Raw genomic sequence first — 230686 nt, 5'->3', positions numbered from 1 at the left:
CTGGAAAGTCCGAGGTCACATGGCCCAGTGTCGACATCTGACCCACTGCAGTCGACCCGTCGAAGTCCCTCGTTCCGAGATACCCCCACAGCGACTGCTTGTCGACGCCCCAACCGAAGTACTTCCCCTGCGACAGCAGGGGTTTCAGATCGAAGACCCCACAGTCGAGGACAACTCCGCGTATCTGCTCGGGACGTAATGCCGGTTCCACACCCATTTCCGACGCGTAGTCAGGGCTGGTCATGACCGTCGCCAACTGACTGGACAACTGCGCGCCTGCCGAATCTCCCGCAAGAAAGAGATTGTTCGAATCGACATGCAACCTGTCCGCATTGCTCACGATAAATCGATACGCGTCGTTCAGTTGATTCACTGCGGTGGGGTAATACGCATCTGGTCCCAGTGAGTAGTCCACCGAAATCACAGTGAAGCCTTGATTTGCCAACAGTTTGTAGTAACCGTCGGCATCAGTTCTCGATCCTGATATCCAGCCACCGCCGTGCACCCAGACCACCGTGGGTAGCGCCGAAGTGGACTCCGACGGGTAGTACGCGTCCAGTTGTGCATCGTCGTCACCGTCGCGGTACGACTGATCGAGAATCGAGACGATTCCTGACGGTGCATGCCTGTCGAGTTGTGCGTGAGTCGCTTCGGAGCCACCCGCTGACATCCACCGTACGAGGAGAACTCCTGGCCACGGACTGACGATTGCCGCGGTTACCCCGGACAGCAGAATGACGACGAATACCGCCGCGATTCCGACAATGCGCCTTCGCCGTCTGTCGGGGGAAGACGCGCGCACAACAACTCCTGGGGTCGGATCGGATTCACCCAGGCTAGACCAAAAGGACTAGTCGAGAATTCCCCGGCAACACACCCGCGGCGCTTTGTCTGAAATGACCATTTCTTCAGCGTCTCAGCATCATCCGACAACTAGCGGGTGTGTGCGTCGAGAAACTGAACCGTGCGATCGAGGGCAGTGAGACCGTCGGCATTGTCCAGATCGAACTGATACTCGTGACCGAGCGCCGGAACGTGATCGGCCGGATAGAACAGTGTGTCGACCGCAACTCCCAACCCCGTCAATTTGTCAGCCAACGGTTTCGACTGAGAATCTGTCAAAGGATCCGCGTTGCCGCCGCTGATGTAGGCAGGCGGAAATTGAGCGCTGACGTAGTTCAAGGTCGACATCTGATCCGCTGCGTCGGTACTCATGAAGTCACGCACGCCGGTATACGCCCAGAGGGACCGATCAACCCCCCAACCGATGATGCCGGGTCCGCCGACCATGTTCCCGACGTCGTAGATTCCACAGTTCAGGATTACTCCACGTAACTGATCCGGCCGCAGCGACGGGACCACGCCCACACGGTTCGCATACGCGGGATCAGTGATGAGAGTGGCGAGCTGACTCGAGAGTTGCGCTCCCGCAGAATCACCGGCGAGAACGACCGTCGTCGGATCAACATGCAGCCGTTCCGCATTCGCGACGACGTACGCGTGAGCGTCGTTGAGCTGCCGCACCGCTGTCGGATAGTGATGCTCAGGTCCGAGTGAGTAGTCCAGGGACACAACGGTGTAGCCACGAGAGGCCAGCAACTCGTAGTACGGCGCGTAGTTGGACTTGCTTCCCGAGATCCAGGCACCGCCATGAGTCCAGATCACCGTAGGCAATGCGGTCGTCGTCGCTGCGGGAAAGTAGACATCCAGGTATGCGTCGTCGTCATCGGCGCGGTACTGCTGGTCCTTGATCGAGTCGACGCCTTCGGGCGCATGCTTCTCGAGCGCCTCGGTGACTTTCACGGCATCACGATCGAAGACCCATCGCACGGTGAGTGCGCCAGGTCTCGGGCTCAGAACGAAGGCCAGAACCACGGCTCCGACCAGAACGAACACAATTGCCAGAGCCCACAGCAAGCGCCTGCGCCACCGATGCGGTGAAGGGTTCGTCATCGGGTTTCCTTCACTCTCGGCAAGATGTCCGGATCAGCGTAACGCGACGCCGGTACTGTCAGGCGCGATCAGCCGAGTTCAGCGATCCGCCGCTGCGCGAGTGCCTTGACTTCGCCCTTGGCTACTTTGCCGCCTGCCGCCATCGGCAATTCGGCGACCGTCATCACGTACTCGGGTATGTACTCGCGGGTCACTCCTCGGCTCTGCAGCCAGGCGGTCAGGTCCACCGAACTCAGATCGTCATCGGCGGACACGACGACCGCACAGACCTTCTCACCGAACAGCGGATCGTCGACTCCGACCACGGCGACCAGTTCCACCGAAGGATGCGCGCGCACGTACTCCTCGACCTCGACCGCGGAAATGTTCTTGCCGCCTCGAATGATGATGTCGGCTTTGCGCCCGACCACACGCACCCGCCCGGTCTCGTCGATCTCGACGATGTCGCCGAGAAGCATCCAACCGTCGTCGGTGTACAACTCGTCGTTTGCATCGACGTCGCCCCAATAACCCTGGCACATCAGCGGGCCGTTGACCGCAGGCTGACCGCGACGGACGGAGCCGGTCACTTCCTTTGCCGCATCGTCGAATACACGAACTTGCATGCGATCGATGACGTGGCCGCACGTCTTCAGTCGGGTATCGGAACCGTCCGAAACCGTCGTCACCGAGACGGCGCCGGTTTCGTTTGATCCGTAGAACTGCAGGACAGCCGCTCCGGTACGTTGTTCGAAGGCCAGTGCCTCCGAATACGGCACGGCTTCACCACCGGTGAACATGAAACGAAGTGACGAGAGATCGGCCGATTCCGCGGCCTCCGAACGCAACAGCATCTTGAATTGTGTACTCACACAATTCAAAGCAGTCACCCGTTCGCGCTCGATCAACTCGATCATCACCGAAACGTCGAAGCGTTCCATGACGACATTGCGAGCACCGAGTAGCGCCGGCAGGAAATGCGAAGTCCAGAGGCCGAATCCGAAAGGTGCCGGAACCGCGCCGAGGAACACCTCATCCGGACCGATCGCCGCCGCCTCGGCGGCAATCTCGGAGAAACCAACCCAACGATCCTCGGTTTGTGTGACCAGTTTGGGTAGGCCCGTTGTGCCGGACGTCGAGTTCAGCATCGAAACGGCTGACGTGACAAAACACGGACTGGTTGCGGGGAACTGCTTTAGCTCGACCGGCAACGAGGTGAGTTCGCCGTTTGCACTCACGCGTTCGAAACTCACGTCGGCGCGTTCGTCGGCGAAGACGACGTCCAGTCCGGGATGCTCTGCCCGCAGACTCGCCACGAGTTCGGCGGTATCGACGCCGCGCAGCGTGCGAGTGGTGACGAGTACGGAGGCTTCCGAGCGGGCGATCAGATGAGAGATCTCGCGAATGCCCGAGCGCGAACCGATTCCGACCGCGACGCGGCCGGTACGAAATGCTGCGCAGAGAGCCGCATGGAATACAGCGGTGTCGGGGAGCAACACGGCTACATGTCCGTATCCCTCACCAGCTAGATCCAGCGCCGACGCGATCGCATCGGCAGCCGCGTCGTACTGTTTCCACGACACCCTCGATTCCGGAGTGACAAAGGCGGTTTCGTCCGGGATGGTCTCAGACCAATGCCTGACCATTTCGCTGATGCTGACGCCGGCGAACCGGTCCGGATTCGTGGCGAATTCACCGACGGTGAAGTCGAGTGTCTTCGTTTCAAGCATGATCGTCGATCATCTCCCGTCGGCGCTGAGTACGCCCATCGATTGTTTGTACGCGTTGTCCAGTGTCGCTGCGGAATCGCATTCGCGGACGAGTTCGCCGCGCTGCATGACATATCCGCGGTCGACAACCGATTTCAGTGCAGTAAGTGCCGGTTCCGTCACGATGACGGTCACACCCTCGGCGGCCAGACCCCCGACCAGCGCTCGCAGCTCCGCGACGATTTTCGGTGCCAGTCCTGTCATCATCTCGTCGAGGAGCAACACCTTCGGGGTTTCCAGAAGGGCCCGCCCCAGAACCAACATCTGCTGCTCACCACCGCTGAGGACCCCGGCATAACTCTCGGAGCGTTCACGCAGGATCGGGAACCTCTCGAAAGCTGTTTCCACGGCTTCGGCTTTCAATCCCAGCAGGTCTGCGCCGACGCGTAGGTTCTCGCGAACGGACATTCGCATGAACAGTTGCCTGCCTTGGGGAACGTAGGCAAATCCGCTGCGGACACGATCCAGTGCCGATAATTTCTGGATCTCTCGACCATCGAATTTGATTGTCCCGGTGGCGGGAACCGAGCCGTAGATGGATCCCGCCAAGCTGGTCTTGCCTGCACCGTTCGGCCCGACGATCGCTGTCACTTCACCGGCGGGGGCGACAAGGGAGACTTCCCGGACGGCGACAGCGGATCCGTATCGAACTGTGACTCTGTCGAGTTCGAGCATGTCAGGCGCCTTCCTCGTATTCGGAACCGAAATAGACTTCTCGCATCGCGTCGCTGGCCAAGCACTCCTGCGGTGGTCCGTAGAACGCCACTGATCCGAAATTGAGCAGCACGATCTTGGTGGCGAGCGCCGCGATGAGATCGACGTTGTGATCGACCAGGACTACTCCTTTGCCCTGCGCGGCAATCGATCGCACGGCACCGGAGATGGCAGCGATGCCGTCGTGATCCGCGCCGGCAAACGGTTCGTCCAACAGGAGAACATCGGGTTCGGTCGCCATCGCCCGCGCCACCTCGACCAAACGCTGCGCCCCCAAACTGAGATCCCCGCAAGCACTCTCGACGTCGGTGACCGAGTATCGCGCAGCAATCTCCCGGGCCCGCTGTGCTGTCCGGTCCCAGTTCTCGAAAGGTCCTTTGATCGCCCACCACAGCGAGTGCAGAGGTGAGGTGATCTTGTGCCCGTACAGTCCCGGGATGATGTTGTCGACGGCGTCGAGTTCCGCCGCGAGCTGCGGATGTTGAAACGTGCGCGAGAGCCCTTGCCGTGCACGGCGCTCCGACGGCCCGGTCAAGGCAGCACCCGCGAGCGCGACGGTTCCGGAATCTGCTTGCTGTGTGCCGAAGATGCAGTCCACCAGTGTGGTCTTGCCTGCCCCGTTCGGGCCGACCAGTCCGATCACCTCTCCCGGTCCGACGCTGAACGAGACATCGTCGACAGCGCGGACGCCGCCGTAGAACTTGTGGAGCCCGCTCACTTCGAGTAGCCGAGTCATCGATTGCCACGCTCCTTGTACAGACGGTTCATTCGACCCAGAACGTTCTGACTCCAACCGATCACCCCACCAGGCGCGACGATGAGGATCACCAGGACGGCTCCGGCAAGCAGGAGTTCGCCGCTTCCCTGGTAGCCGGGCATGTTCAGCGTCACGATCACCACGATCAATGCACCGAGCGGAGCACCCCACGCCGAACCGCGACCGCCGATGATCGGCATGAAGATCGCAAGGAAAACAATACTGAGAGTGAAGGTTTCAGGAGTGACAGCTTGCACCGACACGGTGAAAAGCGATCCGCCGGTCGACGCGATCGCGGCACCGATCGCCAGCGCCACGACGGTCAGGTGCGCAGGATTGACGCCGGAAGACCGTGCGACATTACGATTGTCGCGGGCAGCTTGCAACATCAGCCCCCACACCGATTTCCGGAGTCGATCGACAGCGACCGCGATCAGACACACGAACAAGATCGCGAACACGACCAATGCGTAGCGCGGTGGCTCCCAGCCGAACATCGTCACAGTCTCGACACCCGAGATCCCGGCCGATCCGCCGGTGAAACTCGGTCCGTCGATCAACCAGTGCTCGAAAGCGATACCGAACAACAAGGTCACCGCGGCAAGGTAGAAGCCGGAGAGTTTCTGCGTTGCCAAGCTGAGGAGTACTGCAACCGCGGCAGCGGCGAGGGCGCCGAGAATCCATCCCCACCACATCGACAACCCGGTCCGAACCGAGATCAGCGCAACGGCATACGCGCCGATCGCCGCATAAGCGCTGTACGCCATCGACAGTGATCCCGCGAGCACGAATGGCACGTACATGCCGAGTGCGATCAGCGAATACGTCGCAGCGAGGAACACCAGATCCTGCCGGTACAGACTCGGCCCCATCCACAGCAGCACGGCAGCAACCACGACCACGGTGATCAGTGCTTCTCGTGACACGGCGAGCATCCTCGTCCGGGGACCGCCGGATGTAGCGGGCGGATTTGACGTCAGCGGACTGGTAGAAAGCGAGGCCATCAGACGCGAACCTTCCTCGAGAGCAAGCCTTCCGGACGGAAAGCGAAGAACACCAGGGCAATCAGCAGAATCGCGGTTTGAGCAGCACTCGCACCGAAGTAGTACGGGGCGAATACCTGGACGACGCCCAACACCATTCCGCCGATCAGCGGAGCCCAACTCCGGCCGGTACCACCGATGACGAGTGCGATGAATGCCGTCAGCGTCCATGACAGACCGCTCGTGAACTGAACACCGGCCTTGGGAGCGAACAGAAGTCCGGCGACGGCGGCAATCACACCCGCGAGGGTGAACGCGATGAGGCGTACCCGATCCACCGGCAAGCCCAGGACGCGGGCGGCATCCGGACTGTCGCCGACGGCGCGAAGCAGACGGCCCGAGGTGGACCGGTTCAGCCACAGTCCGATACCGACGAAGATCCCGGCAGTTCCGACGACGAGTACAACGGTCGAACTGTCGACGGTGGCACCGAGCACCGATATCGGATCGAAGTCGAAGATCTTCTGCCCGGGAAGTGGTGTGCGGCCGAAGACAGTGCCGGCGAGCTGCTGGATCCCGAACAGTACTGCGGTCACAGCCACCAACGCCGGTAGTTCCCCACGACCCGACCGCTTCTGAACCTGTTTGACCACAAGCTTTTCCGTCAGGATCGACAGCGCCACCGCTACCGCGATCCCTAGCGGCATGGCAATCCAGAGAGCGAGCCCGTAATTGATCGCGACCCAACTCGACGCCATGGCCGCAGCCATCGCATACGGACCCATCGCAAAATTGAAGAAATCGGCGCCGACCACCACGAGATACATTCCGAGGGCTATCAGTGAAAAGAATGCACCGATCTCGATGGCAGCGAGCCACAGTTGTGCGTCTGTCATGTCAAGGCTCCTCGGTTATCCACACGGGGGTTGGTAGGAATCCCACGGATGGGCCGGCTTGTTGTCCTCACCGAATTCGACAAGCACCAGTCCGCAGAGGCTGTCCGGAGCCAGGTGATCCTGCGAGGAGAACGACAGTGTCAATCCGTCCTGGCCGAAGCTCGCGGGAAGTGCCGAAACCTGTTGAAGAGCATCACGAACGGCCGTCCGATCTCGGTGGTCGCCGGCAATTTCGATTGCCTCGGCCAACATCATGACGGCGTCGTACGCCTGTGCGTCGTAGGCAGTCAGTTGATAATCAGGCCCCTTCACCGCCTGCACCTTGCGACGCAGTTCGGCGGTTCTCGGGTTGTTCTCACTGAGCGAGCCCATGTACACCATGCCGCTCAACGCCTTCGGGTCCGCCAAAGCCCAAGATGCGGGCTGGTTTCCGATGGAAGCGAGTGAGAAGCGTTGCGTCTGCGGGGTGATCTTCGACAAGGTGTTGTGCGCGAGGATTTCGAAGTGCCCGCCGATACTGGCGACCAGAATCGCGTCCGGTTCGGTTTCCGCGAGACGTGAGACCTGTGCGGTGATGTCCGCGGCATCGACCGGCGCCTTTTCGACGCCCGTCACTCTCGCGCACTTCTCGAGCGCCGGCCGCAGGGTCTTGATGATTCCGTCGATGGACGCACTCGCGTCACCGAGAATTCCCAGGGACTTGTACCCCATCTTCTCGAAAGCCCCGCAGTACACCTGCGCGTACTGCTTCAAGGAGTTCGGAATCATGAACGAGTAGTCGTTGTCGGGCGCCGAGGCAAAGGCGTCGCTGAGAACGACCGGAGCTATCGCGGGGATCTTCGACTGCTGGAGAATCGACTTGGCCTGCAGCACCGACCCGCTGCCGGTGGCGAGGATGACCGCACTTGATCCGTGATCGACCAACTTCCGAATGATCGACGGGGTCTTGGTGGGACTGCTCTCGTCATTCTCGACAACCAATTCCACCTGCTTGCCGTTGATTCCGCCGGCCTGGTTGATCAGGTCGACAGTCATACGCACGGTCTTGCCGGCGATCGTGCTGTACGACGCACCGGGCCCGGTGGAGTCCTCGTCCAAACCGATGACGATGGTGTCTTCGGGAATGACACCGGCAGATGCGCACGCGCTCGCCCCGAGGACCACTGCCGCGCAGACGGCAATCGCCTTTCCGAGTCTCACATCAATCTCCCGTCCAAACTCTGCTTGGTAAATCAAACAAGCGCTTGATTTACGAGTGTGGACAGAAGTATGCACTGGGTCACACCGATAGTCAAAATTCGAACTACACGCGCAGGAACTGCGGTGTTACGGCTTCTGCAGCTGCCGGATCGAGGAGCTGAGTTCGCGAATGACGGACTTCAATTCGTCGACGTCCGAACGGAGTTCGGCCATTTGGGAGTCCGAACGGAGTTCGGCCATTTGGGAGTCAGAGCGGAGTTCTGCAAATTCGGAGGCAGGAGATACGGTCTGCGCTTCCTTCTTCGTCGTGGGCTGCGCAATGCGTGCCACCGGCTCGCCGTCGACGGAACGTGCGGCGAAGCCGTCCAGGAAAACCGAAATCAGATTGCGCTGCAGATCATCCGCCAACTCGGAAAGCTGCGGGCGATACTGCGCGACGGTGGACCAGACGGATTCACGCAGGAGACGGTGAAACTGTTCGGGATCGATGTCTTCCCGAAACTCCGCGTCGGCAATTCCGCGAGCGATAGCCGATCGCCAGTAGCTGTGTGCCTTCTGAACCAGGATGGTGATGGGCGCGTCCGCCGGTTGCGACGAAAGTATGGCTTCTCCCTGATAGACCTCCGTGGCATACGGGTGATCCACCGCCGATGCAAAAGACACCGAGACCATCGTTGCCAGGCGATCTCGGGCCGAACCTCCCGACTCGATCGAGTCTTCGTACCTGACGTTGAGGTCTTCGAGAAACCGGACGACGATCTCGTTGGCTATCGCATCCTTGGAGTCGAAGTAGTGATAGAGGCTGCCGGAGAGAATCCCGACTTCGTCGGCGATGTCGCGTACCGTCGTCGCGGCGATTCCCCGCTCACTGAACAGCTTGGCCGCATGAGCGAGTATTTCGTCCCGTCGGGTCGAGCGCACGAGAAGATCCTTCCGACGTTCCGATCGTCAAGCGAGTGCTTGATCAATTTCTCGTCGATGCTAACACCGCACCCTCGCTGACCTGCGGTGTGAGGTCCTGGACATCCAATCGAAACACCGGACACACACTTGTCACCGACAGTCATTCCACCGCAACAACTTCCACCTACTCTGTGCACTCGACGAATACAGCGTTGTATACGCACTCCGGATACAGATCTGTCAGAGCCATTGTCTGCCAGAGCCATCGACACGAAAGGCCCGTACATGCGAACCTTCTCGAAGCGCACCCTTGCCGCGCCGGCCGCACTCGCCGCGCTGGGCTTGGTTCTCACCGGCTGCGGAAGCAAGGCGACAGACACCGCATCGGGAGATTCGACGGCTACGTCGTGCGTCGACACCTCGGGGGACACGATCAAGGTCGGTTCTCTGAATTCACTCTCGGGCACCATGGCCATCAGTGAAGTGACGGTCCGCGACTCCATCTCGTTGGCGGTGCAGGAGATCAACGATTCCGGCGGTGTGCTGGGCAAGAAGATCCAGATCGTGGCAGAGGACGGCGCGTCGGAGCCGACAGTGTTCGCCGAGAAGGCCGAGAAACTGATCAGCAGCGATTGCGTCGCAGCAGTTTTCGGTGGCTGGACTTCCTCGAGCCGCAAGGCCATGCTGCCGGTGTTCGAGGACAACAATTCCTTGCTCTACTACCCGGTCCAGTACGAGGGGCTGGAAGATTCGAAGAACATCTTCTACACGGGTGCAACGACCAACCAGCAGATCATCCCCGCTCTGGATTACCTGAAGGAGAAGGGCGTCAAGTCGCTGTATCTGGTCGGCAGCGACTACGTGTTCCCGCAGACCGCCAACCGCATCATCAAGGCGTACGCGGCAGCGAACGGCATCGAGATCAAGGGCGAGGATTACACGCCATTGGGCTCGACCGACTTCTCCACCATCGTGAACAAGGTCCGCACAGCCGACGCCGATGCCGTGTTCAACACACTCAACGGTGATTCCAACGTCGCGTTCTTCCGTGAATACTCGAATGTCGGCCTGAAGCCCGCCGACATGCCCGTCGTCTCCGTCTCCATTGCGGAGGAAGAGGTCGGCGGTATCGGAGTCCAGAACGTCGAAGGCCAGCTGACGGCGTGGAACTACTACCAGACCATCGACTCCCCCGAGAACAAGAAGTTCGTCGAGGCGTACAAGGCGAAGTTCGGCCAGGACAAGCCCACGTCCGATCCGATGGAAGCGGCATACACCTCCGTCTACCTCTGGAAGAACACAGTCGAGAAGGCCAACTCGTTTGCGGTCAAGGATATTCAGGACAACGCCGACGGTGTGACCTTCCAGGCACCCGAAGGACTCGTCACCATCGACGGCGACAACCACCACATCACCAAGACTGCCCGAATCGGCGAAATCCGTTCCGACGGACTGATCTACACGGTCTGGGATTCGGGACAGCCGATCGAGCCGGATCCGTACCTGAAGAACTACCCCTGGGCCGAGGGACTCGGCAGCTGATCGACGAAAGGCGGAATTGACGGAATCGACGAGTAGAGAGGTGGAGCGTCTGTCATGGATGTTGTGATCGGACAGTTGTTCACGGGTTTGAGTATCGGATCGATTCTCCTGTTGGCAGCGTTGGGATTGTCTCTCACGTTCGGGCAGATGGGTGTCATCAACATGGCACACGGCGAGTTCATCATGGCCGGCTCGTACACCGCATACGTAGTGCAGCAGGTGATCTCGAATGCAACGGGATCTTTGATCATTTCTCTGCTCGTCGGTTTTGTCGTCGGCGGACTGATGGGTGTCGTGCTCGAAGTGGTCCTGGTATCGCGGATGTACCACCGACCCCTCGACACCCTGTTGGTGACATTCGGCGTCGGATTGATCCTTCAGCAGTTGGCGCGCGACATCTTCGGCGCGCCGGCAGTCAATGTTTCGGCGCCGAGCTGGCTTTCGGGCGGGGTCGATATTTTCGGCGCCGTGGTACCGAAAACCCGCATCTTCATTCTGGTGTTGGCGATCGCAGCGGTGATCGCGCTTTCGGTCGCACTGAAGCAGTCGTCGATGGGTCGACGCATCCGGGCCGTCGTGCAGAATCGCGATCTGGCCGAGACGAGCGGAATCTCCTCTCGTCGTACGGACATCACGACCTTCTTCCTCGGTTCCGGACTCGCCGGCGTCGCGGGTGTCGCGTTGACACTCATCGGTTCCACCAGCCCGACCATCGGCCAGTCGTATCTGATCGACGCCTTCCTGGTTGTTGTCGTCGGCGGTCTCGGTCAGATGAAGGGAGCCGTGATCGCAGCCTTCGCCCTCGGCATCTTGAACTCGTTCATCGAGTACTCGACGACAGCGTCGATCGCGAAGGTGATCGTGTTCGTCATCATCGTCGTCTTCCTTCAAGTTCGGCCGCAGGGCCTGTTCGCAGTCAAGACGAGGAGCCTCGTATGAGCATCCTGAACAATTCCCGAATTCGGGTGTGGGGCGGTTTTGCACTTGCCGCGATCGTGCTGTTCGCCATCGCTCCGGCTGTGCTCTCGGACTTCAGGCTGTCACTGTTGGCCAAATTCCTGTGCTTCGCCATAGTCGCTGTCGGCATCGGCTTGGCTTGGGGCAGAGGCGGAATGCTCACGCTCGGCCAGGGCGTCTTCTTCGGAATCGGCGCATACGTGATGGCGATGCACCTCAAGATCGCCGATGCCGAACTCAAGGGCGACGCGGTCCCGGACTTCATGTCCATCGCCGGCAAAACAGAACTTCCGGGATACTGGCAACCGTTCGCCTCGCCATTCGTGGCGATCTTCGCCATCCTTTTCCTGCCGGCCGCTGTTGCCTTTCTCCTCGGACTCGGTGTGTTCAAGCGGAGAGTCAAGGGCGCATACTTCGCGATCCTCTCGCAAGCACTCGCCGCGGCTTTCGCGATCCTCTTGATCGGCCAGCAGTCGATCGGTGGCAGCAACGGCCTCAACCGCTTTCGCACGTTCTTCGGTTTCAACCTCAACGATCCGGCGAACAAGCAGATGTTGTTCTTCATCGCCGCCGGAGTTCTTCTCGCATCGGTCGCTCTGATTCGCCAGCTGATGAACTCCCGATACGGCGAACTCCTCGTCGCCGTCCGCGATCAAGAGGAGCGCGTACGTTTCCTCGGATACGATCCGGCGAACATCAAACTGGTCGCCTACGTGACCGCGGCGTTCCTCGCCGGTATCGCCGGTGCGCTGTTCGTTCCGATCGTGGGCATCATCTCCCCCGCCGACGTCGGGATCGTTCCGTCAATCGCCTTCCTCATCGGGGTCGCGATCGGTGGCCGCGCAACGCTTCTGGGTCCGGTACTCGGTGCGATCGGCGTCGCTTGGGCGCAGTCGACATTCTCGGAGAAACTCCCTTCGGGATGGATCTACGCACAAGGGTTGATGTTCATCGTCGTGGTCGGGTTCTTCCCGGCAGGTGTGGCCGGATTGTTCGCCCTGATGCGCCACCGCAAGAAGCGTGAGACCCCGGCCGACCCGCCGGTCAAGGTCTCCCAACCCGAACCAGTGGAGGTGTCGTCATGACCAACACAACCGCCACCAGCGAACCCACACCGGCACTGGGCGGCAACGCCGGAATGTCGTCCGAGTACCTCGAAGTACGGAACCTTTCGGTCAGCTTCGACGGTTTCAAGGCCGTCGACGGCGTCGACTTGACCCTCATGCAGGGCGACCTCAGGTTTCTCATCGGCCCGAACGGGGCTGGAAAGACAACGCTGGTCGACGCCATCACCGGACTCGTTCCCGCGACGGGTTCGATCACGAAGTCCGGCGAGCAACTGCTCGGCAAGAAGGTTCACAAGATCGCCCGCCTCGGCGTCGGGCGAACCTTCCAGACGGCAAGCGTCTTCGAAGAACTCTCGGTGCTGCAGAATCTCGACATCGCGGCGGGAGCCGGTCGATCGGCGTGGAACCTGCTCCGAAGGCGCAAAGGTGTGCTCCCCGAGATCGAGGAGGCTCTGGAGACAACCGGCTTGGAGCACCTCAGAGACACTCCCGCGGGCATTCTGGCGCACGGGCAGAAACAGTGGCTCGAAATCGGAATGTTGTTGGTGCAGAACTGTTCCGTGCTACTACTCGACGAGCCCGTCGCTGGGATGAGCCTGGAGGAGCGCGAGGAAACCGGAAACCTTCTACGGCGCATCGGCGGTGCACGAACCGTCGTCGTGGTCGAGCACGACATGGACTTCATGCGATCGTTCGCCACGTCCGTCACAGTGCTCGCCGCTGGGAAAGTACTCGCCGAAGGAACTGTGGCGGAGGTTCAAGCCGACCCCAAGGTGCAAGAGGTCTATCTCGGCACAGCCGCTGCCGGAACCGATCTCGGCGCCGAAACCGAACCGACCCCGGAGGACTGAATCATGCTCGAGCTCGTCGACATCCGCGCCGGCTACGGACGCACCGAAGTAATCCACGGCGTATCCTTACTGGTTCCCAGTGACGGGGTTGCGGCAGTCATGGGTCACAACGGTGCGGGTAAAACCACCTTGCTGCGCGCCGCCGTCGGTCTGATCAAACCTACGCGGGGAAAGGTACTTCTGAACGGTGAGGACATCACCGGACTACGGCCGAGCGCCCGCGTCGCTCGCGGACTTGCCTACGTACCGCAGGGTCAGCAGTCGTTCGGACAACTGACAACTGCCGAGAATCTTCGGGTGGTCGCCGACGGGCGCAAACGCGGAAAGGCACTCATCGCAGAGGCATTGGATCTGTTTCCCGCGCTCACCACACTCCTCGACCGTCGCGCGGGACTTCTCTCCGGTGGGCAGCGACAACAACTTGCCATCGCCCGCGCCTTGATCACCGAGCCCAAGATCCTCATCCTCGACGAACCAACCGAGGGCATTCAGCCCAACGTGGTCGCCGAAATCGAAAGAACCGTCATGGAACTCACCGAGCGCGGCGATCTCGGTGTCCTCCTTGTCGAGCAGCACATCGGTTTCGCGCTCCAATCTGCTCAGCATTACAGCATTCTCGCGGCCGGACACGTGACCTCGACCGGTGAGGGCGGCACCACGTCCACCGAGGCGGTTCGTCGAGCGATGGCAATCTGACATGAGTGTGCGGCCGCCGCTGCGCGAACAGGTTTACCGGTCGATCCGAAACGATCTGATGTCCGGTCAGATCGCGCCCTCGGAACGACTGGGCGAGGAACGCCTGGCCCATCTCTACGGTGTCTCGCGAACACCGGTGCGCGAAGCGCTCGCAAAGTTGGAATCCGACGGGCTGGTCGAGCGCGACGAACATGGACTCTTTCCGTACCGACCGCACCTCGACGAGTTGGGTGGCCTCTACGAGCTGCGCATACTCCTCGAGGTGCACGGGCTTCGTCGGGTACTCGACGGTGAGGCCCCCGCTCATGATCGAGACGCGCTCGGTTCCGAACTCGACAAGTGGTACGCATTTCTCAAACAGATGCCGGTACCGGACGCCGGTTTCGTGACGCTCGACGAGGAGTTCCACATCGCGCTCCTCGCCTCGTCCGGAAACCACGCTTTGGTCGACGCCTTGCAGGCCGTCAACTCGAAGCTGCGCCCCGTGAGGATGTTCGACTACCTGACTCCCGACCGTATGAAGGCCACCGTGGAGGAACATATCTCCGTCGTCGAACTGGTTCTGGACGGCAAGATTCCGCAAGCACACGAGGCACTGGTATCGCACATCGACATCTCTCGTGCGGTTGTCCTCGACCGTGCTCGTCAGGCCCTCTCGTTGGCCGCCATGGCCAATGCCGTGCGCAACTGATCAGCGTCGTGTCGCTGACTTCAGGGTGACGACTTCGGTGACGCGGTCTCTCGTCAGGGGGATCCTGAGGTACTCCCCCGGTGCGGTTGGCTTCGGGCCGAGTTCAGAACCGGGGACCGTACCCGTTGTGCCGTCCGAGCATTCGACTGCAACTTCGCTCGTGTAGTCCGCATCAGGCGCAACGTCGCAGGTGAGTCCGTCATCCGTGGTGAAGGCGGAGATACTCGAACCGACGGGCCCCTGGATTACTGTCCCGATTGGGTCCGCCGGAGCCGGTGTACTCGTGGTTGGTGTAGCCGTCGTTGTCGGCGTTGCTGTCGATGTCGGCGTTGCTGTCGATGTCGGGATTGCTGTCGGTGTCGGCACAGACGCGGTGGTCGTCATCCCTGCCGTGTTCTCAGCTGCCGTGGTCTCAGCTGCTGTGGTCTCAGCTGCTGTGGTCGAAGAAGTCGTCGATGATGGGGGTTCGCTCACCGAAGTAGGCGTCGGGCTGACCGCACGCGCAGCAAATCCGGTTGGGAGGCTCAGCGGCGTGACCGGGTATGTCGCGCTGCCAATTCCGCATTGGGCCGTTACAAGATTGAACGTCACGTTTGTGGTGCCCAGTATCTGCGCCCCCAGAATCGCAAAAGCTGCCATCGAAAGACTTACGCTCAGCGTCGATTGCGCCGTTGTTGCCGTGGACGTTCGCGTGCTCACGAGCTTGATGTTCGTGTATTGAATCGTCGCCAAGCCAGCGGCGTTCACAGTGGCGTCCGCCCCTGTCACCGTCACCGATGCGTTCTCGGCAGGCTGTGGAATCGTGAGGACGCGAGATCCCACCGTCACCTGATTCGTGGGGCTACTCGCCGATACCGATGCCCTGTTCGAGGTATCGCACGCAGCCCCTGCCGTAATCGGCGATGCCACAGTGACTATCGGCGCACTGACCAGATCAATCCCCAGTAGGGACAGCAAGTTCACTGTCACGGTCATCGAGGTGAGTGTCGACGTCGCATCGGTATCCGAAACAATTGCCGACTGGCAGCGGCCGCTCGCAGGCTGCCCGACCGAGTAGGCAGCGCACGACGAGATCGATCCGGTCCGGGACAACGAGTTGACGCCCAGCAGCTTTGCAACCACAAGATTGGTTGTGTCCAGGTCCTTTCCAATCGTGTTCTGTTGTGAGACACCTTCGAACATCGAACTGCCGAAAAGATCTATCACGATTCCGCCACTGGATAACCCGAGCCCGCCGGCGCCTCTGCCGTACCCACTCGTCGTCCATGAACCGGTGGAAATCGGACCGGTCACGTATTCGGAGTCTGTCCACGCCGCTTCGGTCTCTCCGAACAGTGGGTGAGACGAGAAACCGGAGCCCAGAACAACCGCAACTGCCAATACGATGACTGAGAACAGGTGGCGACGCTTCATTGCCTCCCGCCGTCCGGCGGTAGAAGAACCTGAATGGGTTCGGTTTTCGGGTCGGCCAATTCGGCATCATCGTCGTCATCGGTATTGCGCGGCCAGAATACCGCAACCACCAAAGCGGCCATGGTCAGCGTGATCGCCCCCAGAACAAGAGGATTCGAGAAGTAGACGATCACCCGCGCCAATCCCGGAACGTGCCAGAGCACCTTTCGGACCGTGGTGACCTCGTATACCGCGGGATCAGCCGAAGCGTTGGCATCACCCTTGAGATCGAGAATCGTGATGCCGTTGTCCTGGGTACGAGCAGAGACGACCCGGTGGGTCACCGGCAGTTCGGACACTCCCCGATCGACGGTGACGACGTCGCCAACCTCGACGGAATCCGCCGGTACTTCACGCACTACGGCGAGCGAACCCGTCGGAATGGTCGGCGACATCGAACCCGTCTTGAACATGATCAGTGTGATGTCGAAGGCGAAGGCACAGATCACCAAAGCGATACAAACAACCCCACCGGCAGCGAGAACCTGAAGGATGCAGTCCCCGATGATCGTCAGGGCCGAACGCTTCTTCGTCCGGGCATGTGTTGCCCGGGCACGTATTGGCATTGCAGCTCCTTCAGGGTGTTGCACTGAACTGCCAAGTGGGAGTTGCCGTTTTACCGATCAACGCCGAGTTACTCCAATTAGCCGAGGTTCCGGGCAGCGAAATCTCGAAGCACAGCGCCACCGCTCCCCCTGGCGACGCTCCACCGGTGGGTAGCGCGATGGCCCCGACTGCGGAACCAGTTGAGAGCGACGGAAACACCGTCGCACTTCCCACCACGAATTGTGGTGTTCCCGTGGAGAAGGCTGACGCATCACAGGTCGTCGACTTGACCACCCGATACCGAAGCGCCGACGCCAGAGTGGAGTCGCCGGCAACCGTGGCCGCCTGCAGAGTGACGGATGCTGCCGGCGAGACCGGCACTGTTCGAAGAGATATCGGGCCGTACGAGAACGCACCGGGGCGAATCAGGAGCGCCGAGGGCATGTACGTGAAAACGCCAGGGGCACTAGATGAATGCGACGACCATCCACCACCGACGTTCGACTCGATTCCGAAGGTTCCGGTGCGAAACGATGCATCGCCCATCGTGCTGTCCACCCAACTGGCAGCCACTGTGGTTGCACCGATACCCAGGACGAGTCCCGAGGCCGCCAGTGCGTACACCTGACGCATTCGCCGTGTGACCACGCAGGCGTCAGGGGGTGGACTGGCCGGTGAACTGCCAGAGCAAGCGCCCGGTGTCCTTGCCCGACACGATCGAGGGGTCGACTCCGGCGGGCAGCGTGACCGCGAAGCACAGTTCGACCGGCACACCCGTGCCTAGCAAGGCGACATCCGAACCCGAACCTGCCGTCAAGGCCACCGGACTAGCTGTCGTGCCCACCCATGCTGTGCCTGCTCCAATTCCCGCCGCCGTGCAGGCCGTGGAGGAGACACCTCGATACACCGAGTACCGCAGGGCGGGTTTGAGATCGGCATCACCGCCCGTCGCACCGAGTAGTTGTACCGTCGCGCCGAAAGTGCTGGCCGTGGGACCGATCCGTAGCGCTACCGGCGCATATACCGTCGTTCCGGGTGCGAGTGTGTTGAATCCCGTGCTGAATTGGAAGTGGCCGGCGGAAGCGTCGACTTGATACTCACCCCAGGTCGTCAGTCCGTCGAAACTGCCCTGGAGATTCCAACTTCCCGTCTTGAACTGCGCGTCGCCGAAAACATTGTCTGTCCACGCTGCCAAGGTGACAGCGGCGCCGATACCGAGGACAAGTCCTCCGGCTAGTAATGCACGTACTTTGCGCTTGTTTACAGCCTTCCGATCAGTGGCCATGCTGGTCTCGATTCACTTGGAATGCGAAAGAACCTCCGATTCGGGAAATCTAGCCCCCACTTTCACCCGAAATATCCGAAATGACCGAAATTGAGACAAAGACTTGACGCCTTCTCCTCCTCGCCGCCATCTGTGGGCGTTGACCAGGGGGAAATAGGAAAGCCGGCCAGATGGTTGCACCTTCCAACGACGCTTGCGTTCTATTCGCTGAGAAAGGCTCCACCTCCATGGCCGTACCACTTTCCATCCTCGACCTCGCCCACATCGGGGACGACGAAACCGCCAAAGACAGCTTCGACGCCAGCGTGACCTTGGCGCAGCGTGCCGAGGAGTGGGGCTACAAGCGAATCTGGTACGCCGAGCACCACAACATGGGTTCCATCGCGTCTTCGGCAACCAGCGTTCTGATCAGCCACGTCGCCGCGAACACCAGCAAAATCCGCCTCGGCGCCGGTGGAATCATGCTGCCCAACCACGCACCGCTGACGATCGCCGAGCAGTTCGGCACCCTCGAGACTTTGCACCCCGGTCGAATCGATCTCGGTCTCGGCCGCGCGCCCGGTAGTGATCAGAAGACGATGCAGGCTTTGCGACGCGACCCGAGTTCTTCGGACAGCTTCCCGCAGGACGTACTCGAGCTTCAGGGCTACCTCGGCGACACCTCGCGCGTCCCCGGAATCAATGCCGTTCCCGGTAAGGGCACTCACGTTCCGCTCTACATTCTCGGATCGTCACTGTTCGGCGCCAAGCTCGCCGCGATGCTCGGCCTGCCGTATGCATTTGCCTCGCACTTCGCCCCCAACGCCCTGCGCGACGCCGTCGCAATCTACCGACGCGAGTTCAAGCCGTCGGAGCAGTTGGCGGAGCCGTACGTCATCGCCGGCGTCAACGTCATCGCCGCCGACACCCATGAGCAGGCTCAGCAGGACTTCCTCGCGGCCAAGCGTTCGCGCGTCAGTCTTCTTCTCGGGCGTGGACGCAAATTCACGGACGACGAAGCGGACATGCTGCTCGACTCCCCCGCCGGTCAGCAGGTTCTGCAAATGACCAAGTACAGCGCCATCGGCACGCCCGCCGAGGTGCGTGCGTACCTCGACGAATTCACCGAGCATGCGCAGGCCGACGAGCTGATCACGGTGTCGACCGGCACCAACCGCGAGGCATGGTTGCGCACGTTTGAACTCCTCGCCGACGTGAGCGATCTGGTGCCCGCCTAAGCTGCCGGTATGGGCGATCCATCCCGTCGCGGGTTCATCTCGGTACTGGCCGTACTACTTTCGACGGGTTGGGCCGCCAACCACTTTGCTTCGCTCATCCCGGTTCTCCGGGTGGACGAGGGCCTTTCTCATACCGTGCTCGACGGTGTTTTCGGTATCTATGCGCTCGGACTCCTACCCGGCCTGTTGACCGGTGGAGCACTGTCGGACCGCGTCGGCCGAGCTGTACTCGTCCTTCCCGGAGCACTCATAGCCTCGCTCGGAACCTTGATTCTTCTTCTCTGGCACGACGCGCCCGGGCTCATGGTCGGGCGCCTCGTAGTCGGTATCGGTGCCGGTCTGGCAATCGGCGCCGGTACCGCGTGGGCGGCCGACCTTCGCGGCAAGTCCGGAACCGTGATGGCGGGCGTCGTACTCACCTCGGGTTTTGCACTGGGACCACTGTTTTCGGGTCTGTTGGCACAATTTGCCGCCTTCCCACTCGCTACGCCCTTTGTCGTCTCGGCCGTCTTGTCGGTGGGTTCGGTTGCCGCGGCAGCTGTGTGGAGTCGTACTCCTGCTCCCACCAAAGCTGCGATGTTCACACAGATTCCCGACCGCGCAGAGCGGTCGGGAACCGGTGTGAAGGTCGCACTGCTCTGGGCACTTCCGTTGGCGCCATGGGTGTTCGCCAGCGCAACAGTGTCTTTCGTGACCATGACGGCCAGGCTCGGGGACCGCTACTCAGGTCCTCTCCTTCCGGGTTTCGCGGCGGCGCTGACTCTGGGTGCTGGAATCCTGGTTCAAACCGCTGCGCGCCATCGCAATTGGGGTCCTCAGGCCGGCACGGTCGGCGCCGCACTGGCGGCACTCGGATACTGCCTGGTCGCAGTCGGCGGCGCGCACCCCGCGCTCGGGTTGTTCATCGTCTGCGCGCTCGTCCTCGGTACGGCCTACGGACTGTGTCTGCGTGAGGGACTGCTCGACCTCGAGTCGCTGGCTCCCCCGGCCTCGCGGGGCGCTTTGACCGGGATCTTCTACGTCGGCACCTATCTCGGATTCGGACTGCCGGTGCTACTGGTTGTCATCGAACCCACGATGGGTCCGTCACTGCCGTTGGTGATCCTCGCCGCTGTTGCCGCCGTCGTTGCCGTGGTCCGATTCCGTCGATTGCGGTCGACCCAGGCTTCCACGTCACATCCGCGTCTCGAAGCCGCATCGGTCTGAACACCCGTTCGGACGGAGTTGGCGGTACTTGCAGTCGCAGCTACCCGGCGGTGTTAGCGTCGGAGGACCAGAAGGTAACTGCGTAGGGACACAGCACATGGGTAAGAGCGAGGCGGGCAAGGCCGAATCGGGCAAGAGCAGTGCCGACGATCTGACGGGTCGGCGCATCCTGATCACCGGTGCTGCCCGTAATATCGGTTCTTTGCTGGCCAGACGCCTGTACGACCGTGGTGCGTCCGTGGGACTGCTCGGCCTCGAGCCGGAACTTCTCGAGCAAGTCGCCACTTCCTGCGGCCGCGCGCCGTGGCAGTTGTGCGATGTCGCCGACCCCGAGCAGGTATCTCGCGGCGTCGACTACATCGCCGAGAAGCTGGGAGGCATCGACGTCGTCGTGGCCAATGCCGGCGTCGAGGCGAACTCGTCGATCCTCGGCGGAGACGTCGAAGACATGCGTCGCGCAGTCGAAGTCAACCTCATGGGCACGTACTACACCCTGCGCGCAGCCGGTCCCCACATCAGTCACGAAGATGGTTACGCCCTGGTGGTCGCCTCGGCCCACGGCGCGGCGAAGCACCCGTTCCGCGGACCGTTCGGTGCTTCGCGCGCCGGTGTCGAAGCGTTGGGCGACGCGTTGCGCCTGGAAATGAAACACCTTGGTACCAAGGTGGGCGTCGCGTATATCGGAGACATCGACACCGATACCACCGCACTCTCTTTCGACGGCGCTCGCGGAACCCTCGCCAGCGCCGGCACCACGACCGTCGCTGACGCCGTCGACGCGTTCGAGCGCGGTATCGTCGGCCGGAAGTCACGCGTACACGCGCCCCGCCGCAGCGCTGCGGTTCGCCACATCGCGCAACGAGCTATCGACCTCCGTCCCTCTCACATCCGTGGAGTCGCATGAACCCCCGCATCCCGCCCGGCCGATTCAAGGACCTCGGTCCGATCAACTGGGGAATCTGGCGTGTCCTGTCGAAGGCTGCCGGGGCACCCGATGCGCATCTGTTCAGCACCTTGGGGCGCACGGGTGGACTCTTCCGCGGTTGGCTGCACTACTCCGGCTCACTCATGCCCGGCGGCAAGATCTCTCGCCACGACACCGAACTGATCATCCTGCGGGTCGCGCACCTGCGGGACTGCGGTTACGAGATGGATCACCACATCAGGCTCGGCCGCAAAGCCGGAATCGACGCAGAAGAACTGGCCCGAATCATCGAGGGCCCTGGCGCTTCCGAGTTGAGTCCGCGTCACCGTGCGATCTTGACTGCGGTCGACGAGTTGGTCACCACCAAGGACATCACCGACAACACGTGGGGAACGCTCTCGCAGCATCTCGACGATCGTCGGTTGATCGAATTCACCTTGCTGGTCACTCAGTACGACGGCCTGGCCACCACGATCGGAACCTTGCGGGTTCAGCGCGACTTCTCCTGAAGTTCCGCGGCGGCCGTAACTCAGCTCTTACCCGAAGACATCTGGACGAAACACCTGATCAATAGCGTATACAGGTATGTCGACAGGGATGAATACGGCGCCGGAGCCACTGCGTGAGGTGGTCTACCGGGAACTACGCACCGAACTGGTCAACGGGACTATCGGGTTCGATCAACGCCTGACGGAACCGAAACTCTCCACGCGTTTCGGCATTTCTCGCACACCAGTACGGGAAGCGTTGACGATGCTGTGCGCCGATGGACTCCTGCGCCGGGAAGAATACGGGTTCTCCGCCGTGCGCCCGAGCATCCCGCGGATCCGAGATCTGTACGAACTCCGAATCACTCTGGAACTACAAGGAATTACCCGGGCGATCGCAGATCCGACGATCCGGCACGACCGAACAATCCTCGACGACGAGTTGGTGCGGTGGCGTGCCCTGGCTCTCGATCCGCCCGCTCAGGAACCGGGGTTCGTCGAACTGGACGAGGAATTCCACGTCGCCGTACTGAGGGCGTCGGGAAACAATGAACTGGTCGCGTCGCTGCTGTCGGTGAATTCCCGTATCCGGCACGTTCGGATGTACGACTTCATGGTCAATGGCCGCATCGACACCTCGATCGCGGAGCACATTCGAATCCTCGAAGAACTACGTGCCGGCAATCTGCCCGAGGCCCGCACGCTTTTGCACCAGCACATCGGCGAGTCTCTCGACGTCGTCCTCGACCGGGTGACCCGCGCGATCACCGCGCTCTCACTCGCCAACATCACGGACTGATCGGAGCAGTACACACCATGACCATCGCAGCAGAAGTTTTCACCCCGACAGCCCGGGTCGAGCAGGCATTCCAGCGGATCGAGGAAGTAGATCGCCCCGAAATCTGGATCACGTTGCGCCGCAAGGAAGATGTGCTTGCCGATGCCGCCTCGGCCGAAGCCAGACTCGCCGCAGGCGAGCACCTTCCCCTGGCTGGGCGCCTGGTCGCCGTCAAGGACAACGTCGACGTCGCCGGTCTGCCGACCACAGCGGCGTGCCCCGAATTCGCTTATGCGCCGGACGAAACTGCCAGTGCCGTTGCGCGGTTGATCGAGCACGGAGCTGTTGTTCTGGGGAAGACCAATCTGGACCAGTTCGCCACCGGACTGGTCGGAACGCGTAGTCCGTACGGAGCCGTTCGCTGCGCCTGGGACGAGAAGTTGATCTCGGGCGGTAGTAGCTCCGGATCCGCCGTCGCCGTGGCACTGGGGATTGCTGATATCGGAATCGGCACCGACACTGCCGGTTCCGGCCGGGTACCGGCGGCATTTCACGGGATCTACGGACTCAAGCTCTCGCTCGGCGTCATTCCCGTCCACGGAGTAGTGCCCGCCTGCATCGACTACGACGCTCTGACGGTGTTCGCCGGCGACCTCGAATCGGCAACCGCGGCAGCGGCAATCATGGTCGGCCACGAACCTCGAGATCCCCGCAGCCGCGTCTGGCCTTCCGACGTTCGTCTCGCGGCGGCGCCGAATCCCCGCGTCGCGGTCCCCCGAATCGAGGATCTCGCTCAACTTAGCCCGTCGTATCTGGCAGCATTTCAGGACACTGTGACAGCTCTGGTAGCCGGCGGCGCCGAGACCGAGACCGTCGACATCTCCGGGCTGCTCGACGCGGCCCGATTGCTCTACGACGGCGCCGTGGTGGCGCAGCGGTACGCCGCTGCCGGCGAGTTCCTCGAAACTCGTCCTGCCGGAGCAGATCCCGCGGTGTCCGACATCGTGCTCGGCGCGAAGCACCCCACCGGATACCAGCTAGTCGACGATCTCGACGCTCTCACCCACGCCAAGGCTGCCGCCCGGGAACTCCTCGCAGGGTTCGACGCCCTACTGCTTCCCACCACCACCGAACATCCGACCATCGCTGCCGTGACCGAGGATCCATTCGGAATCAACCGCCGGATGGGAACTTTCACCAACTTCTGCAACCTGCTCGACATGGCGGCCGTCGCGGCGCCCGGACACCGCACTGCCGAAGATCACCCGTTCGGCGTCATGTTCGTCGTACCCGCTTTCGACGACCAGATCGCCATCGACCTCGCCGCACGACTCGGTGATGTGCCTTCACCCACCCTCGTCAATACCGGAATCGACCTCGCAGTATTCGGCGCTCACCTGCGCGGGCAACCCCTCAACACACAGTTGGTCGACCTCGGCGCGCGGTACGTCGAAACCGTCACGACCTCGGATGCCTACCGGCTCTTCGCTCTCGACACGACGCCACCGAAGCCCGGCCTGGTACGCCGTGGCCCTGGACTCGGCGCACCGGTCGTCGGCGAGATCTTCCGGATCTCACCGGCTGGCCTGGGAACGTTTCTCGCCGCCTTGCCCGCGCCGATGGCGCTCACCAGCGTCGAGTTATCGGACGGCAGAACGACAGTCGGTTTCAGCTGCACTCATGACGCCGTAAACGGCGCAGCTGACATCACCGGCTACGGCGGTTGGGCCGCGTACCTCTCTCGCTGACAGTCACGGCTTGCAGATTCGAGTGACGGCCTCGCGCACCACTTCACGGCGGCGCGCGATCTCGTCGGCGTCGACGTTCTGGTTGTCGGCCACACCGGGGGCCACGACCCAACCGAACACGAGGCCGAACAGCATCGTGATCAGGTCCTGGGGATCCCAGTGCTTCGAGATGAGGCCGTCTTCTTGAGCCTTGCGGATCGTGGCCATTCGCGGAACCCAGCTGGAATGTTCCTCGGCCAGCTTCTTCATCCGTGGTGCCTCACCCTGCAATTGACCCCAGATCATCATCCGTTGAATCTGTGGTTTGGCGAGCATTGCGTCGAACAGTTCGACGGCATGCGCGGGCATGTCTTCACCGGTGAACTCGACAGACTCCATCGCCTGCTCGAAGTCGACGTCGAGCACCGCGTGGAACAACGCGACCTTGTCACCGAAATAGGCGTAGAGGCGCTCCTTACTGGCGTTTCCGTTCTTCGCAATCCGATCGATGCGCGCACCGGCAAGCCCGTAGGTACCGAATTCTTCTTGCGCAGCGTCGAGGATTCGCTGTTTCGTCGCGGTCACGTCAGTGGGAGCCATAGTGATGATGGTAACCGAACGAACTATTTCGTTTGACTCACCTGAGAAGGCTGGAATACCTTTTTCCAATGACCACCACGTCCCACGTCGACGGCGGCACTCTGCCACCGATCCCGGCTGTCTCCGAGAATCCGAATCATCAACGTCGCTGGCTGGTGCTCTGCATCGTCGCGTTCGCTCAACTCATGGTGGTGCTCGACGGCACCATCGTCTCCATCGCCCTACCGGCAGCCCAGGAGGAACTGGGCATCAGCGACCTTGACCGCGCGTGGGTGGTCACGTCGTACGCCTTGGCGTTCGGTGCGCTGCTGCTCCTCGGCGGACGTATCGCCGACTACTGGGGCCGAAAGCGATCCTTCATCGTCGGCATGGCGGGCTTCGCGGTTGCCTCCGGCATCGGCGGCATCGCGCAGAGCGGTATCGAACTGTTCATCGCCCGCGCCGGCCAGGGCGTCTTCGCAGCATTGCTCGCGCCCGCTGCGCTGTCGATGCTCACCACCACCTTCATCGGAGAGAAGGAGCGCGCCAAGGCTTTTGCCGTCTACGGCGCGATCTCCGGCGGTGGCGCTGCCATCGGCCTGCTCCTCGGTGGAGTGCTGACGCAGTACGTCGACTGGCGCTGGTGCCTGCTCGTCAACATCCCGATCGCGCTGATCGCCATCGCTGCAGCCGTCCCGATCGTCAAGGAAACCAAAGCGCACGGCGACACGAGCTACGACCTTCCCGGCGCTGTCCTCATCGCCCTGGGGCTCGGCTCACTGGTCTACGGATTCACACGCGCCGAGCACGGCTGGGGTCAGGCAGACACTTTGCTGTTCATCGCACTGGGTCTGGTCTTCCTCGCGATCTTCGTGGTCGTCGAGAGCCGCAGCAAGAATCCGCTTCTACCGCTGAGCGTTCCGTGGCATCGTGATCGCGGCGCTGCTCTGATCGGCTCCATGCTGGTGGGCGCCGCCCTGCTCGGCGGCACGTTGTACCTGACGTTCTACCTGCAGATCGTGCTCGGATTCAGCCCGGTCATGGCCGGCGTCGGATCGCTGCCGATGGCATTCTTCATCGTCTTGGCATCGACCATCGCAGCGCAGTTGTCCACCAAGATCGGCCCCAAGCCGCTCATGGTCGCCGGCCCGCTGGTGGCCGCAGTAGGACTGCTCATGCTGACCCAGATCGAGGTACACAGCTCCTACTGGACGCACGTGTTCCCCGGCCTCGCGATCTTCGGCTTCGGACTCGGCCTGCTGATGGTGCCGATGCAGAACCTCGCACTGATCGGTGTTCCCGACCACGACGCCGGCGCCGCCAGTGCCCTCGTCAACGCCACCCTGCAGATCGGCGGCGCACTCGGAACCGCACTGTTCACCACGATCTACGCTTCGGCCAAGTCCGCCTTCACCGCCGACAACGCGGCGCCGATCCCGCCGGAAGGCATTCCTGTCGACATGTCGAGTGCGACCATCCCGACCGGGGACCAATTGGCGCTACTCCCCCAGTCGGTGCAGGACTTCGTCGCCTCGATGACGGACTACTTCTTCGGCGCCGAGGTATCCGGCTACTCGGCCGCATTCGGTTGGGCGGCAATCCTGTTGGCGATCATCGCACCGGTAGTGCTGGTTCTGGTCCGCGCCAAGAAGGGTGATCTGCCCGCCGAGGGTGCAGTCCACATGGGATAACCCCCTGTGCGCCTTTATTAACCGCCCGCGGTTAATAAAGGCGCACAGCAGGTCAGGCCTTCCTCAACACCTCAGCCACCGGAGTGCTGCTGCGGCCGATCAACTTCTGCAGGTCACCAGACTCGGTGTCCAACGCCCCCTTGGCAATTGCAGCATCGGAATCCGCGAGAATCTCTGCGACCGGGGCAGGCAGGCCGACGCTCTCGAGAATCCCCTTGTATGCGTCCTCGCTCACGAACTGGTACGCGACGGGCTTGCCGGCAAATTCGCTGATCTTCTCGGCCAATTCGGCGTAGGTGAGCCTCTCGTCACCGCCCAACTCGTACACTGCACCTTCATGACCATCGGTGGTCGCGACTACTGCTGCGGCGTCGGCGTAATCCGCACGCGCCGCAGCCGCGATCTTGCCTTCCGCTCCCGCACCGACCAGTGCGCCGCGTTCGATCACACCGGCCAGGTCGTTGGTGAAGTTCTCCCAGTACCAACCGTTGCGCAACAGCGCGAACGGAATACCGCTCCGAGTGAGCACGTCCTCGGTCGCCTTGTGCTCGGCAGCAAGCTTCATCGGCGTGTCCTGAGCATTCAAGATGCTCGTGTAGGCGATGAATCCGACGCCGGCAGCCTTCGCCGCGTCGATGATGTTGGTGTGTTGCGCGAGCCGTGACCCCACTTCACTTCCCGAGATCAGCACCAGCTTGTCGACGCCCGCCAATGCGGTTTCCAACGCCGAGGCATCGGCATAGTCCGCTTGACGTACAACTACTCCGCGGGCGGCGAGGCTTTCCGCCTTCTGTGGATTGCGGACGACTGCGACGATGTCGGACGCGGCGGTTCCCCGCTCGATCAACGACTCGACTACCAGTTGTCCGAGGTTTCCGGTTGCGCCGGTGACTGCAATGCTCATGCGAACTCCCGATCCAGGTTGAAGCGTAAATGCGTTCTGCAACCATCATGCACTTATTTTTCGTAAGTGCAACACGTCGAGTTAGCGCTATGGGATCGTGCAGTAGTAGCCTGGGTTCATGACCAGCACCGACTCACCTTCACGTGCTGCCCAGACCCCTGATCCGAATGCCGACGTCGTGGACCCAACCCTCGAGGCTGACGTCTTCGCTCGCGGGTGCAACTCTCGGGCGGCATTGCAGAATGCAACCGGACGCTGGGGCGCACTCGCACTGGCAGCATTGAACGAGGGCCCGTACCGGTTCAGTGCCCTGCGCCGACGCGTCGACGGAGTCAGCGAGCGCATGCTCTCGCAGACCCTGCAAACACTCGAGCGGGATGGCCTCGTGCACCGTGAGGTACTCGAAACCATCCCGCCCAAAGTGGAATACAGCCTGACCGAACTCGGCGCCGACGTCGCCGCAAAGATCACGGCCCTGATCGAACTACTCGAGTCGCAGGTTCCGAAAATCGTTGCGTCACAAGCGTCGTACGACGCTCGGAATCAGCTCAACTTGTCCGAAAGCTGAGCGATGAACTCGTCGAATGCGTAGGGAACGCTCAGCACCGTCGGAGCGGACGTAGCCATCGCGTAGTCCATTCCGACCAGACGAACCAGACGGCCGTTCGACACCGAGGTCATGTTCGCGAACGGACCGAAGGACATCAGCTTGTCCAGGTTGGTGCCGTCGGCGTCGACGAGAATGAAGACGTCGGCGTCGAGTGTGTCGATGGATTCCATGCCCACGGACACCGAACTGTCGCCGGAAGTGCACACTGCGTCGACACCGGGCGAGGTCTTCACCCCGAGCTGGCCGAGAAGACGGATCCGCGGGTCGGTGCCGCAGAAGACGATCAGGCCCTCGTCGGTGCGCATTGCATACGTCGCGGTTTTGCCCTGGAACTGTGGGTGATCAGCGGCCTGCTTCTCGAAGTACGCCCCGGTCTCGTCGATCAGCGTCTGAGCCTGCTCCGGCTGTCCGAGCGCTGCACCGATCATGCTCATCTGCTTGTCCCACGCCGTATCCCACGGCTGGTCGGGGAACGCGACGGTCGGCGCGATGTCACTGAGGCGCTTGTACTCGCCCTCGTCGATGCCGGAGTAGACGGCGAGGATCACGTCGGGATCGAGCCCGAGGATCTGCTCGAACGGGATATCGGGATTGGTCGTCATGAGAACGGGCTTGGCACCGTTCAGACGCGAAGCGTCCCAGGGCAGGATGTTGTTCTCGATGCCGTCGCCGGAGAAGCTCTCCATGGCGACCGGAACCTTGTTCAGTGCGATCACCGCATCCTGGCCACTCCATCCGATGGTCACGATGCGCATAGGCTCCGCGTCGATCGTCGTCGAACCATAGGCGTGGTCGACGGTCACGGGGAACGCCCCCGCCTCGGCGGCACCCGAAGCTTCGGTGTCCGATCCGGAGTCACCTGAGGTTCCACAGGCGGAGAGCGTCAGCGCGACGCAAGCCGCGAGCAGTACGGAACGAGTTTTCATGAGTGGTCCTTCGAAAGCCGGATGGTCGACTCGGGACGCTAATGCGTTGCGCGCCTACACCCCGACTCGAAGGCCTCAGATGGCGGTTTCGCAACACAACTCGACACAAAAGACGAAAAACCCCGTGCGTCTTTCCGGTAGTGCGAACTACCGAAAAGGCGCACGGGGCCGAAGGCCCTGCCGTCAGAAGTTGATCATGTGGCCGGCGAGGCCGTGGATCGCTTCCTGCAGTGCCTCACTGAGTGTGGGGTGGGTGTGGACGTTGCGTGCCAACTCGTTGACCGTGAGGTCCCACTTCTGGGCCAAGGTCAGCTCGGGCAGCAGTTCCGAAACGTCCGGTCCGATGAGGTGCCCGCCGAGCAGTTCGCCGTACTTCTTGTCGGCGATCAGCTTGACGAAACCGGTCGGGTCACCGAGACCGTGTGCCTTGCCGTTGGCAGCGAACGGGAAGTTCGCGACCTTGACGTCGTAGCCCTCGGCCTTGGCCTGCTCCTCGGTCAAACCGAACGAGGCGACCTGCGGCTGGCAGAACGTCGCACGCGGCATCATCCGGTAGTCACCGAGTGTCTGCGTCTCCGCGCCGCCGATGGTCTCGGCAGCGACGACAGCCTGAGCTTCCGCGACATGCGCGAGCTGCAGCTTGGCGGTGACGTCACCGATGGCGAAGATGTGCGGGACGTTGGTGCGCATGTAGTCGTCGATCGCGATGGCGCCGCGATCGGTCAACGCGACCCCGGTGTTCTCGAGACCGAAGCCCTCCACACGCGGTGCGAAGCCGACGGACTGCAGAACCTTGTCGACGACCACGGTCTCGATCTCGCCGGACTTGTTGTCCTTGATCGAGACGGTGACCTTGCTGCCGTCGTCGCTGATGGACTGCACAGCGGCACCGGTCTTGATGGTGACGCCGAGCTTCTTGTACTGCTTGGCGATTTCCTTCGAGACGTCGGCGTCCTCGTTGGGCAGTGCCCGATCGAGGAACTCGACGATCGTGACGTCGACGCCGTAGTTCTTGAGGACGTAACCGAACTCCATGCCGATCGCGCCGGCACCGACGATCAGGATCGAACCCGGAAGGTCACGGGTGAGGATCTGCTCTTCGTAGGTCACGACGTTCTCGCTCAGCGAGGTGCCGGGCAGCAGCTTGGTGTACGAACCCGTCGCGATGATCGCGTTGTCGAACGTGATCGTCTCGGTGCCACCCTTGCTCAGCTCCACGCTGATGGTGTTGGCGTCGACGAACGTGCCCTTGCCGTCGTACTCCGGGATCTTGTTCTTCTTCATCAAGAAGTGAATGCCCTTGACTCGCCCGTCCGCGACCTTGCGGCTGCGATCGAAAGCGGAGCCGAAATCGAAGGACACGTCTCCGGACATGCCGAACGTCTTCGCTTCTTTCGTGAAGATGTGCGCGAGTTCGGCGTTACGGAGAAGCGCCTTGGACGGAATGCAGCCGACATTCAGGCATACACCGCCCCAGTACTTCTGCTCGATGATGGCGGTGCTCAGGCCCAGTTGTGCCGCGCGGATAGCAGCGACGTACCCACCGGGGCCGGCTCCGAGGACAACGACGTCATAGTGTGAGGTCACGATTCACCAGGGTAGTCCTGCATCGTTTCGCTGTCCCCAGATGGTCGCATTACCCGTCGGTAGCCCACACTTCTCGGGCAACTCGGGCGAAATTTCCGCCGTACACGGCCTCGATCGACGGCTCGTCGAAGCCCCGGTCACGCAATACCTGATCAAGTGTCAGCACACCCTCCGGAGGAGTCCACTGCAGTGGCCCCCACGCGGTGTACGCCTCGGAGAACGACGACGGGTTCTGCTCGATCTCTTCGCGGAAGTCGTCGGCGTCGAAGGAGAAGTCGGAGCCGATCCCGACGTGATCGATGCCGACGAGTCCCACAGCCTCTTCGATGTGGTCGGCCATCGCGGACAGCCGAGTCTGGTCGTCATCCGGTCCGTTGACGCCGAGGAATATGCCCACGCCGTTGATCCCGATGACGCCGCCGGTCTCCGCACACGCTCTGGCCTGATCGTCGGTGATGTTGCGCGGATGCTCCCACAACCTTCGGAGGTTCGAGTGGCTGTAGATCATTGCTCGCTGGGTGATAGCTGAGATGTCCAACCCCGTCTGTACCGAACAATGTGAGCCGTCGACCGTCATTCCGACGCGATTCATCTCGGCAACCAGGTCACGGCCGTATCCACTCAACCCCGTGTCCGCCAGGTCCAAGCAGCCGCAGCCCGCAGCGTTCATGTAGTTATACGTCGGCAACATCGAGCGGACTCCGAGGTCGCAGAAGTACGAGACGTTGGCCAGGTCTCCCTCCAGCGGATTCGAGTCCTCCAGGTCGAAGGCCAGGGCAATTCCGCCCGACTCCTGAATCTCGACGACGCCGTCGACGGTGAAGACAGGGGTTATCTCCGGGAACTCGACCCGCGCCTGCCACGCGAAACTCTTGGCGATTGCCGTCGAGTCCGCGCGAGTCTGCGGCGAGTAACCGACGTTCACCGAAACGTAACTCCCCGCTGGGCGCTGATATCGGAGAAGATCTTCGACAGACGCGTTCGACTGCAGAGGTAGGCAACAATGTTGTTCCCATAGTGGATATGTCCGGTTCACTCACTAATCCCGTCGATGATCAGGGAAATTCACCTGAAACTGGTCGTACGTTCAGCAAATCTCTGGTTCACTGGCGGATAACGCACCGATGCGGTAGAACTTACAAGACTCACACGCCCTGTACCTATCGACAGAGCATGTACCCAGCATGAATTCCCGTACGGGAACAGCAACAAAGGACCGTTCACTCCTGGGCGGATTCGAAGGAATTTTAGGTGGAGGTTTCTGAACGTATGCGTGCTCGCACTTTCAAGCGTGGCCGTCTGGTCGCCGCTGTAGCCGCAGTATCCGTGCTGCCGATGCTGATCAGCCCTGCAGTGTCGTCCGCAGGCGGAGATCCGTCGACCACCACGGCAACTGTTGCCAAGGCAAACACAACGGGTTCCAAGCTCTCGAGCCGCACGGACAACGGGCGCATCGCCACCATCAAGGTGTACTCACCTTCCATGGGACGCGACATTCCGCTCGAGGTCATCCTCCCAGCAGACGGCAGCGAACCCCGCCCGACGCTCTACCTGCTCAACGGTGCAGGCGGCGGCGAAGACCGGGCGACGTGGCAGCGTCAGACCGACGTCAACGAGTTCTTCGCTGACAAGAACGTCAACGTCGTCACCCCTCTCGAAGGTGCATTCAGCTACTACACCGACTGGGTGAACGACGACCCGTCCCTCGGCCGTCAGAAGTGGCAGACGTTCCTGACCCAGGAACTCCCGCCCGTCATCGACGCCGAGTTCAACACCAACGGCGTCCAGTCGATCTCCGCGATCTCGATGACCGCGACCTCGGTCCTCAACCTCGCCATCGCAGCTCCGGGCCTCTACAAGGGCGTCGGTGCATACAGCGGATGCGCCGAGACCAGCACACCGGTCGGCCAGTCCTCCATCGAACTGGTTGTGGGCATGCGCGGCGACGCTGACGTGACCAACATGTGGGGCCCCCTCGACGGCCAGGGCTGGATCGACAACGACCCCGTCGTCAACGCCGAGAAGCTCCGCGGCACCGAGCTCTTCATCTCCACCGGCTCCGGACTCCCCGGCCCGCACGACACCCTGAACAACGAGGCGATCAACGGACAGGTCGGCACACTCGCCAACCAGGTGATCGTCGGCGGCGTCATCGAGGCAGCAGTCAACTACTGCACCCACAACCTCGCCTACCGCCTCAACGATCTCAAGATCCCGGCCACCTTCGACTTCAAGCCGACCGGCACCCACTCGTGGGGCTACTGGGAAGACGATCTCCACAACTCCTGGCCGATGCTCGCTCGTTCGATGGGCATCTGACCGAAATCGTTCCGACTCGACCCCGCTCCCTGCACTTCCTGGAGCGGGGTCGAGTGCTTGTCTGGGCCGATTCGGGGGTTAATTCGGGGGTTAATTCCGGGGCCAATTCAATTGTCAGGCAATCGAATCGCGTCACTTTCTGCGCCCGCTCTGCTTTACTGACACATAACAAAAAGTGAACCTGTTCCAGTAAGGGCTCACAGGCACTTCGATCCGTTCCGGATCCGAAGACATTCAGGTGGAGGATCCGAACGTATGCGTGCTCGAATTTTCAAGCGTGGCAGTGTGATCGCAGCTCTCGCAGTGGCCACGGTGCTGCCGATGCTGATCAGTCCGGCGACAGCTTCTGCGGGCGGTGACACGTCCGGATCGCACGTCGTGAGCAACACCAAGACCGGCGACCGCAAGGTCACCATCTCGGTCTTCTCCCCGGCGATGGATCGCAACATCCCGCTCGAGGTCATCCTCCCAGCAGATGGCAGCGAACCCCGCCCGACGCTCTACCTGCTCAACGGTGCAGGCGGCGGCGAAGACTCGGCGACCTGGCAACGCAAGACCGACGTCATGAACTTCTTCCAGGACAAGAACGTCAACGTCGTCACTCCACTCGAAGGCGCATTCAGCTACTACACCGACTGGGTGAACGACGATCCGGTTCTCGGTCGCCAGAAGTGGCAGACGTTCCTGACCAAGGAACTCCCGCCCGTCATCGACGCCGAGTTCAACACCAACAAGGTCCAGTCCATCTCCGCGATCTCCATGACCGCCACGTCGGTCCTCAACCTCGCCATCGCGGCTCCCGGCCTCTACAAGGGTGTCGGCGCGTACAGCGGATGTGCCGAGACCAGCACTCCCGTCGGTCAGAGTGCGATCGAACTTGTCACAGGTACCCGCGGCGGAGCTGACATCACCAACATGTGGGGCCCCCTCGACGGTCAGGGCTGGAAGGACAACGATCCGGTCCTCAACGCCGAGAAGCTCCGCGGCACCGAGCTCTACGTCTCCACCGGCTCCGGACTCCCCGGCCCACACGACACTCTCGCCAATCCCGCGATCAACGGTCAGGTCGGTGCGCTCGCCAACCAGGCGATCGTCGGCGGCATCATCGAGGCAGCGGTCAACTACTGCACCCACAACCTCGCCTACCGCCTGAGCGACCTGAAGATCCCGGCCACCTTCGACTTCAAGCCGACCGGCACCCACTCGTGGGGCTACTGGCAAGACGATCTCCACAACTCCTGGCCGATGCTCGCTCACTCCCTGGGCGTCTGACCCGATTCGTTCTCACTCGACCCCGCTCCAGTGTTTCGGGAGCGGGGTCGAGTGCTGTCGGGAGCGAGCAGTAAGAATGGACGTATGACTTCCGATCAGCAGCCCACCACCGGCGACGACCCCTACCTCTGGCTCGAAGACGTGACCGGTGAGTCTGCACTCGATTGGGTCCGTCAGCACAATGCCGTGACCGAGGAGCAGCTCACCGACAACGAGCGCTTCGATCGACTGCAGAGCGACGTGCGCGAGATCCTCGATACCGACGCGCGAATCCCCTACGTCCGCCGTCGAGGTGAGTTCCTCTACAACTTCTGGCGCGACAGCACCCACGTTCGCGGATTGTGGCGACGCACGACGTTCGATCAGTACGTCACCGACGACCCGGAATGGGACGTCCTGGTCGACCTCGACGCCCTGGCCGAGGCCGAGGGCGAAAACTGGGTCTGGAAGGGCACGCAACTTCTACGGCCACACCGCAACCGTGCATTGATCAGCCTCTCCCGCGGCGGGGCAGACGCGGCGGTCGTTCGCGAGTTCGACATCGACAAGCGCGAGTTCCTCGCTCCCGAGGGCGAGAATCCCGGCTTCTACCTTCCCGAGGCCAAGACCGACATCGACTGGATCGACATCGATACCGTCTACGTCGGAACGGATATCGGACCAGGGTCGCTCACCGATTCCGGATATCCCCGTCTGGCCCAGCGGTGGAAGCGCGGCACTCCCCTCTCCAGCGCCGAGACCGTCTACGAGGGCCAGGCCACGGACGTGGCCATCTCGGCTTCGCACGATCCGACGCCCGGGTTCGAACGAGACTTCGTCACTCGCTCGGTCGATTTCTACAACTCTCAGCATTTCGAAGTTCGCCCCGACGGTGAACTGGTGCTCGTGGACGTCCCCGAGGACGCCGGGATCTCGATTCACCACGAGTGGTTGTTGATCCGCACCAAGTCCGTGTGGGCCGTCGAGGACACCGAATATCCGACCGGCGCACTGCTTGCCATCCGTTACGACGATTTCCTTGCCGGCTCACGAGCACTGACATCGATCTTCGAACCCGACGCACATTCCTCACTCGAGCACTACACCTGGACACGCGATCATCTGATTCTCGTGGTACTCACCGACGTCCGCACCACGCTGCGCATCCTGACACCGGGCGAAAACGGCTGGGAGGACCGGCCTTTCGAAGGGCTCCCAGAACTGACCAGTATCGAAATTCTCGACACCGACCCCGATGTCAGCAATGAATACTTCGTCAACTCGAGCGGATACACCTCCCCTGCAACTCTTTTGCACGGCGTGATCGGCGAAACCGAACCCACTGCCCTCAAGCATGCTCCCGCGTTCTTCGACGCCGAGGGCATCACCACGGAGCAGTTCTTCGCCACCTCTGCCGACGGCACCCAAGTTCCGTACTTCGTGGTGCGTAGTCCGCGTAGCGAGCCAGGCCCTACCCTGCTCTACGGGTACGGCGGATTCGAGATCTCGCTGACACCGTCGTACAGCGGTTCTCTGGGCCGTGCCTGGCTGACGCAGGGCGGCACCTATGTGGTTGCGAACATTCGTGGTGGCGGCGAGTACGGACCCGGTTGGCACACACAGGTTCTCAAGGCCGGTCGCCACAAGGTGCACGAAGACTTCGCTGCCGTCGCGAGAGACCTCGTCGATCGCGGAATCACGACCCCGGATCTTCTGGCAGCTCAGGGCGGAAGCAACGGCGGCCTGCTGATGGGCATCATGCTGACCAAGTACCCCGAACTCTTCGGCGCCATCGTCTGCCAGGTCCCGCTGCTGGACATGCGCCGATTCCATCTCCTGCTGGCCGGCGCGTCCTGGATGGCCGAATACGGTGACCCCGATGTCCCGGAGGAGTGGGCATTCATCTCGGAGTACTCGCCGTATCAGAACGTCGACGCCGCCGCGTCGTACCCACCGATCCTGATCGCGACATCCACCCGCGACGACCGCGTCCACCCCGCACATGCCCGCAAGATGGCCGCACGGCTGGAAGAGCTGGGAAAGCCGGTGCTGTATTTCGAGAACATCGAGGGTGGCCACGGCGGCGCCGCGGACAATGCTCAGCTGGCCTTCAAGACCGCGCTGACCTACGAGTTCCTCTGGCAGAAGCTCGGCTGATCTTTCAGCGGTCGCGCAACCACGCGACGACGCGCTCGCTCACAGCGGTGGGATTGCGTATCCAACCGTTGTGACCGAGTGGTTCGTCGATGTGCGTCATCGTCACTTGGGCCCCGGAGAGCTTGTCCACCAGGTTCTTTGCCGACCGGCGTGGAGCGAGATCGTCCCCTTCGATCGTGATCGACAGAACCGGCAAGGTCAGGCGAGCGATCCGCTCCTCGTAGTCGATATCCGCACCGACGGGTTCCATGCGACCGGTCCTGGCGAACCGGGCCCAATCGGTGATCAGTACTTTCGACTGTCGACCGAAGCCGCCGACGTTGACCCGGTCTCCAGGCCAGAAGCCGGCAATGTTGGCTGTCACCGACATCGCGGACGAACCCAGATAGAGTCCGGGCGCACGGATTCCGGGGAATCCGCGGTGATACGGCGATCCGGAGGCAACCAGGATCAGTCCGCCGAGCCGGCCCCGAATCCTGGACGCGTACATGACCCCGATCTGGCCGCCCATGCTGTGCCCCATCAGAAATGGTGTGCTGGCCGGAAACCGCTCACGCACCACCTCGAACGTCGCCGGACAATCGATCGAGACCAGTTCCTGATATCCGAAAACACTCGACGCGCTCGGGCGCGGTTTGCTGTCACCTTGGCCACGCAGTTCACCGATGGCCGCATTGAAGCCGGCTTCGACCAGGGCCTGCGCCACCGGATCGTAGAACCCGGCGGGAACTCCGAGCCCGGGCAACATCACCACCACGGGTGCGTCGTCGTTCGGTCCGGGAAACAGACGGATCGGGGTCACGGTGCCGTCGGGGAGTTGGATCGGTACGGTCTCCATTCAACTCACACTAACCACCCACGCCGCGGATGGGCAGAGCACACGCGCCGACTATTCGAGGCTTCCCACGATCAGCGGATCCGGAGTACCCACGATCTCGTAATCCTTGTTGTCGTAATCGAACTGACTGAGCACGTGACGCATCGCGTTAATCCGCGCGCGTTTCTTGTCATTGCTCTTGATGACGGTCCACGGAGCGGTGTCGGTATCGGTGAACCGAATCATCTCTTCCTTCGCCGCCGTGTACGCATCCCACTTGTCCAGAGAAGCGATGTCCATCGGCGAAAGCTTCCACTGCCGAACGGGATCGACCTGTCTGATCGCGAACCGCGTGCGCTGCTCCAGCGGTGAAACCGAGAACCAGAACTTGATCAAGCTGATGCCGTCGTCGACGAGCATCTGCTCGAACAACGGCACCTGGCGCAGAAAACGCTCGTGCTCCTCGTCGGTGCAGAAGCCCATGACCCGCTCGACCCCGGCCCGGTTGTACCAAGACCGATCGAACATCACCAGTTCCCCGGCTGCGGGAAGGTGCTGCACATAGCGCTGGAAGTACCACTGCGTCGACTCGCGAGCCGACGGCTTCTCCAATGCGACGACCCGTGCGCCGCGAGGATTGAGGTGCTCCATGAATCGTTTGATCGTTCCGCCCTTGCCGGCGGCGTCGCGTCCTTCGAACACTATGGCGTGCCGTGCGCCGGTTTCTTTCGACCAGTTCTGCAGCTTGAGGAGTTCGATCTGCAGCAGACGCTTGGACATTTCGTACTCGTCCCGAGGCATCCGTGCGTCGTACGGGTAGCCCTCCCGCCAGGTGTCGACCTCGAAACCGTCCGGCGACGTCAGCAGCACCGGATCGTCGTCGTCATTGTCGTCGACGGTGAAGGCGGCGGTGTCGGCCAGATCGACGGCGGTCGAGAGATCCGCGAAGGCGCTGAGGAACGGTCGGCGTTCTGCTAAATCGGTCACCGCCGACAAGTTAGTCTCCCGCAGCAACTGTTCGGTGAAGCTGGGATGAACTACCGGGGTATGACACGGCGGCCTCAAAAGATCAGGGTGCAGATGGGGGTCGTCCCCGATGGTGCGCGGCGCCATCTCGCTTCAGAATTGAAGCATGACATTCGAAAGCAACACACCTCGCCCCTTCACCCGTTCCAACGACAAGAAAATGTTCGCCGGAGTGTGCGGCGGAATTGCAGATTACTTCGGCGCCGACGTAAATCTTGTCCGTCTACTCGCGGTTATCGCCGCTATTTGCACGGGTGGAACCGCGGCTTTGGTATATCTCGCCGCCTGGATGCTCATGCCGTTAGGTTGAGAATTCCGGCAATTGACATGGCGAGAATTACGCGCCGACAAAAAGGTATTTCGGGGCCTACGCGCCAACACGAGCAGGCCCCGAAATCGACAATCTACTTGGCGGCCTTCAACTCTCCACCGCTGAGCGCAGCGAGGGCCTCGAGACCCTTGACGGCCAGGCCACTGACGCTGCCCAACCCCTGACCGATGATCGCACCGACTGAGCCGGCAGCGTCCATGACAGATCCTTCAAGCATGACGTTCTCCTTTAGATGTTCAGTGGTTCACTTGGGACGAGCAAATGACGCCGATCAGAAAACTCAGGGAACGACAGGCGGCGTAAAGCTGAGGGTGTCGAGAGATCCGAAGATTCCACCGGCGGTGTCAGCCAGTGAACCGAAGAGGTTTGCACCGACATTGTCCAATCCCAGCAGCATTGTCAGCAAAGCCTGCATCGGTGCACCGTCCCCATTCGGACCACCGAGAATATCCATCAACGAACCCATGTTCAGCTCCTCGCGTAGGTGATTCTTTTTACCGTCGGTGACGATTATCGAACCAGTCCGGCGGTAGACACTCGACGTGTCGACAGTCACATTAATCCGCGAGATAACGACTCGACACCACTACGGACAATTACCTTAATTAGGATGAATTCGACAGAAATTTCCCGAACACAAATCGTCGATTCACCACAAGTTCCGACGCAAGTTGCTCTTTATCGTTCGCCTACCTCACGATTTTGGTCAGAAACTGCCTGCAGAAGCGTCGTGAACCCCACCCGCAACAATTCGACGTAGTGCTCGATATCCGGCATCGTCTCTCGCGAGACGATGACATTGAGCGTCAGAGAACCTCCACGCGCGGCAATGAGGAAGTGGCGCAGAATGTCTCCGTCGACCGGCGCCTGCCCGCCGAGAACTGCCACCGCCGGCGCACCTTCGAAAACATTGCCGTCGACCGATACCGGGACATTGCTGATCGTCGTGTTCTGAATGACCTTGTGCGAAGGGTCCAGCTTGTTGAGCCGACGCGAGAGACCGGTGAGTCTGAGCAGAGCCGCAGGCGAGGTTTCGATGCGTGTGCCGTAACGACGGACGGCTGGGTGCGAACTCCGCCCCTTTGCCATCAGCGCCGAATCCCTGATCAGTGTCAGCCGCTCGACCGGATCTTCGACGTCCGTGTGCAGATCGACCGTCAACAGCGCCAGTTGGTTGGCCGATTCCCATTCGGCTATCTGCCGCATCGATCGGGGAACCATCGCCGCCAACCCACTGGCCGACTTCTCGCCCTTTTCCGACAGGTATGCGTCGAGAGCACCGGCGACGACGGTCAGGAAGATGTCGTTGACCGTCACGTCCGGAACGGCCGCTCGGATCGCTTTGATGTCTGCGCCGTCCAGCGTCAGGAAATCGATCGTGATGTCTCCACCCAGCACGCCGTTGAATCGGGTCGGTAGGCGGTCGGCCGAGTACGTAGGCAGCTCTCCGGTCTCTTCCGCCTCCCGAACCGTCTCGGCCGCAACCTTTGTCACGGACAGACCCCGGCCGAAGCGGATCGCCTGGCCGGGCAAACCGACGACCGTGCGCCCGATCAAATCCAGCGACGAAAGCCCTGAGCCGGCACGCTTCGTCTCCGGCTTCGGCGGACCGGAGAACAGAAGGTTGGTCAGATCGCGGATCGCCAGACCGTCACCGGCCCCGTGGTGGGTCTTGAGCATGATCAGCGTCAGATTGCCCGGCAGCTCGTCGATCCCGTGCACTCCGGTCATGACGTGCAACTCCCAGGGCGGCCGGGACAGGTCCATCGGCTCCCCGAGCGAGCGCCCGAGCAATTCACGAACCGGCGCCCACCCGGCAACAGGGGCACGATGGACGTGCACGTGATCATCGACGTCGAAATCGGCCGGGACCCAATAGGGATAGTCCAGATCCAGCGGAACTCGCTGGAGTCGACTCGTGAACAGTGGCCAGTACCCGAATCTTTCGGTGATCCACCGAACCGCGTCGTCGTGCGTCATCTCTGCGAGCGGATGGCCCGTCGTGTCGAAGAAGTAGGCGCAGACCATGTGGCTCAGATGTCCGCCGGACTCGTTGTAGACGAACTCCGCGTCTCGCGGTCCCATCTGAGATACCGCGGCTGGCAACGAGTTCCGAAAGATCATGCATGCCCCTCAATTCCGACGCTGAACGAATGTCCGAATTGTAGCGAGCCGACATGCATATCCTCTGGGTTCTGCTCGGAATCGTTGGGTATCACCGGATCCAGCAATCAGAGAAGGTGCCTGCGATTCCGATCGATCAGGAGGCAACCTCTTGGTCAGGTGAATCCGCAGTCTGCATCGCGGCTGCCGCCGCCAAATCATCGAAACTTGCTCGCAGTAGTTCGATGTAATGGTGGAGATCGGGCATGGTCGCGGTATCCGCGATGACGTTGAGGGTCAGTCCCCCACCTGCTGCGGCGACCATGAAATGCCGTAGCCCGTCGCCGTCAACCGGGGGCTGGGTTGCCAGCACGGCTGCACCCGGTGCACCGTTCAACGTCAGCCCTTCAACAGAGAGCGGAATATTGCTCACCATTGTGTGCTGGTAGCGGGGACGAGTGACATCGTGGGAATTCCTACTTCGCGCAAAAGCAATGAATCTCAGCAGGAATGCCGGCGCCGTTTCGATCGCGGCGTCCACACGGCGCGTGGCAGGGTGGGAAGTGCGTACCTTCTCCGAACGCGAGGATTGCGCGATGAGTGCCAATCGTTCCAGCGGCGCCGCAACGGACGTGTGCATATCGACTGACAAGGTCACCAGTTGATTGGCAGACTGCCACTCCTCGACCTTGCGCATCGAGCGAGGCACCATTGCCACCAAGGATCCCCCTGGCGGCTCACCATTTTCTGTCAGATACCGCGACAGCGCACCACCGACGATCGCCAGGAGAACATCGTTGACAGTGGCGCCTGGAACCGCGTGTTTGACCCCACCGATTACGGCACCGGGAAGGGTTAATTGCTGCAGCGTTCCCGATCCGCTGACTTTGCCGTTGAACCTGGTAGCCGGACGTTCGTTGAGGCTCTCGACCCATTCACCGGCCGATTGGGCCGCGTTCGCACTTCGTTGAGCAGCGCGATTCCCTGGAACGCTCAAGGCGAATCTGAACATCTGGCTGGGAATGCTCGCCAACGATTCGAGGAGTACACGCACCTTCAATAGTCGAGGTGCTGGAACGTGTCGGGCGGCTCGCTCTTCGCCCGAGAAGATGGATTCACCCAACATCCGGATTGCTATCCCATCCGCTGCGCTGTGGTGGGACTTGAGCACTACGGCGGTCAGCCTCCCGTCCAGATCGTCGAGACCTTCGATTCCGTTGAAGAAGTGCAACTCCCATGGCGGACGGGTCAAGTCCATCCGTGAAGTCATCAAAGCACTCAAAGGCTTCTCGAGTGACGCCCAACCAGGCTCCGTGAGGTCTGTGACGTGTACGTGGTCACGGATGTCGAAGTCATTGACTGGCATCCAGTACGGATGATCGAGTCCGAGCGGGATACGACCTACCTTGTGGGTGAACATGCGATGGTGGCCGAGCCGTGCGGTCACCCATTCGACTGCTTGCTCGCGCGAGAACTCCGACTCAGGGCGCTGAGAAGTATCGAAGAAATACACCCCTATCAAATGCCCCAGATGGCCGTCCGCCTCGTTGTAGATGAAATCGGCATCACGCGGGCTCAACCGCGCCAACTGCACCGCAAATTTGCTGGGCAATCGCATCGACACTACCTCGTCTCACTGCATCGGTAATCGTGACTGGAACTCGAAACCGAATGATCCCCGAGGCGTACGTCAGCCTCGGGGATCATTCGGACTCGGTGGCGTATTCCAATTCAGACTCCACCAAGAATTTCCTACTTCGGATTCTGAAGCATCTTGCTTCCGGCGGAGGTGAGGCCCGCTGTGTCGATAACCCATTGCACGATCGAAGTCAGGTATCTTTCAAGCATTGTGCATTTCCTTTCATCACACTGGGAAGGACGAAAGCGCGTTCAGGTATTTCCCGATCGTGCCCACGAGATCAACCGACCCGAAACTGACGAGATCGGACAGGTACGTCAATGATCCGTTCAACATTTCTTTCTCCTCTTCGGATTAGGTGCCGGCTATGGAGCCGAGGCCGGATTGGATCGATCCGGCTGACGCAGCGGATCCTGTGACACCCAGTTCAATGAAAGAAGAGATAGCTGCGAAAACTCCCTCGATGATTCCCTTGAGAGCCGCCAAAGGCAACTGGACCGAGTTCGCGTCGATGCTGCCGACCGCGTCGATCAAACTTGCTGTATCCACTGTACTTCCACACTCCTTGGAATTCGTTCGTTCGGGTTCTGAAAAGAAAACAGCGGAGTCCATCAGATCTGCGTGGCCGTTATCCAAACACGCGGGTCTTGACGATTCCGAATTACGGCAGAGGGGGAACCTGCCATCCCAGGTCGATCGACGACATTATCGGCGCGAAAATGATGCCCGCAATGACCGACTTGATCAACCCTCCCATTTCGCCTTCGAGCACATCAGCGACCGATCCCAAACTACCCATCATTCACTCCCACTGTCAGAAAGATCCTCGGAAATTGAAACTATCGATCAGCTGAGTTCGATAGCGGATACCAACGAGCCTGTGCCGGCCTCTACGCCCGGCAGCATCGACCCGCTCCATGTGTTGGCCAGCAGATCGGTGAACAATTGCGCAGTCGCTTGGAGGAACATGACGATCATACTGATTCCCACCCTTTCGTAGGTCTTGGATTACTCATAGGACGTTTACATCGGACCGCTTGCAGTAGCCCACAAAGAACTGGTCCGAGCAGCAGAGAGAGAGATTTTGCAAACCAGGTAACCGATATTCTTCGGGGCGTACGCGCCCTTTCGCGGCTGCGGGGTGACATCAAGGTAGTGCAGAAGAGCCCGATTTGGGGAACTTTCGGCTAAACATTTTGAAGCTTTCTGAAACCTGTTCCATTTTTGCAGGTCGCGGGCCCGAGCCGGCCACAATTTCTACTGAAATCCATCAACACACCGCACTCAATAGCTTCGGCAACGCGGCACTACACACTGCAACGTATCTGCCGACGAGTGCAATCGATCTGCCCACCAATACTTTTCGACGGCAACGCGCTGCAGTCGCCGCAGAGCAAAAGTACTAGTACTCGAGGAGGTACCCCTCCCGAAATACCGCCGAAAGTGCTAGCGCCCGTGTAGATCTCACACGGAACAGATTTGAACGTGCCCATGCGTCCGATCACCCCTGGGCATGCAGACCCTCCCAGCCAAATTGCCCTAGGGCGCGCTCCCACCTCACTTGAGAGCCGGAAGCGCCACATCGGTTGCGCGCACCCGATATTTAACTTCCTCCACAATATGGTTACCTTCATCCAGAAATTGAATGAAGGTAACCATTTCATTGGTGTGTACTAATACTGTCGATCACCAATCTTCGTTCAGGGGTGCAGGTCCCCACCCAAATCGTTGGTTGCCAACACACTTCCGATATCGGAGTCGGAGCGAGCACTGACATCAGTAGCGAGACACATTGTCGCGGCTTTTTGCTCGAAACCAAGGAAAGTTGCGACCGACGTGAAGGTCAGGAAGTTCTTCGAATTGGCATACTTTCCTGCATCACCATCACGGTTGATCTCCAGGTACAGATCGGCATCGTCAGTCTGATTGATCGTGATCCCGGGCTGAACGAAAGACGTTGTCGCTCCTGCTACCGCAGGCACGGTGATTCCACTCAAGAGCAGATAGGACCCCGTCGCGCTGGGCGCGAGGGTAGCGTCAACACGAGTGACGGCGGGCGTCCCTGTGTAGCCGCTTCCTGCAGTACCCACCGCGGCCGACACAAACTTGGACGTGTCGGTGATCTTGTACACCATTCGCACATTTTCAAGTCGCTTCATGGCAAAGGGGGTGGAGTTGTTGAAAACCTGCGTGCCTGGCTGCACATGAAAAGTGTTTGCCGTGGGATGCGTGACATTTTCAGTGAACGCGACCAAACTCTGGTGAACATTCGCAATTCCGGACGCTACCGGATCACCCATGCACGCCATGTTATCCGTGGTGGCAACCGTGTGAGCCGATGCGGGCGAAACTGCAGCAAGCACCAGCCCTATCGCAGCTGCGGGTATTGCGACGCTGGTAGCAATTTGACGAACAGCTGAATGACGCATCTTCTTCATCGTTCCTTCATCTCTCTCGAATTTAATTCCAGATTTCATCATGAAGTAATCCCCAATAAAAGGGATAGACGGATGAAGCAGTTGAAGGTATCAGGATATCTTCAACTACCGAAAGCATGCTTCACTCTCTCCGCAGCACACAATCACTGCTATCGAGAACCGAGCATGTGCATCAAACATTCGAAGAAACTGAATCAGAACCGCGCACCGGCCTGTTCGAATTTTGACGCCCGATCCGCGTTGCCCGAAGCGTCGACTCTGGGGGCTATGCGGCATTTGCGAGCGTAGACCATACTTCTGAAACGTGTACCAGTTTTCCTGGAGCAGCTCTAAACTCCCGAATTCTCGATAACATTAGCGAAAGCAAGGGTATCCGTTTAGCTAGACTTAAGTAGCAAGAAAATTCGCCGTCAAGGCCCAGAATATCCTACAAAAGTACGAACCTGAGGGCATTTATCGTGGCCTTACTACTTTTGTACGAACTTGAATTTGATCCGGAATCGGTGGACAGCCAAACAGCGCAATCGCGTCGCAGTAGTCGACAAAATGCCCGCATTATCTCCAGACAAGCAAAAGCCCGGCCCACCGAATGGTGGGCCGGGCTCTAGGAGCTAGGTGGAGATGGACTCAGAAGTCCATGCCGCCCATGCCGCCGGTCGGATCGCCTGCAGGCGCTCCGGCCTTCTCGGGCTTGTCAGCGACAACGGCTTCGGTCGTCAGGAACAGAGCCGCGATGGACGCTGCGTTCTGCAGTGCCGAGCGGGTGACCTTGACCGGGTCGTTGATGCCTGCAGCGAGCAGGTCGCCGTACTCGTTGGTCGCAGCGTTGAGGCCGTGACCTGCGGGCAGGTTGGAGACCTTGTCCGCAACAACGCCGGGCTCGAGGCCTGCGTTGAATGCGATCTGCTTGAGCGGAGCGGACAGTGCAACGCGAACGATGTTCGCGCCGGTTGCCTCGTCACCTTCGAGCTTGAGGTCGTCCAGTGCGGGAGCTGCCTGGAGAAGTGCAACGCCACCACCGGCGACGATGCCCTCTTCGACGGCTGCCTTTGCGTTACGCACTGCATCTTCGATGCGGTGCTTGCGCTCCTTGAGCTCGACCTCGGTAGCAGCGCCGGCCTTGATGACTGCAACGCCGCCGGCCAGCTTGGCCAGACGTTCCTGCAGCTTCTCACGGTCGTAATCCGAGTCGCTGTTCTCGATCTCGGCGCGGATCTGGCTGACACGACCGGCGATTGCGTCGGCGTCGCCGGCACCCTCGACGATGGTGGTCTCGTCCTTGGTGATGACGACCTTGCGTGCCTGGCCGAGGAGCTCGAGGCCTGCGGTCTCCAAGGAGAGTCCGACCTCTTCGCTGATGACCTCGCCACCGGTGAGGATGGCGATGTCGGCGAGCTGAGCCTTACGACGGTCACCGAAGCCGGGAGCCTTGACGGCAACAGACTTGAAGGTGCCACGGATCTTGTTGACCACGAGGGTGGAGAGAGCTTCGCCCTCGACGTCCTCGGCGATGATCAGGAGCGGCTTGCCGGACTGGATGACCTTCTCCAGCAGGGGCAGCAGGTCCTTGACCGTGGAGATCTTGGAGCTGACGAGCAGGATGTACGCGTCTTCGAGGACGGCTTCCTGACGCTCTGCATCGGTGGCGAAGTACGCCGAGATGTAGCCCTTGTCGAAGCGCATGCCCTCGGTGAGCTCGAGCTGCAGGCCGAAGGTGTTGGACTCCTCGACCGTGATGACGCCTTCCTTGCCGACCTTGTCCATAGCCTCGGCGATGAGCTCACCGATGGACGGGTCGCCGGCGGAAATACCGGCGGTAGCAGCGATCTGCTCCTTGGTGTCGATCTCCTTGGCGGTCTCGAGCAGGCGAGCTGTGACAGCCTCGACAGCCTTCTCGATGCCGCGCTTGAGGCCGAGCGGGTTCGCGCCGGCTGCGACGTTGCGCAGGCCTTCACGGACCAGAGCCTGTGCGAGAACGGTAGCGGTGGTGGTGCCGTCGCCAGCGACGTCGTCAGTCTTCTTGGCGACCTCCTTGACGAGCTCGGCGCCGATCTTCTCGTACGGGTCGTCGAGTTCGATCTCCTTGGCGATGGAAACACCATCGTTGGTGATCGTGGGGGCGCCCCACTTCTTTTCGAGAACGACGTTGCGACCCTTGGGGCCCAACGTCACCTTGACAGCGTCGGCGAGGGCGTTGAGGCCTCGCTCGAGGCCACGACGTGCCTCTTCGTCGAACGCGATGATCTTTGCCATTGCGAAGTGATCCTCCGGATAGGGGGTGACACACAAGGTGACCGCTCGTCGGGTCACCTCATCGGCACAAGGCGACCGTTTGACCAGTCACCTCATTACACGGGCGACCGATTTGCCTGGTCACCCATCTACGCCTGTGGTCTAGTCAGTGCCCGCGACGGACGACCGGGGGTGTCTATGGTTCCCGGTCTCACTGCCTCGACCTGGCACTCACGGTTCGCGAGTGCCAACTGCATTTTTAGCACTCGAGCGTGCCGAGTGCAAGGTTGAGCCTCAGCCCGCGATGCAGAACTGTCCGTTACTCAAATTGACCGCAAACGAGAGCACTCCGACGCAGTCGACGCCGTTGGCATCGGCCGTAGCGCCCGCTCCGTAACCGGCGATGGCGAAGGTGACGTTGCCGTCAGCCGCCCCGGCCCGCGCGATACCGCCGCCGAGCGCAAATGCCTGCGCCTGACCGTTACCGCGAGAAGCCCCCAGCGCGGTTCCGAAGCCGTTTGCATATGAATTGGAGTAGCCGTTGTCGGCGGCGACGCTCACAGCGGTACCGCTCTCGGCAGCACCGGCCTGCGAACGGCCGGCTCCGACGGACTGCGCGCCGCAGCTCGCGGTCTCGGAGACCTGGATGTCATTGGCCGACGGCGGCGAGACACACGTGACGGGGGCTGCCGAAGCAGCTCCCGCACCGGTCAGCGCCAGCCCGGCGGCGAGCCCCATACCTACAGTCATCACAGCCCCTGTTCTCGCCAGGCGGCCCCCCAACCGACTACTGGAAATTCCGCTGACTCGAGAGGATGAGCGACGGAACCAGACTGACGAGATCAAGGGCATAGAAAACTCCTTCGTGGAACAAGTTCATTGGATTCGGGCGCGAGAGTACCCGCTCGAGTGAAGTCCGTCACCCCCGCCTGGTCAAGCCTCGAGGACGACCCCGAGAAGGGCCGGAAGATCCGCGACCGAATCGATGACATGATCAGGCTTCTGAACCGACAGGTCGAGCACTGTTTGCCGAAACTTGCCTGTGCGCACCAGAACTCCGGTCAGGCCGACCCGCTGTGAGGAGAGGACGTCCCCGATCAGGTCGTCGCCGACCATCACCGTCGCCTCAGGTTCGACATGCATCAGCTCCGTGGCTGTCAGGAACCCCGTGAGAGACGGTTTACCCACTGCGGCGATATTTACACCTGCCACTTCCTCGAAGCCCGGCAAGTACGTTCCGGTGTCGATCCGAAGGCCGTCTACGGTCTCCCACATCATCCCGCGGTGCATCGCGACGACGGGCACACCGGCGAGCAGAAGTTCGAGCACTCGGCTCAGCGCCTCGTGGGTGAACTCCGGGCCGGCGCCGCCGAGAATCACGACCTCCGGATCGGCGTCGTCGAATTCGATTCCCTCGAGATCGGCAGACACGTCACCGTGATTGAGGACCCACGCCCGCGCGTCCGGGTAGGTCGCCCGCACGTACTCCCCTGTGAGCCTGGCGGCAGTAACTATCTGGCTCGCCTCGACCTCGATACCGGCGTCGCACAACCCCTGCGCGATGAGCGTCGAACTGCGCGAGGTTGTGTTGGTCAGAAATCCACAGGCCAATCCGCGCCGCCGAACTTCGCGTACTGCTTCCCCTGATCCCTCGATCGGCTGCCAGGACGTGAGCAGGACTCCGTCGATATCGAACAGAACACCTTCGATGTCGGCCATTGCACCAGCCTATATTCGCCATCGAGGTCCTGCCGAGGCGTCGTAACCCGAAATCCGTCGATCGCTCAGTAGGCTCCCACCCATGGACCTGCGCGACGACGACCTCTTCTCCGTTGCCGGTTCTCTGGCCGAATTGCTCGGCGCTCCCGTCACGATCGAGGACGAGAACTCGACTGTCCTCGCGTACTCCGGCGGCGAGCAGGCCGTGGACGAAGCTCGCATCGGCACGATCCTCGGCCGGCAGGTACCCAGCCGATTCCGCCAATTACTCTCCGATGCAGGAGTATTCGATCGCCTCCACCGAGAGAGCGACCCCATCTACGTCGATCTCGAAGACCCTGCGATCACGCCGCGACTGGTCATCGCAGTTCGCGAGAACGATCACCCCGTCGGCTCGATCTGGGTCGCACTCGCCGGAACACCGACGCCCACACAGGAATCGATACTTCGATCCGCGGTATCTGTCGTGGCCGAGAGAATCGCCTCGGAGCGTGACCGGGTCGACAGCACACGCCGTCGTCAATCCCAGCGCGTCCAAGCTCTGATCGGCGGTGGCGAACCCGCATTCCGCGCCGCAGACGACTTGCGGTTGGCAGGCCCGCTCACCGTCGTCGCCGTCGGAACCGTTGCGGGACCACTGCCGGCGGGGTTGGTCGCCTCTTTGAGCTTGTACCTCGACACTCTGGCCGTCGACGCCGTTGCCGCTCAACTGTCCGAGACCATCTACCTTGTCATCGCGACCGACGAGACCAACGCTCGCCGATTGTCCGCCGACTTCCTCACCCGCGCCCGTGGCCGCGAATTCCTGGCAGTGGCCGTCGGTCGGACAGTGAAGTCTGCAAGCGAATCACATCTTTCGCGCTCGGACGCCGACCATGTTCTCGGAGCGCTTCGTCATGGCCGGTCCGGCGGAACCGTCGCGGGAATGAGGGATACGTTGGCCTCCGTTCTCGCCCTGCACGTCGCCGACATCATCGACGGACTCGGCGACTCCACACCACTCGGAAGCCTCGAACGCCACGACTCTCAGCACGGCAGCGATCTGGTCGCGACGGCAAAGGCCTTTCTCGAGCACGGCGGTGACGTGGCGAATTCTTCTGCCGCACTGCATGTTCACCCCAACACGCTCCGCAACCGCCTGCGTCGAGGCAAGGAGATGTGCGGCGTCGACCTGACCGACGCCGACACCCGCTTGATTCTGATGCTGCAGTTCAAACTCGGTCGCTGAGCAGGCGCGGCGGTGCGTTGTGCGAATCCACAACGAGGTAGCTCCGACGATGGCCGAACGGCCAGTCCTTTTGCCGCCCCCGCGATTCATGCTTGAGAGAAGAGCCGGATGTGACCGGCGTCTCGGTTCGAGCAGAGTCTGTAGAAGGAGTGCGTCATGGGAACTCGTCAGAGCCCCGATCGTGTGGTCGTGGTCGGTGCGGGTGTTGTCGGATTGTCGACGGCCTGGTTCTTGCAGGAACGTGGAGTCGAGGTCACCGTCGTCGATCGCGACGGCGTCGCAGCCGACGCGAGCTGGGGCAACGCCGGTTGGCTTGCCCCCGCATTGACGCTTCCGCTGCCCGAACCCGCAGTGCTCCAATACGGCTTGCGCGCGATGCTCAGCCCGTCGTCCCCGGTGTACGTGCCACTGACCACCGATCTGAAGCTGATTCGGTTCCTGGTCGGGTTCGCGCGCCACTGCACTCCGTCGAAGTGGCAGGAAGCGATGTCGGTCTACACCGAGGTCAACCGAACAGCCTTGGGCGCGTACGACGAACTCGCCGACGGTGGCGTCAAAGAGCTGACCCGCCTTGCCGATCCTTTCCTCGCCGCGTTTGCGTCCGAGAAGGACCGACAGACCTTGGTGGACGAGTTCCATCACGTCGAAGCTGCCGGCGGCGAGGTCGACTTCGACCTCCTCGACTACGACGCGATTCATTCGCTCGAGCCTTCACTCGGCCAGGGTGTGAAAGCCGGTTTGCGTCTGCGTAATCAGCGTTTCATCGATCCCCCGTTATTCGTGAACTCGTTGGCGGACGCGGTTCGTGAACGCGGTGGAGAAATCGTCAGCGGTTTCGACGTCACGCAGATCGACGATCGGGTCGGCGGAGTCACTGTTCGCAGTGCACACGGTGATTCACGCGACGGCGACGCCGTGGTCATCTCGAGCGGTGCCCGCTTGAACAAGCTCGCAGCACCGTTCGGTGTGCGCAAACTGGTGCAGGCCGGACGCGGATACAGCTTCAGTGTCAAGCCCGAGCACCTCCCCAAGAACCCTGTGTATTTCCCCACCCAGCGCGTCGCATGCACTCCGTTGCACGATCGCTTCCGAGTGGCCGGAATGATGGAATTCCGCAGCCCTGACGCGCCGCTGGATCCGCGCCGCGTGCAGGCGATCATCGATGCGGCCAAGCCGATGCTCAGCGGCATCGACTGGACTGCACGGGAAGAGGAATGGGTGGGATCACGACCGTGCACTACCGACGGCTTGCCGTTGATCGGCGCCACGAAGTCGCCGCGGGTGCACGTCGCCGGTGGTCACGGAATGTGGGGAATCGCCCTGGGTCCGTTGACCGGAAAGATGGTGGCCGACTCGATGACCGGCGCTCAGACGCCGACCGTCATGCGCCACTTCGATCCGCTGCGCTGACAGCCGGTTTCACCCACTTGTAGTACGCGCCCGTCAGCAGAACCAGCCATCCGGCACCGACGAGCAGCGCAACTCGGGTATCGGCGATGACGCCGAGCAACACGATGACAAAAGCCAGGAACACGATCGCGAAGATCTGACCGTACGGCCACAGCGGCACTGGAAACTTCAGTGCCGCTGTTTCGTCTGCACTCATCTGAGCGCGGGAACGGAACTGCGAGAGCAGGATCATGATCCAGACGAAAATGGTGGCGAAGGTCGCCAGCGAGGCGATGACGAGGAACACCTGGTCCGGGATCAGGTAGTTGAGCAGTACTCCCACCAACAGGGCACCGGTCATGATGACAACAGTCATCCACGGAACACCGTTGGCGGAGACTCTCTTCATCACCTGCGGGGCCTGACCGGCATGCGACATTCCGAACATCATGCGACCCGCACCGAAAACGTCGCTGTTGATGGCGGACAGGGCCGCGGTGATGACAACGATGTTGAGGATCGATGCGGCCGTTCCCAATCCGAGGTTCTCGAAGATCTGGACGAACGGGCTGTTGTCGGAGTTGATGGTCTGCCACGGAATGATCGCCATGATGACGGCGAGGGTGCAGATGTAGAAGAGAATGATGCGCACCGGGACCGTGTTGACGGCTTTCCTGATGGTCTGCGCCGGATCCTCGGCTTCGCCCGCGGTGATACCGATGATCTCGGTGCCACCGAACGCGAACATGACGATCGCGAAACACGCGACGAATCCGCCGAAGCCCGTCGCGAAGAACCCGCCGTCCGACCAGAGGTGGCTGATTCCGGCATCGGTGTCGTGAACGCCGAATCCGAACACGATGATCGCGATGCCGCCGGCGATCATCGCGATGATGGCGGTGATCTTCACGAGCGTGAACCAGAATTCCAGTTCGCCGAACACCTTGACGCTCAACAGGTTTATCGCGCCGATGAAGAAGACGACAGCCAGAACCCAGATCCATCTCGGTACGTCCGGGAACCAGAACTGCATGTACAGGCCGAAGGCGGTGACGTCGGCGAGGCACACGATCACCATCTCGAACGTGTACGTCCACCCGGTCATGAAACCGGCGAGTGGTCCGAGGTGCTTGTTCGCGTACTCGCTGAACGAACCGGAAACCGGGTTACGGACCGCCATCTCGCCGAGCGCTCGCAACACCAGGTAGACCGCGATACCGCCGATCAGGTAGGCCAGGAGCACCGACGGGCCGGCTCGTTTGATGGCCTCGGCGCTGCCGTAGAACAGTCCGGTTCCGATGGCTGATCCGAGGGCGATGAAGCGGATATGGCGCGCTGTCAGCCCTCGCTTGAGGCCATCCTGCGTCGCGGCGTCGCTGTTCACTTCTCGGTACTCCAGTCGGATGGATCGTCATACGTGCGCGAACCATTGTCCGCTACCACCGCGCGTGTTCCCGCACGACCCTGTTGGACGGCCGTACAGTGACCTGACACACATGGTCCATTGACGGATCGCTTACGATCGACAAAAGTGTTTGTAACTTTACGTAGCATCAACTCGACTGGAGAGACTGTGTCCAACACCCTCGAAGCAAGCATCGACATCGACGCATCACCGCAGGACGTGTGGGCAATCGTCGCCGACCTGCAGCGCATGGGCGAATGGAGCCCCCAGTGCAAGGTGATGAAGGTAATCGGCGGGACCGTGCGTGAGGGTGCCAAGACGATCAACGTCAACCGCAAGGGCCTGCTGGTCTGGCCGACGTCGTCGAAGGTCGTTCGTTTCGAACCCAACAAGTCGGTGGCGTTCCGCATCGCGGAGAACCGCACGATCTGGTCCTACGAACTCGAGCCGACCGCTACCGGCACCAAAGTGACCGAGCGTCGCGAGGCTCCCACCGGAACGTCGAAGGTCTCGCAGTTCCTCGTCAAGACCGTCCTGGGCGGAAACGCCGACTTCGAGGTCGAGCTCGTCGAAGGCATGAATGCCACATTGAAGCGTGTGAAGAGCGAGGCCGAGGCGGCTGCACGCACCTCTGCTTGACCCTCGACCTGGTCGAGGCATCAGGATCCGTTCCATGGATCCCGTGATGACACAGATAGCGCAGGCACAAGAATTGGCGAGCTCCGGCGATCGAGCCGGGGCTCGCTCTGCGTTCGAGAAGGTGTGGGAAGAGATCAGCGCCGCCCCCGATGCGCTCCACATCGTCTCCCTCGCGCACTACATGGCCGACGTTCAAGACGATCCGGCTCAGGAGCTCTGCTGGGACCTGCGCGCCCTCGACGCTGCCGATTCGTTGACCGACGCGCGAGCCCAGGAACACCACGCATCGCTGCAGGTCGCCGGTTTCTATCCATCGCTGCACCTCAACCTGGCTGCCGACTACCGCAAACTCGGACGCGACACCGAGGCCGTCGAGCATCTGACGAAGGCCGAGGCGTCGGTCGGCACACTCGCCGACGACGGTTACGGCCGGATGATCAGGGGCGCTATCGAGCGACTGCGGGCAGAATTGATCCGTGACCACTAGTTCCGCCCTCCTGACGATCGGCGAGATGTCCCGGGCGTCGGCGCTCCCGATCAGCGCGCTGCGGTTCTACGACAAGGAAGGCGTGCTCGTCCCGCATTCCGTCGATCCGCACACCGGTTACCGCTGGTACACCGACGATCAGCTCCGCGACGCCCGCGTGATCGCCGGTATGCGGCGCGTCGGTGTTCCGATCCGCGACATGATGGCCGTCCTGACCGGGCCGGAACCCCATTCGTGCCTGGACGCCCATCTGCGCAACCTCGAGGACGGTCTCGCCGACGCCCGGGCCGAACTGGGGCGAATTCACCGGCTGATCGATTCGCTACCCGCCTCCGGCGGCGTGGACATCGACTCGTGGGATCTACGACGCGCACTCGACGCCGTGCTGTTCGCAGTGAACGAGGAATCGGAGTTCCCGATACTTCGCGGCGTCCACCTCGACATTCACGACGGCGTCGCTGCGTTTGTCACCACTGATCAGTTCCGGCTCGCGGTCGCCGAGGTGAAAGTTCACTCCGCTCTGACGGTGTCCGCTGTCGTTCCCGTGGCCTTCGCGCGATTGTTACGCGATGTCGCCGGCGTCGTGACGCTGACTTTCTCCGCGCGCACGGTGACTGCGTCGTATCCGGGAGGTGAGGTGTCCAGCCCACTGATCGAGGACGGCGAGTTCCCCGATCACCGAATCCTGCGCGAGCACCACGACGCTGTCGAACTGAGCGGCGACCAACTTGCCGCCCTGCTCAACGGCACCGGACACGGAGCCGTCGTCAGCATCGGCGAAGACGGTGGTGCCCGGGTGGATCCGGGTGGAATCGATCCCCGTGAGAGGTTCCGCGTACTGGTCGACCGGCAGCGAGTGCGCGACGCCGCCGCAGCCCAACCGGGGCGGCAACTGGTGATCCGAGTAAGCGGCGCGACGCTCCCGCTGGCGATACGCACGGGCGACTGTGTCGGGTACTACTCGTACTTGATGCCACTACAGCCCGTAGGAGAGAAGGCATTCACGTAATCTATGGATGCTCTACCACCCCGTACTGTCAGTGCGACCAGCAGAAGACCTACCGAGTAGTTAGAGGAGCCTGTGGCACGCCGACCCACACCCCCCGGAACCCCGCAACCCACCGGGATCGGACATATCGTCGATCTGGTTCGCCATGCGATTCCGCCACTTCATCCCGCCGGCCTGCCGTTCGTGCTGGCCCCGCTGGGAGTTGCAGCTCTGGGCCGCAACCGTAAGTGGGTGCGCCGAGCCGGTCTGACCACCGCCGCCGCATGCGCCACGTTCTTCCGTCACCCGCACCGGGTGCCGCCGAACCGCATCGGCGTCGTCGTCGCGCCCGCCGACGGCGAGGTGGCGTTGGTCGACAACGCCGTTCCGCCCGCCGAGCTCAATCTCGGAAGCGAGCCGCGCCCGCGCGTCAGCATCTTCCTGTCTGTTCTCGACGTGCATGTCCAGCGCAGCCCTGTCGGTGGAACGGTCAAAGAGGTCGTTCACCAGGCAGGCAAGTTCCTCTCCGCAGATCTCGCCGACGCCAGCGAGGTCAACGAGCGCAACAGCATGCTGATCGAAACCGCCGATGGTCACGACGTTGCGGTTGTCCAGATCGCGGGACTGCTCGCGCGCCGCATCGTCTGCTACGCCGGTGTCGGTGACGTCCTGCCGATCGGCGACACGTACGGACTGATCCGTTTCGGCTCACGCGTCGACACGTATTTCCCCGCCGGAACCACACTCCTGGTCGAGCCGGGACAACGCACGATCGGTGCTGAAACAGTTATCGCGCAACTGCCGTGAAGACGCCGAAGATGAAGTCAGCCGTGAAGAAGCCGGGAGCAGCCCAACCCGGCGCGAAGATGCCCAAACGCACCCAGGCTGTGCGGTTGCTGCCGTCCGTCATCACCATCCTGGCGCTGTGCGCCGGGCTGTCCGCCGTCAAATTCGCTCTCGACGGACAACCCGGTACCTCGCTCGCGATGATCGGCGCCGCTGCCGTCCTCGATTCACTCGACGGCCGCATCGCGCGACTGCTCGACGCCACCAGCAAGATCGGCGCCGAACTCGACTCACTGGCCGACTCCATCTCCTTCGGCGTCGCCCCGGCCCTGGTCCTGTACGTGACCTTGCTGGACGGCACCAGCATCGGCTGGATCATCGCGTTGATCTACGCGGTCAGCATCGTGTTGCGACTCGCACGTTTCAACACCCTGCTCGACGACGACGACGTCCCCGCGTATGCACGTGAGTACTTCGTCGGCGTTCCGGCTCCGGCCGGCGCACTCATCGCCCTCACTCCCCTGGCCGCGACGGCTCAGTGGGGTGACGGCTGGTGGTCTTCGCACTTCGTCGTCATCGTGTGGACGCTCTTCTCGGCTGCACTGATCGTCAGCCGCATCCCGACGCTGGCGATGAAGTCGGTATCCGTGCCGCCGCACATGGCGGCCGGCCTGCTCGTCCTGGTGACGTTGGCTGCGGCCGCACTCATCACCTACCCGTACATCCTGCTGATCGTTCTCATCGCGATCTACCTGGTGCACATCCCGTTTGCCGTGCACTCGAAGCGGTGGGTGGCAGCACGTCCCGAAACCTGGGACATCAAGCCTTCCGAACGCCGCGCGATCCGACGTCAACCCAACGTCGGTGGCCGCCGCTCGGCCGCTCGTCTCGGATTGCGGCGACCCCGCTAGTCCACGACGTACTCTCGAGAGGTGACTTCGCCGGAACTCGCCCTCACCGTTCGACTCAACACCTCTGCCGCCGACCTACGCCGCGGGGTAGTGCGCTTGCACCCCGAAGCGTTGGCGGCGTTGGGCATCCGCGAATGGGATGCCATCGCACTCATGGGAGCCCGCGGCACCGCGACCGTCGCGGGCCGTGCGCCCACCGGAACCCCGGCAGGCACGATCCTTCTCGACGACGTCACCATGTCGAACGTCGGCCTGACCGAGAACTCTTCCGTCGTGGTCGGTCCGGTGACGGTGTACGGAGCGCGATCCGTCTCCGTCACCGGCTCGTCCATGGCGACAAATTCGATCAGCTCGACGGTTCTGCGACAAGCCCTTCTGGGCAAGGTCGTCAGCGTCGGCGACACGGTCTCGCTCCTCCCCCGCGATCTCGGTCCGGGTACGAGCACTTCCGAAGCCACCCAAGCGCTTTCCCGCACCTTCGGCGTCGCGTGGACATCCGAACTGCTCACCGTCACGGCCGTCGAGCCTGCCGGTGGTCCGGTCAGCGTCCAGCCGAATTCGGCGGTCAACTGGGGTTCCGGCTCGGCGGGCACACTGACACCGAGTGCGCTTGTTTCCAGTCCGGCCGCCGTCGCGATCGAGCCTGCGCCGTCGGTTCCGCTGGATCACCTTGTCGGCGCGCAAGCGCAGGCAGCCAAGCTGACCGAGTGGCTCGGCCTGGCACTCGACGAACCAGAACTGCTCCGTACGCTCGGCGCCTCCCCGCACCTCGGCGTCCTCATCACGGGCCCCGCCGGCGTGGGCAAAGCCACGTTGGCCCGCTCGGTCCTGTCCTCGCGCAAACTGGTCGAACTCGACGGCCCGGGAGTCGGTGCCACCGAGGCGAATACCCGCCTGCAGCGAATCGTCGACGCCGTTGCTGCCGTGCGCGGCGGTGGTGTACTGCTGATCAGTGACATCGACGCTCTGCTTCCGGCCACCGCGGAACCGGTGTCCGCACTGATCCTCGAACAATTGCGCAGCGCCGTCGCAACCCCGGGCGTGGCATTCGTCGCGACCTCCGCCCATCCGGAGACCGTCGACGCGCGCCTTCGCGGCCAGGATCTCTGCGATCGAGAACTCGCACTTACCCTGCCGGACGGCGCAACTCGCAAGGCGTTGCTCGAACTCCTGCTCCGCCGCGTGCCCACCGGAACCCTCGAACTCGACGCCATCGCCTCGCGCGCACCCGGATTCGTGGTCGCCGACCTCGCGGCGCTCTGCCGTGAAGCTGCCTTGCGAGCGGCGACGCGGGCGTCCAAATCCGGTGATTCTCCGGAGATCACGCAGGAAGATCTTGTCGGGGCCCTCGAAGTGATTCGGCCACTGTCTCGTTCGAGTACCGAAGAACTGTCGATCGGCAGCGTCACCCTCGACGACGTCGGCGATATGGTCGAAACCAAACAGGCGCTCACCGAAGCGGTGCTGTGGCCGCTACAGCACCCCGACTCCTTCGCACGCCTCGGTGTCGACCCACCCCGCGGCGTGCTCCTCTACGGCCCTCCCGGCTGCGGTAAGACGTATCTCGTTCGTGCCCTTGCCAGCTCAGGTCACCTCAGCGTCCACGCCGTCAAAGGGGCAGAGCTGATGGACAAGTGGGTCGGCGCCTCCGAAAAGGCCGTGCGCGAGTTGTTCCAGCGCGCACGCGATTCGGCGCCCTCGCTGATCTTCCTCGACGAGATCGACGCCCTTGCACCGCGTCGTGGTCAAAGCTCCGACTCCGGAGTGTCGGATCGCGTCGTAGCCGCGTTGTTGACCGAACTCGACGGCGTCGAACCGCTACGCGACGTCGTGGTGTTGGGCGCAACCAATCGACCGGATCTGATCGACCCTGCCCTCCTGCGCCCCGGCAGACTCGAACGTCTCGTATTCGTACCGCCGCCGGATGCGGAGGCTCGCAAAGCGATTCTGCGTGCTTCCGGCAAGTCGGTACCGCTCGCCGAAGATGTCGATTTGGACATTCTGGCCGTCGATCTCGAGGGATACTCGGCAGCAGACTGCTCGGCTCTCCTGCGTGAGGCTGCACTCGCCGCCATGCGTCGGAGCATGGACGCGGCCGACGTGACGGCCGCGGACGTGGCAACCGCCCGTGAGAAGGTACGTCCCTCACTCGATCCCGAGCAGGTGGCACACCTACAGGCGTACGCGGACAACCGATAAGGACTGACCATGGCTGTTGATCTGGTTCTGTACGGCGACATCGTGACCATGCACGAGGAAGCACCGCGCGCCCAGGCGCTCGCCGTGACGGGCGGCCGGATCACGGCCGTCGGCGCGCGCATGGACGTCGAGGAACTGGTGGGGCCGGATACCCGCGTCGTCGACGTCGGAGGTGCCACTGTTCTGCCGGGGTTCATCGAGCCACACGGTCACCCTTTGGAAGAAGCCATCGTGCTCGGGCCTGACGTCGTCGACATTCGGCCTGTCACGATCGCCGAGGCGGATGCCGTAGTTGCTGCCGTCGTCGACACTGTTCGTTCGCGAGGTGCTGCCGGCGCTTCTTTGAACGGTTGGGACCCGTTGCTGCAGAAGGGCCTACCCGATCCGACCATCGACTGGCTGGACTCCGTAGCGCCGGAGTACCCCCTCGTGATCATGCACAACTCGGGACACGTCGCGTATTTCAACACGGCGGCAGCAGTGCAGGCCGGCATCACCCGCGATACCCCCGATCCGATCGGCGGATCGTACGGCCACGACGCGACGGGCGCACTCGACGGATCCGCGTACGAAATGCCCGCGGTGTTTGCAGTCGCGGGCCACGCAGTCACCATCGGTGACGACTTCCCCGCACTGGTGGCGGCCGAATGCGCCCGGCTGAACGCCGCCGGAATCACCACCATCGCCGAATTGTCGTTCGACCCAAAGATGCGGCCCGCCCTGGCAGCGATAGCCGACGCCGGACTGCTCACCACCCGCCTGCGGCTCTACGAGATGTCCAACGACGCGCGCACTACCGAGGCGTCACCGGGCGACGGAAACGACCTGGTGCGCCAGATCGGCATCAAGGTCTGGTCCGACGGTTCACCGTGGGTCGGCAACATCGCCACCAGCTTCCCGTATCTCGATACCGAAGCCACCCGCGCGCTCGGGATCGCCTGCACGCACGGGCACGCCAACTACACCGGCGAACAGATCCACGACATCAGTTCCGCCTACTTCGCCAAAGGGTGGCAGATGGCGTGCCACGCCCACGGCGACGACGCGATCACCATGGTTCTCGACGCGTGGGAGCAGCTACTGAAAGAGCATCCGCGGCCCGATCACCGGTTGCGTCTCGAACACGTCGGCGCGATGCGTCCGGATCAGTTCGCCCGCGCAGCGGAACTGGGCGTCACGGTCAGCATCTTCATCGACCACTTGCACTACTGGGGTGACGTTCTGGTGGATGATCTGTTCGGCCCCGAATACGGATCCGTCTGGGCCGCAGCAGGATCTGCACTCGCGGCCGGGCAACGGTTCACCTTCCACAACGACGGTCCCGTCACCCCCGCCAATCCGCTACGGAATATGCAGGACGCCGTCACCAGACTTTCGCCCAGCGGCCGCGTCGTGGCACCCCAGGAACGGATCCCCGTGGACGCCGCCGTGCGCGCCCATACGGTCAACGCCGCGTGGCAGCTGTTCAGCGAAGATCACATCGGGTCCATCTTTCCCGGCGCCTACGCGGATCTTGTTGTGCTGTCGGCAAATCCCCTCGACGTCGAGCCGACCAGGCTGGCCGACATCACGGTGCTCGCCACCATCCTGGAGGGTCGGACGGTGTACGGAGACCTGAGCGCGATCGGCTGATCTCGAACTCAAAGTAGTCCGTTTTGTCCCTGGCTCTCGAAAGTATGTTCGATTAAACTTTCGGTATGAACAGTCGGGAAGCATGGCAGCTGGATGGCGAGGGCCTCAAGGGTGAGGTTCTCGATCTGGTGCGTGTCCGGCACGAGTTGCAGTCGCGGATGGTGTTGCTGATCGTGGAAATGTTTTCCCGTGAGGTTCTCGGGGGGAAGGGTTTTCGGTCGATCGCGCAGTGGTTGCATGGTTCGACGAATTTGGAGATCGGTGAGTGCAGTCTGCTGGTCGGGTTGGCGCGGTTGTTGATGCTCGAACCTGTTGTGGGCGATGCGTTTCATCGTGGTGATGTGGATGCGTTGAAAGCGCGTCAGGTGGCGTCGTTTTGTCAGCATCCGCCGAAGAATATGACCCTGGCGGATGTGGACAAGGCCCGCGGGATCTTGTTGGGGTTGGCGTCGAAGAACATTGCGGATTGTGATGCGGTGCGGGCGGCGATTCGGCGGATCGAGAAGCAGTACGGCACGCGTGAGGACGGTGTTCCGGTCGGGGAAGATTCGGAGCGGAACGAGTTTTACGCCTCGAAAGGCTTGTACGGGCGTGTGTCTGTGAAGGGTGACTTGGATGCGGTGAACGGGGCGCGTCTGATCACGTTGTTGTCGAGTTTGTCTGCTCCGACGCCGGAGAGGGACGGCGTGAAGGACACGCGTACTCCTGCTTTACGGCGGGCGGATGGGTTTTGTGAATTGTTGCGCCGGTATGAGCGGGCGGGGTTGGGTCCGATCGAGGGCGGCGTGAAACCGCACATCACGGTGACCGCATCGGCGAAAGACATGACGGACCTGCAAGCGTTGAAAGACCTCCTGCCGTCGACGGAGGAACTCGGGTTCGCGTGGACGGATTGGGTGGGCCCGATCAGTATCGACACTGCCCGGATGCTGGCCTGCGACTGCACCGTGACGCGGATTTTGTTGGATGAGAATGGTGTTCCGCTCGACTGCGGCAAGGAAGCGAGAACGGCGACGGTGCCGCAGCGGCGGGCGTTGGCAGTTCGGGATGGTGGGTGTGCGTTCCCGGGGTGTGGGACACCGTCGGGGTGGTGCGATGCCCATCATATTGTTCACTGGGGTGATGGTGGCCCAACAGATCTCGACAATCTGATTCTGTTATGTGGTCATCACCATCGGACACTGCACCACACCGAGTGGCGTGTCGAGATCGGCCCGGATCGGAAGTCGGTGTTCTATCCGCCGATGTCGATCGATCCATATCAGCAGCCGATCGGCGGGAACAGCCCACCGACAGCAGCCTGAACGGGCACAAATTGAAAACGCGAGCACCGGGGCACGATCATGCCCCGGTGCTCATGCTGCGTTCCGTCATCTTCGCGGAGACGTACGGCCTACCAGCGGTTCCGAACCTCCTCGGCAAATCCGAGGAGATCTCGAACCACCACGGAGGTACCGTCGTCGAGGATCACTGTGCCGGAGAACTTTCCGAACACCTGATGCTGAATCGAACGCAGCACCCCGACATCGAAAGTCGCGGCACGGTCGATGATCGGCTCGAAAGTCATCTCGAAGCGACCATCGTTGCTCGAGAAGTTCCACGGAGCGCCGTCGTACGTTCCCTGCGGGATGCCGAAGTCGATCCTGTCCAGTTTGTGTGCCCGACCGCCGACAAACACGATGTTCTCGCTGGCCGCCGTCGTGTCGCCGAAGCCGTAACCGATGTTGAATCCGAACCGCTCGCCGTTCACCAGTCCGGATGCAGAACCCCAGTACCAGGTGTTGTCGTAAGTCCAGACTCCCCTGCCCCAATCGAGAACGCCGAACGAGTCTTCCGAGCGAAATGTGAAGTCGTCGCTCCCGATTCGCACGGTCCCGGCAGCGGGCAGGCAGTTGATCTTCTGGTTGTAGTAAAACGATCGGGACGCCTTCGGAAACGGTGTGGCGATCACCATCCGGTCATCGACAGGACCCGCCAGGAACAAATCGGCATGAAGGCCTCGCCCACCGTCGAAAGCCGGGTAGTCGACAATCAGGTGGCGCCCACCGTCCACATGGCGAAACTCGAAGCGAGCTTTACCTTTCGACACCACCACATCACCGTCGTCCGCGCTTTCGGGCAGACCGAGCCTTCCCATCGGGAACGGCAGCATCACGTTTTCGGTGATCTCGTGTGGTGTTCGGAAATCGAGCCAGGAGACTCCGAGCAAGCCCATGTACCCGTTGTCGGCGACGGTCAACGCGATGCCGTAATCCGCAGTGAGAACGCAGTAGTAGTCCCACTCCTTGATCCGGAACTTCGGAGCGGTGATCGCAGAGCGTCGATACTTGCGAATCTCCGATGGGGCCCAACCCGTCTCGACCAAATGTCCGCCATCGTCGAGAAGCGGGCCGGGCGACATCAGTGTCTGCATTCTTACTTCCAGCGTCCCAAGATCTCGTTCGCACGGTTGGCCAATGCCATCTGGAAGAACGGACCGAAGCTCACACGTGCCACTCCGAGCGGACCGAAACTTGCCGGATCGTCCTGGTCCGGAATTCCGATCGCATTGATCGGAAGTGGAAGTTCGGACGTCAGGCGGCGCTGGGTCGCGTCGTCATGCCGCCCGACGGGATAGAGAACGTCGGCGCCGGCGTCGGCCGCCAGCTTGAGGCGTGCGATGGCGCGATCGACACGATCGGACTCGTCACCGACCTGCTTCACGAACAGGTCGGTGCGCGCGTTGACGACAACGTGAACTCCGGCTGCGTCGGCGGCCTGACGAAGCCCACCCACGAAGTCGGCGTGCTCCTGCGCCTCACGCAAGCGTCCGCCTTCACTGTGAACGGTGTCCTCGATGTTGAGTCCGACAGCGCCGGCATCGATCAACCCGTCGATGAGAACTGCCGGCTCGAGCCCGTAACCACCCTCGATGTCCACCGAGATCGGGGCGTCGACCGCACCGGTGATCTGCTTGATCCGGTGCAGCAGTTCGTCGAAGGTGATGCCCTCGTTGTCCGGCTTGCCGATGGAATCGGAAACCGGGTGGCTGCCCACCGTCAGGGCTGCAAAACCGGCAGCCACCGCAAGATTCGCCGACCACGCGTCCCAGACCGTCGGGAGAATGACCGGGTTACCTGGCTGGTGCAACGCCAATAGAGCAGTTGCCTTGTCGTTGATCGAAGTCATGCGGTGGCTCCTCGAGATCGTGGGGTGTACCTCTCACCTACCGACTCTAGTGAGCGACCGGGCAGCCTGTGCTCTTGTAATCGACCTGGAACTCCTTGATGCCGTTGATCCAACCCGAGCGCAGACGGCGCGGATCACCGATCTTGGTGATGTCCGGGACGTTGTCGGCGATGGCGTTGAACATCAAGTCGATCTCCATGCGAGCGAGGTTTGCACCGATGCAGAAGTGCGCGCCCGTTCCGCCGAAGCCCAAGTGCGGATTGGGGTTACGAGTGATGTCGAACGTCATCGGGTTCTCGAACACGTCCTCGTCGAAGTTCGCGGAGCTGTACAGCATCACCACGCGCTGCCCCTTCTTGATCGACACTCCTGCCAGCTCGGTGTCCTCGAGCGCGGTGCGCTGGAACGCGGTGACCGGTGTCGCCCACCGGACGATCTCGTCGGCCGTCGTCTTGGGACGTTCCTTCTTGTACAGCTCCCACTGCTCGGGGTTGTCCAGGAACGCGATCATTCCGTGCGTGATGGCGTTGCGGGTGGTCTCGTTCCCTGCGACCGCCAGGATGAGCACGAAGAACCCGAACTCCTCCGGGCTCAAAGCGTCGCCGTCGATGTCGGCCTGGACCAGAGTCGTGACGATGTCATCTGCCGGACAGGTACGACGCGCGTCTGCCATTTGGTACGCGTATCCGAGGACCTCGGTGGACGCGACTGCCGGATCACCCTGGTATTCCGGGTCGTCGTAGCCCATCATCTCGTTGGACCACTTGAACAGCTTGTCCCGATCGTCCTGCGGTACACCGATCAGATCCGCGATCGCCTGGAGCGGCAGCTCGCTGGCAACCTGCTTCACAAAGTCGCCCGGGCCTTCGCTCACAGCGGTGTCGACGATGCTGCGCGCACGACGATCCAATTCGTCGCGCATGCCGTTGATCGCGCGCGGCGTGAACAGCTTCGAAATCAGCTTGCGGAGCTTGGTGTGCTCCGGCGCATCCTTGTTGAGCAGAAGATGCCGGAGCATCTCGACGGCCTCACGTGGCATGTCGTCGGCGAAACGCGCGATCGCGGTGTTCTCCCAGCTCGAGAACACATCGCTGCGCTGGCTGACCTCTTTGACGTCAGTGTGACGCGAGACCACCCAGTAGCCCTCGTCCTGGAATCCACCAACGGTCGGCGGCTGCTCACACCACCACACGGGCGCGCTTCGACGCAGTTCGGCGAATTCCTCGAAAGGGATCCGCTCCCCGAGGACAGCAGGATCGGTGACGTCGAATCCGGCCGGTAGGTCAGGCGTGCGAGTTGTGTCCGAGATGGTCATGGCGTCCTCTGATCGGTCGATTGTGCGCTACACCACAGAGTAGCTTTCACTAACGGGCTGTCAAGTGAAAGACGGAGAGTCTCGTGCAACTGACCCGTGAGAGCCCCCGCGGCACTAGGATCCCGGTAATGACAGATACCTCCGGCAGACTGACGCTGCGAGAGAAGCAGAAGCAGCGAACCCGCGCAGACCTCGTGGATGCTGCCGGCGCGCTCTTCACCGAACGCGGATACGCGGCTGTCACCGTCGAGGACATCGCCGGCCGGGTCGGTTGCAGCCGCGCCACCTTCTACCTGCACTTCCCCGGCAAGATCGACATACTCAAGGCCCTCGGCTCGAACACGGTCGTATCCAGCACGCTCGCGATATTCCAGGATCTCGACCACGTACTCGATTCCGGTTCGCGCGAAGAATTCGCCGGCTGGATCAACCGCGCTCTCGACTGGTGCCGCGATCACCACCACATGATGCGGGCGTGGGACGAGGCCATGGTCCTCGAACCCGAATTCCGAACACTGGCACGCGAAGGCATCTCCGCACTGCCCAACGCGATGCCGTCGTACCTGGCACGCTGGCCGCAGAGCCGACACGACGAGGCGAAACTCCGGGTCGAGCTCCTGCTGACACAGATCGAGCGCTTCTTCATTCGGTGGGCGGAACAGGGCGCGATCACCGCGGGTGCGGACGTCGCAGCAGACGTTCTCACCGACATCTGGTTTCCGGCACTCACGCCGCCCACGACCGATGTTGCGGCGCCGCGATAGGTTGGCCCGATGCCACTCGACCTTCGAGCGATCCTCACCACCGTCGCTGCACTCCTGTCCGGGATACTCGCGGCGCTGGCCCTGACCAATCCCGTTCTTCGCGACTGGGCCATCGTGGCCTCCCCGTCGGAAGTAGATCGCTGGATCAGCAGCGGACCGACTGCTGTCGGCCTCGGCGCCGTGATCGCCGTGCTTGCCTGCGCCCTCTCACAGCGTCGCGGGTCCCGTCGGGCGGCGTGGATCGCGATCGCCGTCGGCGTCGCCGTCATCGCGATCGTTCGGGCAGTCGTACCCGAGGTTGCGTCACTGGACCTGCTGATCGCATTGATCATCGTCAAAAGTGTTGCAGCCGGCACCATTCTGGGCTGCGTGGTTGCCGTCAGTTGGGACCGCACTGCCACGAAGAACGCGACACTCCTCGGCGTGCTCGCCACCTTCCTCGCGATCCGCACGTTCGCTGGTGGGACAGCCAGGATGACGACGTCTTCGGTGGGTGAGCCGTCGTGGTGGCTGATCGGCGCCACGGCCGCAGCAGCAATCGCCTGTGCAGTGACCGCGCAAGCCGGCTTCCGGATTCGCAAGCCGGACTCGGGTGAAATCCGCATCGCTCTCGTGGTGATCACCGCGCTGGCGATCGGGCATCGAGTGCTCGGCGCCGTGATCGACCGCCAGCAATACGCGTCCGAGGCGACCGCCTGGATCGTCATGGTTTTGGCAGCAGGCGCTGCGCTCGCCTTGACGTGGATCGCCGCTTACCGCCTCGGCGACGCCTCCGGTGCTGGTGGCAAGTTCCTCTGGGCGGCAACCGCACTGGCCGCTGCGTCGGCCCCGCTCTTCGTCGACATAGCGAAGGGTTCCGGCCACTGGGGAGACCTGAAGTCCCCTTGGGTACTGGTGCTTTTCGCGGCCCTTCTGGTCGCCGTCGGATTGAGGCTGCACAAGCAGGTGCCAAACTTCGTGCCCATCGCCGTTCTCGTTGCGGTTCCGCTGTCGGAACTACTGCCCTTCGACTCCGCGCACGGCGTCTGGTCAATCGCACTGAAGATCGCCGCGCTGGGCCTCGCCGCCGGTTTGCTGTTCGGTTCCCTTGCTCCCGGCAGCCTCGTCGACGCCACACTCGGACTCGCCATTCCCTTTGCCACGATGACCTTCTCGTCGATCGCCATTCTCACCGATCAGCTCACCGCGCCGCCAGAGTTGACAGCGGCAGACATTCAGCGATTGATGGAACTTCCCATCCCGGCGCACGTCAGCGCCAACGGAGGACTATTCGGACGCGGAATAGGCATCACCATCGACTACGTCACCCCTCAGACCGTCGGCACTGCAATCCTCTTCGCCCTGATCATCGGATTCTGTGGTGCGGCGATCCTTCGACGATCCCACCCACCCGTCGAGGTATCGGAACCCACCGAGACCGCCTGATCGGGACAGACCGATGACCATCGACCTCCGGTCATGCACCGGCGCCCTCGCGGCCTTTCTCTCGGGAATCCTTGCCGCCCTGGCGCTGACGAACCCAGCGCGAATGAGATGGCCTGTTACCGAACCGCAGTCGAAGATCGACCAATGGATCAGCAGCCAATCCACCAGCGTCGTGGTGGGTGCCATCGTCGCCGTAGGGGCCTGCGCGTATCTCCAGCACCGCCGTTCTCGCAGGCGTGCGTGGGCGTTTGTGTACACGGGCGTCGTCGTGCTGATTCTGATCAGATTCCTCGTCGCCGAAGAAGTCGGTCTTGATCTGCTGAGCGTTCTGGGTTTCGCCAAAACCATTGCAGCCGGACTCATCCTGGGCGGCGCTGTCGCCGCATCGTGGGACAGCCGCCTCGGACGCAACCTGCTGATCATTGGCGTGGTGTCGACGTGGTTGGCCGCGCAATCGTCCACCGGCGATTTGATGCCCGTCAGCACGTCGTCCATCGGCGAACCTGCCTGGGCACTTCTGTTGCTGACCCTGATCTGCGCAGTGGCGTGCGCAGTGACAGACGACTCCGAATTGCGGATCAGCGAAAGCGAACCGGGCGTCGCCGCAGCCGCTCTGGCAGTTGCCACCGGCCTCGCTGTCACCCAACGGATTCTGAGTTCGGTCGTCGACCGGCAAGAGAACCCACCGACGTTTTCGGGTTGGCTGGTCATGATCGCGTCCACCGTCGCCGTCCTCACCCTGACCTGGTTCTGTGTGAGGAGACTGGACACAACTTCAGGCAGTGGCGGATTCCTTTGGGCTGCAACCGCTGTTGGAGCCGCCGCCACGACGGTGTTCGCGGATCTGACCGACCGCTTCTTTCTCGACGGTGACCGAACCTCGCCGTTGGTGATCGCTGCCCTCGCGATCATCGCGGTCGTCTTCGGCTTGTCGCGTTCTCGACACCGGGATCGCACGATCGCAGGTCTGGCTCTGCTGGCTGCGATCCCGTTGTCGGAGTGGATCTTCGACGGCGAACACGAACTTGCTCTACTGCTCCGCATTGTCGCGCTGGGCGTCGGGTCGGGATTGCTGCTCGGATCCGTACTGCCGTCGAATCCCGTCGCAGCGACGCTGGGGTTGACGATTCCTTTCACTGCCCTGGTCTTCATGTCGATCGGGCAGCACGAGATCGAGACAGTGTCCTCAACGTACGTCAAGCACGATCCGTCATCGACGTACTTGCAGGACGAGTCCGGACTGCGAGCCTACGTCGACGCAACCGAGCCCGACGCAGCCTTCCGAGCCGACGCCGCGTTCGTTATCGTCGATGCAACTGAAGATCCGCCACGCTCCGACGGCGCGGCACTCCTGATGTGTGTAGTCGTCGTCGCCACCGGGATCGCGCTCCGCCGCCGCAGCCCCCGTTGACACACCGTCACCGGACTGAGACCTCCTATTGCGGTGCAACTGGTACCGGATTGACTATTTTGGAGCAGTGCCCATCGCCCGCAGGACGTTGCTCGTCGCACTGAGTGGTGTGACGGCATTCGTCGTCACCGTCGTCGCTTTGGCACCGTTCGTGAACAGCCAGTCGACGTCGATTTCGACGGGCGACCGATTCTGGTCCATCTCGACCATCGGCGCCGGCGTCTTGGCTGTCGTCGCGGTCGGGACAGCCGCGATGATGGCCCGTTGCCGATTGCGGACCGCGGCCATGACGGTCTTCGGTGGGCTCCTCCTCGAACTGCCCGGGCTCTACGATCACAACTTCGAGGCACTCTCGCCCGTTGGTGCGGGAGTCGCTGTCGGCGCGGTGACGGTTGCTGCCGCTCCCCGGGTTCGAGCTGCCTCGGTCGCGGGAACGATTGTGGCTGTGCATGTCTCGGATTCGCTCCTGGACGAAGACGCAATTCCTCGGCGGTACGCGGACTACATCGCCGACAACACCAACCAGTTTCAACCACCGGTGTTGGGGGCAACACTGCTCGCGCTCGCTTTGGCCGCCGCCTGCGTCGCCGCGTTCTGGTTCCACGATTTCGACAAGGACCACCCCAAGGAACGGATGGCCGTTCGGCCGGTGACTATCGCGGCGGTGCTCACTCTCTTCGGGGTCGCGGCGAATTGGTGGTTCGAGATCACCACCGTCACGGCGGCCGTACCCCTTCTACTCGTCGCGCTCGTAATCACGGTGATCTGCGCGCGGGTGCTGGGCGATGGCGGTCGAATCCTGCTGATGTGTACCGCCGCCGTCGCAACTCTGGCGGCGGTGTCGGCGAACCGTCCCGCAACCGAAGCCATGGAATGGTCGAAAACCCCCGCCTCGACCGCCGTCGTGATCGGCGTCGTCATCGTCGCCGCGGCAGCAATCGGCGCGATCGCTCCCTCGCGGGTCGTCGGCTACGGATTGCTCCTGACGGTGACGGTCGCCGGGATCGTCAGCTACGCCACGTCGCCGTCGCCGAAGATCGGTGACGTTCTCACGATCAGCGATCTTCTTGTCGCCTTCACCTCTGCGGTCGTCACGTACGCGATCGCCAGCGCGATGTACCGAGAGCCACCGCGGACCGGAGCGTCACGAGCCCTCGTCGGACTCGGTGTCATCTTCGGCCCGACGGCGCTGGCCCTGCTCGTCTATCCGCAGTTCGACTACGGATGGACCGCGTACACGCCGCTCGACGAGAACAAGCCCTTCAACGGCATCACGACGGTCGGCCCATTCGAAATCTCGACCGACATCCTGATACTCGACGCCGTGGCACTGATCATCGTGGCCGTCTGCGCCTATGCAAGTCTGCGCTTGGGGCGAGTCAATCGATCCGTACCTCCGCCGATCAGTCGATCAGATCCATCGACGCCAGGCGATGGAACACTTTGAGTGATCCCGGCGCCACCTCGTCCATCGCTGCGTACTCGGCGAGCGTGAAGTAGCGGAACTCGGCGATCTCGCTGGTCGGGTGCGGGTCTCCGGCCATCTCCGCCAGATAACAACTCATGTGCAGGCCCGTGTCCGCGGAATGTCCGAAAGCGTGAGCCTCGAAAACGTCGAGGAACGTCACCGTCCCGTCGACCAGATCGACGTCGAGTTCCTCCCGAATTTCGCGGTGCAGTGCCTGCTCGGGCGTCTCACCCGGGTCGATCTTTCCGCCGGCCATGTAGAACGCGGTCTTGCCCACGGACCGGGTCTGGATCAGCTTGCGGTCACGAATGTGCGCAAGGGCGGCGGTACGGATGATCGTGGTGGGAGTCGACGAATTCACGTCGTCCAACCTACGTGTATCAGCGAGTGCCGATGATGTCCGAATCGACTCGCTGCACATCGAAACTGCCACGCCCGGTAATATGTACGCAAAGACAACCTCTCCGACTAGGTGAATTGTCTCGTTAATCCGATAGGTTCGATTTTGTTCGGACACCCCGCCGCCCGCTGACAACACGACGGAGTGCCTTTTGCTCGCTATCTTGCTTGCCCATGCCGTTGCCGCCCTCTTGGCTCCGCTTGTGGTGCGCAGGTTAGGGCGAAACGGCTTCTTCCCCCTCGCGATAGTCCCCCTCGCCAGCCTCGGCTGGGTCATCGACAAATGGGGCATCGTCGAGACGCTGCACATCACCTGGGTTCCCGGCCTGTCGATGGACATCGACTTCAGATTCGACGCGCTTTCCGCCATCATGGCCGTGCTCGTCCTGGGCGTCGGCACGCTGATCCTGATCTACTGCGCCCGCTACTTCAACGACGACGAACCTCGACTCGGCATCTTCGCCGCCGAGATGGTCGCCTTCGCGGGTGCCATGTTCGGACTCGTGACCAGCGACAACATGCTGCTTCTCTACGTGTTCTGGGAACTGACGACCGTCTTGTCGTTCCTGCTCGTGGGTCACTACGCCGAACGCGCCACCAGTCGCCGCGCCGCGACCCAGGCACTGCTGGTCACCACCGCCGGTGGTCTGGCGATGTTGGTCGGCATGATCATCCTCGGCCAGGTCGGCGGCAGCTACAACCTGTCCGAACTGGTCGCGAACCCGCCGACGGGGTGGCTCCCGTCCGTCGCGATCGTCTTGATCCTGATCGGTGCGCTCTCCAAATCGGCAATCGTGCCCCTGCACTTCTGGCTGCCAGGTGCGATGGCCGCACCCACCCCTGTCAGCGGTTATCTTCACGCGGCAGCAATGGTCAAGGCCGGTATCTACCTCGTCGCGCGTCTGGCTCCCGGGTACGCCGATTCGCCGCCGTGGCGCATCACCATCATCAGTTTGGGTCTGCTGTCGATGATCCTCGCCGGTTGGCGAGCCATGCGCGCGTACGACCTCAAACTCGTCCTCGCCTTCGGAACCGTCAGCCAACTCGGCTTCATGATGGTCCTGGTCGGCATAGGCACGCGTGACGCCGCCCTGGCCGGCATGACGATGGTCGTGGCGCACGCGATGTTCAAGGCCGCACTCTTCATGGTCGTTGGCATCATCGATCACACCACCGGCACCCGTGACCTGCGCAAACTTGCTCACCTGGGTAAAGCGGCACCCGCTCTCGCGATCATCGCGAGCCTCGCTGCCGCCAGCATGGCCGGTCTACCACCGCTACTCGGATTCGTCGGCAAGGAAGCCGCACTCGAATCAGTTCTCGAAACGAACGCGCTCGGCCACTGGTCGTCGATCGCCGTCGTCACGGTGATCGTGTTGGGCTCGATCCTGACCGTCGGCTACAGCGTCCGGTTCATCTGGGGAGCCTTCGGACGCAAGACCTTGAGCAAGCCGAGTCCGGCCGTGAGCAAGATGCACAAGCCGGGTTGGCTGTTCCTGTTCGCGCCCGGCCTACTCGCGGTTCTCGGTCTGGCCGCCGGCATTCTCTCGCCCCAACTCGAGAAGCTGCTGACGCCGTACTCGACCACGCTGGCCCCCGGACCTCACGCCGACTACCACCTCGCGCTGTGGCATGGATTCAACACTCCGCTGCTGCTCACCTGCATCGTCATCGCCGGCGGCATCGCGCTCTACATCGCGCAGCGTCAGATCAGCCGCCTGCATTTCGAGCACCCGCCGCTCGGCAACGCCGACCGTATCTACGACGCGACCCTGCGCGGCATGGACACCATCTCGATGCGCCTGACCGGTGCCACTCAGCGTGGTTCGCTCCCCCGCACGCAGTCGACGATTCTTGCGACGCTGGTCGTGGTGCCACTGTTCCTGCTGATCATCGACACCGATGGCGGCGGAGTCGACCTTCGGATGTGGGATTCACCCATCCAGTTCACTATCGCGCTGATGATGATTTCGGCCGCCATCGCCGCGACGCTGATGCGCAACCGACTCGCCAGCGTCATCCTCGTCGGACTCACCGGCTACGGCTGTGGCGTGTTGTTCGCGCTACACGGCGCACCCGACCTCGCGCTGACCCAGTTCCTCGTCGAAACCTTGACCCTCGTGATCTTCGTGCTGGTACTGCGGAAGTTCCCCGCAGAGGTCGACGAGAGGAAGGCAATCGGCTTCAAGTGGCCGCGTGCGGCACTCGCCGTCGCGGTCGGTATCACCGTCACCACCATCGCGGCCTTCGCGACCAATGCGAGAAACACTCGTCCGATCTACGAACTGCTTCCCGACGCGGCCTACGACCTGGGCAACGGCAAGAACGTCGTCAACGTCCTACTCGTCGACATTCGCGCATGGGACACGCTCGGTGAGATCTCGGTGCTGCTGGTCGCGGCAACCGGCGTCGCCAGCCTCGTGTTCCGCAACCGCCGCTTCGGCATCGCGCCGCGAGTCGCGGACGCCCCCTCCGTCATCGTCGACAAGGCAGCGGCCAACTCGGACACGACGTGGTTGCGCGGCGGAGACCTCATCGATCCTCGACACCGTTCGCTGGTTCTCGAGGTCACCACGAGGTTGATCTTCCCGACCATCATGGTGTTGTCGATCTACTTCTTCTTCTCCGGTCACAATGCCCCCGGCGGCGGTTTCGCCGGAGGCCTGACGGCCGGCCTCGCCCTCGTGCTGCGTTACCTCGCCGGTGGCCGCTACGAACTCGGTGAAGCCGTACCCATCGACGCGGGCAAGATTCTCGGCCTCGGTTTGGCGCTGGCCGCGGGCACCGCCCTGGTGTCGCTGTTCCTCGGCGCTCCGGCACTCTCGTCGGCTGTCTTCGAGTTCACGCTCCCGCTCATCGGCCACGTCAAACTGGTCACCGCACTGTTCTTCGACCTGGGCGTCTACCTCATCGTGGTCGGCCTGGTCCTGGATGTACTCCGAAGTCTCGGCGCCCGCCTCGACGCAGAAATCGAGGTGAAAGCACCATGAGCGCAAATATCGGAATGCTGATCCTGATCGGCGTCCTCACGTCGGCCGGTGTCTACCTGCTGATCGAACGAAGCATCACCCGGATGCTCCTCGGTCTACTTCTATTCGGTAACGCCATCAACCTCTTGATCCTCACTGTTGGTGGATCGGACGGGAATCCGCCCATCGTCGGCCGAGATTCGGTCCACGAGGAGATAGCGGATCCGCTCGCCCAGGGCATGATCCTGACGGCCATCGTGATCACGATGGGTATCGCCGGCTTCGTTCTGGCACTGGCGTACCGGTCTTACAAGATCAACACCGCCGACGCCGTCGAGGACGATCCCGAAGACACCAAGATCCTCAAGCGTCGCCTGCCTGCCGACGCTCCCGACCACGACCGCTCCGACGACCCGGTCACCGGTGCCCCGAGCATCGGCGGCGACGCATTCGACAAGGACGGCAACCCTATTCCCCTCGAACAACTGGTCAACCTCGAGGACATCGAATGCTACGACGACCTCCACGACGGCGACTTCGAGGACGAACCGGTACCCGACTGGGCCACCGACCTTGCTCGTAAGAAGGAATCCGAGAAGCGGCGCAAAGACGCTCGCCAGACCAAGATCGAGGGAGGTGGCGGCGCATGACCATCTCGGACAACCTGATGGGAGCCCTTGCGCCCCTGCCCGTCCTGATCCCGATGCTGGCCGCAGCTGCGACGCTGGTTGTCGGCCGACGTCCGCGTTTCCAGCGTGTCATCACACTGATCGCGCTCATCGGCGTCGTCGCGGTGTCTGGATTGCTGCTCTACCTCGCCGACCGCGACGGTACGACGGCCGTTCAGGTCGGCGGCTGGGACTCCCCCATCGGCATCACACTCGTCGTCGACCGTCTCTCGGCGATGATGCTCGTGGTCTCGTCGGTGGTGTTGCTCGCCGTCATGATCTACGCGATCGGTCAGGGTATTCGCGACGGCAGCGAGGCCCAGCCGGTCTCGATCTTCCTGCCGACCTATCTCGCATTGACCGCCGGTATCTCGAACGCGTTCCTCGCCGGTGACCTCTTCAACCTGTACGTCGGATTCGAGGTTCTGCTCGCCGCGAGTTTCGTGCTCCTGACGCTCGGTGCCAGCGCCGACCGCGTTCGGGCCGGTGTCTCGTACGTGATGGTCTCGATGGTGTCTTCGCTGATCTTCCTGGCGGGCATCGCCTTCGCCTATGCGGCGACCGGCACCCTCAACATGGCCGACATGGCCCTGCGCTTCGACAACATTCCGCCGGGCACACGAACCGCCATCTTCGCTGTCCTGCTCGTGGCGTTCGGCATCAAGGCTGCGGTCTTCCCGCTGTCGGCGTGGCTACCGGACTCGTATCCGACCGCGCCCGCACCGATCACCGCCGTCTTCGCCGGGTTGCTCACCAAGGTCGGTGTGTACGCGATCATCCGCGCGCACTCGTTGCTGTTCCCGCAAGGAGAACTCGACAACGTACTGATGGTGTGCGGTCTGCTCACGATGGTGGTCGGCATCATGGGTGCCATCGCGCAGAGCGACATCAAACGTCTGCTCTCGTTCACACTGGTCAGCCATATCGGTTACATGATCTTCGGTATCGCACTGTCCACGACGTCCGGGCTGTCCGGCGCGATCTACTACGTCGCCCACCACATCATCGTGCAGACGACGCTCTTCCTCGTCGTGGGTCTGATCGAACGACAAGCCGGGTCGTCGTCGCTGCGCCGTCTCGGCGGTCTGGCTGCGGCCAGCCCGATCCTCGCGATCGTCTTCCTGATCCCGGCACTGAATCTCGGTGGTATCCCGCCGTTCTCGGGCTTCATCGGCAAGGTCGCGCTCCTGCAGGCCGGTGCGGCCGACGCAAGCGCGCTGGCCTGGATCCTCGTCGCCGGCGGCACGATCACCAGCTTGCTGACGCTCTACGCGGTCGCCCGCGTGTGGACCAAGGCCTTCTGGCGAGCCCGCGCCGACGCGCCCGAAGGTGACCTCGCCGACGTCAGCCCGTCAGCACTGATCGACGAGTCCGAAGAGGACATCGCGTTCGTCGACCGCGAGGACGTCGGCAAGATCCCGGTCTTCATGCTGATTCCGACGGTCGGACTCGTCATCGTCGGCCTGGCACTGACGGTGTTCGCAGGCCGGATCATCGACATCAGCGACAGAGCGGCGAAGGATCTGCAAGACCGGTCCATCTACATCGACGCGGTTCTCGGCAACCACCGACCCGTGCCGGTCGACGAAGCTCCCGTCGCTGCAGACGACCCTGCTGTAGCTCCCAGTACCGACGCCCCGAACACCGACGCCCCGAACACCGACGCCCCGAACACCGAGGAGGCTCCGCGATGAAACGCGAACAGGTACTCCGCGTCGGGATCCTGCTGTGGCTGATGGTCGTATGGATCCTGTTGTGGGGCAACATCAGTTTCGGCAACATCTTCGGCGGACTCGCCGTCGGCCTGATCATCATGGTCCTGCTTCCCCTCCCCCGTGTACCGGTCGAGGGTCGGGTACATCTGCTGTCGATTCTGCGTCTGCTGTGGATGATCGTGTACTACGCGATCCAGTCGAGTATCCAGGTCGCGTGGCTGGCGATCCGTCCGTCGCCGCCGCCGGTCACCGGAGTTCTGCGTTACCAACTCGGGATCAAGTCCGACCTGGTTCTCACGCTGTGCATCGACGTACTGAACCTGATCCCGGGCACCATGGTTCTCGAGATCGACCAGAACCGGCGCATCGTCTACGTCCACGTGCTCGACGTCGGATCGCAGAAAGCCGTCAGCGCGTTCTACCGCTCGGTGGAGGATCTCGAACGGTTGTTCATCGCGTCGTTCGAACGTGACTCGGACTGGCAACCCAGCCCGTGGCACCAGCGCGACTACGAATTCGATGCACCCCGGCAGGAGGACCAACCATGAACGGGTTCATCACCACCATCTTGATCATTTCCGGAGTGATTCTGCTGATCGCCGCTGTACTGACCACGTTCCGATTGCTCGACGGTCCGAGCTCACTCGACCGCCTCGTCGCTCTGGACACGATCATCGCGGTCTCGATGTGTGGACTCGCCGTCTGGGCCGCGTACAGCAAAGACACCACGATCGTTCCCGCGATCGTGGCGCTGGCACTGGTCGGCTTCATCGGTTCCGTGTCCGTCGCGCGCTTCCGGGTGAGTGACCAGTGATCGGCAACATCCTCGACACGATCGGGGCCATCTCCATCTTCCTCGGCGCGCTGCTCGCGCTGACCGCCGCGGTGGGAATCGTTCGCTTCCCCGACACCCTGCGTCGTATGCACGCGGCCACGAAACCTCAGGTGGTCGGACTGATCCTGGTGCTGATGGGCGCCGTGTTCCTGCTTCGTGGGAGCGTCGACATCTGGATGTTGGTCCTGGTGGGCATCTTCACGCTGCTGACCGCGCCCGTGATCGCGCACAGCGTCGGCCGAGTCGCCTACCGCGAACAGCGCGAAGAGGACGACCTCATGAAGATCAACGAGCTGGAAGACCCGGACTCTCTCCTGTAGCGGCATCCCACTCGCCGTCGCGCTCGCCCCACACCGCAAGTGCAGTGCCGGGGCGGGCGAAGAAGGTGGCGAAGTACGCGACCGACATGAGAACCAGGACAGCCATCAGCAGCGGCCCGAAGATCGCCGGGTACTCGGCCATCTGCACCGCAGCGAACCGGTACGAGAGCAACAACCCCGCGAGTAGTGCCGAGCCACCGATCAACAGACGCACTCGGAACCACCCCCAGCCTCGCTCCGGATCCCGTAGCGCCGCATCGAGGGTCAAGCACAGGACGGCACCGGCAATGAGGTCGACGCCGTAGTGGAATCCGAAGCCGAGCGTCGCGGTCAGGGTCGCAACGAGCCAGAACGATCCCAGGCTGCGAATCCACCACGGTCCGCTGCGCGAGTGGATGAACAATGCGACCGCCCACGCGGTGTGCAGGCTCGGCATGCAGTTTCGCGGTGCGGCGTCGTCGAACGGCAACGACGACGGTGATGCGAAGTCGAAGTTGGGCACGATGTTCGGCCAGTAGTCACCGATCTGGAATCCGAACCCACGCGGACCGAAGGCGAACACCGGGCCGACCACCGGGAACAGGACGTAGAAGATCGGGCCGATCAGCCCGATGAGCAGGAACGTGCGCAGCAGGTGATGCGACGGCCATCCCTTACGTACTTGATAGAGAGCAACCACGATCACCGCGACCGGCAGTTCGACGTAGATCCAGTCGAGGGCTGCTGCACCGACGGGGCCCATGGCGTCGACGATCTGGCCCATAACCCACGACGGATTCCCGAGAGCCTGGTCGGCGAGGAACACGTACTCGTCCCACACGTCGGTACCGACGAGAATGGTGATCTCCAGCCACGTCTCGGCAACCTTGGCGGCGATGATGAGCAACGCGCCGAGAGCGACGCCGTGCAGAACGCTGAGTCGACGCTCGCCGGACAACTTCCACACCGCGTACACCGCGATGGCTGTCAGTACCCAGGTGCCGCCGGTGCCCATAGTCAGTGGCCCACCAGAGAACCAGCGAATAGCGCCGACGACCACGTCGATGACAACGGCCGCGGATACCGCGTAGATGCGTTCTTTGTTGTTCAGTCCAACCAGCGCGAGAGCGAGACCCACCCAGGGCATGGTCGCCGAACGAGGAACGAGGAAGTAGTCACCGAACAGGCTTTCCACCGGACCGAGATAGCCCTTGTACGACGCGAACGCCTGCACACCCAGGACCAGCACGGCCAATGCTGCTGTGCCGATCAGAAGGAGTCGATGAGAACTCGACCACGAACGATCCGACTGTCCGGGTACGCCCCCTCGTTGGGACCAACTGTCTATCAACACCGGACAATAGTAAACGCCGTGTGAACCGAATATGGACGCAGACTGGACAATCGGTCTGTATGCCCGTATTTCGACCCTACGAAACCATCGGCAACACGGAGTGCTCTAAGTACCCAACTCCGCGACCAATGCGTCGACCACCGCAACCAGATCGCCGCCCGTCGCTTCCGCGACACGGCGTTGACGCTGGTAGGAGGCACCGCGACGGGGAATGTCCGCCACCGACGCCAACTCGTCCGCGCAGCCGAGTGAGACCGCAATCGGCGCCAAGTCGTCGAGCAGGCGATCCAGATCGTCAGTGACGAGGCACTCGTTTGCGTCGGAGTCGAGGATGATCTCGGCGTCCAGTCCGTATCTCGCTGCGCGCCACTTGTTTTCCTTGACGTGCCACGGCTGCATGTTCGGCAGAGTCTCACCGGCACTCAGTCTGCGGTCCAGATCGACGATGAGGCAGTGGACCAGAGCAACGAGAGCACCCAGTTCGGCGCGTGTCGAGACGCCGTCGAAGACCCGGACCTCGATGGTTCCCCACTTCGGCGCGGGACGGATGTCCCAGTGCATGCCACCGATCTTGGTGATCACACCGGTCTTCATCTGGTCGTCGATGAACGACTCGTATTCGGCCCAGTTCTCGAACTGGTACGGAAGGCCGGCGGTTGGCAGCTGCTGGAACATCAACGCGCGATTGGACGCATAGCCGGTGTCCACACCGGCCCACATCGGCGAGGACGCCGACAGCGCCAACAGGTGCGGATAGCGCTGCAGCAGTGCGTTGATGATCGGGAAAACGCGATCCGCGGACGAGACACCCACGTGAACGTGCACGCCCCAGATCAGCATCTGCCGACCCCACCACTGCGTGCGTTCGATGAGTTCGTCGTAGTCGGGTGTCCGGGTGACCAGCTGCGTCGACCATTGCGCGAACGGGTGCGTGCCCGCGCTGATGAGGTCGACGCCGAGCGGATTCGCAGCGCGGCGAAGCAGATCCAGTGACCTGTCGAGATCACTCATCGCCTCGCCGACCGTCGAGTGAATACCCGTGACGAGTTCGACGGTATTTCGCAGTAGTTCCTTGGTGATGTGCGGGGTTTCGGAGCCGGCAAGCTCTTCGACCGCCGAAAACACCTCGGCTGCTGTGTTGGAGAGATCTCTGGTCTTGCGATCGACCAGCGCGATCTCCCACTCCACGCCCAGCGTCGGGCGCGGCGAACCTGGAAATGGAACTACCACGCAGAGAATCCAATCACAGTGTCGGTAAAAACACCGTGCTGGCTACTGCGTGGTAGTCGCCGGAAGTGATGCAAAACTCAGGTGAGTTGTCAGCTCTTGGTGATGACACCGCAAGCAACGCGTCCGCCTGCGTCACCGGTGTCGAGGGTCTGCTGATCCGGTGCCGGCGCGTAACGCGTCGGGATGTTGCCGAAGTTGTCCGCTCCGGCGTGGATCATGACGGATGTTCCACCGTTTGCGACCAGTTCGTCGACGGTGAATGCATCGGTCGTGGTGACCAGTGTGGCGGTGCCGTCTTCGAGGACCTGAACCGAAGTGAGGTCACCGCTCGCCGGGTGGCCCGTGTGACCCTCGGCCTGGAAGTGTCCGCCTGCCGAGAGGAAGTTACCCGGCTCTCCGCCGCTGGGGGCAACGGAATTGGTCTCGCACTTGGCGACCTGGTGGACGTGGAATCCGTGGAAGCCGGGGGTGAGGCCCTTGGCGTCGAGGGTGACCTTGACGTCGCTACCTTCCTGCGCGAACGTGACCGTTCCGACCTTGGCGCCGTCGGTGCCGTTCAGCGTTGCGGTGACAGTCTCGGCAGAAGCGCCGGCGTGAGCCGTCTCGGAACCGTGGCCGCCCGCGCTTTCGTGCGCGCTGGGATCGGCTGCACCGGTCCACACCGGAGGAGTCGTGCCGGGGACGCTGCTGGGCTCTTCGCTGTTACTGCAAGCGGTCAAGCCGAAAGCGGCAATCGCGACTACAGGGGCAACGACGCGCCAGGACATACGCCGGGTGCTGCTGGGGGCCATCGAACCGCTCCTTTGAGGTGGCGAGAAAGTGCTTCTGATCATAACGGCGCGTGTAGTAGCTGGAACCGACGGGTCAGTTCCACCTTCACGACCGGTCAGTTGGAGGTCACGATCACGATCACGCCAGGTGACGCGTTCGCGATGCCGGCGAATCGAGGTTCTGCGGTGACTCCGAGTTCAGCTGCGATCTTCTGCGCCGCTGCCTTCTCCGCCGCGGACGATCCGTAGTACACCGTCGTCGTACTGACGGTGCCCTCGCTGTAGTTACCCGTCTCCTCGACGTTCCAACCTGCAGCCGTCAATTCCTCGGCAGTGCCTGCTGCCAGACCCGAGACGGTGCTGTTGTTGAGAACTCGAACGCTGATATTCGACGTGTCGACGCCGCTCGCGGAGCTGGAAGTCGTGGTCGTCGCAGTTCCCGAGGGACGCGACGTAGTGGTGGTATCGCCCGAAGCGGGTTGCGTCGTCGCTGCCGGCTTGGAAGTGGCAGATGCCGGTGCGGTGGCGCTCGTCGTGGCAGACGCCGAGGATTCGGTCTGCTCTGCTGCGGTGTTCTCGTCGCCCGATCCACCGTCGCTCGATCCACCCAGTGAGGCTGCTCCGAGACCGATGAACACGATCGCCAACGCGATCAACACCATGGCGATTGCGCGAAGCGGAGGTCCGGACGGCTGCTCTTTCGGGGTACTCACGATGTCGACCTTATCGCCAGTGTGTGGACAGCCCGATCATATGTACGCGTGATTCAGGTGACCTCGAAGCCGAGGCGACGGGCGGCCCTGGCCTTCTGACGGCTGGCACGCAGACGACGCAGGCGCTTGACCAGCATGGGATCAGCCGCCAAGGATTCGGGGCGATCGACCAAGGCATTGAGAACCTGGTAGTAGCGGGTTGCCGACATGTCGAACAACTCCTTGATGGCTTCTTCCTTCGCACCGGCGTACTTCCACCACTGGCGCTCGAAGGAGAGGATGTCGTGCTCCCGGCGGGTGAGGCCGTCTTCGCCCACCTCGTGCATGCCTGCTGTATCTACTACCGAATCGTCGGCGCCAGTGCCTTCGGACTGGTTCCGACTACGCGCGGTTGCGCCGTCCATGTCACTCCTCGACTGCTGTGCTCGGCGTCAGCGAGACTCGTATGCCCGGTGTTCTTTTCCGACCGATATTCTCGCGGCCGTGAGTTTCCCGGTCCCCTGGCCCGAAGGTAACTCACAATTTCCCCCGCGGCCCACGTTCCGACCGAGCAACGAATTACATCGCTGTTCTTCAGCAACCATTGAACCATGATCGAGTGTGCGGGCCGTGATAACTACGCGGGCGCGCCGCACTATCCTTGTCCGCATGGCTATCCTCCCCATCCGAATCGTCGGCGACCCGGTACTGCACAAGGCGACAGAGCCGGTCACTCAGTCTCCGGCCGAGATCGCCGAACTGATCGCAGACATGTACGAGACGATGGACGCCGCCAACGGCGTCGGTCTGGCGGCCAATCAGGTCGGCGTTTCACTCCGAGTCTTCGTCTACGACTGCCCCGGTGACGACCGCAGCAGCGAGCGTCGTCGCGGCGTCGTCGTGAACCCGGTACTCGAGACGTCCGAAATCCCCCAGACGATGCCCGACCCGGAAGAAGACTTCGAGGGTTGCCTTTCCGTTCCCGGCGAGCAGTTCCCGACGGGCCGCGCCGATTGGGCGAAGGTCACCGGCACCGACGCCGACGGCAACCCGATCGAGGTCGAGGGCACCGGATTCTTCGCACGGATGCTCCAGCACGAGACCGGGCATCTCGACGGTTTCCTCTACACGGACGTGCTGATCGGCCGCAACGCGCGCGCCGCCAAGAAGATCATCAAGCGTTCCGGTTGGGGCAAGCCCGGTCTGACCTGGACGCCGGGCACCGTCGACGATCCGTTCGGTCACGACGACGACGATTACGAAGACTGAGAATTCCGCTCTGAACGGCAACATTTCGATCGGTAGCCGGGTGGTTTTGCGATACAAGCTCCCACCCGGCTATTCGCATCCCATGACCGACGTCATCGGCATCCTCGAGGGCGCCGATCCCATCGCCGTCCGCAGCGGCGACGGTCGGCTGGTCCAGGTCTCCGCCGATCAGGTGATTGCACTCAAGACTCTCTCGGCCCGTCCGATTCGCATCGGCGAGATTCGAAACCTCGAAACGGCTGCTGCGGCGGCGTGGCCGGGGGTCGAGCAGGCGTGGATCGACGGTTGGTTGCTGCGCGCCGGTCACGGTTTCACCGGCCGCGCCAATTCAGCTTTGCCGCTCGGTGGTGCGGGGACGGTTGCCGGCTTCGACGCGAGCACTTTCGAACGGATACGCCAGTGGTTCGGTGACCGCGGCCTGCCGACCCTGCTTCTCCTCCCCGATCGACTCGGCACCGCTCCGGACGGGTGGACCAGCGAGAAGGAAACCATCGTGATGGCCGCCGATCTGGGCAGTGTCACGCTGCCGCTCGGTCCTCCGGTCACCTCGTTCGCCGACCGCCCCGACCACAACTGGCTGTCGACGTACGACGCCCACGGAGATCCGGCGTACGTCGAGGCGGTCCTCACGGCTGTCGTGGGCAGTGCAACTTTCGGCGCGATCGGAAACACCGACACGACGCTTGCCATCGGGCGCGCTGCGCTCACCGAGGCGCCCGATGGCAAGCGCTGGGTAGGACTGACCGGCATTCACGTCGCCCCTGAACACCGTCGTCACGGAATCGGGTCGCTGATCTGCGGAGATCTACTCTCCTGGGGTCTCCAGAACGGTGCGACGCACGCGTACCTCCAGGTTTCGGCGGAGAACTCCGCGGCGATCGCGCTCTACGAGCGGCTCGGATTCGTCGAACACCACCGCTACCGATACGCCACCGATCCTGTCGGCGGCTGACGCTAGGCTTGCCCTCGTGCGCATCGCTACTTGGAACGTCAACTCCGTCCGTGCCCGTACCGACAGGATCATCGACTGGCTCGGTCGATCCGACGTCGACGTCCTGGCAATGCAGGAAACCAAGTGCAAGGACGAGCAGTTTCCGTACGAACGCTTCAAGGAAATCGGCTACGAGGTCGCCCACGTCGGGTTGAGCCAGTGGAACGGTGTCGCCATCGCTTCCCGCGTCGGCTTGGACGACGTGCAGATCGGATTCGAGGATCAGCCCGGGTTCGACAAGGATCCCGAGGCAGACCCGGTCCGTGAGGCCCGTGCGATCGGTGCCACCTGCGGTGGTGTGCGGGTGTGGAGCCTGTACGTCCCCAACGGCCGTGAGCTGGAAGACCCGCATTACGCCTACAAGCTGGATTGGCTGGCCAAACTGCGCGACGACGCGGAGGGCTGGCTCAAGCAGGATCCCGACGCGCAGATCGCCCTGGTCGGTGACTGGAACGTCGCTCCTACGGACGACGACGTGTGGGATCCCGCTTTCTTCGAGGGCAAGACCCACACGTCGGAGCCGGAACGAGCTGCGTTCACCGCCTTCACCGAGTCCGGGTTCGCGGACGTCGTTCGCCCGTACACCCCCGGCCCCGGTGTGTACACGTACTGGGACTACACGCAGCTTCGCTTCCCGAAGAAGCAGGGCATGCGAATCGACTTCATCCTCGGCTCACCGGCATTCGCAGCGCGCGTCGAGGCGGCCGAGATCGATCGAAACGAGCGAAAAGGCAAGGGCGCCAGCGATCACGCTCCAGTGATCGTAAAGCTCGGGTGATCGTAAAGCTCGGGTGATCGTAAAGCTCGGAGCCTGATCGTCTGCTTGCAACTTTCGGCGGCTAGTCCTCGACGAGCAGTTCCAGATACTCGGGATGCTCGCCGAGGTACCGCTGAACATAGGTGCACACAGGCCGCACCGACCATTCACGTTCACGGGCGCAGTCCATCGCGAACTGCACGAGTACGGCTGCCAGTCCCTGCCCGCCGTACTCCTCCTTGACGACGGTATGCATGTACGCAACCACGTCGCCCGCTTCGGCTCCGCTCCCCGAAATCTCGTCCTCGTCGCGGTATCCGAGGATGCCGACCAACTCGTCGTCGGAGAGCAGTTCGAATCGTTCGTGAGACGGATTGTCCACGAGCGTGACTTCCGGTGAGGTTCCGGTTCTCGAGTTTTCGATGTCGTTCATTGCGGCGACCTCCACGGCACGATCTGCAACTGCGCGATCGGCGACAGCTGCGTTCGCACGCTCTCCATAACTGTGATCCATGCCACTCATAGAATCAGCTACCGACGACGCTGTCCCGGGTTCGACCAATTTTTGCACCGCGAACGACTCCACCGCAATCGCAGTGAAACGCTTTTTCGGGGTTGAGATAGAGTCGCCCGGTGCCGCTGTGACAGCGGGCACAAATTTCATACAACCACCACGGGGGCTCGCACCAGCGGGCTGAGAGGACGGCTAGGGCCGTCGACCGGATGAACCTGACCGGATAATGCCGGCGTAGGGAGCGCACCATGCAGGAGAAGTCTGTCCGTACGGCTGTTCACGCGACTGTCCACACCGCTGTGACAACCGGCCCGATCGAGGGCAGTAGCAAGCACTACGTCGAATCGGATTCTCTCCGGATCCCACTTCGACGCGTCACTCTCACCAATGGTGAGCATCTGGACCTGTACGACACGTCAGGTCCTTACACCGACACGGACGCCGACATCGACCTCGATGCAGGGCTCCCGAAGACCAGGGACACCTGGGAACGTCCGGAAAGCGATCGGACGCAACTGGAATGCGCCCGAGACGGTGTGATCACCCCGGAGATGCGCTATTGCGCTGCACGCGAGGGCGTTTCAGCCGAACTGGTGCGTTCCGAGGTGGCTCGCGGGCGGGCGGTAATTCCCGCGAACCATCGCCACGGCGAGCTGGAGCCGATGATCATCGGCAAGAAGTTCGCCGTCAAGATCAACGCGAATATCGGGAACTCGGCCGTAACCTCCTCTGTTGCAGAGGAAGTCGAAAAGATGGTGTGGGCGATCCGCTGGGGCGCCGACACCATCATGGACCTGTCCACCGGCAAGGACATCCACCTGACCCGTGAATGGATTCTCCGCAACTCACCCGTACCGGTCGGCACGGTACCGATCTACCAGGCACTCGAGAAAGTCAACGGAGATCCCACCGCTCTGACATGGGAAATCTACCGCGACACGGTAATCGAGCAGTGCGAGCAGGGCGTCGACTACATGACCGTGCATGCCGGTGTACGAATCGGTTACATCGCTCTGACTGCTGGTCGCGTCACGGGAATCGTCTCGCGCGGCGGCGCGATCATGGCCGCGTGGTGCATGCACCACAGGCAGGAATCGTTCCTCTACACCCACTTCGACGAACTGTGCGAGATCTTGCGCCGATACGACGTCACGTTCTCCCTCGGTGACGGGCTTCGACCGGGATCGATCGCCGACGCCAACGACGCCGCCCAATTCGCGGAGCTTCGCACTCTGGGAGAACTCACGCAGATTGCGAAATCCGCAGGAGTCCAGGTCATGATCGAGGGCCCCGGACACGTTCCCATGGACAAGATCGAGGAAAACGTCCGCCTGGAAGAAGAGCTCTGCGACGAGGCACCGTTCTACACCCTCGGACCGCTCGCTACCGATATCGCGCCGGCGTACGACCACATCACCTCCGCCATCGGTGCGGCGATGATCGCACGGGCGGGAACGGCGATGCTCTGTTACGTCACACCCAAGGAACACCTCGGCCTGCCCAACCGAGACGACGTGAAAACCGGTGTGATCACCTACAAGATCGCTGCCCATGCAGCAGACCTGGCAAAAGGGCACCCGAATGCACAGGCCCGCGACGACGCACTGTCCAAGGCGCGCTTCGAATTTCGCTGGTTGGACCAGTTCGCTTTGTCACTCGACCCGGACACCGCCAGGGAGTTCCACGACGAGACACTACCGGCCGAGCCCGCCAAGACCGCACATTTCTGCTCGATGTGCGGGCCGAAGTTCTGCTCGATGCGGATCTCGGCGGACGTACGTCAGTACGCGGAAATCCTGGAAGCGGAAATCCCGGAAACCGAGTCCATCCGGACCGAGCTGCCGTTTCCCCAGGTCCGGTCGGTAGGCTCGTCGTCGTGAAGCTGCTGCCCCTGACCCCCGCCGGACAGACCCCGATTCGGGCATTGACCATCGCCGGAACCGACTCCGGCGGCGGAGCCGGCATTCAAGCCGATTCCCGCACGATGGCGATGTGCGGAGTACACGCCTGTGTGGCCGTCGCCGCTGTGACGGTCCAGAATTCGGTGGGCGTCAGCGGATTCCACGAGATTCCGCCGGAGATCGTCGCCGACCAGGTGCGCGTCGTGGTCTCGGACATCGGCGTCGGCGCAGCGAAGACGGGAATGCTGGCCTCGACGACGATCATAGAAGCGGTAGCCGCAGTTGCCGCCGAGGTGGGGATCGGCCGCGACCGACCGATCCCGCTGGTGGTCGACCCCGTGTGCGCGTCGATGCATGGCGATCCGCTGTTGCACGAAGAAGCTCTCGACGCGGTCCGCAACACCTTGATTCCGGCTGCCACGGTGGTCACTCCGAACCTCGACGAGGTTCGGTTGATCACCGGCATCGAGGTCGTCGACGACAAGAGCGCCCGCCAAGCGGCAGAAGCGTTGCATGCGCTCGGCGCTCAATGGTCCATCGTCAAGGGCGGCCACCTTCGTACTTCGGAGTTGTCCACCGATCTGTTGTTCGACGGAGACCGTTTCCTCGAATTCAGCAGTGCCCGGATCGACACCGGCAACGATCACGGCGGCGGAGACACGCTGGCCGCTGCGATCACTTGCGCTCTCGCACATGGCTATTCCGTTCCGGACGCGGTGGCGTTCGGCAAAGAGTGGGTGACCAAGTGTCTCGAGGCGTCGTACGACCTCGGCGCGGGACATGGTCCGGTGTCCCCGCTCTGGCGGCTCCAGGTCTAGTGCGCTAGTTCCGGCGCACGCGCCAGATTCCCAGGTCGACGGGAACTCCGTTTGGCGTGGTCGCGAAAAACCCTCGCCGCCATGGCCGGATCGTGAGATCGAGATCCTCCAGGGTGCCGGCTTCGAGTTCCTCGAGAGTTGTCGCCGACATCATGACGTTGCCGTCGCCGCCCAAGCCCATCATCCGGGCGGCGATGGTCACGTCGACGCCGAGCCAGTCGTCGCCGATCTGGCGCGGAGTACCCGTGTGGAGGCCGACGCGCATTCGTGGGGTGTATCCGTCGAGGTCGACTTCCGCGAGTGCGTCCTGCGCGGTGAACACCGCCTTCAAAGCCGCATCCGGGCGAATGAACACGGCCATCAGACCGTCGCCCATCCGTTTGACGACGTGTCCGCCGTTGTCGGTGATCGGGGTTTCCACGGCCTGCGCCACGGCACGCAGGAGCGTCAGCGTGGCGCCGTCACCGGCTTCGAGTGACCAGGTGGAGAAGCCAACCAGATCGGTGAAGACGATGGTCAGTTCTTGATCACCGCGGCCGCGGCCCATCTTTTCCAGCGCCGCCTGCCACACCTGCAGTGCTCCGAGGCTCACTTCGCGAGTGGCTGCCGGCTTCTGATCGAGCAATCTGTCAGCGACGCGGGCCACGGCGCGGGCACCGCCAGGACCTGCCAGCGAGAGCGGATCTCCGAATCCGGGATCACCGGGTAGTGCCCGCCTCAGCCGTCGTAGCGCGTCGATGAGCTGCTGCCGACGGTTCAGTTCTGCCGCAGAGTTCAAGACGACGTCGACGACGCCTCGAACCGAGGAGGAAGGAGCACCTGTCGTGTCGGTGCCCTCCGGGGACAGATCAGCCATAACTCAAGCGTAACTCAGAGTTACAGACAGTGTGCTGCCGCCGTTCTCGCACAGTGGCCTCCTGGTCGCTCGCACAGTCGATCATTCGGTCAGTCGATCATTCGGTTCTGGCCTGCGTTCGAGCATCGCCGACGGGAACGCCGTTCGGCCCGCTCAAATCCTGGGCATACGTCGCAACTCCGAAGGCTACTGCAGAAGCGTTGGCCGCGAGCGCTTCGCGATCGATGTTCGCGAGGTTGTCCTGGGCACTGTGGTAGTTCGGGTCGAAGGTCTCGTCCGCTTCGCCGCCCCACTTCTCGGCCTGAGCCGGCGTCTTGCGTTCGTCCGCGCCGCTGAACACACCGCCCGCCGGGATTCCGATCTCGATGAACGGGCCGTAGTCGGAACGCCCGTCGAAGTCCGTTCCGTCCGCCGCAATCCCCCGATCGGCGAGGAAGTCGACGAAGGTGCGCTCGATGCCTGCCGAACCCTCGGGCCCTGGCCCCTCCCCGACCGCATCCGAGTTGTCGCCGTCGTAAGCCAGGTATCCGGCATTGGGCGAACCGAGCATGTCGAAATTCAGATACAGGGCGATGTCGGCCCGTTCCTGATCGCTCAGACCTTCCACGTAGCGGGTGGAGCCGACCAATCCCACTTCTTCCGCTCCCCAGAAAGCGAAACGCACGGCATTCTCGATGCTCGGTGAGCTTCCCATCTGCAGCGCGGTTTCCAGCACGGCTGCGGTGCCGCTTCCGTTGTCGTTGATGCCGGGACCTTCCGGCACGCTGTCCAGGTGGGCGCCCACGACAACCACGTTGTCGGTCGCGCCGGTCTTGGTCTGTGCAATCACGTTGCGCGACTTCGTCGTTTCCGTCGACGTGTCGAGAATCAGCGTGAGGTCTCCGGGCGCTACGGCAAGAGCCTCGCCCGACGCCTTGCTCACCCCGCCGGTCGGAATGCGGGCGTCTTCGGGCTCACCCAAGGTTGCCCCGCCCAGCATCGCGTCCTCGTTGTTGGCAACCAACAACGCTGCCGCGCCGCGGTCAGCGGCGATCTTCTGCTTGTCGCCGAACGGGCACACTCCGCGGGTGACCAGCACGATTGCACCGTTCACGTCGCGGCCGTCGTAGTCAGTGGCCTCGCAACCTGGTGTCTCGTCGGCGGGAATCACCACCAGGCGTGCCGTGATTCCGGTCGGTCCCGTGGAGGGGGAATATGTCAACGCCCGCACCGGAACATCGGAGCCGTCAGTAGCTTTCAGGGATTCGGTGCCGGGATCGAAGGAGCTGAAGTCGAATTCCGGGGTACTGACGTCGAAGCCCTTGTCTTCGAGCAGGTTTGCCACGTAGTCGACACTGGCGTCGTAGCCGGGGGTTCCGGCCGATCGATTGCCGTCGTTGTTACCGGCGATCTTCTCGAGTTGCTCCAGATGCCCGGTCACGGCGTCGACCGTGACGGTCTCGGAGAATGCCACCGGATCTGCCGGGACGGCTGCTTCACTTCCTGACGACGAGCATCCACTCACCACGAGTGCTCCAGCCATTCCGACCACAACCACACCGAAGAGTCTCATCTTCGGAGGATATCGGCCGGAGCACAGGAAAGGGACCCAGTACGAATGGTTTTTCGTACTGGGTCCCTACTCTGCTGTCACTCCTCGTTCTCGGTAGGTCTCCCGACAACACCTACCGAGGGAGCGACAAGATCAGGCGTCGCGACGATTCACGATGACAATACTTGCTCCGAAAATCACCAGAACGAAGGCCGCGAAGTAGATCAGGCTGCCCCAGGGTCCCCAGTGGAAATCAAGGCTTCCGCCGCCAGGGCTGAGGAAGTGGTTTGCATTCGCGAACGGCAGGAATGGGGTGATCTTCTCGCCGACACTGCCGAACAGTCCGAAAAGGCTCTCGATGAGCAGCGGCCAGAGCAGGAGCAACGCAATAGCGCCCGCCGACTGCCGGATGATCGATCCGACGCCGACAGCAAGAATCACGCAGAGGAAGGCGTACACCGGGATGCCGTAAATCGCACGCCAGTCATCGCCGGTCGACAGGGTCAGGCCCGTGCTGGCCTCGGTACCGGCCATGGCTTTGGCCACCGCATAGGACCCGAAAGCGAGGACAAACGTCAGCACCGCGCCGAAGGCACCGATGAGGCCGGCTTTGGCGATGAGAACCGAGGCACGGTTCGGAACTGCCTGGAACGTGGTGCGGATGGTCCCGAAGCGGTACTCACTGGTGACCGCGAGGGCCGCCATGATCATGAGAACCATGATTCCGAAACCCGAGATGCCGGCCGTGGCAACGGCGGTGTCGAGGTCCGGTGCTCCCTGGACATCGGAGGACGTCAGAGCCGACTTGGCAACCGCGCCCATGATGGCAGCGAAGCCGAGTGCGAGCACGACGATGATGACCGAGCACCAGAGCGGCGACTTGGTCGTGGTGATCTTGATACGTTCAGCACTGAGAACAGCCATTACAGTGCACCTCCCATAGCCTGCTGTGTGTTTGCCTGCTGCGTATTTGCATGGTGTGCACCAGCACCCGGATCGATACCGGACGCGTGGTACTGGACATCGTCTCCGGTCAACTTCATGAACGCATCCTCGAGCGAACCCTGCTGAGACGCCAACTCGTACAACACGATTCCCTGCGAACCAGCCAAACCACCGATCACATCAGTCGTCGAATCCACGACCACCAACGCCGGCGCAACACCGGAACCGTCCTCACGCACCGTCAACCCCTGCGAGAGCAACACACTGCGCAACGCATCGAGCTGAGGACTGCGCACCCGCACCGTCGACTCCGACGAGCGATCCACGAACTCCGCCACCGTCGAATCCGAAATCAACCGACCCCGGCCGATCACCACCAACTGCTCCGCCGTCAATGCCATCTCCGAGAGAAGGTGACTCGACACCAGCACCGTGCGGCCCTCGGCCGCCAACCGCTGCATGAACTTACGAATCCAGACGATGCCCTCCGGATCGAGACCGTTGACCGGCTCGTCGAACAACAGCACCTTCGGATCGCCCAACAACGCACCCGCCAACCCGAGACGCTGCGACATACCGAGCGAGAACCCGCCGGCCTTCTTGCCCGCCACCTCGGACAATCCGACCAACCCGAGCACCTCGTCGACGCGGGACTTCGGGATCCCGTTCGAAGCAGCCATCCACTGCAGATGCGCCCGCGCACTGCGATTGGGATGCACCCACTTCGCATCCAACAACGCGCCGACAGTCCGCAGCGGCGTCTTGAGCTCGCGGTACGGCTTGCCGTCGATCAACGCCGCACCCGACGTCGGCTGATCCAAACCCAGGATCATCCGCATCGTCGTCGACTTACCCGCACCGTTCGGGCCCAGAAAGCCCGTCACGATGCCCGGCTTGACCGTGAACGACAAATCGTCCACCGCTTTCGTCGGTCCGTAAACCTTGGTCAATCCCCTCAGTTCAATCATGAGGAGAACTGTGCCTTACGGCGCTGACCAGCACATCGGTCCGGAGGATGACATGGACCCTGAGATGTGGAGACGGCAGTTCAGGGAAAACCCTGTCCTCGACCGGAAGTCGGAACTGCCGCGGCATGAGGGTAGGGCGCGTCGAAGTCGCCGTCGAACAATCGCCAGTAGAAGTCGTTCATTCTCGCAGCGGCGGGCGCGTGCCGGGTCAAGATCGCGGCCACCTCCGGTGCCACATCACCTGGGACATGACCTGTGGCGCATCGTCGTACGTACTGGTTGCGGGCGACTGGTCCGCCGTGTTTCGGTCTCGGCACTCCGCAGACCTCGGTGACCAGCCAGTTGACCAGAAGCATGGCGGCGTAGTCGGCGTCATGGGTGGCATGGCGCCGGACGAAGTCATGTTCGGTAGTCGACAGGTCGAAGTGTGGGGATGTGGCCAGTCCGAAGTCGGTGAGATAGATCCGCTCCATATCGGTGCGCATGTTGCCGAAATGTCCGTCCATGTGCAGCAACTGTCGATCGCGTAAGAACGCCACGATCTCCGAAAACTGTCGCTCGACTTCGGCAGCTTTGGCGGCCGGGTTGTCATGCAGCCAATCCGAGATCGGGTGTGCGACGTACTCGCAGAACAGTACGAGGCTGCACGGCGCAGTGGCGAGTGCTTCGAGGCGGACCCGCGCTTCACTACTTGCGCAGGCGGTGGGAACGGAAGCGATGTCGGCGTGTTCGGGTGCAACCGGCGATCGACCGGGCAGCACCCGCCAGTGGTAAAGCATTGGGAACGACTGTGTTTCGCCGGCCAGAACGGCCTCGGTGACCATGACGTTCGCGGCCAGCTCTCGCCAGGCGTTGAAGCTCGGGCCCCCAATGCCGTACTGGCAGAACGTCGGCAAGTCGAAATGGTTGGAAGTAGAGCCCACGTCGGCGAGTTCCTGTTCGGTCAGTGGGATGCGTTTGGTGAATACCGGAACGCTGTCGAACCCGTTTTCGCAGACACCGACGAGTCCTGCGGCGCCGCCCACGCCTACGCTCGAGACTCGAGCGGTGTCGACCAGTCGGGCCAGTTCGACATCGTTCTGGGAAGACAGGAATGCTGATAGTTTCCGGTGGCGGTCAATCCTGACGTCCGTCATTCCGCGACTGTGCCACAGGCTCGTCCGGCTTCGATTTCGCGGAGCCGTCTGTCGAAGTCACCGATTCTGGCGGTGTCCTCGTAGTAGTCCTCCTGCTCGACGATTCTTCCCCACTTGGTTCGAACGAGAAGCACTGTTCGATTTTGATAGATGACGGCGCCGTCCGGGCCAAGGGCTCGGTCGTCGAAACGGGCGAGCAGTGTCATGCGCCAGAGCGGACCACCGAAATACGCTTCGGTGACCGCGCCTTGAAGCCCCGCGTCGACAAATTCCTGGAGAAACGTCTCGATTTGGTCCCGTCCGGCATGCACTCCTGCCCACCGATGATCACCCTCGGCGAATCTGAGCACCGCGTGGTGGTGATAGGAATTCAACAGCGGCCGGTAGTTGCCGGAATTGAGTGCACGTACGTCGCGTCGGAACTTGAAGATGAGTGCTTTGCGCAGAAGTGATCGCGAGACGATCGCCGTTCCGAAGCCCGCCGCGAACCATCGTTTCATCTTCGAAGCTTGTCGTGGCACCGAATGCCCTGTCAACGAAATGCCGGGGTCTGCAGATATCTGACAGAGTATTGGATATTGACAGTGACTGTCATAATAGGTGAGACTCGCATTATCGAGAATGGCCGGATCTCGGCCGAGGCGGGAGGACGTTGCTGATGTCACTACGGGAGAGACAACGGTTGCAGGTGCGAGCAGACATTCAACGTGCGGCATTCGATCTGTTCGCGCGTGACGGTTTCGAGGATGTGACCACCGAGCAGATTGCGGCAGCAGCGGGGGTGTCGGCGAGTACGTACTTCCGGCACGTTCGTAACAAGGAGGATCTGCTGTTGGACCCGGTCAGGCAAGGCGGTGCCGGAATCGTGACACTGCTCGAGGATCGCCCGGCATCTGAGTCGGCTGATCTTGCGATCTCGCGGGCAATCCTCGAGCGTTCCAATGCTTTCGAGTCCGCGGAGATCGATCAGTGGCGAGCAGCGTTCCGCACCGCGCCGCACCTGATGGATCGAGTCGCGCTGATCGCGCCCGAGCATCGTGATCGGTTGGTGGAGTTGGTGGCACAACGAATGGAACTCGATCCTGAAAATGACAGCCGACCAGGACTACTCGTTCACTTGATGTTGGCGGCGGCGGAGTTCGGCTATCGGCAATGGATACGTAACCCCCAGAAGCGTGGGGCATCACTTCCCGTGTGCGTCGAGGGGGCACTCGACGCGGTTCAGGGATCCCGGTGGCGCACGCAGGATGACGATGACACGAAAGGTCGTGACCAGTGATGAACGAAAACTCTCGAAACTCCGAGCTCTCGGTAGTGGATGTGCCAGTGGTGGATGTGATCGTTGTGGGATCGGGGGCTGCCGGCATGTCCGCAGCCATCACTGCAGCCCGCAACGGGCTCTCGACAATTCTCGTGGAGAAGTCGGAGTACTGGGGCGGTTCGTCGTCCCGGTCCGGGGGCGGAGTGTGGATTCCGGGAAACTCGGTACTTCGCCGCGAGGCGCCGGCGGATGATATCGACTCTGCGCGAACATATCTGAAGAGCATTGTCGGTGAGGATGCAGACACCGACCGTATCGACACGTATATCGATCGAGGCCCGGAAGCCCTCGATTTCCTGATTCGGCACTCTGCGCTCGAGCTCGAATGGGTGAAGGGTTACTCCGACTACTTTCCCGAGGCACCCGGCGGACTTGCAAGCGGCCGCTCGTGCGAGCCGCGCCCGTTCGACGCGCGAGCTCTGGGCGACGATCTCGCGACCCTTCATCCGCCGTACATGAAGGTGCCGCTCAACATGGTTGTCCAACAATCTGATTACCGTTGGCTGAGCACGGGGGTTCGGCATTGGCGGGGGCCGGTGCGAATGCTTCGGGTGGGAATGAGATCCCTGGTCGCAAAAGCTCGGAAGAAGAAGCTGATCGGGCTCGGGCCGGCGCTCATGGCGGAACTGATGCTCGGAGTTCGGGACGCCGGAGTGACGGTCGAGCTCGGAACGAGGCTTGTGGATTTGGTTACCGACAATGATCGTGTCGTGGGTGCGCGACTCGAGTCCGGGGGAGTGCGGAGAACCATGCACGCTCGATGCGGTGTCATCCTCGCATGCGGCGGGTTCGACAACAACGACGACATGCGAGGCGAGTACCAGCGCCGGCCGAGTAGTGCGCAGTGGACTCTCGGGGCACCGACCAATACCGGGGATGGTATCCGTGCCGCTCTGCGCGTCGACGCGGCAATTTCGTACATGGACGACGCGTGGTGGGCCCCGTCGATTCCGCTGCCCAAAGGCCCGTGGTTCGCCTTGGCGGAACGCTCGTTGCCTCGAAGCCTGATGGTCAACGCCAGCGGTCAGCGCTTCATGAACGAGTCGCTTCCCTACGTCGAAGCCGCGCACGCCATGTTCGGCGGAAAGTACGGCCGAGGTGAAGGACCCGCTGAAAACATCCCGGCTTGGCTGATCTTCGATCAGACGTACCGTGACCGTTACCTGTTCGCGGGAGTGCCGGCGCGCAGGCCGATACCTCGGTCGTGGATCGAATCGGGTGCGATCGTGCGAGCTGGATCGATTGCCGAACTCGCTGCCGAGATCGGAGTGCCGGGCGATGCGCTGTCCGCGACCATCACACGATTCAACAGTCACGCGCGCGACGGAGTCGATCGCGACTTCGGCCGTGGGACAAGCAGATACGACCACTACTACGGCGACTGCACCAACAAGCCCAACCCCAGCCTCGGAGAACTCACGAAGGGTCCGTTCTATGCCGCGAAGATGGTGCCCGGAGACCTGGGGACCAAGGGCGGCATCAACACGGACGCTCGCGCGCGAGCGTTGCGCGCCGACGGTTCGGTCATCGACGGGCTCTACGCAGCAGGTAATACCAGCTCGCCGGTCATGGGTCATACCTATGCCGGTCCAGGTGCAACTATCGGTCCCGCAATGGTTTTCGGATATCTGGCCGCGCTCGATGCGGTCGGACGATCCCATGACGGTCGTGAACTCGACAGCGAAGGCAGGAATAATGGTTTGGCAGATCGCCGTGGGTAGGGTTCCCTTGAGAGCGTGACCCACCTCAACATCGCCGACGTCGACTACTTCCTTCCTGATGGTCGACAACTGCTCAGCGGTGTCAGCTTTCGGGTCGGAAACGGTGCAAAAACTGCACTGATCGGGCCCAACGGGACTGGTAAGACGACATTGCTTCGCATTGTCGCCGGAGACGCCGTCGCTGACGAGGGAGCTGTCACTCGATCCGGAACACTGGGCGTGATGCGGCAATTCGTCGGCCAGGTTCGCGACGAGTCCACCGTGCGCGATCTTCTGTTGTCCGTCTCTCCGGCGCGGATCCGGGATGCAGCACTGGCGCTCGATACGGCAGAAAACGCGATGATCGAGCGCGACGAGGAATCAACTCAAATGAAGTATTCGCACGCGCTGGCCGATTGGGCCGATGCGGGCGGCTACGAGACCGAAGACTTCTGGGACAAGGTCACTACCGCGGCTCTCGGTGTTCCTTATGACCGTGCGAAGTGGCGCGCGGCCAACTCGCTCAGCGGTGGCGAGCAGAAACGGTTGGTTCTCGAAGCACTGTTCGCTGGGCCCGACGACGCACTCCTGCTGGACGAGCCGGACAACTACCTCGATGTTCCGGGCAAGCGATGGCTGGAAAAGACGATCTCGGAATCGTCGAAAGTGGTTTTGTTCGTCAGCCACGACCGCGAACTGATCGCCAACGCGGCCACCCACATCGTGACGCTCGAGCCCGGAATCAGCGGCGCAACGTCGTGGACCCACGGCGCTGGGCTGGCCAGCTACCACCAGGCCCGCGAGGATCGCAACGCTCGATTCGAAGAACTGCGTCGACGCTGGGACGAGGAGCACGCGAAACTGCGTGCTCTGGTTCTGCGATTGCGTGAAAAGGCCAAGTTCAACGACGGCGTCGCTGCGCGGTATCACGCCTCGCAAACCAGGTTGGCGAAGTTCGAGGAGGCAGGGCCACCCGAAGCGATTCCACTTCAGCAGAAGGTGACAGTTCGGCTGGCGGGCGGGCGAACCGCCAAGCGCGCGTTGGTATGTCAGGATCTCGAGCTGACCGGATTGATGAAGCCTTTCGACACCGAGATCTGGTACGGAGATCGGGTTGCCGTGCTGGGCTCCAATGGATCCGGGAAGTCACATTTCCTTCGTCTCTTGGCGGGTGGTGGGACCGATCCGGGGACCGAGCATCTGCCCGTCGAGGCGCTCGACATCGCGCCGGTCGAGCACGGGGGTACTGCGACGCTGGGTGCCCGGGTACGTCCCGGATTGTTTGCGCAGACCCATTCCAGGCCTGATCTGACCGGGAACACGCTGCTCGAGATCCTGCACATGGGCGACGAACACCGAAACGGAATGGGGCGTGAAGCGGCGAGCCGCGCGCTCGACCGTTACGGATTGTCCCAAGCAGCCGAACAGAAGTACGACGACCTGTCCGGCGGACAGCAGGCGCGCCTGCAGATTCTGCTCCTCGAGCTTTCCGGCGCCACGATGTTGCTGCTCGACGAGCCGACCGACAACCTCGACCTTCATTCGGCTGACGCGCTCGAACAGGGCATCACACAGTTTGCCGGCACCGTCATCTCGGTAACCCACGATCGTTGGTTCGCGCGCGGGTTCGACAGGTTCCTCGTCTTCGGATCGGACGGGAACGTGTACGAGAGCGAGTCTCCGGTGTGGGACGAGGCCAGGGTCGAACGAGCGCGCTGAGATCGAGTAGCCGCTTGCTATCTGGGGAGTGGCGGCAACTCGTTGAGCATCGCGCGCAGGAGGCCCGGATCGCTGCGATCCGATCGAGGTGGGGGACAGTGCGAAAGATCGAGCAGTGTCGGGAAGCCCCACAGAACGCGACCTGGATCCACCCTGTCCACCGCCGAGTACCAGTGGGTGAGCGGCTCGGCGAGCGCCGCGTGAAGCTCGAAATGCCGTCGTCGGCGGCTGGGGTCTCCTTCGCGCTGCAGTCGAAGTTGCTTCGGTGACGGTATCGAGATGACGGTCAGATCCGCGAGACCCAGTTCGAGGCGCGTAAAAGCCGTCTCGACTGCCTCGAGCTCGTACTCGAATCGCTCCCGAGGTGCGGCGCCCACCGCGGCGAGACACCAGCTGTAGTGCAGTTTCAGCGGGTCGCTGTCGCAGAGCGCGATCCCGGTTCTCGATTCGAGTTCTTCCGCTTGCGACCATCGCTTCGAATTGACCGTTGCCCAGTAACTTGCCTGGACGTCGAGATCCGTGCCGTCCGGCTCGCGCCCCGTGGGCTGATACTCGGCGACGAATCCTTCCGCTGCGGTTTGTCCACCGAGTTGGGTTCGGCACCAGGTGGTCTTGCCGGCGGCGCTGGGTCCTTCTACTGCGACGATCACCAGTTCATTCTCCATAATGATTGGGGCGGTTGGTTTTTGCTCGTTGCCAGGACTCTCTTAACATTTGAATGGGGCTGTTTTGCGTTCCGACACGCCCGTTTCGGTGCGGTGGGTCACAAAATCGCAGTGACGGTTGCCACATAACGGACGGATAACGATCGGTATGGTTGAAGCTCGAATCAACTAGTTGACCTGTGGTTATTTCTTGAATCTCGACTGAATCTGGTACGGCAGTGCCGGAAAACTGCCCCGTGACCAATCCGTGACCATCGCCTACGGTCGTTGACAGCCCGAAACTACCGGGCAAACACCGACCCGCAACTGCGTGCTTCTGCCCCGCGGGTCCGGTACTCCCGAAACCTTCGCGGGGCAGGAGTGAAACAGGCGAGTCGATCGACGAGACGTGAAAGCGTCCGGGCCGACCTCGTCCGCGGTAGCGGAGAGGATTTACCCAATGACCAGCATCACCTTCAAGCGCGCCCTCGGCGCAGTTGCAACCGCAGGCGCAGTCGTCGCAATCCCGCTCGCCATGAGCACCGGCACCGCTTCGGCAGCCGGCCACGACTGGTCCGGAGTCGCAAACTGCGAGTCCTCCGGTAACTGGGCCGCCAACACCGGAAACGGCTTCTACGGCGGACTGCAGTTCACGCAGAGCACCTGGAACGCGTTCGGTGGATCGGGCAACGCTGCCAACGCCAGCCAGTCTGAGCAGATCCGTGTCGCCGAGAACGTTCTCGCAGGCCAGGGCGTCGGCGCATGGCCCGTCTGCGGTCAGTACCTGACCACCGGCACCACCGCAGGCAACTACGAGGCCGCAGCAGCCCCCGTCACCGCTGAGGCTTCCGTCGAGTCGGCTCCGGCAGCAAGCACCGGAAGCGGCAACTACGTGGTCAAGGCAGGCGACACCCTGTCGAAGATCGCTGCTGCACACGGCATCTCGCTCGAGAACCTCGCCAGCCAGGTCCCGAACATCAACCTGATCTTCCCGGGACAGTCCCTCTCGGTCTAGTCTCGTGGCCGTTTAGGTCCTCATTGCGTCGAAATTGTCCGGAGCTGATGCAGCCCCGGACAATTTCGACGTTTCTGCGTTCGCAATGAGCTCTGCTGCTTCCGTGTGGATGGGATCAAGATCCTGGCGCCACCCCAGAATGTGCAGTGCCGACCCGGCGATGACGGCGGCGTTGGGGATCGGGGTGCCTTCGAGTGCGTCGGCTCGCGCGCTGATCACGCTTTCTACCAGGCGAAACGGAAGCTCGGCCAGGTGAGTTGATGCTGGATCGTCAATCGCGTCGAGCACTGCCTGGGCGAGGGCCCGGTATTGCTCGCGAAGCCGATCGCGATCGGCTCGGAACGACATGAACCTGTCGCTTCTCAGTTCCGGCAAGAGATAGAGGACGCCGAGGTTCCACCGTCCGGTGATCAGTTGGGCCGCGTCGATGTACGAAAGCGCGTACAGCTTCACCTCGGGTGAGGTGCCGCGTGGCCTGAGAGTCTCCGCGAAGTCGAGCGCCGGAGTCACGGTGTCGGCGAGCAGTGCAACCAGGATGTCGTCCTTGGTGGCGAAATGGTTGTACAGCGACGCCTGACGCATTCCGACTGCTTCGGCGATGTGGCGTGTCGACGTCGCGGCGAAGCCTCGGGTGGTGAACAGTTCAGCGGCTGCATCCAAGATCTCCGCCCGGGCAGTCCCACCCGGGCGTCGGCGAGCGGTCAGGCGGGGTCGTCCGGGGCCGGCGTTGGTCACGCCTTCCATAGTGGCAGGCTCTGGCCTTACATGCGGGGTGGCCGTCGCTGTGAGCATTCGGTCACGTGCTCGAAACGTACTCAACGAGCCTGTTACAGAATCAGGCGAATCGTATACGCGGGCGTCACCTGCGGCGAGTGGATTTCGCGAAAACTATCAATCGACAGTTATTCGCCTCTGAATCGCTTCGCCGAAGGAGTACGCCGTTGAGTGCAACCACCCCGGCTGCGCAGCCCACCACCGCATCCGCACTCGCCTCTTCGCCTCACGACGACGGTGACCTCGCGGAGTTCGGCTACGAGCAGCAGCTGCATCGATCGCTGGGAAAGTTCGCGTCGTTCGCCGCGGGCTTCTCCTTCGTTTCCATCCTGACCACGATCTTCCAATTGTTCGGCCTCGGTTTCGGTTTCGCGGGTCCGGCGTTCTTCTGGACCTGGCCCGTCGTCTTCATCGGTCAGTTCATGGTTGCTCTCAACTTCGCGGAACTTGCTGCCAGATATCCGATTTCGGGCGCCATCTACCAGTGGTCGCGGCGGATGGGTGGTGAAATCGTCGGCTGGTTCGCGGGTTGGTTCATGATTCTCGCTCAGATCGTCACCGCGTCGGCCGCCGCGATCGCCTTGCAGGTCGTGCTCCCGAATGTGTGGAGCGGGTTCCAGATCATCGGTGAGGACAGTGCACTCACCTCCTCGAGCGGTGCTGCCAATGCCGTGCTGCTCGGATCGGTACTTCTGGTTCTGACCACCTTCATCAACTGCATCGGCGTCAACTGGATGTCGCGTATCAACAACATCGGCGTGACCTGCGAAATCGTCGGTGTCATCGCGGTGATCGGGATGTTCTTCACCCACGCTCAGCGCGGACCGGACGTCGTCTTCGACACCGGCAGTGCCGGCGGTCAGCCCGGATACGCCTGGGCGTGGATCATGTCCGGACTGATGGCTGCCTACGTCATGGTCGGCTTCGGTTCGGCAGGCGAACTGGCCGAGGAGACCCGCAACCCCCGACGCGTCGCACCTCGTACGATCCGCCTTGCACTCTCCGCTTCCGCACTCGGCGGCGGCTTGATGATCCTCGGCGCGTTGATGGCAGCGCCCTCACTCACCGACGGACGCCTGGCCACGGAAGGTTTGCCGTACGTACTGACCTCCATTCTGAGTTCGCCGTGGGGCACGGTCTTGTTGATCGACGTCTCGATCGCAGTGTTCGTGTGCACCTTGGCCATTCAGACTGCTGCTTCACGGCTGATGTTCTCCATGGCCCGCGACGGGCGGCTTCCTGCCTCGCAGGTACTGGCAAAGGTCAACCCCCGCACCGGAACACCTATCGCGCCGTCCGTCCTCATCGGTCTGGTCTGCATTGCCGTCCTGGCCGTCAACGTAGGCAACTCGGCAATTTTCGCAACCCTGTCCAGCGTATGCATCATCTTGATCTACTTGGCCTACCTCATGGTGACGGTGCCGCTGCTGGTTCAGCGTCTCAAGGGATGGCCTCGCACGGCAGTCGGCCCCAAGTTCGACGCCGAAGGCAAAAAGCTTTTCTCCCTGGGCATCTGGGGAGTTCCGGTCAACATCGCCGCGGTTGTGTACGGCGCGCTGATGGTGATCAACCTGTCCTGGCCACGAGCCGAGATCTTCAACCCCACGGGGGAGTACCCCATTCTGCAGTGGGCCGCGCCCATCACGATAGCGCTGGTCGTGGGGCTGGGAGTCGCTTGCTTCCCACGTGGCCGCGCCACCCCGAATCCCGTCACGATCGGAGCCTGACCATGAGTACTCAGACCACCGCCGGAGCGCGCGAGCATGCCCGGTCCCAGGCCGGAACAATCACAGACTCCATGCCGGTGTTGCCGGCCACCCGCTGGCCGAACCCGCCCGACGACGTCGCTCCCGAACGTCTGACCTGGGCTGAAACAGTGCCGGGTGGGCGATACACGACCAAGGTTCTCGCCCGTGGAACCCGATTGCGACTTCGCGACATCGTCGGCAGCGCCTGTGCAAACATCTTGCTCTACCGCGCCGACGCCCCCTGGGAGCGTCTCAACGTCGCCGATACCGTCAAGGTGCCATGGCAGGCCTATCTCGGTGTCGGGCACCCGTTGCTCTCCGATCAGGGGCGAGTACTCGCGACGGTGGTCGCCGACACGTCGGGTCACCACGACGCGTTCTGCGGAACGACGTCACGCGCTACCAACGAGGCGAAGTACGGGCAGGGTTCGCTGCACAGTGCCTCACCCGCCGGTCGTGAACTGTTCACCGTCGCTGCCGCGAAGAACGGACTCGGGCCGCAGGACATTGCGCCGCCGTTGTCCTTCTTCCATGGTGTCCGCGTCGAGGCGGACGGCGCTCTCACCAGTACGGGTTCCGCCGGCGCCGGCGCGACGGTCGACCTTCTGATCCACCTGCCGGTCATCGTGATGATCGCCAACACCGCGCACCCACTCGATCCGGCGCTGGAGTTTCCCACCACGTCCCTCGAAGTGCTCGCGTGGAACGCGGCCGACGAACTCGGCAGCCTTGACGATCTCGGGCCGGAATACCAACGCGCAGTGCTCAATACCGGAGACGCCTGGACGGCTTCGAACCTGGAGGAGATCGCATGACCACCACCCTGGATGTCCCCGCCCTCGTTCCCGGAACGGTGATCCTCGACGAGATTGCTGAAGCGTTCGGGCCGTGGTCCGCAGTTGTCCGCGCCGGCGACGTCCTGACAATCGTCGATCTGCACGGAAATCAAGCCGTCGACACACTCGTCTATGCCAGTGACGATCACAGCGTTCGGTACTCGGCAGCAGCGACGGTCACAGCGCAGCAGAATCTGTTTCTGACCACAGGATCCGTGCTCCGCAGTGACGACGGAACTCCGCTCATGACCCTGGTCGCGGACGAGGTCGGAAACCACGACACCGTCGGCGGCGCGTGCTCACAGGAATCGAACACCCTGCGATACGGCCACCACACCAAGCACCAGCACGCGTGCGTCGAGAACTTCCTCGTCGAGGGCGCAAAATGGGGGCTCGGGAAGCGGGACCTGGTGTCCAACATCAATTTCTTCATGAACGTCCCGGTCGACCCCGACGGCACACTCGGAATCGTCGACGGAATGTCTGCGCCAGGCAAGCGGCTCGCGTTGCGTGCCGAACGCGACGCGCTCGTCCTCGTGTCCAACTGCCCGCAGATCAACAACCCGTGCAACGGCTTCGATCCGACGGCCGTCCGCATGATCGTCACACGGCCGGAGGCAGACGAATGAACGCAAAACTGACCATCGTGCGTCCCGGAATGTTGACGACGGTTCAGGACTATCCAGGGCGCGTCGGGTACTGGCAGATCGGTGTCCCACCGTCGGGCCCGATGGACGACCTGTCGTTTCGGTTGGGAAACACCGCACTCGGAAATCCCGAAGGCGCACCCGGCATCGAATGCGCGATGGCCGGACCTGCGATGACGTTCGACGAGGACACCACGGTGTGCGTCACGGGCGCTCCGGTGTCTGTGACCGTCGACGGCATCGCCCACGGTCAGTGGCGTCCTGTTTTCGTCCCCGCTGGAGCGGTGCTCGACGTCGGGACGCTCAGCGGCCCAGGACTGCGCATCTACGTACTCGTACAGGGCGGAATCGAGACCGACGACTATCTCGGCAGTGCGTCGACCTTCACCCTGGGCAGGTTCGGTGGACACGAAGGTAGGACTTTGCGGGCGGGGGACGTTCTCAAACTCGGACAGGCGACCGGCGCAGCGGGAGGTGTTCCCGCCGAGCATGTTCCGGCGATACACACGTGCTGGGAACTTGCGGTGACCGAGGGCCCGCACGGGGCGCCGGAGTTCTTCACCCGCTCCGACATCGACACGCTGTACGCGACCGAGTACGAGGTCCACTTCAACTCCGACCGCACCGGAGTCCGGTTGATCGGTCCGAAACCTGACTGGGCCAGAACCACCGGCGGCGAAGCGGGACTTCACCCTTCGAACATCCACGACAACGCGTATTCGATCGGTGCGCTCGACTTCACCGGCGACACGCCCATCCTCCTCGGACCCGACGGACCGAGCCTCGGCGGCTTCGTCTGCCCGATCACGGTGGTGTCTGCTGATCGCTGGAAGCTCGGACAGTTGGCTCCCGGGAACAAGATTCGCTTCGTGCCGGTCCGCGCCGAACGGGCAGCCTCCCGCCGTGACCTCGGAGTATCGCGTCGAGCGTCCAATTCGGTTGTGCATTCCTCCGGTGGTGACGGAGACGACGGCGTCATAGCCCGCCGTGACGGCGACACCGCGGTCACGTACCGGCGCTCAGGCGATGACAACGTGTTGGTCGAATACGGCGACATGAATCTCGACCTGGCGCTACGTGCGCGTGCACATGCACTGCATCAGCGACTCGAAGCCGAGAAGCCGGCCGGACTACTCGATCTCACCCCGGGAATCCGTAGCCTGCAGGTCCGCGTCGACCCGGACGTGCTGCCCGTCGGCAAACTGATGGGAATGCTCGCCGAGGCGGAGGACACCTTGCCTGCTGCCAACGAACTTGTTGTGCCCAGTCGCACTGTGCGGATGCCACTGTCGTGGGACGACCCGGCTACGCGCGAAGCGATCCAGCGGTACATGCACGGAGTGCGCGCAGACGCGCCGTGGTGCCCGTGGAACATCGAGTTCATCCGCCGGATGAACGGTCTCGAATCCGTGAACGACGTGTTCGACACCGTTTTCGGCGCAGAATACATGGTGCTCGGGCTCGGCGACGTCTACCTCGGAGCTCCGGTCGCGACGCCGCTCGACCCACGTCATCGCCTTGTCACGACCAAGTACAACCCCGCCCGCACCTGGACCCCCGAAAACGCCGTCGGGATCGGTGGGGCTTACCTCTGCATCTACGGCATGGAAGGCCCGGGCGGGTACCAGTTCGTCGGGCGTACGACGCAGGTGTGGAATCACCGTCACCCCGCGAAGTCGGGCCCGTTCGAGGAGGGCACTCCCTGGTTGCTGCGATTTTTCGACCGGATCTCCTGGTACCCCGTCGAGCCGGAAGAGCTGATGGATCTGCGCGCGGACACTGCGGCCGGCCGCGGCGGGGGAGTCGAGATCGAGGACGGCAGCTTCTCGCTGGCTGAGCATCAGGAGTTCCTCGCGTCGAACTCGCGCTCGATCGAGGAGTTCCGCGCGATGCAGTCCGTCGCATTCGGAGCCGAGCGTCAGCGCTGGTCCGACGCAGGAGAGTTCGCGCTGCCCGGTTGATGGTCGAGTGAGCACCCTTTTCTTCGAGTGAGCACCGCTTCCAGCGTGTCGGAAGCGGTGCTCACTCAGCAGTAACGGTGTTCAGTCCGCGGTGGTTGTCATCATTGGTCATTCATGGGTTGGTCATTGTGGAGGTCGACGAGGTGAGCGACACTCAGCCATGCGATTCGTGACACTGCCCCAAGGAAGCCTGGACGCCGACGAGTACGGCAGCCGGAACATCACCATGATGCAGCTCGCCCGTTCGGTGGACGGTGGAGAATTCAGGAGTCACTTCGCGTGGTGTCGGCCGAACAGCCTGTTGGGGAAGCACTCTGCGAACCTCTGGCAGCTGTACGTCGTCGTGGACGGCTCGGGCTGGGTAGCCGAAGACGACGGTCGACGGGTCTCGATGGCGTCAGGCGAGGCAGTGTTGTGGAGCCCTGGCGAGATCCACGAGTCCGGTTCGGATGACGGGATGCTTGTGGTGATAGTGCAAAGCGGCGCTCCGTTCACCGGGCTCGTCAGCGAGTCAGCGCGCGATTGAACAGATCGATGAACGGGCGAGGCGACGGGGTCCCGGTGGGCCGGAAAGGCGCAGAATCCCTCGACGCGGATACCCACTCGGTTCTGCTCACCCGCGACAAGTCGAGCTGATACCGGGTGTCGGCGGCGAGTCGGTGCAGGAAGAGTGTTCCGGTTCGCCCGTTTCCTTCCCGAAACGGGTGGGCATGATTGAGCGTCGAGTACACCGATGCGAGCGCGAACGACGCAGCGCCGTGATCGAGCGCTACCCAATCGACGGCGGCGATGATCTCTTCCACCTCGGACAGGTAGTTCCGAATCGCCGAGACCGGAGCAAACGTTGCCGCACCTTTTCTGATGTCGACGGTTCTGATGTGGCCGGCCCACTGGTACAGATCTTGGAAAACGTGCTGGTGAAGTAGGAGAAGTTCGGCTGTGTCTCGCGTGTGCGGTACGAGGTCGCCGCCGAGATGCGCCTCACCCAGACGAAGCGCGGTCGCCGCGAACTCGAGTGATTGCAGTGCGGCGGGATCTCGCACGTCGAAATTGTTCTCGAGCACCGATGTACCGCGATAGACGTACGGCGCTGATCTTCGCCAGCGGATCCGCGGGGGAATTGCTGACGACAGGCCGACGGCTCGCGCCAACTCCTGCTCGAAATACTCACGCCGAGAAAGCATCCCGATCATGACGGCCTCGAGTTCCGCGATCTGCTCGTTACTCGGATCCCAGCCTTCGAGGCGCTCCGCCGCCAGAACCTGTTCGAGCGCAGTGCGATTCACGGGTCGATGTCGGGTAGCGCCGACGCGGACGCGGCATATTCGAGTCGTCGTTGCACACCTGCGACCTCGCGCACTGCATTGCTCAGCAAGCTCCGCGAGAGCGGAGTGAGTTCGGAGATCACGACTTCGTCGGTCGGTGGCCGACCTGCCGCGAACTGATCGGTCTGGTGGCGGACACGAATCTGCTGCAACACCTCGAAAGATTCGATCAGTACCTGGGCGTCGTCGTCGAGTAGGAAACCGCTTCCCGCTGCAGCCTTGAGGCGTTCGAGTGTCGAACTCGTGCGGGCGCCCACGGAAATCCCCGCCCATCGAGCGATGTTCACGATCGGTTGGACGGCGCTGGCTTTGAGGTCGACGGTTCCGGTCCGACGCGTCATCACGTCCTTGAACGAATGGAGCTTTGCCTTGTCTCCGACCGCTTCGCGAAGGAGCAGTCGCATGACGGCCGGGTGCAGTCGCAGTTGATCCAACGCCGCAGGGCGAGGATCCAACGCCGGATCGCCTGCGACGACGCGGGCATCCGCCAGCATCGACAACATGACCAGGGCTTGGTCCTGGTACGGATTGGATACCCATTTCCGCAGCGCAGTGCGCCATTGTGGGAGCGTCCGAGCAAACCTGGCCTGGGTCGCGACGGCGTTCTTGGTGTCGCGAGGGAACCCGCAGAGATCGAGGATGTCGTGGATGGTCTTCGCGGCGTCGGCTCCCTCGTGATGAGATTCGCCGCCCCACACCAGCGCACTGTCGATATCCGAAGAGGGGAGCGCTTCACGCCTGGCGACGCTGCCGAGCGACAGCCACGCGAAATCCGGTCGCTCGTCTCCGCCCACCACCAATTCGATGGCTCGCCTGACCGTCACGTCGATCAGCACGGCCAGCGTCGCGCCGATGTCGAGCGGTGAGACCCGTGAGGCCACCAATTCCGTCACCAGAACAGGGACCGCGCGGGCTGTTTCGACGAGGTGGGCGTCGTCCTGTGCTGTGGCGAGCGCTGCGCGCAGTTCGAAACCCTGATTGGTGGCCGAAGTCAGGAGGTCGCTGAGTTCGAGCACACCCATCAGTGCGCCTGCCTCGGTCACGACCGGGAGATGGCGCAATCCGTACTCGAGCATGTCGGTCACGGCGTCGGCGCCCAATCGATCCGGATCGACTGTCACTGCTGACGGCGTCATCACTGTTGATACCGGCTGATTGCTGTCGATACCACCGACTACCACGCGAGCGCGTAGGTCACCTTCGGTGAAGATTCCGAAACCGCTTGTCTCCGTCGGGATCACAACAGCACGGCGGCCCGCATCGGTCATCAACTTCGCGGCCTCGCGGATGGTTGCCTGGCCGTCGCAGACAATTGCGGGCCCGCGCAACAGGTCTCGCACCCGGCGCATGGCGGGACTCTGGATGCCTTGCCCCGCCGAGTGCCCCGTCATGGGGTCATTCTCGCAGGTGTGTCCGTTTCAGGCAGCGGAGGGTGAGATGTCAGAGACCGCCGAGTCGCGAGAGTACGTCGAGAGCGGAATCCGTAGTACGCCAGAGTGCGTCGATCTCCTGTTCTGCGCCGGGACGTGTCTGCGGATTCTGGAGGGCGAATCCGTTGGCCAGTGTGACGGTGTTGTATCCGCTGTCGGCGGCGCGGAGCAGCAGTTCCGAGGGCTGCGAGTTTCCGGCCAATCGGTCGAGTCCTTCGCCGACGAAGTAGAACCGCCAGAGCGGCCCCAGATCGGCGTCGTACTCGGCCTTGGTGAGGGTCACGATCGAACCACCCTTGACGGCAATGGAATCGACGATCTTGTAGAAATCCGTGACATCCTCCGCAGTGGTTCCGGACGTGGCGACGGCGTGAGCGAGGTCGACGGTGAGATGCGCGTTGTAGCCGGCCATGGCAACCCGTGCTGGACTGGCGTCGCACTGACGTGTCAGGGCGAAGTAGTTGGTCCACGCCGGATCGGTGGGAGTACCGGTGAACTCCGCATGGACGTTCACCAGGTACCTGCGCAGCAATTCGAAGCTGACGGAATGGGCCCACTCGTCATCGGCGAAGGCCGCAGGGTCTCGCTGCAGCGGCATCACCGCCTCGTGTTCGACAGCGTCGAGGCCGATGGAGAACAAGCCTCGCCAATCGTGGTGTGAGACGAGGATCGACGTGATCTCACGATGACGTTCGACAGCGGTCTCGAGCCGAGGCAGTCCGGCACCGTTCAGCGTCGTGACGTCGCTGAGTTCGGCAATCCGGCCCACCTCGGCATTGCTCAACTGGCTGCCGCAAGCCGTCGAAAGACTCTCGCCCGGATCTGCGAGTGCAGAACCGGGCGAGAGGAAAGCGGCGGTGATGCCGAGCGCGAGCGTCAACGGATACAGCCGCATCGGTTTCATCGGCTCAGACTAGGCGCCCATTTCACAAATGTCCGGATTGGCGATCAGCTGAGAACCGCGTCGGCCTCGATCTCGATGAGCAGAGCGGGGTCGATCAGCGAGCTGACCTCGAGGATGGTCGTGGCGGGACGAATCTCGCCGAACACTTCACCGTGCGCGAGAGCGGCCTGCTCCCACTGCGTCATGTCGCGCAGGTACATGCGAGTGCGGATGACGTCGTCGAGCGAGGCGCCGGCCTCGGCAAGTGCTGCCTTGATAGTTTCGAGCGCTGCGCGGGTCTGATCTGTGAGGGTCTCACCAGGAGCGGTGGTGCCAGAGACTGCGATCTGGTTACCGATGCGCACGGCACGGGAGTAACCGATCTTGGGTTCCCATTCGGAACCGGACGAAATATTGATTCTGTTCGACATGCCCCGAATTCTGCCAACAACTTCCCGGCCGTGGTGAGGCACGGTCGGGTATTCGCTCCATCTTGACATACCTTAGAACAAGTGTTCGACTTGGGGCCATGAGGTGGTCGGGTCAGGCATTGGATGCAGATGACGGAGCGCTACCCGGACTCGAACGGGCCGGGTTGGTTCGCTCCGTGCAGACTCCCGAGTTCGAGGGAATCACGTTTCACGAGGTGCTCTGCAAGAGCGCGCTCAACAAGATGCCCGAAGAGTCGACGTTGCCGTTCAGCTTCACCGTCAACGCTTTTCGTGGTTGCTCGCACGCATGCCGATATTGCTTCGCGAGACCGAGTCACGAGTACCTCGACCTCGACGCCGGCGCGGATTTCGATTCCCAAGTGGTCGTGAAGACGAACATTGCCGCGGTGCTCCGCAAGGAATTGGCGCGAAAGTCCTGGAAACGGGAGGCAGTGGCACTGGGTACCAACACTGATCCTTATCAGCGAGCGGAGGGCCGATACCGCTTGATGCCCGGCATTATTCGCGCGTTGACCGAATCGGGAACTCCCTTCTCGATCTTGACGAAGGGAACTCTGCTCCGACGGGACCTGCCGCTGTTGAAGATGGCGGCGGCGCAGGTCGACGTCGGAATCGGAGTGTCATTGGCGATCAACGACGCTGCACTTCAGAAGCAGATCGAGCCTGGTACCCCGTCACCGCGGGCGCGTCTCGAGATGATCCGGGCCGTCACCGACGCGGGATTCTCGTGCAATGTCATGGTGGCGCCGGTCATTCCGTTCCTCACCGATTCCACCAGTCACCTCGACGGTCTGTTCGAGGCACTGTCCGAAGCCGGTGCGACGAGTGTGACGGTCTTCCCGATGCACCTGCGGGGGAGTACTCGGGGTTGGTTCATGAATTGGCTTGCTCAGGAACATCCGGCACTCATCCGTCGCTACCGCGAGCTGTACGGGCGGGGTGCGTATGTCACTCCCGAATACAAGCGTTGGCTCGCAAGCCGTGTCGAGCCATTGGTCGAGCGTCATGGGTTGGGTGGTCGTTCGGAGCATCGAGACGTCAGTGCGGCTGGCAGTGAACCGCGTGAGGCGCCTCGGGAACTGGTGGGTGCGGGAGCAGCTCTCACTTTGTTCTGACGGCCGCGGGCGCGTAAATCGGAGGCGCCCCGGACGTTTGCCGGGCTACATTCGCCTGGTGCTACTCACACTGACGTCCACCCCGACCCCGCAGACTCCTGATGCGACCGCGTTGAGCTACCTGCTGCACAAACATCCCGACCGCGTGCAAACCTTCGACTTGGCGATCGGCACCGCCACGGTTCTGTACCCGGAGGCCTCGGCCGAAAAGACCACGGTGGCAGTGATTGTGGACGTCGACCCCATCGAACTTGTGCAGAGTAGGTATCGCCGCGGCAAGAGTGGCGACAACTTTTCGCTGGGGGAGTACGTCAACGATCGGCCGTATGCGGCGTCGTCCATACTCTCGGTTGCTCTGTCGAAGCTGTTTCGGACCGCGTTGACGGGAACGTGCAAGTCGCACCCGGAACTCGTCGGAGCCGAACTCGCGTTGACCGTCTCGATTCCGGTGGTTCCGTGTGGCGGCGATGCGGAATTGCCTCGTCGGCTGTTCGAGCCGCTGGGCTGGGACGTGACCGCGATACCGGTGCAGCTTGATCCGCACCTACCGACGTGGGGAAACTCCGACTTCGTGTCGCTGATACTTACCGGGGAACACACGGTGCAGAGTGCCCTACGGCACCTCTACGTGCTGTTGCCCGTCCTCGACGATGTGAAGCACTACTGGGTGGGACCTGACGAGGCAGACAAATTGATCCGCGTCGCTGGAGAGTGGTTGGCGTCGCATCCGAATTCCGCGCTGATCATGTCCCGCTACCTGGCTCGTCGACGCGACCTGGTCGAATCGGTGGTCGATCGACTGATTCCCGAACAAGCTGAGGCGCAGATCGAAGCACCGAGACCGGATCCGCCGCTGGCACGCCTTCGCGTCGACGCAGTTTTGGCGACGCTTCAGCGACTGCACGTGAGAACAATTGTCGACATCGGTGGTGGCGAAGGTAAATTGCTCGAGGCGCTGATGCCGCACGCTCGATTCGACAAACTTGTCGGCGTCGATGTGAGCGCGCGCGAACTGACACGGGCGCAACGCAGATTGAAGTTCACCGAAATGTCCGACGTCCAGCGTGAACGTGTGTCTTTGATGCAGTCGTCCGCGACGTACCGCGACGCACGCTTGAAAGGCTTCGACGCAGCCGTGCTGATGGAGGTGGTCGAGCACGTCGACACGGCGCGCCTGCCGGCGCTGGTCAGATCGGTCTTCGTGGACGCAGAACCGCAGTATGTGCTGCTGACTACTCCGAATGCCGACTACAACGTGCTGTATCCGGCATTGGCCGCGGGAGAGTTCAGGCACCCCGATCACAGGTTCGAGTTCTCACGGACCCAATTCGACGACTGGGCAACCGAAACGGCCCGAGTCCACGGCTATTGCGTGGAGTTCGAATTTATCGGAGCAATTGATCCGGTCCTCGGCGGGCCGACACAGATGGCAATCTTCACGAAGGAGGCACGAACGTCATGACGGTGTACGAGATTCCAGATCTCGCCCTGGTAGTACTCATCGGCGTCAGTGGCTCGGGAAAGTCGACCTTTGCGGCGCGCCACTTCGGTGAGTACGAAACCCTCTCGAGTGACACATTCAGAGGGTGGGTCAGTGACGATCCGAACTCACAGGAGTCGACGTCCGATGCTTTCGAAGTGCTGGAGTTCGTCGCGGCCAAGCGTTTGCGACGCGGACGCCTCACGGTGGTCGACGCGACCAACGTCCAGCCCGCTGCGCGCAAGCGACTCGTTGCGTTGGCTCGCGAGCACGACATACTGCCGGTGGCAGTCGTGCTCGATGTTCCGGAATCGGTCTGCTCTGCACGAAACGACGCTCGCTCTGACCGGACGTTCGGACGCGACGTGATTCGTCGCCAGCACCAACAGTTGACTCGCTCGCTCCGCGGGTTGGGTAAGGAAGGTTTCCGTTCGGTTCACATCCTCAGAGGTGAGGACGCGGTTTCCGAAGCCACATTCTTGCGCCACCCGCTCCGCAGCGATCTGCGTGTCGAGCGTGGTCCGTTCGACGTCATCGGTGACATCCACGGATGTCGAAGTGAGCTCGAGACGCTCCTCGTGAAACTCGGCTACACCGTCGACTTCGGGACGGATGGCAGAGCTGTCGATGCGGTGCCGCCGGACGGGCGAACTGCCGTCTTCCTCGGTGACTACGTGGATCGAGGTCCGGATTCGGTCGGTGTGCTGCGTCTGGTCATGGGGATGGTCGCGGCGGGACATGCGATAGCGGTTCCGGGTAACCACGAGAACAAACTCGTCAAGGCGCTGCGCGGTAAGAAGGTCACGCCGAGTCACGGACTCGCCGAGACCCTCGAGCAGATGGCCACCGAGTCGGCGGAGTTCCGCGAAAGCGTCGTCGACTTCTGTGACGGTCTCGTCGCGCACCTCGTCCTGGACGACGGCAAACTCGTTGTCGCGCACGCCGGTCTCAAGGAGGACTACCACAACAGGGCGTCCGGCCGAGTGCGAAGCTTTGCGCTCTACGGTGAAACCACCGGTGAGACGGACGAATTCGGCTTGCCCGTTCGATACCCGTGGGCGCAGGACTACCGAGGATCAGCGATGGTCCTCTACGGTCACACTCCGGTGCACGAGGTGGAATGGATCAACAACACCGCGTGCCTCGACACCGGCTGTGTGTTCGGTGGATCCCTCACCGCCCTTCGATACCCGGAACGAGAGATCGTGTCGGTTCCGGCGGAGCAGGTTTGGTACGAGCCGGTGGTACCGCTGGCACCGCCGACTCGCGATCCGGACGTGCTCGATCTCGCCGACGTCCTCGAAACGACCGGCGTCGACACCGAACTGCGCGGGCGAGTGTCCGTTCGCACCGACAACGCTGCCGGCGCCTTGGAAGTGATGAGCCGATTCGCGGTCGCGCCGCAATGGCTGCGGTACCTACCGCCGACCATGGCGCCCTGCGCGAGCGCCCAATTCGATGACTATCTGGAACACCCGTCGACCGCGTTCGACGCATACCGGGCCGGCGGAATCGGAACAGTGATCTGCGAAGAGAAGCACATGGGTTCGCGGGCAGTGGTGCTCGTGTGCCGTGATCGATCGGTTGCTCAGTCCCGCTTCGACGCACCGGATGCGCTCAGCGGGATGGTGCACACCCGCACCGGCCGCCAGTTCTTCGACGACGACCTGACTCAGCAGTTGATCGACGACATCGCCGCCGCAGTGACCTCCGCTGGGTTGTGGGAAGAGCTGGGCACCGACTGGCTGCTCCTCGACTGCGAACTGTTGCCGTGGAACGTCAAAGCGGAAGGTCTGCTGCGCTCGCAGTACGCGTCGGTCGCGGCGGCCGGGCGATCAGACCTCACAGCTCGCGAGGCCGTGTTGGCGCAGGCCGGGTCGCGGGGCCTGGACGTGGCGGAGATGTTCGAACAGACAACTGTTCGGGCCGCCAGTATCGAGCGCTTCGGCGAGGCGTACCGACGGTACGTGTGGCCGACGAACGGACTGGACGGCGTCACCATCGCGCCGTTCCAGATTCTGGCGACCGAGGGCCAGTCGTACGGGGAACGGGATCACGAATGGCACCTCGGTATTTCGGACCGCCTGGCCGCGGCCGACCCGAATCGATTTACCACTACACGTCGCCTGGTCGTCGATCTCGGTTCCGAGGACTCGGTGTCCGAAGTGACGAAGTGGTGGGAGTCGCTCACCGGTGACGGTGGTGAGGGGATGGTCGTCAAACCGCTGGCGAATCAGATTCACGGACCGCGGGGGTACAACGCGAAGGTTCAGCCGGGGATCAAGGTCCGCGGCCGGGAGTACCTGCGATTGATCTACGGTGCCGACTACCTCGAACCGTCGACTCTTGCGAGATTGCGTAACCGCAACCTCGGACACAAGCAGTCGATGGCGCTGCGCGAGTACGCGCTCGGCATGGAGGCGGTATCCAGGCTCGTCGACCGTGAACCTTTGTGGCGAGCGCACCAGGCCGTGTTCGCAGTGTTGGCTCTCGAATCGGAGCCGGTCGACCCGCGGTTGTGACGGCCGGTGCCCGGGCTCGGATTGATACCGTCGGGTATGGGTGTGATTGCGCGCTTGGACGGTTTCAACCGACGCCATCCGTGGAGTCACAACGATCACTACGGCCGGTGGGTTCTACGTAATCTGCGCGGTGTCAGGTCCGGTCGCGCTCTCGACGTGGGGAGCGGGACCGGCAATCTGATCGACCTCTTGCGGCGGCGGTTCGACGTGGTGGTCGGTGTGGAACCTGACCTGACGACGTCGGCCGCCGTGCGCGCAAGGTTTGTCGACGACGAGAACGTGATCATCGAAGCGCGGCGGATCGAGGACTTTGCATACGAGGCGAAGTACGACGCGATCACAGTCGTCGCGGCGTTGCATCATCTTCCACTCGAAGAGTCGATGAAGCGGCTGAGCCGCCTGCTCGAACCGGGCGGCCGGCTCGTCGTGGTCGGGTGTTATCGATCGACCACAGCCACCGACGCACTCCTGTCGGTGTTGGCGACCGTGTGTAATCCCGTCGTCGGCGTCGTCAAGCATCGACGGGTTGCCTCCGAGCCACTGAAGGCGATGACAGTTCCCACCGCGGAACCGGGTGAGTCGATGGCTGACGTCCGACGCGCGGCCGCGTTGTGTTTGCCAGGTAGCCGGATCAGGAGACGACTGTTCTGGCGATACACCCTGATCTACGACGCGCCCGTCGCTGCCGCGTCGGTGGGGGAGTGAGTAGACCGCTGCAGTTCGCGGGGAAATGCGCGTCGGCCGAACCCGACTATCACCAACGAACCGATCATCAGAGCGACCCCGATGCCCGCCAGATGTGAGAGCCCGCCACCGTCGACGACGGCAGAGCCGAGCAAGGCACCCGTAGCAATCGCGATCTGGAACACGACGACGTAGATGGCCGAGGCACGGTCGGTCCCGATCGGAACGGCGCGCAGAACCGAGGACTGGAGGCAGATCGGAACGGTGGTGAACGCCGCACCCCACAAGATCGTGGCGACAACGGCGAACGCTCCCATCGACGGCGCCAAGAGCCAGAAGATGGCCAGCGCGCCTGCCACCGTCGCGATCGAGATGAGCGTGAAGAGACGCGGTCGGCGGTCGTAGTACTTGCCGGCGACCCACACTCCGACTGCGCCGGCGGCGCCGTAGACCAGAAGCATCGCGGTACGGATGCCACCGGACGAGCCGAGGCTTTCCTCCACCAGAAGTGTGAAGAACGTGTACGAAGCGAACTGCCCCAGGGCGGCAAACAGCGTTGCCGCGCAGATGACGGCGAGTGCCCGTTTCATCTCCGGTGTCGGCTTCGGCTTGTCTCGCTTGCTCCGATGGTGTTGATCGACCGACATTTCGGGCAACGCACGATGCAGTGAGAAAGCGATGACCACTGCCACCGCGCCGATTGCCGCCGACGCAGTCCGCCAACCCCAGGACTGGCCGATCGCCGAAGACAGTGGACCTCCGAGAACAAATGCGAGAGACGTACCGGCATACACCATCGCGATTGCCTTGCCCTGTTGTCCGCGCGGAACCAGGGTGGCTGCGACCGGGGCAACGACAGCCCAGAACACTCCGTGCGTCGCAGCGCAGAGCAATCGTCCGATCACCAGCATCGGATAGTTGACGGCCAATGCTGCGACCAGTTGCGACACCGCGAGGGTGGCCACCGTCAGAACGACAACACGTCGGCGCTGCCAGGTTTTGACCGCTCCGATCAGCGGAAGCGTCAAGGCCGCGACACCGTATGCGTAGAAGGTCAGCAGTAGGCCGACACGCCCTTCGGTGACGTCGAGGTCCGTCGAGATTTCGCTGAGCAGTCCGACGGGGAGCATTTCGGCCGTCACGTAGGCGAAGGCTGCTCCGGCCAGTGTCATCAGCCGTAACGTGGTTGCCTTCGGCAGTCGAGCAGTCATGTTGTGTAACGATACATGTATCGATACACACCTGCGCAATGGATATTTTGCACTCGCTATGCTGATGCTCATGGCCATACGTGCGCAGCGTTCGAGTCGTCCGACGATGGCCGACGTCGCCAAGGCCGCAGGCGTGTCGGTGATGTCGGTGTCGTACTCCTTCGCACAGCCCGAGCGCGTGTCTGAATCAACGCGAGCCAAGGTGTTCGCCGCCGCCGAAGAGCTCGAGTACGCGGGCCCTAACCGGGCGGCGCAGTCCTTGCGGAGCGGGAAATTCAATAACATCGCGGTCGTCTTCAGCGAGAAGTTGACGTATGCCTTCGAAGACGCAGTAGCTCGGCGATTCCTCTCGGGAGTCGCCGAAGCGTGCCTGGATGCGAACGCCGGGCTGATGATGCTGCCGAACTCGGGGAAACCTGGAGACGTCGACAGAGTTCGCGACGCGGCAGTAGACGGCTTTGTCGTCTGGACCACCGTCTTCGACGATCCCATCCTCGACGCGATTGTCGGCACCGGAAAACCCGCGTGCATCCAGGGTGGGCCGTTGCACGAGGGTGTGGATCTCGTCGGGATGGACGATGTTGCCGGCGCCGTTGCGATCGCGGCAGTCGGGTTGTCGGGGGCGCAGCGGCCCGCGGTGATCAGCCTTCCGTGGGATCGTGAGCGTCGGTCCGAGATTCGGATGGACGTGGATCCAGGTGAAGCGTTCTTTCCGGTGTCCCGCCATCGGCTCGAGGGCTACGAGCGCGCCGTACGCGACGCGGGCCTCGATTGGCCCTCGGTGCGGGTGGGGGTCGTCACCGTCAACGAGCGGAGCGAGGGTGCGCGGATGGCTCGGTCCCTGCTCGACGTTCCCGAGAGCCGAAGGCCCGATGTCATCTTGGCGATGAGTGACGAACTGGCGCTGGGGGTTCTGGACGCGATCCGTGAACTCGGCCTCGCGCTGCCCGACGATGTCGCAGTCGTCGGATGGGACGACACAACAGCCGCATCGGACGCCGGCTTGACCACAGTTCGCCAGTCCCTGTTCGATCAAGGACGCAATGCAGCTCGCGTGGTTCTCGGGCTGGACGATGCGGTGGAGCCGGTCGAGTGGTCGGTGCGTCGGCGAACTTCGACACGATGATTACGCCGGTAGTGGTCGACGCTCTGCGTCTTCGGTGGTTCGTTCCTCCTGAATTGGGGGAGACCGTCCGGTGGGGACTCTCCTGGAATGTCGACAGCCCGAGCAGGTGGGCGGTAGTCGAGCCGGCGTGGCTCTTGACGGCGGAAGTGCGAACGAGTTCGAAACCATTGATGTGGAGACTGCCTCGCGACGGGTCAGACATCCGGGAGCCGGTCCAGCCGGCGGTCGGTCGCGTCGGTGCACTGCAATTCATGTTCGACGCCGAACCACCGTTGCCGTCTCGGATCGAAGCCGCGGGCGCTTTGCAACTACGCGCCGGAACTCCTCGTGACGACACAAATGCCCGTCAGGCGTGGACCGATTTCGACGAGAATGCCTCAACTACCGGAGTGGTTCGCCGTCTACGGGTGATGTCGATGGAGTCCGACATGCTGCCCGACCCGAAGTTTCCGCACGGCCCGAACTGGGGTTGGGCATCGAGGCAGTTCGTGTCCGGGTCCGAGCGGTTCTACGAGTTGGCCCGCGCGCCTCGCGCGTTGCGCTCGTATCAGCTGACCGATCGTGAATACGGGCCGCGGCGCGAGGACTTCCTCCTGGTCGACCTCGAGACGGCTGCTTGATCGTTGGGACCTGACACCGTTTTCATTCAGTGGACACAGACTCCAGCTGATCGGAACCAGTGTCTGCTCGACGAAACCGGTGCCAGGTGCTTCGACTAGCGCGCTCTGCCGACCACGTTTAGTGCGTATTTACCGGGCGGCGCCCCGACATGCTTGACGAAGTGCCGCGACAGGTGGGATTGATCGTGGAATCCGACGTCGACGGCCACGTCCGCCAATTCGCGACCGGCGAGGATTGCGCGTCGCGCCAGATCGATCCGACGTCCCGTCACGTACTTGTGAGGCGGAAGCCCGAAATGCTTCGCGAAGTTCTTGATCAGATACGTGGGGTTCCGTTGCAGGATGTTCGACGCTTCCCGCATCGTGATTCCCGTTGTGAGTCGCGCATCGAGCAGGTCCCGAAGTTGATCGGCAACGCGTTCGTCAACGGTCGGCGTGTGAAGGGATCGACCTGTGGCCGGTGTGAGGATCTTGTTCAATCTTTCAGCGAGGAACCTCAGGCGACTTTCGGCTTCGAGTGATTCGCCGTCCGGGCCGAGTGCAGAGTGCAGTTGATCGATGCGGTGGCGCAGTAGAGGGTCTCGAATCTCGGGGCTGTCCACCGCCGGGCCTATGAGGACCTCGCCGAGAACTGACGTGTCGAGGTAAAGGATTCGTTGACGAAATCCGGCCTCGGTGACCGGAACTCCGTCGTGTGCGATGCCTGGCGGCAACAGAGTCACGATCTCGGGTGCTGCGCCATGAGCGCGATGATCGAGGTCGTATGCAATCGTGCCGCGGTCGACGAGCATCAGAGACCACTGATCGTGCGTGTGTTTGGGATAGGCGTGTCCGACGAAATCGGCATGGAAGACCTCGGTGATTCCCGCGAGGCCCGGTGCCCACGCGGTGATCTGTGCGCCGCGGGGATCCATGTCAGAAACGTACAAGACGCAGCTGCCGCGGGTGACGAAGAGTGGCGGGGTCGTCATCGCGGTGGTGGCGCGCCCGAGGGAGGAACAACATGAACAGTTCGGCAACAGCGGTATCGCTCCGCGAGAAGTTCGGTCAGTTCACCGAGCACTGGTCGCCCAAGAAGATTGCGGTCCTCAATGATTACGAGATCAAGATCGTCAAGATCAAAGGTGAATTCGTCTGGCACTCCCACACCGACACCGACGAAATGTTCCTGGTGACGAAGGGGCAGATTCGAATCCAACTCCGAAACGGAGATGTTCCACTGGGGCCCGGTGAACTGTTCGTGGTACCTCGCGGAGTCGAACATTGCCCGATCGCCGAGGAAGAAGCGGAGGTGATGTTGATCGAACCCGTCGGCGTGGTGAATACCGGGAACGTCGGAGGACCGCGAACTGCAGTGCTCGAGGACTTTTCGTAGTTACCGGCTCTTCCAATCCAGGGGATTGGTACGCAACGGCAGGGCCATTCCCGATCTCCAGAGCGTCGCCGCGCGAGAGTGCGGACGGAGCTCGACCTCGCGCCGCATCGATTGCGCGAACTCGTCGGTGAACCCTGTTCGCGGGTACTCCGCGATTGTTGCATCAACAGTTGCTCGCGGAATTTCGGGCGCACGCCGACCGGCAACGTCGAAATGCGCTGCGGCATGCAATAGATAGGCGTCAGCGCCCGCGCCGCGGTCGACGGTCAGATCCATGTGTAGACGGATCGCTTCGCCGATTCGCCGTACCGACCTCTCCGAAGTTCCCACTCGGGTCGCGAGTTCTTCTGCGTCTGCGGCACTGATGTAGGTGAAACACCCGTGCTCGGCCGATCCTTCTGCGCCCAGTCCGACATCGTGAAGGGCGCACGCAGTGAAGAGATCTTCGGGGTCGTACTCGATCGCATCGATCTGCGCGAAGGCGTCGGCCCAGATCCAGCAGCGCAGGCTGTGGTTCAAGACCGCGGGGGAGAGGGTTCCTCTGGCGTGATCGAGCGCTTCGCTGCACAGCTTGGTGTCCGGGAGTGGGCGTTTGCGCAGCTCGGGTGTGCGAGTGGGGTAGCGGCCGAGCCGCAGCCGGAGCATCGACGGCGTGCTCATGGCCTGCGCAGCAGCCGCGCGGGCCATGAGCTGTATCTGCTCGAGGGTGGTCAGCTCACCAGGGCGCATCGAATTCCTGTCTGAGGTAGGGGGCAGCTGGATATGAATCTAGTTGTCAGGTCAGATCCTTCGTTCGATATAGATATCTGTCGACGACGGAAACACTGAATTATCCGAACAATGTCGATCAGTTTGCACCAATCAACGGTTGAACCAATTCGGAAATCTCACCGCTCGCAACAATCAAGTTTCATCACGCAAAGACGGCGGGGGTGGCTCAGATGACGCCGAACCCGACGATCCCCGGGACTTCCGACGGGACGATGCGATGGAGCATGACCTTGTTGTTCTCGTTGCCGCCGACGGTCGTCAGAGTGCCGCCGTCGTTGACCAGAACGACGTTGACGTGTTGGCCGAAGGGGCTCGAGTCGCCGTACAGGATCGTGTCGCCGACCTTGGGCTGGTAGTCCTGACCGTAGGGGACAAACGCGTCGACGGACTCGTAATACTCCTGCAGCGTGTACACCCCGGGGATGCGCCACGACCCTGAGTTGGGGTTCGAGAACGGCGTGCCGATCTGGTTCATCGACCAGCTCACGAAATCGGCACACCACGATTCTTCGACACCCTCGGCGTATTTGGTGCCGGGACTCCCTGACTCCCACTCCTGCTCGAGGACGCCCAGTAGCGCACTCTGCTGAGCGCTGAGAATGCCGTGGTCGACGGCCGGGAACGAATCGAGATTCTCGCCGGCAAGAGCGTCGTCGCCGCGCGCGAACCACCACAGTGCGCCGGCGACAGCTACGACCACCACAACGCCGAATACGCCAGAACAGCGAGAGTGCGTCTGGGCGTATTCGGTGCGTGCGACATCACGCCACGATAGTCAATTACTCGAGCGGGGGTGCCGAGCGATCGATCGTCGTCGCGAGTGGCTTCTCCTTGACGAAGAGCAACAGGACAACTGCCGCGATGACCAAGGGGACGAGGTACAGGAAGATCGGCGCCAGCGCGTCGTTGTACGCACCGACGATGATCTCGCGAACCTGGCTGGGCAACTTCCAGAGGATTCCCGGGGTCAAGGAGTTCTCGTCACCACCGACCGCGCCGCCATTCGCGGGGAGTCGCTCGGCCAGGAGATTGGTCAGACGCGAGGCGAACAGGCTGCCCACGATCGCGCTGCCCAACGACGCACCGATCTGACGGAAGAAGTTGTTCGACGCGGTGGCCGTTCCCACTTCGGCCGCGGGGAAGGTGTTTTGCACGATCAAGATCAAGATCTGCATGACGAGGCCGAGGCCGATACCCATGAGTGCGATGTAGCAACCGAAGACCAGCAGTGAGGTCGACGGCGTCAGACGTGAGAGCAGGACAAGAGCGACTGCGACGATGGATGTTCCGACGATGGGGAAGATCTTGTAGCGGCCGGTCTTGCTGACCAGCTGACCGGATCCGATGGAGGCGACCAGCAGGCCTGCCATCATCGGAATCATCATCAGTCCTGCTTCGGTGGCGTTCTTACCGGTCACCATCTGGATGTAGGTCGGCAGGTATGCGAGCGCACCGAACATCGCGATGCCGATGATCAGACCCGCGACCGTGGTCAACACGAAGTTTCGTTGAGCGAACAGGTGCATCGGAATTACCGGTTCGTCAGCACGCTTCTCGACGAAGACAAACGCCACTGCGGTCACGATGCAGCCGATGATCAACCCGATGATGACGCCTGACCCCCAGGCGTAGGTGTTGCCGCCCCAGGTGGTGAACAGGATCAGACAGGTTGCGGCCGTTGCGACGAGGATCATTCCCAGATAGTCGATGCGAGGTTTGCCGAGGTTCGGCTTCCGCAGGTGAAGGAATGCCATTGCGCTCGCGATTGCGAGGAGCCCGAGGGGGATGTTGATCCAGAATGCCCAGCGCCAGCCGATGCCCTCGGTGAACCATCCACCGAGAAGGGGGCCGGCAACCGAAGCCAGTGCGAACACGCCGCCCATCGCACCCATGTACCGGCCGCGTTGCCTGGCCGGGACGACGTCGGCGATGATCGCCTGGGACAGCAGGATCAATCCGCCGCCGCCGAGTCCTTGCACGGCTCGACCAGCGATGAGTGTGGTCATGTCGTGGGACAGACCGCCGATCACCGAACCGACGATGAAAATGCTGATGGCGCCGATGAAGAGGCCCTTGCGCCCGATCAGGTCACCGAGTTTTCCGTACACCGGCATCATGACGGTCGAGGCGAGGATGTATGCCGTCGTCACCCAGACCATGTGGTTGACGCCGTTCAATTCGCCCACGATGGTCGGGAGCGCGGTGCTGAAGATCATCTGGTCGAGCGATGCCAGAAGCATCGTGATCATAAGCCCGACAAAAACGAGGATGATCGACCGTTTGTCCGGCGCGGCCTCGGTATCGGTATGCGTGCCGTCGGGCTCGACGGTCGCAGCTTCTCGAGTGGACATGTAGTTCCTTAGTTGAGTGACAGCTGGTGCGAGAGAGTGTGGATCAGCTCTCGGACCTGAGTATTCGAGCCATCAGGAGTAGTGCCGGATCAAGCAAGTCGGTTCTGGGGCTTGCCCGTTCACTGTTCTGCCATTTTCGGAAGACGTAACGCATCGCGGCGCCTGCGGTGATGACCGTTGCCGTGGCTTCGTCGGCAGCGGCTGTATCCGAGTGCAGGCGGCGATACTCGGTTCTGTGCGACAACTCCCGCGTGAGGATCCGGGTGAGCGTGTCTTCAAGATCGTGGAAGGTGGCCAGATGTTGTTGCAACAGCGTGGGATGACGTTCGAACAATTCGCGTCGATGCGCGAGCAGATCGGGTCGCTCGTCGACGATCTGCATCGCCGCCTCGAAGACCGCGAGGGCGCCGCGCAGCGGATCGTCCGGGTGCTCGCCGATGAGCGTGAGCATGGTTGCCTCACTTGGCACGACGAGCATGAGCCCACCGATCGCCGCGTCCTTGGTGGGGAAGTAGTTGAAGAACGTGCGGGTCGACAGATTGCAGGCCTCGCAGATCTTCTCGACGGTCACTTCGTCATAGCCCAGGTCGAGGACGAGTTCGACGGCAGAGTGCTCGATCAGCTGCCTCGTCGCAATTCGTTTTCGTTCGCGCAATCCGAGAGTTTCGGTTCCCATTTCATCCATAATTGCACAGAGTGCAAAGTTTCATCGAATGCAATATTTCGCCCAAGAATGCCTCATGAAATGCAAAAATGGGGATCGGGTGCCTGGTGGATAGGATGAACCGCGTGGAAGAAACCTTGCCCCCTTGCCCCGAATGCGCCGGCGAATACACCTACGAGATGGGCGCGTTGATGGTCTGCCCGTCCTGCGCGCACGAGTGGGCGCCGACCGATAGTGCCGGCGAGGACTCGGGTGTGGTGAAACTGGGTGTGGTGAAAGATGCCGTAGGAAACATCCTTGCGGACGGAGACACGGTGACGGTCGTCAAGACACTCAAGGTGAAGGGCAGTCCGACCGGCATCAAGTCAGGTACGAAAGTGCGCAACATCCGCCTTGTCCAGGGCGTTGGCGACCACGACATCGACTGCAAGGTCGACGGCATCGGACCGATGCAATTGAAGTCGAGTGTCGTCAAGAAGGTGTGACCGGACAGCGATAGATGTCGGCTCGAAATCCTGTTCAGTTTCGACGGTTCGATAGCCACAATCGAGGAGATCTTCGACCGCTCGAACGAATGGACCGAACTGTGCCGAACTCGATCTGCCTGACGCCCGCACTCGATAACACCACACTCGATACAGACGAGCAGTGGGAACGCATCGTCGATGCGCTGACACGCAGGGGATTCCTCGGCGCCGGGCTCGGTGTCGCGGCCGCGACCTTGCTGGCAGCGTGCAGCAGCGACGAAAACGGCTCGGCGCCAAGTGGTCTCGTCACAGTGCAGGATGAGACGGGCAGTGTCGAGATTCCGTCGGATCCGCAGCGAATGGTCATCGCCCACGTCAGCGCCATGGCGACGGTCCTCGACCTCGGTGTGCCGCCGGAGAAGATCGTCGGCGGCTTCTTCGGTCTCGAAGGGGTGGGCGGCGACGCGGTGTTGCGCACGATGCCGGAGGCGGCGAACATCCCGAACCTCGGCACGGCGGGAACGTGGAACAAGGAAGCGATCATCGGCGCGTCGCCAGATCTGATCGTCATGCTCCTGACCGCCGGAAATGCTTATGCGGCAAAGTCCTACGACGAACTCTCTGCGACCGGTGTTCCAGTGTTCGCCGGCTTCAACGGGTACCTCACGTGGGACGAGATGAAGAAGTTGGTCACCTCGATGGGCGTCGCGGTCCGACGGGAAGAAGCTGCTGCGGAATTGAACGCGAGAACGGAAGAGCGCCTCCTCGCAATCAAGGATCGGCTCTCGGCCCTCGGCTCGCTACCGTCGGTGACGCTGCTGCGTACCGGCGAGAACGGTGTCGTCTACAACCAGGTCGACGCTCTTCTCGATGCTCTCGGTTTCCCGGGCGATCGAGCTACATCGGAGGAGTTCACCCGCACACTCACAGCGGAGCAACTCGATCAGGTGACCAGCGACGTGATCATCGTGGGTGCATTCCAGGACCAGCAGGACGTCCGCGCGCAGTTGGCAATGAACCCGCTCTGGGAGCGTCTTCCCGCTGTCCGCTCGGGGAACGTCCATTACGTCGACGACAGCCTGTGGGGCTCGGGCTATTCTCCTCGCGCGACCGAGCTGCGACTCGACGACATCGAGCGGATCTTCAGCTGACTCCGTCGTGTCACCTCGACTTATCGGTGCATTACCTCGAGAATCATGATCATGGACAAAATCAGGTTCTTCGAGCTTGTCACCGAATGGTTCGAAGTACTCGGTGTTGTCGCCATGGTCCTCGGGTTCGTGTTCGCATTCGTGATCGCGGGGCGCGCCTGGAGTCGAACGCGCGACGGTAGTTCATCGTTTCGCACTCTGCGCGAGACGATGGGTGCGGTCATCCTTCTCGGGCTCGAGATCCTTGTCGCCGCTGATCTGGTGAAGACTGTGACGTCTTCACCGTCGCTGACCGACGCCGCAGTTCTGGGCATGATCGTTCTGATTCGGACCGTGTTGAGCCTGTCGATTCAGATCGAGATCGACGGGGTACTTCCGTGGCGCAAGGCGTTGGTGTCAAGTCCGGAACTCCTGGTACGCGCAGCGCGCGGATCAGGAGGCCGAACGACGCCCGACGCGTCGAGTTCGTAGCGATAGCCGTTGCGAGTGAAAGGTCGGGCAGATGACAGCAGTGCGTACCGAGCATCCCACTGTCGACGAGAGGCGGGCGCGCGGTCGCCAGGCGCGTAGAGATACGCCATTGGCCGCGCTCGCGGATCTGACTGAGAGTGACCGCGATCCGATATCACTGCTGGAATTGCAGGCGAAGTCGCGGGTACAGGACCTGGTGCCCATCCGATACGGGCGCATGTCGGCGTCCCGGTTCTCGTTCTTCCGTGGTGCTGCCCTGGTGATGACGGACGACTTGTCCCGAAGCCCTGATTCCGGCCTGAACAGCCAACTCTGCGGCGACGCACACCTGAGCAACTTCGGTATCTATGCGACGCCCGAGCGAAAGCTCGCGTTCGACATCAACGACTTCGACGAAACGTACCCGGGGCCGTTCGAATGGGACGTGAAACGACTGGCCGCCAGTTTGGCGATCGCAGCGAAGGACAACGGATACTCCGGCAAAGAGCGTAAGAAGATCGTTCGCGGGTGTGCGGCCGAGTATCGCGAAACCCTGATCGCTCAGGCAGGATTGGGGAACCTTGCAGTCTGGTACGCGCACATCGCACCCGAAGACGGACTGGAAGAACTTCGCGTCGATTTGAAGAAGCGAATGCTCGAGCGGACCCAGGCGACGTTGGACAAGGCTCGTCGCCGAGACAGCGCTCAGGCTGCCGGAAAATTCACCGAAATCGTCGACGGGAGAAGGCGGTTCATCAGTGACCCGCCGCTGATCGTGCCGGCAGAGGAATTGTTCGCGGGCACCGACCTCACTCAGATCGAGGAGTTGCTACGTCAGCGCGTTCGTTCCTATCGAAGCACGTTGCAGTGGGACCGTCGGGTGTTGCTCGAAAGCTTCGAGATGACGCACATCGCGCGGAAAGTTGTCGGTGTCGGGAGCGTCGGAACGCGCGCGTGGATGATCCTGATGAAAGGCGTCGACGACGACGATCCGTTGATCCTGCAGGTCAAGGAGGCGCAGCCGTCCGTTCTCTCGGCGTACGTCGATGGCCCCACCTTCTCCAACGAGGGCGAACGAGTAGTGAACGGGCAGCGCCTGATGCAGGCCACCAGTGACATCTTCCTGGGGTGGGAGCGCGGACCGGGACTCGACGAGGATGAGCACGACTTCTACATCCGCCAACTTCGGGACGGCAAGGGATCAGCGGTCATCGAAACCATGAAACCTGAAGGGATGGAACTCTACGGGCGACTATGCGCGAGGGTCCTGGCCTATGCGCATGCTCGCTCGTCCGATCGGATTGCGATCGCCGAATATCTCGGTGACGGAACCGAATTCGATTTCGCGATCGGGGAGTTCGCGGCTGCCTACGCCAAACGCAACGCACGCGATCATGCCGCTTTGCTGACCGCGATCGACGACGGTCGCGTGTCAGCAGAGCGGGGAGTGTGACGACTCAGGCGAACACGCCGTCGAGCCAGGCCTGCCACGCTGTCGTTGCTGATCCACCGTCAGCGCCCTCTGCGAAGAAGTGATGGGCCGCGTCGACGGTGCCGCCGAAGGCGTTTCGTCCGTAGAACCGCAGCAATGCGTCCTCGGTACGCAAGCCGATGAACCAGTCGTTGATGTAGTCGACAATCGCGTCGACGGTTCCGATTCCGGGGACTTCCACCGACGTGGCGTCACCGACAGCGGTGCCCGAGGTGATTCCGAGGGCGCTGCGAAGCGTTCCCATCGCTTGCGGCGAGGACGAGGATTCCGGGCCTTCGGCCGAGACATAGGTGACGGGTTTGCCGGCGAAGTACCGCACGTATTGGCCGAGACTGTGCAGGTAGAAGTCCGTGTGCTTACTCGCGCCGTCGTACTGGTTGTCCCAGTCCTCGGCAAACACTCCGGCGTGGACGTAGCGGACAACGGCGGTGCTCTCGTCGCGGGCCTCGACGACGTACTCGAGGTTGTTGAACCGGCCGTCGGGGCCTTGCATGTGGATGGCTAGCTCGCGGGGCGGCTCCCACGTCGCGATGATCGGGCTGTCCGGACTACTGCCGTCCGCAGGGATTTCGAGCGGAGACGGGAACATCCAGCCGGCCGTCTCTGCCGAGAGCGCGGCCCAGATCTGCTCGGGAGTTCCGGGGACGACCACCTCGCGGCGGATTTCGAATTTCTCGGACATCGCTACTGCTCCGTTTCGGGCGTGGTGACGTGGGGTGTGGTGACGTGGGGTGTGGTGAGACTGGGATGCAGGGCGACAACCAAGCGGTGTTTGCGCCCGGCTTCGGAATTGCCGTCGTGGTATTTGGCCACAAGTGAGTTGATCGACTCCCCGAGTTCGCCGGCGAAGGCGGCGCGGTCGGCCGCCGTGGCAAAGATGATGTCGCTGTCGATGGCAAAGGACGCCAACGGTTTTCCGGCCGCAGTTGCGCCGGCGATCAGTTCGCCGACCTCTCGGACGATCCGCGCCGCGAGAGTGACGAGCCAGCGCGCCGAGAGCTGATCCGGGAACCGGCTCGGGTCCGGCGCGAGTGCCGACATTGCAGCGGGGGAGATGACGTACGACGCGGCGCTGGCCTGCATGATCCGCTCCGTCATGTTTCCCCGCTTGCGCTCCTCGACGAGTTCGACGAGTCCGTGTTCCTCGAGAGTGCGCAAGTGGTAATTGATCTTCTGGCGCGTCAAGCCCACTCGGGGTGCCAGCGAGGATGCTGATGCCGGGACTGCCAGTTCAGCCAGAATCCGTTGGCGGATCGGATCGAGCGAGGCCTCGGCAGCTGCGGGACGATCGATGACTGCTACTTCCAACATGAGAAAACCATCCCACCGACAACCAAATCTGTCAAGACAGAAAAAATTGTCGGCGGGATGGTATTTCGGAGGTTCTCTACCGCTTCAGATCGGGCGGATTGTTCAGATCCCGCGCCGAGTACGTGTCACACGACGAGATCTGGCCGGTCTGGTATCCGGTCATGAACCACGCCTGACGCTGTGCGGAGGAACCGTGTGTCCAGCCTTCAGGGTTGACCCGACCGGTCGTGGATTTCTGGATACGGTCGTCGCCCACCGACGAGGCGGCGGACAACGCGTCGCGAATGTCGTCTTTTGACAAGGGCTTCAGGAATGGTTGACCGGTCGCCTGATCGGGAATCGTGTCGGCAAAATGCGCCCAGACGCCTGCGTAGCAATCGGCCTGGAGTTCGGTGCGAACCGCACCCGACTGCTCACCCTGCGGGTCGGCCTGCGCGCGGCCGATGTCGCCGAGCTGATTCTGGATGTGATGCCCGAACTCGTGAGCGACCACGTACTCCTGTGCGAGCGGTCCGGCACTGGAACCGAAACGGTCGACGAGCAATTGGAAGAAGCTCGTATCAAAGTACGCCGTTTGGTCCGCCGGGCAGTAGAACGGACCGACATCACTCGACGCCTGGCCGCAACCGGTGTTGACCGAACCGCTGAACAGAATGACTTCGGGTCGCACGTATGCCGTGCCGGTCTGCTTGACCAACTGCTGTTCCCAAACGTCGTCGAGGCTTCCGACGGTCAGTGTGACGCGGCAGTTCACATCGGCGTTTGCCTGAGCGCCGGTGCACTCGTCGACCGACGACAGTCCGGTCGACGAACTCGAAGTTTCGGTGGACGTGCCCAGTAGTGAGCCGGGGTCACCGCCGAACAACAGCGCCAGGATCAGAACGATGATGCCGCCCGCGCCACCGCCGATCGCGATCTTGCCGCCGCGGCCACCGCCGCCCCCGCCGCCTTGAACCTGAACGCGTCCCGCTTCGCCGCGGGCCCCCTCGTTGAAGGTCATCTATGTCCGCTTTCTGCTGTCGTGAACAAGTGCTTGCCGTCACTTCTGGAGATAGCTTCGCATGCGATGCGGGTCCGCGTTTCCGCTCTGCGCAGTTCGCTCCGTAGGATCGCAGGCAAAGTAGTCGGTCATCGGTTATTGGAAGTAGTTCGAAAGGAATCCCGTGCTGCGCACACATCTCGCCGGTTCATTGCGACCCGAGCAGGCAGAGCAGACCGTAACGCTCACCGGTTGGGTAGCCAGGCGTCGTGATCACGGCGGAGTGATCTTCATCGATCTCCGTGATGCATCCGGAGTTGCGCAGGTAGTTTTCCGGGCAGGTGACGTGGCCGAGCAGGCGCACCGTCTGCGCGCGGAATATTGCGTTCGCGTAACCGGAACGGTCGAGGTTCGCCCCGAGGGCAACCAGAACTTCGAGATCCCCACCGGAGCAATCGAGGTCAACGCCACCGAACTCGAGGTTCTCAACGAAAGCGCACCGCTGCCGTTCCAGCTCGACGATCAGGTCGGCGAAGAAGCACGCCTCAAGTACCGATACCTCGACTTGCGTCGTGAAGGGCCCGGATCCGCAATTCGCTTGCGTTCCAAGGTAAGTGCCGCAGCGCGCGGCGTTCTCGCGCACCACGAGTTCGTCGAGGTCGAGACTCCGACGCTCACGCGTTCGACGCCAGAGGGTGCCCGTGACTTCCTCGTACCGTCACGCCTGCAGCCCGGTAGCTTCTACGCACTGCCGCAGAGCCCGCAGCTGTTCAAGCAGCTACTCATGGTCGGCGGCATCGAGCGCTACTACCAGATCGCGCGTTGCTACCGCGACGAGGATTTCCGCGCCGATCGTCAGCCCGAGTTCACTCAGCTCGACATCGAGATGGCTTTCGTCAACCAGGACGACATCATCCTGCTTGCCGAGGAAATCCTGACGGCGCTCTGGAAGCTCGTCGGCCACGAGATCAAGACGCCGATCGACCGCATGACCTACAACGAGGCAATGCGTCGTTACGGCAGCGACAAGCCGGACCTGCGTTTCGGTATCGAACTCGTCGAGTGCGCGGAGTTCTTCAAGGACACGACCTTCCGCGTCTTCCAAGCCGAATACGTTGGCGCCGTCGTGATGCCCGGTGGTGCAAGCCAGCCGCGCAAGCAGCTCGATGCCTGGCAGGAGTGGGCGAAGCAGCGCGGCTCCAAGGGCCTGGCGTACGTGTTGGTCGGTGAAGACGGCACTCTCGGTGGTCCCGTTGCCAAGAACCTGACCGACGCCGAGCGCGAGGGCCTGGCCGCTCACGTCGGAGCCCAGCCGGGTGACTGCATCTTCTTCGGAGCGGGCGCGACCAAGTCGACGCGCGCTCTCCTCGGCGCTGCCCGTGGTGAGATCGCCCGCAAGAAGGATCTCATCGATCCCGACGCGTGGGCCTTCGTGTGGATCGTCGACGCTCCGATGTTCGAGCCGACCGCCGACGCCACTGCATCCGGTGACGTTGCTCTCGGCCACTCCGCCTGGACCGCCGTGCACCATGCGTTCACGTCGCCGAAGCCGGAGTTCTTCGACACGTTCGACACCGATCCGGATTCCGCTCTCGCCTACGCCTACGACATCGTCTGCAACGGCAACGAGATCGGCGGCGGCAGTATTCGTATCCACCGCAAGGACATTCAGGAACGAGTGTTCAAGGTGATGGGTATCTCCGAGGAAGAGGCGCAGGAGCAGTTCGGCTTCCTTCTCGACGCCTTCGCCTTCGGCGCGCCTCCGCACGGCGGAATTGCTTTCGGCTGGGACCGCATCACAGCTCTCCTCGCCGGCATGGATTCCATCCGTGAGGTCATCGCGTTCCCGAAGTCCGGTGGCGGCGTCGACCCGCTGACGGATGCTCCGGCACCGATTTCTGCGCAGCAGCGCAAGGAATCGGGTATTGATGCGAAGCCCGAGAAGAAGTCAGAGGACAAGAAGTCCGAAGGCGACACCGTCGAAGCCAAGTAGAGCCGACACCGGATCGCCATGCTGCATTTGCGGGTGATCTGCCCGACCGAGCGCACCGAGCAAGTTCTCGGTGCGCTCGCGTCGCAGCGGGGCGCGACACACATCGTCGTATTACGTGATGTCGCGGTTCATCCCGCCGGCGACATGGTGGAGGCCGACGTCGCCCGTGAGGCGGCCAACGACGTCGTCGATGCTCTGACCGCTCTCGGCGTCGCCGAGGACGGCGGAATGACGCTCGTACCAGTCGAGACGGTGTTGTCGGCGGCGGCGCGCAAAGCTGAGCGCGACGTGCCGGGTGATCCCGCGGATTCCGTCGTGTGGGAGGAATTGCTGTCCCGCACTCGGGAAGAATCAACTCTCAACGGATTGTTCGTCGCGTTCCTGACGATCGCATGTCTGCTCGCGGCAATCGGCGTTGTCACCGACTCTCAGATCACGATCGTGGGCGCCATGGTCGTCGGCCCGGAGTTCGGGCCGCTGGCCGCGCTGGCTGTGGCACTCGTACGGCGGGATCGACGGTTGCGTCGACGTTCGATTCTCGCGCTCGCCGTCGGATTCCCCATCGCGATGGGCGTGACTCTCGCCGCAACATTCGTGGTGAAGTTCTTCGGGTGGATGGACGTCGTGAGTCTCGAATCGCTCCACGAGGTCGATTTCGTCTACAAGGTCGGGCCCATCTCGTTTGTCGTCGCGCTTCTTGCCGGTGCGGCTGGAATGCTGGCACTCGTCTCGTCGAAGTCCGCTGCCTTGGTCGGAGTGTTCATCTCCGTCACCACGGTTCCTGCCGCCGGTTTCGCGGTGGTTGCGGCAGCAAACGGAGAATGGCGGATCGCCGGGTTGTCGTCGCTGCAACTGGCTGTCAACCTGGTCGGGATCGTCACTGCCTGCGTGCTCGTCCTCTGGGTCAGAACCCGGGCCGACGAGGAATTCGAAGCAGCGTTGAAAGGCATTTCTCGATTTGTCGACGAGGACAAAACTCCATGACATCGCCGGTTCGGAGTTCTGCTCACCGACAGCAGAATTCTCGCGAGAACTGTGTGCCGGTGTGGCGATTTAGGACTTTTGTCATCACCGCAGGTAGGCGGCAATTTCTGTCGCTGTGAGAGCTTGAATTCGCCGCTGTGAGTGGATGAGCTGGGCATGATCGGAGTCACTAACGGGTAAGTTGGTCGGTGATGACCGCATTACTGGCAGACCCCGTTTCCGAAGTCGTCGCAGCTGCTGAGCAGTTGCTGACACGCCGCACAGGGGCACCCGTAACCCTGGTGGATCCAGTCGATCTCGGGGGGAGTGGCCGCACCGTCGTGCTACGCGTACGTGTCGCCGAGAACCCGTTCTCGCTGCCTCGAACGCTGGTGATCAAGCAGGTCCGCGACAACTTCCAGGGAGCCACCAAAACCGCGATTGCGCTCCCCGCCGCGTCCGAAGGTGACTTCGACGTCGAGACCGCTTTCCTTCGTGAAGCGGTGTCGTATCAGTTCGCCAACGCGCTTGCCAAGGACGCACGCCCCGGCGCCGAACTGTTGGCGTCCGACCTCGATGCTCGCCTCTTGATCCTGAGTGATCTCGGCGACGCCACCGCAATCAGCGTCCGACTCGAAGACTCCGACCCGGACACCGTCACTCACACGCTGATGGCCATGGCGCAGGCCATGGGGCGCATGCACGCCGCGACCGTCGGCCGTGAGGACGACTTCACCGCACTGCTGCGTCGAGCCGAGGTCGCCCATTGCTCCGATGAAGTGGCGGATCAGGTGGGACGCGCAGTGGCCGGTGTTCCCGCGATGTTGGTGGAAAGTCTCGGCATCGATGTGAGTTCGGACATTCTCGAGCAGGTTCAGCACGCGCAGACACTGTTCAGTGGCGGTCGATTCCGCGCCTTCAGTCCGTCGGACCTGTGCCCAGACAACATCATCGTCAACGACGACGGCGTGCAGTTCCTCGACTACGAGTGGGGTGGCTACCGGGACGCCCTCCTCGACATCACCTACGCGTTGGTGTCGTTCCCCGGTTGCCTGTGCAACATCGACCTGACCGAAGAGCGGGCGTCGGCGATGGTCGATGCCTGGCGGGCCGAGGTCGTCGGGATGTGGCCGGCCCTGGCCGACGAGGCCGAATTGGGGCGCAGGATCGTCGAGGCCCAACTCATCTGGGTCTGGCTCAGCACCTATCTGTACCTGCCCGAGGATCATTCACGTATCGCCGCTGTCCGCGAGCACTATCTCTCGATTCCACGGGCCGACGCACTGGTGGGACGCTGGGCAAGACTCGCGCGTTCGGCGAAGCTCGCCGGCAACGACGCCGTCGAGGCACACGCCCGCGACGTCGTGGCGGCGCTGCGCACCGAGTTCAGTTGAGTTTCTGACTGATCACACGCAGAAGGGCGCCCGTGCATGCAGCACGAGCGCCCTTTTTCGGTCGAGTCCGCTCAGTTGTCGGAGACCAGATCGTTCTCGGACAGGTCCGTCGCCGCGAGCGCCGTCGCCAGATCAGGATGGCGGAACGTCGACGTCACCTGGTCGGCCACGACTCGGAAAGCCGAGGCCAGGGTCGCGGACTTGTCCGGTTCGGCCGCCCACGTTGCGGTCTGTTCGACGACGACCACGCCATGGTGGACGTACATCTTCCCGGGGACGAGCGTGATGCCGGCGTTGGTGGCCCACTCGCGCAGGGCAGCGAGTCCCTGGCTCGCGCCCTTGGGGCCGCCTACCTCGATGTCGTCACTCGACAACTGCAGAAGCGTGTCGATGTCTTGGGAGTTGAGTGCATCGTGCCACGCGAGGACGGTGGCGATCTCGGAGGTGCTCATGGCGACAACGCTATTACAGCGCCTTTGCCGAGGACGTGAGGGCTGGCGGAACTGCGGGTTGTGTCAAGCGTCGGTGGTCTCTAGTAGCGTCGATTCGTGAGCGATTGGCAAGCGGAAGACAGTGTGGGGGCGAAAGACGGCGTGGTGGCGGAAGACGGCGTGGTGGCGGAAGACGGCCTGTTCGAGGCAACTCCGGAGGAATCCGCGATCGTCGACGAACCCGATGTCGTGTCTGTCGCCGAGCGCGCATTGTCCTCGGTGCCACCCGGTGCTCCTCTGGCTGTCCGCATGCGCCCCCTCACTCTCGGTGAAGTTGTCGGTCAACAGCACCTGCTCGGCCCTGGTGCTCCGCTGCGCAGAATGGTCGAGGGGTCCGGCGCTGCATCGGTACTTCTGTACGGACCTCCCGGCACCGGCAAGACCACGCTCGCGTCGTTGATCTCGGGCGCTACCGGCCGTCGGTTCGAGGCATTGTCTGCCCTGTCCGCCGGCGTCAAGGAAGTCCGCGGTGTCATCGAACTTGCCCGCCGTCGTCTGCTGAACGGCGAACAGACCGTCTTGTTCATCGACGAGGTCCATCGTTTCTCCAAAACCCAGCAGGACGCCTTGCTCGCCGCGGTCGAGAACCGGATCGTGCTCCTGGTCGGCGCGACCACCGAGAACCCGTCCTTCTCGGTCGTCTCCGCGCTGTTGTCGCGCTCGTTGGTCCTGCAACTGCAATCGCTCACCGCTGCGGATGTCCAGGAACTGCTCGAGCGTGCGGTCACCGACGAGCGCGGGTTCGGGGGAGCGATCGCGATCGACGACGACGCGATGGAACACCTCGTTCGTCTGGCAGCCGGTGACGCACGCCGAGCCCTGACGGCACTCGAGGCCGCTGCCGGAGCTGCACTGGACACGGCCGGTGACTCTTCGGGCCCGGTGGTGCTCGACCTCGCGACCGTCGAGGCCAGTGTCGACAAGGCCGCGGTTCGGTACGACCGTGCCGGAGATCAGCACTACGACGTCATCAGCGCCTTCATCAAGAGCATTCGCGGCTCCGACGTCGATGCCGCCCTGCACTACCTCGCTCGGATGCTGACCGCGGGCGAAGACCCTCGTTTCATCGCGAGGCGTCTGGTGGTTCATGCCAGCGAGGACATCGGCATGGCGGACCCGATGGCGCTGCAGACTGCCACCGCCGCTGCCCAGGCAGTGCAGCTGATCGGTATGCCGGAGGCTCGTCTGGCGCTGGCACAGGCCACCATTCATCTGGCGACGGCTCCCAAATCGGGTGCGGTGATCGCCGCTCTCGGTGCAGCCATGGCCGACGTGGCCGCCGGAAAATCCGGACTGGTACCGCCGCATCTGCGTGACGGGCACTACAAGGGTGCCGAGCAATTGGGCAACGCAGTCGGATACAAGTACCCGCACGACACACGTGATGGTGTTCTGCGGCAACAGTATCCACCGGACGATCTGGTGGGTGTCGACTATTACCAGCCCACCGCACACGGCAACGAGCGAGAGATCGCCGATCGGGTGAGCAAACTCCGCCGAATCGTTCGTGGCTGACGCCTGCCAGGTTCCACCGGTCGACGCGTTAGTCTGGACACCCATAGCTCGACGCTCTTGAAGGTAAGGACCGGTTAGTGCAAACCCACGAGATCCGCAGGCGATTCCTCGACCACTTCGTCAAGGCCGGCCACACCGAGGTGCCCAGCGCCTCGCTGATTCTCGACGACCCGAACCTTCTGTTCGTCAACGCGGGCATGGTTCCGTTCGTGCCGTTCTTCCTCGGGCAGCAGACGCCGTCCTATTCGCGCGCGACGTCTGTGCAGAAGTGTGTCCGCACCCTGGACATCGAAGAGGTCGGCATCACCACCCGCCACAACACCTTCTTCCAGATGGCGGGCAACTTCTCCTTCGGTGACTACTTCAAGAAGGAAGCCATCTCCCACGCCTGGCAGTTGCTGACAGGTTCGGTCGAGGACGGCGGATACGGCATCGATCCCACGCGCTTGTGGGCAACCGTCTATCTCGACGACGACGAAGCGTTCTCGATCTGGCGCGACGAGGTCGGTGTGCCCGAAGAGCGCATCCAGCGCCGCGGCATGAAGGACAACTACTGGTCCATGGGCATTCCCGGACCGTGCGGCCCCTGCTCGGAGATCTTCTACGACCGCGGCGCCGAGTACGGCGTCGAGGGTGGCCCGGAAGCCGACGAGGATCGCTACATCGAGATCTGGAACCTCGTGTTCATGCAGAACGAGCGCGGCGAGGGCACCAACAAGGGCGACTACCCGATCCTCGGACCGCTGCCGAAGAAGAACATCGACACCGGCATGGGCGTCGAGCGCGTTGCGTTCCTCCTGCAGGGCGTCGAAAACGTCTACGAGACAGACCTTCTCCGCCCCGTCATCGACAAGGCCGCCGAACTGACCGGCAGCGTGTACGGGACCGATCACACTTCTGACGTCCGTTTCCGCGTCATCGCCGACCACGCACGCACCGCCGCGATGTTGATCGCCGACGGTGTGAACCCCGGCAACTACGGCCGCGGATACGTCCTGCGCCGGTTGCTGCGTCGCATCGTGCGCTCGGCCAAACTGCTCGGCAGCGAGCAGCCCACCATGCGCGAGTTCATGATCGTCGTCCGCGACACGATGGCGCCGTCGTACCCGGTTCTGGAAACCGACTTCACGCGCATCGAGAACGTTGCCGTCGGTGAGGAGACCGCGTTCCTCAAGACGCTGGCGTCGGGTTCGGCCCTGTTCGAGAATGCTGCCGAGACGGTCAAGTCGTCCGGAAAGTCGGTCATCGCCGGCGATCAGGCGTTTGCACTGCACGACACCTACGGCTTCCCGATCGACCTCACGCTCGAAATGGCATCCGAGGCCGGTCTCACCGTCGACGAAGACGGCTTCCGCACGCTCATGGCCGAGCAGCGCAAGCGCGCCAAGGACGACGCTCAAGCGCGCAAGCACGCGCATGCGGACCTCACGGTCTACAAGGAACTGCTCGATCGAGGTGCCACCGAGTTCACCGGTTTCGACGAGCTCGTCTCCGAGGCTCACGTCCTCGCACTGATCGTCGACGGTGTCCGCGTGCCGGTCGCGAAGGCCGGTCAGGACGTCGAGGTCATCCTCGACCGCAGCCCGCTCTACGCAGAGTCCGGTGGACAGATCGCCGACATCGGTTCGCTCACCGCGCCGGGCCTCGAAGCCAAGGTCAACGACGTGCAGAAGATCGCCAAGAAGGTCTGGACGCACAAGGTGACGGTGCAGAAGGGCGAGATCACCGAGGGCGACGTCGTGCTCGCGCACGTCGACGCCGAGTGGCGCAAGGGTGCAACCCAGGGGCACTCCGGTACCCACATGGTGCACGCGGCGCTGCGTCAGGTGCTCGGCCCCAACGCCGTTCAGGCGGGTTCGCTCAACAAGCCGGGTTACCTCCGCTTCGATTTCTCCTGGCAGGGCGCGCTGTCCGACTCCCAGAAGCAGGACATCGAGGCACTCACCAACGAAGCCGTGGCGTCCAACTACGCGGTCAACACATTTGTCACGGATCTCGACAAGGCCAAGGCGATGGGTGCGATGGCACTCTTCGGTGAGAACTACGGGGACGAGGTTCGTGTCGTCGAAATCGGCGGTCCGTTCTCGATGGAACTGTGCGGCGGTACTCACGTCGGAAGCTCCGCCCAGATCGGTCAGGTCACGCTGCTCGGTGAGCAGTCGGTCGGCTCCGGAATCCGACGCGTCGAGGCGTACGTCGGTTTGGACTCCTACCGCTACCTCGCCAAGGAACGCGCTCTCCTCGCCGGACTCTCCTCCTCACTGAAGGTTCCTTCGGAAGAGGTACCCGCCCGCGTCGAGGCGCTCGTCGAGCGACTCAAGGTGGCCGAGAAGGAACTCGAGCAGACCAAGGCCAAGGCTGTGCTGGCGTCGGCAGGCGAGTACGTCGCCAAGGCCAAGCGCATCGGTAGCGTCCTGGTCATTGCCGAGCCTGCTCCCGCGGGAGTCGGCGGCAACGATCTGCGCAGCCTCGTCACGGACATCAAGGGCCGACTCGGCTCCGAACCCGCCGTCGTAGCTCTCCTCGGTGACGTCGACGGCAAGGTCCCGTTCGTGGTCGCATCCAGCAAGGCGGCCCAGGGTCTCGGTGTGAAGGCCGGCGAGCTTGTCGCGTCCTTCGGTCCCAAGATCGGTGGCCGCGGCGGCGGAAAGCCCGACATGGCCCAGGGCTCGGGTTCGGACTCTGCCGGAATCCCGGCGGCGCTCGATGCGATCCGGGACAGAGTCGGAGAGCTGGCGGGCGGCAGCTGACGGTGGTGGCTACGCAGCAGGGTCCCGATCGCCCCGGCATCGACGACCCTGGTCGCGGGCGGCGCATCGCCATCGACGTCGGCAGTGTTCGCATCGGCGTCGCGTCCAGCGACCCAGACGGCATCCTCGCGACACCGGTGGAAACGGTTCCACGCTCGAAGGAGCGTGGGCCCGACGCGCCGGATATCCGGCGCATTATCGCCATCGTGTCCGAATACGAGGCCGTTGAGGTTATCGTCGGACTGCCACAGACGCTGCGCGGTGAGCAAGGTAAAGCCGCCGGTATCGCGACTGCATTCGCCAAACGACTGCAGCGGGCCGTCGAACCGATCCCGGTGAGACTGTCCGACGAACGACTGACGACCGTCACGGCTGCGCGCAACCTCCGCGAAAGTGGAGTCAAGGCTCGCGGCCAGCGGCCGATGATCGATCAGGCTGCGGCGGTGGAAATCCTGCAAGGCTGGCTGGACGAGCGGAGTAGAGCTGTGAAACCAGGGGAGTCGTCGAAGGACGCTGCACTGGAGGGCGATCTGTGAACGCGCGGTGGGATGAGGGCGGCGGAAGCCGGCCCACCAGTTCGTTCGACTTCGACAACGACGAGACCATGGTCATGCGTGCGTTGCCGCAGAACATCGATCCGCCACACATGTCGCGAGCGGAGGCACGCAAGCAACGCGAAGCGCGCAACAAGCGCGCCAAGCGAGGTAAGAAGGTTGGTGTTCTCGCTCTCCTGGTGTTGGTGATCGCGGTTCTCGGTGTCGGTGCCTACGGTGCCCTCTGGTACATGGATCGCAACAAGGCCGCGGAGGACTTCGCCGGCCCGGGCGGCGCACCCGTGGTCATCCAGATCAACAGTGGAGAAACCGCATCGGAGATCGGTGCGACGCTGGAGGCGAAGAACGTCGTCGCGAGTTCGGCTGCTTTCTACAACGCTGCGATCGCCAATCCGTCGGAGATCCAGAAGGTACAACCCGGCTTCTACCAGGTGCCGGTGCAGAGTAGTGCCGCGAGCGCACTCGACAGTTTGGTTGCCCCGGACTCCCGTGTCGGCAGTGTTGTCATCGCCGAAGGGCGTCAGCTGCACGACAGTTCGGACGCGCAGACGGGCTCGCTCAAGAAGGGCATCTACAACCTCATTTCCGAGGCGAGTTGTGTCGGCCCGGTTTCTGCTCAGAAGTGTGTCTCGACGGACGAATTGAACACTGCGGGAGCGTCTTCCGATCTGGCTTCGCTCGGCGTGCCGGACTGGGCGATGTCGTCGGTCAAGAGCGTGCCGGACAAGGACCGTCAGCTCGAAGGCCTGATCGCCGCCAGCAGTTGGGATTTCGACCCCACTGCGACGCCGACCGAGATCCTGCGTTCGTTGGTCGAGGGCAGCGCCGCCAAGTACGAGGCCACCGGGATCCTGACAGCAGGCAGCGGAGTCGGAATGTCGCCGTACCAGTTGTTGGTGGCAGCGTCGCTGGTCGAGCGTGAGGCATTGCCTGGCGACATGGCCAAGGTCGCGCGGGTGATCGTCAACCGACTCGCAGTCGATCAGCCTTTGCAGTTCGACTCCACGGTCAACTACTCACTCGACACCACCGAGGTCGCCACGACCGATGCGGACCGTGAGCGCGTCACGCCCTGGAACACGTACGCAATGCCCGGTCTGCCTGCGACGCCTATTGCTTCACCGAGCATCGACGCGCTGAAGGCCGTGGAATCTCCGGCGGCCGGTGACTGGTTGTACTTCGTCACGATCAACAAGGAAGGCCAGACGCTCTTCACCAAGAGTTACGAGGAGCATCTGGCCAACATCGAACTGGCACAGCAAAGTGGGATTCTCGACAGTGGACGGTAGTACCGCGACTTCGCTCGCGACGCCGCGTAAGGCGGCAGTTCTCGGAAGCCCGATCGCTCACTCGAAGTCGCCGTTGCTGCACCTTGCTGCGTACGAGGCTTTGGGTCTGAGCGATTGGACCTACGAGCGGATCGAATGCACCGGCGAGCAGTTGCCTGCCCTCGTTGACTCACTCGGCCCCGAATGGGTCGGCCTCTCCGTGACGATGCCGGGCAAGATCGCAGCACTCGACTATGCCACCGAACGCACACCGCGAGCGGTGACCATCGGCTCGGCCAACACCTTGGTTCGCATCGAGGGCGGTTGGCGTGCCGACTGCACGGACGTCGACGGAGTCAGCGGTGCGTTGATCGCCGGCGGCGTCGGCGATCTCAGCGGGACTTCGGCGGTAGTTGTCGGCGCGGGAGGCACCGCGCGGCCGGCACTGGTCGCGTTGGCCGACATGGGAGTTCGGGCAGTCACCGTGGTCGCGCGTGATCCGGGACGTGCGTCCGGGGCCGTCGAATGCGGCGGCGCGGTCGGGTTGGACATTGATCTGGTCTCCTTCGACGACGCACGGCTGGGCGGGATCTGTGCCGAATCCTCGGTCTTGGTCAGTACCGTTCCCGCAGAAGCGGCCGCGCCTTTCGCCCAGCAACTGGGGAAGGCGCGATTTGTCCTCGACGCGATTTACAACCCCTGGCCGACGCCACTCGCTTCGGCTGTCGAGGCGGCTGGTGGCACGGTGATCGGTGGCCTCGAGATGTTGCTCAATCAGGCCTTCGGGCAGGTAGAGCAGTTCACGGGCAAGCCCGCTCCGCGAGAGGCGATGGCAGCCGCTATCGCTTAGCTCTGTTCACAGTGTCGCGGTAGTCCACAAGACGATTCGTAGTGTGCCGCTGGTGAACGCCAGACACCAAGCTCGAAACCATGTGGACGTTGGTGGTCTTGGCAGGCGCTGGGGTAGTCGCTGGTGCCGGTGCTCGGGCGATCGTCGACAGTTGGTTGCGGCGACACGGTTATCGACCAGCCGTGACTCGCTGTTGTGCGCCGCAGTGCGCTGTCGCCACAGGTTGGGTTGCCGTCGGCGCACTGAATACCTCGGTGGTGCAACTGATCTCAGGTCTTGCCGTGGTGTGGTGGTGCGTCGCAATCTCGACTGTCGACCTGGCTGTGCGCCGGCTGCCCAACAGTTTCACGCTGCCGGGCTACGCCGTCGTGATGGTCTACGCGGCGGCGTCGGGAACGGTGTGGGTTGCTGCGGTGGGATCGGCACTGCTCGCCGGAATCCACCTCCTGGCGCACGTGATGTCGCCTGGTTCCATGGGTCTCGGCGATGTGAAGCTCTCTCTTCCGTTGGGCGCTCTGACCGGATTGGTGGGCGCTGACGCCTGGCTGTGGTCGTTGGTGTCTGCATCGGTGCTCACCGCAACCCTGGGTGTCGTGATCGAACTGCGAAAACTGGGCCGGCGACAGTCGGGGCCGGTAGCCCACAATTCGCCCATCGCGCACGGTCCCTCGATGTGCCTGGCAGCCTGCGGTTCGATGGCGTTTGCCTGGTTGACGTGACGAGTGCAACATCCGCGGAAAACCTTGCGTTATTGACTATTCAACGACGGACCGTGATCTGCAGGAAAGACGTAACCGTCGGTTTCATAAAGGCGGGTATCGCAGGCGCGCAGTCCCAGCATGCGGCGAGTCGGACTTGCCGAATGTCCACTCCCTGACGTTGACTGAGGCTTCGGAAATGGGACAAAACGAATCTCGTTTCGCACTCGATTATCGGGGGAACCTATGCGCACAAGGCTTTTCGTCGCTGCGGCAGCCTGCTTGGCGGCTGTGGCTGCAGGGGCGGGCGTCGCCGGCGCCGCGCCTGCACCTTCGTCGGTGGCACTGGGCGGGGGCTCAGGAATCCTGCTGCCGGACGTGGATCATTCCGATCCGGAGCAAGTTGCTGCCTGCACATTGACCGCGGTCGGATACGACAACGCCGGCTCGCTCGTGGCACTCACCGCCGGACACTGCGGAGTTGTCGGGGACCGGGTGTTCGCCGAATACCTGCCCGAAGCCGGCCCCATCGGTCGGTTCTCCTACTCGAGTCCGGTCTCGGATATCGCGGTGATCGATCTCGACGACGCGAAGGTAGCCCCGCTACGTACCGTCGGCGGCACGACGATCAACGGAATCGGCGCTCCGCCTGCACCGGGCACGATCGTGTGCAAGGAAGGCCGATCGACCGGCAACACGTGCGGTATCACCTGGGGCTACGACTCCGTCTACGGTGAAATTGTCGAGCACACGTGCTCGATTCCCGGAGACTCCGGTGGACCACTCGTCGTCGGCGATCGCCTGGTGGGCTTGATCAGCAACGGCTTCCCGCCGTACTGCTTCGAGCCGCTTCCGCCGCCGTTCCACGCTCCCGACAACTCGGCGGACATCAACATCGGTTTGGCTGACATCAACGCCAACGGTGGAGGATTCCGCCTTCTCTAGACCCACAGGTACTGCTGAGATGGCCCACACGCATCGTGCGTGTGGGCCATCTGTGTTCACCGGGAGGGCCACTGTGACAACTGAGGTCCGCGACGTGGAAAGATGGTCGGCGTGCTGCGTTGGATAACTGCCGGAGAATCCCATGGTCCCGCCCTCGTCGCGATGCTCGAGGGCATGGTCGCGGGGGTCGAAGTGACCTCTGAGGCCATCTCGTCCGAACTTGCCCGTCGTCGACTCGGTTACGGCCGAGGCGCGCGGATGAAGTTCGAGGCCGACAAGGTCACCATTATCGGTGGTGTCCGCCACGGATTTACGCTCGGTGGCCCCGTGGCCATCGAAATCGGCAACACCGAGTGGCCCAAGTGGGAAACCATCATGTCCGCCGACCCGGTCGACCCGGACCTGCTCGCCGATCAGGCTCGCAATGCCCCGTTGACGCGCCCGCGTCCCGGTCACGCCGATTACAGCGGCATGCTCAAGTACGGCTTCAACGACGCGCGTCCCGTCCTCGAGCGCGCCAGCGCTCGCGAGACCGCAGCCCGTGTAGCCGCCGGAACAGTCGCACGGTCGTTCCTGCGTCAGGTATTCGGTGCCGAGGTCGTTTCACACGTCATTTCCATCGGTGCTTCCGAGCCTTACGTCGGGCCCGTGCCGGAGGGCAAGGACCTGGACGCGATCGACGCGAGCCCGGTCCGCGCATTCGACAAGGCTGCAGAAGAGTCGATGATCGCCGAGATCGAATCGGCCAAGAAGGACGGCGACACCCTCGGTGGCGTCGTCGAGGTCGTCATCCACGGCCTGCCGGTCGGACTCGGCACTTTCGTCAGTGGCGCCGAGCGTCTCGATTCACGACTTGCCGCAGCTCTCATGGGAATTCAGGCCATCAAGGGTGTCGAGGTTGGTGACGGCTTCGAGACCGCGCGTCGTCGTGGCAGCGAAGCTCACGACGAAATCCGCCCGGGCCCGGACGGCATCGTGCGCTCCACCAACCGCGCAGGCGGTATCGAAGGTGGCATGACCAATGGTGAGGCCCTTCGAGTTCGCGCCGCGATGAAGCCGATCTCGACGGTTCCGCGCGCTCTGGCGACGGTCGACATGGAGAGCGGCGAGGAAGCGGTTGCCATCCACCAGCGCAGCGATGTGTGCGCGGTTCCGGCCGCCGGCGTCGTCGCCGAATCGATGGTTGCGCTTGTCGTGGCTCAGGCCGCACTCGAAAAGTTCGGTGGTGATTCCATTGCTGAAACCACTGCCAACTACCGTCGTTACGCCGAGGGCATCGCAGCCCGACCGCCTCGATAGGACTCACGTATCGATGAAGCCGAAGGCTGTACTCATCGGTCCGCCCGGTGCCGGCAAATCGACCATCGGTCGACGTCTCGCGCAGGCACTCGAACTCGAATTGGTCGATACCGACGCCGAGATCGAACGGACCACGGGTAGAACGATCCCGGAGATCTTCACCCATGACGGAGAGCCTCGGTTTCGTGAGATCGAGGAATCGGTGGTTCGCGACGCGTTGCAGGCCACCGACGGAATCGTCTCGCTCGGCGGTGGTGCGATCCTGTCCGATCGCACGCGCGAACTGCTCCAGGGTCACACGGTCATCTACCTGGAGATCAGTGTCGCCGAAGGGCTTCGCCGCACGGGGGCGAACAATCATCGTCCGCTGCTGGCCGGCGGAGATCCCAAGGTCAAGTACCAGGAGCTGATGAGGCGTCGTCGTCCGCTGTACCGGCGTTCGGCCACGATTCGGATTCGGACCGACGGCCGAAGCCCGGCGCGTGTCGTCGGGCAATTGGTGTCGAAACTTCAAGACAAATGAACAACCGGAGCGGAGTAGTGGAGCAGTGACCGAACCCGTACGTGTAGAGGTGAAGACCGCAAGTCCCTACCCGGTCGTGATCGGCCGCGGCCTGCTCGGTGACCTTGTTGCCGAGTTCGACGGCGCGCGCACTGTCGCGATCTTCCATCAGCCGCCGCTGGCAGAGACCGCGGAGGCTGTACGGGCTGCGTTGGCGGAGAAGGGGATCGACGCTCACCGCATCGAAATCCCCGACGCCGAGGACGGTAAGGATCTTGCCGTCGCGGGCTTCTGCTGGGACGTGCTCGGCCGGATCGGCCTGACTCGCAGCGACGCGATCATGAGCTTGGGCGGGGGAGCGGCGACCGACCTCACCGGCTTCGTCGCGGCTACGTGGATGCGTGGTGTCAAGGTTGTTCACGTCCCCACCACTTTGCTCGCGATGGTCGACGCAGCAGTGGGCGGCAAGACCGGTATCAACACCGAAGCGGGCAAGAACCTCGTCGGTTCGTTCCACGAGCCGGGAGCGGTGTTCATCGATCTCGCGACGCTCGAGACTGTGCCGCACAACGAGATCGTTGCAGGCATGGCCGAGGTCATCAAGACCGGATTCATCGCCGACCCGGTGATCCTGGACCTCATCGAAGCCGATCCCAAGGCTGCTCTCGATCCGTCGGGAACTGTTCTGCCGGAGCTGATTCGGCGCTCCGTCGAGGTCAAGGCCAAGGTCGTGGCCGCGGATCTGCGCGAGTCGGATCTGCGCGAAATCCTCAACTACGGCCACACCCTCGGCCACGCGATCGAACGTCGTGAGCGCTACAAGTGGCGCCACGGTGCCGCTGTCTCCGTCGGCCTGGTCTTCGCTGCCGAACTCGGACGGCTCGCGGGCCGACTCGACGACGCCACCGCCGATCGTCACAAGTCGATCCTCGATCTCGTCGGGCTGCCGACGTCGTACGACGGTGATGCGTTCGGCGATCTGATGAAGGGAATGCAGACCGACAAGAAGAACCGTGCCGGGCTGCTCCGTTTCGTGGTCCTCGACGGCCTCGCCAAGCCGGGCCGCCTCGAAGGGCCGGATCCGAGCCTGCTGGTCGCGGCGTACTCCGCGATCGCCCGTGATCCCAGGCCGGCCGGCGGAACGGTCCTGCTGTGAGGATCAACGTCGTCAACGGACCCAATCTGGGGCGTCTGGGTAAGCGTCAGCCCGAGGTCTACGGCGCGACCACACACGACGATCTGATCGAATTGTGCGTCGCGGCAGGTAAGGAGCTCGGCGTCGAGGTGATCGTCCGTCAGAGCGATCACGAAGGCGATCTGCTCGGTTGGATCCACGACGCGGCGGACGCGGGGGAACCGGTGATCCTCAATGCCGGCGGCTTGACGCACACGTCGGTGGTCCTGCGAGATGCATGCGCCGAACTGACCGCAGGTCTCGTCGAGGTGCACATCTCGAACGTTCATGCGCGAGAAGAGTTTCGGCACCATTCCTACCTGAGTCCGATTGCGACCGGCGTGATCGTCGGACTCGGCGTCGCCGCGTATCCGCTGGCGATCAGGTTCCTCGCCGAGCGAGGCTGAACGAGGGAAGTCGAAAAGCCGACCACACAAATGCGGCCCCGAGGAAAATTTCCTCGGGGCCGCATTTGTGTGTGTGGACGGCGGGCGTTACTGCTCGCGCTTGCCCAGATCGATCGCTGGGAAGACCGCGGTATCGGCGTCGGATTCCTCGACGGACATGGCGGCTCCGCTGTATGCGTGCTGCTCGGTGGGGGAGTCGTAGCCCTCGCTGACGGGCACCGGTTCGTGGTGACGCTCGTGGGACGGGGTCTGCGGAGCGGTTCCGTTCTTGCGCTGTTCACGACTGACGAAGAAACGTCCGACGGTGATGGCGATCATGGCGGGGACGAAGATGAGAAGGATCGTGAACGCCGCACCGGAGGTCACCTCGAAGAACAAGCCCTGCTGAGTGAGTTCGAGGGAGGGGACCAGGCTGAGTGCCCAGCTGGCAGCGCCGGCGACGAATCCGCCGACCAAAGCAGCTTTGAGCCACAGCATGGTCAGATCGGCGCCGTCCTCGGGTTCCGGGAAGTTTCGGCGGTCGCGAATGCCGTCGATACCACCCCAGATCGCGGCGAAGACGATGACGATCAACAGGGACAGCCAGCGCAGGGTGGACCCCTGAAGCGGCCACTGTGCGATTGCTGCACCGAGCAATGCACGAAACACAACATGTATCAGGGCCATGCCGAGGCCACGTACCAACCACGCATTCATGGGTACAGCCTAACTAGAACCCATTACACCTTGTGGCCTAACCCACACTTATTGCTGTAACCGTGAGTTTCGAGTTGATCGGCAGGTCTGCGAGGGCGGTAGGTTCGAGGGATGCCGGTCGACTTCAGAACACGCCGTGAATCCCTCAGACGCCTCCTCGCGGAGCGCGAACTCGACGCGATTCTCGTCACAGATCTCCTCAATATCAGGTACCTCACCGGTTTCACCGGTTCCAATGCTGCGCTCGTCGTCAGTGCGTCCGATTCGGCGTCCGACGAACGCGCGACGGTGATCTGCACCGACGGTCGTTACGTGACGCAGGTGGCGGAGCAGGTTCCGGACCTGCGCGCTGAAATCGCCCGTTCGAGTGCTGCGCACTTGATCGAGAAGTCGACGATGCCCGTTCTCGCGTTCGAGTCACACGTCGCGACGTTCGCCGAACATCGCGCATGGACCGAGGCAGCGCCGAAGATCCGGTTCGAACCGGTGAGTGGACTCGTCGAACAGTTGCGCATGGTCAAGGACGAGCACGAGGTGGAGTTGTTGCGCGCCGCATGCACTTCAGCCGATGTCGCGTTGGCGCAGTTGATCGCTCGCGGCGGTCTGCGACCTGGCCGAACCGAACGAGAGGTCGGTCGTGAACTGGAAAACCTGATGCTCGACAACGGCGCAGACGGTATTTCCTTCGAGACGATCGTGGCGGCAGGCGTCAACTCGGCGATTCCGCATCACCGACCGACCGACGCGATCCTGGCGTCGGGTGACTTCGTGAAACTCGACTTCGGCGCACAGGTCGGTGGGTACCACTCGGACATGACCCGGACGTACGTGCTCGAGTCCGTTTCCGATTGGCAACGGGAGATTTACGAACTCGTCGCGCGGTCACAAGCTGCCGGTTGCGATGCCCTCGCTCCGGGTGTCGAATGTGCGGCCGTGGACGCCGCCGCCCGTTCGGTGATCGACGATGCAGGCTACGGCGAGTTGTTCCTGCACGGCCTCGGCCACGGTGTCGGCCTCGAAATCCACGAAGCACCGGGAATCGGCAAGCTCGGCACCGGTACACTTCTTTCCGGCGCGGCGGTGACCGTCGAGCCGGGCGTGTACTTCTCCGGGCGCGGAGGTGTACGGATCGAGGACACGCTCGTTGTTCGTGAGCAGGGGCCAGAGCTGCTCACACTGACCGCAAAAGACCTTACCGTCGTCTGAGACGGTTTCCCGACCCCTAGGAGACGCGAAGCAAGTGGCTTCCACCAGTGATTTCAAGAATGGTCTGGTTCTGCAGATCGAAGGCCAGCTGTGGACGATCATCGAGTTCCAGCATGTCAAGCCCGGCAAGGGCCCTGCCTTCGTGCGCACCAAGCTCAAGAACGTGCTCTCGGGCAAGGTAGTGGACAAGACGTTCAACGCCGGTGTGAAGGTCGAGACCGCCACGGTCGACCGTCGTGACATGACCTACCTGTACCACGACGGCAGCGACTACATCTTCATGGACGGCGACACCTACGACCAGGTGTCGATCAGTGAATCCACCGTCGGCGACCAGTCGCGTTTCCTGCTCGAGAACATGGCCGTCCAGGTCGCGACCCACGAAGACGTTCCCCTCTTCGTCGAGCTTCCGGTCACGGTCGAGCTCGTCGTCAAGCACACCGATCCGGGCCTGCAGGGCGACCGCTCCACCGGCGGCACCAAGCCTGCCACCCTCGAGACCGGTGCCGAGATCAACGTGCCGCTCTTCATCAACACCGGTGACAAGCTCAAGGTCGATTCCCGTGACGGCAACTACCTCGGGCGTGTGAATTCCTGAGTGTCCGGCACACATAAGAAACTCGGTGCACGCCACAAGGCGCGCAAGCGTGCCGTCGACTTCCTCTTCGAAGCCGAGGCACGTGACCTCGATCCGGTCGCGCTCGCATCGGAGCGTTCCGATCTGTCCGTCAAGGACGACGCGGTAGCACCCGTCGCGGCCTACACCGTCACGTTGGTGTCCGGCGTTGCGGAGAATCTGGACCGGATCGATCAGGTCATCTCCTCGCATCTGCAGGATTGGACGCTCGAGCGTCTGCCCGCCGTCGACCGTGCGATTCTGCGTATCGCCGTGTGGGAGCTCTTCCATGCGACGGACGTTCCGCCGGTTGTCGCCGTGGACGAGGCCGTCGAACTCGCGAAGCAGCTCTCGACGGACGACTCTCCGGGATTCGTCAACGGAATCCTCGGTCAGGTCGTTCTCGTTGCGCCGCAGGTTCGATCGGCTGCAGCTGCGACCTCGCAGCGCGCGCAGGAATCGGATTCGGGTACCGAGTAGCAAGTTCTGTTCCACCACCGCCGTGCGAGTGTCACCGTGCGCGTTGTGTGTCTGCACACAACCGGTCGGAGTCGCTGCTCGCACGGCGGGATCAGGTCTGTCGGCTGATAGGGTGGGGACCGTCAGACATCCTTTAACGATCCGTCCAGTGAGGCGGAGAAGGAGGTCGCTGTATGAGCGTGCCCGAAGGGTCTCGCCCATCCGATCTTGCAGGTCCAGGCAGCGCCAAGGCATCCGCTGGTGCCGAGGCAAGTAGTGAGACCCGTGAATTGTTGTCCGCCCAGGATGTGGGCCGGACCATCGCGCGGATCGCTCACGAGATCATCGAGAAAACCGCACTCGACGGACCCGAGGGAACAGCCCCTCGTGTGGTCCTGATCGGCATCCCGACGCGCGGAACCACCCTCGCCACGCGACTGCGCGCCAAGATCGAAGAATTCTCCGGTGTGCGTCTTCCCATCGGATCTCTCGACATCACGCTCTATCGTGATGATCTCCGCACCAAGCCGCATCGCCCGCTCGAGCGCACGTCCGTCCCCGAAGGTGGCGTCGACAATGCTCTGGTCGTCCTGGTGGACGATGTCCTCTTCTCCGGTCGCACCGTGCGCTCCGCCCTCGATGCGTTGCGCGATCTCGGTCGCCCCCGGGCCGTCCAACTCGCAGTGCTGGTCGATCGCGGTCATCGCGAACTGCCGCTGCGCGCCGACTACGTCGGCAAGAACGTCCCGACCGCGAGGTCAGAAGACGTCAAGGTTCTCTTCCAGGAACACGACGGCAGGGAAGCGGTAGTCATCTCCGGAGGTAAGAGCGCGTGAAGCACCTTCTTTCCATCGCGGACCTCGATCGTGAGTCCGCGGTAGAACTTCTCGACGAGGCAGAACGCTTCGAGCAGGCGCTGCTGGGCCGCGAAGTACGCAAACTCCCGACGCTGCGCGGACGCACGGTCATGACGGTGTTCTTCGAGAACTCGACGCGCACCCGGGTGTCCTTCGAGGTGGCCGGTAAGTGGATGAGCGCGGACGTCATCAACGTCAGCGCATCGAGTTCCTCGGTGTCCAAGGGCGAATCCCTGCGCGATACCGCGATGACCCTGCGCGCGGCCGGTGCTGACGCCCTCATCGTGCGGCATCCGGCTTCGGGTGCCGCCCATCAGATCGCCAAGTGGACCGGAGCGGCCGACGACGGTGGCCCGGCAGTCATCAACGCAGGTGACGGCACGCATGAGCATCCAACTCAGGCGCTTCTCGACGCTTTGACCCTTCGCCAGCGCCTCGGCGACATCGAGGGCAAGCGGATCGCGATCGTCGGCGACATTCTGCACAGCCGTGTGGCCCGCTCCAACGCGCTGCTGCTCTCGATGCTCGGCGCGGAGGTCGTCTTGGTGGCGCCTCCGACACTGCTGCCGGTCGGCGCGCACACGTGGCCGGTCTCGGTCTCGCATTCGCTCGACGCCGAACTGCCCGGACTCGACGCGGTGCTGATGCTGCGGGTTCAGGCCGAACGCATGAACGGCGGCTTCTTCCCTTCGCAGCGCGAGTACTCGATCAACTACGGCCTGTCCGAGAAGCGACTGGCGATGCTGGCCGACCACGCGGTGGTCTTGCACCCCGGTCCGATGCTGCGCGGCATGGAGATCTCATCCGCCGTCGCCGATTCCTCGAAAACTGCTGTACTGCAACAGGTTACCAACGGCGTACACATGCGCATGGCTGTCTTGTTCCGACTGCTGGTCGGGTCGGAGGACGGTGCGCTGTGACCAGAAACGAGAACGGAGAATCACCCGTGAGTGTCCTGCTCCGCGGAGTCCTGATCTACGGAGAAGGTGAGCCCACCGACGTACTCGTCGGCGACGGCACGATCCTCGAGATCGGCGTGGACCTCGATCCGGCCACGGCATCCGAGGTGATCGATGCCGGCGGGCAGATCCTCCTTCCCGGCTTCGTGGACCTGCACACCCATCTACGTGAGCCTGGTCGCGAAGACACCGAGACCATCGAAACCGGAAGCTCGGCGGCCGCTCTGGGTGGATACACCGCGGTCTTCGCGATGGCGAACACGAGCCCCGTCGCCGATTCGGTGGTCATCACCGATCACGTCTGGCGACGCGGACAGGAAGTCGGCCTCGTCGACGTCCACCCCGTCGGCGCAGTCACCGCAGGCCTGGAGGGCAAGCAGCTCGCCGAGATGGCGACCATGGCCGCAGGCGTCGGCAAGGTCAAGATGTTCTCCGACGACGGTCACTGCGTCTACGACCCACTGATCATGCGTCGCGCGCTCGAATACTCCAGCTCACTGGGCGTCCTGATCGCGCAGCACGCGGAAGAACCGCGTTTGACGGTCGGTGCGGTCGCCCACGAGGGCCCCACGGCCGCGCGTCTCGGCCTGGCCGGTTGGCCGCGAGCAGCCGAAGAATCGATCGTGGCCCGTGACGCACTGCTCGCGCGTGACGCCGGCGCCCGCGTTCACATCTGCCACGCATCCACCGCCGGAACCGTCGAACTCGTGAAGTGGGCTCGCAGCCAAGGGATTTCGATCACCGCCGAGGTCACCCCGCATCACCTGCTCCTCGATGATTCACGTCTCGAGACGTACGACGCCATCAACAAGGTCAACCCGCCACTTCGTGAGGCCAGCGATGTTGCTGCCCTGCGCAAGGGTCTGGCCGAGGGCATCATCGACTGCGTGGCCACCGATCACGCTCCGCACGCCGAGCAGGACAAGTGCTGCGAATTCGCGGCCGCCCGCCCCGGAATGCTCGGCCTCGAGACCGCGCTCTCGATCATCGTGCAGACGATGGTCCAGCCCGGCCTGTTGGACTGGCGCGGTGTTGCCCGGGTCATGAGCGAGCGCCCAGCGGCGATCGTCGGACTCGACGATCAAGGCCGTCCCATCGAGGTGGGGGAGCCCGCCAACCTGACATTGGTCGATCCGTCGGCCGAGTGGACGGTCCACGGCCCAGACCTGGCGAGTGTCGCGCATAACACTCCGTACGAGTCGATGACATTGCCCGCACGGGTCACGACCACACTGTTACGTGGCCGCATCACCGCACACGACGGGAATGTGCGGCTGCGGAGTAGCGAGGAGTAGCGCGTCATGGACAGAGCACTGTGGATCATCGGTCTGGCGATCTTCTGGGTCGCAATGATCGGCCTGATGTACGTCGGTTGGCGTGGACGCGCTCGACGCCAGAAAGACAAGATCGGCGAACTGCCGACGGTACCGGCAACCCTGGGTGAACTGCTCGTCCTGCCGACCACCGGCCTGTACGTCGGTAGCACCATCGCACCCAGTTGGCAGGACCGCATCGCCGTCGGCGACCTCGGTTTCCGCGCCACCTGCGAGATCAGCCGCTACAGCGGCGGAATTCTGGTCGAGCGTGACGGTGCGTCGGCCATCTGGATTCCGGAGAAGTCGATCCGCGCGATCCGCACGGAGAACGGTCTTGCCGGCAAGGTCATGAGCAAGGACGGCGTCCTGGTGATTCGCTGGGAATTGCCGAGCGGAACCGAGATCGACACGGGCGTGCGCGGTGACGACAAGACGGTTTATCCGGACTGGGTCAAGCCGGTAACTGCTTCGAACAAGACTGCTTCGAACAAGACTGCCTCGAACAAGACGAATGACAACGAAGACGCAAGCTCTGGCGACATCGAGCAGAACGGAAAGAACGCATGAGCGGCTTTGGCAACAGCCCCGCAGTACTGGTCCTCGAAGACGGACGGGTGTTCCGCGGAACCACCTTCGGTGCGGTTGGACAGACCCTGGGCGAAGCGGTGTTCAGCACCGGCATGACCGGCTACCAGGAAACGCTCACCGATCCCAGCTACCACCGCCAGATCGTGGTCTCCACCGCGCCGCAGATCGGCAACACCGGCTGGAACGACGAAGACGACGAGTCGGTCGGACCGACCGGCGAGAGTGCCGGCGCCAAGATCTGGGTTGCCGGGTACGTCGTTCGTGACCCCTCGCGCGTCACCTCGAGCTGGCGTGCAACCGGTTCGCTGCAGGCCAAGCTCGAAGAGCAGGGCATCGTCGGAATCGCCGGGATCGACACTCGTGCCCTGGTTCGCCACCTGCGTACTCGCGGTTCGATGAAGGCAGGCGTCTTCTCCGGTGAAGCCATCGCCGCCGATGACGAACTGGTCCGACGGGTTCAGGATCAGCCGACCATGCTCGGCGCCGATCTTGCCGGTGAAGTCAGCACCACCAGCGGCTACGTCGTCGAGCCGAAGGGCGGGGAGGCGCTGTACACGGTTGCCGCCATCGACCTCGGTATCAAGACCAACACCCCGCGCATGTTCGCCGAGCGCGGTATCCGCGTCCACGTGTTGCCGTCCAATGCGAGTCTCGAACAGATCCTCGACCTCAAGGCCGACGGAGTGTTCCTCTCCAACGGTCCCGGTGACCCGGCCACCGCCGACGGCGCAGTGCACCTGACAAAAGAGGTCATCGGACAGGGCTTGCCGCTGTTCGGTATCTGCTTCGGCAACCAGATCCTGGGCCGCGCACTCGGCCTGAGCACGTACAAGATGAAGTTCGGCCACCGCGGCATCAACATCCCGGTGATCGAGCATCAGACGGGTCGCATCGCGATCACCGCGCAGAACCACGGCTTCGCACTCGAAGGTGAAGCCGGCCAGGAATTCGACACCCCGTTCGGTCGCGCCGTGGTAAGCCACACCTGCGCCAATGACGGAGCCGTCGAAGGTGTTCGCCTGCTGGACGATTCGGCCTTCTCGGTGCAGTACCACCCGGAGGCGGCAGCCGGCCCGCACGACGCTGCGTACCTCTTCGACCGCTTCACCAGCCTGCTCTCCGCACGGAAAGAAACCGGAGTCAAGAACTAATGCCACGCCGTACAGATCTCAAGCACATCCTGGTAATCGGCTCCGGTCCGATCGTCATCGGTCAGGCCTGTGAGTTCGACTACTCGGGCACCCAGGCTTGCCGCGTCCTCCAGGAGGAGGGCCTGCGCGTCAGCCTGGTCAACTCCAACCCGGCCACCATCATGACGGACCCCGAGTTCGCCGACGCCACGTACGTCGAGCCGATCACGGCCGAGTTCCTCGAGAAGGTCATCGCCAAGGAAGCGTTGCAGGGCAACAAGATCGACGCCGTCCTCGCGACGCTCGGCGGTCAGACCGCTCTCAACGCCGCTGTGGCGCTGCACGAGCAGGGCATCCTCGAGAAGTACGACGTCGAGCTGATCGGCGCCGACTTCGACGCCATCCAGCGCGGCGAGGATCGCCAGAAGTTCAAGGACATCGTCGCCAAGGTCGGTGGCGAATCCGCGAAGTCCGCAGTTTGCTACACGATGGACGAAGTACACGCCACGGTCGCCGAACTCGGTTACCCGGTTGTCGTGCGTCCGTCCTTCACCATGGGCGGCCTCGGTTCCGGCATGGCGTACGACGTCGACGATCTCAACCGCATCGCCGGTGGCGGTCTGGCCGCGTCGCCGACGGCGAACGTCCTGATCGAGGAATCCATCCTCGGCTGGAAGGAATACGAACTCGAGCTGATGCGCGACAGTCGCGACAACGTCGTGATCGTCTGCTCCATCGAGAACGTCGACCCGGTCGGTGTCCACACCGGAGACTCGGTCACCGTCGCTCCCGCGATGACGCTGACCGACCGCGAGTACCAGGCGATGCGCGACCTCTCCATCGATATTCTGCGTGAGGTGGGCGTCGACACCGGCGGCTGCAACATCCAGTTCGCGATGGACCCGAAGGACGGCCGCCTGGTTGTCATCGAGATGAACCCGCGCGTTTCCCGCTCGTCGGCGCTGGCGTCGAAGGCGACCGGTTACCCGATCGCCAAGATGGCCGCCAAGCTTGCCATCGGCTACACGCTCGACGAGATCGTCAACGACATCACCAAGGAAACCCCGGCTTGCTTCGAGCCGACACTCGACTACGTCGTCGTCAAGGCTCCGCGGTTCGCTTTCGAGAAGTTCCCCGGTGCCGACGGAACCCTGACCACCACGATGAAGTCGGTAGGCGAGGCCATGAGCATCGGCCGCAACTTCACCGAGGCTTTCGGCAAGGTCATGCGTTCACTCGAGACCAAGCGTGCGGGTTACTGGACCGGCGCCGACATCGAGACGGAGAGCCTGGACGCCCTGCTCGCCGATCTGAGCGTTCCGCAGGACGGCCGCATGTACGGCATCGAGAAGGCATTCGCCCTCGGCGCAACTGTCGAGCAGCTCTTCGACGCCACCAAGATCGATCCGTGGTTCCTCGACCAGTTCCAGCAGATTCACGAGCTCGGTGAAAAGCTTCGCGCTGCAGAGTCTTTCGACGAGGCTGCCCTGCGTCAGGCCAAGTACCACGGCATCTCGGACCGCCAGATCGCGGCTCTGCGCCCCGAACTCGGTGGTGACACGCACGCAGGTGAGGACGCCGTTCGCGCTCTGCGTGATCAGCTGGGCGTGCGCCCCGTCTACAAGACCGTCGACACCTGCGCCGCAGAGTTCGAGGCCAAGACGCCGTACCACTACTCGACCTACGAGCTTGATCCCGAGGCCGAGTCCGAAGTTGCTCCGCAGACCGAGCGACCCAAGGTTCTGATCCTCGGATCCGGCCCCAACCGCATCGGCCAGGGCATCGAGTTCGACTACTCGTGTGTCCACGCTGCCCAGACGCTGTCCGAGGCCGGGTACGAGACCGTCATGGTCAACTGCAACCCCGAGACCGTCTCCACGGACTACGACACTGCTGATCGCCTGTACTTCGAGCCGCTGACATTCGAGGACGTCTTCGAGGTCTACCGCGCGGAGGCGCAGTCGGGCACCGTTGCCGGCGTCATCGTCCAGCTCGGCGGCCAGACCCCGCTCGGATTGGCGAAGCGCCTCGAAGCTGCCGGCGTTCCCATCGTGGGAACCAGCCCCGCAGCCATCGACCTGGCGGAGGACCGCGGCGAATTCGGTCGGGTGCTCACCGAAGCCGGTCTGCCTGCACCGAAGTTCGGTACCGCCACCACGTTCGACGGCGCCCGCGAGATCGCAGCAGGCATCGGCTACCCGGTGCTGGTGCGTCCGTCGTACGTGCTCGGTGGACGCGGCATGGAGATCGTCTACGACGAGGCTTCACTCGCCGACTACATCTCGCGTGCCACGGAGATCTCCGACGACCGCCCGGTGCTGGTCGACCGCTTCCTCGAAGACGCGGTCGAGATCGACGTCGACGCACTGTGCGACGGCACCGAGGTGTATCTCGGCGGCGTCATGGAGCACATCGAGGAAGCCGGCATTCACTCCGGTGACTCGGCGTGTGCGCTCCCGCCGATCACTCTGGGCCGTGCGGACCTCGAGAACGTCCGCCGCTCCACCGAGGCTCTCGCAAAGGGCATCGGCGTCAAGGGTCTGCTCAACGTCCAGTACGCACTCAAGGACGACATCCTCTACGTGCTGGAAGCAAATCCCCGCGCCAGCCGTACGGTTCCGTTCGTGTCCAAGGCGACGGCCGTCCAGCTTGCCAAGGCATGCGCCCGCGTCATGCTCGGCGAATCGATCGCCGACCTGCGCGCAAGCGGCATCCTGCCGGCGACCGGCGACGGTGGAAACACCCCGGCTGGTGCACCGATCGCGGTCAAGGAAGCTGTGTTGCCGTTCAACCGCTTCCGCCGCGCCGACGGTACCGGCGTGGATACCTTGCTCAGCCCGGAAATGAAGTCCACCGGTGAAGTCATGGGAATCGACTTCGACTTCGGTACGGCTTTCGCCAAGTCGCAGACGGCCGCCTACGGGTCGTTGCCCACCACAGGCGCGGTGTTCGTCTCGGTCGCCAACAAGGACAAGCGTTCGCTGATCTTCCCGGTCAAGCGCCTGGCAGATCTCGGATTCACCATCCTGGCCACCGAAGGAACCGCAGATGTGTTGCGGCGCAACGGTATCGAGTGCAAGCAGGTGTACAAGCAGTCGGGTGAGGATGTTCCGGCCGGTGCCGAGACCATCGTCGACCAGATCCGCAGCGGCGAGGTCGCCATGGTCATCAACACCCCGTACGGCAACAACGGTCCGCGTGTCGACGGCTACGAGATCCGAAGCGCAGCAGTCGCGTCGAACATCCCGTGCATCACGACGGTCCAGGGCGCCTCGGCCGCCGTGCAGGGCATCGAAGCGGCCATCCGCGGCGACATCGGAGTTCACTCCCTGCAGGAACTGCACGCAGGTCTTCGTCAGCCGGCACAGCAGTCGTGAGTCACAGTTGGGGGCATCGTCTCCGGTCCGCGATCGCGGACCGGGGGCGGCTGTGCGTCGGTATCGACCCGCATCCCGCGCTTCTCGACGCGTGGGGACTGCCACGTACCGCCGAAGGTCTCGAGACTTTCGCCGAGATCTGCGTCGAGGCCTTCACCGGTGAGGTTGGACTCGTCAAACCTCAGGTTGCGTTCTTCGAGGCGTACGGAAGCGCCGGCTTCGCCGTGTTGGAGCGGACCATCTCGGTTCTTCGCGATGCTGGAACGCTTGTCGTCGCGGACGCCAAGCGCGGTGACATCGGTTCGACGATGGACGCGTACGCGCAAGCCTGGTTGGGTGATTCGCCGTTGGCCTCCGACTCGGTCACCGTTTCGCCGTACCTGGGATTCGGGGCGTTGGCTCCGACACTCGAACTGGCAAGGCAGAACGCACGCGGGATCTTCGTGCTGGCACGAACCTCCAATCCGGAAGGCGGCGTACTTCAACAGTCGTCGTCTGACGGTGTGAGCGTGGCTCAGTCGATTGTCAACGCTGCGGTCGACGCGAACGCCGACGGACGCGACACCGTCGGACTGGTGGTCGGTGCAACTCGGGACCACGGTCTGGACCTGTCGCAGTTCAACGGCCCGATTCTCGCTCCGGGGCTCGGCGCGCAGGGTGCGACGGCAGCGGATCTCGCAGACATCTTCGCGGGATCGACCGAGCTCCTGCTGCCGAACACTTCCCGTGGGGTGCTCAAGCATGGTCCTTCGGTATCGGCACTTCGGGAGGCAGCAATGCGTGACCGAGACGAGATCGAAGCCGCATTGGCGCACTGATCCGTGAGTGACCTCGAGGCTCGTTCGAGCGGTGGAACCCGGTGGTACCGTCCGTCGGTGAATCGTTGGTGGCAGATCGGACTTCTCGTCGCGGCGTGCGCGCTGCTCGCCACCGGGTTCCAATCCGTCACCGGCGTACACGGCGACGATCTCGCCGTGTACCGGACGGCGGGTCAAGCCGTCCTCGACGGCTCGAACCTGTACGACGAGTCGTTCAACGCAAGACTGCCGTTCACTTATCCGCCCTTCGCTGCGCTCGTCGCCGTTCCGGTCGCCTTGGGTTCCTGGGGTGCGGTCCAGTGGGGATGGAGTTTCGTCAGCCTTCTGATGCTGGCCGCGATCATCGTGCTCAGCTATCGCGAAGTCCCGTTCACACGTAGGCGGCCCGTCGTCGTCTACGTGGGTTTCCTGGTCCTGTGGACGGCGGCATCGCCGATCTCCGATCACCTCGGGTACGGGCAGGTCGGGTTGTTCCTGACACTCCTGTGCCTGATCGACGTGCTGGCTCGACCACGGTGGATTCCCGAGGGTGTGCTGGTGGGGATCGCCGGGGCCGTCAAACTGGTGCCTCTCGTCTACATCGGTTACTACGTGATCACCGGGCGTTGGAAAGCAGTTGCGGGCGCCCTCGCCGGCTTCCTCGGCGCCACGGCACTCGGCTTTGCCGTTCTCCCGCGCCAGACGATCGACTACTTCGGTGACATCGCCTCACTCTCGGGGCGCGTCGCGGTCGGTGACCCGTCCGTGTTCGGTAACCAGTCCGTGCGTGGAATGGCCTTACGGCTACTCCCCGAGGGCCTGGTGGGTCCGGCATGGCTCGTCGCCTGTGCAGTGTTGGGTGTCCTCGGAATTGTCGCGACGCGGCGCGCTCAGCGCCTGCGAGGTGACCTTGCCGGTTTCACGGTGGTGGCTCTGCTGGCGGCAATCGTGACTCCCATTGCCTGGACCCACCACTTCGTGTGGTTGGTGCCGGCGGTGGGTGTGCTCCTCGTTCCGATCAAGTCGGGCGTGGGGGAGGACACCCGATCGGTACCCGCGTGGTCCTGGATCGCGATCGGCCTCACCGCTGCGGTCGTGCTGTTTCGGCTTCCTCGGGTCGGCGCGGACATGGATATCCCGGTCGTCGGCTTCGTCCTGGAGAATTCATTGCTCTGGGCGAGCCTCGCGGTAGTACTCGCTCTGGCCGCCCCCGGCGTGAGCCGCACCGAACCGGACACGGTCGATGCCGACGATCCGAAATCGTCGCTGCCGACCTGAAAACAGGCCGCGACACGCGCATGGGCGTCGAAAATGCTCGAAATTTTTGGATGTGTCGGCGACCACGTTCATTCCCGCAGGTAACGATTTCGCACACACGCATGGGGACGTCGCATCTGATGTATCGAAATGCTTTGTGTTACAGTCTATTTCGGTACTGCACGCACGTTCGTGTTGCGTCGAATCCGTCTCGATCCAGCCGAAAACGGCGACGATGTGTGACATCGATTCGACGCGCATAACCCACCGCGATCTGCATCGGACCGCGGGGGGTGGGTTAGCAATTCGCGCCAGGCGTGAGTACGGTCGCTATCGCTGCTGGTTATCAGCGGAATAGACAAAATTTGCACACGACGAGACGGAGGAACCGTGGCCCTTCCCCAGTTGACTGATGAGCAGCGCGCTGCTGCTTTGGAGAAGGCAGCTGCTGCCCGCAAGGCCAGGGCTGAGCTCAAGGAGCGCCTGAAGCGTGGCGGCACCGACCTCAAGCAGGTCCTCAAGGACGCCGAAGACAACGAAATCTTGGGCAAGATGAAGGTTTCGGCACTGCTCGAGGCGCTGCCCAAGGTGGGCAAGGTCAAGGCTCAGGAGATCATGACCGAGCTGGAGATTGCACCGACCCGTCGCCTTCGTGGCCTCGGTGATCGGCAGCGCAAGGCTCTGCTCACCAAGTTTGACTTCGAGGCCTGAGCCGACAAGTGATGATTGCTGACGCGGCAGTGTCTGATGATTGCTGACGCAACAGTGTCAGAGAGCAAGACCGCAGTGCGGAGGGGTCGGCTGGTTGTACTGGCCGGCCCTTCGGCTGTCGGTAAGTCCAGCGTCGTTCGCGAGCTGAGAACTCGGTTGCCTGAACTCGTTTTCAGCGTTTCGGCGACCACTCGCGATCCCCGTCCCGGTGAAGTGGACGGCAAGGACTACCGATTCACCTCCCGTGAAGAATTTCAACGGATGATCGACTCCGGTGAACTTCTCGAATGGGCGGAAATCCACGGCGGTCTACAGCGCTCCGGCACCCCGGCAGCGCCGATCGAAGAAGCGCTCGAAGCTGGAAAGCCCGTACTCGTCGAGGTCGATCTCGCCGGAGCACGAGCTGTCCGCCAGGCGATGCCCGAAGCTCTGTTGGTGTTCATGGCTCCACCGAGCTGGGACGTTCTGGTGCAACGGCTGACCGGACGGGGAACCGAAACGGAAGACGTCGTGGCACGCCGACTCGAGACGGCCCGAGTGGAATTGGCCGCACAGGACGAGTTCGACACGGTCATCGTGAACGAGGATGTAAGCCGTGCTTGCGATGAGTTGGTATCCTTGTTGGTTGGGAACTGATTCCGCACCCTTCGGGAACCGATTTCCACCCCGTTTCTCAGATATCCGGATCGATAAAACTAGTTCTTCAATGAAGATCTAATTCAGGAGACACAAGAGTGAGCAGCACTTCAGCCGCGTCCGCAGCAGGTCAGGGCGCTCTGCCTGCCTACGACACCCCGCTCGGCATCACCAACCCGCCGATCGACGAGTTGCTCGAACGCACCTCTTCCAAGTACGCCCTGGTCATTTACTCGGCCAAGCGTGCGCGCCAGATCAACGACTACTACAACCAGCTCGGTGACGGCATCCTCGAGTACGTCGGACCTCTGGTCGAGCCCGGTCTGCAGGAAAAGCCGCTGTCCATCGCGTTGCGTGAAATCCACGCTGATCTCCTCGAGCACACCGAAGGCGAGTGAGCACCACGTCTGCCGCACCCGAACCTCGTTCGGGTGTCGGGGGAGTGTCCGACGCGCCCACATCGATACGTAAGCGCATTGTCGTCGGTGTCGGTGGGGGTATCGCCGCGTACAAAGCGTGCTCGATCATCCGCAGCTTCACCGAGAGCGGTCATCACGTCCGCGTGATTCCGACCGAATCCGCTCTGGAGTTCGTCGGCCGCGCCACGTTCGAAGCACTCTCCGGCAACCCGGTTCACACCGGCGTCTTCAACGACGTCCCGCAGGTTCCGCATGTCCGCCTCGGACAGGAAGCCGATCTCGTTGTCATCGCGCCGGCAACCGCTGATCTGATGGCGCGAGCTGTCATGGGCCGCGCAGACGACCTGTTGACAGCCACCTTGTTGACCGCACGCTGTCCGGTCGTCTTCGCCCCCGCAATGCACACCGAGATGTGGGAGCACCCCGCAACGGTGTCCAACGTGGCGACACTGCGCTCGCGCGGCGTCCACGTGATCGAACCTGCCTCCGGGCGTTTGACCGGAAAAGACACCGGGGCCGGTCGACTTCCCGAACCCGACGAGATCGTCGGGTTGGCATCGTTGCTCCTCGAGCGCTCGGACGCGTTGCCGCGCGACCTGGAAGGTCGCCGCATTCTGGTCACCGCCGGCGGTACTCGCGAGCCGCTCGATCCGGTGCGCTTTCTCGGTAATCGCAGCTCCGGCAAACAGGGCTACGCGCTCGCCCGTCTGGCCGCCCAACGCGGCGCTCACGTCACGCTGATCGCCGGTTACACGGCCGATCTTGCCGACCCCGCCGCTGTCGACGTCGTGCACATCAAGACGGCCGAAGATCTCCGGTTGGCAGTGGAGAAGCACGCACCGGGACACGACGGAGTCGTCATGGCTGCAGCTGTCGCGGACTTCCGCCCCGCCACCGTCGAAGGCAGCAAGATCAAGAAGGGCGCAAACGAACCCGACTCGATCAGCCTCACCAGAAATGCCGACATCCTCGCCGGTCTCGTCGAAGCGCGTCGTGACGGCGATCTGGACGCTCGAACGGTGATCGTCGGATTCGCCGCAGAGACCGGTGACGCCCACGGTGACGTTCTCAGTTACGCCCGCTCCAAGCTTGCCCGCAAAGGTTGCGACCTCCTCGTGGTCAATGCGGTCGGCGAGGGCAAGGCGTTCGAGGTCGATCACAACGACGGTTGGCTGCTCGGTTCCGACGGCTCGGAGTCCGCGCTCGAGCACGGATCCAAGGCTTTGATGGCCAGTCGAGTACTCGACGCCCTGGTCAAGCTCTTCCCCGAGTAGCGACACGCGCCCGATGGTGAGAGTTACCCCACGATAATCGGGTGAGCACAAGGGTGTTGCGCAGGCGGTCCAACCGTTATCGTCGGCTCAGCCCCCAGCTAACAAAGCATGACAAAACGGTCACCGAACGGTGATTCGGATACTTCAATAAGCTGTAGTCAAGAACTCAGTCGTCGAGAGGGAGATCTGTGAGCAAGTCCGGCAGTCGGCTATTCACCAGCGAGTCCGTCACCGAGGGGCATCCGGACAAGATCTGTGACGCGATCAGCGACTCGATCCTCGACGCGCTGCTCACCCAGGACCCACGCGCCCGCGTGGCCGTCGAAACTTTGGTCACCACCGGCCAGGTTCACGTAGCCGGCGAGGTCACGACCACTGCGTACGCAGACATTCCGAAGATCGTGCGCGACACGGTCCTCGAGATCGGCTACGACAGCTCGGCAAAGGGCTTCGACGGTAACTCCTGTGGCGTCAACGTCGCGATCGGCGCGCAGTCGCCCGAGATCGCGCAGGGTGTCGATCACTCGCACGAGGCTCGCGTCGACGGAATCAGCGACGACGAGATCGACCGTCAGGGTGCGGGCGACCAGGGCCTGATGTTCGGCTACGCCACCACCGACACGCCGGAACTGATGCCGCTGCCCATCGCGTTGGCTCATCGTCTCTCTCGCCGGTTGACCGAGGTCCGTAAGTCCGGCGTGCTGCCGTACCTGCGCCCGGACGGTAAGACCCAGGTCACCATCGAGTACGACGGTGACAAGGCTGTCCGTCTCGACACCGTGGTCATCTCCACCCAGCATGCCGCTGACATCGACCTCGACAACCTGTTGACGCCCGATCTTCGCGAGAAGGTGCTTCACTCGGTGCTGACCGACGTGAACCTCACCGATCTCGACACCTCCGATGTTCGTCTGCTGGTGAACCCGACGGGCAAGTTCGTCCTCGGTGGCCCGATGGGTGACGCCGGTTTGACCGGCCGCAAGATCATCGTCGACACCTACGGCGGAATGGCTCGCCACGGCGGCGGCGCGTTCTCCGGCAAGGACCCGTCAAAGGTCGACCGAAGCGCTGCCTACGCCATGCGTTGGGTGGCCAAGAACGCTGTTGCCGCAGGTCTGGCCGACCGCATCGAGGTTCAGGTCGCATACGCCATCGGCAAGGCAGCTCCGGTCGGACTCTTCGTCGAAACCTTCGGCACCGAGAAGACCGATCCGGCACGGATCCAGAAGGCGATCACCGAGATCTTCGACCTGCGTCCGGGAGCGATCATCCGCGACCTCGACCTGCTGCGTCCGATCTACGCGCAGACGGCGGCATACGGTCACTTCGGTCGCACCGACATCGACCTCCCGTGGGAGAGCACCGATCGCGCCGACAAGCTGCGTAGCGCAGCTGGTCTCTGATCACTGACGTACAGACGGGGCGCGGGTGGGCGCGGAAAGAGTAGCGGCAGAAGTCGATCCGGTCGCCCGGGTGCTGCCGATGCTCCCGCTCGCTCACCTCGACCGTGAATTCGACTACCTCGTTCCTCGTGAACTCGAAGCGGATGCGCAGCCCGGAGTCCGGGTGCGCATCCGCTTCGCTGGTCGTCTGGTGGACGGTTTCATCGTCTCGCGCGAGGCCACCAGTGACCATCAGGGGAAGTTCGGCTGGCTCGAACGCGTCATCTCGTCCGAGCGGGTCCTGACGGCCGAAATCGCGCAAGTCGTCGATCGTGTGGCGGAGCGTTATGCCGGAACCCGTGCTGACGTTCTCCGTTTGGCGGTACCGCCGCGCCACGCGAAGGTCGAGGCGGAACCGTGGGAGCCCGCCGAGCCGCCGTCCGCTCCTGAACCGATCGAAAATGGTTGGCATCTCTACAGATTCGGTGACGCCTTCCTGTCCGCGATTCGCGAGTCGAAAAGCCCGCGTGCGGTCTGGCAGGCGTTGCCTGGTGAAAACTGGCCACTGCGCCTGGCCGAATTGGCCGGGGCTGTAGCGGCAAGTGGCAAATCCGCGATCCTGGTTGTGCCCGATCAACGCGACCTGGACCGCGTCGTCGCCGCATGTACCGAACTCTCCGGAGCGGATGCAGTGGTGGGTCTGTCCGCAGGCCTGGGGCCGGCCATGCGATACCGAAGGTGGCTCGCTGCACTGCGCGGGACCGCCCGGATCGTCGTCGGCACGCGCAGTGCAGTTTTTGCGCCGACGCCCGAGACCGGTCTTGTCGTCGTCTGGGACGACGGCGACGACAACTTGTCCGAGCCGCGGTCGCCGTATCCACATGCCCGCGAAGTTGCCGTCCTGCGTGGCTACGTCGCCGGGTGCGCCGTCGTGATCGGTGGGTTCTCCCGTACGGCAGAATCGCAGGTACTCGTCGACTCGGGATGGGCGCACGATCTGGTCGCTACGCGGGACGTCGTTCGTGCTCACGCACCCAAGATCACCGCGCTTGCCGACAGCGATCAAGCCTTGGCCCGCGATCCGGGAGCCAGAGCGGCTCGTTTGCCCGCTATTGCATTCGCGGCCGCCCGGCGCGCTCTGGGTGAGGGCAACGGAGTCCTGGTGCAGGTGCCTCGGCGGGGGTACGTACCGACCCTGGCCTGCGGAAAGTGCCGTGCCCCGGCACGGTGCCGTCGGTGCAACGGCCCACTGGCTCTTCCCGCTGCGGCAGGTCCCGACGGCGCCGGGACACCGGCGTGCCGCTGGTGCGGGGTTGCCGATGCCGCCTACCGATGTCACGCGTGCGGGGCGAAAGCGTTGCGCGCGGTGGTGGTCGGTGCCGGCCGGACCGCCGAAGAACTCGGGCGCGCTTTTCCCGGTGTGAAAGTGGTTCTGTCCGGAGGCGGTGATGTGGTCAAGGAACTGCCACACGGGCCCGCGTTGGTGGTCTCGACGGTGGGTGCGGAGCCGGTGATGACCGGCGGCTACGGCGCCGCGCTCTTGCTCGACGGTTGGGCACTGCTCGGTCGGCCCGATCTTCGCGCCGCCGAGGAAACACTCAGACGCTGGATGTCGGCTGCTGCCATGGTGATTCCGCTGTCCGAAGGTGGTGAAGTTGTGGTTGTCGCAGACTCGGGTATCCCGACGGTGCAGGCGTTGGTCCGATGGGATCCGGTGGGGCACGCACAGTCTCAATTCGAGGAACGGGACGAGGTCGGCTTTCCTCCGGCCGTTCACATGGCTGCGATCGACGGTGGATCCGCAGCAATTGCGGAGTTGGTGGACTCAGCTGATCTGCCGGCAAGTGCTGTACTACTCGGACCAGTGGAATTGCCTGCGGGGGAGAGGCTTCCGTATTCCGGTGAGGACGAGAGCGGTGTCGCGCCGGAGCGAATGCTGGTCCGCGTTCCACGCAAGGACGGTCGCGGCCTTGCGGACGCTCTGGCACATGCGAGGGCCGCGCGCAGTGCGCGGAAGTCATCGGGTCCGGTCCGCATTCAGATCGACCCACGCCGCATCGGCTGATTTTCGAGTTCTCCAAGGCATGCTTGTGTGCAGCAAAAATGTTGCGCAACCCGATATGGCGATATATCGTCGAACTATCAACGATAGTGATGGAGGTTCGACAGTGGATGCAAGTTTCCCGAACGAGGGGATGTTCGGCCGACGCGGTTTCTTCGGCGGTTTCGGCCGTGAGCAACGGCCACCATTTGTGATGTGGGTGCCGACGGACGACGGCGCGCCGGGCGATGGTCCCGGCGATCGAGACGGTGGACGACGCGGTCGACCGCACGAGCGGCCGGGCTTCGGTGACATGCCACGCAGAGGCCATCGGCGGGGGCGTTTCGGTCCAGACGGCGGACCCGGCCCCGGCTTCGGTCCGGGCGCTCAGTTCGGTCGCGGGCGAGGACGTGGCGGACGAGGTCGTCGTGGAGATGTGCGCGCTGCGATTCTGTTGTTGATCGCGGAAGAGCCGATGCACGGCTACGAATTGATTCAGCAGATCGTCGAGCGCAGCGGCGGCGTCTGGAAGCCGAGTCCGGGTTCCATTTATCCCGCGCTGTCCCAACTCGAGGACGAGGGACTGGTCATCATCGAAAAGGTCGCCGGCCGCAAGACCGCCAAGCTGACCGAGGAAGGCGTCGCGTACGTCGAGGAGCATCGCGCCGATCTCGGGGCACCGTGGGATGACGTTCGTCTCAGCGTAGGGGAGCCGGAGCAGGACCTTCGTGAACTGATCGGCCAGCTGATGGGCGCGGCCGGTCAAGTGGCTGCTGTAGGCACACCAGCGCAGGTCAAGGCCGCAGCCGACGTGCTTGTCGAGGCGCGCAAGTCGCTCTACCGAGTGCTTGCCGGTGATGACGCCGATGAAGGCGGCAATTGAGACGTCGGATACCTACTGTTCGGTAGGGTATGCGCCCCGAAGTTTCTGGTGTTACGGTCAGCTCCCTCGTAGGATCAGAGCAGGAGCAGGAACAATGGCTGGCGTCAAACGGTCTGTGGGACTGACATTTTCGGTAGCAGTGGCGCTGCTGATCGGAGCACCGCCGGCGATATCGGCTGCCGCACCGACGCTCCCGTCTGCGAGTGCCGACGCGATGGACGTTCCTCTCGACATCGGTCCGGGTCAGGCGACTCGTTCCGTTGCCACGGCATATGCGCATGCGCATCCAGGATCCGCGCCTGCCGGGTCGAACGATTTCGGCTGTGAGCCTTCCGCCACGCATCCCCGACCGGTTGTACTCGCCCACGGAACCGACACCGAGGCGTACGCGGATTGGGCGGCCCTGTCGCCGGCACTGGCAGCTGACGGCTACTGCGTCTTCGCCCTCAATTACGGCGGTGCGATCGAAGACGAAGACGGGGACGTCGCACACGAGACTTACGGCGTCGGCGACATAGTCGGTAGTGCGACCGCATTCGGTTCTTTCGTCGATCAGGTGCTGACCGCGACCGGAGCGGACAAGGTCGACGTGATCGGCTACTCCCAAGGCGCGACGGTGACGCGGTACTACGTCAACAAAATGGGCGGCGACGCCTACGTCGATCATTGGGTCGGCTTGGCTTCGCCGACCTACGGCGGGGTGATGTTCGGGTTGGTTCCCATCGTCCGTGCGATCCCCGGCGGAGAAGACTTTGTCGAAGATGTCTTTTCGCGAGCTGTCCGCGAGCAGATGCAGGGGTCGGATACGTTGAACGCCCTCAACGACGGCGGCGACACCGTACCCGGAGTGCGCTACACGACTATCGGGTCCACTGTCGACGAGATGATCCAGCCGTCCTCGAACATCGCGCTCCGCGACGCCGGTGCAGAAAACATCGTCCTCCAGGATCTGTGCCCGTCGAACCTGACCGGCCACTTCCGCATGCCGTACGACCCCTACGTGATCGACGTCATCCGGACGGTCCTCGACCCCGATGCCGAGCGGCACGCTTCGTGCAGCGCGGTGCCGCTCGGCACGGATATTCCGCAAGTGGTCATCGACGCAAATTCGTGAGCTGCAAATTCGTGAGCTGCTAACTCGTGAGCACCGAGACCACGTGGGTCGGGATGTTTACTCGGCGAGCTTGGCAGTGGCCTGCGCCCACAGGAAGAACTTGTTCGTTCCGAGGTCGCGGACGGTCTTGATGTTGAACGCTGCCTTCAAATGTTCTGCGTCCGAATCGCTTACGCCGTTGAGTGCCGCGACCGGGGCGTCCGCCAATTCTTCGACGGACTTTCCTGCGTAGGCCTTGTCGAACTTACTGTCGATGCCTGCCATCTAAGTTCCTCCGTGTGATCGGTGTATCCCGTATCAGCCTCCGCCGAGTGGCGACGACAGAGACAGTCAATACCGAGGACCGGTGAATCTGCAGGGTTCTGATCAAAGAAATTGCTGAGAAAGTGGTTCGGTGTGGCGCGAGGTAGGTCGTAGCTCCCGCAGTCCTTAGACTGACAGTTCCACCCACCGACACATCCGGGAGCATTTTCGTGAGTTGCAGTCCACCGCGTTCGACAGGCCGATCGGCTGATCAGAGTCCGAAGAGCCCAACGAAACGGGAGAGCTGACATGCGCGTCGTGTTCGCCGGAACGCCCGAACCCGCGGTTCCTTCACTGCGGCGTCTCATCGAGTCCGCCAACCACGAAGTGGTAGCCGTCGTCACGCGTCCGGACGCTGTGGCGGGCCGCGGTCGCAAAGTCACCCGCTCGCCGATCGGTCTGCTTGCCGACGAGCACGGCATCCCGGTCCTGACCCCGGTCAAGGCGTCCGATCCCGACTTCGCAGCCGAACTCGCCCGCCTCGAACCGGACTGCGCACCCGTCGTCGCCTACGGAAACCTGTTGCCGCAGAACGTCCTCGACATTCCGAAACACGGTTGGGTCAATCTGCATTTCTCGCTGCTTCCGGCGTGGCGCGGCGCCGCGCCGGTGCAGGCCGCGATCAGTGCCGGTGACGAGGTGACGGGCGCCAGTGCGTTCCGTTTGGAAGCCGGCATGGATACCGGCCCCGTGTACGGAGTGATGACCGAGCGGATTCGCGACACCGATACGGCAGGCGACCTGCTCGGGCGTCTGGCGGAAAACGGCGCTGCCCTGCTCGAATCGGTACTCGACGGCCTGGAGGCCGGAGAGATCAACGCGGTTCCGCAGTCTGCCGACGGCGTCTCGTACGCCCCCAAGGTGACTGTGGACGCGGCCCGCGTGCGGTGGGAATTGCCCGCTCGCACGGTGGACCGGCACATCCGAGCAGTCACACCCGCACCCGGGGCCTGGACGATGATCGGTGATCTTCGAGTCAAGGTCGGCCCGGTCACCGTTACGGACGAGACCCTGGCAGTCGGTGAGATCTCGGTACGCAAGGATGGTCTGTACATCGGTACCGCGACCACCGCGGTACGACTCGGGCAGATTCAGCCCCCGGGCAAGAAATTGATGTCGGCAGGGGACTGGGCACGCGGTGCCCGACTCGACGCGGAGGTACGAGCACAGTGACCGAATCACGACGACCGGCACGGCGGACACAGGGTCCCGGAGCCAAGAATGCAACCGGTGGCAAGAACACCAAGCCGAAGCAGGCCAAGCGGCCGGATCCGGCAACCGCCGGGCTCGATCAGCCGCGCCTGGCTGCGCGCGACGTCCTGCGCGCGGTCCGTGAACGTGACGCATACGCGAACCTGGTTCTGCCCGGGCTCCTGCGTGACCGCAAACTCGACGCACGCGATGCGGCGCTGGCGACCGAACTCGCGTACGGCGCGGCACGTGCTCAGGGCCTCCTGGATGCGGTGATCGCGCATGCGGCGGGTCGGCCGATCGAAGAGATCGACGGAACCCTGCTCGATGTACTCCGACTCGGCTCGTACCAACTACTGCGTACTCGTGTCGCACCGCACGCTGCTGTTGCCACCTCGGTCGACCTCGTTCGCGCCGAAAACGGCCAGGGCCGAGCAGGATTCGTCAACGCGGTCCTGCGCCGTGTTTCCGAACGCACCCAGGACGAGTGGGTCGAGCTGCTAGCCCCGAAGGACCCGGTCGGCCGACTCGCCTTCGAGCACGCGCATCCCCTGTGGATCGCGCAGGTATTTGCCGACTCGCTCGGCGCTGCAGCCGGAGAGCTCGAAGACGTCCTGATCGCCGACGACGCCCGCCCCGCCGTGCACCTCGTCGCCCGCCCCGGTGAGATCTCCGCCGAGGAGCTCGCACTGGTGACCGGCGGCGAGATCGGGCCGTACTCGCCGTACGCCGTGCATCTCGACGGCGGTGACCCCGGACAACTCGAGGCGGTCCGCCAAGGCCTGGCAGGAGTGCAGGACGAGGGCAGTCAGCTGGTTGCCCGCGCCCTCAGCATTGCTCCTCTCGAAGGTGAAGACTCCGGACGCTGGCTCGATCTCTGCGCAGGTCCAGGAGGAAAAGCGGCACTTCTCGGTGCTCTTGCCGGCATCGAAGGTGGTCGACTCGACGCCGTCGAGCCGGTCGAACACCGTGCCGAGTTGATTCGCAAGACCACTCGCGAGCTTCCCGTGGACGTACACGTGGCGGACGGCCGCGAATCCGGGCTCGAACCCGGATACGACCGCATCCTCGTCGACGCTCCCTGCACCGGGTTGGGTGCGCTGCGTCGGCGCCCGGAGGCACGTTGGCGTCGCCAGCCGTCCGATGTGGCTCCGCTCGTGAAGTTGCAGCGTGAATTGCTTGCTGCCGCAATCGAACTGGTTCGCCCCGGCGGAGTGGTGCTGTACTCCACGTGCTCGCCGCACTTGTCGGAAACGCTGGCAGTGGTCGCCGATGCGGTGCGGCGTCATGGCGTCGTGGAACTCGACACCAAGGAATTGGTGCCAGGTGTCCCGGACGTCGGAGACGGATCGTCGGTTCAGTTGTGGCCGCATCGACACGGCACGGACGCTATGTTCATGGCCGCTTTGCGCAAGCCGCTGGCCTGATCGGATGACTTCTGGGCATCGGTAGTCGTATGGTGCCTACATGGTTACGTGGGAACAGGTTGTAGTACTGGGTTCGGCTCTTCCCTCCGTGGAAGAGTCGACCTCGTACAACACCCCGGCACTCAAGGTGGCAGGTAAAACTTTTGCGCGGCTCCGCACCGAAGCGGAGGGCGCTTTGGTCGTGATGTGCGGTCTGGACGAGAAGGAGGCGCTACTCGCCAGTGGCGAGGCGGCTTTCTTCACCACAGATCACTATCACGGGCACGGATCGATCCTCGTGCACCTCGAACTGATCGACGAGGTGCAGTTGGGCGAGATGCTCGAAGATGCGTGGCGGATCAAGGCGCCCGCCAAGGTGCGAAAGCTCCGCACCGTCGTCAAGAACTGATCGGATTTCACCGGCTCCGATGTGCATGCACGGTCGGCGATGAAGCACAGCCGATGTGCATGCACGGTCGGCGATGAGTCACAGCTAAACTCGGCGGCGTGGCTTCCCCGATGATTGCACCGTCCATTTTGTCCGCAGATTTTGCTCGACTCGCCGATGAAGCGACTGCCGTGTCCGGCTCCGACTGGCTTCACGTCGACGTGATGGACGCGCATTTTGTTCCCAATCTCACGCTGGGTCTGCCGGTGGTCGAGAGTCTGCTGAAGGCGACGGACATTCCTCTCGACTGCCATCTCATGATCGAGAATCCGGAGCGCTGGGCGCCGCCGTACGCCGAGGCCGGTGCGTACAACGTCACGTTCCACGCCGAGGCCACCGACGACCCGCGTTCGGTTGCCCGCGATATTCGTGCAGCTGGTGCCAAGGCGGGGCTGAGCATCAAGCCTGGAACCCCGATCGACGACTACCTGGAAATCCTCAAGGACTTCGACACCCTCTTGATCATGAGCGTCGAACCCGGATTCGGTGGTCAGTCCTTCATGCCTCAGGTGCTCGACAAGGCACGCGCAGTTCGCAAGCTCGTCGACTCGGGTGAGCTGACGCTCCTCGTCGAAATCGACGGCGGCATCAACGCTTCCACGATCGAGCAGGCCGCTGAAGCAGGGATCGACTGCTTCGTCGCCGGTTCGGCGGTGTACGGAGCGAGTGATCCCGGTGAGGCGGTGCGCAAGCTCCGCGCGCAGGCCGCCTCGGCGTCGCCGCACCTGACGCTGTCGGTCTGAGCCGCTCGATGGCAAAGGGTGGACAGGCGTCGACGGCTGATCTTGACGCCGCGATGCAGATCGCGCTGGCCGCAGCGGATTCTGCGCGCGGATTCACCAGCCCCAACCCGCCGGTCGGCGCTGTCATCCTCGCCGCCGACGGCACCATCGCTGGCGTCGGTATGACGCAACCGCCCGGTGGACCGCACGCGGAGGTCGTGGCTCTCGACGAGGCCGGCGATGCAGCGCGTGGCGGTACGGCCGTGGTGACACTGGAACCGTGCAATCACCAGGGGCGAACCGGGCCCTGCTCGCAGGCATTGATCGATGCCGGAGTCTCGGCGGTCGTCTACGCAGTCGGTGATCCCAATCCCGAGGCTTCCGGCGGCGCAGCGACGCTCATGCGCGCTGGAATCAGCGTCACGGCCGGACTCCGGGCACCCGAGGTGGAAGCTGGTCCACTGCGAGCCTGGCTGCACAAACAGCGCACCGGTCGCCCGCACATCACGTGGAAGTACGCGGCCAGTCTGGACGGACGTAGCGCCGCCGAGGACGGAACGAGTCAGTGGATCACCGGTCCGCAGGCGAGGGCGCGCGTGCATGCTCAGCGGGCGCAGATCGATGCGATCGTGGTCGGCACCGGCACCGTGTTCGCCGACGATCCGTGGCTGACGGCGCGTCAGCCCACCGGTGAGCTCGCGGCGCATCAGCCCGTACGCGTCGTCGTCGGAAAGCGTGAAATACCTTCGACGGCAAGCGTTCTCGATGACACCGCACCGACTTTGGTGCTCAACACCGACAATATCGACGAAGTAGTCGAGGCGTTGGGGGAGTACACAGACGTACTTCTCGAGGGTGGGCCCCGTCTGGCCGGAGCATTCCTCGCCGCCGGATATGTCGACGTCATCGAGGCGTACATCGCTCCGATACTGCTCGGCGCGGGCGCTTCCGCGCTCGTCGATGCCGGAGTGCACACCATCACCGACGCCCACCGATTCCGTTTGGAGTCCGCGGTAACGATCGGCCCCGATATTTTGTTGAGTCTGGTTCCGGAGAGTTCTGCTCCGGGGAACGAGGAGTAGGGCGCGTGTTCACAGGAATTGTGGAAGAACTCGGCGAAATTGTCGCCAAGGAAGAACTGGTCGATGCTGCACGCTTCACGGTGCGCGGGCCACTGGTCACCTCCGACGCCGGTCACGGCGATTCGATCGCGGTCAACGGCGTGTGCCTGACGGTCGTCGATGTGCTTGCCGACGGTTCGTTCACCGCAGACGTCATGCAGGAAACGCTGAACCGCTCGAGCCTGGCGAAGTTGGATGTCGGCTCTCGCGTCAACCTCGAGCGTGCCGCGGCGCTGAACAGTCGACTCGGCGGACACTTGGTTCAAGGGCACGTCGACGGAACTGGCCACGTCATTTCCCGCTCGCCTTCCGAGAACTGGGAGGTAGTGCGGATCGCACTGCCGGACTCCATTTCCCGATACGTGGTGGAGAAGGGTTCGATCACCGTCGACGGAGTCTCGCTGACGGTCTCCGCGCTGGGCGGCGACCGCGGGTTCGAGTACTTCGAGATCTCGCTGATCCCGACAACGCTCGAGTTGACGACGCTCGGAACCGCTGTGGTCGGTACGCCGGTCAACCTCGAGGTGGACGTGATCGCCAAGTACGTCGAGCGGCTTCACTCTGCCGGTCGGTAGGACCAGGCTGATCGGACCCGTCCGATTGGTCGTAGGGTTGTCAGTGCATCCGTCGGATGCACTTGTTGTATTCGATGATGTTAAAAGTCAAGACTTTGGAGTGCGAGCACGTGACCAGGTTCGACAGTATCGAGCGCGCAGTAGCAGATATCGCTGCAGGTAAAGCTGTTGTCGTCGTGGACGACGAGGATCGCGAGAACGAGGGCGACCTCATCTTCGCCGCCGAGAAAGCCACCCCGGAACTGGTGGCGTTCATGGTCAGGTACACCTCCGGCTACCTGTGCGTGCCGCTCGACGGTGACGATTGCGATCGGCTGGGCCTGCCCCCGATGTACGCCACCAACCAGGACAAGCACGGCACCGCCTACACCGTGACCGTCGACGCCCGCGAAGGAATCGGTACCGGCATCTCGGCATCGGACCGCGCTGCGACGATGCGTCTGCTCGCAAACCCCGAATCCGGTGCCAACGATTTCACTCGTCCCGGCCACGTCGTTCCGCTCCGCGCGAAGGAAGGCGGAGTGCTGCGTCGTCCGGGCCACACGGAAGCTGCAGTCGACCTCGCCCGCATGGCGGACCTGCGTCCCGCCGGCGTCATCTGCGAAATCGTCAGCCAGAAGGACGAAGGCGCGATGGCTCAGACCGACGAGTTGCGAGTCTTCGCCGACGAACACAACCTTGCTCTGATCTCGATCGCGGATCTCATCGCGTGGCGTCGCAAGCACGAGAAGCACGTACTGCGCATCGCCGAGGCCCGCATCCCCACCCGCCACGGTGAGTTCACCGCTGTCGGCTACACGAGCATCTACGACGAGGTCGAGCACGTTGCGCTGGTGCGCGGCGACATCGCAGGCCCCGACGGCGACGGTAGCGACGTACTCGTCCGCGTTCACTCCGAGTGCCTCACCGGCGACGTCTTCGGTTCGCTGCGGTGCGATTGCGGCCCGCAGCTCGACGCCGCACTGGACATGGTCGCCCAGGAAGGCCGCGGCGTTGTTCTGTACATGCGCGGACACGAGGGTCGTGGCATCGGCCTCATGCACAAGCTGCAGGCCTACCAGCTCCAGGACGCCGGTTCCGACACAGTCGACGCCAATCTCGAACTCGGGCTACCGGCGGACGCCCGCGACTACGGCATCGGTGCGCAGATCCTCGTCGATCTGGGGATCTCGTCGATGCGTCTGCTGACCAACAACCCGGCCAAGCGTGTGGGTCTGGACGGCTACGGCCTGCAGATCACCGATCGCGTTCCGATGCCGCTGCGCGCGAATGCGGAGAACCTCACCTACCTGCGCACCAAGCGCGATCGGATGGGTCACGATCTGATCGGACTGGACGAGTACGAGGCGAACCAGAACACCGCACAGCCGGGAACCGCACTGTGAGCGGCGAAGGTCAGCCGCAGCTCGCGATCGCCGAGGCCAAGGATCTGAAGCTGGCGATCGTTGCCGGACAGTGGCACGCGACGATCTCCGAGGCTCTGATCGCCGGCGCGCAGCGCGTCGCGCAGGAGGCACAGATCAAGGACGTGACACTGGTCCGTGTCGCCGGTGCGATCGAACTGCCGGTCGTTGCGCAGGCATTGGCTCGCACGCACGACGCCGTCGTCGCACTCGGTGTTGTCATCCGCGGCGGCACGCCGCACTTCGAGTACGTGTGCGACGCGGTCACCGCGGGCCTTACACGCGTCTCACTCGACGAAAGCACTCCCGTGGGGAACGGTGTCCTGACCACCGACACCGAGCAGCAGGCTCTTGACCGTTCGGGGCTGCCGGGTAGCGTCGAGGACAAGGGCGCACAAGCCTGCGCCGCCGCACTGGACACCGCAGTGACCCTGCGCCATCTCCGAGCACCATGGACCGAGGATTCGTTTCGATGAGTACACCCGGCGACAACGAGAACTGGGAACTGATTGCGTCACCGCGTAAGTCGACGCGATACGCGATCGGAGTTGCTGTCCTCCTGGTGATCGTTCACGTCACACTTGCACTCCTGCTCCGCCAGGGGTCCACCGGCGTGTACTTCCGCGCCGCGGACCAACTTGCGATGGCAGGCATCGGCACCATTCTGGCTCTCGGTGTACTGATGTTGACGCGGCCCCGGGTCAAGGTGGGCAAGCAGGGAATCGCCGTACGAAACATCTTGGGCGAGAAGATCGTCGACTGGGATCTGTTCGAGGGACTCTCGTTCCCCGACGGCGCCGCCTGGGCACGCATCGAATTGCCGGACGACGAGTACATGGCAGTGATGGCGATCCAGTCCAACGACCGTGAGTACGCCGTCGACACGGTCGGCAAGTTCCGCGAACTGGCCGACCGCTACGCACCGGTCGCGCACAAGAGCAACTGACGTCTTCCGACCGGTTCGGTGCCCGCATCCTGCGCGTTTCCGAGTCGGTCGGTGGCGGCGACTAACCTGAAACCGTGCCGGATCCCTCGACTTACCGCCCCGCTACCGGAACCATTCCGGCTGCGCCGGGCGTCTACAAATTTCGCGATCCGCATGGTCGGGTCATTTACGTCGGAAAGGCGAAAAGCCTCCGTTCACGTTTGAACTCGTACTTCGCGGACGTCACGACACTTCATCCCCGTACTCGGCAGATGGTGACCACCGCCGGCAGCGTCGAGTGGACCGTCGTCAGTACCGAAGTCGAAGCGCTTCAGCTCGAGTACAACTGGATCAAGGAATTCGATCCGCGGTTCAACGTGCGGTACCGCGACGACAAGACGTATCCGGTTCTCGCCGTGACGCTCAACGAAGAGTTCCCGCGGCTGTTCGTCTACCGCGGTCCGCGGCGCAAGGGCGTCCGCTACTTCGGTCCCTACTCGCATGCCTGGGCGATTCGCGAAACACTCGATCTGCTGCTGCGAGTGTTTCCCGCACGAACGTGCTCGTCCGGAGTCTTCAAACGACACAACCAGATCGGCCGGCCGTGTCTGCTCGGTTACATTGACAAGTGCTCGGCGCCCTGCGTCGGACGAGTCAGCGCCGAGGAGCATCGTCAGATCGTCGAAGATTTCTGCGACTTCCTCGCCGGCCGCACGGACAAGCTGGTCAAAGATCTCGAAAAGCGCATGCAGCAGGCTTCCGAGGACCTCGATTTCGAGACTGCAGCCCGTCTGCGTGACGATATCGGGGCTTTGCGCAAGGCGCTCGAGAAGCAGGCCGTCGTACTCGGTGACGGCACCGACGCCGATCTCGTAGCCTTTGCCACCGATGATCTCGAAGCCGCCGTTCAGGTGTTCCACGTGCGCGGCGGACGCGTGCGGGGTCAGCGTGGATGGGTCGTGGAGAAGGCAGGCGATGCCATCGACTGGGCCGCACTCGACGCCGAGTCCGACCTGCCGATCCTGGTCGAGCAGTTCCTCACCCAGTTCTACGGTGAGCAGGCGGCACTCGACCCGGGAGCGGGCTCCGAGGCCGGGATCAGCGCCGTTCCCAAGGAAGTTCTCGTGCCGGTCCTGCCTGCCAACGCGACCGAGATCCAGGCGTGGCTGAGCAAGCTTCGGGGATCGCAAGTGCAACTGCGGGTTCCGCAACGCGGCGACAAGAAAGACCTCGCCGAAACGGTCCAGCGAAACGCGAAAGAGGCTCTGGCGCAGCACAAGCTCAAGCGCGCCGGCGATTTCACCTCGCGTTCTGCGGCGCTTCAGGGCATCCAGGAAGCACTGGACCTGGACTCGGCTCCACTACGAATCGAATGCATCGACATCAGTCACGTCCAGGGAACCGACGTCGTGGCGTCACTGGTCGTGTTCGAAGACGGGCTCCCGCGTAAGTCGGACTACCGCCATTACGCGATCAAGGAAGCTGCCGGCGACGGTCATTCCGACGACGTGGCGAGTATCGCCGAGATCACTCGCAGGCGGTTCCTGCGACACAACCGCGACCTGGGCATTCTCGCTGCGTCGGCGTCGACCATGGACGCGGACGGTGGGGATCTGGCTCCCGAAGCGGCGATCGACCCGGCGACGGGCCGGCCTCGGCGGTTCGCCTATCCACCCAATCTGTTCGTCGTGGACGGCGGCGCCCCTCAGGTCACGGCCGCAGCGGCGGTCCTCGACGAGCTGGGGGTCACCGACGTCGCGGTAGTCGGCTTGGCCAAGCGACTCGAAGAGGTATGGGTACCGGGGGAAGAAGATCCGGTCATCCTTCCCCGAACGAGCGAGTCGTTGTACCTCCTGCAACGCATCCGAGACGAAGCCCACCGCTTCGCGATCACGTTCCATCGCAGCAAGCGCTCGAGGCGGATGACGGCTTCGGCTCTGGACTCGGTCAAGGGGCTCGGTGAAACTCGCCGTACTGCTCTGGTGGCTCACTTCGGTTCCGTGGCGAAGCTGAAAACGGCAACGGTCGAGGAGATCATGCAGGTCCCCGGTATCGGTGAGACCACAGCCACAGCAGTTCTGGCCGCACTCGGCACGGATTCGGCTGCAGCCGATGCGGGTGCTGAAGCTCGAGCGCTGCCAGCCGCGGTAGGGGATGATGAGCTGGACAAGGAATCCGAATCGTCTGTTACCTCTGCTGACGCGCCAAGCGCCGAATCCGGTAGCGGTGACGAGGGCTCCGAGTCGCGAGAATTGTCCATGCCGACGACGGGGCCGAGTGCACAGTGACTACCGACAGCGCCAAAGACAGTCGAACGATGGATTTCCTGCTGGTGACGGGATTGTCCGGAGCCGGTTTGAGTACCGCTGCCAAGGTGCTCGAAGACCTCGGCTGGTATGTCGCGGACAATTTGCCACCTGAGCTCATTTCCCGGATGGTCGGTCTGAGCTTGACCTCCGATCCGCCGGTCGATCGTCTCGCCGTCGTGATCGACGTGCGGAGTCGACTCTTCACCGGCGATCTCGGGTGGGTGCTCACCGAACTCGAGGCGGAGCCGATCCACACTCGGGTGCTGTACCTCGAAGCGTCCGACGACGTGTTGATCCGACGGTTCGAACAGGTTCGCCGCAGTCATCCGTTGCAGAACGACGGCATCGACGGCACGTTGTCCGAAGGGATCGCAGCCGAGCGTCGGCAGTTGGCCGTGGTGAAGGCGGCCGCCGATCTGGTCATCGACACGTCGGCGCTGAAGGCACATCAGTTGCGTCAGAAGATCGAAACGGCGTTCGGGAACGATGCCAACCGCACGATGAAGGTGACGGTCCAGTCGTTCGGATTCAAGTACGGCCTGCCGATGGACGCTGATCTCGTCTGTGACGTTCGATTCCTGCCCAATCCCCACTGGATCCCTGAACTTCGCCCGCACACCGGTCAGGATGCCGACGTCCGCGACTACGTGTTGTCCCGCGAGGGTGCGGAAGACTACCTAGACACCTACCGACATCTGGTCGATTTGACGATCGCCGGATATCGGCGAGAAGGAAAGCGCTACATGACAATTGCGGTCGGGTGCACCGGCGGTAAGCACCGAAGCGTGGCCATGTCCGAAGCTCTCGCGAGGCGTTTGGGTTCCGAGGACGACATCTCGGTCAGCATCGTGCACCGGGATCTGGGGCGCGAATGAGTGAACCGACACATAGCTCGCGGGAGAAGCCAGATGGGCCGGCCATCGTCGCGCTCGGCGGCGGGCACGGATTGTTCGCCACGCTCCAGGCCGTCAGACGCCTGACGGTCGACGTCACCGCAGTTGTCACAGTCGCCGACGACGGTGGTTCGTCGGGCCGGCTGCGCGCCGAACTCGGCGTCATCCCGCCCGGTGACCTCCGGATGGCGCTCGCGGCTCTCGCGTCGGACGAACCCGAGATAGTCGACTGGACTCGGACCATTCAGCATCGCTTCGGCGGTGTCGGCGCACTTGCCGGGCACTCGGTGGGCAATCTCATCCTGGCCGGACTCACCGAGGTGCTCGGCGATCCGGTCGTCGCGCTCGACGAGATGGCGCGACTGCTGCGAATCCGTGGCCGCGTGCTGCCGATGTCGCCGATCGCGCTCGAGATCGAAGCCGACGTTCAAGGACTCGAAGAGGACCCACGCGTCAGCCGCTGCATTCGTGGACAGGTCGCCGTCGCGACCACGCCGGGCAAGGTTCGGCGTGTGAGACTGCTCCCGTCCAATCCGCCCGCGTGTCCCGAGGCTGTGACTGCGATCGATCGTGCCGATCTCGTGGTTCTCGGCCCGGGATCGTGGTTCTCGAGCGTGATCCCGCACGTACTGGTACCCGAACTTGTCGAATCACTGTCGTCGACGAATGCTCGAAAGGTGCTGGTGCTCAATCTCGCACCTGAGCCGGGGGAGACCGCCGGATTCTCCGCAGAGCGTCACCTGCACGTACTCTCCCAACACGTGCCCGATTTTCGGGTCGACTACGTGGTGGTCGACTCGGCGTCGGTACCGGCCGGGCGTGAACGTGAACATCTGCAGCGTGCGGCGGATCAATTTTCAGCCGAAGCCAGGTACGCGGATGTCGCGGACACCTCACCGGGCGCAGCGCATGTACACGATCCGGCAAAACTGGCCGATGTACTGGCTGAACTGTCGAGCAGTGCGGCAGTAGGGGATTCGACACAGTCTTCCCTGCGAGAACAGCAATCCGAAGAACAGAGGGAGAACGCTTCGTGGCAATGACAGCGGAGGTCAAGGACGAACTGAGCCGGTTAGTGGTGACTCAGGTCAGCTGCCGCAAGGCAGAGGTCTCCGCGTTGCTGCGCTTTGCCGGTGGGCTCCACATCGTCGGCGGCCGGGTGGTCGTCGAAGCAGAGGTGGATCTGGGCTCCACGGCGCGACGTCTGCGCCGGGAGATTTTCGACCTGTTCACCTACAGTGCCGATGTTCACGTACTCAGTGCGGGCGGGCTTCGAAAATCCGCTCGCTACATCGTGCGTGTGGCGAAGGAGGGTGAGGCCCTCGCGCGCCAGACGGGACTGCTCGATCTTCGCGGGCGCCCGGTTCGCGGCTTGCCTGCGCAGGTCGTCGGCGGAAGCGTCGGCGACGCCGAAGCAGCTTGGCGCGGTGCGTTCCTCGCGCACGGTTCCCTGACCGAACCCGGCCGTTCGTCGGCGCTCGAAGTGAGCTGCCCCGGCCCGGAAGCTGCACTTGCTCTGGTCGGAGCTGCGCGGCGTCTGGGGATCTCGGCGAAGGCACGTGAGGTTCGCGGAACGGATCGTGTGGTGATCCGCGACGGTGAGGCCATCGGCGATCTCCTGACCCGAATGGGAGCCCAGGACACACGCCTGGTGTGGGAGGAGCGACGGATGCGACGCGAGGTCCGCGCCACCGCCAATCGTCTCGCCAATTTCGACGACGCAAACCTGCGACGCTCTGCTCGCGCTGCCGTTGCGGCTGCTGCGCGCGTCGAGCGTGCGTTGGAGATCCTCGGCGAGGACGTGCCCGATCACCTCGCGGCGGCGGGCGCACTGCGCGTCGAGCATCGGCAGGCGTCCCTCGAAGAACTCGGCCAGTTGGCCGACCCGCCGATGACCAAGGACGCCGTTGCCGGACGTATCCGTCGCCTGCTGTCCATGGCTGATCGCAAGGCGAAGGAAACGGGCATACCCGACACCGAATCCGCAGTGAATGTGGAGCTACTCGAAGAGGGGTGACCTGCCCTCCGTCAGGGTGGGCTGCGCACGTTCGGGCCACGCGCATTAGGGTATGAGTCACATCGACCGATGAACCCCACGTCCGCGTCGTGCACACACGGATTCGGAGTATGCGTGGGTCAAGTTGCACACCAGAATCATGGTCAAAGGAGCGAATTGTGACTGTCCGGGTTGGCGTAAACGGTTTCGGCCGTATCGGACGTAACTTCTTCAGGGCGGTGGATGCGCAGAAGGCGCTCGGAACCACCGATATCGAGATCGTGGCAGTCAACGACCTGACTGACAACGCGACGCTCGCTCACCTGCTGAAGTACGACTCCATCCTCGGCCGTTTGCCGTACGACGTGTCGCTCGACGGTGACGACACGATCGTCGTCGGCGATCAGCGCATCAAGGCCCTCGCACACCGCGGCCCGTTGAACGAGCTTCCCTGGGGCGAGCTGGGCGTCGACGTCGTCGTCGAGTCCACCGGCATCTTCACCGACGCCGCAAAGGCCAAGGGACACCTCGAAGCCGGCGCCAAGAAGGTCATCATCTCGGCTCCGGCCAAGGGTGAAGACATCACCATCGTCATGGGCGTCAACGACGACAAGTACGACGGCAGCCAGAACATCATCTCCAACGCGTCGTGCACCACCAACTGCCTCGGCCCCATCGCCAAGGTTCTCGACGACGAGTTCGGCATCGTCAAGGGTCTGATGACCACGATCCACGCGTACACCCAGGATCAGAACCTGCAGGACGCTCCGCACGCAGACCTCCGTCGCGCCCGCGCAGCTGCCCTCAACATCGTTCCCACCGGCACCGGTGCAGCCAAGGCAATCGGCCTGGTTCTCCCGCAGCTGCTCGGCAAGCTCGACGGCTACGCACTGCGCGTGCCGATCCCCACGGGCTCGGTCACCGACCTCACCGCGAACCTGAAGAAGTCGGCTACCGCCGACGAGATCAACGCCGCGATGAAGGCCGCTGCCGAAGGACCCCTCAAGGGCATCCTGAAGTACACCGACGCACCGATCGTCTCCTCGGACATCGTCACCGACCCGCACTCGTCGATCTTCGACTCGGGTCTGACGAAGGTCATCGACGACCAGGTCAAGATCGTTTCCTGGTACGACAACGAGTGGGGCTACTCCAACCGCCTCGCCGACCTCATCGGCCTCGTCGCCAAGTCTCTCTGAGCGGAGTTTCGATAACAGTGGCAGTTCAGACGCTGAAGGATCTGCTGGACGCTGGGGTCGAGGGGCGCACCGTACTGGTGCGTTCCGACCTCAACGTCCCGTTGGATGGCGGAGAAATCACGGACCCGGGCCGCATCGTCGCGTCCGCTCCCACCCTGCGGGCACTTGCCGAGGGTGGAGCGAAGGTCATCGTGACCGCGCACCTCGGGCGCCCCGACGGTCAGCCCGATCCCAAGTTCTCCCTCGCACCGGTTGCCGCGAAGTTGGCCGAAATCCTCGGTCGCAACGTGCAACTCGCCGGTGACGTCGTGGGACAGGACGCGCTGGCTCGTTCCGAAGGACTCACCGATGGTGACGTCCTGATGCTCGAGAACATCCGTTTCGACCCTCGCGAGACCAGCAAGGACGAAGCCGAGCGGGTCAAGCTCGCCAAGGCTCTCGTCGAGCTGGTCGGTGACGACGGCGCATTCGTCTCCGACGGATTCGGTGTTGTTCACCGTAAGCAGGCGTCGGTCTTCGACGTCGCGAAGCTGCTCCCGCATTACGCCGGTTACCTGGTCGGCGCCGAGGTCGAGGTGCTCGCCAAGCTCACGCAGGACGCTGTGCGTCCGTACGCGGTGGTGCTCGGTGGCTCGAAGGTCTCGGACAAGCTGGCCGTCATCGAGGCACTGGCACCGAAGGTCGACACTCTGGTGATCGGCGGCGGAATGTTCTACACGTTCCTCGCGGCTCAGGGTGTCTCCGTGGGCAATTCGCTGTGCGAAGAGTCCATGATCGAGACCTGCAAGGGTCTCCTCGACCGGTACGCCGACGTCATCCACATCCCTCAGGATGTTGTCGTCGCGGACTCCTTCTCGGCCGATGCCGAGTCGAAGATCGTTCCGTTCGACAAGATTCCCGACGGCTGGATGGGACTGGACATCGGACCGGAGTCGGTCAAGCGCTTTGCCGCGATCCTGACCGGCGCCAAGACGGTGTTCTGGAACGGCCCGATGGGCGTGTTCGAGTTCCCGAAGTTCGAGGCAGGCACCCGCGGTGTCGCCGAGGCAATCGTGGAGGCAACCGAGAAGGGCGCCTTCAGCGTCGTCGGTGGCGGCGACTCTGCAGCAGCCGTTCGTCAGCTCGGTATCCCGGACGAGGGCTTCTCGCACATTTCCACCGGTGGTGGCGCTTCCCTCGAGTACCTCGAGGGCAAAGAGCTGCCTGGCATCGCAGTACTGGAAGGCTGATCCGACATGGCACGTAAGCCGTTGATCGCCGGCAACTGGAAGATGAATCTGAACCACCTCGAGGCTATCGCCCTGGTGCAGAAGATCGCTTTCTCCTTGCCTGCGAAGTACTTCGACAAAGTGGACGTCACGGTCATCCCGCCGTTCACCGACATCCGTAGCGTCCAGACGCTGATCGAGGGCGACAAGCTCCTCCTCACGTACGGCGCGCAGGATGTCTCGGCTCAGGACTCGGGTGCGTTCACGGGTGAGATCAGCGGCTCCATGCTGGCCAAGCTCGGATGCACCTTCGTCGTGGTCGGCCACTCGGAGCGTCGCACCCTTCACGGTGAGACCAACGAGACCGTCCTCGCCAAGACCAAGGCCGCTCTCAAGAACGGCCTCACGCCGATCGTGTGCATCGGTGAAGGTCTCGAGATCCGCGAAGCGGGCGATCACGTTGCCTACAACGTCGACCAGCTCAAGGGTTCGTTGGCGGGCCTGAGCGCGGAGGAGATCTCCAAGATCGTCATCGCGTACGAACCTGTTTGGGCCATCGGCACCGGCCGGGTCGCTTCTGCCGCCGATGCACAGGAAGTGTGCGCTGCGGTACGAGCAACAGTTGCCGAACTTGCCGACGCCGAGGTCGCAGCCGGCGTTCGCGTTCTGTACGGCGGCAGCGTCAGCTCCAAGAACGTCGGAGAGATCGTCGGCCAGACTGACGTCGACGGCGCTCTGGTCGGCGGCGCGTCGCTCAAGGCTGACGAGTTCGCGACACTGTCTGCGATCGCTGCAGGCGGTCCACTCCCGTGATGTGATCGGGTAGTGAGCTGGAAACTGCAGGACACTGTCACTGCATGACACTGAGCTGTATGACACTGAACTGCGGGCGTGTGACCGAGTAGGTCACACGCCCGCAGTTTTTTGATTCGCCGGATTCAGCTCACGAGTTTGGTTTCCAAAGCGCCGACGAGTTCGGGAGCAAGGTCCAACCCGGTGGTCAGATAGTTCTCGACGGTCCCGTAGTGGTGCTCCACCTGCTCGAAGGCAGCGCCCAGGTAACTTGCGTCGACGGACAGCAGCAACCGGATCACCTCGCCCTTGTCTGCATCTGTGGCGGCGGCGATCGTTGCGACCGTCGCATCGATGTACTCGGCCGAGTACGTATTCGTGAGCAGGTAGTCCGCCATGATCGTTTCGCGCGGTACACCGGCGAGTGTCTGCAGTAGTGCTGCTGCCCAGCCTGTTCGGTCCTTGCCTGCCGTGCAGTGGAAGAGTTGCGGCCCGGCGGTAGTGGCCAGGGCGGCGAACAACTGCGAGAATCCGCTGCGAGTGACGGGGTCTGCGACAAAGCTGCGATTGATGTTCTGCATGAAAGCTGTTGCAGCGTCCGCTGTTCGGAGAGCCATCGCTTCGGCGTGGATGTTGCCGGACAGGATGGGAATGTGGGCGTACATCGCCGGCGCAGGCACGGTGTCGGGAGTTTCGTTCGCTTCGGTTTCGGAGCGCACGTCGTAGACGGCGGTCAGCCCCAGCGATTCCACGATCGCAAGATCCTCAGGCGAGGGCGTCAGCACGTTTGCGCGGTAGAAAACTCCGCGGCTCATCGCCTGTCCGCTGGTCGTGACGTACCCGGGGCCGGCCACGTCGCGGAAGTTGTGAATCGAAGCCAGACGTGGTGTGTCAGGCAAGGGTATGTCGGGCAGGGCAGTGTCGGGCAGGGCAGTGTCGGAAAGCATGGAGCCGGCCTTTCGGAGGTAGAGTCGCGTCAACTGAAAAACTACTGAATCGGTATCTCGACAGTGTGATCGATGCCACTGACCAAGAGTCGTGCCTGGCCGGGTGCAAAGTCATGTGCGAGGCGGGTATGTGGTCAGGCTATCTGTGCGCGCCTGTATGGTGTTATCGGTTGTAGTTGTCCCTATTGGATTGGTGGACGTAGACAGACATGAAACTGTTCCTGGATATCCTGCTGGTCATCACCAGCTTGCTCCTCATCGCCTTGGTGCTCCTGCACCGCGGTAAGGGCGGCGGTTTGTCGAGTCTGTTCGGTGGCGGTGTCCAGTCCAGCCTGTCCGGATCGACTGTTGTCGAGAAGAACCTCGACCGGTTGACGGTCTTCACCGCGTTGATCTGGCTCATCTCGATCGTCGGCATCGGCCTGGAGATCAAGTTCGCCTGATTCTCGGCTCATGACTTGCAGCCGGTAGTTTTTCACACACGAATTTCAGACACGGAACCCCGCCTATCGAGCGGGGTTCTTTGTTTCGGTCGATAATTGAGTGATGACTGAAACCGCGTCGCATCGAGAAACACCGCGAGAGGCCACCGAGCCGCTGCGCGAAGACATCCGGCTTCTCGGCGGAATACTCGGACAAATAGTGCGAGAGCAAGCCGGCGACAATGTTTTCGATCTGGTCGAGCGAGCCCGTGTCGAGTCGTTCCGAGTCCGTCGGTCGGAGATCGACCGCGCCGAACTGGTGTCGCTGTTCGCCGAAATCAGTACGGACGACGCCATTCCCGTCATTCGTGCGTTCAGTCACTTCGCGCTGCTCGCCAACCTGGCCGAGGACATCCACCGCGAGCGTCGACGGGCCATCCACGTCAACGCGGGTGAGCCGCCCCGCGACAGCACTCTCGCCGCCACGTACACCAAACTCGATGCAGCCGATATCGATTCGGCTACCGTCGAAGAAGCGCTGCGGGGCGCCCTGGTCTCACCCGTCATCACCGCTCACCCGACGGAGACTCGACGCCGCACGGTGTTCGAGACGCAGAGTCGGATCACCGAGTTGATGCGATACCGCGAGCGCACGGCGCTGAGCGTCGCAGAAACCGCTGATGTCGATCTGCAATTGCGCCGTCAGATCCTGACCCTGTGGCAGACGGCTCTGATCCGGCTCAGCCGCCTCCGTATCCAGGATGAAATCGAGGTAGGCCTGCGCTACTACGACGCGGCGTTGTTCGAGGTGATTCCGAAGATCAATGCCGAGGTCCGCAAAGCTCTGCGCACGCGTTGGCCGGACGCCGGGCTCCTGCCGGAACCGATCCTGAGGCCGGGTTCGTGGATTGGCGGTGACCGGGACGGCAATCCGTACGTGACCGGCGAAATCGTCCAGCGCGCCACGTCGCGCGCTGCGGCGACTGCTCTCGAGCATCACCTCGAGGAACTCGAACATCTCGAGCGTGAACTGTCGATGTCGGCGCGGTTGGTGTCCGTCACGCCCGAACTCGATCTGCTGGCGTCTACCTCCGGCGACGATTCTGCATTCCGGGCCGACGAGCCCTACCGTCGCGCGATTCGCGGCATCCGCGGGCGATTGAGCGCAACCGCACTGACGGTACTGGGGGAGTTGCCCGCCCACGGCTCCGACGACGGACTCGAGGCGTACACCGACCCGGCACAACTGCAGCGGGATCTCGGAATCATTGACACCTCGTTGCGTCGTTTCGGCGACGAGACCATCGCCGACGATCGACTCGATCGGCTCCGAGAAGCGGTGGAGGTGTTCGGCTTTCACCTGTCCGGTCTGGACATGCGGCAGAACTCCGAGGTACACGAAAGCGTCGTCGCAGAACTTCTGGCGTGGGCCGGAGTTCACCCGGACTACACGTCCTTGCCGGAAGCCGATCGAGTCGAACTGCTGTCGGCCGAGTTGACGACGCGGCGACCACTGACTTCGCCGGACGCCGAGTTCAGCGAATTGACCACCAAGGAACTGGCCATCATGGCGGCCGGCGCCAAGGCAGTGCGGGTTCTCGGAGCGGGCGCAGTACCCAACTACATCATCAGCATGTGTACCTCGGTCAGCGACATGCTCGAAGCTGCGGTGCTGCTCAAAGAGGTCGGGGTGCTCGATCCGGGCGTCGGTAGCGAACCCTCCTGCCCGATCGGCATCGTCCCGTTGTTCGAGACGATCGAGGATCTGCAGGGCGGCGCCGACACATTGCTGGCGACGCTCGACATCCCGATCTATCGTGCGATCGTCCGTTCGCGCGGTGACAGTCAGGAAGTGATGCTCGGGTACTCCGACTCGAACAAGGACGGCGGGTACTTGGCCGCCAACTGGGCGCTGTACCGTGCCGAACTCGACCTCGTCGATGCCGCGCGTAAGAGCGGAATCAGGTTGAGGCTCTTCCACGGCCGCGGCGGAACCGTCGGACGTGGCGGCGGACCGAGCTACGAAGCGATTCTCGCGCAGCCCCCCGGTGCCGTCGCTGGTTCTCTGCGAATCACCGAGCAGGGTGAGGTGATTGCGGCCAAGTACGCCGAACCGCGTCTGGCGCACCGCAACCTCGAAACACTCATCGCCGCGACTATCGAGTCGACGTTGCTCGACGTCGAAGGTCTTGGCAGCGACGCAGATGCGGCCTACGCGGTGTTGGACGAGTTGGCGGCACTCGCCCGCACCGCGTACAGCGAATTGGTGCACGACACACCAGGATTCGTGCAGTACTTCGAAGCGTCGACGCCGGTCGCCGAGATCGGAGCACTCAACATCGGCTCTCGTCCGGCCTCTCGCAAGCAGACCAAGGCGATTTCCGATCTGCGTGCCATTCCTTGGGTGCTCTCGTGGAGTCAGTCTCGCGTGATGCTTCCGGGTTGGTACGGAACCGGCGCCGCGTTCGAAAGATGGATAGACGGAGACGACACTCGGCTTGCCACGTTGACGGGCCTGTACGAGAAGTGGCCGTTCTTCCGAACCGTGCTCTCGAACATGGCCATGGTGATGTCGAAGTCTGATCTCGGTTTGGCGGCCCGCTACGCGGACCTCGTGCCCGACGCCGAACTGCGCGATCGAGTCTTCGGAATGATCACCGACGAGCACGAACGCACAATTCGCATGTACAAGGCAATCACAGGCAACGAGAACCTCTTTGCCGACAACTCGGGCCTCGAGCGTTCGGTCCACAACCGGTTCCCGTACCTCGAACCTCTCAACCATCTACAGGTCGAGCTGATCCGTCGGTACCGTTCCGGCGACGAGAGCGATCAGGTGCGTCGGGGTATCCAGCTGACGATGAACGGCCTGGCCACTGCGCTTCGTAACAGTGGCTAGGTAACAGCGGCTGGTTCTGCAGGTTTACCAGGGTGTGCGTGCGGCGACTCTAGAGCTGTCGCACGCACACCCAACGCTGCGCACCGGACCGAACGGGGACCGCAGTGGATCTGCAATTGGACGGACGAACTGCCGTGGTTACCGGCGCGGGAAAAGGTATCGGGTTGGCGATCACTCGGGCCTTGGTGGCCGAGGGAGTCCACGTCGTCGCGGGCTCGCGGACGCTCTCGCCGGAACTCGAATCGCTGCAGTCCGGCGGCGCCGTCACCTTTGTCGGCGTCGACCTCGCGAGTGTCGAAGGATCTACCCGACTGCTCGAGGTTGCAGCAGCGAGGGGCGGCGTCGACATCTTGGTCAACAACGTCGGCGCCGTCACCCCGCGAACGAGCGGCTTCGCGGCTATCACGGACGAAGAGTGGGCGTCGTCGTTCAATCTGACGTTCTTGTCGGCTGTACGCACTGTTCGCGCTGCGCTGCCGGAGTTGATCCGCCGAGGTGGCGGGAGCATCGTGACGATCAGTTCGGTCAACGCATTCTTACCTGACCCCACGGTGATCGACTACAGCGCCGCCAAAGCGGCGTTGACCAACTTCTCGAAGTCGTTGTCGAAAGAACTGGGCGGGAAGGGGATCCGCGTCAATACCGTCAGCCCTGGTCCGGTGCAGACCGAGTTGTGGCTCGGCAAGCACGGAGTGGCCTCGACGCTGGCGAAGGCGAATGGTTCAGCGGCCGACGATATCGTCGAAAGTGCCGCCGCCGGCGCCGAGACGGGCCGCTTCACCTTTCCCGAAGAGGTAGCGGACCTGGTGTTGTTCCTCGCCAGCGATCGCGCGGGGAACGTGACGGGCGCGGATTTCGTGATCGACGGCGGTCTGATCAAGACCTTGTGATCATTGCTGCCTGAAACCTGATCATGTGCGCGACGGTCGACGACGTGATGCACAGGATCACTGCGGACGCGATGACCACCCACAATCCCCACCCGATGGACGGTCCGGCGGTGTGCCCTGCGACCTCCGTACTACGTCGCACAATGGACGCGGCGTTTCCGACGGCAACGATCAAGACGGCGATTCCCACCAGCGGTCCCGTGCAGTGATTCTTCATCTCGGGCGTGACGTCTCGAATCATGAGGGTGATAAGCGCGGTTACCGAGCCCAGAGCGAGGACGAGTGTGATCACTCCGCATTCGTCGATACCACTGTGGTCGAGGGCGGAGGACGACGTCCACGGGCCGAGGCTTCCGGCGACGATCCCGGCGCACGCCCACAGCGATCCGATGAGGCTAGGTCCGAAACGGTCGGGCATGAGGGAGGGAATCGTGCGGGTCGACGGCGGCTGAAACCCGAAGGCGCGTTGGTGATCCGGCTGATTGGGTGTGAACGTCACGCGACGGACCACCTTTCCTCCGCGCCGTCGTGGCGCCCAATCCAATGCTTTTTCGGAGTCTAGGGCCGCCCACTTCACTTTTTGCCGAATCGAGCGAAATTGATCGAACCGGCAGTACCAGTCAGTGCACGAAGTCCAGAGCTTCCTTGATCCACGCATTGAACTCGACGTTCGAACTCGTCCCGGTTCGGTCGACGACGATCCATCCCTTGCTCATCGGCTTACCCCGCATCTCGGGCCAACTTGCACCCTTGTGCGTCAGGAGTTCGTCAACTCGATCGGGGTCACACCGAACCATGATGTTGCCGTGTGAGTTCGCACTGGCGGCCAGCTTCCCGTTCACCATGAAGCTCAGCCCACCGAACATCTTTACTTCTTCGACGTCGCTCTCGCCCGAGAGCGCATCGCGGATACGCTCAGCCAGCGCCTTGTCGTATGCCATGGAGGCCTCCTGGGGTGGAGTTCCAGGTTAGATCAGGTGGCGCAGGTACGTCTGCGGGTCGTGAAGGAACCGCTGCCAGTTCGAGACCAGATCGAGGTCCTCCCAGCTCGCGGCTCGGATTCCCCATTCGCCGATCTCGAGCAGATTGGCGTTCGGCAGTGCCGCGATGATCGGCGAGTGCGTCGCGATCACTGCCTGCGCGCCGGATTCCACCAGCTCACCGAGCAGCGCGACCAGCGTCAAGGTCCCTTGGAAGGAGAGTGCGGCATCGGGTTCGTCGATGAGATAGAAGCCGCCGTCGGAGGTCCTCGACGACAAGATCTCGAGCAGCGCCTCACCGTGGGAGAGGTGATGGTAAAGCGGTTCAGGTCGCGTGGGATTGGGGTTGTCCTCCAAATACGTGTACAACCCGTGCAAGGTTTCGTCTCGGAGGTAGTACGCCCACTTCGACGCGCCGGGGCTCCGCTCGACCACAAGGTCGAGGCCGCTCGGTTCACTCGATCTGGTCTGATGTCGCGTATTGGTAGACCCGCCTTCGGCATTGAGACCGAGAACGGCGGCAAGAATTTCGATGACGGTCGACTTCCCCGCTCCGTTTTCGCCGACCAGAATGGTGACACCCGGTGGAAGTTCAAGACCGTCCTGAATGATCTGCGCAACCGCGGGCACCGTCATCGGCCAGCTGCCTACGTCAGCGCCCGACGATGTCCCGGCCTTGATGCGTCGGATGGGTTGTCTCTGCACGGCCATACGCTCTCACAAGGCTCCGACGGGAACTGAGGTTAGTGGCGCTGCGCGAGCAATTCGACGATTCGAGCCACGAGATCGAGGGGGATCGGTTTGTTCAGCGGGAACTTCACGGTTGATTTCGCAGCCCGGTACGGGTCGACGGACTTCTCGAACTCTGCGTCACCTGCCGGGAGTGGGTACATCGAGATGTGGTGTTTCCAGCCTGCGAAGTGAACCAGGTTCTTCCCATTCACCGTCATGGTCGGCATCTGATAGCTGATGGTTTCATCGAGGCCGGGAACAGTGCTGTGGATCGTCTCGCGGATGCTCCCGAGGGATCGCTGCACGTCGGTGGGAAACGACGCGATGTAATCGTCGATCGTCGCGAATTCGGCCATGAAACGGATCTTAATCACTGTCGGATTCAGTTGGCTCGCCAAAAATCGGGGCGGCTGCCGTCGGTGTCGGTGAACCCGTATGCCGTTCCGAGTTCGCCTGAACTGACCGATCGCTGATTCCATCGCTTCCGATTCGAATCGGCGGCGAGGGCGGCGATCGCACGTCCTGTGAATCTTGGTGACTCGGAGCGGGCAAAATCCGGAGGTGCAGTCGGCCCACCCCGCTCCGGCGACAAAGCGTCACGCCAATTCGATTCGCCGACACCAAAATTGTCGAGCATCATCTCTGATCGCAGGAACCCCGGAGTGATGGCGACGGCAGTACAGCCGAACGGGGCAAGTTCGTGGCCTTGTGAAAATGCAAGCCTGTTCACGGATACCTTCGCCAGGTCGTAGAACACCGAGATGCGATAGTTCGATGCGTTGTATTCGGTAGTGCCGTCGGTTATTTCGGCGACCAGTCCGCCTGGCCGATCGATCATCAGCGGCAGGAGGTGGTGCGACGTGGTGATGTGGGTGTCGATCGCCAGGCGCAGAATGTGAAAGCCCTTGTCCAGATCGTGTTCCCATACCGGCGTGTTCCACTCCGCCGGCCCACCCTTGAGTAATTCCGCGCCCCAGATGTCATTGACCAAGATGTCGATATGTTGATAGTCGGCGCGCAAGCGTTCGGCGAGATCAGCCACTTGTTTGCTCTTGAGATGATCGACGGCAATCGGCACGCCGACGCCGCCCAGTTCGGTGACAAGTTCTGCCGTCTCCTCGATGGTTTCGCCGCGCGGATAGTCCGACTGAAGTATTCCGGCAGATGTGCTCCGGCCAGTGCAGATGACGGTTGCACCGGCCTCACCCAGGGCTGCGGCGATTCCGCGTCCGGCGCCCCTCGTCGCCCCGGCAACAACAGCCACTCGCCCGCGAAGTGCATCCGGATTCGGTGTCCACGACATTGTTCGATTGTTCTCGCCTGGATTGCTTCGTTCAAGAGTGAAAGCGATCTGCGGAACCGAACCCTACTTCGCGGCGTCCAAGGTAGTAATCGCTCGAAAGAACGAGACAGGGGGAGAGATGAATCATTGTGCAGGGCAGAGTGCCCGTTGGAGACAAGGGATCTCGGGATTGAGTTCCGTTCCGTCAAAAGGAAATTCGCATCGGATCCGGACTCAGCGGGTAGTCATGACTCGCCACTGTGAAAATGTCCTCGATGTACCACCGGGCCGGGAATCGCCTGAAGACGATTCCCGGCCCGGTGTGAAATCAGATCCGTGAAATCAGATCAGAGCTGCGAGGCAGCGTCCGTATCGAGGAACCAACGCGTCGCCACCAAACCGGTGGCGCCGGCGGACGGCCAGTCCTCGGACGAAGCACCTCCGACAGCTTTGGCAACGGCCTCGGCCTTTGCAGCACCCGAGACGAGCAGCCAGACCTCTTTGGCACGCCGAACAGCAGGCAACGTCAGGGTGATCCGTACCGGTGGCGGCTTGGGGGAGTCCGTCACCGCGACAACGAAACGAGCTTCCTCGCGAACGGCGTCGGTGTGCGGGAACAACGAGTTGACGTGTCCTTCTCCACCCATGCCGAGCAGGTGCACGTCGAACGTCGGAACCTGATTGCCGTGTGCCTGAGCGCCCAGCAGTTGTTCGTACGCCGTCGCCGCCCCGTGCGGATCACCGTCGTAGATACCGTCGGAGGCGGCCATCGCATGCACCCTGTCGGGATCGACCGGCACGTGATCGAGAAGCGCCTCACGAGCCTGGACTTCGTTCCGCTCGGGATCGCCGGACGGCAGGAACCGCTCGTCGCCCCAGTACAGATCGATCTGCGACCAGTCGATGTCGCCGGGAGCGTCACGCAACTTCTCGAGAAGTGCGATCCCGGTTCCGCCACCCGTCAGAACGATGGATGCGAACCCGCGAGCCCTCTGGGCATCAACGATCGTCGTGACCAGGCGTGCGGCAGCGGCATCGACCAGTTGGCCGGCGTCGGAAAACTTCTTTACGACAACATCACTCATAGGTCACCTTCTCCAATCCAGCCAGCGCTTCTTCGTAGATCTCGTCCGGATCGAGCCGACGCAATTCCTCGGCGAGGCAATCGCGCGTCTCTCGACGACCGAGCGAGACCAGCGAGTCGGGCTGACCGGTGCGGATCAGGGTTGCGGTCGTACCCTCCTGTGGGCGGCTGATGGAGATGCTGCGAGTCTCCAGCTTCAGCTCGACGGTGAGCTCACCCGTACGTCGGATGACCGGACCGTCGATCTTGGCAGCCAACCAACCGGCGAGAATATCCAGTGCCGGTTCGGTTTTGAGACCGGAGACCACCGCTGAGGTGATCTTCTCGTGCGGCGGCTGATCGAGAGCCGACGCGAGCAGTGCGCGCCAGTAGGTGACGCGACTCCAGGCGAGATCGGTGTCACCGGCGGTGTACGACGCGAGTCGTCCCTTGATGGTGGCAGTCGGATCCGGGGCACCGGTGGCGTCGGTGATACGACGGATCGCAAGCTTTCCGACGGGGTCCTTCGCTGGAATCTCGGGTGCCTCGAGGGGCCACCACGCGACTACCGGTGTGTCGGGGAGCAGGAACGGGATGACGACGCTGCTCTCGTGGTCCGCCAGGGGACCGTAGAGGCGCAGCACCACGACCTCAGAGGCGCCGGCATCCCCACCGACGCGGATCTGAGCATCGAGCCGAGGCTCGCTCTGCTCGTCGCCACGCAGAAGCACGATGACGCGGCAGGGGTGCTCGCGGCTTGCTTCGTTGGCGGCCTCGATTGCGGCCTCGGCGTTCCCGGTGTCCCTGGTGCAGACGACAAGCGTCAGCACACGTCCCAAGGTGACAGCGCCGCCGGTCTTACGTACCTCGACCAGTTTCTTGCTGACCTGGACCGTGGTGGTGGAGGGCAAATCGAGAATCACTAGGGTCGCCTCCATTCGCGTCCGGTGCGTTGCATCATTTCGTCCGCAGACGGTGGTCCCCACGTTCCAGCCTCGTAGGGTTCCGGCTTGCCGCCGGCTGCCCAGTGTTCGAGGACGGGATCGAGGATTTCCCAAGACAATTCGACTTCGGCATTGACGGGGAAGAGAGACGGCTCGCCGAGCAACACGTCGAGGATGAGTCGCTCGTACGCCTCCGGTGACGACTCGGTGAAAGCCTGACCGTACGAGAAGTCCATGTTGACGTCACGGACTTCCATGCTCGATCCGGGAACCTTCGAGCCGAACCGCATAGTGACGCCCTCGTCAGGCTGCACGCGGATCACGAGTGCGTTCTGGCCGAGATCTTCGGTCATGGTCTTGTCGAACGGCAGGTGTGGTGCGCGCTTGAAGACCACCGCGATCTCGGTGACGCGGCGGCCGAGACGCTTGCCCGTGCGCAGGTAGAACGGCACGCCCGCCCAGCGACGGGTGTCGACCTCGAGGGTGATGGCGGCAAAGGTCTCCGTTGTGGAGTCCGCTGCGAAGCCCTCTTCTTCGAGGAGTCCGACTACCGGCAACCCGCCCTGCCAACCACCTTCGTATTGTCCGCGGGCAGTGGTCTCGTCGAGTGGTTCGGCCAGACGCGTTGCCGAAAGAACCTTGATCTTCTCCGCCTGCAGATTGAGCGGTTCGAAGCTGATGGGTTCTTCCATCGCCGTGAACGCGAGCAATTGGAGCAGGTGGTTCTGGATCACGTCACGGGCCGCGCCGATGCCGTCGTAGTACCCGGCACGGCCACCGAGGCCGATGTCCTCGGCCATCGTGATCTGGACGTGGTCGACGTAGTGCGCGTTCCAGATCGGATCGAACAACTGGTTCGCGAAGCGCAGAGCCAGGATGTTCTGGACCGTTTCCTTGCCGAGGTAGTGGTCGATACGGAAGACCGTGTCCTCGGGGAACACCTTGTTGACGACGGCGTTCAGTTCGCGAGCGCTCTCGAGGTCGTGACCGAACGGCTTCTCGATGACAACTCGTCGCCACTGACCGTCCTCGGCCTGCGCGAGGCCTGACGCCGACAGTTGCTCGAGCACCTGAGGAAACGCGTTGGGCGGAATCGCAAGGTAGAACCCGTGATTGCCGCCGATACCACGTTCGTTGTCGAGGGTGGCCAACGTCTCGGACAGGTTCTGGAAGGCCTCGGCCTCGTCGAAACTGCCCTCCACGAACCGGATACCTTCGGCGAGCCTCTCCCAGACGTCCTGACGGAACTTGGTGCGAGCACCGTCCTTGACTGCTTCGAGGACGACGTTCGCGAAGTCCTCGTCCGTCCATTCACGCCGGGCGAACCCGACCAGAGCGAATCCGGGCGGCAACAGTCCACGGTTGGCGAGGTCGTAGATGGCTGGCATGAGCTTGCGCCTGGCGAGGTCGCCGGTAACACCGAAGATCACCAGGGCACAGGGCCCCGCAATGTGCGGAAGCCGTTTGTCGGTGCTGTCCCGAAGGGGATTCACCCAATCTGATGCCGCCGCGGAATCGCTCACAGGCTCAGCTCTTCTGGGTTGCTGCGCGAAGCTGCTCGGCAGTTGCGTCGAGCAACTCGTTCCAGGACACCTCGAACTTGTCGACGCCCTCGGTCTCGAGGACCTTGAACACGTCCGCAAGATCGATGCCGACAGCTGCGAGCTGATCGAAGACGACCTGCGAGTCCTGAGCGGTGCCCGAAATCGTGTCGCCCGTGATCTCACCGTGGTCGGCGAGAGCGTCGAGCGTCTTCTCCGGCATGGTGTTGACCGTGTTGGGCGCAACCAGCTCGGTGACGTAGAGCGTGTCCGGGTAATCCGGGTTCTTCACGCCGGTCGACGCCCACAGCGGGCGCTGAGCCTTGGCGCCATCGGCCAGGAGAGCCTGGAAGCGCGGCTGCACCTCGAAGATCTGCTGGTACGCGTTGTACGCCAGACGAGCGTTTGCGAGTGCAGCCTTGCCGCGAAGCTGGAGAGCTTCCGGCGTGCCGATCGCCGTGAGGCGGTTGTCGATCTCGGAATCCACACGGGAGACGAAGAACGAGGCGACCGACTCGATGGACGAGATGTCGCGGCCGGCAGCCTTGGCGGTGTCCAGACCGTCGAGGTACGCGCCCATGACAGCTTCGTAGCGCTCGACCGAGAAGATCAAAGTGACGTTGACGCTGATGCCTTCACCGATCACCTTGGCGATGGCGGGGATACCGGCCAGCGTCGCGGGGATCTTGATGAGGACGTTCGGGCGGTCGACGATCTTGTGCAGCTCGATCGCCTGCGCGACAGTCGCGTCGGTGTCGTGCGCCAGACGAGGATCGACCTCGATGGACACGCGGCCGTCGACGCCGTTCGAGGCCTCGAACTGCGGGGCCAAGATGTCGCACGCAGCGCGCACGTCGTCGGTGGTGACGGCCGTGATGGTGGCGTCGACATCGGCGCCGCGCTCGGCCAACTCGCGAACCTGAGCGTCGTAGGCCGAGCCCTTGGACAGTGCCGCCTGGAAGATCGACGGGTTGGTCGTGACACCCACGATCGACTTCGTGTCGATCAGGTTCTGCAGGTTGCCGGACTGGATGCGATCTCGCGAGAGGTCGTCAAGCCAGATGGAAACGCCTGCAGCGGAGAGCTTTTCGGTATTCACGTTCTGTGTCATCGAGATCATCCCTTCACAGATGCGAGGGAGCGCTGCGCGGCTTCGACAGTCGCGTCGGCGGTGATGCCGAACTCCCGGTACAAGGTCTTGTAATCGGCGGAAGCGCCGTAATGCTCGAGCGAGACGGCCTGGCCGGCGTCGCCGAGGATGCGCCACCACGGCATTGCGATACCGGCTTCGACGGACACGCGTGCGCGGACGGCGGGCGGAATGACCTCGTCGCGGTACGCCTGATCCTGCTCGAGGAACCAGTCGAGGCACGGCACGGAAACGACGCGGGTTGCGACGCCCTGAGCTTCGAGGGTCTCGCGAGCCTCGGTGGCCAGATGCAGTTCGGAACCGGTCGCAAGCAAGATGACCTCGGGCGAACCGTTGGCAGCGTCGACGAGGACGTAAGCGCCGCGCTTGACGCCTTCGGCAGCCTTCTCCTTGGTGCCTTCGAGAACCGGGATGTCCTGGCGGGTGAGCGCCAGAGCCGTCGGGCCCGTCTTGTTCTCGAGTGCTGCCTGCCATGCGAACGAGGTCTCGTTGGCGTCACCCGGGCGGACGACGGCGAGGTTCGGGATCGCACGAAGAGCAGCGAGGTGCTCGACCGGCTGGTGAGTCGGGCCGTCTTCGCCGAGACCGATCGAGTCGTGGGTCCAGACGTAGGTGACGGCAGTCTTCATCAGTGCAGCCAGGCGAACCGCCGGACGCATGTAGTCGGAGAAGACCATGAAGGTTCCGCCGTACGGACGGGTGGGCCCGTGCAGCGCGATGCCGTTGAGGATCGAGCCCATCGCGTGCTCACGGATACCGAAGTGAAGCGTGCGGCCGTAAGGCTGCGCAGTCCAGTCGCTCGTGGAGATGGAGAAGGGGCCGAACGAATCTGCGCCCTTGATGGTGGTGTTGTTGCTGCCGGCGAGGTCGGCGGAACCGCCCCACAGTTCGGGCAGGATCGGTCCGAGCGCGTTGAGTGCCGAACCGGAGGCCTTGCGAGTCGCAACGCCCTTGGCGTCGGCCTCGTAGGTCGGGAGAGCGTCGGCCCAGCCGGCAGGGAACTCACCGGCGAACAGGCGGTCGAAGAGTTCCTTGCGCTCGGACTCACGTGCGGCCCACGCGTCGAACTCGACCTGCCATGCCTTGTGTGCGTCGGCTCCGCGCGAGACGACCTCACGGGCGTGAGCCAGAGCGTCGGCGTCGACGTCGAAGGACTTGCTCGGATCGAAGCCGAGGGCTTCCTTGACCGCAGCGACCTCGTCGGCACCGAGTGCGGAGCCGTGAACGTCGCCGGTGTTCATCTTCTTCGGCGCCGGGAAACCGATGATGGTGCGGAGCAAGATGATGGACGGACGATCGACGACGGCCTTGGCAGCGGCAACCGCGTCGAGGATGCCGGAGACGTTCTCGCCGCCATCGACGTGCTGAACGTGCCAGCCGTACGCCTCGTAGCGCTTTCCGACATCTTCGCCGAGAGCGATGGCGGTGTCGTGCTCGATGGAGATCTTGTTGTCGTCGTAGAAGACGATCAGGTTGCCCAGTTCCTGGACACCGGCGAGTGACGACGCCTCGGAGGTGACGCCTTCCTCGATGTCACCGTCGGACGCGATCACGTAGATGTGATGGTCGAAGGGGGAGGAGCCGACCGGGGTCTCCGGATCGAACAGCCCGCGCTCACGACGCGCAGCCATGGCCATGCCGACTGCGGACGCAAGGCCCTGGCCGAGCGGACCGGTGGTCATCTCGACGCCGACGGTGTGGCCGACCTCGGGGTGACCGGGGGTCAGTGCGCCCCATGTGCGGAGAGCTTCGAGGTCAGCAAGCTCGAGACCGTAGCCCGACAGGTAGAGCTGGGTGTACAGCGTCAAGGACGAATGGCCACAGGAAAGAACGAAGCGGTCACGGCCGACCCATTCTGCATCCGAAGGATCGTGGCGCATGATGCGCTGAAAGAGGGTGTATGCCAACGGCGCCAAGCTCATTGCAGTTCCGGGATGGCCGTTGCCGACCTTCTGAACCGCGTCGGCGGCGAGCACGCGGGCGGTATCGACAGCCTTGGTGTCCAGGTCGGTCCAGTCCGAGGGGTGGACGGGTTGCGTGAGGACGTGGATCTCGTCTGTGATCGACACTGGCAGATGTCTCCTGACATGGTGTACGTGGATTGCGAGGGTGGGGTGTCCCTCCACTGCGTAACCCAGCCTAATGGTCCTGGCTGTCCGGGTCGATTCGGTTCCTCAATGGCTGCGGTCTACCATCGTTCGTAGTAGAGGACAGTGTCAGCAGTGTGTCGTGAACAGTTAGTGCGGTAACGCGTGGTGCAAGGAGAGAACGTGCGGACAGGGCAACAGCCGAGCGGACATGGCTTCGGCAGCCCAGGTGCCGCCCCGCGGGCGACCAATACCGATACGGTGTGGGGTCGCGCAACGGGCAAGGTTCTGGCTTATATCGCGCTCACGAAGCCGCGAGTCATCGAATTGCTGTTGGTGGCAACCATTCCGGCAATGCTGCTGGCAGATCGCGGAACGGTCGACATCGTTCTGATCCTCAGCACCCTCTTCGGTGGCTGGATGGGCGCAGCGAGTGCGAACTCGCTCAACTGCGTCGTCGACGCCGACATCGACAAGGTCATGAAGCGCACCGCGAAGCGTCCGTTGGCCCGCGAGGCGGTGCCGACCCGTAACGCACTCGTATTCGGGCTTCTTCTCGGACTCGCGTCGTTCCTGTGGCTGTGGTGGCGAGCCAACCTCCTGGCCGGCATCCTCGTCGTGATCACGATCGCGTTCTACGTCCTCATCTACACGATGGTTCTCAAGCGTCGCACCTGGCAGAACGTCATCTGGGGTGGCGCAGCCGGATGCATGCCCGTTCTCGTAGGCTGGGCCGCTGTCACCGGGTCGCTGAGCTGGCAGCCCGTCGTGCTGTTCCTGATCATCTTCTTCTGGACGCCGCCGCACACCTGGGCGCTCGCGATGCGATACAAAGAGGATTACAAGGCGGCAGGTGTTCCCATGCTTCCGGTGATCGCCACCGAGGAGCACGTGACCAAGCAGATCCTGTTCTACAGCTGGGCGATGGTCGTCACAACGCTTGTCCTCGTCCCCGCGTCGGGCGTCATCTACGCCGCAATCACCATCGTCGCCGGTGCGTGGTTCCTGCTCATGGCTCATCAGCTGTACCGCAGCGTTCGCGGCGGTGCTCAGGTCAAGCCGCTGCGCCTGTTCCTGCAGTCGAACAACTATCTTGCGATCGTTTTCGTCGGCCTCGCTGTCGACTCGGTTCTCGGACTCCAGACGATCAGCGACATGCTCAGCTGATTCTGCTGTGCGCCTTTATTAACCGCGGGCGGTTAATAAAGGCGCACAGCACTTCGCTAGGGAATCAGAACGATCGACCCGGTCGTTGCTCGACCCTCCAGATCCCGATGCGCTGTTGCCGCATCGGCGAGCGGATACTCGGCGCCGACGCGAATATCGAGATTCCCGGCCGCAATGGCGTCGAAGACATCGCCGGCACGCCAGGTCAGTTCCTCACGAGTGCGAATGTGATGTGCGAGCGTCGGACGCGTCAGGAACAGCGAACCCGATGAATTGAGCCGCTGCGGATCGACGGGCGGAACCGGGCCACTGGCCGCACCGAACAATGCGACAGTGCCGCGAATACGGACGGAAGCCAGGCTCGAATCAAAAGTTGTCGCGCCGACGCCGTCGTATGCCGCCGCTACTCCTTCGCCGCCGGTCAACTCCCGGACTCGCGCTGCGATGTCCTCGTCGTACCGCAGGACCTCCGAGGCACCGGCGCCGCGCGAGAGTTCTTCCTTCGCATCCGACGACACAGTCGTGATGACCTTCGCCCCGAGGCTGACGGCCATCTGCGTCAGGATCAACCCGACGCCGCCCGCGCCTGCGTGCACGAGCACGGTGTCGCCGCTCTGGATCGGATACGTCGACTTAGCGAGGTAGTGCGCCGTCATCCCCTGCAGGAGCGCCGACGCTGCGGCCGATGCCGGGACACCGTCAGGCACTTTCACGGCGACTGCGGCGGGAACAGCCACCTTCTCGGCGTAGCTGCCCGTGGCGGCCGCCCACGCGACACGGTCACCAACGGCGAATTCGGTGACGTCGGAACCGACAGCTTCGACGACGCCGCTGCCTTCGTCGCCGGGAATATAGGGGAGCGGGCGCTTGTACTGGCCCATTCGGAAATACGTGTCGATGAAATTGATGCCGATCGCTTCGGTCCTGACGAGTAGATCGCCTGGGCCGGGTGTCGGTTCGGGTTGTTCGGTCAGAGTCAGAACCTCTGGTCCGCCGGTCTCGGTCACGTAGATGGCTCGCATGGTTTCTGTTCTACACCCGGGACGGCCGACGCTCAGTCCATGCCTGGTGTCGCTTCCGGGCTACCGACCAGTATTGTCGAGTCATGAGCACCGATACCGAGAAGTCGGACGCCACCCCGTCCGCGCCGGAACTGCCGAAGTCCACGGTGAACGCCATCACCAAGTTCGTCGCCGAGCACGGCGGCACCGCCAGCGCCGTCATTCAGCCGGTCGGCCTGGCCGGCGTTCGCATCACTCTCGTGGGTGCCGACGGCATCCTCGGTGATCAGGTCGTCGAGGACCTCGCCACGGCCAATGCCGTCGTTGCGTCGTTCGACACCGTCACCGTTGCCGAGTGGGAGCGTGAGCTGACGAGCATCGTCACCCCCCAGGAAGGCCACTTCAAGAAGATGGCCGGTTGGGTCGCCAGCCAGACCCGGTTCCCGAAAGCACGCAACGAAGCCTGAAATGACGTGTGGGGCGTAGGAACACCTCTTGGTGTTCCTACGCCCCACACGTGTCTTGAAGCGTCAGAGAGCCGGTATCGGCGAATCGGTCGGCGTGTACTGGCGGGTCTTACCCGCAGCCCAAACTGCTGCGGTCGCAGCCGTGCACAGTCCTGCACCGGCGACGTGCATGATCACCAGAACCTCCGGCACATCGGTGAAGTACTGCACGACCCCGATGAGCGCTTGGGCGAGGATCAGTCCGAGCAGGACCTTCAGACGGATCTTCACGGCCGCAGATGTCCCGACCGCATATAGACCGAATGTCAGACCCACGACCAGCGCGAGATATCCGACCAGCAGCTGTGAGTGCAGATGAACAAGCGTCACGATCTCGACCTCCAGGCGCGGAACCGTGCGCTCCAGGCCCTTGTCGCCCGCGTGGGGACCTGCACCCGTCACGAGAGTTCCGGCGACCAATACGCCGGCCAGCGCGACACCGGACAGCGCGGTAAGCCAGCGCAGCGGCTTCGGCATCACGACCAGAGTTGTTGCCTCGTCGGGTTCCGCGATCTTCGCGTACATCACCGTGGCAACCCAGACCATCAGCATCGACGCAACCAAGTGAATGGCGACCGTCCACCACAGGAGACCTGTGAGGACGGTGATACCGCCGATCACTGCCTGAACGACAGTGCCGAGCGGCATCATCCAGGCGTAGACAAGCACCTCTTTGCGGCGGCGAGCGCGAGTCACCGCGAGCACGATTGCGGCAGCGACGATGACGACCAGGAACGTGAGTAGGCGGTTGCCGAACTCGACGGCTTGGTGAATCACCGCGACCTGTCCGTGGCCGACCGGGACGAAGCTACCTGGGAAGCACTGCGGCCACGTCGGGCAACCGAGTCCCGAGTCCGTCACGCGCACCACCGCGCCGGTGACAGCGATGCCGCCCTGCGTCAGGATCACGATGAACGCGATGATTTTCTGCGTTTTCAGCGAGGGGAGAGGTAGTCGATCCACCAAGCGTAAAAATCCGGCATACACACGATTCACCACGCCAACGATCGTAGTTCCCCATCAACTACACAGTGTCGTTGGGGCCAGCTCGCTCCGCGCCTGCCCCGCGTCGTTAAGGGCAGGCGTTGAAGCAGGCGCGAAGCGAGCTGCCCCGCGTCGTCGGGACCAGCTCGCGTCAGTTCGCGCGAACGCGCACGATTCCCGAGATCGTTCCCTGGAAGTACTCGCCCGACTCGGTGATGAGTGCCGACATCTGCAGGGTGTCGTTGAGGATCGTCGACGGCAGCGGAGTCGAACCGATCTGTGACCCGTCCTTCGAGTCGATCACCGCGAACGAGTACCCGTCGAGCGGAGAGGTGCTCGGATTACCGTCCCGCGTGACGGTGTAGATCGAGCCGTCCGCCGTCGAGAGGTGCGGTACCGCGGAGCTACGAATCGTGTTGTCCCACACGACATGGCAGCCGACCGGATCGATGTCGACCCGGGTCATTCCGCCGTTGAAGGGTGCCGTGGCGGGGACCGCTGGACCGGCACCTTCAGGAGTCGTGGGGTACGGGTATCCGTAAGTGCCGGCCACGTAGACCGAATGACCGATGCCGACGGGGGAGTTCTCGCTGCCACTCGGTGAGCCGTCCTTGCTGGCCGCGGACAACACCGGCTGCGTGCACACCTCGGCGCCCGTGTCAGCGCGATAGACATGCAAGCTCACCGTCGGGTGGGCGTTGTCGACGATGGTCAAGAAATCGCTGCCCGTCGACGGGCCGAAGTATGTCGGAGTCGATCCGGTTCCCCAGCTGAGCTGACCCGGATTGCGGGCCGGCCCTCGGTCGTACGGCTGACGCCAGTCGATGACGACTTCGTCGCCACTTCGCTTCAGTTGGTAAAGCGCGTGGGTCGTTGCGACGGCAGTGCCCGTCGGGGAGGTGGAGATGCTGTTCTGCACCTGCTCACCCTCGGGGAGCGCAATGCTGTGCGCGATTCGATCTGTGCCGACATACCCGACGGTGCCGTGCCCCGTGGCGAACCAGACATTGCCGTCCCAATCCGGAGCGAGGCCGGTGACGTTGTCGTCGGCGGCAACCGCACCACTGAGATCGATGACATCCGCGAGTTCCAGCCGCCAACTGCCGTCCGGATTCTGCGCATGGGAAATGCGGACCAGTTGACGGTTTCCGTCGACGGCTACGAGACGGTTCTCGTTGTCGAGGTAGGCGTAGACGCCGCCGAGGAGGCTGCCCTTCGCGAGCGGCAGTTGCGCGACCGACCGGCCCAACGGTGTGGCGTCGGCCTTCGGATCGATCAAATGGATGGTCGGGATCTGGCCGATCATCGTCGTGCAGAGCGAGACGATCATGCCGTCGGAACCCTGGAGGACCGTCGGGCAGGCGGCCATCATCGGGAAAGCTGTCACCTCGTGTGGGCCGGTTCCTGGACCAGGCAGCGGAGTGACGTCGGACGAGCCCGCGTCACCGTGCATGGTGGAAGTACCGACGGGACCGAGGTGCGGATTTGCAGGTGCGAGTGGACCGGACACCGAAGGGGTCGCCGTTGCGGGTCCGGCACACAACATCACTGTTGCGGCCACACAGCCGACGATCTGAGCTGTCCGTCGTGTACTCACGTGAACTTGAACCACCTTGCTGCGCAGACTCCGGCCACTGCGGCCCAGACGAGAAGTACGAGAATCGAGAACCAGTCCATCGAGGTGTCGAGGGCCGCTTCGAGTGCGTGTGCCAGGGCGCCGGACGGAACAATGCGCACCAGCGTGTGAACAGCGGTCGGGAGTTCACCGCTGGCGAAGACCACACTGCCGATGCCCACCATGATGAACCACAGGACGTTGGCGAGCGCGAGAACGATTTCTGCTCGCAATGTACCGCCGAGCAGCAGGCCAAGCGCTGCAAATGTGACAGTACCGATGGCAATGACCACTGCGCCGAGTACAAGTTCGACGAACGACGGACGCCACCCCAACGCCAAACCGATAGCGCCGAGCAACAGCGACTGCAGCGCCACGACGATGATGACGGCAGCGCTCTTGCCCGCGATGATTCCCCACCGCGGTAGAGGCGTTGCACCGAGTCGTTTGAGCGCGCCGTATCGGCGATCGAATCCGACGGCGATGGCCTGTCCGGTGAACGCCGTCGACATCACGGCAACCATCATGACACCAGGGAGCACGGTATCGACCCGAGAATCGCCCAAATCGCCGATCGGAAGTAGACACAGTCCGATGAGCAGGGTGATCGGGATGAACATGGTGAGCAGCAATTGCTCACCGTTGCGGAGCAGAAGTGTCAGCTCCAGTTTGGTCTGCGCCGCCAGCATCTTGGCCGCCGAATTGGGGCGGGGATCCGGCGAGAAGGTGCCTGGCTCGAAGCGGTTCTCGGCGAGCCGTCGGTCTCTGGCAACGCTGATGGGACTGCTCTGGCCGTTCGACGCTGTTTCGTTCATGACCTTGATCTCCGTCATCCCCTCAGTTCCCGGCCCGTCAATTCGAGGAAGACGTCTTCCAGACTCCGTTGATCGACGCGAATGTCGTTGATCAGCACGTCCTGATCGGCACACCACGTCGCAACTGTTGCCACGGTTGCCGGATCGATTGCACCTTCGACGACGTAGGTGCCTGGGTTGGATTCCTCGATGCGGAACCCGGCGAGTGAACCGGCCAGCGAATCGAGGCTCAAACCGGGAACCGTCGTCAGACGGAGTTGTCCTTCGGCGCCCTTGCTGGTGACCTCGGCCGGCGTTCCCGATGCGACGATCTTGCCGTGGTCGATGATGACCAGTTCGTCGGCGAGTGCTTCGGCCTCGTCCATGAGGTGTGTGGTGAGCAGGACGCTCACGCCGTCGCGTCGCAGAGCGTCGATGAGTTCCCACACGAGCAGGCGCGCCTGAGCGTCGAGCCCAGCGGTGGGTTCGTCCAGAAATACCAATTCGGGGCGGCCGACCAGCGCGCACGCCAGGGACAGTCGTTGCTGCTGGCCTCCGGAGAGACGGCGGTACGGGGTCTTGCGCGCATCGGTGAGGCCGAGTTTGGAAAGGAGCCAGGCGGGATCGAGCGGGTCGGCCGAGTATGCGGCCACGAGGTCGAGCATTTCCCCGGCCTTGGACCCGGGGTACGCGCCGCCGCCCTGCAACATGACGCCGATTCGTGAGCGGACTTCACCGGAGTCGGCGATGGGGTCGAGACCGAGCACTCGAACCGTGCCGGCATCGGGGGTGACAAACCCTTCGCACATCTCGACGGTGGTTGTCTTACCGGCTCCGTTGGGGCCGAGCAGGGCAACGACCTGGGCCGTCTCGACAGTGAGATCGATACCGTCGACGGCTCGAACACCGTCGAAGGACTTGACGACACCCTGGATCTGTACCGCCGGCGTCGACGATCTGGAGGCTCTCGAGGTCACGGGGAATCAGCGTAAGCCCCCGCCGAGTTGTCTTCGTCTACCGGTCCGCCTTTCGTGATCTCCGCTACTGGCTTGTCGCTACGCCAGGGGAGTGAATTGCGGGTGAAGACGATGAGCGTTCCGGCGGTGAGGATGGTCGCGATGACGGCCTGCACGATCATGAACGGAAGGTATTCGGCGCCGTTGGACATCAACATGACGCTGACGATCGAGGTGAAGACGACGGCAGGGATGCGGAAAATCGGTGCGGTTGCCCACGCGGCCAGCGGAAGGATCGCCCACAGCAGATACCACGGCTGAACGACGGGGAACAGGAGAACGATCGCTCCGAGCGCGATGCCGAGTCCACCGACCGGGTGTATGCGGCCCATGTACACCGAGATCATCATCCGTGCGGTGACGAGCATGGCGACGAGAGTCGCGATGGGACGCGTGATCGTGAGGATCGCCGTCGTGTGATCGCCGAGTCCGAGCAGTACACCGGCCAATCCCGTGCCGACGCCCAAGAGCGTCGGGATGGACATCCAACTCCGGACTGCGGTGGCGGTGTCGAGGGTGTTGATCCAACCCATACCGAGCCCACTGGCCACGCTGATGACAAACGTGACGACAGCGGCAACGATGCCCAGGAGAATCGCGGCTCCCGCCAGGGCTTTCCAGGTTCCACCCCAACGCCGAGCCAAGGCCATGCCGACAAATCCCAGCGCAAGCAAGGACGGAATCTTGACGGTCGACGACAACGCGATCAAACCTGATCCCGCAATGAGATAGAACAGCGCTTGCCCACGGATGGGCCCGGACCCTTCGACTGCGCGGAGGGCGATCTCGATTCCGGCGAGCATCAACCCGAGCATGAGCGCTTCGTTGTGGATGCCGGCCACCAAGTGGAAGAGCAACAGCGGGTTCGCGGCACCGAGCCAGAGCGAACTGACGGCAGAGACACCGCATCGCTTGGCCAGTCGAGGTATCGCCCACACGATGAGCGCGACGCCGGCCAATGCGAGCAAGCGGTGCAAGAAGATTCCGGCCACGATGTTGTCGCCGGTCAGTGAGCTGATCCCGCGTCCCAGCCACAGGAAGAACGGACCGTACGGAGCTGGGGTGTCGCGCCAGATCGTCGGAACCGTGCGGGTGAGAACGTGGTCGACGCCCAGTGCCGCCTTGGGGCCGATGGCGTACGGATCGAGTCCACGGGCCGCGATTTCGCTTTGTGCCAGATACGAGTAGACGTCGCGGCTGAACATCGGCGGTGCGACCGAGAGCGGCAGGATCCACAGCAGGAGTGTGCGGTCCAACTGGGAACGGGTCATGCGCCGCGGTGCGCCGGAACGGCTGCGTATGTCCCCGACTGCAAATCGGCCCATCATCAGCCAGGCGAGAACGACGAGCACGGTTCCGGTCATCGTCATGGTGAGTGAGACCGTCGGCATACGTCCGGGGAGGCTGAGGACTCGAAGTCCTGCGGTCGGATTCTGCAGGACGGGTTGTGCGCCGGCGCCGAGCGCTCCGACTGCCATCAAGACCGCGCCGGTCGCGCCGAATCGGCGGATCCCTCGCAGTTGTGCGGTTTCCTTCGCGTTCAGGCCCGGGCGCTCGTCCTCGTCGCCGTGCAGCACCGCGGCCATACTCTGCCGGGGAGCGGATCCGAAAGGTCGAACGCCGATTGTGGAAAGCGCGAGTGCCTTGGGTTTTTCCAGCAGGATCGCGCGCGCCGATCGCGCGGTCGTCGTCTTCTCGGGGGTCTGCGGCACACCAGGCAGCGTAGCGGCTCCATCCAGCCGGACAGACAAGCACAAACAACGTACGTTGTCCGGATATTCCCGAATGTAATGCAGGTTGCCCTTAGTAGACCTGCGAAAAGAATTCCGTCACACTTGTGTTGTGAAAAGAAATGCGTCAGACCCACGAAGCAAGGAAGTTGCAGGTCAGCCCACTGTAGCGGCCTCGCCGACTGCTGCCGCAAATCCGGTTACGGTGAGCGTTGAAGGTCAGACGCGGGCGGCAGTGGTCAAGCTGCTACTCGAAGAAGGCCCCATTACCGCCTCCGAAATCGGCACACGCCTCGGTTTGAGTGCCGCAGGTGTCCGACGTCACTTGGATGCGTTGATCGAGTCGGGCGAAGCACGTACCGCTTCGGCGTCGTCGCTGCGTCAGCGCGGACGAGGTCGTCCCGCCAAGCAGTTCCAGATCACCGCGACCGGTCGCGGCCGCCTCGGCCACACCTACGACGATCTGGCGGGAGCCGCGATGCGGCAACTCCGTGAAATCGGCGGAGACGCGGCAATCGAGGAGTTCGCCAAGCGTCGGGTCCAGGCGATCGTCGGAGACGTCGAACCGGCTGATCCGACAGATGTCGACAACGTCGAGGCGACAGCGGACGCAATCGCCGAAGCCTTCAACGCGGTGGGGTTCGCAGCGTCGACCCGGCCGGTCGGCAACGGCGTGCAGATCTGCCAACACCATTGCCCGGTTTCCCATGTGGCAGAAGAGTTTCCGGAACTGTGCGAGGCAGAGCAGCAAGCATTCCGGCAATTGCTCGGGACTCATGTCCAGCGTCTGGCGACCATCGCCAACGGTGACTGCGCCTGCACGACGCACGTGCCCCTCGTGTCCACCGGGAGTAGATGACCGGACCACAGTGTTCTACCGAGCGTTGCCACCGTGCAGCGTTCGAATAGAGATTTTTCAGCTAGTTCTTCAAAGTCAGAACTGCTCGACCACAGCGACCAGCCCTCGCTGAAACCGAGCAGCCGTCAAGAAACAAGACTCCGGAAGGAGCTCGCATGACCGTCACATCAGACCAGGCGACTACCACTGCGGCAGCAGGCACCGAGCCGCTCACGCAGGAAGAGACCATCGCGTCCCTCGGTCATTACGGCTACGGCTGGTCCGATTCCGACGAAGCCGGAGCCAGCGCGCAGCGCGGGTTGTCCGAGGCTGTCGTGCGGGACATCTCCGCCAAGAAGAGCGAGCCCGAGTGGATGCTCGACATCCGCCTCAAGGCGCTGCGCACCTTCGACAAGAAGCCGATGCCGAACTGGGGCAGCGACCTCGAAGGTATTCACTTCGACAACATCAAGTACTTCGTCCGGTCCAGCGAGAAGCAGGCCGAGTCGTGGGAAGATCTGCCCGAGGACATCAAGAACACGTACGACAAGCTCGGCATCCCCGAGGCGGAGAAGCAGCGCCTCGTGGCCGGCGTCGCAGCTCAGTACGAGTCCGAGGTCGTCTACCACTCGATCCGTGAGGACCTCGAGGAGCAGGGCGTCATCTTCCTCGACACGGACACCGGTCTCAAGCAGCACCCGGAGCTGTTCAAGGAGTACTTCGGATCGGTCATCCCGGCCGGCGACAACAAGTTCTCCGCGCTGAACACCGCCGTGTGGTCCGGTGGCTCGTTCATCTACGTTCCGCCGGGAGTCCACGTGGACATCCCGTTGCAGGCGTACTTCCGCATCAACACCGAGAACATGGGTCAGTTCGAGCGCACCCTGATCATCGTCGACGAAGATGCCTCCGTGCACTACGTCGAGGGTTGCACCGCGCCGATCTACAAGTCCGATTCACTGCACTCGGCCGTCGTCGAGATCATCGTGAAGAAGGGCGGCCACTGCCGCTACACGACCATCCAGAACTGGTCCAACAACGTCTACAACCTGGTGACCAAGCGCACCAAGGTCGAGGCAGGCGGATCCATGGAGTGGGTCGACGGCAACATCGGCTCCAAGGTCACCATGAAGTACCCGGCCGTGTGGCTGATGGGCGAGTACGCCCGCGGTGAGGTTCTCTCCGTTGCGTTCTCCGGCGAGGGCCAGCACCAGGACACCGGCGCCAAGATGCTCCACCTCGCGCCGCACACGTCCTCGACCATCATCAGCAAGTCTGTCGCCCGTGGTGGTGGACGTGCGTCGTACCGCGGTCTGGTGCAGGTCAACAAGGGTGCCCACGGCTCCAAGTCGACCGTCAAGTGTGACGCTCTGCTGGTCGACCAGATCAGCCGAAGCGACACCTACCCGTACGTCGACATCCGCGAGGACGACGTCACCATGGGTCACGAGGCCACCGTCTCCAAGGTCAGTGACGATCAGCTCTTCTACCTGATGAGCCGCGGACTGACCGAGGACGAGGCGATGGCCACCATCGTGCGTGGATTCGTCGAGCCCATCGCGAAGGAACTCCCGATGGAGTACGCGCTCGAGCTCAACCGCCTTATCGAACTTCAGATGGAAGGGGCTGTGGGTTAGTGACCACGCCAGAGACCGGAGTCATCGGAGCTGTTGCCGGGGAGAACCCGACCGCTCCTGTAAAGGGTGCAGCCACAGGCTCACCTATCACGAACAAGGGCGAGCAGTTCTCCTCGTTCGACGTCAATGCATTCGAGGTTCCCGGCGGACGTGACGAGATCTGGCGGTTCACCCCGCTGCGTCGTCTCCGGGGACTGCATGACGGCAGCGCCGTCGCCAACGGACAGGTCACCGTCGAGGTCGACGGGGGAAGCGACATCACCGTCGAGACCGTCGGCCGTGACGACGCGCGTCTGGGCAAAGCCGGCGTTCCCGCTGATCGCATTGCAGCGCAGGCGTATTCGAGCTTCGAGACTGCAACGGTCATCTCGGTGGGCGCCGAGGTCGAGGTCGAGAAGCCAGTCGTGGTCACCATGACCGGCCCCGGAGTCGACAACGTCGCCTACGGACACACCCAGATTCACCTGGCACAGTTCGCCAAGGCGACGTTCGTGATCGACCAGCGCGGCAGCGGAACCTTCGCGGAGAACATCGAATTCGTTCTCGGTGACAGTTCGCAGCTGACCGTGGTGGCCATCCAGGACTGGGCGGACGACGCAGTTCACGTGACGTCACACCACGCTCGCCTGAATCGCGACGCAGTGCTTCGATACACCTCGATCAGCCTGGGCGGCGACCTGGTTCGCCTGTCCGCCACCGTCAAGTACGACGGACCGGGCGGCGACGCCGAACTGCTCGGCCTGTACTTCGCCGACGCCGGCCAGCATCTGGAACAGCGTCTGCTGGTGGATCATTCGCAGCCCAACTGCAAGTCCAACGTGGTCTACAAGGGTGCGCTTCAGGGCGATCCCGGATCCGGCAAGCCCGACGCGCACACCGTGTGGATCGGCGACGTTCTCATCCGCGCCGCAGCGGAGGGCACCGACACGTTCGAGCTCAACCGCAACCTGGTGCTGACCGACGGCGCCCGCGCCGACTCGGTTCCGAACCTCGAAATCGAGACCGGTGAGATCGTCGGTGCCGGCCACGCAAGTGCAACGGGACGTTTCGACGACGAGCAGCTGTTCTACCTGCGTGCTCGTGGTATCCCGGAGGATCAGGCTCGTCGTCTGGTCGTACGTGGGTTCTTCCACGAAATCATCAACAAGATCGCTGTTCCCGAGGTGCGCGATCGCCTCGAAGCCGCAGTCGAAGCCGAACTCGCAGCCGTCGGCTCCTGACCGCCCCGCCTGCGACACCACCCCGTCGCTACGCTCGCCCGCCTCATCTTGAAGGAATTTCATGTCTACCAGTGACAACACCACCACCTCGGTCCTCGAGGTTCGTGACCTGCACGTCGAGGTCGCCAACTCCGATGCCAACGCCGAGCCCATCCAGATCCTCAAGGGCGTCGACCTGACGGTCCGCTCGGGGGAGACCCACGCGATCATGGGCCCCAACGGCTCCGGCAAGTCGACTCTGTCATACGCCATCGCCGGTCACCCCAAGTACCAGGTCACGTCCGGCTCCATCACCCTCAACGGTGAAGACGTCCTCGCAATGAGCGTCGACGAGCGTGCACGTGCCGGGCTCTTCCTGGCAATGCAGTACCCCGTCGAGGTTCCCGGCGTTTCCATGTCCAACTTCCTGCGCACCGCCGCTACGGCCGTGCGAGGCGAGGCTCCCAAGCTGCGCCACTGGGTCAAGGAAGTCAAGGAAGCCCTCAGCGAGCTCGAGATCGATCCCTCGTTCATCGAGCGCTCGGTCAACGAAGGCTTCTCCGGTGGCGAGAAGAAGCGCCACGAGATCCTGCAGTTGGGCATGCTCAAGCCGAAGATCGCGATCCTCGACGAGACCGACTCCGGCCTCGACGTCGACGCTCTGCGCACCGTCTCCGAAGGCGTCAACCGCTACAAGGAGCGCGAGAACGGCGGCGTTCTGCTGATCACGCACTACACGCGCATTCTGCGCTACATCAACCCCGACTTCGTTCACGTGTTCGTCGGTGGCCGCATCGTCGAGTCGGGTGGACCGGAGCTGGCCGACGAGCTCGAGACCAACGGCTACGTTCGTTTCACCGCGGACACCGCAGCTACCCAGGGAGCGTAATCACGATGACCACCTCGGTGCGCGAGCTCGACGTCACAGCGGTTCGGGCCGACTTCCCGATCCTGGCGCGAACCGTGCGCGACGGAAAACCTTTGGTGTACTTGGATTCCGGCGCTACCTCGCAGCGTCCGGTCCAGGTTCTCGATGCCGAACGGGACTTCCTGACCACGTGTAACGCGGCAGTACACCGGGGTGCTCATCAGCTCGCAGAAGAGGCGACAGACGCGTACGAGAATGCTCGCGCCACCATCGCTTCTTTCGTGGGCGCGGATTCGGACGAGTTGGTGTTCACCAAGAACGCCACCGAGGCTCTCAATCTGGTGACCTACGTTCTCGGTGACGATCGCTTCGACCGCCACGTCGGTCCTGGCGACGAAATCGTCATCACCGAACTCGAACACCACGCCAACCTCGTTCCCTGGCAGGAACTTGCGCGCCGCACCGGTGCGACGCTCAAGTGGTACGGCGTCACCGACGACGGCCGGATCGATCTCGATTCGCTGGAGCTGACAGACGCGGTGAAGGTCGTTTCGTTCACCCACCAGTCCAACGTGACCGGCGCGATCGCGCCCGTCGAGGAATTGGTGCGACGAGCACGCGCCGTCGGTGCACTCGTCGTGCTCGACGCGTGCCAGTCGGTGCCTCACATGGCCGTCGACTTCCACGAACTGGGAGTGGACTACGCGGCGTTCTCGGGTCACAAGATGCTCGGCCCTTCGGGGGTCGGAGTTCTCTACGGCCGTCGTGAACTGCTGGCAGCGATGCCTCCGTTCATCACCGGCGGATCGATGATCGAGACGGTCACCATGGAGGTCAGCACCTACGCGCCGCCGCCTCAGCGTTTCGAAGCCGGCGTACCGATGACCTCACAGGTGGTCGGACTGGGCGCTGCCGTGGATTACCTGAACACCTTCGGGATGGACGCCGTCGCCGCGCACGAGCACGTGTTGGTGGAGGCTGCTCTCGAAAAGTTGTCGGCGATCGAAGGTCTGCGCATCATCGGACCGCAGACGTCCGAGAACCGCGGCGGCGCGATTTCCTTTGTCGTGGACGGTATTCACGCCCACGACCTCGGCCAGATCCTCGACGACGAGGGCGTCGCGATCCGCGTCGGACACCATTGCGCGTGGCCGCTGCATCGTAAGTTCGGTGTCGCTGCGACGGCCCGTGCGTCGTTTGCGCTCTACAACACCACCGCGGAAATCGATGTTCTCGTTGCAGCGATCAAGCGTGCGCAGGAATTTTTCGGTGTCGCAGGGGAGTTGAACTGAATCATGCGCATGGAGCAGATGTATCAGGAAGTGATCCTCGATCACTACAAACATCCGCACGGCCGCGGACTCCGTGAGCCGTTCGGCGCCGAGGTGCACCACGTCAACCCGACGTGTGGCGACGAGGTGACGTTGCGCGTCCAGATATCCGAGGACGGAACGGTCTCCGACGTCTCGTACGACGGGCAGGGTTGTTCGATCAGCCAGGCGTCGACGTCGGTGCTGAACGACCTCGTCATCGGGATGCAGGTCACCGACGCACTGAAGACGGTGACGGCGTTCAACGAGATGGTGAGCAGTCGGGGCACCGTCGAAGGGGACGAGGACGTTCTCGGCGACGGCATCGCGTTCGTCGGTGTCTCGAAGTATCCGGCACGCGTGAAGTGCGCCTTGCTCGGATGGATGGCATTCAAGGATGCTGTAGTCCAGATTGTCGACGGCAATGCTGTGACGACGGCGGACAGCAGCAGTGAATTGGTCGACACGACTGAAGGACAGGGATCATGACCGAGACACAACCAGTGCAGGACGCCGAGGTCGGCGCTCCGGTGAATCCGAATCCCGATTCCACTGCGGAATTCGGTGGCGCACAGGGCAGTGGCACTGTCCCGTCGCCTGAGCGACTCGACGAACTCGAAGAAGCGATGCGCGACGTCGTCGACCCCGAACTGGGAATCAACGTCGTCGATCTCGGCTTGGTCTACGGACTCTTCGAAGACGACGGTGTCGTCACGATCGACATGACTTTGACGTCGGCGGCGTGCCCGTTGACCGACGTGATCGAGGACCAGGCGCGCGGCGCACTTGTGCGTAGCGATCTGTGTACCGATATGAAGATCAACTGGGTGTGGTTGCCGCCGTGGGGACCGGACAAGATCACCGAAGACGGACGCGAGCAACTGCGCGCACTCGGCTTCACGGTCTGACAAGCAGCCTCGCTGCACGATCAACTGAATACATTTCACCGGAGCGTCGGTGCCCGTTCGTCGGGTACCGGCGCTTCGGTTTGTTATATAGGGCCGTTTTAGCCATGATATTCAGGACAATAGTCCCAAATGGTTGTTTGATGAATATTTGCTGGAAGCTGACTGATCGGTAACATCGCAGCTGATTGTCACGATGTGATCTCCGGCGGGCGATTTGCCAGTTTCCACCCGAGCTTTCCAATGTATTCGTCTCATTTCGAAGTGCCCCGATCAGTTCGAAGCGTCCAGCGGACGCATATACCTGTTTGCATCATGATCAAGTTGTAAGAGGGAGATTCGTGTGGATGGCAGTCCCGACCGAGGAATCGTTTCCGCAGCTCGTCCGGACGACGAACTCACCTTCCCTCTTTCTGCCGCGCAACTTTCCCTGCTTGTCGCACAACAGCTTCGACCCGAGATTCCCGTCAGCATCGCTCAGTACGTCGACGTGGACGGTCCGCTCGACATCGAGCTGCTGACCGCTGCCAGTAAACAGACCGGCCGTGAGATCGGCTCCGGATACCTGCGCCTGGTCGAGTTGGACGGGGTTGCGCGTCAGTGGCTCGATCTCGACATGGACGACTCTCTCGACGTGGTCGACCTGCGCGCCGAATCCGATCCGGAATCGGCGGCGCGAGAATGGATGCGCAAAGAGCACACTGCTGCCATCGATCCGTTCACCGATCGCCTGGTCAGGCTGGCAGTCCTGGTGCTTCGCGACGACCATTACTACTGGTACAGCCGTATTCATCATGTGGCGCTCGACGGTTTCGGCGCGATGTCGATGATGAACCGCACAGCCGAGATCTACACCGCCGCGGTGCGGGATCTGCCAGTTCCCCCAGCGGTAACTGCCCCCCTCCAATCGTTGGTGAAGGCAGAGGCCGACTATCTGGGCTCTTCCCGGTGGGAGCGCGATCGCGACTACTGGAACACCAAGATGGCCGACAAGCCGGGCGGAACCTCGCTCGCGTCCTCGACTGCTCCGTCGCAGGCGTGGTCACGCCTTCGGTCGGCGACGGTACCTACGGAACTGCGAAGCTCCCTCGAACGGCTTGCCGTCGCTCACGACGTGACTACGTCGTCAGTGGTGATCGGTGCACTGGCGGCTTACCTCGCCCGGGCCACCGGGACCCGCGACGTGGTCCTCAGCCTGCCGGTCTCGGGGCGGACGACAAAAGCTGCTCGCAGGTCCGGCGGAATGATGTCGAACGTCGTCCCGATACGTGCGAGTGTCGATCCGCACTTCGCGGTCGGGGACTTGCTGCACGAGGTGAAGATCGAACTCACCGGCGCACTGCGTCATCAGAAGTACCGCCACGAGGACCTGCGACGCGACCTCAACGCCGGTGATCACAGCATCGCCGACGGACGCGGCTTCCACGGGCCGTTGATCAACCTCATGCTGTTCCACTCGGGAATCACTCTCGGGGACGCGCACGGCGAACTGAACGTGATCTCGACCGGGCCGATCGAAGACCTCTCGGTCAACGTCTATCAGACTTCCGCAGCCGAAGAGATCCAGATCGACTTCGCCGCGAACCCAGACCTCTACACCAACGAGGACATCTCGCGTCACCACCGACGTTTCCTCGAATTCCTCGAATTGTTCTGCGCTGCGGAATCGGGAACTCGATTGATGGACATCGACCCGGACGCCGCGGGGAAGTGGATCGCCGAAGTTCAACACGCCCGCAACGTCGAGTACTGGTCTTCGACATTGTCGAACCCCGCCGAGGATCTGGGTTTGCCGGTCGTCGCCGGATCCGGTCGGACGTCCACGCCCCTCGAGATCGAGGCAGACCTCTGCCGCCGCCTCGAGACGATGGCGACGACGATGAACACGAGTCTGTTCGTGCTGTTCCAGTCTGCGATGGCCGGACTGCTGCGCCGCGTCGGTTCGGCTGACGAGGTGTCGATCGGCGTCTCGGTCCGCGGGTACGGCGCCTCGAACCCGGACGATTTCGTCTCGATGTTCGCCAACCAGTTGGTGCTTCGCTCGACGGTGTCGAACACCATGACGCTCAACGACCTGGTCGGTGCGGTGGACACCGTCGCAATCGAAGCTTTCGAACACGCAGACATTCTTCTGTCTTCGGTGACCGCCGCACTCGGTGACGGCCGCTGGGTGGAGACGGGCCCGTTGTTCCGGGCGATGGTCTGCTTCGAGGAGCCGCTGGATGCTCACCCGAGATTTCCGGGGCTCATGGTCGGTGCGCCTATCGGATCGGATCTGGCCACCGTGCCGGAACTGTTTGTCTCCCTGGCGATTCCGACTGGTGAGCATGCCGATTTCGATCAGCCGATCTCCGGTGTTCTGGATTGGCTCGGCACGAAGGAGCAAGCCGAGGACCTCGCCGACCGTTATCTACGAATCTTGACCGCGATGGTCGGTGCTCCGCACTCGGCGGTCGGCTCAGTGGATCTGCTCCGCCCGGACGCGCGCCAGGCGCTGGTGCCGCCCGTTCTCCCGATTACCCCGGTCCGAACGCTCTCCGACATCCTTTCCGATCGCATTCGGGCGACCCCGGAAGCGATCGCCGTTGTCGCAGGTAGCGAGCGCGTGTCGTACCGCGAACTCGATCGACGATCGAATCAGTTGGCGCGCAAGCTCGTCGAGCATGGCGTGCAATCCGAGTCGTTGGTCGGAATCATGCTGCCGAAATCCGTGGACATGATCGTTGCCGCTGTCGCGGTAGTGAAGGCCGGCGGCGGATACCTCCCACTCGATCGTGCGCACCCCGCCGAGCGTTTGGCATACGTGGTCGAGGATGCGCAACCGGTGTGCGTCATCTCCGATTCCACTTTCCCGAACTCCGCCTTCCCGAACTCTGACGTGGTGGTCGTCGGGGTCGACTCCGACGAGTACTCCGGTGAGGGTCTGGAAACCGATGAGTGCCCGCGCGGGCACGGAGTCGACAATCTGGCATACGTGATCTACACCTCGGGGTCGACGGGCCGACCCAAGGGCGTCTCGGTCACCCACGCCACCGTGGTGCGATTGTTCGAGAACACGCAGGTCGACTTCGGATTCGACGGCAACGACGTGTGGACGATGTTCCACTCGTTCGCCTTCGACTTCTCGGTGTGGGAACTGTGGGGCGCGCTGCTCCACGGTGGAACGCTGGTTCTGGTCGATCACGAAGTCTCACGCGACCCCGATGCCTTCCGCGCGCTCGTCGCCGCAGAAGGCGTCACCGTGCTCAATCAGACGCCCTCGGCCTTCTACCAGTACATCGAAGCCGACCTTCGAGCCGATTCGGAGACCCGGCTCCGGTACGTGATCTTCGGTGGCGAAGCCTTGGATCTTCGTCGCCTCGGGCGCTGGTATGACAATCACGCGGGCTACGACGATCACACGGAATCCGGGCCCGCACTCGTCAACATGTACGGCATCACCGAGACGACGGTGCATGTCACCCATCTCGAACTCGACCGGGCGAGCGCGAGTGCGGTTACCGGCAGCCGGATCGGTGACGCGATCGACGGACTTCGTGTGTACCTGCTCGACGAGCATCTCTCCCCGGTCCCGGTGGGGATTGCGGGGGAGATCTATGTCGCCGGCGGTCAACTCGCCCGTGGCTATCTGGGCCGACCAGACCTCACCGCGGGCCGGTTCGTTGCCGATCCGTTCAATGCCGGCGGACGACGGTTGTACCGGTCCGGTGACCGCGCACGATGGATTGCACCTGGACAGCTCGAGTACCTCGGACGCGGCGACGCGCAGGTCAAGATCCGCGGATTCCGGATCGAACTCGGCGAAATCGACTCCGTCATCCTCGGCGCGCCGGGAATCGACGACGCCGTGACCGTCGTGGCTCCGACGCCGGCCGGCGGCGCTCTCGTGACCTATGTGACCGCTTCGGACGCCGTGGACGCCGAAGCCCTTCGCGCGCACGCCGCCGAAGCCCTCCCGACCTACATGGTTCCCGATGCCTTCATGGTCATCGATTCGATTCCGTTGACCACCAACGGAAAACTCGACCGGCGTGCGCTGCCGTCGCCGATCCTCGCCTCCACCAAGGTTTTCCGGCCCCCGACGACCACGACCGAGGGCAAGGTAGCCGCGGTTCTGGCTGACATCCTGGGTAGTGGACCGCTCGGGCTCGACGATAATTTCTTTCATTTGGGCGGAAACTCGCTGGTAGCGACGACGGCTGTGGCGCGCTTGACCGAAGCCACCGGAGTTCGTATGCCGCTGCGTGCGCTCTTCGACCATCCCACGGTGTCCGGGATCGCGGCGACGATCGAGCGTGCCGCCCAGACCCCGGACGCCGACGGTATCCAGGTCGTGGCCCGGCCGGCGGTACTGCCTCTTGCTCCCGCGCAGCAGCGACTGTGGTTCCTGAACCGCGTCGCACCGGAATCAGGTGCATACAACATTCCGTTGGCGGTGTCGTTGCGCGGCGACGTCGATCCCGACGCACTGAGCGCCGCGATCGTGGACGTCGTGACACGTCACGAATCACTACGCACCGTGTTTCCTCAAATCGGGGACAACGCAACGCAGAAGGTTCTGGGCCTGGGCGAGGGTATCGCGGGGCTCGAGTCGATCGAAGTGGAACGCGAGAATCTCGAAAGAGTGATCTTCGAATTCTCCTCGGCGGGTTTCGATCTGGTCCGCGAACGCCCGGTCCGATACCTGCTGATCACTGTCGCCGACGATGAGGACGGCGATGACAAGGACGGCGATGACGAGCAAGCAGTCCTCGTCGTAGTTCTGCACCACATGGTGGCCGACGGCTGGTCGCTCGCGCCGTTGGCTGCTGATCTCACCGGCGCTTACGCCGCCCGCGTCGGCGGCAACAGCCCGCAGTGGGCACCCCTTCCGGTGCAGTACGCCGACTACACGCTCTGGCACCGAGAACACCTAGGCGACGTGGCATCCACCGATTCGCTTGCCCACTCACAGATCGCGTTCTGGAAGCAGCAGCTGGCGGGAGCGCCCGAGCAACTCCACCTGCCGACGGACCGTCCGCGCCCACTCGACCCGACCATGCGCGGGGCCGGAGTCGACATCAGAATTGGCGCTTCCACTCATCAGAAGCTCGTTGTACTTGCCGGCGATCACGACGCCACGCTGTTCATCGCCCTGCACGCGTGCTTCGCCCTGCTTCTGGCCAGGTACAGCGGCACGGACGACATCGTCATCGGAACACCGGTGGCAGGACGAGGGGACAGATCTCTCGATCTGCTCGTCGGCATGTTCGTCAACACTCTGGCCTTGCGGACCGTCGTCGATCGGGACGCGACGTTCGCCGCACACCTGTCGCAGGTCAGGGCCGTCGACGTGGATGCCTTCGACAATGCGGACGTGCCTTTCGACGTCGTCGTGGACGCGCTCGAACTCGACCGCTCGCCTGCGCACCATCCGGTCTTTCAAGCTGCCATCACCTCTCGGATAACCACGGCTCACACAGCCGAACTGGCCGGGGTGTCGATGACGGCGCGGGCAGTCGAGACGGGGCTGACCAAGTTCGACCTCGAGCTCACCGTCACCGAACGTCACGAGTCCGGGGCCGCAGCAGGAATCGATGCCACGTTCACCTATTCCACCGACCTGTTCGACAACGCGACCGTCGAAGCCTTGGCGCGAAACTTCGTGACCCTCGTGGAATCGGCAGTGTCGGAACCGACTGCACCGGTTGGTGACCTTCGTGTACTCGGATCCCGGGAGAGTGCCGCGATATTGCCGCGGCGCGGCGTGGCTTCGGTGGGCGAATCGACGCTGGCGCAGATCCTCGGGGCTACCGCGAGGACGTATCCCGACGCGATCGCCCTCGAAGACTCCGAGCGCTCACTCTCGTACGGGGAGCTGGAGCGTCGATCGAATCGGATCGCTCGATACCTCATGGACCTGGGCGTCGGCCCCGAGACACCGGTCGCACTGGCCGTCGCCCGATCGGTCGACTCCGTGCTCGCAGTCTGGTCGGTCACAAAAGCCGGCGGCGTTTTCGTCCCGGTCGATCCCCGTTATCCCGCAGATCGAGTTGCGCACATGCTCGAGGATTCGGGTGTGCGGATCGGAATTCGGTCCGCCGAGGTTGCGGCCGGTCCGGCAACCGGCGGGAACGTCTCAGTCTGGATCGACCTCGGCGACGCGGACACGGTTGCAGAATATGCCGCCTACTCCGACGCCGCGGTGATCGACGCTGACAGAACAGCGTCGATCACCGCGGCGTCGGCTGCGTACGTCATCTACACCTCCGGCTCGACCGGAGTGCCGAAGGGCACCGTCGTCACTCACGCAGGTTTGGCCAATCTCGCTCGCGAACAACAGGATCGGTACCGGATCACCGCCGGGTCGCGAACTCTGCATTTTGCGTCACCGAGCTTTGACGGCGCCGTACTCGAGCTACTGCTCGCCGGTTCGACCGGCGCGACGATGGTGATCGCCCCTCCCGACATCTACGGAGGGGAGGCGTTGAGCGAGTTCCTCCGAAGCCGCGAGGTCACTCATGCCTTCATCACTCCGGCTGCTCTGGCGACCGTCGATCCGGCGGGCGTGACGGCACTGGAATGCGTAGTCGTCGGCGGCGACGTGTGCACCCCGGAATTGGTCTCGAGCTGGGGCAACGGGCGCAGACTGCACAACGGATACGGTCCGACCGAAACCACTGTCATGGTTGCCATCAGTGACCCACTCTCACCGGGCGATCCGATCACCATCGGCGGTCCCATCCGCGGAATCGACGCCGTGGTGCTTGACGCTCGGCTGCAACCGGTCCCGATCGGCGGCGTCGGCGAGCTGTACATCGGTGGGCCGGGGCTTGCACGTGGTTACCACCTTCGTCCCGCGCTGACGTCGGATCGTTTTGTCGCGCATCCGTACTCGACGTCCGGTGCGCGGATGTACCGAACCGGTGACCTGGTCCGTTGGACCAAGGACCTGACCCTCCGCTACGTGGGCCGCAGCGATCATCAGCTCAAGATCCGCGGGTTCCGCATCGAACTCGGCGAGATCGACGCTGCTCTGATGGATTCCCCTCTCGTTCACTTCGCCACGACGATTCCCGTCGAATCCGCCGCAGGCACCACTCTGGTGTCGTACGTGTTGCTCAGCGGCGACGCTGATATCGAGTCGCTCTTTGCGGCACTCGCCGACACGCTGCCGCGGTACATGATTCCGTCATCGATCACCCCGATCGACGCGATTCCGTTGACTCCGGTCGGCAAACTCGATCGGAGAGCATTGCCGACGCCGATACCGCGCGAAGTCCTCGGTACGGGTCGTGAACCCGAGGCCGGGCTCGAACGCACCGTCGCCGACGTGTTCGCTTCACTGCTCGACGTACCCGAGGTCCGGGCCGGAGACAGCTTCTTCGATCTCGGTGGCAACTCACTCGTCGCGACGCAGGTGTCCGCGCGGTTGAGCGCAGCGACGGGACTCGCTGTGGACGTGCGCTCGATCTTCGAAGCACCGACCGTCGAAGCGCTCGCTGCACGTCTGGCGGCGAGCGCCGAAGAATCAGACGATCGACCTGCCCTGAGCGCCGGTGCTCGCCCGGACCGACTACCGCTCTCCGCTGCGCAACAGCGGCTGTGGTTCGTCAATCGCTTCGACCCGCAGTCCGCGGTCTACAACATTCCGTTCGCGATCCGGATCACCGGAGACATCCACGGCGATGCACTCGAGGAGGCGCTTGCGGACGTCATTGCACGCCATGAGGTGCTTCGAACGATCTACGTCGACAGCGCCGACGGCCCGAGTCAGGTCATCCGAGCAATTTCCGACGTGCAGTTCTCCGTCGAGCGCTACCGCGGATCCGAAGGTATCGAATCCGCGACGACGGAGTTCGCGGCGCGTGGGTTCGATCTCGGTTCGGATCTGCCGATTCGGGCCATGCTGGTGCGCGAGGACACTTTCGCTCACGTACTGGTCGTCGTCATCCACCACATCGCCTTCGACGGCTGGTCCCTGACTCCCTTCGCGACAGATTTCGTCGCGGCGTACTCCGCACGCGTCGTCGGAGACGCCCCGGTTTTCACACCGCTCGACGTGCAGTACGCCGACTACGCGGTGTGGCAGCAAGACTCGCTCGGGCAGATCGACGACCAGGAGTCTCTGGTTGCCCGCGAGCTGACCTTCTGGACCGCTGCCATGGCTGGTGCCCCGGACGAGGTACTGCTACCGGTGGATCGCCCACGCGGATCTGTCACCACGACCGCCGTCGGATCGGTGCCGATCGTCATCGACGCGGCGACCGGGGAGCGGCTCGCCGCCTTGGCAAGGCGCAGTGGCACGACGCAATTCATGGTCGTACACGCGATCTTGACGGTTGTTCTGGCGCGTCTCGGTGCTACCGACGACGTGGTGGTCGGCACTCCGGTGGCAGGCCGCGGCCGACCCGAACTGGATTCCCTGATCGGGATGTTCGTCAATTCGGTACCGCTTCGCACACCGGTCGATCACCGAGCGTCGTTCACCTCCCTGCTCGAGGTCGTCCGTGAACGCGACCTTGCCGCCTTCGCGCACCCCGAGTTGCCATTCGAGGTGCTGGTCGACGCCCTCGATCTCGACCGGTCCACTACGCGACACCCGCTGTTTCAGGTCATGCTGTCGTACCACCAGAATGTGGTCTCGCCGCAGGTAACCGTCCACGACGCCCATCTCGAGGCGCAAGCGCTCGAACCGTCCGTCGCTAAGTTCGACCTCGAGTTCACCCTGCTGGCAGGCGATTCCGAGAACGCGGAGATCACCGGGTCGCTCAGGTTTGCCGAGGCGCTCTTCGACATTTCCACCGCGGAAACGATCGCCTCACGTGTGCAGTCGGTGGCCCGCGCCGTTGCCGCAGACCCGGACACCGCGATCGACGACATGGAATTCCTCAGCACCCTCGAGCGTGCGTCGCTGATGCCGGTACGAGGTCCGGCGTGGACCAGTTCGCGCACCTTGGCCGAAATATTGACGCGGACCGCCAACCGTTCAGGCGATTCGGTGGCCCTTCGATCTGGTGGCACCACCGTGCTCTACCGAGATCTCTTCGCCCGTGCATCGGCGCTTGCGCACCGTTTGACCACGGAAGGTATCGGCGCCGAAGACATTGTGGCGATAGCGATTCCGCGTTCGATCGACTCGATCGTCGCGTTGTGGGGCGTTTCCTTGACCGGCGCCGCGTTCGTTCCGGTCGATCCGCGATACCCAGCCGATCGCATTCTGCACATGCTCACCGACTCCGGAGCCACTCGCGGAGTGACAACGGAAGCGGTGATCGAATCACTGCCCCGTCCGGTTCCGTGGATGACGATGGACGACATCCACGGCGACGGTGTCTGGCAGCCGGTTCCTGCCGCGCCGATCCGAATCGACAACCTCGCCTACATCATCTACACCTCCGGATCGACGGGAAAGCCCAAGGGTGTCAGCGTCACTCACCGTGGCCTGAGCGCATTGGCCGCCGAGCAGACGGCGCGCTACGGCATCTCGGCGCAGTCGAGGACGCTGCACTTCTCCTCACCGAGCTTCGACGCATCCATCCTCGAACTGCTGCTCGCCGTCGGTGAGGGCGCGACGATGGTGATCGCATCTCCCGATGTGTACGGCGGCGAGGACCTCGCAAAACTGATCACCGATCACCAGGTGAGCCACGCGTTCATCACGCCGGCAGCGCTGGCCTCGGTCGATCCCACCGGGCTGGACGTCTTGCAGTCGATCGTTGTCGGCGGCGAGGCCTGTTCACCCGAACTGGTCCGCAAGTGGGCACCGGGTCGCCGGTTGTTCAACGGTTACGGGCCGACGGAAACCACGGTCATGGTGTGCATCAGCGATGCCCTGACGGTGGGGGAGACCGTGACCATCGGCGGGCCCGTCCGGGGCGTGTCCGCGGTAATTCTCGACGGCTCGGCTCAGCCGGTACCCGTCGGGGTCACCGGTGAGCTCTACATCGCCGGCCTCGGACTTGCCCGCGGCTACCTCGACCAACCCGCGTTGACGGCGACGCGATTCGTGGCAGCGCCGTTCGGCCCGGCCGGCGCCCGCATGTACCGGACCGGTGACCTGGTTCGGTGGACGCCGCTCGAGACGATCGAATACGTCGGACGCTCTGATCACCAAGTGAAAGTACGCGGATTCCGCATCGAACTGGGCGAGATCGACTCCGTCCTCAGCGATTACCCCGGCGTCGAGTTCGCGGTCACCGTGGGCATCGACGCAGCTTCCGGTGAGACGATGTTGGCGTCGTACGTCGTGCTCGGCTCCGATGCGGTCGAGATGGACGAATTGCTGATCCATGCGCGCCGCTCACTGCCCGCCTTCATGGTGCCGTCGGCGATCACCCCGATCGAGCACGTTCCGCTGACCCCCGTCGGGAAACTCGACCGATCGGCGCTGCCGGCGCCGACGCTGCGTTCGTCCGAGCGGAGTGTCGAGCCGCTGACCACCGCGACCGAACTCCAGGTTGCCGGCGTCGTGGCGGAACTGCTGGGTATCGAACAGATCAGTGCGTCCGACAGTTTCTTCGAACTCGGTGGCAACTCACTGCTCGCCACCAGACTTGCCCAGCGACTGGGCGAATCGTTGGGCAGGCAGGTACCTGTCCGAATGCTGTTCGAGCACCCCGAAATTCGGGAACTTGCCACCGTGCTCGACACATCCGCCGGGGCGAAGGCGCTACCACCGATCACCGCCGTCGACCGCCCCGAGCAAGTTCCGCTGTCCTACGCGCAGGCCCGCATCTGGTTCCTCAACCAGATGGATCCCGGCTCACCCGCGTACAACGTCCCTGCCGCGATCTCCCTCGACGGTGCACTCGACGTCCCAGCCCTCGAAGCTGCGGTCCTCGACGTGATCGAAAGGCACGAAATCCTGCGCACGGTGTTCCCCGACTCCGACACCGGCCCACACCAGGTGATCCAGGATGCATTCACCTCGCTGGAGTACGCAAATGCGGACACCCGTGAACCGGCAGAGCTCGCCAGAGAATTCGCGTCGCGTGGATTCGACATCACGACCCAAGCTCCCGTTCGCGCGCTCCTGCTCGAGTCGACGCCGCAGCACCACACACTTGTCATCGTGATCCACCACATCGCGGCGGACGGATGGTCGATCGCGCCGTTGATGAAGGACGTGCTCACCGCCTACGTCGCGAGAAGTTCGGGACGCGCTCCCGAGTTCACCCCGCTCGAGGTGCATTTCGCGGACTTCGCCATCTGGCAGCGGGAAGCGCTGGGCTCTGTGAACGAATCCGAGAGCGTGCTCGGGGCACAGGCGTCGTACTGGCGGGAGACGTTGCGGGGAGCACCTGAGCTGATCGACCTTCCGAGCGATCGAGCGCGCCCGCTCACCCAGTCGTTGAGCGGCGGCCACACCGCGGTCTCGCTTCCGGCGCACACCCGGATCGCGGTCGAGGCGGTCGCCGGCTCGAATGCGGCGACGCCGTTCATGGTGTTGCACGCTGCCTATGCCGTGCTGCTGTCCAGGCTGAGTCGAAGCACGGACATCGTGATCGGATCTCCGGTCGCCGGGCGAGGACACCGAGTTCTCGACGACCTCGTGGGAATGTTCGTGGGCACGGTCGGACTGCGCACGACGGTCGATCCCGGGTCGACGTTCGTCGACGTTCTGCGTACTGTCCGCTCCGTCGATCTCGACGCCTTCGCCCACGCGGACATTCCGTTCGAGCAGGTCGTGGACGTTGTGGCGCCGACCCGGACCACCGACCGTCATCCGGTGTTCCAGACGATGATCTCGTTCCACGGCGCCCACCCAACGACGTGGGACCTGCCTGGACTTGCCGTTCGTGCCCACGAGATCACACCGGACATCGCCAAGTACGACCTGCAGTTCACCGTTGTCGAACAGACCGCGGAGGAAGGCGGCGGCTACGAGGCCTCCCTCACCTACGCGAAGGACCTCTTCGACACCGATACGGCGGAGTCGTTTGCGGTGATGCTGGAAACGGTCATCGAGACACTGACTGCCCAGCCCTCCGCCGTCGTCGGTGACGTGGATCTTGCGGGACGTGGCCTGCGTGCGTTGCCCGGACGTCCGGCCGGCGATGCTTTGACCTTGCCGGAGTTGCTGCTTCGCGGCGCGGCCGATCCGCATGCTCCGGCAATCGTCGACGTCGCGGCTTCCGCCACGCTCACGTACGGCGAACTCGACCGACGCTCCGACGCAATGGCGTTTGCGTTGATCGCTCGCGGGATTGCGCCGGAAATGATTGTGGCACTCGCGCTTCCGAGGTCGGCCGACTATGTGATCGCGCTCTGGGCCGTAGCGAAAGCCGGCGGAGTGTTTCTTCCCGTGGACCCGGCGTACCCCGCCGAGCGGATCGAGCACATGCTCACCGACAGTGGGGCGGTACTCGGTATCACCAGGGGCGAGTATGCGGCCGGCCTTCCGGGCGTCACGTCGTGGATCGAGCTCGACGCGGTCGAATTCACCACCGAAATCGAGGCAGTCCATTCCGAGACACTGCCGGACGCGCCACTCGAGTTCGACAACCCGGCCTACCTGATCTACACCTCGGGCTCGACCGGAAAACCCAAGGGCGTATTGGTCACTCACGCGGGATTGGCCGCGTTTGCCGACGAACAGCGGGAACGTTTCGGCGTCACCGCGCACTCTCGCGCTCTGAGCTTCGCCTCGACGAGCTTCGACGCGTCGGTTCTCGAGCTCCTTCTGGCATTCGGCGCCGGCGCAACGATGGTGATTGCGCCTCCGACGGTTCTCGGCGGTGTCGAATTGCACGAACTGCTCGACGAGCAGACGATCACCCATGCATTCGTGACTCCGGCCGCCCTGGCGACTGTCGATCCCGCCGGTCTCGACCATCTCGAGGCCGTCGTTGTCGGTGGCGACGCCTGCACCGCCGACCTCGTATCTCGGTGGGCGCCGAGGCGCCGAATGTTCAACGCGTACGGCCCGACCGAGGCCACCGTCGCAGTCACCATCAGCGATTCACTCGTCGCGGGGCAGACCGTGACGATCGGCGGTCCGATCCGAGGCGTGGATGCGATGGTTCTCGATTCCCGACTGCACTCGGTCCCCGGGCAGGTCGTCGGCGAGCTCTACGTCAGCGGCGACGGTCTCGCCCGCGGGTACCTCGGCAACCCCGCGCTCACGGCAGCGCGGTTCGTCGCCGACCCGCACGGACCCGAAGGCTCTCGGATGTACCGCACCGGAGATCTTGTGCGTGAAGATCGCGCACGGTCGCTTGTCTATCTCGGACGCGCGGACCACCAGGTCAAGGTCCGAGGGTTCCGGATCGAACTCGGTGAAATCGACGCGGTGCTGGCGTCGGAGGCGTCCGTGCATTCGGCTGTGAGCGTGGTCGTCGGCAACGGCGTCGACGCTCGGATAGTCGCGTACGTCGTCCCGGCACACGGGGACGTCGACGTCACCGCACTACGACGCCACGCAGGCACATCCCTGCCTGCGCACATGATCCCGTCCGCTTTTGTCACGATCGGTGCAGTCCCGACCACGCCGGCGGGCAAGCTGGATCGCGCAGCTCTGCCTGCGCCCCTCTGGGAGTCGCCGAGTGGACGCAGTCCGGAAGGCAGCGACGAGATTGCGATCTGCGCTGCTTTCGCGGAGGTCCTCGATCTCGCCGACGCAGACACGTACGCCGATTCGAGCTTCTTCGAACTCGGCGGAAACTCGCTCATGGCAACGCGTTTGGTCGCTGCCATCAAGGAACGCACCAGCATGACCGTCCCCGTCGCGTGGATATTCTCCGACCCGACGCCGGAGGCATTGGCGCGCAGACTCTTCGAACTCGAGGCAACAGTTGTGACAAGTGACGCGGATACCTCCGCACTTGCAGTAGTCCTGCCACTACGCCCGGAAGGCCGCGCCGAGCCACTGTTCTGCATCCATCCGGCCATCGGATTGGCCTGGTGCTACGGGGCACTCGATCGGTACGTCGATTCCAGCCGGCCGCTCTACGGCCTGCAGTCGCCGATTCTGACGGACCCCGAATTCCGGGCGGAGCTGATCGAGGATTTCGCGGCGCGGTACGTCGAGGAAATTCGCGGAGTTCAGCCGCACGGTCCGTATCACCTGCTGGGGTGGTCGATCGGGGGATTGATCGCTCACGCGGCGGCGGTGCAGTTGCAAGCAGCGGGTGAGAGCGTCGCCGACCTGATTCTGCTCGACAGCTTCGTTCTCGAAGACCCGACGATGGCGGGCGCGCAGCCTTCTCTCGCCGAACTGATCGGCGGGTTGGGGATCTCGGTCCCGGACGCCGACGAGCGTGATCTGACACCGGAGGACGCCGAAGCGCTCTTGCATGAGGCCATCGGCGATCACCCTTTGGTCTCGAGCGATCGGATCGAGCGACTGTTCGAGGAATACTCCGCAGGCGCGGAGCTTGCCCACCGGTACCGCCCGGGCAAGTTCGTGGGCGATCTGCTGTTCTTCTCGGCACAGACCGACACCTTCGACCCGCTGCGAACGGCGTCGGCGTGGCGACCGTTCGTGTCCGGGGTGATCATCGACCGTCCGGTGCCCACGTCACACGCCGAAATGTTCACCGAGGCAGGTCTGGAGGCGATCGGGCCCGTGATCAACCTGGCGGTCGGAACGGGTCGTCACGCGGCCCCGGACGTCGACGCTGAGTTGGACGCTCTGATCGAGATCCAAGACGTGCGCGGCTGACTCAGGCTCGTTTCTTCCTCGGCGTCGTCGACTTCGACGAGCCGGCCTTGGAGGCGTTCGACTTCGCTTCGTCCACACTGCGCTGCAGTGCGGCAACGAGGTCGACCACCTCTGCATCGGTGCCCTCTTGGTCGACCTCGGCGGCGGGGATGACCTTCTTGCCGCCGTTCTCGATCATCTCGTCGAGCAACTGCCGCAGTTGGAGCTGGTAGTCGTCGGTGAACTCGGTCGGATCGAAATCGCCCGCCATGCTCTCGACGAGCGTCTGCGCCATCTTCAGTTCCTTGGCCTTCGGCTTCTCCACGTCGTCGAGTGAAGGGAACTCTGCTGCGCGAACTTCGTCGGGCCACAGCAACGTCTGGATCACGAGGACGCCGTCGCGAGCGCGCATCGCGGCCAGGCGCGTCTTCTGTCGCAGAGTGAAATGCACCAGTGCCGTTCGATCACTCTCGGTGAGCACAGTCGAAAGCAGGACGTACGCCTTCGGCGACGCCGAATCGGGTTCGAGGAAGTAACTCTTCTCGAACAAGATCGGATCGATCTGATCGTTCGGCACGAATTCCAGCACCGGAATCTCGTGCTTCTCCGCGGCCGGGAGTTTGTTGAAGTCCTCGTCGCTCAAGATGACGCGCGATCCGTCTTCCGAGTCGTACGCCTTGTCGATGTCCGCGAACTGAACCGTGTTTCCGCACTCGGAACACACACGGTTGTACTTGATGCGGCCACCGTCTTTTGCATGGACCTGGTGAAATCGGATGTCGTGGTCCTCGGTCGCCGAGTACACCTTGACCGGAACGTTGACCAGACCGAAGGCTATCGAGCCTTTCCAAATCGAGCGCATGCCTCCCATGATGGTCGCCCCCAGCCGATTGCGCGAGGCAAACGCTCACGGTTGATCCCGAACCGTTGCGTCCGGGTGGGCCGGTTCGAGGCGCGGCGAGCGGGTATCCGCTCCGAGAATCCGACTCGCACACCTGGGGGCATACTCCGATGAGTATCCGAACCTACCGTCGACGCGTAGCAGCAGCGCTGGCAATTTCACTGGTTCCACTGCTGTTTGCGCCTTGGCCCGCGAACGCAGATCCGGCACGCACCGTAACCATCAGCGTCCACTCCGATGCGATGGGCCGCGACATTCCACTCGAGGTGATCCTCCCCGCCGACACGAGCGCCCCACGGCCCACGTTGTATCTGCTCAACGGCGCCGGTGGTGGCGAGGACAGTGCAACGTGGGAAGGACGGACCGATGTCCTGGACTTCTTCGCCGACAAGAACGTCAACGTCGTGACGCCGCTGGAAGGAGCGTTCAGCTACTACACCGACTGGCAGAAGGACGATCCCGTACTCGGACGCAACAAGTGGCAGACGTTCCTCACTCGCGAACTGCCGCCAGTCATCGATGCGCAGTTCGGTACCAACGGGGTCAACTCCATCGCGGCGATCTCGATGACCGCGACCTCGGTACTCAATCTCGCGATCTCAGCCCCAGGGCTGTATCGGCGTGTCGGGGCCTACAGCGGGTGCGCGGAGACTTCCACCCAGCCGGGTCAGGACTA

General features: G+C 63.0%; 210 protein-coding genes and 1 riboswitch (1 of these 211 cut by a window edge). Of the genes, 128 read left to right on the top strand and 82 right to left on the bottom strand.

Features of this window, described 5'->3' with window-relative positions:
* From ACKAMS_RS01050 to ACKAMS_RS01010, 9 genes are all read right to left on the bottom strand, one after another.
* Nucleotides 1-802 carry the 5' portion of an alpha/beta hydrolase gene (locus ACKAMS_RS01050; protein WP_283569191.1) on the bottom strand. The gene continues 221 nt to the left of window position 1, outside the view, so 802 of the gene's 1023 nt are visible here — the first part of the coding sequence; it begins with the start codon at nt 800-802; its stop codon lies beyond the left edge, outside the window.
* A 131-nt stretch (nt 803-933) separates the two neighbouring features.
* Nucleotides 934-1953 carry an alpha/beta hydrolase gene (locus ACKAMS_RS01045; RefSeq protein ID WP_021333900.1) on the bottom strand — a complete coding sequence of 340 codons (1020 nt, stop codon included), beginning with the start codon at nt 1951-1953 and terminating at the stop codon, nt 934-936.
* Nucleotides 1954-2021: 68 nt separating this feature from the next.
* Nucleotides 2022-3662: a class I adenylate-forming enzyme family protein gene (locus ACKAMS_RS01040; RefSeq protein ID WP_020906734.1), complete on the bottom strand. Its 1641-nt coding sequence runs from the start codon at nt 3660-3662 to the stop codon at nt 2022-2024.
* 9 nt (nt 3663-3671) lie between these two features.
* Nucleotides 3672-4376 (bottom strand): ABC transporter ATP-binding protein, encoded by a 705-nt coding sequence (locus ACKAMS_RS01035; protein WP_020906733.1) that lies wholly within the window; start codon nt 4374-4376, stop codon nt 3672-3674.
* A gap of 1 nt (nt 4377) precedes the next feature.
* Entirely contained in the window at nt 4378-5151 is a 774-nt protein-coding gene (locus ACKAMS_RS01030; protein WP_408988502.1) for an ABC transporter ATP-binding protein, read from the bottom strand.
* Nucleotides 5148-6107 (bottom strand): branched-chain amino acid ABC transporter permease, encoded by a 960-nt coding sequence (locus ACKAMS_RS01025; protein WP_223257992.1) that lies wholly within the window; start codon nt 6105-6107, stop codon nt 5148-5150. The genes ACKAMS_RS01030 and ACKAMS_RS01025 overlap by 4 nt, the downstream gene beginning before the upstream one ends.
* Nucleotides 6108-6175: 68 nt before the next feature.
* Nucleotides 6176-7051: a branched-chain amino acid ABC transporter permease gene (locus tag ACKAMS_RS01020; protein ID WP_046378187.1), complete on the bottom strand. Its 876-nt coding sequence runs from the start codon at nt 7049-7051 to the stop codon at nt 6176-6178.
* A 15-nt stretch (nt 7052-7066) separates the two neighbouring features.
* On the bottom strand, nt 7067-8251 hold the full coding sequence (locus ACKAMS_RS01015; RefSeq protein ID WP_021343387.1) for an ABC transporter substrate-binding protein: 1185 nt from the start codon (nt 8249-8251) through the stop codon (nt 7067-7069).
* Nucleotides 8252-8377: 126 nt separating this feature from the next.
* Nucleotides 8378-9172 (bottom strand): TetR/AcrR family transcriptional regulator, encoded by a 795-nt coding sequence (locus ACKAMS_RS01010; protein WP_020968891.1) that lies wholly within the window; start codon nt 9170-9172, stop codon nt 8378-8380.
* Nucleotides 9173-9439: 267 nt separating this feature from the next.
* Between ACKAMS_RS01010 and urtA the strand changes: the two genes are divergently transcribed.
* The 8 genes from urtA to ACKAMS_RS00970 all read left to right on the top strand — a co-directional run bounded on the left by urtA (nt 9440) and on the right by ACKAMS_RS00970 (nt 16015).
* Nucleotides 9440-10696 carry an urea ABC transporter substrate-binding protein gene (urtA, locus tag ACKAMS_RS01005; protein ID WP_019744446.1) on the top strand — a complete coding sequence of 419 codons (1257 nt, stop codon included), beginning with the start codon at nt 9440-9442 and terminating at the stop codon, nt 10694-10696.
* 54 nt (nt 10697-10750) lie between these two features.
* Entirely contained in the window at nt 10751-11635 is an 885-nt protein-coding gene (urtB, locus tag ACKAMS_RS01000) for an urea ABC transporter permease subunit UrtB (protein ID WP_003941514.1), read from the top strand.
* The gene (gene urtC / locus ACKAMS_RS00995; protein WP_021333894.1) at nt 11632-12738 is read left to right on the top strand and encodes an urea ABC transporter permease subunit UrtC; all 1107 of its coding nucleotides are present in this window, start codon (nt 11632-11634) and stop codon (nt 12736-12738) included. Before urtB ends, urtC begins: the two co-directional genes overlap by 4 nt.
* Complete coding sequence (gene urtD, locus ACKAMS_RS00990) at nt 12735-13571, top strand: urea ABC transporter ATP-binding protein UrtD (protein ID WP_070796597.1); 837 nt, start codon at nt 12735-12737, stop codon at nt 13569-13571. Before urtC ends, urtD begins: the two co-directional genes overlap by 4 nt.
* Before the next feature lie 3 nt (nt 13572-13574).
* Nucleotides 13575-14267: an urea ABC transporter ATP-binding subunit UrtE gene (urtE, locus tag ACKAMS_RS00985; RefSeq protein ID WP_003941544.1), complete on the top strand. Its 693-nt coding sequence runs from the start codon at nt 13575-13577 to the stop codon at nt 14265-14267.
* A gap of 1 nt (nt 14268) precedes the next feature.
* Complete coding sequence (locus ACKAMS_RS00980; RefSeq protein ID WP_020906727.1) at nt 14269-14958, top strand: GntR family transcriptional regulator; 690 nt, start codon at nt 14269-14271, stop codon at nt 14956-14958.
* A gap of 190 nt (nt 14959-15148) precedes the next feature.
* Entirely contained in the window at nt 15149-15679 is a 531-nt protein-coding gene (locus tag ACKAMS_RS00975; protein ID WP_259119859.1) for a hypothetical protein, read from the top strand.
* 114 nt (nt 15680-15793) lie between these two features.
* Nucleotides 15794-16015 (top strand): hypothetical protein, encoded by a 222-nt coding sequence (locus ACKAMS_RS00970; RefSeq protein WP_125461331.1) that lies wholly within the window; start codon nt 15794-15796, stop codon nt 16013-16015.
* Nucleotides 16016-16367: 352 nt separating this feature from the next.
* Here the strand turns inward: ACKAMS_RS00970 and ACKAMS_RS00965 are convergent, their stop codons facing one another.
* The 3 genes from ACKAMS_RS00965 to ACKAMS_RS00955 are packed head-to-tail and all read right to left on the bottom strand — an operon-like array spanning nt 16368 to nt 18241.
* Nucleotides 16368-16976, bottom strand: coding sequence for a signal peptidase I (locus ACKAMS_RS00965; RefSeq protein WP_080910004.1), 609 nt, complete (start codon nt 16974-16976; stop codon nt 16368-16370).
* Between the two features lie 10 nt (nt 16977-16986).
* Nucleotides 16987-17604 (bottom strand): hypothetical protein, encoded by a 618-nt coding sequence (locus ACKAMS_RS00960; protein WP_408988501.1) that lies wholly within the window; start codon nt 17602-17604, stop codon nt 16987-16989.
* Nucleotides 17605-17611: 7 nt separating this feature from the next.
* A complete protein-coding gene (locus tag ACKAMS_RS00955) occupies nt 17612-18241 on the bottom strand; it encodes a SipW-dependent-type signal peptide-containing protein (protein ID WP_019744453.1) in 630 nt (209 codons plus the stop codon).
* A 227-nt stretch (nt 18242-18468) separates the two neighbouring features.
* Between ACKAMS_RS00955 and ACKAMS_RS00950 the strand changes: the two genes are divergently transcribed.
* The 6 genes from ACKAMS_RS00950 to atzF all read left to right on the top strand — a co-directional run bounded on the left by ACKAMS_RS00950 (nt 18469) and on the right by atzF (nt 24603).
* On the top strand, nt 18469-19458 hold the full coding sequence (locus ACKAMS_RS00950) for an LLM class flavin-dependent oxidoreductase (protein WP_020906723.1): 990 nt from the start codon (nt 18469-18471) through the stop codon (nt 19456-19458).
* Between the two features lie 9 nt (nt 19459-19467).
* Nucleotides 19468-20664 carry an MFS transporter gene (locus ACKAMS_RS00945; RefSeq protein ID WP_047889789.1) on the top strand — a complete coding sequence of 399 codons (1197 nt, stop codon included), beginning with the start codon at nt 19468-19470 and terminating at the stop codon, nt 20662-20664.
* Between the two features lie 97 nt (nt 20665-20761).
* Entirely contained in the window at nt 20762-21568 is an 807-nt protein-coding gene (locus tag ACKAMS_RS00940; protein WP_021343376.1) for an SDR family NAD(P)-dependent oxidoreductase, read from the top strand.
* Nucleotides 21565-22098 (top strand): carboxymuconolactone decarboxylase family protein, encoded by a 534-nt coding sequence (locus ACKAMS_RS00935; protein ID WP_019744457.1) that lies wholly within the window; start codon nt 21565-21567, stop codon nt 22096-22098. The genes ACKAMS_RS00940 and ACKAMS_RS00935 overlap by 4 nt, the downstream gene beginning before the upstream one ends.
* 76 nt (nt 22099-22174) lie before the next feature.
* Nucleotides 22175-22876 carry a GntR family transcriptional regulator gene (locus tag ACKAMS_RS00930; RefSeq protein ID WP_019744458.1) on the top strand — a complete coding sequence of 234 codons (702 nt, stop codon included), beginning with the start codon at nt 22175-22177 and terminating at the stop codon, nt 22874-22876.
* Nucleotides 22877-22893: 17 nt separating this feature from the next.
* Nucleotides 22894-24603, top strand: coding sequence for an allophanate hydrolase (gene atzF, locus ACKAMS_RS00925; RefSeq protein WP_317830924.1), 1710 nt, complete (start codon nt 22894-22896; stop codon nt 24601-24603).
* 3 nt (nt 24604-24606) lie between these two features.
* Here the strand turns inward: atzF and ACKAMS_RS00920 are convergent, their stop codons facing one another.
* The gene (locus tag ACKAMS_RS00920) at nt 24607-25182 is read right to left on the bottom strand and encodes a TetR family transcriptional regulator (protein WP_019744460.1); all 576 of its coding nucleotides are present in this window, start codon (nt 25180-25182) and stop codon (nt 24607-24609) included.
* 68 nt (nt 25183-25250) lie between these two features.
* On the opposite strand from ACKAMS_RS00920, the gene ACKAMS_RS00915 reads away from it, so the two are divergent.
* The gene (locus ACKAMS_RS00915) at nt 25251-26852 is read left to right on the top strand and encodes an MFS transporter (protein ID WP_408988500.1); all 1602 of its coding nucleotides are present in this window, start codon (nt 25251-25253) and stop codon (nt 26850-26852) included.
* A 52-nt stretch (nt 26853-26904) separates the two neighbouring features.
* On the opposite strand, the gene ACKAMS_RS00910 is transcribed toward ACKAMS_RS00915, so the two are convergent.
* A complete protein-coding gene (locus ACKAMS_RS00910) occupies nt 26905-27756 on the bottom strand; it encodes an SDR family oxidoreductase (protein WP_029254805.1) in 852 nt (283 codons plus the stop codon).
* Nucleotides 27757-27874: 118 nt separating this feature from the next.
* On the opposite strand from ACKAMS_RS00910, the gene ACKAMS_RS00905 reads away from it, so the two are divergent.
* Entirely contained in the window at nt 27875-28324 is a 450-nt protein-coding gene (locus ACKAMS_RS00905) for a helix-turn-helix domain-containing protein (protein ID WP_007735410.1), read from the top strand.
* On the opposite strand, the gene ACKAMS_RS00900 is transcribed toward ACKAMS_RS00905, so the two are convergent.
* The 3 genes from ACKAMS_RS00900 to ACKAMS_RS00890 form a co-directional block, all read right to left on the bottom strand.
* Nucleotides 28300-29292 carry an iron-siderophore ABC transporter substrate-binding protein gene (locus ACKAMS_RS00900; protein WP_019744462.1) on the bottom strand — a complete coding sequence of 331 codons (993 nt, stop codon included), beginning with the start codon at nt 29290-29292 and terminating at the stop codon, nt 28300-28302. The genes ACKAMS_RS00905 and ACKAMS_RS00900 overlap by 25 nt on opposite strands.
* A 183-nt stretch (nt 29293-29475) precedes the next feature.
* Complete coding sequence (lpdA, locus tag ACKAMS_RS00895) at nt 29476-30879, bottom strand: dihydrolipoyl dehydrogenase (RefSeq protein WP_003941477.1); 1404 nt, start codon at nt 30877-30879, stop codon at nt 29476-29478.
* A 49-nt stretch (nt 30880-30928) separates the two neighbouring features.
* A complete protein-coding gene (locus ACKAMS_RS00890; RefSeq protein ID WP_047889794.1) occupies nt 30929-31915 on the bottom strand; it encodes a dipeptidase in 987 nt (328 codons plus the stop codon).
* Nucleotides 31916-32148: 233 nt separating this feature from the next.
* Here ACKAMS_RS00890 and ACKAMS_RS00885 point away from each other — a divergent pair, with 233 nt between their 5' ends.
* The 3 genes from ACKAMS_RS00885 (at nt 32149) to ACKAMS_RS00875 (ending at nt 36606) form a co-directional block, all read left to right on the top strand.
* Nucleotides 32149-33198, top strand: a complete 1050-nt coding sequence (locus ACKAMS_RS00885; protein WP_021343370.1) for an alpha/beta hydrolase family protein — start codon at nt 32149-32151, stop codon at nt 33196-33198.
* A 255-nt stretch (nt 33199-33453) separates the two neighbouring features.
* Nucleotides 33454-34470, top strand: a complete 1017-nt coding sequence (locus ACKAMS_RS00880) for an alpha/beta hydrolase family protein (protein WP_019744465.1) — start codon at nt 33454-33456, stop codon at nt 34468-34470.
* An 84-nt stretch (nt 34471-34554) separates the two neighbouring features.
* Entirely contained in the window at nt 34555-36606 is a 2052-nt protein-coding gene (locus ACKAMS_RS00875) for a prolyl oligopeptidase family serine peptidase (protein WP_408988499.1), read from the top strand.
* Nucleotides 36607-36610: 4 nt separating this feature from the next.
* Here the strand turns inward: ACKAMS_RS00875 and ACKAMS_RS00870 are convergent, their stop codons facing one another.
* Both ACKAMS_RS00870 and ppk2 read right to left on the bottom strand, forming a co-directional pair.
* The gene (locus ACKAMS_RS00870; RefSeq protein WP_020906717.1) at nt 36611-37444 is read right to left on the bottom strand and encodes an alpha/beta fold hydrolase; all 834 of its coding nucleotides are present in this window, start codon (nt 37442-37444) and stop codon (nt 36611-36613) included.
* A gap of 51 nt (nt 37445-37495) precedes the next feature.
* Nucleotides 37496-38410, bottom strand: coding sequence for a polyphosphate kinase 2 (gene ppk2, locus ACKAMS_RS00865; RefSeq protein WP_024487730.1), 915 nt, complete (start codon nt 38408-38410; stop codon nt 37496-37498).
* Nucleotides 38411-38555: 145 nt separating this feature from the next.
* Between ppk2 and ACKAMS_RS00860 the strand changes: the two genes are divergently transcribed.
* Nucleotides 38556-38759, top strand: a complete 204-nt coding sequence (locus ACKAMS_RS00860; RefSeq protein ID WP_003941534.1) for a PspC domain-containing protein — start codon at nt 38556-38558, stop codon at nt 38757-38759.
* A 94-nt stretch (nt 38760-38853) separates the two neighbouring features.
* On the opposite strand, the gene ACKAMS_RS00855 is transcribed toward ACKAMS_RS00860, so the two are convergent.
* The 10 genes from ACKAMS_RS00855 to ACKAMS_RS00810 form a co-directional block, all read right to left on the bottom strand.
* Complete coding sequence (locus ACKAMS_RS00855) at nt 38854-38997, bottom strand: hypothetical protein (protein ID WP_003941503.1); 144 nt, start codon at nt 38995-38997, stop codon at nt 38854-38856.
* Nucleotides 38998-39060: 63 nt separating this feature from the next.
* Nucleotides 39061-39246 carry a hypothetical protein gene (locus ACKAMS_RS00850; protein WP_223304379.1) on the bottom strand — a complete coding sequence of 62 codons (186 nt, stop codon included), beginning with the start codon at nt 39244-39246 and terminating at the stop codon, nt 39061-39063.
* A gap of 212 nt (nt 39247-39458) precedes the next feature.
* A complete protein-coding gene (locus ACKAMS_RS00845; RefSeq protein ID WP_408988498.1) occupies nt 39459-40904 on the bottom strand; it encodes a wax ester/triacylglycerol synthase domain-containing protein in 1446 nt (481 codons plus the stop codon).
* A gap of 136 nt (nt 40905-41040) precedes the next feature.
* A complete protein-coding gene (locus tag ACKAMS_RS00840) occupies nt 41041-42501 on the bottom strand; it encodes a wax ester/triacylglycerol synthase domain-containing protein (protein WP_408988497.1) in 1461 nt (486 codons plus the stop codon).
* A 375-nt stretch (nt 42502-42876) separates the two neighbouring features.
* Nucleotides 42877-43071: a hypothetical protein gene (locus ACKAMS_RS00835; RefSeq protein WP_020723597.1), complete on the bottom strand. Its 195-nt coding sequence runs from the start codon at nt 43069-43071 to the stop codon at nt 42877-42879.
* Nucleotides 43072-43368: 297 nt separating this feature from the next.
* The gene (locus ACKAMS_RS00830; RefSeq protein ID WP_255246887.1) at nt 43369-43500 is read right to left on the bottom strand and encodes a hypothetical protein; all 132 of its coding nucleotides are present in this window, start codon (nt 43498-43500) and stop codon (nt 43369-43371) included.
* A gap of 722 nt (nt 43501-44222) precedes the next feature.
* Nucleotides 44223-45002 carry a hypothetical protein gene (locus ACKAMS_RS00825; protein ID WP_157920620.1) on the bottom strand — a complete coding sequence of 260 codons (780 nt, stop codon included), beginning with the start codon at nt 45000-45002 and terminating at the stop codon, nt 44223-44225.
* A gap of 585 nt (nt 45003-45587) precedes the next feature.
* Complete coding sequence (gene groL, locus ACKAMS_RS00820) at nt 45588-47213, bottom strand: chaperonin GroEL (RefSeq protein WP_003941476.1); 1626 nt, start codon at nt 47211-47213, stop codon at nt 45588-45590.
* Nucleotides 47214-47486: 273 nt separating this feature from the next.
* Entirely contained in the window at nt 47487-48044 is a 558-nt protein-coding gene (locus tag ACKAMS_RS00815) for a DUF6764 family protein (RefSeq protein WP_019744475.1), read from the bottom strand.
* A gap of 81 nt (nt 48045-48125) precedes the next feature.
* Nucleotides 48126-48911 carry an HAD-IIA family hydrolase gene (locus ACKAMS_RS00810; RefSeq protein ID WP_211917916.1) on the bottom strand — a complete coding sequence of 262 codons (786 nt, stop codon included), beginning with the start codon at nt 48909-48911 and terminating at the stop codon, nt 48126-48128.
* Between the two features lie 82 nt (nt 48912-48993).
* On the opposite strand from ACKAMS_RS00810, the gene ACKAMS_RS00805 reads away from it, so the two are divergent.
* A complete protein-coding gene (locus ACKAMS_RS00805) occupies nt 48994-50139 on the top strand; it encodes a CdaR family transcriptional regulator (protein ID WP_021343354.1) in 1146 nt (381 codons plus the stop codon).
* 156 nt (nt 50140-50295) lie between these two features.
* Entirely contained in the window at nt 50296-51549 is a 1254-nt protein-coding gene (locus ACKAMS_RS00800) for an FAD-binding oxidoreductase (RefSeq protein ID WP_007733715.1), read from the top strand.
* Here ACKAMS_RS00800 and ACKAMS_RS00795 read toward each other — a convergent pair.
* A complete protein-coding gene (locus ACKAMS_RS00795) occupies nt 51521-52912 on the bottom strand; it encodes an amino acid permease (protein ID WP_019744479.1) in 1392 nt (463 codons plus the stop codon). The genes ACKAMS_RS00800 and ACKAMS_RS00795 overlap by 29 nt on opposite strands.
* Nucleotides 52913-53101: 189 nt before the next feature.
* On the opposite strand from ACKAMS_RS00795, the gene ACKAMS_RS00790 reads away from it, so the two are divergent.
* From ACKAMS_RS00790 to ACKAMS_RS00755, 8 genes are all read left to right on the top strand, one after another.
* Nucleotides 53102-53572 (top strand): SRPBCC family protein, encoded by a 471-nt coding sequence (locus tag ACKAMS_RS00790; protein ID WP_003941500.1) that lies wholly within the window; start codon nt 53102-53104, stop codon nt 53570-53572.
* A gap of 34 nt (nt 53573-53606) precedes the next feature.
* Nucleotides 53607-54059: a hypothetical protein gene (locus ACKAMS_RS00785; protein ID WP_003941524.1), complete on the top strand. Its 453-nt coding sequence runs from the start codon at nt 53607-53609 to the stop codon at nt 54057-54059.
* Entirely contained in the window at nt 54049-55068 is a 1020-nt protein-coding gene (locus ACKAMS_RS00780) for a MerR family DNA-binding transcriptional regulator (RefSeq protein ID WP_408988496.1), read from the top strand. The genes ACKAMS_RS00785 and ACKAMS_RS00780 overlap by 11 nt, the downstream gene beginning before the upstream one ends.
* Nucleotides 55069-55140: 72 nt before the next feature.
* On the top strand, nt 55141-55854 hold the full coding sequence (locus ACKAMS_RS00775; RefSeq protein WP_003941540.1) for a phosphatidylserine decarboxylase: 714 nt from the start codon (nt 55141-55143) through the stop codon (nt 55852-55854).
* Nucleotides 55855-55913: 59 nt separating this feature from the next.
* Entirely contained in the window at nt 55914-56744 is an 831-nt protein-coding gene (locus ACKAMS_RS00770; protein ID WP_029254795.1) for a phosphatidylcholine/phosphatidylserine synthase, read from the top strand.
* Between the two features lie 21 nt (nt 56745-56765).
* On the top strand, nt 56766-58943 hold the full coding sequence (locus tag ACKAMS_RS00765) for an AAA family ATPase (protein ID WP_003941536.1): 2178 nt from the start codon (nt 56766-56768) through the stop codon (nt 58941-58943).
* 9 nt (nt 58944-58952) lie between these two features.
* Nucleotides 58953-60575, top strand: coding sequence for an amidohydrolase (locus ACKAMS_RS00760; RefSeq protein WP_408988495.1), 1623 nt, complete (start codon nt 58953-58955; stop codon nt 60573-60575).
* Between the two features lie 65 nt (nt 60576-60640).
* Nucleotides 60641-61879, top strand: coding sequence for a DUF222 domain-containing protein (locus tag ACKAMS_RS00755; RefSeq protein WP_408988494.1), 1239 nt, complete (start codon nt 60641-60643; stop codon nt 61877-61879).
* An 89-nt stretch (nt 61880-61968) separates the two neighbouring features.
* Here the strand turns inward: ACKAMS_RS00755 and ACKAMS_RS00750 are convergent, their stop codons facing one another.
* The 3 genes from ACKAMS_RS00750 to ACKAMS_RS00740 are packed head-to-tail and all read right to left on the bottom strand — an operon-like array spanning nt 61969 to nt 65058.
* Nucleotides 61969-62988 carry a DUF2804 domain-containing protein gene (locus ACKAMS_RS00750; RefSeq protein ID WP_408988493.1) on the bottom strand — a complete coding sequence of 340 codons (1020 nt, stop codon included), beginning with the start codon at nt 62986-62988 and terminating at the stop codon, nt 61969-61971.
* 2 nt (nt 62989-62990) lie between these two features.
* Nucleotides 62991-63743, bottom strand: a complete 753-nt coding sequence (locus ACKAMS_RS00745; protein ID WP_007730096.1) for an isocitrate lyase/phosphoenolpyruvate mutase family protein — start codon at nt 63741-63743, stop codon at nt 62991-62993.
* A 46-nt stretch (nt 63744-63789) separates the two neighbouring features.
* A complete protein-coding gene (locus ACKAMS_RS00740) occupies nt 63790-65058 on the bottom strand; it encodes a cytochrome P450 (protein ID WP_408988492.1) in 1269 nt (422 codons plus the stop codon).
* A 128-nt stretch (nt 65059-65186) separates the two neighbouring features.
* Here ACKAMS_RS00740 and ACKAMS_RS00735 point away from each other — a divergent pair, with 128 nt between their 5' ends.
* The 4 genes from ACKAMS_RS00735 to ACKAMS_RS00720 all read left to right on the top strand — a co-directional run bounded on the left by ACKAMS_RS00735 (nt 65187) and on the right by ACKAMS_RS00720 (nt 70105).
* Nucleotides 65187-65822, top strand: a complete 636-nt coding sequence (locus ACKAMS_RS00735; RefSeq protein WP_020968862.1) for a TetR/AcrR family transcriptional regulator — start codon at nt 65187-65189, stop codon at nt 65820-65822.
* 9 nt (nt 65823-65831) lie between these two features.
* The gene (locus tag ACKAMS_RS00730; protein ID WP_408988491.1) at nt 65832-67247 is read left to right on the top strand and encodes a hypothetical protein; all 1416 of its coding nucleotides are present in this window, start codon (nt 65832-65834) and stop codon (nt 67245-67247) included.
* Nucleotides 67248-67260: 13 nt separating this feature from the next.
* The gene (locus tag ACKAMS_RS00725) at nt 67261-68658 is read left to right on the top strand and encodes a hypothetical protein (RefSeq protein ID WP_408988490.1); all 1398 of its coding nucleotides are present in this window, start codon (nt 67261-67263) and stop codon (nt 68656-68658) included.
* A gap of 67 nt (nt 68659-68725) precedes the next feature.
* Nucleotides 68726-70105: a hypothetical protein gene (locus ACKAMS_RS00720; RefSeq protein ID WP_020906696.1), complete on the top strand. Its 1380-nt coding sequence runs from the start codon at nt 68726-68728 to the stop codon at nt 70103-70105.
* Here ACKAMS_RS00720 and ACKAMS_RS00715 read toward each other — a convergent pair.
* A complete protein-coding gene (locus ACKAMS_RS00715) occupies nt 70062-70487 on the bottom strand; it encodes an NUDIX domain-containing protein (protein ID WP_007730102.1) in 426 nt (141 codons plus the stop codon). The two genes, ACKAMS_RS00720 and ACKAMS_RS00715, sit on opposite strands and share 44 nt — an antisense overlap.
* A 190-nt stretch (nt 70488-70677) precedes the next feature.
* On the opposite strand from ACKAMS_RS00715, the gene ACKAMS_RS00710 reads away from it, so the two are divergent.
* Genes ACKAMS_RS00710 through mnhG form a run of 6 tightly spaced genes read left to right on the top strand, consistent with a single transcriptional unit; the run spans nt 70678 to nt 77032 of the window.
* Entirely contained in the window at nt 70678-73515 is a 2838-nt protein-coding gene (locus ACKAMS_RS00710; protein WP_408988489.1) for a Na+/H+ antiporter subunit A, read from the top strand.
* The gene (locus tag ACKAMS_RS00705; RefSeq protein WP_019744495.1) at nt 73512-74144 is read left to right on the top strand and encodes a Na(+)/H(+) antiporter subunit C; all 633 of its coding nucleotides are present in this window, start codon (nt 73512-73514) and stop codon (nt 74142-74144) included. The genes ACKAMS_RS00710 and ACKAMS_RS00705 overlap by 4 nt, the downstream gene beginning before the upstream one ends.
* Nucleotides 74141-75856 (top strand): Na+/H+ antiporter subunit D, encoded by a 1716-nt coding sequence (locus ACKAMS_RS00700; protein ID WP_084325034.1) that lies wholly within the window; start codon nt 74141-74143, stop codon nt 75854-75856. Before ACKAMS_RS00705 ends, ACKAMS_RS00700 begins: the two co-directional genes overlap by 4 nt.
* Nucleotides 75853-76425 carry a Na+/H+ antiporter subunit E gene (locus ACKAMS_RS00695; RefSeq protein WP_003945063.1) on the top strand — a complete coding sequence of 191 codons (573 nt, stop codon included), beginning with the start codon at nt 75853-75855 and terminating at the stop codon, nt 76423-76425. The genes ACKAMS_RS00700 and ACKAMS_RS00695 overlap by 4 nt, the downstream gene beginning before the upstream one ends.
* Nucleotides 76422-76691: a monovalent cation/H+ antiporter complex subunit F gene (locus ACKAMS_RS00690; protein WP_003945061.1), complete on the top strand. Its 270-nt coding sequence runs from the start codon at nt 76422-76424 to the stop codon at nt 76689-76691. Before ACKAMS_RS00695 ends, ACKAMS_RS00690 begins: the two co-directional genes overlap by 4 nt.
* Entirely contained in the window at nt 76688-77032 is a 345-nt protein-coding gene (gene mnhG, locus ACKAMS_RS00685) for a monovalent cation/H(+) antiporter subunit G (protein ID WP_003945045.1), read from the top strand. The genes ACKAMS_RS00690 and mnhG overlap by 4 nt, the downstream gene beginning before the upstream one ends.
* Here the strand turns inward: mnhG and ACKAMS_RS00680 are convergent.
* The 5 genes from ACKAMS_RS00680 to ACKAMS_RS00660 all read right to left on the bottom strand — a co-directional run bounded on the left by ACKAMS_RS00680 (nt 76998) and on the right by ACKAMS_RS00660 (nt 81482).
* Complete coding sequence (locus ACKAMS_RS00680; RefSeq protein ID WP_211917932.1) at nt 76998-78365, bottom strand: phosphatase PAP2 family protein; 1368 nt, start codon at nt 78363-78365, stop codon at nt 76998-77000. The genes mnhG and ACKAMS_RS00680 overlap by 35 nt on opposite strands.
* A 105-nt stretch (nt 78366-78470) precedes the next feature.
* Nucleotides 78471-79595, bottom strand: a complete 1125-nt coding sequence (locus ACKAMS_RS00675; RefSeq protein WP_003945034.1) for a glutamate--cysteine ligase — start codon at nt 79593-79595, stop codon at nt 78471-78473.
* 89 nt (nt 79596-79684) lie between these two features.
* A complete protein-coding gene (gene sodC / locus ACKAMS_RS00670) occupies nt 79685-80386 on the bottom strand; it encodes a superoxide dismutase[Cu-Zn] (protein WP_007730117.1) in 702 nt (233 codons plus the stop codon).
* 95 nt (nt 80387-80481) lie between these two features.
* A complete protein-coding gene (locus tag ACKAMS_RS00665) occupies nt 80482-81078 on the bottom strand; it encodes a LytR C-terminal domain-containing protein (protein WP_021333972.1) in 597 nt (198 codons plus the stop codon).
* 53 nt (nt 81079-81131) lie between these two features.
* A complete protein-coding gene (locus ACKAMS_RS00660; protein WP_007730120.1) occupies nt 81132-81482 on the bottom strand; it encodes a DUF3263 domain-containing protein in 351 nt (116 codons plus the stop codon).
* A gap of 244 nt (nt 81483-81726) precedes the next feature.
* On the opposite strand from ACKAMS_RS00660, the gene ACKAMS_RS00655 reads away from it, so the two are divergent.
* From ACKAMS_RS00655 to ACKAMS_RS00645, 3 genes are read left to right on the top strand one after another with little or no spacing between them, the layout of a single operon-like run.
* Nucleotides 81727-82326: a peptide deformylase gene (locus tag ACKAMS_RS00655; RefSeq protein WP_019744501.1), complete on the top strand. Its 600-nt coding sequence runs from the start codon at nt 81727-81729 to the stop codon at nt 82324-82326.
* A 40-nt stretch (nt 82327-82366) separates the two neighbouring features.
* Nucleotides 82367-83278 carry a GNAT family N-acetyltransferase gene (locus tag ACKAMS_RS00650; protein WP_408988488.1) on the top strand — a complete coding sequence of 304 codons (912 nt, stop codon included), beginning with the start codon at nt 82367-82369 and terminating at the stop codon, nt 83276-83278.
* Nucleotides 83279-83294: 16 nt separating this feature from the next.
* Complete coding sequence (locus ACKAMS_RS00645) at nt 83295-84095, top strand: exodeoxyribonuclease III (protein ID WP_020906690.1); 801 nt, start codon at nt 83295-83297, stop codon at nt 84093-84095.
* A gap of 61 nt (nt 84096-84156) precedes the next feature.
* Here the strand turns inward: ACKAMS_RS00645 and ACKAMS_RS00640 are convergent, their stop codons facing one another.
* Nucleotides 84157-84588: a GNAT family N-acetyltransferase gene (locus ACKAMS_RS00640; RefSeq protein WP_223257849.1), complete on the bottom strand. Its 432-nt coding sequence runs from the start codon at nt 84586-84588 to the stop codon at nt 84157-84159.
* A gap of 149 nt (nt 84589-84737) precedes the next feature.
* Nucleotides 84738-84846, top strand: a riboswitch (TPP riboswitch).
* On the opposite strand from ACKAMS_RS00640, the gene thiC reads away from it, so the two are divergent.
* Complete coding sequence (thiC, locus tag ACKAMS_RS00635) at nt 84837-86468, top strand: phosphomethylpyrimidine synthase ThiC (protein ID WP_408988487.1); 1632 nt, start codon at nt 84837-84839, stop codon at nt 86466-86468. It overlaps the preceding riboswitch by 10 nt.
* Nucleotides 86465-87307, top strand: a complete 843-nt coding sequence (thiD, locus tag ACKAMS_RS00630) for a bifunctional hydroxymethylpyrimidine kinase/phosphomethylpyrimidine kinase (protein ID WP_003945044.1) — start codon at nt 86465-86467, stop codon at nt 87305-87307. Before thiC ends, thiD begins: the two co-directional genes overlap by 4 nt.
* 4 nt (nt 87308-87311) lie before the next feature.
* Here thiD and ACKAMS_RS00625 read toward each other — a convergent pair whose 3' ends face one another.
* The 6 genes from ACKAMS_RS00625 to ACKAMS_RS00600 all read right to left on the bottom strand — a co-directional run bounded on the left by ACKAMS_RS00625 (nt 87312) and on the right by ACKAMS_RS00600 (nt 93243).
* Nucleotides 87312-88163 (bottom strand): adenylate/guanylate cyclase domain-containing protein, encoded by an 852-nt coding sequence (locus ACKAMS_RS00625; protein ID WP_019744506.1) that lies wholly within the window; start codon nt 88161-88163, stop codon nt 87312-87314.
* A 97-nt stretch (nt 88164-88260) separates the two neighbouring features.
* On the bottom strand, nt 88261-89715 hold the full coding sequence (locus ACKAMS_RS00620; RefSeq protein WP_195849572.1) for a M20/M25/M40 family metallo-hydrolase: 1455 nt from the start codon (nt 89713-89715) through the stop codon (nt 88261-88263).
* A gap of 132 nt (nt 89716-89847) precedes the next feature.
* On the bottom strand, nt 89848-90618 hold the full coding sequence (locus ACKAMS_RS00615; RefSeq protein ID WP_019744508.1) for an ABC transporter permease: 771 nt from the start codon (nt 90616-90618) through the stop codon (nt 89848-89850).
* The gene (locus tag ACKAMS_RS00610) at nt 90618-91607 is read right to left on the bottom strand and encodes an ABC transporter ATP-binding protein (RefSeq protein ID WP_020968852.1); all 990 of its coding nucleotides are present in this window, start codon (nt 91605-91607) and stop codon (nt 90618-90620) included. The genes ACKAMS_RS00615 and ACKAMS_RS00610 overlap by 1 nt, the downstream gene beginning before the upstream one ends.
* An 80-nt stretch (nt 91608-91687) precedes the next feature.
* The gene (locus tag ACKAMS_RS00605) at nt 91688-92743 is read right to left on the bottom strand and encodes a serine/threonine protein kinase (protein ID WP_019748319.1); all 1056 of its coding nucleotides are present in this window, start codon (nt 92741-92743) and stop codon (nt 91688-91690) included.
* Entirely contained in the window at nt 92740-93243 is a 504-nt protein-coding gene (locus tag ACKAMS_RS00600; RefSeq protein WP_019748320.1) for a hypothetical protein, read from the bottom strand. The genes ACKAMS_RS00605 and ACKAMS_RS00600 overlap by 4 nt, the downstream gene beginning before the upstream one ends.
* A gap of 158 nt (nt 93244-93401) precedes the next feature.
* Between ACKAMS_RS00600 and ACKAMS_RS00595 the strand changes: the two genes are divergently transcribed.
* Genes ACKAMS_RS00595 through ACKAMS_RS00585 form a run of 3 tightly spaced genes read left to right on the top strand, consistent with a single transcriptional unit; the run spans nt 93402 to nt 97483 of the window.
* Nucleotides 93402-94022 (top strand): TetR/AcrR family transcriptional regulator, encoded by a 621-nt coding sequence (locus ACKAMS_RS00595; RefSeq protein ID WP_229757163.1) that lies wholly within the window; start codon nt 93402-93404, stop codon nt 94020-94022.
* Nucleotides 94022-95785, top strand: coding sequence for a 3-oxosteroid 1-dehydrogenase (gene kstD / locus ACKAMS_RS00590; protein WP_408988486.1), 1764 nt, complete (start codon nt 94022-94024; stop codon nt 95783-95785). The genes ACKAMS_RS00595 and kstD overlap by 1 nt, the downstream gene beginning before the upstream one ends.
* A 15-nt stretch (nt 95786-95800) precedes the next feature.
* A complete protein-coding gene (locus ACKAMS_RS00585) occupies nt 95801-97483 on the top strand; it encodes an ATP-binding cassette domain-containing protein (RefSeq protein ID WP_408988485.1) in 1683 nt (560 codons plus the stop codon).
* Nucleotides 97484-97500: 17 nt separating this feature from the next.
* Here the strand turns inward: ACKAMS_RS00585 and ACKAMS_RS00580 are convergent, their stop codons facing one another.
* The gene (locus ACKAMS_RS00580) at nt 97501-98148 is read right to left on the bottom strand and encodes a hypothetical protein (RefSeq protein WP_408988484.1); all 648 of its coding nucleotides are present in this window, start codon (nt 98146-98148) and stop codon (nt 97501-97503) included.
* 439 nt (nt 98149-98587) lie between these two features.
* Here ACKAMS_RS00580 and ACKAMS_RS00575 point away from each other — a divergent pair, with 439 nt between their 5' ends.
* Nucleotides 98588-99142, top strand: a complete 555-nt coding sequence (locus ACKAMS_RS00575; RefSeq protein ID WP_019748325.1) for a transglycosylase family protein — start codon at nt 98588-98590, stop codon at nt 99140-99142.
* Nucleotides 99143-99154: 12 nt separating this feature from the next.
* On the opposite strand, the gene ACKAMS_RS00570 is transcribed toward ACKAMS_RS00575, so the two are convergent.
* The gene (locus tag ACKAMS_RS00570) at nt 99155-99886 is read right to left on the bottom strand and encodes a TetR/AcrR family transcriptional regulator (RefSeq protein ID WP_408988483.1); all 732 of its coding nucleotides are present in this window, start codon (nt 99884-99886) and stop codon (nt 99155-99157) included.
* 197 nt (nt 99887-100083) lie between these two features.
* Here ACKAMS_RS00570 and ACKAMS_RS00565 point away from each other — a divergent pair, with 197 nt between their 5' ends.
* The 5 genes from ACKAMS_RS00565 (at nt 100084) to ACKAMS_RS00545 (ending at nt 105634) form a co-directional block, all read left to right on the top strand.
* Nucleotides 100084-101643 carry an amino acid permease gene (locus ACKAMS_RS00565; RefSeq protein ID WP_029255304.1) on the top strand — a complete coding sequence of 520 codons (1560 nt, stop codon included), beginning with the start codon at nt 100084-100086 and terminating at the stop codon, nt 101641-101643.
* A gap of 2 nt (nt 101644-101645) precedes the next feature.
* Nucleotides 101646-102479: an urea amidolyase associated protein UAAP1 gene (locus tag ACKAMS_RS00560; protein ID WP_029255305.1), complete on the top strand. Its 834-nt coding sequence runs from the start codon at nt 101646-101648 to the stop codon at nt 102477-102479.
* Nucleotides 102476-103129, top strand: coding sequence for an urea amidolyase associated protein UAAP2 (locus tag ACKAMS_RS00555; RefSeq protein WP_020907663.1), 654 nt, complete (start codon nt 102476-102478; stop codon nt 103127-103129). Before ACKAMS_RS00560 ends, ACKAMS_RS00555 begins: the two co-directional genes overlap by 4 nt.
* Nucleotides 103126-105108, top strand: a complete 1983-nt coding sequence (locus ACKAMS_RS00550; protein ID WP_019748330.1) for a 5-oxoprolinase/urea amidolyase family protein — start codon at nt 103126-103128, stop codon at nt 105106-105108. Before ACKAMS_RS00555 ends, ACKAMS_RS00550 begins: the two co-directional genes overlap by 4 nt.
* Nucleotides 105109-105268: 160 nt before the next feature.
* On the top strand, nt 105269-105634 hold the full coding sequence (locus ACKAMS_RS00545; protein WP_019748331.1) for an AraC family ligand binding domain-containing protein: 366 nt from the start codon (nt 105269-105271) through the stop codon (nt 105632-105634).
* Here ACKAMS_RS00545 and ACKAMS_RS00540 read toward each other — a convergent pair.
* The 4 genes from ACKAMS_RS00540 to ACKAMS_RS00525 are packed head-to-tail and all read right to left on the bottom strand — an operon-like array spanning nt 105612 to nt 109177.
* Nucleotides 105612-106394: a Fic family protein gene (locus ACKAMS_RS00540; RefSeq protein WP_042951829.1), complete on the bottom strand. Its 783-nt coding sequence runs from the start codon at nt 106392-106394 to the stop codon at nt 105612-105614. The genes ACKAMS_RS00545 and ACKAMS_RS00540 overlap by 23 nt on opposite strands.
* The gene (locus ACKAMS_RS00535) at nt 106391-107824 is read right to left on the bottom strand and encodes a putative nucleotidyltransferase substrate binding domain-containing protein (protein WP_223257836.1); all 1434 of its coding nucleotides are present in this window, start codon (nt 107822-107824) and stop codon (nt 106391-106393) included. Before ACKAMS_RS00535 ends, ACKAMS_RS00540 begins: the two co-directional genes overlap by 4 nt.
* A 49-nt stretch (nt 107825-107873) precedes the next feature.
* Nucleotides 107874-108758, bottom strand: coding sequence for a DUF5995 family protein (locus ACKAMS_RS00530; RefSeq protein ID WP_408988541.1), 885 nt, complete (start codon nt 108756-108758; stop codon nt 107874-107876).
* A gap of 53 nt (nt 108759-108811) precedes the next feature.
* Nucleotides 108812-109177: a RidA family protein gene (locus ACKAMS_RS00525; RefSeq protein WP_019748335.1), complete on the bottom strand. Its 366-nt coding sequence runs from the start codon at nt 109175-109177 to the stop codon at nt 108812-108814.
* 98 nt (nt 109178-109275) lie between these two features.
* Here ACKAMS_RS00525 and ACKAMS_RS00520 point away from each other — a divergent pair, with 98 nt between their 5' ends.
* The 4 genes from ACKAMS_RS00520 to ACKAMS_RS00505 are packed head-to-tail and all read left to right on the top strand — an operon-like array spanning nt 109276 to nt 115020.
* Nucleotides 109276-110313: an Rv2578c family radical SAM protein gene (locus ACKAMS_RS00520; protein WP_408988482.1), complete on the top strand. Its 1038-nt coding sequence runs from the start codon at nt 109276-109278 to the stop codon at nt 110311-110313.
* Between the two features lie 37 nt (nt 110314-110350).
* Nucleotides 110351-111775 (top strand): 3' terminal RNA ribose 2'-O-methyltransferase Hen1, encoded by a 1425-nt coding sequence (locus ACKAMS_RS00515; RefSeq protein ID WP_408988481.1) that lies wholly within the window; start codon nt 110351-110353, stop codon nt 111773-111775.
* On the top strand, nt 111772-114315 hold the full coding sequence (locus ACKAMS_RS00510; protein ID WP_308370546.1) for a polynucleotide kinase-phosphatase: 2544 nt from the start codon (nt 111772-111774) through the stop codon (nt 114313-114315). Before ACKAMS_RS00515 ends, ACKAMS_RS00510 begins: the two co-directional genes overlap by 4 nt.
* Before the next feature lie 36 nt (nt 114316-114351).
* Nucleotides 114352-115020: a class I SAM-dependent methyltransferase gene (locus tag ACKAMS_RS00505; RefSeq protein ID WP_408988480.1), complete on the top strand. Its 669-nt coding sequence runs from the start codon at nt 114352-114354 to the stop codon at nt 115018-115020.
* Here the strand turns inward: ACKAMS_RS00505 and ACKAMS_RS00500 are convergent.
* Nucleotides 114981-116210, bottom strand: coding sequence for an MFS transporter (locus ACKAMS_RS00500; RefSeq protein ID WP_408988479.1), 1230 nt, complete (start codon nt 116208-116210; stop codon nt 114981-114983). The two genes, ACKAMS_RS00505 and ACKAMS_RS00500, sit on opposite strands and share 40 nt — an antisense overlap.
* 70 nt (nt 116211-116280) lie before the next feature.
* Between ACKAMS_RS00500 and ACKAMS_RS00495 the strand changes: the two genes are divergently transcribed.
* Nucleotides 116281-117336 (top strand): LacI family DNA-binding transcriptional regulator, encoded by a 1056-nt coding sequence (locus tag ACKAMS_RS00495; RefSeq protein ID WP_228232709.1) that lies wholly within the window; start codon nt 116281-116283, stop codon nt 117334-117336.
* The gene (locus ACKAMS_RS00490) at nt 117333-117956 is read left to right on the top strand and encodes a hypothetical protein (protein WP_232253455.1); all 624 of its coding nucleotides are present in this window, start codon (nt 117333-117335) and stop codon (nt 117954-117956) included. The genes ACKAMS_RS00495 and ACKAMS_RS00490 overlap by 4 nt, the downstream gene beginning before the upstream one ends.
* Before the next feature lie 95 nt (nt 117957-118051).
* On the opposite strand, the gene ACKAMS_RS00485 is transcribed toward ACKAMS_RS00490, so the two are convergent.
* Complete coding sequence (locus ACKAMS_RS00485; protein WP_097387384.1) at nt 118052-118870, bottom strand: AraC family transcriptional regulator; 819 nt, start codon at nt 118868-118870, stop codon at nt 118052-118054.
* Nucleotides 118871-118959: 89 nt separating this feature from the next.
* On the opposite strand from ACKAMS_RS00485, the gene ACKAMS_RS00480 reads away from it, so the two are divergent.
* Nucleotides 118960-119331 (top strand): cupin domain-containing protein, encoded by a 372-nt coding sequence (locus tag ACKAMS_RS00480; RefSeq protein ID WP_020969562.1) that lies wholly within the window; start codon nt 118960-118962, stop codon nt 119329-119331.
* On the opposite strand, the gene ACKAMS_RS00475 is transcribed toward ACKAMS_RS00480, so the two are convergent.
* From ACKAMS_RS00475 to ACKAMS_RS00460, 4 genes are all read right to left on the bottom strand, one after another.
* Nucleotides 119332-120060, bottom strand: a complete 729-nt coding sequence (locus ACKAMS_RS00475; RefSeq protein ID WP_020907678.1) for an HD domain-containing protein — start codon at nt 120058-120060, stop codon at nt 119332-119334. It abuts the gene before it with no gap.
* Nucleotides 120061-120268: 208 nt separating this feature from the next.
* Nucleotides 120269-120802, bottom strand: a complete 534-nt coding sequence (locus ACKAMS_RS00470) for a CHAP domain-containing protein (RefSeq protein ID WP_408988478.1) — start codon at nt 120800-120802, stop codon at nt 120269-120271.
* A gap of 79 nt (nt 120803-120881) precedes the next feature.
* A complete protein-coding gene (locus ACKAMS_RS00465) occupies nt 120882-122453 on the bottom strand; it encodes an MDR family MFS transporter (RefSeq protein WP_019748347.1) in 1572 nt (523 codons plus the stop codon).
* 43 nt (nt 122454-122496) lie between these two features.
* Nucleotides 122497-123129, bottom strand: coding sequence for a TetR/AcrR family transcriptional regulator (locus tag ACKAMS_RS00460; RefSeq protein WP_408988477.1), 633 nt, complete (start codon nt 123127-123129; stop codon nt 122497-122499).
* 104 nt (nt 123130-123233) lie between these two features.
* Between ACKAMS_RS00460 and ACKAMS_RS00455 the strand changes: the two genes are divergently transcribed.
* The 4 genes from ACKAMS_RS00455 to ACKAMS_RS00440 all read left to right on the top strand — a co-directional run bounded on the left by ACKAMS_RS00455 (nt 123234) and on the right by ACKAMS_RS00440 (nt 126638).
* The gene (locus ACKAMS_RS00455; RefSeq protein ID WP_167343323.1) at nt 123234-123602 is read left to right on the top strand and encodes a zinc ribbon domain-containing protein YjdM; all 369 of its coding nucleotides are present in this window, start codon (nt 123234-123236) and stop codon (nt 123600-123602) included.
* A 101-nt stretch (nt 123603-123703) separates the two neighbouring features.
* Nucleotides 123704-124735: an ABC transporter substrate-binding protein gene (locus ACKAMS_RS00450; RefSeq protein ID WP_257237385.1), complete on the top strand. Its 1032-nt coding sequence runs from the start codon at nt 123704-123706 to the stop codon at nt 124733-124735.
* A 51-nt stretch (nt 124736-124786) separates the two neighbouring features.
* Nucleotides 124787-125206 (top strand): DUF1622 domain-containing protein, encoded by a 420-nt coding sequence (locus tag ACKAMS_RS00445; protein WP_397510274.1) that lies wholly within the window; start codon nt 124787-124789, stop codon nt 125204-125206.
* Between the two features lie 31 nt (nt 125207-125237).
* Complete coding sequence (locus ACKAMS_RS00440) at nt 125238-126638, top strand: DUF2252 domain-containing protein (RefSeq protein WP_019748352.1); 1401 nt, start codon at nt 125238-125240, stop codon at nt 126636-126638.
* Between the two features lie 4 nt (nt 126639-126642).
* Here the strand turns inward: ACKAMS_RS00440 and ACKAMS_RS00435 are convergent, their stop codons facing one another.
* From ACKAMS_RS00435 to ACKAMS_RS00425, 3 genes are all read right to left on the bottom strand, one after another.
* Entirely contained in the window at nt 126643-127359 is a 717-nt protein-coding gene (locus ACKAMS_RS00435) for an SRPBCC domain-containing protein (RefSeq protein WP_408988476.1), read from the bottom strand.
* Between the two features lie 2 nt (nt 127360-127361).
* Nucleotides 127362-127988 carry a helix-turn-helix domain-containing protein gene (locus ACKAMS_RS00430; protein WP_283308936.1) on the bottom strand — a complete coding sequence of 209 codons (627 nt, stop codon included), beginning with the start codon at nt 127986-127988 and terminating at the stop codon, nt 127362-127364.
* Between the two features lie 76 nt (nt 127989-128064).
* Nucleotides 128065-128988, bottom strand: a complete 924-nt coding sequence (locus ACKAMS_RS00425) for a neutral zinc metallopeptidase (protein WP_003945028.1) — start codon at nt 128986-128988, stop codon at nt 128065-128067.
* A 163-nt stretch (nt 128989-129151) separates the two neighbouring features.
* On the opposite strand from ACKAMS_RS00425, the gene aspS reads away from it, so the two are divergent.
* From aspS to ACKAMS_RS00410, 3 genes are all read left to right on the top strand, one after another.
* Nucleotides 129152-130960, top strand: a complete 1809-nt coding sequence (gene aspS, locus ACKAMS_RS00420) for an aspartate--tRNA ligase (protein WP_019748356.1) — start codon at nt 129152-129154, stop codon at nt 130958-130960.
* Nucleotides 130961-130978: 18 nt separating this feature from the next.
* Nucleotides 130979-131944, top strand: a complete 966-nt coding sequence (locus ACKAMS_RS00415) for a DUF389 domain-containing protein (protein ID WP_019748357.1) — start codon at nt 130979-130981, stop codon at nt 131942-131944.
* A gap of 191 nt (nt 131945-132135) precedes the next feature.
* Complete coding sequence (locus ACKAMS_RS00410; RefSeq protein WP_024487255.1) at nt 132136-133317, top strand: kinase; 1182 nt, start codon at nt 132136-132138, stop codon at nt 133315-133317.
* Between the two features lie 71 nt (nt 133318-133388).
* Here ACKAMS_RS00410 and ACKAMS_RS00405 read toward each other — a convergent pair whose 3' ends face one another.
* Nucleotides 133389-133769 (bottom strand): nuclear transport factor 2 family protein, encoded by a 381-nt coding sequence (locus ACKAMS_RS00405; RefSeq protein ID WP_019748359.1) that lies wholly within the window; start codon nt 133767-133769, stop codon nt 133389-133391.
* Nucleotides 133770-133976: 207 nt separating this feature from the next.
* On the opposite strand from ACKAMS_RS00405, the gene ACKAMS_RS00400 reads away from it, so the two are divergent.
* The 11 genes from ACKAMS_RS00400 (at nt 133977) to aroQ (ending at nt 145770) form a co-directional block, all read left to right on the top strand.
* Nucleotides 133977-135323: a replication-associated recombination protein A gene (locus ACKAMS_RS00400; protein ID WP_370627684.1), complete on the top strand. Its 1347-nt coding sequence runs from the start codon at nt 133977-133979 to the stop codon at nt 135321-135323.
* A gap of 77 nt (nt 135324-135400) precedes the next feature.
* A complete protein-coding gene (gene alaS / locus ACKAMS_RS00395) occupies nt 135401-138073 on the top strand; it encodes an alanine--tRNA ligase (RefSeq protein WP_019748361.1) in 2673 nt (890 codons plus the stop codon).
* A gap of 2 nt (nt 138074-138075) precedes the next feature.
* Nucleotides 138076-138609, top strand: a complete 534-nt coding sequence (gene ruvX, locus ACKAMS_RS00390) for a Holliday junction resolvase RuvX (RefSeq protein WP_003944838.1) — start codon at nt 138076-138078, stop codon at nt 138607-138609.
* Nucleotides 138606-139916: an endolytic transglycosylase MltG gene (mltG, locus tag ACKAMS_RS00385; protein WP_019748362.1), complete on the top strand. Its 1311-nt coding sequence runs from the start codon at nt 138606-138608 to the stop codon at nt 139914-139916. The genes ruvX and mltG overlap by 4 nt, the downstream gene beginning before the upstream one ends.
* Nucleotides 139906-140745 (top strand): shikimate dehydrogenase, encoded by an 840-nt coding sequence (locus ACKAMS_RS00380; protein ID WP_397510277.1) that lies wholly within the window; start codon nt 139906-139908, stop codon nt 140743-140745. The genes mltG and ACKAMS_RS00380 overlap by 11 nt, the downstream gene beginning before the upstream one ends.
* Nucleotides 140746-140825: 80 nt before the next feature.
* On the top strand, nt 140826-141464 hold the full coding sequence (locus ACKAMS_RS00375; RefSeq protein ID WP_408988475.1) for a prepilin peptidase: 639 nt from the start codon (nt 140826-140828) through the stop codon (nt 141462-141464).
* 225 nt (nt 141465-141689) lie between these two features.
* The gene (locus tag ACKAMS_RS00370) at nt 141690-142388 is read left to right on the top strand and encodes a S1 family peptidase (protein ID WP_141487308.1); all 699 of its coding nucleotides are present in this window, start codon (nt 141690-141692) and stop codon (nt 142386-142388) included.
* A 111-nt stretch (nt 142389-142499) separates the two neighbouring features.
* Nucleotides 142500-143687 (top strand): chorismate synthase, encoded by a 1188-nt coding sequence (gene aroC / locus ACKAMS_RS00365; protein WP_003944974.1) that lies wholly within the window; start codon nt 142500-142502, stop codon nt 143685-143687.
* A gap of 13 nt (nt 143688-143700) precedes the next feature.
* Nucleotides 143701-144210 (top strand): shikimate kinase, encoded by a 510-nt coding sequence (locus ACKAMS_RS00360; RefSeq protein ID WP_020907693.1) that lies wholly within the window; start codon nt 143701-143703, stop codon nt 144208-144210.
* Between the two features lie 25 nt (nt 144211-144235).
* Nucleotides 144236-145345: a 3-dehydroquinate synthase gene (gene aroB / locus ACKAMS_RS00355; protein WP_020907694.1), complete on the top strand. Its 1110-nt coding sequence runs from the start codon at nt 144236-144238 to the stop codon at nt 145343-145345.
* Complete coding sequence (gene aroQ, locus ACKAMS_RS00350) at nt 145342-145770, top strand: type II 3-dehydroquinate dehydratase (protein ID WP_003944916.1); 429 nt, start codon at nt 145342-145344, stop codon at nt 145768-145770. The genes aroB and aroQ overlap by 4 nt, the downstream gene beginning before the upstream one ends.
* Nucleotides 145771-145857: 87 nt before the next feature.
* Here aroQ and ACKAMS_RS00345 read toward each other — a convergent pair whose 3' ends face one another.
* Nucleotides 145858-146466: a B-4DMT family transporter gene (locus ACKAMS_RS00345; protein WP_019748369.1), complete on the bottom strand. Its 609-nt coding sequence runs from the start codon at nt 146464-146466 to the stop codon at nt 145858-145860.
* A 111-nt stretch (nt 146467-146577) separates the two neighbouring features.
* Here ACKAMS_RS00345 and ACKAMS_RS00340 point away from each other — a divergent pair, with 111 nt between their 5' ends.
* From ACKAMS_RS00340 to ACKAMS_RS00250, 19 genes are all read left to right on the top strand, one after another.
* Nucleotides 146578-147672, top strand: a complete 1095-nt coding sequence (locus ACKAMS_RS00340; RefSeq protein WP_020907697.1) for a Xaa-Pro peptidase family protein — start codon at nt 146578-146580, stop codon at nt 147670-147672.
* 34 nt (nt 147673-147706) lie between these two features.
* A complete protein-coding gene (efp, locus tag ACKAMS_RS00335) occupies nt 147707-148270 on the top strand; it encodes an elongation factor P (RefSeq protein ID WP_003944958.1) in 564 nt (187 codons plus the stop codon).
* The gene (gene nusB / locus ACKAMS_RS00330) at nt 148271-148768 is read left to right on the top strand and encodes a transcription antitermination factor NusB (RefSeq protein ID WP_007728014.1); all 498 of its coding nucleotides are present in this window, start codon (nt 148271-148273) and stop codon (nt 148766-148768) included. It abuts the gene before it with no gap.
* A gap of 173 nt (nt 148769-148941) precedes the next feature.
* Entirely contained in the window at nt 148942-149583 is a 642-nt protein-coding gene (pyrR, locus tag ACKAMS_RS00325) for a bifunctional pyr operon transcriptional regulator/uracil phosphoribosyltransferase PyrR (RefSeq protein WP_042951846.1), read from the top strand.
* Entirely contained in the window at nt 149580-150524 is a 945-nt protein-coding gene (locus ACKAMS_RS00320; RefSeq protein WP_211916727.1) for an aspartate carbamoyltransferase catalytic subunit, read from the top strand. Before pyrR ends, ACKAMS_RS00320 begins: the two co-directional genes overlap by 4 nt.
* The gene (locus ACKAMS_RS00315; RefSeq protein ID WP_007728012.1) at nt 150521-151858 is read left to right on the top strand and encodes a dihydroorotase; all 1338 of its coding nucleotides are present in this window, start codon (nt 150521-150523) and stop codon (nt 151856-151858) included. Before ACKAMS_RS00320 ends, ACKAMS_RS00315 begins: the two co-directional genes overlap by 4 nt.
* Nucleotides 151859-151864: 6 nt before the next feature.
* Nucleotides 151865-152446 carry a hypothetical protein gene (locus ACKAMS_RS00310; RefSeq protein WP_020907699.1) on the top strand — a complete coding sequence of 194 codons (582 nt, stop codon included), beginning with the start codon at nt 151865-151867 and terminating at the stop codon, nt 152444-152446.
* On the top strand, nt 152443-153618 hold the full coding sequence (carA, locus tag ACKAMS_RS00305; RefSeq protein WP_003944927.1) for a glutamine-hydrolyzing carbamoyl-phosphate synthase small subunit: 1176 nt from the start codon (nt 152443-152445) through the stop codon (nt 153616-153618). Before ACKAMS_RS00310 ends, carA begins: the two co-directional genes overlap by 4 nt.
* Nucleotides 153618-156974 carry a carbamoyl-phosphate synthase large subunit gene (gene carB / locus ACKAMS_RS00300; protein ID WP_019748372.1) on the top strand — a complete coding sequence of 1119 codons (3357 nt, stop codon included), beginning with the start codon at nt 153618-153620 and terminating at the stop codon, nt 156972-156974. Before carA ends, carB begins: the two co-directional genes overlap by 1 nt.
* The gene (gene pyrF, locus ACKAMS_RS00295; protein ID WP_151531658.1) at nt 156971-157792 is read left to right on the top strand and encodes an orotidine-5'-phosphate decarboxylase; all 822 of its coding nucleotides are present in this window, start codon (nt 156971-156973) and stop codon (nt 157790-157792) included. Before carB ends, pyrF begins: the two co-directional genes overlap by 4 nt.
* 57 nt (nt 157793-157849) lie before the next feature.
* Nucleotides 157850-159049, top strand: a complete 1200-nt coding sequence (locus ACKAMS_RS00290) for a glycosyltransferase 87 family protein (protein ID WP_257237386.1) — start codon at nt 157850-157852, stop codon at nt 159047-159049.
* A 369-nt stretch (nt 159050-159418) separates the two neighbouring features.
* Nucleotides 159419-159739: an integration host factor, actinobacterial type gene (gene mihF, locus ACKAMS_RS00285; RefSeq protein WP_003944825.1), complete on the top strand. Its 321-nt coding sequence runs from the start codon at nt 159419-159421 to the stop codon at nt 159737-159739.
* A gap of 36 nt (nt 159740-159775) precedes the next feature.
* Nucleotides 159776-160375, top strand: coding sequence for a guanylate kinase (gmk, locus tag ACKAMS_RS00280; RefSeq protein ID WP_029255329.1), 600 nt, complete (start codon nt 159776-159778; stop codon nt 160373-160375).
* Nucleotides 160376-160473: 98 nt separating this feature from the next.
* Complete coding sequence (gene rpoZ / locus ACKAMS_RS00275; RefSeq protein WP_003944996.1) at nt 160474-160773, top strand: DNA-directed RNA polymerase subunit omega; 300 nt, start codon at nt 160474-160476, stop codon at nt 160771-160773.
* Nucleotides 160770-162068 carry a bifunctional phosphopantothenoylcysteine decarboxylase/phosphopantothenate--cysteine ligase CoaBC gene (gene coaBC / locus ACKAMS_RS00270; RefSeq protein ID WP_408988474.1) on the top strand — a complete coding sequence of 433 codons (1299 nt, stop codon included), beginning with the start codon at nt 160770-160772 and terminating at the stop codon, nt 162066-162068. Before rpoZ ends, coaBC begins: the two co-directional genes overlap by 4 nt.
* Before the next feature lie 188 nt (nt 162069-162256).
* Nucleotides 162257-163471 (top strand): methionine adenosyltransferase, encoded by a 1215-nt coding sequence (gene metK / locus ACKAMS_RS00265; protein WP_003944827.1) that lies wholly within the window; start codon nt 162257-162259, stop codon nt 163469-163471.
* Between the two features lie 25 nt (nt 163472-163496).
* Nucleotides 163497-165515: a primosomal protein N' gene (locus tag ACKAMS_RS00260; RefSeq protein ID WP_019748377.1), complete on the top strand. Its 2019-nt coding sequence runs from the start codon at nt 163497-163499 to the stop codon at nt 165513-165515.
* Nucleotides 165516-165705: 190 nt separating this feature from the next.
* A complete protein-coding gene (locus ACKAMS_RS00255) occupies nt 165706-166374 on the top strand; it encodes a PadR family transcriptional regulator (protein WP_370627685.1) in 669 nt (222 codons plus the stop codon).
* 94 nt (nt 166375-166468) lie between these two features.
* Entirely contained in the window at nt 166469-167488 is a 1020-nt protein-coding gene (locus tag ACKAMS_RS00250; RefSeq protein WP_019748380.1) for a triacylglycerol lipase, read from the top strand.
* A 57-nt stretch (nt 167489-167545) separates the two neighbouring features.
* Here the strand turns inward: ACKAMS_RS00250 and ACKAMS_RS00245 are convergent, their stop codons facing one another.
* Nucleotides 167546-167752: a hypothetical protein gene (locus tag ACKAMS_RS00245; RefSeq protein WP_003944900.1), complete on the bottom strand. Its 207-nt coding sequence runs from the start codon at nt 167750-167752 to the stop codon at nt 167546-167548.
* Between the two features lie 288 nt (nt 167753-168040).
* Between ACKAMS_RS00245 and fmt the strand changes: the two genes are divergently transcribed.
* The 16 genes from fmt (at nt 168041) to tpiA (ending at nt 184000) form a co-directional block, all read left to right on the top strand.
* Nucleotides 168041-168964, top strand: coding sequence for a methionyl-tRNA formyltransferase (fmt, locus tag ACKAMS_RS00240; RefSeq protein ID WP_019748381.1), 924 nt, complete (start codon nt 168041-168043; stop codon nt 168962-168964).
* Nucleotides 168961-170409 (top strand): RsmB/NOP family class I SAM-dependent RNA methyltransferase, encoded by a 1449-nt coding sequence (locus tag ACKAMS_RS00235; protein ID WP_019748382.1) that lies wholly within the window; start codon nt 168961-168963, stop codon nt 170407-170409. Before fmt ends, ACKAMS_RS00235 begins: the two co-directional genes overlap by 4 nt.
* Nucleotides 170410-170449: 40 nt before the next feature.
* Nucleotides 170450-170797, top strand: coding sequence for an MmcQ/YjbR family DNA-binding protein (locus tag ACKAMS_RS00230; protein WP_019748383.1), 348 nt, complete (start codon nt 170450-170452; stop codon nt 170795-170797).
* Between the two features lie 98 nt (nt 170798-170895).
* The gene (rpe, locus tag ACKAMS_RS00225; RefSeq protein WP_019748384.1) at nt 170896-171579 is read left to right on the top strand and encodes a ribulose-phosphate 3-epimerase; all 684 of its coding nucleotides are present in this window, start codon (nt 170896-170898) and stop codon (nt 171577-171579) included.
* Between the two features lie 8 nt (nt 171580-171587).
* Nucleotides 171588-172640, top strand: coding sequence for a bifunctional diaminohydroxyphosphoribosylaminopyrimidine deaminase/5-amino-6-(5-phosphoribosylamino)uracil reductase RibD (gene ribD, locus ACKAMS_RS00220; RefSeq protein WP_019748385.1), 1053 nt, complete (start codon nt 171588-171590; stop codon nt 172638-172640).
* Between the two features lie 5 nt (nt 172641-172645).
* A complete protein-coding gene (locus ACKAMS_RS00215; RefSeq protein ID WP_003944892.1) occupies nt 172646-173254 on the top strand; it encodes a riboflavin synthase in 609 nt (202 codons plus the stop codon).
* A gap of 110 nt (nt 173255-173364) precedes the next feature.
* Nucleotides 173365-174639 (top strand): bifunctional 3,4-dihydroxy-2-butanone-4-phosphate synthase/GTP cyclohydrolase II, encoded by a 1275-nt coding sequence (locus tag ACKAMS_RS00210; protein WP_003944833.1) that lies wholly within the window; start codon nt 173365-173367, stop codon nt 174637-174639.
* Nucleotides 174636-175133 (top strand): 6,7-dimethyl-8-ribityllumazine synthase, encoded by a 498-nt coding sequence (gene ribH, locus ACKAMS_RS00205; RefSeq protein ID WP_003944999.1) that lies wholly within the window; start codon nt 174636-174638, stop codon nt 175131-175133. The genes ACKAMS_RS00210 and ribH overlap by 4 nt, the downstream gene beginning before the upstream one ends.
* The gene (locus tag ACKAMS_RS00200) at nt 175130-175603 is read left to right on the top strand and encodes a PH domain-containing protein (protein WP_007727982.1); all 474 of its coding nucleotides are present in this window, start codon (nt 175130-175132) and stop codon (nt 175601-175603) included. Before ribH ends, ACKAMS_RS00200 begins: the two co-directional genes overlap by 4 nt.
* A 74-nt stretch (nt 175604-175677) precedes the next feature.
* Entirely contained in the window at nt 175678-177870 is a 2193-nt protein-coding gene (gene uvrC / locus ACKAMS_RS00195) for an excinuclease ABC subunit UvrC (protein WP_019748387.1), read from the top strand.
* Nucleotides 177867-178766 carry an RNase adapter RapZ gene (gene rapZ, locus ACKAMS_RS00190; protein ID WP_003944872.1) on the top strand — a complete coding sequence of 300 codons (900 nt, stop codon included), beginning with the start codon at nt 177867-177869 and terminating at the stop codon, nt 178764-178766. The genes uvrC and rapZ overlap by 4 nt, the downstream gene beginning before the upstream one ends.
* Complete coding sequence (gene yvcK / locus ACKAMS_RS00185) at nt 178763-179827, top strand: uridine diphosphate-N-acetylglucosamine-binding protein YvcK (RefSeq protein WP_408988473.1); 1065 nt, start codon at nt 178763-178765, stop codon at nt 179825-179827. The genes rapZ and yvcK overlap by 4 nt, the downstream gene beginning before the upstream one ends.
* Nucleotides 179824-180801: a DNA-binding protein WhiA gene (whiA, locus tag ACKAMS_RS00180; protein WP_021344225.1), complete on the top strand. Its 978-nt coding sequence runs from the start codon at nt 179824-179826 to the stop codon at nt 180799-180801. The genes yvcK and whiA overlap by 4 nt, the downstream gene beginning before the upstream one ends.
* 158 nt (nt 180802-180959) lie before the next feature.
* Entirely contained in the window at nt 180960-181979 is a 1020-nt protein-coding gene (gene gap / locus ACKAMS_RS00175; RefSeq protein WP_003944851.1) for a type I glyceraldehyde-3-phosphate dehydrogenase, read from the top strand.
* Nucleotides 181980-181996: 17 nt separating this feature from the next.
* Entirely contained in the window at nt 181997-183208 is a 1212-nt protein-coding gene (locus ACKAMS_RS00170; RefSeq protein WP_046378538.1) for a phosphoglycerate kinase, read from the top strand.
* Nucleotides 183209-183214: 6 nt separating this feature from the next.
* Complete coding sequence (gene tpiA / locus ACKAMS_RS00165) at nt 183215-184000, top strand: triose-phosphate isomerase (RefSeq protein WP_019748390.1); 786 nt, start codon at nt 183215-183217, stop codon at nt 183998-184000.
* 125 nt (nt 184001-184125) lie between these two features.
* On the opposite strand, the gene ACKAMS_RS00160 is transcribed toward tpiA, so the two are convergent.
* Nucleotides 184126-184926: a tyrosine-protein phosphatase gene (locus tag ACKAMS_RS00160; protein WP_256064579.1), complete on the bottom strand. Its 801-nt coding sequence runs from the start codon at nt 184924-184926 to the stop codon at nt 184126-184128.
* A gap of 209 nt (nt 184927-185135) precedes the next feature.
* Here ACKAMS_RS00160 and secG point away from each other — a divergent pair, with 209 nt between their 5' ends.
* The 3 genes from secG to ACKAMS_RS00145 all read left to right on the top strand — a co-directional run bounded on the left by secG (nt 185136) and on the right by ACKAMS_RS00145 (nt 189137).
* Entirely contained in the window at nt 185136-185369 is a 234-nt protein-coding gene (secG, locus tag ACKAMS_RS00155; RefSeq protein ID WP_003944946.1) for a preprotein translocase subunit SecG, read from the top strand.
* Nucleotides 185370-185472: 103 nt separating this feature from the next.
* Nucleotides 185473-188247: a phosphoenolpyruvate carboxylase gene (gene ppc / locus ACKAMS_RS00150; RefSeq protein ID WP_020969589.1), complete on the top strand. Its 2775-nt coding sequence runs from the start codon at nt 185473-185475 to the stop codon at nt 188245-188247.
* 104 nt (nt 188248-188351) lie between these two features.
* Entirely contained in the window at nt 188352-189137 is a 786-nt protein-coding gene (locus ACKAMS_RS00145) for an oxidoreductase (RefSeq protein ID WP_021344228.1), read from the top strand.
* On the opposite strand, the gene ACKAMS_RS00140 is transcribed toward ACKAMS_RS00145, so the two are convergent.
* The 10 genes from ACKAMS_RS00140 to tkt all read right to left on the bottom strand — a co-directional run bounded on the left by ACKAMS_RS00140 (nt 189124) and on the right by tkt (nt 198898).
* Complete coding sequence (locus tag ACKAMS_RS00140; RefSeq protein WP_307845778.1) at nt 189124-189636, bottom strand: hypothetical protein; 513 nt, start codon at nt 189634-189636, stop codon at nt 189124-189126. The genes ACKAMS_RS00145 and ACKAMS_RS00140 overlap by 14 nt on opposite strands.
* A 121-nt stretch (nt 189637-189757) precedes the next feature.
* A complete protein-coding gene (locus ACKAMS_RS00135) occupies nt 189758-190078 on the bottom strand; it encodes a TfoX/Sxy family protein (RefSeq protein ID WP_019748395.1) in 321 nt (106 codons plus the stop codon).
* 27 nt (nt 190079-190105) lie between these two features.
* The gene (locus ACKAMS_RS00130; RefSeq protein ID WP_084325928.1) at nt 190106-190828 is read right to left on the bottom strand and encodes an AAA family ATPase; all 723 of its coding nucleotides are present in this window, start codon (nt 190826-190828) and stop codon (nt 190106-190108) included.
* 32 nt (nt 190829-190860) lie between these two features.
* Nucleotides 190861-191205, bottom strand: coding sequence for an iron chaperone (locus ACKAMS_RS00125; protein ID WP_041814994.1), 345 nt, complete (start codon nt 191203-191205; stop codon nt 190861-190863).
* A gap of 26 nt (nt 191206-191231) precedes the next feature.
* Nucleotides 191232-192152 (bottom strand): SDR family oxidoreductase, encoded by a 921-nt coding sequence (locus ACKAMS_RS00120; RefSeq protein ID WP_408988472.1) that lies wholly within the window; start codon nt 192150-192152, stop codon nt 191232-191234.
* Between the two features lie 326 nt (nt 192153-192478).
* Nucleotides 192479-193216 carry a 6-phosphogluconolactonase gene (gene pgl / locus ACKAMS_RS00115; protein ID WP_408988471.1) on the bottom strand — a complete coding sequence of 246 codons (738 nt, stop codon included), beginning with the start codon at nt 193214-193216 and terminating at the stop codon, nt 192479-192481.
* On the bottom strand, nt 193209-194117 hold the full coding sequence (gene opcA, locus ACKAMS_RS00110; protein ID WP_019748400.1) for a glucose-6-phosphate dehydrogenase assembly protein OpcA: 909 nt from the start codon (nt 194115-194117) through the stop codon (nt 193209-193211). Before opcA ends, pgl begins: the two co-directional genes overlap by 8 nt.
* A complete protein-coding gene (gene zwf / locus ACKAMS_RS00105) occupies nt 194117-195661 on the bottom strand; it encodes a glucose-6-phosphate dehydrogenase (protein WP_020907722.1) in 1545 nt (514 codons plus the stop codon). Before zwf ends, opcA begins: the two co-directional genes overlap by 1 nt.
* Nucleotides 195662-195665: 4 nt before the next feature.
* Entirely contained in the window at nt 195666-196790 is a 1125-nt protein-coding gene (gene tal / locus ACKAMS_RS00100; protein ID WP_099697605.1) for a transaldolase, read from the bottom strand.
* Between the two features lie 5 nt (nt 196791-196795).
* A complete protein-coding gene (gene tkt, locus ACKAMS_RS00095; protein ID WP_019748403.1) occupies nt 196796-198898 on the bottom strand; it encodes a transketolase in 2103 nt (700 codons plus the stop codon).
* 201 nt (nt 198899-199099) lie between these two features.
* On the opposite strand from tkt, the gene ACKAMS_RS00090 reads away from it, so the two are divergent.
* Nucleotides 199100-200083: a heme o synthase gene (locus ACKAMS_RS00090; RefSeq protein ID WP_003944994.1), complete on the top strand. Its 984-nt coding sequence runs from the start codon at nt 199100-199102 to the stop codon at nt 200081-200083.
* Nucleotides 200084-200139: 56 nt separating this feature from the next.
* Here ACKAMS_RS00090 and ACKAMS_RS00085 read toward each other — a convergent pair whose 3' ends face one another.
* On the bottom strand, nt 200140-201105 hold the full coding sequence (locus tag ACKAMS_RS00085) for a quinone oxidoreductase (protein WP_141487292.1): 966 nt from the start codon (nt 201103-201105) through the stop codon (nt 200140-200142).
* An 83-nt stretch (nt 201106-201188) separates the two neighbouring features.
* On the opposite strand from ACKAMS_RS00085, the gene ACKAMS_RS00080 reads away from it, so the two are divergent.
* The gene (locus tag ACKAMS_RS00080) at nt 201189-201551 is read left to right on the top strand and encodes a hypothetical protein (RefSeq protein WP_408988470.1); all 363 of its coding nucleotides are present in this window, start codon (nt 201189-201191) and stop codon (nt 201549-201551) included.
* A gap of 63 nt (nt 201552-201614) precedes the next feature.
* Here ACKAMS_RS00080 and ACKAMS_RS00075 read toward each other — a convergent pair whose 3' ends face one another.
* From ACKAMS_RS00075 to mptB, 5 genes are all read right to left on the bottom strand, one after another.
* Nucleotides 201615-202589: a heme A synthase gene (locus ACKAMS_RS00075; protein WP_175413843.1), complete on the bottom strand. Its 975-nt coding sequence runs from the start codon at nt 202587-202589 to the stop codon at nt 201615-201617.
* Between the two features lie 136 nt (nt 202590-202725).
* Nucleotides 202726-204120 carry a hypothetical protein gene (locus tag ACKAMS_RS00070; RefSeq protein ID WP_223257842.1) on the bottom strand — a complete coding sequence of 465 codons (1395 nt, stop codon included), beginning with the start codon at nt 204118-204120 and terminating at the stop codon, nt 202726-202728.
* A gap of 47 nt (nt 204121-204167) precedes the next feature.
* Entirely contained in the window at nt 204168-205004 is an 837-nt protein-coding gene (locus ACKAMS_RS00065; RefSeq protein WP_370333988.1) for an ABC transporter permease, read from the bottom strand.
* Between the two features lie 14 nt (nt 205005-205018).
* Nucleotides 205019-205960, bottom strand: a complete 942-nt coding sequence (locus ACKAMS_RS00060) for an ABC transporter ATP-binding protein (RefSeq protein ID WP_007727917.1) — start codon at nt 205958-205960, stop codon at nt 205019-205021.
* Nucleotides 205957-207711, bottom strand: a complete 1755-nt coding sequence (mptB, locus tag ACKAMS_RS00055) for a polyprenol phosphomannose-dependent alpha 1,6 mannosyltransferase MptB (protein WP_092764021.1) — start codon at nt 207709-207711, stop codon at nt 205957-205959. The genes ACKAMS_RS00060 and mptB overlap by 4 nt, the downstream gene beginning before the upstream one ends.
* A gap of 130 nt (nt 207712-207841) precedes the next feature.
* Between mptB and ACKAMS_RS00050 the strand changes: the two genes are divergently transcribed.
* From ACKAMS_RS00050 to ACKAMS_RS00015, 8 genes are all read left to right on the top strand, one after another.
* On the top strand, nt 207842-208588 hold the full coding sequence (locus ACKAMS_RS00050) for a helix-turn-helix transcriptional regulator (RefSeq protein WP_397510284.1): 747 nt from the start codon (nt 207842-207844) through the stop codon (nt 208586-208588).
* 155 nt (nt 208589-208743) lie between these two features.
* The gene (gene sufB, locus ACKAMS_RS00045) at nt 208744-210204 is read left to right on the top strand and encodes a Fe-S cluster assembly protein SufB (RefSeq protein ID WP_003944799.1); all 1461 of its coding nucleotides are present in this window, start codon (nt 208744-208746) and stop codon (nt 210202-210204) included.
* A complete protein-coding gene (sufD, locus tag ACKAMS_RS00040) occupies nt 210204-211424 on the top strand; it encodes a Fe-S cluster assembly protein SufD (RefSeq protein WP_020907733.1) in 1221 nt (406 codons plus the stop codon). Before sufB ends, sufD begins: the two co-directional genes overlap by 1 nt.
* A 61-nt stretch (nt 211425-211485) precedes the next feature.
* A complete protein-coding gene (sufC, locus tag ACKAMS_RS00035) occupies nt 211486-212292 on the top strand; it encodes a Fe-S cluster assembly ATPase SufC (RefSeq protein WP_003944795.1) in 807 nt (268 codons plus the stop codon).
* Nucleotides 212293-212297: 5 nt separating this feature from the next.
* Entirely contained in the window at nt 212298-213563 is a 1266-nt protein-coding gene (locus ACKAMS_RS00030) for a cysteine desulfurase (RefSeq protein ID WP_003944865.1), read from the top strand.
* A gap of 3 nt (nt 213564-213566) precedes the next feature.
* On the top strand, nt 213567-214070 hold the full coding sequence (sufU, locus tag ACKAMS_RS00025; protein WP_408988469.1) for a Fe-S cluster assembly sulfur transfer protein SufU: 504 nt from the start codon (nt 213567-213569) through the stop codon (nt 214068-214070).
* Nucleotides 214067-214489, top strand: a complete 423-nt coding sequence (locus ACKAMS_RS00020) for a metal-sulfur cluster assembly factor (protein ID WP_003944963.1) — start codon at nt 214067-214069, stop codon at nt 214487-214489. Before sufU ends, ACKAMS_RS00020 begins: the two co-directional genes overlap by 4 nt.
* 340 nt (nt 214490-214829) lie before the next feature.
* Entirely contained in the window at nt 214830-229130 is a 14301-nt protein-coding gene (locus ACKAMS_RS00015; RefSeq protein ID WP_408988468.1) for an amino acid adenylation domain-containing protein, read from the top strand.
* A 1-nt stretch (nt 229131) separates the two neighbouring features.
* On the opposite strand, the gene ACKAMS_RS00010 is transcribed toward ACKAMS_RS00015, so the two are convergent.
* Nucleotides 229132-229980 carry a Ku protein gene (locus ACKAMS_RS00010; RefSeq protein ID WP_020907736.1) on the bottom strand — a complete coding sequence of 283 codons (849 nt, stop codon included), beginning with the start codon at nt 229978-229980 and terminating at the stop codon, nt 229132-229134.
* Nucleotides 229981-230120: 140 nt separating this feature from the next.
* Here ACKAMS_RS00010 and ACKAMS_RS00005 point away from each other — a divergent pair.
* Nucleotides 230121-230686, top strand: a 566-nt coding sequence (locus tag ACKAMS_RS00005) for an alpha/beta hydrolase (protein WP_408988467.1), incomplete at its 3' end; no start/stop codon positions are given.

The organism is Rhodococcus sp. 5A-K4 (assembly GCF_046097995.1).
In the GTDB taxonomy this organism is placed as follows: Bacteria; Actinomycetota; Actinomycetes; order Mycobacteriales; family Mycobacteriaceae; genus Rhodococcus_F; species Rhodococcus_F erythropolis.
This window is presented reverse-complemented; position numbering and strand designations above follow the sequence as displayed.

What these genes read in the sequence shown, in the direction of transcription:
- ACKAMS_RS00690 (WP_003945061.1), top strand. Translation starts at nt 76,422, where the DNA reads ATGAACGGGTTCATCACCACCATCTTGATCATTTCCGGAGTGATTCTG.
- ACKAMS_RS00910 (WP_029254805.1), bottom strand. Translation starts at nt 27,756, where the DNA reads ATGAGCATTGCAGTCACCGGCGCAACCGGAAACCTCGGACAACTGGTA.
- ACKAMS_RS00725 (WP_408988490.1), top strand. Translation starts at nt 67,261, where the DNA reads ATGACCATCGACCTCCGGTCATGCACCGGCGCCCTCGCGGCCTTTCTC.
- ACKAMS_RS00125 (WP_041814994.1), bottom strand. Translation starts at nt 191,205, where the DNA reads ATGGCCGAATTCGCGACGATCGACGATTACATCGCGTCGTTTCCCACC.
- ACKAMS_RS00135 (WP_019748395.1), bottom strand. Translation starts at nt 190,078, where the DNA reads ATGGCATACGACAAGGCGCTGGCTGAGCGTATCCGCGATGCGCTCTCG.
- ACKAMS_RS00510 (WP_308370546.1), top strand. Translation starts at nt 111,772, where the DNA reads ATGACGGTGTACGAGATTCCAGATCTCGCCCTGGTAGTACTCATCGGC.
- ACKAMS_RS00955 (WP_019744453.1), bottom strand. Translation starts at nt 18,241, where the DNA reads ATGGCCACTGATCGGAAGGCTGTAAACAAGCGCAAAGTACGTGCATTA.
- ACKAMS_RS00815 (WP_019744475.1), bottom strand. Translation starts at nt 48,044, where the DNA reads ATGCCCTTGATCTCGTCAGTCTGGTTCCGTCGCTCATCCTCTCGAGTC.
- ACKAMS_RS00560 (WP_029255305.1), top strand. Translation starts at nt 101,646, where the DNA reads ATGAGTACTCAGACCACCGCCGGAGCGCGCGAGCATGCCCGGTCCCAG.
- ACKAMS_RS00535 (WP_223257836.1), bottom strand. Translation starts at nt 107,824, where the DNA reads ATGACGGGGCACTCGGCGGGGCAAGGCATCCAGAGTCCCGCCATGCGC.
- sufC (WP_003944795.1), top strand. Translation starts at nt 211,486, where the DNA reads ATGTCTACCAGTGACAACACCACCACCTCGGTCCTCGAGGTTCGTGAC.
- ACKAMS_RS00085 (WP_141487292.1), bottom strand. Translation starts at nt 201,105, where the DNA reads ATGCGAGCCATCTACGTGACCGAGACCGGCGGACCAGAGGTTCTGACT.
- ACKAMS_RS00930 (WP_019744458.1), top strand. Translation starts at nt 22,175, where the DNA reads ATGTCGACAGGGATGAATACGGCGCCGGAGCCACTGCGTGAGGTGGTC.
- ACKAMS_RS00530 (WP_408988541.1), bottom strand. Translation starts at nt 108,758, where the DNA reads ATGCGGCTGTATCCGTTGACGCTCGCGCTCGGCATCACCGCCGCTTTC.
- ACKAMS_RS00475 (WP_020907678.1), bottom strand. Translation starts at nt 120,060, where the DNA reads ATGCGCCCTGGTGAGCTGACCACCCTCGAGCAGATACAGCTCATGGCC.
- ACKAMS_RS00875 (WP_408988499.1), top strand. Translation starts at nt 34,555, where the DNA reads ATGACTTCCGATCAGCAGCCCACCACCGGCGACGACCCCTACCTCTGG.
- ACKAMS_RS00245 (WP_003944900.1), bottom strand. Translation starts at nt 167,752, where the DNA reads ATGGCAGGCATCGACAGTAAGTTCGACAAGGCCTACGCAGGAAAGTCC.
- ACKAMS_RS00800 (WP_007733715.1), top strand. Translation starts at nt 50,296, where the DNA reads ATGGGAACTCGTCAGAGCCCCGATCGTGTGGTCGTGGTCGGTGCGGGT.
- urtC (WP_021333894.1), top strand. Translation starts at nt 11,632, where the DNA reads ATGAGCATCCTGAACAATTCCCGAATTCGGGTGTGGGGCGGTTTTGCA.
- ACKAMS_RS00600 (WP_019748320.1), bottom strand. Translation starts at nt 93,243, where the DNA reads ATGAAACGATGGTTCGCGGCGGGCTTCGGAACGGCGATCGTCTCGCGA.
- ACKAMS_RS00980 (WP_020906727.1), top strand. Translation starts at nt 14,269, where the DNA reads ATGAGTGTGCGGCCGCCGCTGCGCGAACAGGTTTACCGGTCGATCCGA.
- ACKAMS_RS00405 (WP_019748359.1), bottom strand. Translation starts at nt 133,769, where the DNA reads ATGAGCACCTCCGAGATCGCCACCGTCCTCGCGTGGCACGATGCACTC.
- urtA (WP_019744446.1), top strand. Translation starts at nt 9,440, where the DNA reads ATGCGAACCTTCTCGAAGCGCACCCTTGCCGCGCCGGCCGCACTCGCC.
- pgl (WP_408988471.1), bottom strand. Translation starts at nt 193,216, where the DNA reads ATGAGTGATGTTGTCGTAAAGAAGTTTTCCGACGCCGGCCAACTGGTC.
- atzF (WP_317830924.1), top strand. Translation starts at nt 22,894, where the DNA reads ATGACCATCGCAGCAGAAGTTTTCACCCCGACAGCCCGGGTCGAGCAG.
- ACKAMS_RS00810 (WP_211917916.1), bottom strand. Translation starts at nt 48,911, where the DNA reads ATGGCCGACATCGAAGGTGTTCTGTTCGATATCGACGGAGTCCTGCTC.
- ACKAMS_RS00660 (WP_007730120.1), bottom strand. Translation starts at nt 81,482, where the DNA reads ATGGACGGCGCAACCGCGCGTAGTCGGAACCAGTCCGAAGGCACTGGC.
- ACKAMS_RS00425 (WP_003945028.1), bottom strand. Translation starts at nt 128,988, where the DNA reads ATGACCTTCAACGAGGGGGCCCGCGGCGAAGCGGGACGCGTTCAGGTT.
- ACKAMS_RS00340 (WP_020907697.1), top strand. Translation starts at nt 146,578, where the DNA reads ATGCCGGTCGACTTCAGAACACGCCGTGAATCCCTCAGACGCCTCCTC.
- ACKAMS_RS01040 (WP_020906734.1), bottom strand. Translation starts at nt 3,662, where the DNA reads ATGCTTGAAACGAAGACACTCGACTTCACCGTCGGTGAATTCGCCACG.
- groL (WP_003941476.1), bottom strand. Translation starts at nt 47,213, where the DNA reads ATGGCAAAGATCATCGCGTTCGACGAAGAGGCACGTCGTGGCCTCGAG.
- urtB (WP_003941514.1), top strand. Translation starts at nt 10,751, where the DNA reads ATGGATGTTGTGATCGGACAGTTGTTCACGGGTTTGAGTATCGGATCG.
- ACKAMS_RS00415 (WP_019748357.1), top strand. Translation starts at nt 130,979, where the DNA reads ATGCTGCATTTGCGGGTGATCTGCCCGACCGAGCGCACCGAGCAAGTT.
- carA (WP_003944927.1), top strand. Translation starts at nt 152,443, where the DNA reads ATGAGCGGCTTTGGCAACAGCCCCGCAGTACTGGTCCTCGAAGACGGA.
- ACKAMS_RS00490 (WP_232253455.1), top strand. Translation starts at nt 117,333, where the DNA reads ATGATTACGCCGGTAGTGGTCGACGCTCTGCGTCTTCGGTGGTTCGTT.
- ACKAMS_RS00770 (WP_029254795.1), top strand. Translation starts at nt 55,914, where the DNA reads ATGCCCAAACGCACCCAGGCTGTGCGGTTGCTGCCGTCCGTCATCACC.
- ACKAMS_RS00345 (WP_019748369.1), bottom strand. Translation starts at nt 146,466, where the DNA reads ATGAATGCGTGGTTGGTACGTGGCCTCGGCATGGCCCTGATACATGTT.
- ACKAMS_RS00065 (WP_370333988.1), bottom strand. Translation starts at nt 205,004, where the DNA reads ATGAACGAAACAGCGTCGAACGGCCAGAGCAGTCCCATCAGCGTTGCC.
- ACKAMS_RS00745 (WP_007730096.1), bottom strand. Translation starts at nt 63,743, where the DNA reads ATGACTTCGATCAACGACAAGGCAACTGCTCTATTGGCGTTGCACCAG.
- ACKAMS_RS00735 (WP_020968862.1), top strand. Translation starts at nt 65,187, where the DNA reads ATGACAGATACCTCCGGCAGACTGACGCTGCGAGAGAAGCAGAAGCAG.
- ACKAMS_RS00310 (WP_020907699.1), top strand. Translation starts at nt 151,865, where the DNA reads ATGGACAGAGCACTGTGGATCATCGGTCTGGCGATCTTCTGGGTCGCA.
- ACKAMS_RS00740 (WP_408988492.1), bottom strand. Translation starts at nt 65,058, where the DNA reads ATGACCATCTCGGACACAACTCGCACGCCTGACCTACCGGCCGGATTC.
- ACKAMS_RS00625 (WP_019744506.1), bottom strand. Translation starts at nt 88,163, where the DNA reads ATGGCTGATCTGTCCCCGGAGGGCACCGACACGACAGGTGCTCCTTCC.
- ACKAMS_RS00850 (WP_223304379.1), bottom strand. Translation starts at nt 39,246, where the DNA reads ATGGGTTCGTTGATGGATATTCTCGGTGGTCCGAATGGGGACGGTGCA.
- ACKAMS_RS00550 (WP_019748330.1), top strand. Translation starts at nt 103,126, where the DNA reads ATGAACGCAAAACTGACCATCGTGCGTCCCGGAATGTTGACGACGGTT.
- ACKAMS_RS00445 (WP_397510274.1), top strand. Translation starts at nt 124,787, where the DNA reads ATGGACAAAATCAGGTTCTTCGAGCTTGTCACCGAATGGTTCGAAGTA.
- urtD (WP_070796597.1), top strand. Translation starts at nt 12,735, where the DNA reads ATGACCAACACAACCGCCACCAGCGAACCCACACCGGCACTGGGCGGC.
- ACKAMS_RS00500 (WP_408988479.1), bottom strand. Translation starts at nt 116,210, where the DNA reads ATGACTGCTCGACTGCCGAAGGCAACCACGTTACGGCTGATGACACTG.
- ACKAMS_RS00945 (WP_047889789.1), top strand. Translation starts at nt 19,468, where the DNA reads ATGGGCGATCCATCCCGTCGCGGGTTCATCTCGGTACTGGCCGTACTA.
- ACKAMS_RS00250 (WP_019748380.1), top strand. Translation starts at nt 166,469, where the DNA reads ATGGCTGGCGTCAAACGGTCTGTGGGACTGACATTTTCGGTAGCAGTG.
- ACKAMS_RS00915 (WP_408988500.1), top strand. Translation starts at nt 25,251, where the DNA reads ATGACCACCACGTCCCACGTCGACGGCGGCACTCTGCCACCGATCCCG.
- ACKAMS_RS00575 (WP_019748325.1), top strand. Translation starts at nt 98,588, where the DNA reads ATGACCAGCATCACCTTCAAGCGCGCCCTCGGCGCAGTTGCAACCGCA.
- urtE (WP_003941544.1), top strand. Translation starts at nt 13,575, where the DNA reads ATGCTCGAGCTCGTCGACATCCGCGCCGGCTACGGACGCACCGAAGTA.
- ACKAMS_RS00375 (WP_408988475.1), top strand. Translation starts at nt 140,826, where the DNA reads ATGTGGACGTTGGTGGTCTTGGCAGGCGCTGGGGTAGTCGCTGGTGCC.
- tal (WP_099697605.1), bottom strand. Translation starts at nt 196,790, where the DNA reads ATGACACAGAACGTGAATACCGAAAAGCTCTCCGCTGCAGGCGTTTCC.
- tpiA (WP_019748390.1), top strand. Translation starts at nt 183,215, where the DNA reads ATGGCACGTAAGCCGTTGATCGCCGGCAACTGGAAGATGAATCTGAAC.
- secG (WP_003944946.1), top strand. Translation starts at nt 185,136, where the DNA reads ATGAAACTGTTCCTGGATATCCTGCTGGTCATCACCAGCTTGCTCCTC.
- sufU (WP_408988469.1), top strand. Translation starts at nt 213,567, where the DNA reads ATGCGCATGGAGCAGATGTATCAGGAAGTGATCCTCGATCACTACAAA.
- ACKAMS_RS00940 (WP_021343376.1), top strand. Translation starts at nt 20,762, where the DNA reads ATGGGTAAGAGCGAGGCGGGCAAGGCCGAATCGGGCAAGAGCAGTGCC.
- yvcK (WP_408988473.1), top strand. Translation starts at nt 178,763, where the DNA reads ATGAGTGAACCGACACATAGCTCGCGGGAGAAGCCAGATGGGCCGGCC.
- ACKAMS_RS00805 (WP_021343354.1), top strand. Translation starts at nt 48,994, where the DNA reads ATGGACCTGCGCGACGACGACCTCTTCTCCGTTGCCGGTTCTCTGGCC.
- carB (WP_019748372.1), top strand. Translation starts at nt 153,618, where the DNA reads ATGCCACGCCGTACAGATCTCAAGCACATCCTGGTAATCGGCTCCGGT.
- ACKAMS_RS00935 (WP_019744457.1), top strand. Translation starts at nt 21,565, where the DNA reads ATGAACCCCCGCATCCCGCCCGGCCGATTCAAGGACCTCGGTCCGATC.
- ACKAMS_RS00130 (WP_084325928.1), bottom strand. Translation starts at nt 190,828, where the DNA reads ATGGCCGTGCAGAGACAACCCATCCGACGCATCAAGGCCGGGACATCG.
- ACKAMS_RS00520 (WP_408988482.1), top strand. Translation starts at nt 109,276, where the DNA reads ATGAGGTGGTCGGGTCAGGCATTGGATGCAGATGACGGAGCGCTACCC.
- ACKAMS_RS00580 (WP_408988484.1), bottom strand. Translation starts at nt 98,148, where the DNA reads ATGGAGAATGAACTGGTGATCGTCGCAGTAGAAGGACCCAGCGCCGCC.
- ppc (WP_020969589.1), top strand. Translation starts at nt 185,473, where the DNA reads ATGACTGAAACCGCGTCGCATCGAGAAACACCGCGAGAGGCCACCGAG.
- ACKAMS_RS00410 (WP_024487255.1), top strand. Translation starts at nt 132,136, where the DNA reads ATGACCGCATTACTGGCAGACCCCGTTTCCGAAGTCGTCGCAGCTGCT.
- ACKAMS_RS00880 (WP_019744465.1), top strand. Translation starts at nt 33,454, where the DNA reads ATGCGTGCTCGAATTTTCAAGCGTGGCAGTGTGATCGCAGCTCTCGCA.
- ACKAMS_RS00030 (WP_003944865.1), top strand. Translation starts at nt 212,298, where the DNA reads ATGACCACCTCGGTGCGCGAGCTCGACGTCACAGCGGTTCGGGCCGAC.
- ACKAMS_RS00825 (WP_157920620.1), bottom strand. Translation starts at nt 45,002, where the DNA reads ATGATGAAATCTGGAATTAAATTCGAGAGAGATGAAGGAACGATGAAG.
- ACKAMS_RS00160 (WP_256064579.1), bottom strand. Translation starts at nt 184,926, where the DNA reads ATGCTTTCCGACACTGCCCTGCCCGACACTGCCCTGCCCGACATACCC.
- ACKAMS_RS00655 (WP_019744501.1), top strand. Translation starts at nt 81,727, where the DNA reads ATGGCTATCCTCCCCATCCGAATCGTCGGCGACCCGGTACTGCACAAG.
- ACKAMS_RS00440 (WP_019748352.1), top strand. Translation starts at nt 125,238, where the DNA reads ATGACAGCAGTGCGTACCGAGCATCCCACTGTCGACGAGAGGCGGGCG.
- ACKAMS_RS00570 (WP_408988483.1), bottom strand. Translation starts at nt 99,886, where the DNA reads ATGGAAGGCGTGACCAACGCCGGCCCCGGACGACCCCGCCTGACCGCT.
- ACKAMS_RS00255 (WP_370627685.1), top strand. Translation starts at nt 165,706, where the DNA reads ATGTGGGTGCCGACGGACGACGGCGCGCCGGGCGATGGTCCCGGCGAT.
- ACKAMS_RS00640 (WP_223257849.1), bottom strand. Translation starts at nt 84,588, where the DNA reads ATGGATCACAGTTATGGAGAGCGTGCGAACGCAGCTGTCGCCGATCGC.
- ACKAMS_RS00435 (WP_408988476.1), bottom strand. Translation starts at nt 127,359, where the DNA reads ATGTCCGAGAAATTCGAAATCCGCCGCGAGGTGGTCGTCCCCGGAACT.
- ACKAMS_RS00455 (WP_167343323.1), top strand. Translation starts at nt 123,234, where the DNA reads ATGAACCGCGTGGAAGAAACCTTGCCCCCTTGCCCCGAATGCGCCGGC.
- ACKAMS_RS00885 (WP_021343370.1), top strand. Translation starts at nt 32,149, where the DNA reads ATGCGTGCTCGCACTTTCAAGCGTGGCCGTCTGGTCGCCGCTGTAGCC.
- ACKAMS_RS00760 (WP_408988495.1), top strand. Translation starts at nt 58,953, where the DNA reads ATGGCTGTTGATCTGGTTCTGTACGGCGACATCGTGACCATGCACGAG.
- ACKAMS_RS00485 (WP_097387384.1), bottom strand. Translation starts at nt 118,870, where the DNA reads ATGGATCCCCGCGGCGCACAGATCACCGCGTGGGCACCGGGCCTCGCG.
- thiC (WP_408988487.1), top strand. Translation starts at nt 84,837, where the DNA reads ATGCAGGAGAAGTCTGTCCGTACGGCTGTTCACGCGACTGTCCACACC.
- sufB (WP_003944799.1), top strand. Translation starts at nt 208,744, where the DNA reads ATGACCGTCACATCAGACCAGGCGACTACCACTGCGGCAGCAGGCACC.
- ACKAMS_RS00595 (WP_229757163.1), top strand. Translation starts at nt 93,402, where the DNA reads ATGTCACTACGGGAGAGACAACGGTTGCAGGTGCGAGCAGACATTCAA.
- ACKAMS_RS01030 (WP_408988502.1), bottom strand. Translation starts at nt 5,151, where the DNA reads ATGACTCGGCTACTCGAAGTGAGCGGGCTCCACAAGTTCTACGGCGGC.
- ACKAMS_RS01020 (WP_046378187.1), bottom strand. Translation starts at nt 7,051, where the DNA reads ATGACAGACGCACAACTGTGGCTCGCTGCCATCGAGATCGGTGCATTC.
- fmt (WP_019748381.1), top strand. Translation starts at nt 168,041, where the DNA reads ATGCGCGTCGTGTTCGCCGGAACGCCCGAACCCGCGGTTCCTTCACTG.
- ACKAMS_RS00545 (WP_019748331.1), top strand. Translation starts at nt 105,269, where the DNA reads ATGCGATTCGTGACACTGCCCCAAGGAAGCCTGGACGCCGACGAGTAC.
- ACKAMS_RS00430 (WP_283308936.1), bottom strand. Translation starts at nt 127,988, where the DNA reads ATGTTGGAAGTAGCAGTCATCGATCGTCCCGCAGCTGCCGAGGCCTCG.
- ACKAMS_RS01025 (WP_223257992.1), bottom strand. Translation starts at nt 6,107, where the DNA reads ATGCTCGCCGTGTCACGAGAAGCACTGATCACCGTGGTCGTGGTTGCT.
- ACKAMS_RS00070 (WP_223257842.1), bottom strand. Translation starts at nt 204,120, where the DNA reads ATGTTGTGTGCCGGACCCGCAACGGCGACCCCTTCGGTGTCCGGTCCA.
- ACKAMS_RS00730 (WP_408988491.1), top strand. Translation starts at nt 65,832, where the DNA reads ATGCCACTCGACCTTCGAGCGATCCTCACCACCGTCGCTGCACTCCTG.
- ACKAMS_RS00620 (WP_195849572.1), bottom strand. Translation starts at nt 89,715, where the DNA reads ATGAGACTCTTCGGTGTGGTTGTGGTCGGAATGGCTGGAGCACTCGTG.
- ACKAMS_RS00785 (WP_003941524.1), top strand. Translation starts at nt 53,607, where the DNA reads ATGGATCCCGTGATGACACAGATAGCGCAGGCACAAGAATTGGCGAGC.
- ACKAMS_RS00705 (WP_019744495.1), top strand. Translation starts at nt 73,512, where the DNA reads ATGAGCGCAAATATCGGAATGCTGATCCTGATCGGCGTCCTCACGTCG.
- ACKAMS_RS00460 (WP_408988477.1), bottom strand. Translation starts at nt 123,129, where the DNA reads ATGGGAACCGAAACTCTCGGATTGCGCGAACGAAAACGAATTGCGACG.
- ACKAMS_RS00010 (WP_020907736.1), bottom strand. Translation starts at nt 229,980, where the DNA reads ATGGGAGGCATGCGCTCGATTTGGAAAGGCTCGATAGCCTTCGGTCTG.
- ACKAMS_RS00830 (WP_255246887.1), bottom strand. Translation starts at nt 43,500, where the DNA reads ATGATCGTCATGTTCCTCCAAGCGACTGCGCAATTGTTCACCGATCTG.
- ACKAMS_RS00080 (WP_408988470.1), top strand. Translation starts at nt 201,189, where the DNA reads ATGAGCACCGATACCGAGAAGTCGGACGCCACCCCGTCCGCGCCGGAA.
- ACKAMS_RS00840 (WP_408988497.1), bottom strand. Translation starts at nt 42,501, where the DNA reads ATGCGATTGCCCAGCAAATTTGCGGTGCAGTTGGCGCGGTTGAGCCCG.
- ACKAMS_RS01035 (WP_020906733.1), bottom strand. Translation starts at nt 4,376, where the DNA reads ATGCTCGAACTCGACAGAGTCACAGTTCGATACGGATCCGCTGTCGCC.
- ACKAMS_RS00505 (WP_408988480.1), top strand. Translation starts at nt 114,352, where the DNA reads ATGGGTGTGATTGCGCGCTTGGACGGTTTCAACCGACGCCATCCGTGG.
- ACKAMS_RS00120 (WP_408988472.1), bottom strand. Translation starts at nt 192,152, where the DNA reads ATGTCGTGGACACCGAATCCGGATGCACTTCGCGGGCGAGTGGCTGTT.
- ACKAMS_RS01045 (WP_021333900.1), bottom strand. Translation starts at nt 1,953, where the DNA reads ATGACGAACCCTTCACCGCATCGGTGGCGCAGGCGCTTGCTGTGGGCT.
- ACKAMS_RS00360 (WP_020907693.1), top strand. Translation starts at nt 143,701, where the DNA reads ATGAAGCCGAAGGCTGTACTCATCGGTCCGCCCGGTGCCGGCAAATCG.
- ACKAMS_RS00755 (WP_408988494.1), top strand. Translation starts at nt 60,641, where the DNA reads ATGAACAGTCGGGAAGCATGGCAGCTGGATGGCGAGGGCCTCAAGGGT.
- ACKAMS_RS00525 (WP_019748335.1), bottom strand. Translation starts at nt 109,177, where the DNA reads ATGTCGAACAGAATCAATATTTCGTCCGGTTCCGAATGGGAACCCAAG.
- kstD (WP_408988486.1), top strand. Translation starts at nt 94,022, where the DNA reads ATGAACGAAAACTCTCGAAACTCCGAGCTCTCGGTAGTGGATGTGCCA.
- ACKAMS_RS00555 (WP_020907663.1), top strand. Translation starts at nt 102,476, where the DNA reads ATGACCACCACCCTGGATGTCCCCGCCCTCGTTCCCGGAACGGTGATC.
- ACKAMS_RS00200 (WP_007727982.1), top strand. Translation starts at nt 175,130, where the DNA reads ATGAGTACACCCGGCGACAACGAGAACTGGGAACTGATTGCGTCACCG.
- whiA (WP_021344225.1), top strand. Translation starts at nt 179,824, where the DNA reads ATGACAGCGGAGGTCAAGGACGAACTGAGCCGGTTAGTGGTGACTCAG.
- ACKAMS_RS00230 (WP_019748383.1), top strand. Translation starts at nt 170,450, where the DNA reads ATGGTTACGTGGGAACAGGTTGTAGTACTGGGTTCGGCTCTTCCCTCC.
- ACKAMS_RS00695 (WP_003945063.1), top strand. Translation starts at nt 75,853, where the DNA reads ATGAAACGCGAACAGGTACTCCGCGTCGGGATCCTGCTGTGGCTGATG.
- ACKAMS_RS00480 (WP_020969562.1), top strand. Translation starts at nt 118,960, where the DNA reads ATGAACAGTTCGGCAACAGCGGTATCGCTCCGCGAGAAGTTCGGTCAG.
- ACKAMS_RS00615 (WP_019744508.1), bottom strand. Translation starts at nt 90,618, where the DNA reads ATGGCTGTTCTCAGTGCTGAACGTATCAAGATCACCACGACCAAGTCG.
- ACKAMS_RS00860 (WP_003941534.1), top strand. Translation starts at nt 38,556, where the DNA reads ATGACATTCGAAAGCAACACACCTCGCCCCTTCACCCGTTCCAACGAC.
- gmk (WP_029255329.1), top strand. Translation starts at nt 159,776, where the DNA reads ATGATTGCTGACGCAACAGTGTCAGAGAGCAAGACCGCAGTGCGGAGG.
- ACKAMS_RS00900 (WP_019744462.1), bottom strand. Translation starts at nt 29,292, where the DNA reads ATGAAAACTCGTTCCGTACTGCTCGCGGCTTGCGTCGCGCTGACGCTC.
- ACKAMS_RS00750 (WP_408988493.1), bottom strand. Translation starts at nt 62,988, where the DNA reads ATGCAGACACTGATGTCGCCCGGCCCGCTTCTCGACGATGGCGGACAT.
- ACKAMS_RS00905 (WP_007735410.1), top strand. Translation starts at nt 27,875, where the DNA reads ATGACCAGCACCGACTCACCTTCACGTGCTGCCCAGACCCCTGATCCG.
- ACKAMS_RS00020 (WP_003944963.1), top strand. Translation starts at nt 214,067, where the DNA reads ATGACCGAGACACAACCAGTGCAGGACGCCGAGGTCGGCGCTCCGGTG.
- ACKAMS_RS00950 (WP_020906723.1), top strand. Translation starts at nt 18,469, where the DNA reads ATGGCCGTACCACTTTCCATCCTCGACCTCGCCCACATCGGGGACGAC.
- pyrR (WP_042951846.1), top strand. Translation starts at nt 148,942, where the DNA reads ATGAGCGTGCCCGAAGGGTCTCGCCCATCCGATCTTGCAGGTCCAGGC.
- ACKAMS_RS00605 (WP_019748319.1), bottom strand. Translation starts at nt 92,743, where the DNA reads ATGACGGACGTCAGGATTGACCGCCACCGGAAACTATCAGCATTCCTG.
- ACKAMS_RS00700 (WP_084325034.1), top strand. Translation starts at nt 74,141, where the DNA reads ATGACCATCTCGGACAACCTGATGGGAGCCCTTGCGCCCCTGCCCGTC.
- ACKAMS_RS00845 (WP_408988498.1), bottom strand. Translation starts at nt 40,904, where the DNA reads ATGATCTTTCGGAACTCGTTGCCAGCCGCGGTATCTCAGATGGGACCG.
- ACKAMS_RS00610 (WP_020968852.1), bottom strand. Translation starts at nt 91,607, where the DNA reads ATGATTGAACTGAGGGGATTGACCAAGGTTTACGGACCGACGAAAGCG.
- ACKAMS_RS00370 (WP_141487308.1), top strand. Translation starts at nt 141,690, where the DNA reads ATGCGCACAAGGCTTTTCGTCGCTGCGGCAGCCTGCTTGGCGGCTGTG.
- ACKAMS_RS00920 (WP_019744460.1), bottom strand. Translation starts at nt 25,182, where the DNA reads ATGGCTCCCACTGACGTGACCGCGACGAAACAGCGAATCCTCGACGCT.
- ACKAMS_RS00855 (WP_003941503.1), bottom strand. Translation starts at nt 38,997, where the DNA reads ATGCTTGAAGGATCTGTCATGGACGCTGCCGGCTCAGTCGGTGCGATC.
- sodC (WP_007730117.1), bottom strand. Translation starts at nt 80,386, where the DNA reads ATGGCCCCCAGCAGCACCCGGCGTATGTCCTGGCGCGTCGTTGCCCCT.
- ACKAMS_RS00870 (WP_020906717.1), bottom strand. Translation starts at nt 37,444, where the DNA reads ATGGAGACCGTACCGATCCAACTCCCCGACGGCACCGTGACCCCGATC.
- ACKAMS_RS00965 (WP_080910004.1), bottom strand. Translation starts at nt 16,976, where the DNA reads ATGCCAATACGTGCCCGGGCAACACATGCCCGGACGAAGAAGCGTTCG.
- ACKAMS_RS00465 (WP_019748347.1), bottom strand. Translation starts at nt 122,453, where the DNA reads ATGTCCACTCGAGAAGCTGCGACCGTCGAGCCCGACGGCACGCATACC.
- ribD (WP_019748385.1), top strand. Translation starts at nt 171,588, where the DNA reads ATGGCAAAGGGTGGACAGGCGTCGACGGCTGATCTTGACGCCGCGATG.
- ACKAMS_RS00495 (WP_228232709.1), top strand. Translation starts at nt 116,281, where the DNA reads ATGGCCATACGTGCGCAGCGTTCGAGTCGTCCGACGATGGCCGACGTC.